The organism is Campylobacter concisus, assembly GCF_001298465.1.
GTDB lineage: Bacteria > Campylobacterota > Campylobacteria > Campylobacterales > Campylobacteraceae > Campylobacter_A > Campylobacter_A concisus.
The window spans coordinates 1611470-1840041 of sequence record NZ_CP012541.1; the positions used below are offsets into that span (position 1 = coordinate 1611470).

Genomic DNA, 228572 nt, shown 5'->3' on the forward strand with positions numbered 1-228572 from the left:
GAAAAACCGCACGAACACCATAATGCAGTCGGCGTTTTTTAAACTCGCAGACATCATCCCGTTTGCCGACGCGCAAAAATACATGAAAGAGTACGCGCACAAAGCCTATGCTAAAAAAGGCGAAGCGATCGTGGAGATGAACTATAAGGCCATCGATATGGGCGCGGACGGGCTAGTTAAGGTCGCGGTCGACCCTAGCTGGGCAAATTTGACGGATGACGCCGCAAATGAGGAAAAATACGTCGGCGACGAATTTATAGAAAAAATCGTCAAGCCTATCAATGCCGCTAGGGGTGACAGCCTGCCCGTCTCGGCGTTTGTTGGCTTTGAAGACGGACACTTTAAATCAGGCACCACGGCCTACGAAAAACGCGGTATCGGCGTGATGGTGCCTAAATGGATCGAGGAAAATTGTATCCAGTGTAATCAGTGCGCCTTCGTCTGCCCGCACGCGGTGATCAGGCCGTTTCTCATCGACGAAAACGAACTCGCCGCCGCTCCGCAAACCGTGCAAGATCACGTCCTAGACGCCAAAGGCAAAGAGGTAAAAGGGCTAAAATATAAAATCCAAGTAAGCCCTCTAGACTGCACGGGCTGCGAACTGTGCGCTCAAATTTGCCCGAGCAAGGAAAAATCGCTCGTCATGGTACCGCTAGCCGAGGAGATGGAGAAAAACGAGCAGGAAAACGCCGATTATTTATTTAAAAAAGTAACCTACAAAGACGATCTGATGAGCAAAGATAGCGTCAAGGGCGTGGGCTTTGCTCAGCCGCTGTTTGAGTTTCACGGTGCGTGCCCTGGATGCGGCGAGACGCCTTATATCGGGCTTGTTACGAGACTATTTGGCGACCGTATGATCGTAGCAAACGCCACCGGTTGTAGCTCGATCTACGGCGGCAGCGCGCCTTCGACGCCTTATACGACGAACAAAGAGGGCAAGGGCGTAGCGTGGGCGAATTCGCTGTTTGAGGATAATGCGGAGTTTGGTATGGGTATGAACGTCGCGGTAGAGACCCTGCGTCACCGTATCGAGGACGTGATGCTACGCACCAAAGACGCCGCGCCAAATGCCCTAGCCGCGCTATACTCCGACTGGATAACGCACAAAAACGACGGCGAGAAAACGATGCAAATCGCTAAAATTTTAACCCCTCTTTTAGAGCAAAATTTAAGCGTCCCGGGCGTAAAAGAAATTTTAGAGCTAAAAAGATACCTCGTCAAAAAATCCCAGTGGATCATCGGCGGCGACGGCTGGGCCTACGACATCGGCTTTGGCGGTCTTGATCACGTGCTAGCTAGCGGCGAGAACGTAAACGTGCTCGTGCTTGACACCGAGGTCTACTCAAACACCGGCGGCCAAAGCTCAAAATCAAGCCGTACTGGCTCGATAGCACAGTTTACCGCTAGCGGCAAGCCGATGCAGAAAAAAGATCTAGGCTACATCGCGATGACCTACGGAAACATCTTCGTCGCTCAAATCAACTCAAACGCGAGCCAGGCAAACACGATAAAAGCCATCGCCGCAGCCGAAGCCTACGACGGACCTAGCCTCGTGATCGCGTATTCGCCGTGTATCGCGCACGGTATAAAAGGCGGCATGGCCTACTCCGGAGGTCAAGGCGAACTAGCGACCAAGTGCGGCTACTGGCCGACCTACGTCTACGATCCGCGCCTAATCAAAGAGGGCAAAAATCCGCTAAAAATGACTTCAAAAGAGCCTGATTGGTCGCTTTACGAGGAGTTTTTGCTAAACGAGGTTCGCTACAACTCGCTTAAGAAAACCAACCCTGAGCACGCGGACGAGCTGCTGGCTAAAAACAAGGCCGACGCGCAAAGACGCTACCGCCAGCTAAAACGCCTAAGCCTAGCCGACTTTAGCGATGAGGTCGAGTCTGGCACGCCTGAGAGCGCCGAGGATGCCTCTGCCGGCACCGCAGCCGAGTAGGGCACAAATTTCCCTCGCCCAAATTTGACGGGCGAGGGAAAATATCTGTAAATTTAGCCGCTCGTTTGGGCGGTTAAATTTGCTTTCAAATTTGAAATTTTAAATTTAACGCGGCAAATTTAAAAGGCGCAAAATGGGCCAAACCCATCCTTTTCAACCGATTTTTGATAAAAACTCTAAAATTTTAATCCTCGGATCCTTTCCATCCGTCGTTTCTCGTAAATTTGGCTTTTACTACGCAAATCCGCAAAATCGCTTTTGGCGTGTGCTGGCGCAAATTTTAAATGTGCCGCCGCCTGCGAGTAAGGAGGAAAAGATAAAATTCCTACTCGCCCACGGCATCGCTATCTACGACGCTGCGATCTCGTGCGAGATAAAGGGCTCGAGCGACGCCAAAATGACCGCCGTGGTGCCTGCAAATTTAGAACCGATCTTTAAAACCGCAAATATCACGCAAGTCTACGCAAACGGCGGTAAGGCGCACGAAATCTGCGAAAAATACCTAAAAACTCAAATTTTAAACGCAACGGGTAAAGAACCCGTCAAGCTACCCTCGACTAGCTCGGCGAATGCAAATTTTAGCTTTGAAAGGCTAGTACAAGAGTGGACGGTCATCTCGGAGGCACTAAAAGACGGCTAAATTTGACGCAAGTCCTAAAATTTAACTCATCCGAAATAATCGCACCTTCACCTTAAATTTAGTTTCAAATTTTAAAATCACCAAAATCAAACAAAGCAGGAAAAACCGTGAAAATCCTAAAATTTCTATTTTTACTTCCGCTTCTAGCCATCGGTGCGCAGGCGCTGGAGCCAAAAATCGTAATGAAGCCCGAAGCAAGCCTAAAAAACGGGCTTTACTACGTAAAAGGCAAGCTCTACGACGGCACGTTAAAGATGCTTCGATACAGCGTCGAGGACCTATATGGCGTAAATGCGATGGGCATGGTCTATCCGAGGCTAAAACCCCTGCCACCAACGCTCATACGCGAGATCGACGTGCAGGGCGGCATGGCGGTGCGATACAGGGACTATTTTGACGGCAGAGACAAGCCCTCAAACGAATATCCCCTAAAAAACGGCGTCCGCGAGGGCACGGCGAAGCACTACCACGCAGATAGCGGCGCTCTGATGGGCGAGAGCGAATACAAAAATGACGTCCGCGACGGGCGTTATCGCCGCTACTATTTTGACGAGGGCGGCGCGTTAAAGCAGGAGGGCGTTTTCAAGGCGGACAAGCGAGAGGGCATTTTTACGGACTATTACATTAGCGGCGAGGTTAGCGCGCGCAGCCCGTACGCGGGCGGACTGCGAAACGGTGAGGACTTCGACTACTACAAAAGCGGCAAAATCCGCGGCAAGCGAACCTACAAAGAGGGTAAGCGAGAAGGCGCGGAGACATGGTACTACGAAAGCGGCGCCGTGGAGGAGACGGGCGAATACAAAAACGACCGCAAAAGCGGCGTTTGGAAGCGATTTTACGAAAACGGTAAAACACGCGTGGTAGAAAACTACAAAGACGGCGAGAAGGACGGCGTCGCGCGCGAATACTATCCAAGCGGCAAGCTACGAGGCGAATACGAGTACAAAGACGGCCGCCAAACGGGCGCGGGGCTGGACTACTACGAGAGCGGGGTGCCGGCGGCGAAAGTGATGTTTAAAAACGGGCGCTATCACGGACTGTACGAGGAGTATCACGAAAACGGCAAGCTAAAAGCCAGGGTGATGTTTGAGGACGGGCTGGAGGTCGGCGAGGCGCGCCACTACTACGCAAACGGCAAACTCGAAGCCGAGGGGGAGTTTGAGCGCGGCAGGCTCATCCACGCTAAAAAATACGATGAAAGCGGCAGGCTAATCAGCGACAAATCCGATAAAAACGGACTTCCGAGGGGGTAAATACTAAAATAAGTTGCTACTGGCATCATTTGAATTTTTACCAAACCAAACATTTACGTCCTTTTGTATTTTACATATTTTAATTGGCTTTAAATAACACCGCAATAGTCGTACTTAATATTAAAATTTTATATTTATCTTTTGCATCTTAGTCATAAAAGTAGCAATCTCATCTATAAAATCATCAAAAAAGCATTAAAACCACTGGGCGAAGATAGTTTTATAGAGCTTATGATAGACAAACACTGGATAGAAAGCGATGTGCGAGAAAATAAAGCTGGTGGAGCATTTTTTGTAAGTTTGCCAAAATTTAAGCAACCAAGAATTTTTACCACATACATGAATACCCTTTCGCACTTAATCCAGCAAGCTCATGAGCTTGGGCATGCTTGGCACTACTACTTGATGCGTGATCTTCCGGTTTTAAGCGCAAATTTTACTAAAAAACGTATTTTTTAATATCACGCAAACATCGTATAACACGTACCAGTCAGACGTATTGCAATGCTTTTAGCCACGTTGTTGTCGCGAAATTTTAACTCGCGGTCGCAAAAGACGAGGCTAAATTTGATATTCGCCTGGGCTTAGCTCTCCTCGTAAAAGCTTGCCAAAGCGCGCAGCTGCGGCATCTACGGCATCGTCGCCAAACTCGCCCGGCTCAAATCCGCTACTAATAAACGGCACGGCAAACTCCATCCCGCAGTAGTTTGCCGCGATCTTAAGCGGCGTTAAAATTTCATCCAAGCTAAAGCCGATCGCGCCCTGTTTAGAGTATTCGCTAAGCGGAGTACTGACGCTTAGCGCAAGCTGCAAGACCTTGCCTTTAAGCGCGCCGGAACCCACCAGCTCGTGCGAAAAGACGATGTCGATATAGGCTTTTAGCATAGGCGGCACGTTTAGCCAGTGCATCGGGTACAAAAATACGATGCGCTCGGCAGCCGCTAACGCGTCTTGCTCTGCGCGGGCGTCTATGCGCGCGATATCTAAGCCGTAAAGCCCCTCCAAATGCCGCACCTTAGCGTCCGCTGCGGCCTTTGCTACCTGAGATAAGGCTTTGTTTACGCGCGATGCGGCGAGATTTGGGTGCGATAAAATCACAAGAGTTTTCATGTTGTTTCCTTTGTTAAAATTTGCGGAATCATATCGCTAAAAAGCTAAAAGTAGATTAAAAATGCTTGCCAGAGCGAGACTTTTACAAGCAAGAAAGCAAAAAATTACATTTTTATAAAACAGATAATTATGTCTACAACTATCCTTATAGTGTCGGCTATCTACTATCACAATTTTTTCTAAGTGAGTTTAAAAAAGACGAAGTAAAATTTTGCAAAATTTATAAACAATTTTTAATAGAGTGTGGCACGAAAAGCGTAGAAGAGCTAGTGAAAAAACACTTTAAAAAAGATACGACAAAGTGCGAATTTTGGCTGATTGGCATAGATGAAGCGCTAAAAAATTTAGATGAGTTTAAAAAGGTAGTGGCTGTATAAATTCGCTAGTTATCTTAAACGTTTTATTTTTTTTCGAGAAATTTTATAAATTTTTGATGGAGCATCTTCGAAAAAATGATCATCTACTATTTCATCAGCCACGCTCATAGCCCAAGCTTCATTAAAATTTTGTCTATTTTTGTTCGCACTGCTTGAATAAAGCCAGTCAAATTTAGCTAAAAATTTTTCGTGCTCGCACTCTTTTACGACTCTAATAGCCTTTAAATTTGGATACAAAAATGTGGCTTTTCTTGAACGGCGTATAAAATTTTTATACTTTTTTGGCACTCTAACAAGCTCATTTAAAACGCTAAATTTCGCTGTCGTGATAAGGCAAGGTTTATTCTCATCACGCATTTTGGCTCTATTTATCTCTTTATAATCTTTACTCAAAAAGCCAGCTGTCGTATCGGTTTGTGCTAGAAATATCATAATTTTTCTCTTTTTGATAGTAAAAATATACAAGAGATTATTAGAACAAATCCTAAAAAATCCCAAAATACAAATTTTGTTCCAAGCCAAAAGTAGCCAAAAAATGCTGCACTTAGTGGCTCTATGCAGGCTAATAAACTAGCTTTTGCTGCGCCTATTAGCTTAACACCTATCATATAAAAGCTAAATGCAAAAATGGTGCCAAGCGTAATAACAGCAATAAATGCAAGCCATTGATTTATACCATTAAGCCCAGCAAAATCCCAAACTCTCATATAGCAAGCAAGCACTATTCCGCCCATAACCATGCCCCAGCCAAGCGTGAGAGTGACTGAATATTTAGCATTTAGCCTTGCTGGAGCAAGATTATAAACACAAACACAAACGGCACTCACCAAGCACCAAAATAGCGCTTTTGGCGAGATAACAAGAGATGAAATTTGAGCATGTGTGCTTAGGAAAAATACGCCAAGCATCGCGCAAAGCAGAGCTAAAATTTCAAGTGGTCTTGGTGCTCGCTTCTCTTTTAGGCAGATGACGGCTAGGATGAGAACTGGCGCAGTGTATTGAATAACAGTCGCAACTGCGGCATTTGAAAGCTCAATGGAGTAAAAATAAGCGTACTGCGTCATCATAAGCCCAAGCAGGGCATAGACTAAAAACTCGCCAAGGAGCTTTATATCTTTAATCGGAGCAAAAACGGTACTTGGTTCTTTAAAAGCATAAAAAATCACAATAACAATGCCAGCTAGCATCAGTCTATATGGCACCAAAAAATCAGAATTTATACCAAGTGAAAATAGATACTGCCCACAAACCCCACTAAATCCCCAAAGGATACCGCCAACTAAAGTAAGGAGTATCCCAAGACGATGAGTATTCATTAAATTTATCTATCTTTATGAAGCTGTGCATCTTTGCCATAATACGGCGAATATGGTCCATAAAGTATGCAGTTATGGCAATCTCTTGAAAATAAATAAGCATCTGCCATCGCTGCTAGATCGTATGATCTATCTGAGATGGTATTTGCCACCTGTGAGATGACGGCTGAGACTAACATGCCAAGTAGGCTACTTTGGCCACTACTGCTATCTTCTGCTGCCATAGCACTGCCTTGCCAAAGAGTAGCGCCGCTTTTTATATCAATAAGCTTTGCTTCAAGGACAACCTTTGTTGAGCTTGAGATGACCGCATAGCTCGTACCATAATCTTTTATATTGATGTAAAGCACACTATCAGCATGGAAAATTTTATCAAGCTTATTTAGTGGCACGGCTGCGATCTCGCTTGGCTCGGTTATGCCATTTAGCTTAAAGGTATCATTTACAAGAGCCACTGGAAATACATAGTATCCTGCCTCACTTAGTGGTGCGACTGCATTTGCCAAAACAGCAGCTGGACCTGAAATTTCTGTGCTATCGTTTGTTGGCATAAGCACTAAGATAGAGTGAGGTCTTTTTTGTAAAAATTCTGAGTAGTCGTATGGCTCAGGCTCTTTTATAGAGCAGCCCGTAAAAAATACTACCAAAAATATAGCGGCTATAAATTTCAGGCTATTTTTCATTATTTGCTCCCTCTTTTTGCTCTACTTTTTTTGGAGTCAAATTTTTAGAGCCTTTGATGAAATTTATATACTCCCTTGACTCTGGGAAATTCTCTACTTCTTTGTCAAAATTTGCATTTGCAGCGCCTAAATTTCCGTTATTTAAGTATAAAAGTCCAAGGTGTGCATATACGCCAGGAGCGATCTTATAGCCCTTTTGTATTGATATCTGCACCAAATTTTCTAAGCGTGAAATTTGCTCGTTTGTATCGCCCTCTTCATTTAGGTAGCTATATAGCGAGCTACTATATGATCCGTCCCAATAATAAAGCGACTTTGGAGCACTTGAGTGACCGCAACCCGCTAAAAATAGCACAAAAAGCGCAAGGCTGGCAAGCTTTATTTTACTTGCCATGCTCCACTTTCTATGCCATTTACTAGATTATTTACCGCTTCAATAATAGCTAGACTTAAAACCTTGCCATTTAGCGTAGAGTCGTATCCTGCTGTGCCGCCAAAGCCGATGATCTCTCTGTTTGAAAGGGTGTATTCGCCAGCACCGCTAACCGAATAGACAACCTCAGCTGTTTTGGTATCAACGATATTTAAATTTACCTTTGAATAGGCAGTTTGTTGCTTACCTTTGCCAAGTATGCCAAATAGCTGATGATCGCCCGTAGTTTTTCGCCCAAACTCGGTCACATCACCGGTTATCACGTATCTTGCACCTTTTAGATTTTGAGCGGTTTTACTTAGCTCGCTCTCTTGTTTGATCACTTTCATATTTGATCTATCAAGCACTAAAAACCTACCACTTTGCTGTAAATTTGTGATCAAAATGCTTTGAGCTTGGTTGCCAAGCCTATCCTCGCCATCAGCAAATACACCATTTTGGTAAGCTGATTGATTATTAAATCGGCCTATCGAAACTGAAATTTTTTGACCATTGTAAACTGTGCCGTAGCTTGCTACTTTTGGAGTCTCGACAACTCTTGAGCTCTCACTCGCACATCCAGCAAAAAGAGCTGCTGTAAGCAAAACTGTACCAAATTTAAATACATTTTTCATTTTTTATCCTTTGCGACAAAGTCGCTTGTATATTACTAAATTTCTTTTTAAATAGCTTTAAATTTCATCCATGTGCCTTTTAGGTATCTAATCGTAAAAAGCACTGCCTTTACGGCCCAGTCAGCAAACATTGCAAACCAAGTACCTATCATGCCAAGATCAAATGTGAGCGCAAAGACATAGGCCAAGATGACTCTACAAGCAAACATACAAACTAAATTTACAATCATCGGATATTTAGCGTCCCCTGCAGCACGAAAAATAGTCGGATACGTATAGGCAAGTGGCCAAATAAGACACATAGCGATACCGTGATACCAGACGATCTGCCTTGTTAAATTTATGGCTTCGCTTGAGAGATTATAAACAAGAAGCAATGGCTCAAGCAAAAGCAAAATTACTGCTGTGCTAAAAAGCTGCACGATGTAGATGCTTATCATTGATTTTCTTACGTAAAATTTAGCCTGATTAAAGTCGTTTGCGCCAACACACCTTGAGATAACCACACTAAGCCCTGTTCCTATCGCCATACCAGGAAGCACTTGAAACATCACGATCGTCCCGCCCACGGCATTTGCAGCGATACTTGCTGTGCCAAAGAGTGAAACAAGGCTCAAAACGATGATGCGACCCACATAAAACATCGAATTTTCAAAGCCATAAGGTACGCCGATATTTAAAATTTTCTTGATAATCTCGTAGTCAAATTTATAGATAAAGCTCTTTCTTATGTGAAGTTTTAGCCTTACATCAAGAAGCAAATAGACTATAACAAAGCAAGCGAGCATCTTGGCTATAAGCGTACTGATGGCGATGCCTAAAATGCCTGTATGAAACGTATAAATACTAATGGCAGTTAGAAGTACATTTAATAAATTTGCAGCCACCATAATATACATAGGAAGCTTTGCGTTTGACATTGTGCGAAAGATCGCCGCAGCTGCTGCATAGACAGCCAAAAATGGCGCGGAAATGGCCGAGAAAACAAGATAGTGGCTAGCATCATGCCTTACTTGCTCTCCAATATCGCCAAAGACATAATCTAGGATAATATCTTTTAAAACTATGATAACTGCGGCGATAAAAAGGGCAAAGATAAAACTAAACCAAACAAGCTGATTTGCTGTGATTTTGGCATTGCCACTTTGTTTATTACCAAGATACTGACTAGCAACCACTGAGCCGCCAGTAGCGATAGCAGTAAATATGCTAATAAATAGCGCCATGACAAACTCCACAAGACTAATCGCACTTACAGCGCTTTCACTAACACTTGCTGCCATTAGCGAGTTTGCAAGCCCTAGGCTATACTCTAAAAACTGCTCAACCGCAATAGGGAAAAAGAGCTTTGCAAGGTCGGCATTTGAGAAAAATTTTGTATTTTGATCTTTGATTTTGTTTACCATGCTTCCCCTAAGATAAACTTAAAAAATTTTAATTTTTAAGCCAAGATCTGCTTTTTGCAAATCCTGACTTAAAAATTTTAGTGTCTTGAAAGATAATTTGTATCGTAGTTATTGCTTAAAAAGTCTTTGTTTTCCATCATAGCGATGTGAAAATCTTTTGTTGTTTTTATGCCATTTATTATGAGCTGATCAAGAGCTACTTTCATCTTATGAATAGCTCTATTTCTATCAGTGTCCCAAACAACGAGCTTGCCGATCATACTGTCGTAATACGGCGGTATAGAGTAGTCTTGGTAGATGTGGCTATCCATTCTAACATTGCGGCCGCCTGGGCAGACATATTTTGTGATCTTGCCAGGGCACGGAGTGAAGGTGTTTGGATCCTCGGCTGTGATCCTGCACTCTATCGCATGACCTTTTAGCTCGATGCTCTCTTGTGATGGTAGTGCCTCGCCTTCAGCCACTTTTATCATAAGCTCGATGATATCAAGTCCGCTTACCATTTCGCTCACTGTGTGCTCAACTTGAAGTCTTGTATTCATCTCGATGAAGTAAAAGTCCAAATTTTTATCAACCAAAAACTCAAACGTACCAGCTCCCTCGTAACCAATCGCTTTTGCCGCTTTTATGGCTGTTTCGTGAAGTCTCTCTCTTGTCTTTTCATCAAGCAAAATAGCTGGGCTTTCTTCGATCAGCTTTTGGTGGCGACGCTGCATCGAGCAGTCACGCTCGCCGATGTGAAGTACATTGCCATGGCTATCGCCAATTACTTGAACTTCGATGTGGCGTGGGTTTAGGATATATTTTTCCATATACATTGTGCCATCGCCAAATGCACTCATCGCCTCGCTCTCAGCAGACCAAAATGCTTTTTCTAAATCCTCTTCACGTTCAACCACGCGCATACCACGTCCGCCACCACCTGCAGCAGCCTTTAAGATGACTGGATAGCCTATCTTTTTAGCTAGCTCTTTTGCTGCTTTTGTGTCAGCCACGGCGCCGTCTGAGCCAGGGATGACTGGTACGCCAGCTCTTTGCATGACTTGCTTTGCCTTACTTTTATCGCTCATCAAAGCCATCGCAGCAACACTTGGTCCTATAAATTTGATCTTGTGATGTGAGCAAATTTCAACAAAATTTTGATTTTCACTTAAAAAGCCATATCCAGGGAAAATAGCGTCTGCTTCGCTGATCTCAGCTGCACTTATGATAGCTGGGATATTTAGATAGCTATCGCTTGAGCGCTCTTTGCCGATGCAAATGGCTACGTCAGCATATTTTACGTAAAGTGCGTCTTTATCAGCGGTTGAATAGACTACAACGGCTTCTTTACCCATCTCCTTTATCGTTCGCAAAGCACGAAGGGCGATTTCGCCTCGGTTTGCGATTAAAATTCTTTTTAATTCCATTAATTTTTCTCCACGCCAAATAACGGCAATCCAAACTCAACTGGCTGTCCGTCAGAGACTAGCATCTCAGTGATCTGGCAGTCAAATTCAGCCTCGATCTCGTTCATGATCTTCATAGCTTCGATTATGCCCACTACATCGCCTTTTCTCACTCTTTGACCTACTTTTACAAATGGTGCAGCGCCTGGGCTTGGAGCAGCGTAGAAAGTACCTACCATAGGAGATTTTATGCTATCTTTTGGCGAATTTGCAGCTGGTTTTACCTCTGAGCTAACGACAACATTTACAGGTGTTGGCGCTGGAGCTGCTGCTTGTACCGCTGGCTTTGCAGGCGCGCAATAATCAGCAAATTTCTCTACCTCGACCTCAAAATCACCACTTTTTATCTTGATATGATTCATCTCCATATCATTAAAAAATTCGATAAGCTCTTTTATATCTTCTTTTTTCATAGAAAATTCTCCTAAATTTTTATATAAGCGTCTAATTGTAGCGAAAATTAGATAAAAAATTTTTTTATGAAGCAAAAACGAGAACTCAAAGTTACTCTTTTTTGCTAAGTTATTTTTCAGTAATAATTATCTTAATGTCTTTAGTATCAACTAAATTTTCATCGATGATGATCTCATCTATCTTTGCTGCCCTTATCACGCCACTTTTTGGATTTTTTATACTTTTTATCGCTCCGCTTGTGCTTACATCGACACTTGAATATTCAAACGCAAGACTCGTATCCATAAAAATGCAATCTTTTACGATCAAATTTTCCACGTAACAAAGTGCTTGCAAGCTCTTTATCGTGCAGTTTATAAGCGTCACATTTTTTGAGTTCCAAGCTAGATATTCGCCTGAGATTAGGCAATTTTGCGCGGTCACGTTTTCGCAGTTCCAAAAAGCATCTTTTGAAATGAGCTTTGAGTTTGTGATATGGACATTTTTACAACTATCAAAGCAGTAGTTTCCATCTAAATTTAGCCCATCGATCTCTAAATTTTCGCTATTTGCCCCAAAGTAATCCCCCTTTGCAAAAACATTTTTTATCCTAACGCCCGCGCATCCCCAAAGTGTTTCACTAGCATCTGAAAAATTTACATTTTCTAGTGAAATTTGCGAGCTTTTTCTAAAGCTTTTTGGAGCGTTGATGACCACGTCTTTGAAGCTTAAATTTGTACTGTACCACATGCCAGCTCTTGCTAGAGGCTCCAAGTATCCGCCATTTAATTTAATGTCGTTTGCGTACCAAAGTGGGTATTTGTAGGCAAAAACGCACTCATTTAGCTTTAAATTTAAGCTATGCTTTAGTGGTGACTCGCCATCTTCAAAGATACAGTTTGTAAAATTTACACTTTTTGCCCCAAACATCGCACGCTCGCCAGTAAAAATTTCTGCATTTTTCTCTTGCATTTTTGTCCTTTATTAATTTTTGCTGTTAAAATTATACTAATTTTCATCTAATTTATTCGCTTTATTAAATTTACTTTAAAGACGCAAAGCGTTATAATCGCCCCAAAAAAGGAGCAAAAATGGGTTTAAAATCAGACTCTTGGATAAGGAAAATGTCGGTTGAAAAGAAGATGATCGTGCCATTTGCTGAGGAGCAGGTAGGTCGCGGCGTCGTTAGCTACGGTGTTTCAAGCTATGGCTATGATATCCGCGTGGGCGATGAGTTTAAAATTTTCACCAACATCGGCGGAACCGTGGTCGATCCGAAAAATTTTGACGAGAAAAACGTAGTAGATTTTAAGGGCGATGTCTGCATCGTGCCGCCAAATTCATTCGCTCTAGCGCGCACGATCGAGTACTTTAACATGCCAGATAACGTGCTAGCCATCTGCCTAGGCAAAAGCACATATGCAAGGTGCGGTATCATCGTAAACGTCACGCCTTTTGAGCCCGGATTTAAGGGGCACATCACGATAGAAATTTCAAACACGACGCCACTTCCTGCAAAAATTTATGCGAACGAAGGCATCGCGCAGGTGCTATTTATCGAGGGTGATGAGCCTTGCGAGGTAACTTATGCTGATAAAAACGGCAAATACCAAGCTCAAGAAGGCATCACGCTACCAAGAATTTTGAAGTGATTTTATGCCTTTGCCAAGGTCAGATTTATTGTCCGCTTTTTACAAAACTATAAACATTAATGAAATTTTGACGAAATATAAGCTATAAAGAGCAAAGTTTCTGATGAATAAGTTACTAAAAATTTGGCATAGCTTTTGCTTTAAATTTGGCAATTTAATACAGTATACAAACACATTTTAAGGATATTTATGTCTGATAAAAAAAACAAACTAGAGACAAAAGAAAAAAAATTAAGCGGAATAACAAATCCTATTTTTGAAAAAAATCTTCAAGCACTATTTCAACAAGATGAGGTCTTGGCAGCTAGACTTTTTGGAATGAACCTACAAACTAAATACGAAGTCATTTTAGATAAAAGTGATCCAATATACATAAATATTATCAACAAAGAATCAAATAAAACAATATATAAAGATCCAGTTGAAGAAATTAGCAAGATGCTTATTGATATAGAAAAAAAATACAAAAGATATCCGGGACTTTTCTTCTATGGCTTAGGTAATGGCATACTTTATAAAGCTTTGGCAAAAAATGAAACTCATAAGAAAATTATCGTTGTAGAACCAGAGCTTGAAATTATACATCTTGTTTTAAATATAATTGATATATCAAATGAATTAAAAAATGAACAAATAATTCTTTTTTATTCTGAATTTGCTACATATGCACAGTTTTACTATCTTGTATCACATAGCGATTTAGATATATATGCTAAAACTTATAGCTTAATAATCCACTCTAACTATTATGATAATTTTGCAGATGACTATATCAAAATAAATAAAAATATAACAAGAGCCTTTTCACAAAATGTCGTCTCTCATGGAAATAGCATAGATGATCTTCTAATAGGTACAAAGCAGCATATCGAGAATTTACCTCATATGCTTACTAACTACTGCTACACAAATTTAGTTAAAAAAAGACACGGTCTTATGGATACAGCGATCATTGTCTCTACAGGGCCAAGCCTAGACAAACAACTAGAAACGCTTAAAAAATTTGCACCTTATGTAAGCATTATAAGCGTCGATGCATCCTATCCGATACTTGCAAGAAATGGTATAAAGCCAGATTATGTAACATCAATTGAACGAATGATACCTACTTCTACTTTTTTTGAAAAAAAACACCCTAGATTTGATGATGATATAAATTTTATTGTAGCTTCAGTGACACACAACCAAACTGTAAAAAATATACTACCTAGACGTTTAGTGCTTACGATGAGGCCTCAACAAGAAGAAAAAATGTTTAGACTCAACAAATATGGATATCTTGGTGTCGGACACAGTTGTGCAAATATGGCCTACCAGCTAGCGTATGTCTTAGGGCATAAAAATATTATATTTATAGGTCAAGACCTTGCTTTTGGTAAAGACGGTGCAAGTCATGCCAAAGGTCACACTATCGCTCAGCCGGACGAAAATTTATATACTATCGCCTATGGTGGCAAAGGAGAAGTAAGAACAACTTATGTATGGATGCTCTTTAAAAATCAATTTGAAAATGATATCGAGCAAGCTAAATTAGAAGATATAAAATCATATAACTGCACTGAAGGTGGAGCTAGAATAAATGGCGCCATAGAGAAACCTTTTTTAGAAGTTATAAATGAGCTTTGCAAAGGTAAAAAAGTTAAAAATTTACCAAATATCAAAAAAGATAGCGATAAAGTAGCTAACAAAAATTTGTCAAAAGCCTATGAAGTAATACGAAACAAAATAAGAGTTCAAACACAAGCTAAAGAAAAAATAGAAAAAGTATTTTTAGAACTAACGCCAAAAATTGATAATTTTATGATTTTAAGAGATAAGGGCGAAATAAACACAAAACATTTTAAAGAGCTTGTAGGAATATCAAATAAGATAGATAAGCTTAAAAACTGCATCTCTCATAAAAAATATATGAGATATATAGAAAACATCTTTGTTATCTCGACTTATCACCAAGAGTTAGAGCTTGCCAAAGTATCAGTAGCTCCAAGTGATACAGACGAAGAAAAAACTAATAAATTAGTTGAGTGGATAGAATTTCATAAATACTGGTTATTTTCAGCGGCTGGCGGTATAAATGCAGATATAGAAACAACAAAAGAAGCCTCAAAACCTCTTATAAAAGAGCTTAAAAAACGTGGCATCTTTCCAAAAAAAGACTAAAGCATGGATATATTAAGCTTAATAGGACGCACGAAAAATCTCTTTGAAGATGACATAAAGGTACTTAGTAAAAATTTAAAAGAGATAGTCTCAAGCTCAAGCTTTCTAGTTATTGGTGGTGCTGGTTCTATCGGCTCAGCCGTGACAAAAGAAATTTTTATAAGAGATCCAAAAAAACTATATGTCGTCGATATCTCTGAAAATAATCTTGTCGAGCTAGTGCGTGACATAAGAAGCGAGTTTGGATATATAAATGGCGACTTTAAAACTTTTGCCATAGATGTCGCAAGTGCCGAGTTTGATGCACTCTTGGCACAAAGTGGTGGATTTGACTACGTGTTAAATTTATCAGCACTAAAGCATGTTAGAAGCGAAAAAGATCCGTTTACGCTTATGAGGATGCTCGAAACAAATATCTTTAACACCGACAAAATGCTGTCCCAAGCTTTTGATATGAAGTCAAAAAAATATTTCTGTGTCAGCACCGACAAGGCCGCAAACCCTGTAAATTTAATGGGAGCTAGCAAGCGCATCATGGAGATGTTTGCGTTTAGGCACTCTTTAGAGATCGACATCTCGATGGCTAGATTTGCAAACGTGGCATTTAGTGACGGCTCGCTTCTTTTTGGTTTTCAAAAACGCGTAGAAAAGTCTCAGCCCATAGTCGCTCCAAACGACGTCAGGCGTTACTTTTTAACGCCAAAAGAAAGCGGCGAACTCTGCCTTTTGAGCACTATTTTTGGCGAAAATAGAGATATATTTTTCCCAAAATTAGATGAAAATTTAGATCTAATAACATTTAGTGAGATAGCCAAGCGATACTTGGCAAATTTAGGCTACGAACCATTTTTATGTGAAAATGAGGAGGAGGCCAGAAAGCTTGCGAAAGTGCTTCCAAAAGATGGCTTTTACCCTTGCCTTTTTGCGCCTAGCGACACGACTGGAGAGAAGGACTACGAGGAGTTTTTCGTTGACGGCGAGAGACTTGACATGCAAAGACTTCAAAATATCGGCATAGTCAAAAATGATGCAAATTTTGACAGCAAAAAGCTAGAAATTTTTAAAAACAATATTTTAAATTTAAAATCAAGCTTGGCATGGAGCAAAGAGGACATTTTACGCGAAGTTTTCGAGCTTATACCAAATTTTATGCATAAAGAAACAGGAAAGTATCTCGATGAAAAAATGTGATTTTGACGAGGTTTTGAAATTTATAAAAAGCACCTTTGGCAAAGACAAAGTCCCACTTCACGAGCCTAAATTTATAGGCAATGAGAAAAAGTATCTGCTTGAATGCATCGACTCTAGCTTTGTCTCAAGTGTTGGTAAATTTGTAGATGAGTTTGAGAGTAAGCTAGCTAAAATGGTCGGTGCTAAATTCGCAGTTGCTACGACAAATGGCACCTCAGCGCTTCATATCTGCTTAAAATTAGCTGGTGTAGAGCAAAATGACGAAGTGATTACGCAGCCAGTTACTTTTATAGCAACTTGCAATGCCATTAGCTACCTTTTTGCAAAGCCAGTTTTCGTGGACGTTGATCTTGATACACTTGGTATGTCGCCAGCATCGCTTAGTGCGTTTTTGGAGAAAAACTGCGAGCTAAAAGACGGTAAATGTGTAAATAAAACTAGCGGCAGGATAGTGCGTGCCTGCGTGCCTATGCACACTTTTGGACTGCCTTGCAAGATAGTTGAGATAGCTGAAATTTGTAAGCGTTGGAACATTGCTTTGGTAGAAGATAGTGCCGAGAGCCTTGGTAGCTACTATAAAGGCACTCATACGGGAAATTTTGGCAAGCTTGCAGCCATGAGCTTTAATGGTAATAAGATTGTCACAAGCGGAGGAGGCGGAGCTATCATCACAAACGATGAGGAGATAGCAAAACACGCTAAATTTATCACCACAACGGCTAAGGTGCCACATCCTTTTGAATACCGCCACAGCGAGATCGGCTACAACTACCGCCTACCAAATTTAAACGCGGCCCTGCTTGTGGCTCAGCTTGAAAATTTGGAGCTATTTTTAAAGAGCAAACGCGAGCTTGCGATGATCTATAAAGAGTATTTTTCTAAATTTGATGATGTGAAATTTATAGATGAGCCAGTGGATACTAGGTCAAATTTTTGGTTAAATGCGGTGCTCTTTGAAAGCCGTGAAAAACGAGATAAGTTTTTAAAATTTAGCAACGAAAATGGCGTTTTCACACGCCCTATCTGGCAGCTTATGAATGAGCTTGATATGTTTAAGGACTGCCAAAGAGATGAGCTAAAAAATGCTAAATTTTTAAGCGATAGGATAGTAAATATCCCAAGTAGCGCAAGGGTGTAGCTTATGTATATGCAAAATAATACAAGGAGAGTAGTATGAAACTAAAGATAGGTTATTTTGCAGATGGTATTTGGAGCCATAACGCATTTGATAAGCTTATTAAAGACAAAGATATAGAGATAAAATTTATCTGTGCTAGGTATGATTCAAATGATGAAAAACTTCTAAACTATGCAAACGAATTTAAAATTGACTATTTAAAGCATAAAGATATAAATTCTGATGAGTTTATTGACAAAATTAAACAATATGATTGCGATTTATTCGTGTCAATGTCTTTTAATCAAATTTTTAAATCCAAGATCATAAATTTGCCAAAATATAAAACTATCAATTGCCACGCAGGTAAATTACCGTTTTATCGAGGCAGAAACATTCTAAACTGGGCTTTGATAAATGACGAAAAAGAATTCGGAATAACTGTACATTATATGGATACTGGTATAGATACCGGTGACATAATCTTACAAAAATGTTTTAACATAACAGACAATGATGACTACAAAAGCATACTGACAAAGGCACACAGCGAGTGTGCAAATATACTATACGAAGCGATATGTTTATTTAAAAATGGTAAAGCAGAGTCCAAAAAACAAGAGGGTGTCGGGTTTTACTGCTCAAGGCGAATAGAGGGCGATGAAAATTTAAATTTTAATCAAACAAGCAGAGAGGTGTTTAATTTTGTACGTGCCATTTGTTATCCAGCCATAGTAGCAAGAGCATTTTTAAACGGCAAAGAGATGAAAATAAATAAAGTAGAGCTTGTAAAAGATGCACCACTATATAAATGTGTTACTGGTGCAATTTTGTGTAAAGACGGTAATACTTTTTTGGTAAAAACACAAGATAGTTTTGTAAAAGTTGTAGAATATGAATACGATGGAAAGATTAAGGTGGGAGATAGATTTGATGTCAAATAGGGTTTTTATCATAGCCGAGGCCGGGGTTAATCACAATGGCGATAGAAATTTAGCTAAAAAACTGATCGATGTAGCAGCTAGTGCTGGCGCTAATGCGGTGAAATTTCAGACCTTTAAAGCTCAAAATCTTGTTTCAAAAAACGCGCAAAAGGCTAGCTATCAAAAACAAACTACTGATAAAAACGAAAGCCAGTTTGAGATGATAAAAAAGCTTGAACTAGATGAGAATACGCATAAAGAGCTCATAGAATACTGCAAACAAAAAAATATCACATTTCTCTCAACTCCTTTTGATAGCGACAGCATAAAGCTTCTTGATGAGCTTGGGCTTAGTACATTTAAAATCCCAAGTGGCGAGATAACAAATTTACCATATCTTAGGCAGATAGGTGGGCTAAATAAAAAGATCATTCTCTCAACTGGCATGGCAAATTTAGGCGAGGTGGAATCTGCGATAGAAGTACTTATAAAAAGCGGCACGAAACGTGAAAACATAAGCCTTCTTCATGCAAATACGCAGTATCCAACGCCGATGGAGGATGTAAATTTAAAGGCGATGATAACTCTTAAAAATGCCTTCGGTCTTGAGGTCGGATATAGCGATCATACGCTTGGCATCGAGGTTGATATCGCAGCGGTTGCCATGGGTGCAAAGATCATAGAAAAGCACTTTACACTTGATAAGAGCATGCCTGGACCTGATCATAAGGCTAGTCTTGAGCCAGATGAGCTAGCGGACATGATTAGGGCTATTAGAAATATCGAACTAGCACTTGGTGATGGGTTAAAGCACTTTAGTAAAAGTGAAAGCGAAAATATCAAAATAGCTAGAAAGTCGATCGTGGCAAAGTGTGATATAAAAAAGGGTGAAATTTTTAGCGAGAAAAATATCTGCGTAAAACGCCCAGGAGATGGCATAAATCCTATGAGGTGGGATGAGGTGATCGGACAAATTTCACAAAAAGATTACAAGCAAGATGATCTGATATGAGAAAAATTTGCGTAGTAACTGGCACTAGAGCTGAATATGGCCTACTTTACTGGCTATTAAAAGAGATTGAGGCAGATAGCGAGCTTGAACTTCAAATAATTGCCACCGGCATGCACTTAAGTCCTGAGTTTGGACTAACATATAAAGAGATAGAAAAAGAATTTAAGATAGATAAAAAGATAGAAATTTTAAGTAGTTCTCATACAAGCCTTGATATTTGTTCGGAGATGGCAAGAGTTTATGAGAAATTTGCTCCGGCACTAGCTGAGCTTAAGCCTGATATATTGGTGCTTCTTGGTGATAGATATGAGATATTTGGTGTAGCAGGTGTCGCTAGTATCATGCAAATACCAATAGCACATATCCATGGCGGCGAGACCACGCAGGGAGCATTTGACGAAGCTTTTAGACACAGCATAACAAAGATGAGCCATATACATTTTGCAGCTACAAATGAGTACGCAAATCGCATAATTCAGCTTGGCGAAGAGCCTAGGATGGTTTTTAATGTTGGTGGCCCTGGCATAGAAAATATAAAAAAGTTAAATTTACTAAACAAAGATGAGTTTGAAAAGTCTATAAAATTTAAGCTTGCTAAAAAAAATATCCTCATCACTTTTCATCCGGTGACACTTGAAAATAGTAGTGCAAGAGAGCAGTTTGGTGAGCTTTTAAAAGCAATAGATGAGTTAGAGGATACAAATTTTATCTTTACAAAAGCAAATAGCGATACAGATGGCGATGTGATAAATAAAATGATAGATGAGTATGTGAGTAAAAATTCACAAAAAGCTGTGGCGTTTGCTTCACTTGGGCAGCTAAGATACTTAAGTGCGATAAAATTTGTTGATATTGTCCTAGGAAATAGCTCGAGTGGCTTAACGGAAGCACCAAGCTTTAAAAAGGCTACTATAAATATAGGCGACCGCCAAAAAGGACGCGCTAGAGCTAGCAGTGTGATAGACGTTAGGCCTGTTAAAGAAGAAATTTTAGCTGCTATAACAAAAGCATATTCGAAGGAATTTAAGCAAATTTTACAAGACACAATCAATCCATACGATAGTGGTAGCCCAAGTAAAAAAATACTAAAAATTTTAAAAGAGCTAGAGCTTGATGATATTTTGAAAAAGAAATTTTATGATATAGGTTTGAAATGAGAATAGTAAACGATATAAAGCTAAGCATAAATTCAACCATAAAAGACGCCTTGCAAACAATCAATAATGGCGGGCTCCAAATAGCTATTGTCGTGGATGAAAACGATAGCCTTGTAGGTACAATAACAGATGGGGATATCAGGCGCGGACTACTAAATGGTCTTGATCTAAATAGCAACATAAATCTTATAGTACACAAGAGTCCAAGTACTGCAAATGTTGGCGACACAAAAGAGTCTATACTAAAAATAGCCCTTGCTAAAAAACTTCATAAAATCCCACTAATAGATGAACTTGGAAAGCTAGTTGGCATAGAAGATATCGAAGATATTATAAAGCCAGCCAGTAAAACAAACAAAGTCATTTTAATGGTAGGAGGCCTTGGCACTAGGCTTAGACCACTTACGCAAGATACCCCAAAGCCAATGTTAAAGGTCGGAAACAAGCCGATACTTCAAACGATAGTTGAGAAATTTGCAGAGTATGGCTTTGTAAATATCACTATGTGTGTAAATTTTAATGCAGGCATCATCAAGGACTATTTTGGTGACGGTAAGGAATTTGGAGTAAACATTGACTACATTTTAGAGCAAAAAAGAATGGGTACAGCAGGTGCATTAAGCTTACTTAAAGAGCGACCAAACGAGCCATTTTTTGTAATGAATGGTGATCTTCTTACAAATGTAAATTTCGAGCATATTTTTAACTACCACATGCTAAATAAAGCTACAGCCACAATGTGTGTAAGAGAGTATGACTACGAAGTGCCTTATGGCGTTGTAAAAATGAATGACAACAAGATAGTAGAGATCTCAGAAAAACCGGTGCAGAAATTTTTCGTAAGTGCTGGGATATATATGCTCTCACCTGAAATTTTAGATTTGATCCCGAAAAATGAGTTTTACGATATGCCGACTCTTTTTGAAAAAGCCATAAGCCAAGGTAAAAACGTAATCTCATTTCCTATACACGAGTATTGGATTGACATAGGACGATTAGAAGAGTATCAAAAAGCAAATGAAGAATACGCAAAAATATTTTGATGAGGCATTTTAGATGAAAGCTCTTATCTTAGGCTATGGCTCGATTGGTAAAAGGCATTACGAAGTATTGGAAGCTTTACCGCAGATAGATGAGATCTGCCTCGTTACTAGCCAAGATGTAGCCAATAAAATTTGTTACAAAAGTTTAGAAGAAGTCTCAAATTTAGACAAGTTTGACTACTTTGTCATAGCAACTCCCACATTTTTACACCTGCAAAATTTAAAATTTTTAGACGAGAAAGTAAAAGATAAAATAATACTTTGCGAAAAGCCTTTGTTTGAGAAATTTTACGATTTTACACCAAAAAACAACAAAATTTTTGTAGGCTACGTACTTAGATTTCATCCTCTTTTACAAAAACTAAAAGAGCTTTTGAAGAGTGAAAAAATTTTATACATAAATGCTAGTTGTGGACAGTATCTACCAAGCTGGAGAAGCGGCGACTATACAAAATGTTATAGTGCTAGCAAAGAAAAAGGCGGTGGGGTTTTGCTAGATCTTAGTCATGAGTTAGACTATACCATGTGGCTGTGTGGCAAATTTAAGAGCATAAAAAGCTTTCAAGATAAAATCTCAAATTTGCAGATAACAAGTGATGATTTATGTTTAATCTTTGGCAAAACAGACAATAATGTAGTAGCCAATATAAGCATTGATTATTTAAGCCATATGACGCATAGAAACGTGCGAGTGGAGTGCGAAGGCTCCACTTATGAGCTTAATTTCATAAAAGGTACTCTCACAAAACAAGATATCAATAGGCAAATTTTTAACATGCCAAATTTGGAAAGAAATGAGATGTTTCTAGCTATGCATAAAGATGTCCTAGGTGAACAAAGATACGTTTGTGGCTTTAGCGAAGGACAAGATACTATGGGCACAATAGATCAAATTCAAAGGCAAAATAATGAGTAATGTGTTATGTACAATATGTGCAAGAGGCGGTAGTAAGGGTGTAAAAGGAAAAAATATACGTGAGCTTTGTGGAAAACCACTTATTGCTTACACCATAGAGCAAGCCAGAGAGTCAAATTTATTTGAACATATAGTAATCAGTACTGATAGCGATTTGATCGCAGAAACAGCAGTAAAATACGGTGCAGAAGTCTTTTTTAAAAGAGATGCTGCTATGGCCAGCGATACAGCCGGAAAGCTTGATGTAATAAAAGATGCTTTTTTAAAAAGCGAACAACATTATGCACAAAGATTTGATTATGAGATTGATCTTGATGCAACAGCTCCACTTCGTGATGTAAGCGATATCATAAACGCTTACAATCAGTTTCTACACGATAAAAATGACAACCTAATAACCGCGATGCCAAGCAGAAGAAGTCCATACTTTAACTTGGTTGAAATTTATCCTGATGGACATGTGGGGCTTGCAAAAACTTTAGCAAAAGCCATTGTAAGACGACAAGATGCACCAAAGACTTATGATATGAACGCTTCTATCTATATCTGGAAACGTGAAGCCTTGCTAAATAACGATACATTGTTTTTGCCAAAAACTGGGCTTTATGTGATGAGTGAAGACAGATCAATCGATATAGATTGTGAACTGGATTTTAGATTTGTAGAGTTTTTAATGAAGGAAAAAAATGCTAACAGATAAGGTCATAGTAGTAACGGGAGGGGCTGGTAGGATAGGAAGTGCTTTTATAAGAGCTATCGTTAATCAAAATGGCATTGGTGTGATAGCAGAGGTAGATACAAAAAGAGCAAATTTACTAAAAGACGAGGTATTGAGCTCAAATAAAGATGCAAGGATCGAAGTTCTACAAATTGATATCAGTGACGTAAATTCTGTTAATGAAGCCATAAATTTCTTACACTCAAAATATGGCCACGTAGATGCACTGGTAAATAACGCCTATCCAAAAAACAAAAATTACGGTAAGAAATTTTTTGAGATAGATATGAATGATTTCAATGCCTTTTTAAATTTACACCTTGGTGGATACTTTAATATCTCACAAAATTTTATAAAATTCTTTTTAGAGCAAGGTTACGGCGATATCATAAATATCTCATCTATACAAGGTATCGGAGCGCCTGCTTTTGAGACTTACGAGGGAACAAATATGCACTCTCCTGTCGAATATACAGTAGTAAAACATGGCCTTCTTGGCATGACAAAATACATGGCAAAGATGTTCAAAAAAGACAATATCCGAGTAAACGCTATAAGTCCTGGAGGAATTTTAGATGGGCAGCCTGAGCCATTTTTAAGCCAATATAAAAAAAGATGTGGCATGAAAGGAATGCTCAATGCAAATGATATTTGCGGTACTTTGATCTATTTATTAAGCGACGTATCAAAATATGTAAATGGACAAAATATCGTAGTTGATGATGGATTTAGTTTATAATTTAAAGCCTTAGTTTGCCACTAAGGCTTTAAGTAGCAAATTTAGAATGAGTATTTTAAAATCTTATATACAAAGCTTAAGATATTTTATTGATTGTAAAAGTATAAAACCCCAAAGCTAGGCTTTGGGGTGTGGGTTTGCGTATTGTAAAAGCATTAACACTCTTAAGGCTTTGTGCTACTACAAAGCCTCTACTTAAAACCTTAATTAACTACTGTAGTAGCTTCATTACGTTTTGTTGTACGCTGTTTGCTTGACTCATAGCATAAGCACCTGACTGAGCTAGGATGTTATGTTTTGAGAAGTTAGCAGACTCGCTAGCAAAATCAACATCTCTGATTTGAGATTCTGCTGATTTTACGTTAACTTGAGTTACAGTGATGTTATTAACTGTAGCTTGAAGTTGGTTTTGAACTGAACCAAGGTCTGAACGAACTTGATCTAGTGTTTTTTGAGCAGACTCAGCGATACTCATAACAGCCATCGCACCACGAAGTGTCATAACACCTGCTGATTGGTTTACTGTTAAAGCTGCACTCATTCTTTGAAAGCCCATAGCAGTTGCTAGGGTTTTATCTATTTGTCCTCTTATGTCTCTTAGAGATACTGATTGTTGAGCACCACCATCAGCAGAGAATGCTATTGACAATTTAGTAGCACCGCCACCTTCTAGTTTAATATCTCTACCATCAAGACGAACCAAATTTAGTCTTCCAACAAAGCCTTTTGTTAAATTGTTACCTTTTCCGCCAAGTCCTTTCTCAATGTCTGTACCAGTTGCAACAATAGCACGACCATCACGGCTTGTTAGTACCATTTTACCAGTTTCAGCGTCAACTGAAGCTTCAACACCAGTTTGATCTTTTACAGAGTTGATAGCATTTACAAGTGCACCGTTTGAGTCATTTGCTTTAACTTCTAAGTCGCCGATTTTAACGCCGTTGATTGTTAAAGATTTAATTAGACCACCAGCAATAGCAGCACTAGCCTTCCAAGTAACATCGGCTGTCGCTCTAACACCAGTTCTATCAGCAACTTTATTGATATTCTCGGCTAGAGCACCAAGTCCTTTACCAATGCCTGTTGAGATAACAGCAGATGTAACGCCAACATCATTTACACCATCAACGTTTAAGAATTTAAGCTTTACTTCACCCATAGCGGTAAGTAATTTTGAACTCTCAAAACGTGTAAGACCGATCTTGTCAGATGTGGTCGCACCAATACTTGCTTTAACAGTTTGGTTTGAATAAGCACCTATTTGGAACTCTTTATTAGAGAATGTTCCATTTAGTAGTTGCTGACCGTTAAATGAAGTAGTGTTACCGATATTGTCAAGCTCTTCCATTAGACGAACGATATCAGCTTGCAATGCTTGGCGTGATTGAGTTGTTTGGCCGTCTTGAGCTGATTGAGTAGCTTTTGTCTTGATAGTATCAAGAATTTTTAGCTGCTCGTCCATAGCTTTATCGGCAACTTGAATGATACCAATAGCATCATTACCGTTTGCAATAGCTTGACCTAAAGCTGAAGCTTGACTTCTTAAGCTATCTGCGATAGATAGACCTGAAGCATCGTCTGCAGCTGTTTGAATCCTAAGACCTGAGCTAAGTTTGTTAAGTGACTTAGATAGGTCAGTGTTGTTGCTAACTGCGTTAGCGTGTGTGTTAAGTGCGTTTACGTTTGTGTTAATACGAAAACTCATTGTAAATCCTTTTAATTTTTAGTTACGACTTCTTGTCGCACAAAAACTATATCGTGAAATTTTTTAAAAACTTTATAGGCATGAATGAAAAAATTTTTAAAATAATGAAGACGGATTTGATTTTTACACCTTGATACTTTAAAAATTATTTTTGCTACAATTACGCCAAAAAATTAAAGGCTATATATAATGAAAAGCTTAATCATCGTGGAATCTCCTGCAAAAGCAAAGACTATCAAAAATTTCTTAGATAAAAGCTACAACGTCATCGCCTCAAAAGGTCACATCAGAGACCTGCCAAAAACGAGCTTTGGCATCAAGATAGAGGATGATAAATTTACCCCAGAGTATCGCATCAGTAGCGATCACTCCGCCATCGTAAAAGAAATAAAAGAGCTTGCCAAGGATGCAGATGAAATTTACCTCGCGACCGATGAGGATAGAGAGGGTGAGGCGATCGCATTTCACATCGCAAATGCTATCGGCAAAGAGCCAACAAGCCTGCCTCGCATCGTCTTTCATGAGATCACCAAAAGTGCCATACAAAACGCTCTAAAAAGCCCAAGACACGTCGATATGAATAGTGTCAATGCCCAGCAAACAAGGCGTTTGCTCGACCGCATAGTTGGCTACAAGCTAAGTCCGCTTTTAAATTTAAAGATACAAAAAGGCTTAAGTGCTGGCAGGGTACAAAGTGCGGCACTAAAGATAATAGTTGACCGTGAGCGTGAAATTCAAGCATTTAAGCCGGTTGAGTACTACACTATCGACACCGTCTTTAAAAAAGATCTAGACGCCGAGCTAGTTAAATTTGAAAATCAAAAGATTGAAAAGCTCACTATCCAAAACCCAGACCGCGCAAAATACATCATCGAAAATTTACAAAATGAGAAATTTAGCGTCCGAGAGATCGAGAGCAAAGATAGAAAGATCCAGCCAAGCCCGCCATTTATGACCTCAACACTTCAGCAAAGTGCGAGCAACCGCCTTGGTTTTAGCCCTAAAAAGACGATGATGATCGCACAAAGCCTCTATGAAGGCGTACAAACAAACGAAGGCTTCATGGGTGCGATCACCTACATGAGAACGGATAGCTTAAATTTAGCCAAAGAGGCTGTCGCGGCCGCTAGGGAGCATATCCTCCAAAACTACGGCAAAGAGTATCTGCCGGCCAAAGCGATAAGCTACACGACAAGCTCAAAAGGCGCGCAAGAAGCCCACGAAGCGATCCGCCCTACAAATTTAAACTTCACGCCACAAATAGCGGCTAAATTTTTAGAAAAAGACGCGCTCAAACTCTACACGCTCATCTATAATAGATTTTTAGCCTGCCAAATGAGTGCATGCGTGAGCCAAACGCAAAATGTCTATGTCGTAAGCGAAAAAGGCGAATTTAAGATAAGCGGCAGAAAGGTAATATTTGACGGCTTTTACAAGGTTTATGGTGAGCTTGATAAGGATAAAATTTTGCCAAATTTAAAAAAGGGCGACGAGATGAGCTTGCAAAGCATAAAAAGCACGCAAAATTTCACCGAGCCGCCGTCTCGCTACTCTGAAGCCGGTCTTGTTAAAAAGCTAGAAAGCCTTGGCATCGGCCGCCCAAGCACCTACGCACCGACCATCTCTCTGCTAACATCAAGAGACTACGTAAGGATCGAGAAAAAGCAGCTCATACCAAACGAGATCGCATTTAGCATGATAGGCGTTTTAGAGGAGCACTTTAGCAACATCGTCGATAGCGATTTTACATCACATCTTGAAGAAAAGCTCGATGAAATCGCACTTGACAAGGCCGACTGGCAAAAGGTGTTAAGCGACTTTTACTATCCATTTATGGAAAAAATAAGCGCTGGCAAAACTAGCATAAAAAGCCTAAAAACAGCCACTCCGATCGGCGAGAAGTGCCCAGAGTGTGGAAGCGAGCTAGTGCTTAGAAAGGGCAGATACGGCGAATTTATCGCTTGCTCAAATTTCCCAAAATGCAAATACTCAAGAAATGTCGCAAAAGATAATGAAAAGAGCGCAGAAACTGGCACTACTGAGGTAGCTAAGCCAAAACGCGAGCTTAAAAAGCTTGACGTGCCATGTCCAAAATGTGGCGGCGAGATCGTCGAGAGATTTAGTAGGCGCGGTAAATTTTATGGATGTGCCAACTATCCAAAATGCGACTTCGTCTCAAACTACGAGCCAGTTGAGCAAAAATGCGACGAATGTGGCGGCGATATGATCAAAAAAGAGCTTAAAAAAGGCACATTTATAGAGTGTACAAAGTGCAAGAAAAAGACATTAGTCGCTGAAAATTAAAAATTTATAGTCGAATTTGAGCCATTTTGGTTTGGATTTGACTTTATTCGCAAAATACATTTTTACTTATTTGCTTATATGCTCAAAATTTAAACCTATCAAAGTTATAATACGCCAAAAAAGGATGAAATATGAAAACAATTATGCTCTGTGCGATATGTTCGGTGACTCAAGGAAATTGCGGTGAGGACTGCGCTTATTGCACGCAAAGTGCCAAAGCTGGCGCTAATATCACGAAATTTAAAGAAAAAAGCGTGCAGCAGGTGGTGGACGAGGCTAAAATGGCTTATAAAAACCACGCTCTTGGCTTTTGCTTAGTTACAAGCGGTGCTAGACTAAATGATAAAAAGACTGACTATATCGCATCTTTAGCAAGAGCTGTGAGCAAAGAAGTGCCAAATTTGATGCTTATCGCGTGCAACGGCATGGCGACTTATGAGCAACTTTGCGAGCTCAAAAAAGCTGGCGTTTTTAGCTACAACCACAACCTTGAAACAAGCCGAGAATTTTTTCCAAAAATTTGTAAAACACACACTTGGGACGAGAGATATCAGACAAATTTAGATGCAAAAAGAGCTAGGCTTATGCTTTGCACTGGTGGAATTTACGGCGTTGGCGAGAGTGAGGTCGATAGAGTAAGCTTTAGAGCTGGTCTAAAAGAGCTTGAGCCATTTTCATCGCCGATAAATTTTTTCATAAAAAATGAATCTCTAAGTCTTGATCTGCCCCCTCTTAGTGTGGATGAAGCCCTAAAGATCGTACGTGATACCAAAAGCGCTCTTCCAGAAACTAGAGTCATGATAGCTGGTGGCAGAGAGAAAATTTTAGGCGATAGACAATACGAGATCTTTGAAAATGGCGCAGATGCGATCGTCATTGGCGACTACCTCACCGCAAAAGGCGAGAAAGCTAGCAAGGATATTGAGGAGCTTACAAAGCGAGGTTTTAGCTTCGCAAGTATCTGTCACTAATGCTTGTAAATTTACTTTTCGCAGGGCTTGGAGGCTTTATCGGGGCTGGATGCAGGTTCTTAGCTGGCGAACTGCTAAAATTTAGCCACTTTCCGCTAGCTACGCTTGGCGTAAATGTGCTTGGTAGCTTTATTATCGGCGTTTTGTTTTGTCTAAATTTAAGCCAAAGCGTGAGAGTATTTTTGGTCATTGGCATACTTGGCGGATTTACAACATTTTCAAGCTTTAGCCTTGATAGTGTGAAATTTTTACTAGAAGGCGAGCTGGTAAAAGGCTTTTTAAATATCTTTTTAAACCTTATTCTTTGCTTACTTGCAAGCTATCTTGGAATTTTGCTTGGTAAAAATTTGTGAGGTTTTTAAGGTACGCAACAAAATAACTTTATCTATGCCATTTTTAAATTTTAAAGCTTCACTCACTCGCCACTAAATTTAGAGCCGTGATATGCTCGCTTTAATTTACTCAAATTTATCTGATAACAAATCGCATGCAGTGCGTTAGCACTGGAGCATGCCACCTCTAACGTTGTCGGGGTTAGGGGATCGTTAAGGGGGAAGGAAGCGACTTCGTAATTCAAGCCTCTTCCCCCTTAACAAAGAAACAAAACTTTAAATTTCTAAAAACCTTAATTTATAAATTTTAAAATTCCATTCACTCGCAAGAATTGACTACTGGTTTTGGGTCTTATGAAGCTTGCCACTAGAGCCGAAATTACTTGCTTATAAAATTTTAAAATTTGATAGAGTTTTACCCGCATGCAGTGCGCCAGCACTATTGCGTGCACTTTGAGCGTGTTAAGGGATTGGGGGATATAAAGGGGGATAAGGGGGCGACTTACGCAATTCAAGCCCCTTTGTCCCCCTTTAAGTAAATTTCATCAATCTATGTGCAAATTTTAAATTTCATTCACTCACAAGAATTGGCTAGTAAAATTTGATGAAATTTAACAAAACCGCATGCAGTGCAAAACACCACCACATCCACCTTTCTATCTAGCTTCTACCTTTGGCATCTGAAGCATAAAATTTCTAGCCTCACTTAAAAGTACAGGCTTAAGCCCATCTACCAGAGTTTTTGGATCATAAATTCTTTCATATGAAAGTATTAAGACTCCATCTTTTTTAAGTAAAAAGTGGATTATTTCTATATTTTTACTGCTAGTTTCATCTTTTATGAGAGCTAAAATTTGATCATTCTCTTCACTATAAAGCACCTCTTTAGCCTCTTTTATCTTTCTTTTTAGCTCAGCAAGCATACTTTCACTTTTTATATTTTTGTCAAATTTCACTCTAAATCCTACAAAATGCTCATCAAAATTTTCATTTTTTAAAAAGTAAAAACTCTCATCTTTGGCTGTATTTTTCTTATAAAAAACGCTTCCATCAAATTTAAAACTTTGAACCAAACTTAGCTCGTCTGCAAAGCCAAAAATTCCAAAAAACATCAAGACAAAAAATAGAAATTTACACATAAATTTGCACTCCAAATTTTTAAAAATTTGTCGCCATTTTGCCCAAAAATCGCTTAGCTTAATCAAAAAATAACAAAGCTTTTTATACAATCAAACATTTTTAATTTAAGGATCTTTTTGCAATTACATCAAGCGAGCGAGCTTAGTATTCTTGTCGTTTTGGCATTTATCGTCTTTGCTTCGCCTTATATTTCTAAAATTTTACGCATTCCTGTCGCTCCTGCTGAGATAATACTTGGGGCACTAGCTAGCTACATCGGACTTGTCGGCGAAAATGAGATGTTTAAGCTAATTAGCGAAGTTGGCTTTTTCTTTTTGATGTTTCTAGCTGGCATGGAGATTGATCTTAGAATGCTTATAAACATTGACCGCAAAATTTTACGTCTGGGGCTTATCTATCTTGCGCTCATTTACTCGCTAGCAACTGCACTTACGTTTAGTCTTGATCTTAGTTTGCTTTATATTATCATTATCCCGATAATGGCCGTTGGCATGATATTTACGCTATTTAAAGAGTATGGCAGAGATGTGAAATGGCTAAATTTAAGCATGCTTATTGCAACTATTGGCGAGCTTATAAGCATTACGCTTTTGACATTTATAGCAGCCTATTTGCAGTTTGGAGCTAGTATAAATTTATGGCTAACGATTGGCTATTTGATCTTATTTTTAGCTATCAGCGTACTTAGCTTTAAAATTTTAGATGTGCTTTTTTGGTGGTATCCGGGGCTTAAAGTGATCCTTATGCCACACTACGATAAGGATGAAAAAGATATTAGGCTAAGCATTGCGGTATTTTTTTCGATGATTGCACTTATGTTTTATTTGAATTTAGAAGTTGCCTTTGGCGCGTTTATCGCAGGTATGTTTATAGCTACGTTTTTTGATCATAAAAAAGACTTACCGCACAAGCTTTCAAGCTTTGGATTTGGATTTTTGGTACCGATATTTTTTATACACATAGGCTCAACTTTCAAGCTCTCAAGCCTAAGCTCAAATGAAGTGATAAAAGATGCTATTTTTATATTTTGTGCGATGCTTGCTACAAGGCTTTTTTCAAGTGTGTTATTTGTAGGAAAATTAGGGCTTAAGGGGATATTTTTGTTTTCTCTCTCACAATCCATGCCACTAACGCTTCTAGTAGCAGTTGCTACTATCGCACACAGATCAGGTGAGATAAGTGATTATTCTTACTCATCTTTTATCCTAGCAAGCCTAGCTCAAGCTATAATAGGGACAATAATTATAAAATTTCTAATGCAATCAAGAAGCAAGGAGTAAAAATGTCATCAAATACAGCTACGCTAACTGATAACAGAACTGGCAAGAGTTACGAGTTTCCTATACTAAAAGGCACTATGGGACCTGATGTGATAGACATCTCGACATTTTTTAGTGATACTGGAATGTTTACTTTTGACAGAGGTTATACTTCAACTGCGATGTGTCGCTCGGCGATAACTTACATAGACGGCTTAAAAGGCGAGCTAATGTATAGAGGTTATGATATCGCGTATTTGGCTGAAAATAAGACATTTTTAGACGTGGCATATTTACTCTTAAACAAAGAGCTTCCAACAAATGATCAGTATATAAATTTTAAAACCGAGCTTAAAAAAAGAAGCTTTATACATGAAGGCATGATGAAGCTATTTGATGCATTTCCAGACAAAGCTCACCCTATGGCGATCTTGCAAGCAGCGGTCTCAGCCCTAAGTGCCTTTTACTCAGATCACTTAAATATGGATAAACCTGAAGAGTATCACGAGATGGCTATGCGTATAATCGCTAAAATTCCAACGATCGCGGCCTTTAGCTACCGCTACTCACGCGGACTTCCTATCATCTATCCAAATTTAGATCGTGGCTTTACTGAAAATTTCCTCTACATGATGAGAGGCTATCCATATGAGCATGTCGATCTTAAGCCTATCGAGATAAAAGCACTTGATACGGTCTTTATGCTGCACGCAGATCACGAGCAAAACGCTTCAACGACGACTGTTAGAACCGTTGGCTCAACGCATGCTCACCCATACGCATGTATAAGTGCAGGTATCGGAGCACTTTGGGGCTGGGCTCATGGCGGCGCAAACGAGGGCGTTATCCGTCAGCTTGAAGAGATCGGCTCAGTCGCAAACGTCGATAGATACATCGCTAGAGCGAAGGATAAAAACGATCCATTTAGGCTAATGGGCTTTGGTCACAGAGTCTATAAAAACTTTGACCCTCGCGCAAAAGTGCTTAAGAAGATGAGAGATCAGCTTATGGATGAGATAGGCATTAACTCAGAGCTTATCAAGATCGCAAACCGCATTGAGGAGATCGCGCTAAATGATGACTATTTTGTGAGTAGAAATTTATATCCAAACGTTGATTTTCACTCAGGACTCATCCTAAAGGCGCTTGGCATACCAAATAATATGTTTGCCGTCATCTTTGTCATCGGCAGGACTCCAGGCTGGATCAGCCAGTGGATCGAGCTAAAAGAGCAAGATACAATAAAGATCGTCCGCCCAAGACAGCTTTATGTTGGAGAGGCAAACAGAACACCAAAATGAGCGAGCTTCTAAATTTAGCTAAAAAAGCAGCCGTTAATGCTGGAGCGCAAATAATGAAATTTTACTCTGCAGATAATACGGCTCTTAAAGTCTGCCTAAAAGATGACAGCTCACCACTAACTAGCGCTGATCTAGCCGCAAATGAAGTGATACTAAAAGAGCTAAGCAAAAGCGGGATAAAAATTTGCTCTGAAGAGAGTATCTTGCAAGAAAGCGATAAAGACGAGTTTTGGCTCGTAGATCCTCTTGATGGCACTAAAGAATTTCTAGCTAGAAACGGCGAATTTTGCGTTTGCATAGCGCTTATAAAAAAAGCTAGGCCGGTGCTTGGCGTGATATTTATCCCAGTTAGTAAAGAGCTTTTTTATGCTGATGAAAACGGCGCTTTTAAAGAAATTTTAGGTGACAATGATGAAATCATAAAGAGAGTTGATCTAAACAAAAAAGATAAAAATTTAGACAATCTAATCTTTTCAAGCAGAAGAGGCGACGCCAAAGAGATAGAATTTATAGGACAGAGCTTAAATTTTGAGCAAAGGTGCATCGGCTCAGCCATAAAATTTTGCCGTTTGGTTGAATTTGGCGGAGCTTATTTGAGATTTGCCCCAAGCTACCTTTGGGACAATGCAGCAGGAGAAGCGCTCGTAAATTTTTGTGGCGGAAAAGTATTTGACGCTAATAGTAGTAAAGAGATGAGCTACGAGCTTGCTGATTTAAAAAGTCCATTTTTTATAGCTCTCTCAAAAAACACACTAAATCTAAAAGATAAAATCACACAACTATATAAACAAAGTAAAACTTAAACCTTAAATTTCTTCTAGCAGATAAAGCATACTAGCTATTTTTGCTGTGCCTAGCACGTAACTCATTATATTTGCTGCGACCTTGTCTTTTTTAAGCACTTTGCCATTTATGTCAAATATATCTTCGTTGTTCTCTTTGATAAATTTTAAGGTTTTTGCTGCGACATCTTCTAAGCTATTTTTACCATCAAGTAACAAAAGTATGTAATAATCGATATTGTTAAGCTTTCTTGAGATACTAAATTTATTAGCAAAAACAACATCGGCATTATTTTTATGATTTAAAAAATATCTTACATAATTTATTAATTTTTGGCTAAGTCTTGAATGCCCAGGCCTATACTCGATATTTTTTTGCTCATCTTTTAAAATCATTGCATCAGACGAGTTTGTTAAAATTCTTACAAAAGCGCTATAAACAATGAGCTTATCTTCTGGCAAAATTTCTAAAATCTGAGAAAGGTTTATACTAGCTGGATACATCTTATAAAAGACCTCGCAAAGCCATGATATATCTTGTGGCATAGCGCCATAACTATCTTGCCACTGGTTATCTTTCTTTATAAAATCTGCCACAACGTGAATTTTATTAATATCGCTTGGACCTATTTGTTTATTTGCTATGCTCTCATAAGTTTTGCTATGGACTATTAGGCTTTGTCTAAAGACTTTGTTGCTAATCATATCCATGAATTGCTCTAGATCGATCCTGTCTTTAAACTTGTTATTTTTGTATTCATCTACTACGGCCGTGCCAACATCTGGGGTAAAAATATCATCAAGCGTATACTCACAAAGATAAGTAAGCTCATTTTTAGCAAGCATGGCATTAAAATCTTTAAAATAAAATGGATCATTTGTGTATTCTAAAAGCTCATGAGCTATGTAAAAGTCATCTTTTGAGAGCACATGTTCTGTTACAAAAAGAAGCATCTTAAGAGGTATTTTTCCCTCATAAATTTTTTCATCTCTTGTTAGCAAATATTCTTTATAGACTAAAAGTGCTTCTTTGGCTGCTTTTAACCTATCTTGCATGCTCTCTTTATCTTTTGCGGCAAGTAGCATTATATCTCTTACGATGTCTTTTACTTTCCAACCAGGATAAACATTATAGGAGATAAATGCTACGCCATTTGCACTTAAATTCTCTCTTACGACTTTTAATATAGCTTCTTTTACAAAGTCAGGTACCCAGCTAAAAACGCCATGAGCGATAATGTAGTCAAATTTCTCATCACTTTTAAATTCGCAAATATCGCCGTGTATAAGCTCTAAATTTGTAAGCCCCATCTCTTTAACAATTTCTTGCCCGCGCCTTATCTGCTCGCCGCTAAGATCTATGCCAACTACTTTTACATTTTTGTTATTTACTGCAAATGGGATCAAATTTCCGCCAAAGCTACATCCTATCTCTAAAACTCTTGCATTTTCGCATGGAGGTGGAGTTATGCCAAGAAGTGTAGCACAAGCTTCAAGCCTATATGGCGACGATTGGGCAAAAGCTATTGATTTATAAGTTAGCTCATCATAAGACTTTTCGATTTTGCTATTTTGGCTCATTTTAGCTCCTAGTAGTCTTTTTCTTTGATTTTTTCTAGCATATTTTTAGCATCATTTTCTGGATCATCCACTATATATGCGCGCCTTATCTTGCCATCTTTTATGATAAGTGTTTGTCTAAAATAAAATTTATGTCCATTTGACGCAGAAAAAACTGGAAGCTCAAGCGCCCTTTCAAGCATAAACTCACTATCGTTTAAAAACATAACACCAGTTGAAGTCTCTTCTTGAAATTTCTTTTGAGCTGCGATATCTTGTGAGCTAATGGCCACTACCATAAAACCAAGATCGTTAAAATCTTTTAAAAATTTCTTATAGTTTATCGCTTGTTTAGTGCAGCCCTTCATACCCGCAGTATTTTGCAGTTCCTCGCTTAAAAGCTCAAAGTCCTCGCCTATCTTTGGATAGATGAAAATAACGCAGTCGTGCGTTCTTGCAAAGGCAGAGAAATCAAATTCCTTACCGTCTAAGGTATTTAAATATATACTCGTAGGCACTTTTATCATACTTCATCCTTTAAAATTTTTACTATTATATCTTTATAAGCTTTGTCTTAAGCTTTTTTAGAATTTAAAAGATAAACTACGAAAAGGACAAAAAAGCTAATTATTAGCATCAAAAGTGCATAGATATGAGCCTTGGTGTAATCAAGCATTTCAACCGCTTCAAATATCGCAATGCTAGCGACCTTGCTCTCTCCAGCTACGCTACCGCCTATCATTAAAACAACGCCAAACTCGCCCATAGTGTGAGCAAAGCTAACGACAGTAGCTGTTAATAAATTTGATCTGATACTTGGCAAAATTACTCTAAAAATAGTCGTGAGCTTATTTTTGCCAAGACTATAACTTGCTTCAAAAAGGCTCTTTTTTAGGCTATTTAGCCCAGCATAAATCGGCCCAAACATAAATGGCAATGAATAGATGCAACTTGCCACAACAAGACCTGTGAAATTAAAAACTAACCTAACTCCAAAAATTTCTTCGATAAATTTACCAAAGGTGGAATAAGGTGAAAGAAAAATGAGCAGATAAAAGCCAAGGACGCTTGGCGGCAAAACTAAAGGCAGTGAGATTATCGACTCTAAAAATGATTTGCCGAAAAATTTTTTCTGCGACATAAAATAAGCAAGCGTAATGCAGGCAAAGAACAAGATAAAAGTAGTTATAAAAGATAGTTTTAACGAGAGCCAAAACGGCTCGTAATCGATACTTTTTAACTCGTCTATCATGCTTTTTCCAAATTTACACTAAATGCTTTTGTGCTAACTACCACCATATCGCCTGCTTTTAGATTCATTGCTTCGTTGCTGCTTAACACAACTTCACAAATTTGGCGGTTTATCAGTACATTTGCTACGAAGATTGCATCACATTTTTTTATCTCTAAAATTTTAGCATTGAAGGCGATTTTTTGAGATCCGGCAGTCTTTAAAAATATCTCACTAGCTGTGCCAGATCTTGAAATTTTGCCATTTTCAAGAACAAAGACTTTATTGCAAAGTTTATAAATTTCTGCGATATCATGACTTACTAAGACAATACTCATCTTAAATTCATCATGAAGCGCCAATAAATAGTTTTGCAATTTCTCACGCATAGCATTATCAAGTGCACTTAGTGGCTCATCAAGTAGTAAAATTTCAGGTCTTCTCATAACTGCACGAGCAAGTGCTATGCGTTGTTTTTGGCCACCAGAAAGAGTGCTGATCTTTGCATTTTTTAGGCTTGCTAGACCGCAGATATCAAGAAGTTTATTTGCTAGGCTTACGTCATCTTTTGCAAAGAGTAAATTTTTAAAGACATTCATATTTTCAAACAATGCATAATCTTGAAATAAAAAGCCGATATTTCGCTTTTGCGGAGCCAAATTTATCTTATCGTCAAAGAAAATTTTATCTCCAACTTTTATAAAACCACTTTGTGGTGTTTCAAAACCAGCAATCAATCTTAAAATAGTGGTCTTTCCGCCGCCACTTGCTCCATAAAGTGCGACAAAATCGCCATTTTCAAAGCTAAGGTCTGCCTCAAGCATAAATTTACCATCGCCGCCATTTAGCTCTTTTTTACAAGAAATTTCTATCATTTTTGAGTACTTATATGAATACTAGTAGATTTTATATAGGCAAAAACACTATCATTTTTACTCAAATTTAATGCTTTTAAAGCGTGGTTTGAAATGATGGCTTCGAAGCTAATTTGATCGCACTTTAGGCTAACAACGCTTAAAACTTCACCAAAATTTATAGCCTCTATCACGCATTTTAATTCATTTTCAAGCGAGCTAGTGTCAAGTCTATTCTTTGCCAAGACGACATCCGAGCTTTTAAAACCTAAACCGATCTCATCATTTAAGGCAAATTTGCTAGCCTCATTTAAGACTAGCATAAATAAATTTGCCTCTAAATTTAGACCCTTTAGCTCAAATAAGCTAACGTCATCTTTAGTTAAAATCCCAACGATCTTTGCTCTTATCATTTAGCTGGAACGTTGTAACCAAATTTCTTGAAAATTTCTCTTGATTTATCACCTAAGATAAACTCATAAAATGCTTTTGCATCATCATTTTTTTCAGCATGTTTTAGAAGAACTATGCCTTGATCGATCGGAGTGTATAGCTCTTGTGGAACAAAGATGTAATTAACGCCCTCTTTGTATTTTGACATTTTCTCATCAAAAAGTGCGCTAGCAGCGATAAAACCTACATCAGAAGCACTTAATGCTTGAGATAGAGTTTCAGAAATTTTTTGAGCATAGACGATATTTTTTTCTACTTCGTCATAAAGTTTTGCGTTTTTAAGAGCCTCTATACTAGCTTTGCCGTATGGTGCAGTTTGTGGATTTGCGATAGAGATCGCTTTTAGGCCACGAACAACCTCAATACCTTTTTTGAAATCAACATTTCTAATAGAAAAAATAGCAACAGCACCTTGTGCATAAACTTTTGGAGCAGCTACTGCAAATCCTGTGTCATAAGCTTTTTGAGCAAATCCCATATCAGCAGCCATAAAGATATCAGCTGGAGCTGAGTTTTGTATCTGTGTAACAAGGCCACCACTTGCGCCAAGAGTTAGGTTGATTTTAGCATCTGGATGAAGCTTATTAAACTCTTTTATAAGTTCTGGAAATGCGTATGTTGTGTTTGCTGCTGCATATACATTTACTTCAGCGCCAAATGCATTTATGGCAAGCAAAGCTGTCACACATAAAAATTTAAAAACTTTTCTCATTTAAACTCCTATAATGATTTGAGATGATTTTACTATTGCTAAAAGTGTATCGCCAACACCTATTTTCATCTGGATAGCACTATCTTTTGTGATGATGGCAGTTAAAGTCTGCTCATCGCTTAGTTTTAAAGTAATTTCAGCATTTACAGCACCTATCTTTGCTTCGATCACTTCGCCTTTTAATTGATTTTTTGTGCTTATTTTTATATCTAGATCCTTGGCTAAAATGACAGCTGGAGCTTTAAAAATATAAATAACTTTTTGTCCAACTTTTAGGCCTAAATTTTTCTCACTTTCAACCGTGATGTTTGACTCAAGCGTGCAGCCATTACTTAGTTTTGCAATTATTTGAGAATTTACCGCACCGCGGTTTATGCCAATAATCTCGCATGAGAGCTGATTTCTAGCACTTAAGTTCATATTCATTCTTTGAAGATTTACAATATCTACATCCTCAAAATCTACTTTTTGACAAATTTTTTGTAAAAAATCCTTTTGAGTCTCAAGAATGGCATCATAAATTTTTATCAGTTTATTGGCATACTCGCTTAGCTCAGAGCCACTATTTTTTTTATTTCCATCAGCTCTAATAATAAGCGGCTTACTACTTTTGTTATTTATCGTATCAAGGCAGTCCCAAGCATTTTTGTATGATATGCCAACCAATTCTGCCGCTTTTGTGATACTCTTTGTCTCTTTTATAGCCTTTAATAATGTAATATGTTTAGCTAAAACCTGTGTATCTTCGCCTAAAAATAGTTCTAAATTTATATCTGCTTTCAAAATTTTTACCTTTACTATATTAGAGAATAATTTGTGAAGTATATCTAATTATATTAATCCTTAAGCTTAAAGATTTAAGCCAATTTATAAATTTCTCTTAATTTCTTGTAAAGTTTTTAAAAGATAAAATCAAGCTACATTTTATAAATAAAAATAAGGCTTAGTATGAAATTTTTGCTTTCTATCTTTTTTAGTTTGCTTTTAGCCTGTGCTAATACTGACATAAATACGAATAGCGAAAGCGACGAATTTGATGTTGAATTTGAAGCAAGAAAAGATGTTTTTGACCCGCTTAGTGGTTACAATAGAATGATGACACACGCAAATGACTTTATCTATGTAAATATGCTAACTCCGGTGGCAAAAGGCTATGCCTACGTTGTGCCAAAAACAGCTAGAACAATGGTTTCAAATTTCTTTGACAACCTGCTTTTCCCAGTTCGCTTTGTAAATAACTTACTTCAGTTTAAATTTCAAAATGCTGGTGAAGAGACATTGAGATTTTTAGCAAATACGATAATAGGCTTTGGCGGACTAACAGACGGAGCAAAATACTACAACCTCAAAGCTCACGATGAAGATTTTGGACAAACGCTTGGATATTGGGGGCTTGGCAGCGGTTTTCATATCGTTTGGCCACTTATTGGACCATCAAATTTAAGAGATACTGGTGGCATGGTCGGAGATTATTTTACTGATCCTATTAGCTACGTTGATCCCATACTTTTATCAACTGGCATCAAGTCATATAGAGCGTTTAATAGCTTTTCACAAGATCCAACTGCTTATGAAAAACTAAGAAAAGATGCTATTGATCTTTATCCATTTTTACGCGATGCTTACGAGCAAAGACGTGACAAGCTTATCAAGGAGTAAATATGAAAATTTTAAAAATTCTAACTATGATTTTACTTTTTACAACTAGCCTTTTTGCTATTTCAAAAGAGCAGATCAAGCCTGAAGTAGAGATGAAAACAACAAAGGTTATTGAAATTTTAAAAGATACAAATTTAGACAATAACGCAAAGACAAAAGAAATTTTTGCTCTTCTTGATCCATTTTTTGACTATAAACAAATGGCAAAGATAAGCCTTGGCAAACGTTACAACAGTCTAAGTAGCGATGAACAGGCTAAATTTGACGCAGCATTTGAGCAAAAACTAAAAGGCTCATACATAGATAAACTTTTAGGATACAAAGATCAAGAGATACATATAACTGGCGAGAGCGAACCTCAAAAAAATAGATACTGGCTAACATCTGAGCTTATAAATGATGGCAAGAGCTACGAATTTGTCTATAAATTTTATGACGCTAAAGAGCGTGGTTGGCTCATTTACGATCTTGATATCGTTGGCGTAAGCATCATTCAAACATACAGAAGTCAGTTTGGTGATGTGCTAAATAACGCTGATTTCAATACTCTTTTACAAAAGCTAAACGAAGCTGTTTTGCCTGATCAAAATAAAACTAACCCTTAATGCGACAAATTTTTAAATTTATCATTGCTAAAAACAAGCTTATTATTGCTCTAATTTTAGCTTTAAGCGTAGTTTTTGGCTATCTTAGCACCAAGCTTAGCGTTGATGCGTCAGCTGAAACGCTACTGCTTGAGCATGATCCTGACTTAAAAGCTTATAGAGAGATAGCCAAACGCTACGACTCACCCGGATTTTTAGTGGTCGCCTTTACTCCAAAAGATGATCTTTTTTCATCTAAAAATTTAGAGCTTATTAAAAATTTAGGCGATGAACTAGCTAAAAACGATATGGTAAATAGCGTCATCTCTATAATAAATATTCCGCTTTTAAATAGTGTAAAAGGCGGGATTACGGGTATCTTAGATCATACTCCAACGCTGCAAGATAAAGATATAAATATTTCAAAAGCAAAGCTCGAGTTTGCCAAAAGTCCGATTTACAGCGGAAATTTGATAAGCAAAGATCTAAAAACCACAGCAATTGCTCTAAATTTAAAACAAGATGAGAAATTTAATGAACTTGTAAATGAGAGAAATTTACTTAGCCAAAAAGAGTCAAACGGCACTATCACACAAGCTGAGCGACTTAAGCTAGAGGCTCTTGCCTATGAGTTTAAAGCCTACCGAGATGAGCTTAGAAAAAGTGATCACGAAAACCTTGAGGCCATAAAAGCAACCATAGCTAAATTTAACGCAAATGACGAGCTGTTTTTAGGTGGTGCAAATATGATCGCTGATGATATGATAGGCTTTATAAAGAGCGATCTTTTAGTCTATGGCCTAAGCGTACTTGCTCTTCTTAGCTTTAGTTTATGGCTATTTTTCAGGCAGATTAGATGGATAGTTTTACCGATGTTTATATGTGCCATAAGTGCCATTTTTACGACCGGAATTTTTGGTATATTTGACTGGGAAGTGACGGTCATTAGCTCAAACTACATCGCACTTCAGCTCATCATTACTATTTCAACAGTCATCCATCTAGTCGTTAGCTATAGAGAATTTTTCGCAAAGCATCCAAAATATAGCCAAAATCAGCTAATTTATCTAACGCTTCGTGATAAATTCTCTCCATCTTTTTGGGCGATATTTACCACAGTTATTGGCTTTAGCTCGCTTATGAGTGCTGACATAAAGCCAGTTATCATGCTTGGCATTATGATGAGCACTGGCATTAGCGTTTCGCTTGTGCTTGCGTTTTTGCTATTTGGTGCGATAAATGTAAATTTAGAAAAATTAGCTCCCATTAGAACCTTTGAAAATAGCTTTAAATTTACAAAATACTGCGCGAATTTAGCTCTAAACTCAAGAAAGATTATCTACGTAGTTTGCGCTCTAGTTGTCTGCTTTGGTGTTTATGGTATCAGCAAGATAAAGGTTGAAAATAGCTTCATTGGCTACTTTAAAGAAAGCACAGAAATTCGCCAAGGAATGCAAGTTATTGATACCAAACTTGGTGGCACGATACCTGTTGATGTGATAGTAAAATTTAAAGAGCAAAAAGAAGATAAAAATGCCGAACAAGATGAGTTTGAAAACGAGTTTGAAAGAAATGCAAAGGATGCGAAATACTGGTTTAATAGCTACCATACAAGGGTTGCTGAGAAAATTCACGACTATTTAAAAGAGCAAAAATTTGTTGGACACGTAAGCTCGCTAGCAACTCTAATCAAAGCCATAAAAGAACTAAATAATGGCGTTAGTGATGACTTTTTACTTGCCGCTATGTACGAGAAACTTCCGCAAGAGTATAGAAATATCTTACTAAGCCCTTATGTGAGTGTCGAAAATAACGAGCTTAGATTTAGCCTAAGAGTCGTTGATAGTGACGAAAAACTTAGGAGAAATGAATTTTTAAAAGAGCTAATATCTGGACTTGATGAGCTGAGCAAAAATGATAACGTTAGTATTGAAGTGGCTGGTATGATGGTGCTTTATAATAATATGCTTCAAAATTTACTTAGCTCGCAAGTTGATACCTTTGGGCTAACTGTTGCTATACTTTTTGTCATATTTTGCTTTGTTTTTAGAAGTATCAAACTAGCAACCATTGCGATAGTTTCAAATTTAATCCCACTTTGCACGCTCTTTGGCGTGATGGGATTTTTTGGTATTCCGCTTGATGTGATGAGTATCACAATCGCGGCTATTAGTATTGGTATCGGCGTTGATGATATCATCCACTACATCCACCGTTTTAAAGAAGAGTTGCTTACAAAAAGTGTTTTTGAGAGCATTAAAGCTGCTCATGCTAGCATCGGATATGCGATGTATTACACTTCATTTACTATTTTTCTTGGCTTTAGTGTGATGATAACGAGCAATTTTATTCCAACTATTTATTTTGGTTTGCTAACTGATCTGGTTATGATTTTTATGTTGCTTGGTGCACTTATTATTCTGCCAAGCCTCATTGCAAGCTTTGTAAAAAAGAGTAAATAGAAATTTTATTTTATAACTTTCATAAATGAGTAGACATCGGCTACGCCATTAATATGCTTAGCATACCAAATGGCGTGCTTTTCTTGCTCTATACTATCGACCACGCCACTAAAAACAACATCGCAGCCAACGATACTAACACGCACATTTGTTCCTTCAACTATACTATCTTTGAAAAGGTTTTGTTTTAAATTTGCAAGAATTTTTAGACTATCGCATGGATATTCTGGCTTTTTTATGCGAAGATAGGTGTAAATTTCTCGTACACCATCTGTATTTTTGGCTAGTTCTACTAGCTTACCTTCAAGCTCTTTGCTATCAACCAGCCCTATAAGGTAGACATCGCCGTAAAAACACTCGATCTCAATATCTATATTGCTAAGACCTTTTGAAAATAATATTTTACTTTGTAATTTGCTTTGGATAAATTTGTCACGAGTGATAGAGTAAATACCCCTTTTATCACGTGAAATCGAGTACGCATCATAGACATTTAGTGGCGCGGTCGCTGGGGTTAGTACTGAAGAGCAAGCGCAAAAAAATAAAACCAAAAATGTGAAAATGCCTAATTTTAAAATCATAGATCCTTTTTGTAATTAAAAAAAAGTTTATAGAAAATGGGCTAAAATTTATATAAATCTGCTAGAATAACGCGCACGGAGGATAAAGTAATCTGGTGATGCTCACGGGCTTCAAACCCGATGACTGGGCGGTTGACCGTCTGGTGGGGAGTTCGATTCTCTCATCCTCTCGCCACTCACTTTAAATTTTACCTTTATCAAGCAAATTTATAATCCCAAACAAAATGAAACTTAACACAACCAAAACAAGGCTTAAAACCAGTGCTTCATCGCTTTTGCCATCGTATACGGCATTATAAATGGCAAGCGAGATAGTGTCAGTCTTTCCTATTATATTTCCGCCAAGTATAAGTGTTATGCCAACCTCGCCAAGCCCACGCGAGATCGCTAAGATAAAAGCTGCCGCTACGCTTTTTGCAATACATGGAAAGAGAACAAAAACAGCTGTTTGAAATCTATCTTTCCCAAGGCTGTATGCTGCTTCACTTAGGCTCTTTGAAAGTGAGCCAAGAGCAGAAGCGACAGGCTTTACAAATAGCGGCAGCGAAGCTATAAAAGCAGCTAACACAAGAGCCTTAAAACTAAAAATAATTTCTAAATTTAAAGCCTTGCCTACGATACCATTTTTGCCAAGCAGATAAAGCAGTAAAAATCCAGTCGCAATAGGCGGAAAGATGAGTGGGAAAGTGACGATCATCTCTAAAATGGCTCTAAATTTACCTTTATAAAAGGCCAAAAGATAGGCTAAAGCTAGCCCAAAAACGACGAGCAAAGCCCCTTGGCATAAAATGACCTTTATGCTTAAAACCAGAGGATCAAATAGCCATGTGAGCTCTTGCAAATTTAGCCTTATCTTATGCCAAATTTAGTGTAAATTTCTTTTGATCTCTCGCTTTTTAGCTCATCCAGAAATTTAACGCAATCAGTCTTTTTATCACATCCTTCAAGCTTTGCAGCTACGATATTTGCTGGTGCGTAAAGAGCCTTGTCTATCAAGATAAAGCTACCAAATTCGTCTTTGTGTGCATTTAGCTCAGTTTGGTTGATAAAGCCAGCATCAACTTCGCCGTTTAATATATAAGTAACTACTTGAGGAACGCCAGCAACTGCTAAAATTTTATCTTTTAGCTCGTCACTTATCTTTGCATTTTGCATAAATTCATTTGCTCTTTTGCCATAAACCGTCTTTGCTGCATCTGGCATAGCGATCTTAGAAAGCACTTTTAGTTCTTCAACTTTTTCAATTTTCACGCCTTTTTTGGTAGCCAGCACCAAGGCGCCTGAGCCCAAATTTACATACTCAGCGATCTTTAGATCAGACTTTTTCAAAAAGTCCTCATCGCCTACGATTATGTCAGTTTTGCCCTCTTTTGCCTGAGCCATGATAGCTGTGATGTTCGCAAAAGAAGTGTCGATATTTACGCCATCTTTTTTAAGATTTTGTGCGACTGCCTCAACTATCTTTTTATATCCGCCACCAGCACTTACTAGCAAATTTTCATTGCCAAATGCAAAAATTGCGGCCAGTAGAAGTAAAAATTTTTTCATATTTTTCCTTTAAAAGTAAAATTTCACGATTTTATAAAATATACTCTTATATATTCTTAAAATATATTTTTATAATTTTTACTTTTCTACCAAAATGCTATAATCACGATAAAAAAAAGGACAGACATGAACGAACTTGAGCTAAAGATGCAAGGCAAAATAAAAAGGCTAACAGATAAGACTTTTAGGCTAGATCCAAGGATCGGCGAGGGCTACTTTACTGCGAAATATTTTCTAAAAGTAAATGAGATAATTAAGCAAAACCTGCCTGATCAGCACGTGACAATGCAGTTCTTTCAAAGGCGCGATGATATCGTGCTTTGCGGTATCGACGAGGTTTTAGCTATCATCAATAAATTTGCCAAAAACCCAAGCGAGCTTGAAATTTACGCACTTGATGATGGCGATATCATAAATGCAAACGAGCCAGTTTTAAAGATAAGCGGCAAGTATGAAAATTTTGGCTTTTTAGAAAATGTGATCGACGCGACGCTTACTAGAAGAAGCTGTGTAGCGACAAACTCAAGAGATGTGATAAGAGCGGCAAATGGCAAGGACGTTTTCAGCATGGCAGACAGGCAAGATGACATCTGCACGCAACCAGGCGACGGCTATGCATCATTTATAGGCGGCATCAAAAAGGTCGCCACAGATGCTCAAGGCGAGCTTACTGGGCTAAAAGGTGGTGGCACCATGCCTCATGCGCTTATTCAAATGTGCGGTGGAGATATAGTAAAAGCCTCAGAAATTTATGCTAAAACCTTTGAAAATGAGAAGATCACGGCATTGGTTGATTATAATAACGACGTGATCACAGATGCATTAAAGGCTACAAACGCATTAAAAGAGAGGCTTGGCGCGGTTAGAGTGGATACTAGTAAAAATTTGATAGATAAATATTTTGATAATAAGGATACTAGCGGGTTTGACCCACACGGCGTTTGCAAGGAACTTATATTTGCTCTAAGAGAGGCGCTTGATAAAGCTGGCTTTAAATACGTTAAAATCGTCGTTAGTTCAGGCTTTAGCCCTAAAATTATAAAAGATTTTGAAGCTCATAACACGCCGGTTGATACTTATGGCGTGGGAAGTTATCTTGTTAAAAATGACATTTGTGGCTTTACAGGCGATCTAGTCGAGCTAAACGGCAAAGATGAGGCTAAATTTGGCAGGAAAAATTTCGCTTCAGATAGGCTAAAGAGAGTGAAATTTTAAGAGAAAAGATGAAATTTATAAAAATTTTAATATTTCTAGCGCTTTTACTGACCGCTTGCACTGCCGCAAACTACGCTAATGCCTTTGAAAAGATTGGCATCTTTGAAGACGGAGTTTACCGATTTAGTGAAAATGGACTCGAAGTGAACAAAGATCTGCTTGTAAAGGTGATCTCTGTGCAAAACGCGGACAGCACACGCAAAAAGATCATCTCCATGCTAAATATCCCTCAAAAGTCTAAAATAAATGACTTCAAAACAAGCGACGCAGGCGTTATAGTCTGGCCATTTTACGAGTTTGAGGGCAAATTTTTAACGACAATAATCGTTGAAAATATAAAAAAAGAAGATAGCGATCAAAAGCTACTTAAGATGTTAGAGCTTAAACATCCGTTTTACTCAACGCTCCAAGCTCGAAGAAAAGGGGCTAAAGACGCCATAGACGTGAAATACGTGCTAAATTTCAAAGAGGCAAAGCTGGTAAAATCGTTTCAAAACCGCCCTTAAAACTTTATTTTAAATAAATTTCATTAAAATGGCGTAATCAAAAAAAGGATCATCTTTGCATAATCTAAAAACTATAAACGTCGCTCACTCGCCGGATGCTGACGATATTTTCATGTATGCCGCGGTCAAATTTGGCTGGGTTAGCAGTAAAAATTTAGCCTTTACATCAAAGGCGCTTGATATAGAAACGCTAAACGAAGAGGCGCTAAAAGGCACTTATGAAGCCACAGCGATCAGCTTTGCACTCTATCCAAAAATTTGCGACGAGTATGCGCTTTTACGCTGTGCGGTGAGCTTTGGAAAAGGATATGGCCCAAAGCTTATCAAGCTAAAAGGCAAGCAGCTAAAGCGAAATTTTAAGGTCGCACTCTCTGGCAAAAACACGACAAATGCCCTACTCTTTCGCATAGCCTATCCAGAGGCAAGGATAGTTTATAAAAATTTTCTTGAGATCGAAAATGCTGTGCTTAGTGGCGAGGTCGATGCTGGCGTGCTAATACATGAAAGTATCTTAAATTTCTCAGACCAGCTCTGCGTAGAGCGTGAAATTTGGGATATCTGGAGCGAGCTAAACGGCGAAAATTTGCCGCTTCCACTTGGTGGCATGGCGCTTAGACGAAGCCTACCGATAACTGACGCGATCGAGTGCGAAAGAGTGCTTAGCGAAGCTGTCAGGATCGCCACTTCGCACAAGCCATTTTTATCTCACATGCTAATGGAGCGAAATCTCATCAGAGTTGGCAAAGACGAGCTAAAAACGTATCTAAATTTATACGCAAATGACGAGTCTATAAGCATGAACGAAACGCAGCTAAAAGCACTAAACAAGCTCTATCAAATAGGCTATGGCAAAGGCTTTTTCGAAAAGCCAATCGATGTAAACGACTATCTCATTCCAACTGAATACAACGAAGTAAGGTTTAGCTGATGCAAAGTACGCTTGTCTCGCTTGGAGTTGAAACCTTTAAAATCGCCCTTTATATTAGCCTTCCGATGCTGCTAAGCGGCCTAATCGCAGGTCTTATCATCTCCATTTTTCAAGCAACCACGCAAATAAATGAAACCACGCTAAGCTTTGTGCCAAAAATTTTGCTAGTCGTCGTTGTAATCATATTTTTAATGCCTTGGATGATCTCGATGATGGTTGAATTTACCACTCGAATGCTTGATTTTATACCGGAATTTATCCAGTGACGAGGCTCGTTGACTTTTCTAAATTTACCTCGGTTAGGATAGGCGGCGTGCATGAAATTTTTGAGGTAAATAGCCTTGAAGACCTAAACTCACCTCACTTTTTAGGTGCTGTGATGATAGGCGGAGGCAACAACCTTCTTATCTCGCCAAATCCCCCAAAAATGGCGATGCTTGGCAAGAGTTTTGACTATGTAAATTTAGAACGCTTAGGCGATAAAATTTACCTTGAGATAGGTGCTGCGACAAAATCTGCCAAAATTTATAACTTCTCAAAACAAAACAACATCGCTGACCTTGAGTTTTTAAAAAATATCCCAGGCACGTTTGGCGGACTTATCAAAATGAACGCTGGGTTGCTTAAATTTAGTATAAGTGACAACCTCACGCATGTGCGTCTGGCTCGTGGATGGGTGAGCAAAGATGAGATAAACTTTAGCTACCGCCACAGCGGCATAGATGAGGCCATTTTGGGAGCTAAATTTGAGCTTCACAGCGGTTTTGACGCAAGCATTTCTGATGCCATAAGCGCAAAAAGGGCAAATCAGCCAAAAGGAGCTAGCTTTGGTAGCTGCTTTGTAAATCCAGAGGGGTACTTTGCGGGGGCTTTGCTTGAGGCGGTCGGGCTAAAAGGATACGCTATTGGCGGAGCGAAATTTAGCGAAGAGCACGCAAATTTTTTGATAAATTTTAACCACGCAAGCTTTGAGGACGCTACTAGCCTTATAAATTTGGCAAAGGCTAGAGTTTTAGAGAAATTTGGCGTAGAGCTTAAGACTGAAGTTTGCATTTTATAAGGATGATGATGAGTGAGTTTTTGAGCGAAGTTTTTACCCTTTCATTTTTATTTATAGCTATCGGCTTTTACGCCATTTATAGGGCTAAAAAGGCGCAAAGCGAGCATGAGAAAAATGTGGCTGATTACGATAAAAATCTGCTAAATTTTGCCAAAATTTTAGGCGTTCAAAATCATATAGACCTAGTTAAATTTGATGAAATTTTGGCAGAGGCCTTAAAAGAAAAACTAATTTTTAAATTTAATAAATCTACCTCACAAGAGGAATTTATCTCTTTTATAAAAGATGAAAATTTCAAAAATAAGCCCCAAATTTCACAAAATAATATAGACGAAGCCTTTTTAAATCTTTGCGCAAGCTCGCTTGTAGAGCCACTAAATCTTGCAATACTAAAAAACGAAGATCAAATTTATGGATTTTTGTTTGAAAAAGAGCAGCTTTTTGCTCTTATTGATAGCGCTGCGCTGCTTGGCGAAAATATTATAATTTGCGAGTAAATCAAGTAAAATTCATCTCTTTTTAGATAAAATCAAGCCAAATTTCAACTATAAGGTAAAAAATGGCAAAAGAAAAAGATAGTGACAAAAAGATAGCTATCCCAGAGAGCGAAGCGGACAAGAAAAAGGCGCTCGAGCTTGCGCTAAAGCAGATCGATAAAGCTTTTGGCAAAGGCACGCTTTTAAGACTTGGCGACAAAGAGGTTGAGGCTATCGAGTCGATACCGACTGGCTCGCTAGGGCTTGATCTGGCTCTTGGCATAGGCGGCGTTCCAAAAGGCAGGATCATCGAGATCTACGGACCAGAGAGCTCTGGTAAGACCACGCTCACGCTTCACATCATCGCTGAAGCGCAAAAAGCTGGCGGAATTTGTGCATTTGTCGATGCAGAGCACGCACTAGACGTAAAATACGCTTCAAATTTAGGCGTAAATACCGACAACCTTTACGTCTCTCAGCCAGACTTTGGCGAGCAGGCACTTGAGATCGTTGAAACGCTTGCAAGAAGCGGTGCGGTCGATCTTATCGTAGTTGATAGCGTCGCTGCTCTTACTCCAAAGAGCGAGATAGACGGCGATATGGGCGATCAGCACGTTGGTCTGCAAGCAAGGCTTATGAGCCAGGCGCTTAGAAAGCTAACTGGAATTTTAAGCAAGATGAAGACAACTGTTATCTTCATCAACCAAATTCGTATGAAGATCGGTATGATGGGATATGGCACGCCAGAGACCACGACTGGCGGTAATGCGCTTAAATTTTACTCATCTGTAAGAATCGATGTTAGAAAAATAGCCACACTTAAACAAAATGACGAGCCTATCGGCAACCGCACAAAAGCAAAAGTGGTTAAAAACAAGGTCGCGCCTCCATTTAAAGTGGCTGAATTTGACATCATGTTTGGCGAGGGTGTGAGCAAAGAGGGCGAGATCATCGACTATGGCGTAAAGCTCGACATTATCGACAAATCAGGCGCGTGGTTTAGCTACAAGGCCGAAAAACTAGGTCAAGGTAGAGAAAACGCCAAAGCCTATCTAAAAGAGCACCCAGAAATTTCTGATGAGATAGTAGCGGCGATCAAAGGCTCAATGGGGATCGATCACCTAATAAGCAGCGGCGCAAAAGACGAAGACGACGACACAAACGAAGCAGGAGATGAATAATGGTATTTATTGAAGATGTAGAGGCTCACGAGGTTTTAGACAGTAGAGGCAACCCAACAGTTCGTGCGACAGTTAGACTAAGCGACGGAGCCGAGGCAAGCGCGATCGTGCCAAGTGGCGCAAGCACAGGCAAGCGTGAGGCGCTGGAGCTTCGTGACAAAGACGAAAGATACGCTGGTAAAGGCGTTTTAAAAGCTGTTTCAAACGTAAATGAAAAGATCGCAGAGGCAGTTATAGGCCTTGATGCTTACAACCAAAAGGCAGTCGATGCGGAGATGCTTGAGCTTGATGGCACGCACAACTACTCAAATTTAGGCGCAAACGCAGTCCTTGGCGTATCTATGGCAGTAGCTCGCGCAGCTGCAAAGAGCCTAAATATCCCGCTTTATCGCTACCTTGGCGGTGCAAACGCCAGCATCTTGCCAGTGCCGATGTTTAACATCATAAATGGCGGCGCGCACGCAAATAATAGCGTTGATTTTCAAGAATTTATGATTATGCCATTTGGCTTTAGCACATTTAGCGAGGCGCTAAGAGCCGCAACTGAAATTTATCACAAGCTAAAATCTATCCTAAACGCAGCTGGCCACAGTACGGCTGTCGGTGACGAGGGTGGTTTTGCTCCAAATTTAAAAGACAACGAAGAGCCACTAAAGCTTATCTCACAAGCTGTAAAAGAGGCTGGATATGAGCTAGGCAGCCAAATAAAGCTAGCCCTTGACGTTGCTTCAAGCGAGCTTTACAAAGACGGCAAATACGAGCTTGAGGGCAAGAAATTTAGCAGCGACGAGCTCATTAGCTACTACGAAAAACTTTGTGAAAAATACCCGATATTTTCTATCGAAGATGGCCTTAGCGAGGACGACTGGAGCGGCTGGGCTGAGCTTACAAAAAGGCTTGGCAGCAAAGTGCAGCTAGTTGGCGACGATCTTTTTGTCACAAATGAGAAAATTTTACGCGAAGGTATCGAGAAAAAGATCGCAAATGCAATCTTAATCAAGCCAAATCAAATAGGCTCAGTCACACAAACTATGCAAACTGTCCGCCTTGCTCAAAGAAACGGATATCGCTGCATAATGAGTCATAGAAGCGGCGAGAGCGAAGATGCATTCATCGCTGACTTTGCAGTCGCACTAAACACTGGCGAGATAAAGACAGGTGCTACTTCAAGAAGCGAGCGCAACGCAAAATACAACCGTTTGCTTGAGATCGAGCTTGAGGCTGGAGAGTTTTTGGGGGATAATATTTGAGCGAAATTTTAGACGAATATGGCAACACTGATGGCATATTTCATAAAATTTTAAAATACATTAGACCAACATTACGCTACGTCATAGCCACCATTTGTGTGGCTATGTTTGCCTTTTATGTAGGCAATATGATGTTTGGCAAACGCTCACTTGATGTTATGCTAAGTCTTCAGAGTAAAAAAGATAGACTTAGCGAGGACGTGGAGATTTTAAAAAAAATGAACGCGCGCCTACAAAAAGATTATTTTGAATTACAAGGCCTTGAGCCAGACTTTAATAAAAAGTAGGAATGATGAAAAAAATTTGGTTAGTTTTATCTATATTTGCAGCAAGCGTGTTTGCTAGAGAGAACCCATTTATGCCTATTAGCGAGCTAAATACAAGCGTTATGACAACAAATATCATAGAAAAATTTGATAGCTTTGATTCTCTTTCGTTTAAATTTCCAAGCGATGCAGCGCTTTTACTAGATGTCACCATAAGATATAGAGCAAATGACGGCACTATAAAGGAAAAAAGGTTAGCTGATATAAATAAAACTATCAATTACAGCGATGAATTTGCTTTAAATAAGGTAAAAAATCCAGAACCAGTCGTAGCAAAAAAGCTAGATGTTTCGGTCACAATGGCAAATATGCCTAGCCAAAAAGTAAGCACTCCTGTGATAATAGAAAAAAATGAAACTAAAATTTCAAATAAAGATAGAAATAAAACTTCAGATATGCCAACTCCAAATGTTGTAGTGATCGATCTTAGCACAGACAAAACAAAAGAAACTACCATAAAGCCTGAACAAAAGGTGGTCGAGATAAAGATCGAGCCTAGTGCAAAGCCAGTTGATAGTGTCAAAAATAAAAAGGATGTTAAATTTCTAGGTTTTATAAGCTTTCTAGCTAATAGCAAAGAGCTAAAAATCGCTACAAAAGCTAAAAATTTAAAGCATTTTGCTTATGAGAAAAATAAGATCGTTCTTGACTTTGCAAGGCCACCAAGAAGCTTTAAAACTAAGAGCTTAAAACTTGAAAATGAACATTTTAAAAATGTGATCATAGGCTGGCATGATAGATATTTCAGAGTGGTTTTAGAGCTTGATAAGATGCATAAATATAAGCTTGAAGCCACTGAAAATGGATATGCGCTTAAGCTTTTATAGTTGAATTTTAAAAAGAGTAGATTTTATAAAATTTCAAATATAATACTTTTCAAAATAAAAATTTAAGGCTATTGGTTTGAAATATCCACTTGATTGTAAAGATAATTTTGAAAACTCATTTATTTTTTGGCTTACTCGCTACGTCAAATTTAAACTTAGCTCACTTTCGAATAAAGAGCTTCGAGATCCAAAGGCACTTGCAAGTGTAAATTTCGCTCTAAGCCGCGAGATAAAAAACATTGATCAGCTTGATGGCTTGGTAAAAAGCGCGAGAAATGCAGGACTTACTGGCATAAATACCTACTTTAATCCACTTAAAAAAATATATGAAACGATGAAATTTTACGAGCTTAGTAGCCTAAAGCAGATCGATGAAGAACTGCTAAGCGAAATACTGGCTAGCACAACCGGCGGACTAAGCGACGCTAGTAAGAAAAATTACCGCATCTCAGTGATAAATTTCTTTGCGTTTTTAGACAAACAAAACGAAGAGGATGGCAAGGCCCATGTTTTTGATATAAATTTAAAAAACTGGGGCGGAGTTAGTGGCAACAAAGGGCAAAAGTTGCCTGAGTTTATGGGCGAAGATGAGGTCAAAAAATTTCTAGATGCGATCGAAGAAAGTGACTTTAAGCAAAACTCAAATCGCAATAAGCTCATAATAAAAACGATAATTTTTACTGGCATTCGTGTGAGCGAGGCTCTAAATTTAAAGCGAAAGGACATCACTGAAGATGGCGATCTTTTTATCATTAGGATCCGAGGCAAAGGTAACAAATACCGCATCGTTATGATAAAACGCCACCTAATAGAAGCTCATCTAAATGCGATTGCAATAAACTACATCAACAAAGAGGGCTATCTTTTCATAAATAAAAAAGGCACCAGACTGACGCAAGCCTATGTAAGTCGCATAGTGGAGCAGATCCTTTTTAAAGCTGGTATCAGAAAAGAGAAAAATGGTGCTCACATGCTGCGTCACACCTTTGCAACGATGCTTTACAAAAAGCAAAAAGACCTTGTTTTGGTGCAAGAAGCTCTAGGTCATGCAAGCTTAAATACCTCGCGAATTTACACACACTTTGATAGTGACAAGCTAAAACTCGCTGCAAAAGTAGCTGAGGATCTAGCAAACTAGAGCGCTTAAAGCCAAAGCAAACTAGCAATACTAAATTTAACTCATGCAAAATTTAAAATATTATTTAACTATGAAACCCTATAAATATATGAGGAAAATTTAGCTTGCAAGCAGCCTAAAAGCTTGCTCTGTATCTAAATTTACAATCCACCAGTCAAAAGCTCTTACAAAAAGTGAAATTTGGCAAGCAAATTTTACTCTACTCGCCAAATTTATATCAAACTAGCCGATCTTTCTTATCTTTGCAGGAAGTGCTTGTCTAGCGCAAGTGCCAACCAACCAGTCATTTAGGCTAAATTCGCCATTTCTTTTTGGATCAAGAAGTCCAAGCTTGTTGTGATTGACTCCTTTTTCTAAATTTGCGATCCCAAAAGCTGGCTTTCCATCGACAATGTGCGTTCTTATACCAAACTCATCATGTCCAAACCCATGCTCTATACTAATAACCCCGCTAGCAACGCCGTCAGTAACAAATGCCTCACCAACTTGCGCACCATAAGGCGTAGTCACCTTCACCTTATCACCTGAGCGTATGCCTTGCTCGCTAGCCACATCTGTCGATATCCTTATGAAATTCTTAGGATGAACAGATCTTAGCCTTGGGCTAACAAAGGTGTAGAAGTGTTGGATATTTGACTTTCTTGAGCTTACTGTGTATTTCCACTCAGAGCGTGGGAAAAATTTCTCAAGCGGCGTGCCGTCACTTGCAACTGGTAGCATCAGACTTGGCACTCCTGGCATAAATTCGCCTGTTATTGAGTGTCTATGCCCACCAAGTGGCTCATAGTAGATCGAAGCTGGCGTAGGCGCTGGCACTTTTACGGTTGCTTTATCGCCATTATATGCGCTCTCGTAGCTATCGTATCTGCCGCCTTTTGCTAGTATGTGCGCTACTTTTGGCTTCTCTTCGTCTTTTAGATAAGGATCGAGTTTTGTCATCACTCTTGATATCTTACTAAGCTTTTTGTCCTCGTCACTTATATCTTTCACACCCTCGCCGTCAAAGGCTAAATTTGCTAGTGCAGCCGCGTAATACTGCTCTTTTACGTCAAGGTCCATGAAATTTCCGTCTTTGTCTTTGAAGGCATTTTTGCCAAAGCCTTTTAGTCCAAGCCTCTTTGCCACGGCTATATAAAATGCCTCAACGTCGATCACGCCGCCGTTTTTATCCTTTGCCTGCTTTGAGCTAACGGCTGGATAGCGCACAACTGAAGTTTTAGCAATCGTTCCCCAAAGAGAGTTTGGAAGTGCCCAGTTTTCTAAATTTACCCCATCTGGTACGATGTAGTCAGCATAGGCGTTTGTCTCGTTCATAAAGGCGTCTATGCCCACAAAAAGTGGTAAATTTTTACTATCTTTTAGCACGTCTAAGACCGCTCTTTCAAGTCCTGCTTGGCCGTAAAGTACGTTTGTCATGTAGTTTATGAAAACTTTTACTTTGTATGGATAGCCAGCCTTGTGGCTCGTAAGCGTTTCGTTTACAAGTGGCATAGAGATAGGATACCATGGCTGAGTTGATGGATAGCCGCTACCGCCAGCTGCCACTTTGCGCTTAAACTCCGAGCTAGTTTCGTAGTATTTGCCAGATCTTGATAAATTTAGTCCATTTGGCTTATAAGCACCCTCAAAGCTCTCAAGGTTATATCTGCCCTTTAAAAACTCGTGTGTGCCAGCACTTGCATTGACGTTGCCACCTTTGTAGCCGTAAGTGCCCATTAGCGTATTTAGACAAAGGATCGCATAAGTAGTCATACCAGCTTGCGTGTGCATCATACCGCCATGCACGTTTGTACTCACTTGTCTGCCATTTTTGGTGAAATTTTCACAAAGCCACAAAATATCATCTACGCTTACGCCGCAAATTTTTGAGTACTCCTCTAGGCTATGCTTGTAGGCTGACTCTTTTAAAAGCTGCATTGAGCTTTTTACCTCAACTTTTTTGCCGTCTATTAAAATTTTACCTTTGTAGTAGAGCTTAGCTGGCTCATTTACCTTGTAGCTTTGTATCTTGCCATCTTGCGAGCAGACCTGCCACTCGTTATTTATAAGTGCAAATTTGCCGTAGTCTTTGTGACCTTTTTCGGTGATGACTAGGTGAGTGGCGTTACACCAATGTATCTCGCCTGCAAGTTTTGCTTGGTCTAAATTTGGCTGAATAAGGTAGTTTGTGGCATATTTTTCATTTTCTATGATCCAGCGTATCATCGCCATGGCTAGAGCTGAGTCGGTGCCAGGCTTTATCGCTATCCAGCGGCCTTTGTCTGATGATGCGTATTTTACTGTGTTTGTAACGCTTGGATCGACTACCGCGTAGCTAAAGTCATCTCTAGTGCCTCTTGTGTAAGAGAGCATTTTTGCTTGCTTTTGGAAAGGGTTACTGGCGTTTGATGGCGAAGTACCCCAGTAGATGATAAATTTAGAATTTTCATAGTCTGGCTTAGTGTGTGCAAAGCCCTTTGCGTTATGTGCGATCTTGCCACCGACCCTAAAGCCACCGCCGCAAATTCCGCCGTGTGAGTAGTGGTTTATAGTGCCAAATGACTTTTTGACAAAGCGATCAACGATGTCAGAGCGTCCGTCGTATAGGTAAAAGCTTAAAAATTGATTGCGTTTGGTGCCATATTCCGGGTTTTCGCTGTCGATTAGCTCGTCACTATATATCGCTCTAAGGCCATCAACATGCCCCTCACCAAAGAGATCTCCGCCCTCTACTACCTCTTCTACTAGTTGCTCAAAGCTTATGCTCTTCCACTTACCCTCGCCCCTTTTGCCAACTCTTTTTAGCGGCGTTAGTATCCTTGCTGGCGAGTCTATCATCTCAGGCAAGATCGCTCCTCTAGCACAAACTGTGGCTCGCTTTTCATCTTCACCACTTGCCGTTGTGGCAAGGAGTGCGTCGTTTATCGAGGTGTCAAAATTTGCCCAGTGCAAATTTGCAAGTGGGTGGTATGGGTTGCCGCTACATCTTACAACTTTGTCGTTTTTCTCATCTACGTGAAGCCTTATGCCGCACTTCGTCGTACAGCCATGGCACATTGAGAAGACAACGCTATGTCCCTTGTTGAGTGAAATTTTGCCGTCTTTTACGTTAAATTCTGGCTCGAGCGAGTTTGACTGTGGTTTATAGTCGTCCTTTTCGCCATCTGCTAGCACAGCGCTCGCAGTTACTGTTGAGAGCACGGCTGATCTTTTTAAAAATTCTCTTCTTTGCATTACTTATTTCCTTTTACTGCGCTATCTCCTCGCTCCAGCTGATAACCTTTTGGTATCCGTTTTCAAGCTCGAGTTTCTTATCATTTTTAGCCAAAATTTCGCTGACTCCATGGTAAAACACCTGTGGATTTGTATTTTTAGGACTATCGATGACCATAGTCTCATGTGTGGCTAGAAATTTTCTGATATTTGAGTTAGGATCGTTAAGATCGCCTATGATACGACTACCGCCCACGCAGCTTTCTACACACGCTGGCAAGAGTCCTGCTCTTAGTCTGTGGTCGCAAAATGTACATTTATCAGCTTTATAGGTATGCAGGCTAAGATACCTTGCGTGATATGGACAGGCCTCCACGCAAAGCGCACAGCCTATACACTCTTTTGTATCAATCTTTACTATGCCATTACTTCTTTGATGGCTAGCACCAGTTGGACAAACATCGATACAGGCTGGATTGTTGCAGTGGTTGCAAAGTCTTGGAAGTGAGGCTATGACTGCCATTTTGCCGCTTTTATCCTTTGCTTCATACTCGGAGACAATGGTTCTAAAAGCGCCTGGCTGAACGTCATTTTCCATCATACAGCTCATAGTACATGACTGACAGCCAACACATCTTGTTAGATCTATCGCCATGCCGTAGCGAACGCCACTACCACTAAAGTCCTTTGGTGCTGCCTTTAACGCGGTCGTAGCAAAGAGTAATCCTGCAGCTGCAATGAAGCTGCGACGAGAATTTAAGGTCTGTTGCATAAAAATTCTCCTTTCTTTTTAGAATTTTTTCTTATTTTAACATAGTAAATATTTTTTCTAAAGTTTATTTTATATTTTTGCAAAATGTATTAAATTTTGAGAATTTTTGTAGCACTTAAAAGATAGAATTTGGATAGTAAAATTTAGAAAGAAGTGGGAAAAAGATAGAAAATAAACTTCTATCTTCTTAAATTTATGCTTTGTAGTTTAGCATGTAAAGGCGAATGACTTGCTCTGCTGTCATCTTTAAATTTCTAATCGTGACATCTTTTCTCATCGCTTCTTCAAGACTCACTGGCTCATTTAATATACAAAAATAGGCATCGATTCCATTTTTGTGGCAATCTTTGGCACATTTTTGCACGCTTCCAGCAAATGCGATCACTGGCTTATGATACTTTTTTGCTAGTTTTGCAACCCCAGTTGGAGTCTTGCCCATTGAGCTTTGAAAGTCCATACGACCTTCACCAGTGATGACTAGATCAGCCTTTTTGATCTCATCCTCAAGCGCAATAGTCTGCGTGATGATCTCGATGCCTGGGCGAAGTTTTGCTCCTAAAAATGCCACGAATGCAAAGCCAAGCCCGCCAGCGGCACCAGCACCTTTTTGTGTGTGAAATTTGCTATTAGTCTTTTCTTTTACAAGAGTTGCAAAGTGTTTTAGCCCATCATCAAGCTCTTTTACCATACGGCCATTTGCACCCTTTTGAGGGGCATAAACGTGAGCTGCTCCATTCATGCCATAAAGAGGATTGTCTACATCGCAGGCTATTAAAAACTCGCAATCCTTTAGCTCTTTTAGCGCCTCTTCATCTGTAAACTCACAAATTTTGGCTAAATTCTCGCCTTTTCCTTCAAGTAAAGCACCATCTTTATCATAAAATTTAAAGCCAAGTGCACTAAGCATGCCTGTACCAGCGTCATTTGTCGCACTTCCGCCGATGCCAATGATAAATTTTCTGGCACCTTTAGCAATGGCATCTTTTATCATCTGACCAAAGCCAAATGTACTAGTTTTTAGTGGATTTCTCTCATCTGGATTTATGAGTGTAAGGCCAGAAGCACTTGACATTTCAAGTATAGCAAGGTCATCTTTTAATGCATATCTAGCTAAAATTTCAATTCCAAGTGGATTTTTTACTATCGTATCTATAAATTTCGCACCAAGTGCATCAGCCATCGCCTCTACACTACCCTCGCCACCATCTGCGATAGGCTTGACAACGACCTCGCAGCCAATCTCTTCTAGTCCTTCTTTTACAGCAAGGCCCGCTTCAAGAGAGCTAAGCGAGCCTTTTAATGAATCAATCGCAACCAAAATTCTCATAAAAGCACCAACGATAAGATGTAAACGCTAATCATACCAACGACACCCATTATAAATGTCATCGCTGTTTGTGTGCGATATCCTTGATCAGCAGTCATTTTGCTGAAATTTGTCACAACCCAGAAGTAGCTGTCGTTTGCGTGAGATACACACATCGCACCAGATGCTATCGCCATGACACAAAGAGCAGCTGAAATTTCACTCGTAAAGCCAAGTGTTTGCATAAGTGAGTTATCAGCACTAAATGCACCCATGATAGATGCTGTTGTGATGATAGCCACAGTTGAGCTTCCTTGAGCGGTTTTTAACACGGCTGAGATGATGAATGGGAAGAAAATTCCTATCGCTTTTATAGTAGAGGCATTTTCTTTTATGAAATTTACAAATCCAGCTTCAGTGATGACGTTGCCCAAAACACCACCAGCTGCGGTGATAAATAGGATAGGACCAGCGATCTTTAAAGATTCATTCGTGATATGGTCAAATTCTTTTATCTTTTTAGACTCGGCCAGCAAAAATACGCAAAAGATCACGCCAATAGCAAGAGCGATGATAGGGTTGCCTAAAAATAAAAGTACTTTTGGTAAAAAAGAAGCCTTATCAAGCATGCCCTGTTTTGCTAGTACATCAACGATCGAACCAATTGCCATAAAGATGATAGGCATAATGATAGGAGCAAGGCTCAAAAATCCGCTAGGTAGCGTGCCAAATTTCTTTAAAAGCTCCTCGTAGCTAGCTGTGATAGTAGCGTCAGCCTCTTTATCGCTGATAGTCACGCTTTTGCCAATACTCTTTGAAAAGAAATAGACAGCTAGTAAAACTGGGATAGAAACGACTGTTCCCATGATGATAACAAGGAGTAAATTTCCGCCAAGACCAAGTGTGCCAGCTGCTGCTATTGGGCCTGGTGTTGGCGGGATGAAGACGTGAGATGCGTATAGACCACCACTAAGTGCGACTGACATCGCGACTGGGCTTGCTGAAATTTTCTTATAAAGCGCCTCGCGAATAGAGTTTAAAACGACAAATCCACTATCGCAAAATACCGGAATGCCGACAACCCAGCCCATTATAAGCATGGCAAGCTCTGGACGCTTTTGTCCGACTAGCTTTACAACCATGTCAGCTAGCTTTAAAGCAGCTCCCGTTTTTTCAAGCACGGTGCCGATGATCGTCCCAAAGATAATAACGATACCGATGCTCTTAAATGTGCCACTAAAGCCGACACCTATCATCGCTGGGATCTTGGATAGATCGATACCTGCGACGATTGCTAGCATCAAAGATATGCTCATAAGTGCTAAAAATGGATGCATTTTTAGCTTAGAGATCATAACGATCATAAGTATGATGGCTACAATAAAACAGACAATTAGTGAGATTCCGCTCATAAAAACTCCTTTGTTCTGAGATTTTGCTTAAGATTTTAGCAAAATTTGCTTGTATTTTTTCTAATATTTTTAAGTTTTTTGATTAATTAAATTTTTTTGACATATTTGAGTAAATTTATGACTATTCGCCTAAATTTAGCCATTTTATAAGTTCAAAATTTTTAGCTTATTTTAAAATAACAAAACCAAGACCAAATTTATCAGTATGCCTATTATAATCAATCAAACTCTCGCCATATCCCGTAAAATACTGCAAATAGCCATAAACTCCGGTTGAGAAGATAGGAAACATATATGAAATTTCAGCAGCACCCTTATTTGTTTTATCAAAATGTAAGTTATTTCTTAGCATTAGGCTAAAAATGTGATCATTGAGGTTGTAGCTAAGCCTTACATCGCCATGCCCAATGTATTTTAATATATCTTTATTATCGCCCTTATTGCCTACTACCATCCAAGCTCTTGGCGAAATGCTAAGCTTGCCAAAAACAAAATCACTTTGCACATAAGCTCTATTCCAGCTTCTTGAATTGCTACCATCTCGTCCGTTTGACTCATGCAAAAGTCCAAATTTTAGGCTTTTTACACCTATTTGCTCCAAATATTTTGGCGAAGCAAAATTTAGAAAAATTTCTGGCTGATAGTTTGTCTCACGAAATGGCGCTGAAGTTCTTGTTATTTGCCACCAAGATGTCTGCGTGTAGGCTGCCACAAGGCTCTCTCTAAGCCCAAATAGATCATAAAATAACGGCTTTGCAAGGCTTATTTGAAACTTAGTTTCAACGCTTTTTCGCTCATCGTTTGGCACATTTTTAGCATAAGTTACTGGCAAAAGGTAGTTAAATTTATAAAGCTCGATACCAAGTGCATTTTGTAAATTTTTACCACTTTTATCTTCTCTTAAAAGATCAGCTTGCTTTAGCTTCGCCTCTCTTGGCGCTGGTTCGCTTGCTTGCACATTTTGCACCGCTTTTTGCTCGTTTAAAGAGCTTTTGGCTAGCTCTTTATAAATTTGCATCGCAGCCTTTATGTCGCCACTTTGCTCCAGCTCTTGTGCTCTTTTAAAATCATCTAGCCCACTTGCCATCAAAAAACTAAGGCCAAGGCTTAAAAACAATAAAATTTTACTCATCATCTATCTTCTTTTCTTGGATTTTCTTTGCCATTTCGTATTCGTCAGGGAAATTAACATTAAAAAACTGCTCACTATCTTTAAAATTTATGACTTTGCATTTACAGCTTTTTCTCAAAAGTCCGATTTTATGCTCATTTTTTAAATAAAACTCATGAGCCAAAGTGGCAAGCCTTGGGCTAAAAAAACCACAAAGCGAGTGAATGTGCTCATTATCACTAGCCACAACCATATCAAATTCATCTTTAAATCTAACAAGCTCCTCCAAACTTTTAAGATCAAAAAATGGCATATCAGCTGGTATCACAAAAATGCTATGATCAAAATTTTTAAGAATGGAGTAAAGTGCGAGCATTGGCGAATAGTTATTGCTATTTTCATCTTTTATAAGCTTTAGTGGCGGGCTAAATTTTTCAAATTTTGAGCTTACATAAACTTCGCCAAAAACTTTGCTAAATTTCGCAACCTCATAATGAGTAAGCGTCTTAAAACCACCAAATGGCAAAAGTGTCTTATCTTGCCCCATACGCGAGCTTTTGCCACCTGCTAAAATCACGCAAGTTTGCATCTTTTCCCTTAAGAAAGTTATGAGGCTAAATTTAGCTAAAAGCGGCTTTGATCTACCAAAAATATGTGATAAAAACTTATTTTTGTTTATGCTACTTGTAAAATTTTAAGCCTGCTTTACCCTTTTCATTGTTAAAAATTCCTCGTAGCGACGATCAATGATAGCTTTGATCAAGGCATAGTTTTCTTTTGAGTTTTCTATATAAAAATAGGCGTTATCAAAGTATTTTTCACCAAATTTTTTCGAAACAAAATCCGTATAATCCTGCAAATACCAACCATACATTTTGGCAAATTTTGTCCGATCAGTCGTATAGTAAGCTTTTGCAAAGGCTTTACCAACAGTATTTAGCTCCGCACTTCCAAGTACTCCGTCCATAGCGTCAAAAAGATACTGACGATAGTTAAAATTTTCGTCCATCTGTGCTATATCGTCCGCAAAATCTGCCGCAAATTCCTTTGAATAAAATTTGTGTTCCATGCACCAGCGAAAGAAAAATGAAATGTGTGTCGCACCGTTTTCATGCGGTATATCAGTCGGCGCATCTTTCGCACCCCAATGCCATTTTGCTTTGTCATATACTATATCTGGATCTGGCATTTTTATCCTTTTAAAATACTCAATTTTACTAAAACCATCTTAATCGCAGTAAAAATCATGGCTATTTTATCCATTTGCTTGCTATGATTAAAAAAGATATAATGGCGCTTTTATTTAAGGAGAAGCAATGAGCGAAAAAAAATCTACAAATTTTAGGCTGGATCGGCACATGCCTATCAGTTGTTATGTACTTTTCATACATCCCACAAATAATGGGCAACCTTGACGGCAACAAAACGCCTTTTATACAGCCACTAGCAGCCGCACTAAACTGCACAATCTGGACAAGCTACGGACTATTAAAAGCTAAAAAAGACTATCCACTTTCTGCTGCAAACTTCCCAGGCATAATCTTTGGTCTTTTGGCTACAATAACAGCGTTTTAATGCGCTGATTTAGTTGTTATGGCAAACACTGCAATAAAAAAGTTATTTGCGTCGCTACAACAAACTAATCTATTGTAGTGTTTGCGCTATTTTGGCTAACTTTTCTTTAATTATATTGCCTTTTGAACTTAGTGAAAAGATCATTTGTACTAGCTCCTCAGTTGTTGCCTCTATTCTTTTGTCACCACTATCTAAAGTTCTAAATTTGTTTAGGATAAGCGGATCGAATTCTTGATATGTAGACATAAAATCCTTATAGTCCTCTTCCAGTTCTGGTGCGTAAAAACTGATAAGCGAGTGTAATTTAACAATTTCAAATTTTGGATTTTCTATATTTAAATTTGGATTTATTAATAAAGCTACTTTGCAATGTATTCCCCCTAAAATATCCCCAACTATAATAAACGCTTCCTCTAGCTTTTGTCGCCTGAGTTTATTTTTCTCTTTTTTCGTGTTTAGATTAGCGTACACCCATTGCGCACACATTGTTAGGACTGCACCGAGTATAATTTTCAATAAGTCAGATATCAAACTATCCATATTATTTTTTATAAGTCCCTTGGGTCGGCGATTTTACCTGCTATGGCTGAGGCTGCTACAACTGCTGAGTTGGCTAGATAAATTTCACTCGTTCTATCGCCCATACGTCCTACGAAATTTCTATTCGTCGTCGAGATACAGCGCTCATTTGCACCTAAAATTCCCATATATCCGCCAAGACAAGCGCCACAAGTTGGATTGCTCACGACCGCTCCTGCTTCGATGAAAATGTCGATTAAGCCCTCTTTTTCGGCAGCTCTTGCGATCTTTTGCGTCGCTGGAGTGATGATGAGCCTTGTTTTACGGGCTACTTTTTTGCCTTTTAAAATTTGTGCTGCGATACGTAGGTCGCTTAGACGGCCATTCGTACATGAACCGATAAATGCTTGATCAATGGCTAAATCGTCATGAACCGCCTGTCTTACGCTCTTGCCGTTGCTTGGCAAAAATGGATATGCTATGACTGGATCAAGATTAGTCACATCGATCTCTAAAATTTTGTCATATTTTGCACCCTCGTCTGAGTAGAAAAATTTTGGTTTATCGCGTAAATTTTTATCTTTTAAAAACTCTTTTGTGATCTCATCAACCGCGATGATACCACTCTTTGCGCCAGCCTCGATCGCCATGTTGCACATTGAAAATCTATCATCCATACTAAGGCCCTCTATTACCTCGCCACTAAACTCAAGCGCCTTATAAAGTGCGCCATCAACGCCTATTTGACGGATGATCTCAAGGATAAGATCCTTGCCATAAACATGCTTATCAAGCTTACCTTTAAATATGACTTTAATGCTCTCAGGCACTTTAAACCAGTTTTTGCCAGTGATCATCGCATAAGCTAGGTCGGTGCTGCCCATGCCGGTGCTAAACGCTCCAAGAGCGCCGTGTGTACAGGTGTGACTATCTGCGCCGATGATGACATCACCTGGGATGACTAGGCCTTTTTCAGGTAAAAGCGCGTGCTCAATGCCCATATCTTTTTCATCAAAATAGTTTTTAAGGTCGTGTTTGTAGGCAAATTCGCGTGAAATTTTGGCTTGATTTGCACTTAGGATGTCCTTTGTCGGGATGTAGTGGTCCATCACGATGGCAAAGCCGTCTGGGTTAGCTAGCTTTTTAGCGCCACTTCGCTCGAACTGCTTGATCGAAATAGGTGTCGTGATGTCGTTGCCTATGATCATATCGATCTTACTTTCGATGATCTCTCCTGCGCCTACCTCTTTGCCAACGTGATCTGAAAATATTTTCTCGGTGATAGTTTGTTTCATAAATTTCCTTTAAATTTTGAGGCGATTTTAACGAAAATTGCTAAATTTAAAGAAAATTTACTAAGCCAAAAGGCCTAGTAAATTTAGAATTTAACGCTCGCAGTCAGCATAAACTGCCTCGCATACCCCGGCTGTATCGGTATGATATTAGCCTGCGTGCCGGTCGACGAGGATGTATAGTAGAGCTTATCGGTCAAGTTTTTGACGTTAAACGAGAAATTCGTCTCGTAGCCCGCGATCTTGGTATCGTAGCTGATAAATGCGTCGTAAACGATCGCGTCGTCCATCTTAAAGCCCGTTCCCGCAGGCACGGCCGGTAAATTCGTCCTCATGTAGTAGGTGTACCATGAGCCAAAGTACCTCGCTCCGCCGCCGATCCTTAGGCCTTTTGCGCCTAGGCGGCTAAAGTCGTAGTTGGCAAAGAGGCTCGCTTGGTGCTTAGGCGTGGCCTCTAGCGGTTTGCCCACTAGCACGGCAAACGCGCCGCTATCCTTGCGCACCTCGGTTTTAGTGTATGCGTAGCTAGCGCCTACGCTTAGCCCTTGCGTCACGCGGCCGTTAAAGTCAAACTCAAAGCCTCTAGAGCGCGCCTCGCCCACGGGCGTACTTACGCTATTTACGGTGCGCATAATGTTTTTCTTATCGATGTTAAAGACCGCCGCGCTAGCCGTTATGCTGTCATTTTGAAATTTAGTTCCAAGCTCTATGCTTTTGCCTTCTTCGGGCTTTATGTCGCCGATGTCGTCGCCGCTGATCGCCATTTGTGGGTTGAAACTTTGTGCGTAGTTGGTATAGACCGACCACTCGGGCGTTAGTAGATATAAAAGTCCAGTTTGCCACGTAAATTTATCATCTTGCTGATCTGTGCTATTTGGCCCACTAGTTGTGCCGCGAGCTACTTGGTCGTAGTATTCATACCTAGTTCCTAAAGAGTAGATCAAATTTTCAGTTAAATTTATGCTATCTTGTGCGTAAAATCCGATAGTTTTTAGCTTTTGGTACTGGATGCTTGACTCTCTGGCAGTTGGTAGTCCTACTATTCCATAGATAGGATTATATATGTTGATGTTTAAGTGATTACCTGTATCTTTTAGACCACCTGGCCTATAACGATAGTATTCCTTTGCATCAATGCCAAAGAGTAAATTATGCTCTATCTCACCGGTTTTAACGTAGCCGTTTAAATTTAGTGATCCAGCATGTGTGCGGTGGATAAATCCGTCGTAGTATTCGTTTCGTCTAGCTGCAACGCCCGTGTTTAAATTTACGTTCATTAGCCTGATGTGACCGTAGTCGTGCTTGGAGCGGGAAAACGCGTAAGCGCCGCGCAGTAGCCAGTCCTCGCCGATATTTTTTTCAAAATTTACGTCCACGGTGTCGAGTCTGGTTTTTAGTTTATTAAACGGCTCGTCAAGACGTCTTTTCTTATCTATCGGAAGTAGCTTGCCCGTGCTTGGCACCAGATACATACCGCGGTCGATCGGATCGGTCGAGCGCGTGTGCGTATAGGCTAAATTTATGCGGTAATCATCGCCTTTATACGAGAGCGAAGGCGCAAAGAGGACGTTTTTATATTCGCCAAACTCCCTCCAGTAGTCTTTTTGCATCATATCAAATATAAATCTATACGCAAAGCCGCTATCCGCGATCGGTCCCGTGGTGTCAAAGCCTGCGCTCCAGTAGTTGCGGTTGCCGATACCAGCCCAAATTTCGTTTGAGAAGTCGTATTTTGGCTTTTTAGTGACCATATTTATTATGCCGCCGGGCTCTTGCGCGCCGTAGAGCAAGCTAGCCGGGCCTTTTAGCACCTCGACGCTTTCTACGGTTTTGTTAAAGCTATGCATGACGCTAGCGGGCACGCCGTTACGCATGATCGAGCCGTCGCGTCCGCCGCCGAATCCTCTTTTTATGATCGAGTCAAAGATGCCGCCCGTGGTGTTTCCGTAGCTAACTCCGCTCACGTTTTGAAGGCTCTCGGCTAGAGTCTCCGGTTTTTTATCTTTTAGCTGTTGTTGCGTCACGACGTTTACCGTCTGCGGGATCTCTAAAATAGGCGTATTTGTTTTGCCTACTTCGCTCGTTGTGGCTCTATATCCATCGTCTGTGCTATCTTCAACGCTGATACCATCTAAGCTTACATCAGTAGCATTTAAAGCAGAAATAGCAAAACAAAGCACCGCACTAATGCGAAATTTATTCATCTATTATTCCTTAAAATTTTAATATTATAAAAATAGTTATCATTATATATAAACAAGATTTAAATTTTTATGAAAAAATTTACGAAAAATTTATATTTCAATAACATTACAAATGAAGCATTTTCAAAATTAAAAATAGAACCATAAAAAAACAGATCTTTACTACTCTGTCATAAAAAGCGATGAAACTTTTGTTAAAACATTTTTGCAACATTTCTGATATAATCTTTGGCATGAAGTACGCACATTTAGTTCAAATAGCAAGTTATTTATCAAATTTTACAAAGATAAACCAAGCAAAACGCATCAATGATATGGCTATTTTAATCGAATTTAATGGCGAGAAGATCATCTTTGATCTAAATAAATCAAACTCTGCGATTTATAAAGATGATGAGCAAAAAGAAGCAAAAATTTATCAAGCGCCTTTTGATAATGTTCTAAAAAAGCGCTTTAACGCCTCGCATATAAAAAGCGTTGAGTGCTTAAAAGATAATAGAATTTTAAAATTTATCTGCACGCAAAGCGGCTCATACAAAAGTGAAAATTTTGTCCTTTATCTTGAATTTACGGGTCGCTTTACAAATGCTGTGATAACTGACGAAAATAACGTGATAATCGAGGCACTAAGACACATCGATAATAGCTACCGAAAAATAGAAACTGGCGAAATTTTAAAAGAACTGCCAGCTATCGAGATAAAAGAAAAGCCGTGCGAGCCTATAACGGACTTTGATCACTTTTTTAAAGCTGAAGCGGCTAGAGTAAATGAGTCCAGGATAGCTAGCTTAAAAGAGGCTAAGCTTGCAAGCGTGCAAAAAAAGATAGATAGCATGAGTGAAATTTTAAACTCACTTGAAGACAAAGATGAGCTAATGAAAAAAAGCGAGGAGGCTTCGAATTTAGGATCGCTTTTGCTTGCAAATTTGGGAAATTTCAAGGGCTATGAGAGAGAAATTTGCCTAAAAGATTTTGATGGCAATGAGATAAAACTAACTCTTAGCGATACTCCAAAAAATAGTGCAAATGAGTTTTACACAAGATCAAAAAAATTTCGTGCAAAAGCCCTTGGTGTGGAGATAGAAAAGAGAAATTTAAAAGAAAAAATCGAGTTTTTTGAAGGCTTAAAGTCGCTTTTAAAAGAAGCGAGCAGCCTCTATGAGCTTGAAATTTTAAGCCCAAAAAACAAGGCAAAACAAAGAGAACGTCATATAAAAGATGTGAGCGAAAATGCTGAAATTTTTTACGTTAGAGAATTTAAAATACTAGTTGGTAGAAACGAAAAAGGCAATATAAATTTGCTTGACCTTGCTAAAAAAGACGATATATGGTTACATCTAAAGGATAGCCCAAGCGCCCATGTCATCATCAAGACAAACAAGAGTAGGGTGCCTGAAGATGTGCTAGAAATGGCAGCTAAATTCTGCGTGGAATTTAGTGTAAAGGGAGCTGGCAGGTACGAGGTAGACTATACCAAGCGTGAAAATTTAAAGCGTGAAAACGGCGCAAATGTCACTTATACGAACTATAAAACTATCATCATAAATAAAGGCTAAAAAATGGCTGTAACACCTTTAGGAAATAGTAACTTTATAAACCAAAATGCCCCAGTGGTATCTCAAGTGCATGCAAATCAACAAGCCAGATTTGATATGCAGTCTTTGATGGCAGCTGAGCTTGCCTCGCAACAAAGTGAAGAGATCAAAGAGGTTCGTCCGATGGAAGAGTCTTATAAAATAGACCCTGAAAAGGAGCATGAGCGCCAAAAAAATGAAGAAGAGGCAAGTGAGTTTGAGAGCGAAAAACAAAATTCAAGAGATGGTGATGAGGAAAATTTGGACAATACAGCAGATAATGAGGAAATAGTGCCTAGCGAACATCACATGCTTGACATAACTATTTGATGCTTAAACACCCCAGCCCCACAAACACTACATCTCAAGCCAGCAATACTCCCCCAACACCTAACCCTCCTTCAAATTTTTAACGCAGTAAATGATAAAGAAAAACTTTTTAAGATCCACTCTGACTCACCTAAAGCCTGCCCACTTGGTAGCAAGATCGAGGGACTTTTAACTGGTCACTTCCTAAAAGCACAAGAAGCTTTAGAGGATAGTTTAAGAAGCATTACTTTACAAGATCTATTAGATGAGCTTATTGATTTATAAAATTTAAAAAGTAGGCAAACCAAGTTATAGAATTTAAAAAGTAGGCAGATATATAAAAAAACCAATCTATTTTATTTATTAGGAACGCTATGCGCTCCTAACTATTTTTATATATATTTTATGTAAGAATTTTTATAAATTCCTAGATTTTATTACTCTTTGCTTTTCTCTTTTTTAGCTTTGCTCTTTTTCTCTGCTTTATCTTTTGGGCTTTCTTTCTTATCTTTGACTTCTTTTACGCTATCTTTAGCACCATCTTTTTTCTCTTTTACTTCATCACTCTTTTTACTTACTTTTTGTTTTGTGTCATCTTTTTTAGATTTTGTTTTAGCTTTTGTTTCGTCTATCTTTGTAGTGCCTGATACTGATATATCTGATTTTAAATTTTCAAATGTCTTATCACCTATACCATTTACATTTTTTATATCTTCTATTGAGTTAAATTTATTTGCTTTTCTATACTCTATTATTGCATCTGCCTTTGAAGATCCTATGCCATCTAAACTCATTAACTCTTCTTTTGTGGCAGTGTTTAAATTTATGGCTGCTAGTAATGTAGAAGCTGCTACTAATAGTGAGAATATAATCTTTTTCATTTTTGTCCTTTTTGGGTAAATTTGGGTTTGGAGTCTATCATATTTGGTGTTTTTAGTCAACACTCGCATAAAAACATAAGCTAAAAGATATTTATAAATGTAAAGATAAAAAGTCTAATTATTTAAAAATATAAATAAATTTTAGATTTGATATTTTGTTATAAATTAAGAAATAATATTAAAAGATGATTGTTTAGATAAAGAATATTAAAAATCAACAAAGCCCGCAACGACCTACTTTTCCAACATCCCAGTAAGGGAGAGTATCATCAGCCAGGACGAGCTTAGCTTCTTGGTTCGAGATGGAGCAAGGCGTTTCCTCGTCTGTATAGTCACGGGCAGTGTTAAATAAAAGATATATCAGATAAATCTCTTATTTAACACTACTTGATAAAGTTAAAAGTCATAAACAAAGTTTTATAAAAACATATCTTATTAAGTTTTTATCCTTAACAAGGAAGTGATGCTTATTAAAAGATAAGCAGACGAGCTATTAGTACTGGTCAGCTAAAGGACTTTCATCCATTACACACCCAGCCTATCAAACACATAGTCTATATGAGCTCTTAAAAGAAGATTCATCTTGGAGTTGGCTTCCTGCTTAGATGCTTTCAGCAGTTATCACATCCCAACATAGCTACCGAGCGGTGCTCTTGGCAGAACAACTCGTACACCAGTGGTTGGTTCGACCCGGTCCTCTCGTACTAGGGTCAACTCTCCTCAATCTTCTTACGCCCACGGCAGATAGGGACCGAACTGTCTCACGACGTTCTGAACCCAGCTCGCGTACCGCTTTAAATGGCGAACAGCCATACCCTTGGGACCTGCTCCAGCCCCAGGATGCGATGAGCCGACATCGAGGTGCCAAACCTCCCCGTCGATGTGAGCTCTTGGGGGAGATCAGCCTGTTATCCCCGGGGTACCTTTTATCCTTTGAGCGATGGCCCTTCCACACAGAACCACCGGATCACTAAGACCGACTTTCGTCCCTGCTTGACGTGTATGTCTCGCAGTTAAGCTGGCTTTTGCCTTTATACTCTGCGAACGATTTCCAACCGTTCTGAGCCAACCTTTGTAAGCCTCCGTTACATTTTGGGAGGCGACCGCCCCAGTCAAACTACCCACCAGACATTGTCCTACTTGAGGATAACTCAAGCTAGTTAGCTATCAGAATAAAAAAGAGTGGTATCTCAACAACGGCTCACCATAAACTGGCGTCTATAGATCAAAGCCTCCCACCTATCCTGCACATTTTTATCCCAATAGCAGTGTCAAGCTGTAGTAAAGGTCCACGGGGTCTTTCCGTCTTGCCGCGGGTAGGAGGAATTTTCACCTCCACTACAATTTCACTGGATCCCTCTTCGAGACAGCTCCCATCTCGTTACGCCATTCATGCAGGTCGATATTTAATCGACAAGGAATTTCGCTACCTTAGGACCGTTATAGTTACGGCCGCCGTTTACTCGGGCTTCGATCAAACGCTTCGCAGAGCTAACGTCATCAATTAACCTTCGAGCACCGGGCAGGCGTCACACCCTATACATCCTCTTACGAGTTAGCAGAGTGCTGTGTTTTTGGTAAACAGTCGGGAGGGACTCTTTGTTGTAACCTTCAATGCTTACGGAGTAAATCCTTCACAAAGTTAGGCACACCTTATACCGAAGATACGGTGCTATTTTGCAGAGTTCCTTGAAGAGAGTTCTTCCACGCGCCTTAGAATACTCATCCCACCCACCTGTGTCGGTTTACGGTACGGGCAACTATAACTAAACTTAGAAACTTTTCTTGGCTCGACAGTATCGGCAATTCGCTATCCATTCCGAAGAACTTCAAACGCCTGTGGGGTCTCGGCTTAAAAAGATCCGGATTTGCCTGGATCTTAACCTACACCTTTCGACTAGCACTACCATCCGCTAGCTTGCTTAACTCTAAGCGTCCTTCCATCGCACATTATAGTTGGCATTGGAATATTAACCAATTTTCCATCGCATACCCCTTTCGGACTTTGCTTAGGACCCGGCTAACCCTACGATGACGAGCATCGCGTAGGAAACCTTGGGTTTACGGCGTTGGGGATTCTCACCCCAATTATCGCTACTCATGCCTGCATGCTCACTTGTATTCGCTCCAGCACTCCTTACCGGTATACCTTCAACGCAAATACAACGCTCTCCTACCACTTAGTAAAACTAAGTCTAAAGCTTCGGTACTCATTTTAGCCCCGTTATATTTTCCGCGCAGAATCACTAGACCAGTGAGCTATTACGCTTTCTTTAAAGGATGGCTGCTTCTAAGCCAACCTCCTGGTTGTTTAAGTAACTCCACATCGTTTTCCACTTAAATGAGATTTAGGGACCTTAGCTGTTAGTCTGGGTTGTTCCCCTCTCGACGACGGATTTTATCACTCGCCGCCTGACTGCCATGATTACACACTAGGTATTCGGAGTTTGATAGGGTTTGGTACATTGGTGTATGCCCTAGCCCATTCAGTGCTCTACCCCCCAGTGTTACTACATGACGCTATACCTAAATATATTTCGGAGAGAACCAGCTATCACGATGTTTGATTGGCCTTTCACCCCTATCCACAAGTCATCCCATAGCTTTTCAACGCTAGCGGGTTCGGTCCTCCACCGGCTCTTACACCGGTTTCAACCTGCTCATGGATAGATCACATCGTTTCGGGTCTGCAACGTCTGACTAAACGCCCTATTAAGACTCGCTTTCGCTACGGCTCCGGGTTTCCTTAACCTTGCCAGACATCACAACTCGCAGGCTCATTATGCAAAAGGCAGTCCATCACCCTGATAAATCATAGGGCTCTGAATGATTGTAAGCAAATGGTTTCAGGTTCTATTTCACTCTGATCACCTCAGTTCTTTTCACCTTTCCCTCACGGTACTTGTGCACTATCGGTCTAGTAGTAGTATTTAGGGTTGGATAGTGGTCTACCCAGCTTCAGACAGAATATCACGTGTTCCGCCCTACTCAGGATACTGCTAAGTAAAACAAAGCTTTCATATACGGGAGTATCACCCTCTATGCTTAATCTTTCCAAATTATTCTATTAGCTAAGTTTAGTCTATATTGCAGTCCTACAACCCCGTTAGTAAACTAACGGTTTGCCCTCTTACGCGTTCGCTCGCCGCTACTAGCGTAATCTCTTTTGATTTCTTTTCCTGAGGGTACTAAGATGTTTCAATTCCCCTCGTTCGCTCCATATTAGGTAGTTAAGCTCGCGCTTAACTGGGTTGCCCCATTCAGAAATTCCCGGATCAAAGCCCCTTGACGGCTCCCCGAGACTTATCGCAGCCTGGCACGTCTTTCATCGCCTCTACTAGCCAAGGCATCCACCACTTGCTCTTTGTAGCTTACCTTTTCTATATTAGATTATTCTAATTCGCATCACTTCCTTGTTAAAGATAACTTTATGTTACTATATTTAAATTCTAGCTCTCAAGACGGAAAGCATTGACTACTATTTAGATAAGTTTTAAATCCTAAATAGATTGTGATGTCAAACTTTTGCATTAAATGCAAAGAGAATAGAAATTTAAATCTTTAACAAGTCCTGTAAAATTGTTTTTAAAACTTGCTTGTGACTATTAACAATATTAATTAAAAGAACATTTAGACAAAAGTCTAATTAGAAAGTTTAAAAATTTAAGCTCTCTAATTAGACTTAATACGGTTAAACTATTTTATGGTGGAGAATAGCGGGATCGAACCGCTGACCTCCTGCGTGCAAAGCAGGCGCTCTCCCAGCTGAGCTAATTCCCCAATTAAATTCTCTGGTGGGCCTAACAAGACTTGAACTTGTGACCTCACCCTTATCAGGGGTGCACTCTAACCAGCTGAGCTATAGGCCCCTATAGGTCTATCAATCTTTCAAAACTAAACAAGGATGATTGAGAATATCTTTCTTATAGATATCTTGTGAGAGAATATCTATATGTACTCTAGAAAGGAGGTGATCCAACCGCAGGTTCTCCTACGGTTACCTTGTTACGACTTCACCCCAGTCGCTGATTCCACTGTGGACGGTAACTAATTTAGTATTCCGGCTTCGAGTGAAATCAACTCCCATGGTGTGACGGGCGGTGAGTACAAGACCCGGGAACGTATTCACCGTAGCATGGCTGATCTACGATTACTAGCGATTCCGGCTTCATGGAGTCGAGTTGCAGACTCCAATCCGAACTGGGACATATTTTATAGATTTGCTCCATCTCGCGATATTGCTTCTCATTGTATATGCCATTGTAGCACGTGTGTCGCCCCGGACATAAGGGCCATGATGACTTGACGTCGTCCACACCTTCCTCCTCCTTACGAAGGCAGTCTCATTAGAGTGCTCAGCCGAACTGTTAGCAACTAATGACGTGGGTTGCGCTCGTTGCGGGACTTAACCCAACATCTCACGACACGAGCTGACGACAGCCGTGCAGCACCTGTCTTAACATTTCTGCAAGCAGACACTCTTCTATCTCTAGATGATTTGTTAGATATCAAGTCCGGGTAAGGTTCTTCGCGTATCTTCGAATTAAACCACATGCTCCACCGCTTGTGCGGGTCCCCGTCTATTCCTTTGAGTTTTAATCTTGCGACCGTACTCCCCAGGCGGTATACTTAATCCGTTAGGTGCATTACTGCCAAGACTAGCTTAGCAACAACTAGTATACATCGTTTAGGGCGTGGACTACCAGGGTATCTAATCCTGTTTGCTCCCCACGCTTTCACGCATTAGCGTCAGTTGAGTTCCAGCAGATCGCCTTCGCAATGGGTATTCCTGGTGATCTCTACGGATTTTACCCCTACACCACCAATTCCATCTGCCTCTCCCTCACTCTAGATTACCAGTTTCCCAAGCAGTTCTATGGTTAAGCCATAGGATTTCACAAGAGACTTGATAATCCGCCTACGCGTCCTTTACGCCCAGTGATTCCGAGTAACGCTTGCACCCTCCGTATTACCGCGGCTGCTGGCACGGAGTTAGCCGGTGCTTATTCGTTAGGTACCGTCATTATTCTTCCCTAACAAAAGGAGTTTACGCTCCGAAAAGTGTCATCCTCCACGCGGCGTTGCTGCTTCAGGGTTTCCCCCATTGAGCAATATTCCCTACTGCTGCCTCCCGTAGGAGTCTGGACCGTGTCTCAGTTCCAGTGTGACTGATCATCCTCTCAGACCAGTTATGCGTCATAGCCTTGGTGAGCCATTACCTCACCAACTAGCTGATACAATATAGCCTCATCCTACACCGATAAAACTTTCCCTATCTAACTTATGTAAGACAGGAGTATAGAGTATTAGCAGCCGTTTCCAACTGTTGTCCTCTAGTGTAGGGCAGATTAGCTATACATTACTCACCCGTGCGCCACTAACTCATAAGAGCAAGCTCTTACTTGTCCGTTCGACTTGCATGTATTAGGCACGCCGCCAGCGTTCACTCTGAGCCAGGATCAAACTCTCCATATTAATTACCTATCTAATAGACAGGATTTTTATTATGAAGTTTTTAATCAAAAAAACTTTTAGTTTTTATATTAGTTTGTCTAATCTATTATTTAATCATAATAGACTGGCTCAATCGATCACTTGTTTAGATTTCAAAGATTGACTAATAGTTTAACAATTGTAAGTTAAAAGAACAACGATAAAAAGAAAAGGCTTTATTAACCAATGAAGTTAAAGGTGGTTTCTTGTTTCGTGAGCTGGAATTATATACGAGCAATACTTAAAGATAGTTGAAATATTTAGGGAATTTTAGAAAAAATTGTTAGGCGCTTAAAAATTTTAAAGTATGTATTTTTATTATAGGTTTAAGGGTTTAGTTTTTGAAGTATAAATTTGGAGAGTTTTTGCTCTCCATTATAATTAAGCATTAAATTATGTGAACTTTTACACAATATCTATTAATAAGCCGCGATAAGCTCTATTTCTACAAGTGCGTCTTTTGGCAAGGTCTTAACGGCTACTGTACTTCTAGCAGGATAAGGCTCTTTAAAAAAATTAGCATACACAGTATTTACTTTAGCAAAATCTCCCATATCTGCTAGAAATATTGTAGTCTTTATGACATTATCAAAATTAAGCCCTGCCTCAGCCAAGATATTTTTTAAATTTTCAAGCGATTGCTCAGCTTGGGCCTCTACGCTACTACCTGCAAACTCACCCGCTGGTGTGACACCAAGCTGACCTGAGATAAATAAAAATCCATTTGCGCTAATAGCTTGAGAATATGGCCCAATCGCTTGTGGAGCTTTTTTTGTTGAGATTTGTTTTTTCATATTTTCTCCTTTTGAAATTTTTTAAAATCCTACTATAAATTTTCTAAATTTTTAGTCTCCAAAGGCTATAATGGGCAAAATTTCAAAAGGATGAAGATGCAAAATATACTCGCACCAAATGAGTTTTTAGATGATTATGTACTCAGTGCTGAGTTGGCTAAAAATGCTGGCATCTCATCAAATGCTTATCTTTTTTGGAAAAACGTCATAAGTGCTAAATTTGAAAACTCAAGAATAGTTTTTCTTAGAAAAAATAGCATTCCAGTCAAATTTCAAAACATTATAAAAACTTGCACGCCTTTAAATGGCCTTATTCCAACAGGCGTATTTTGCTCTTTTACCTCGCTTGCTCCTTCTCATCTTGTAGCAAAAAATGGCTCTAAGATCTACGAGCTCTTTAAATTTTATGAGATTTGCGGCATCAAATTTATAGACTTGAAGAAATTTTATGATGATTTTAATCTTAGCTATTCTTATAGAATTTACATTGAAAAGTGTAAATTTTTCTCACCTGCTCCATTTGAAAAACGCATAAAATTAACTGAAACGATGTGTCTTGGATATTACTAAAGTCCGCTAGCTAGCTTGCTAGCGGGATAAATTTATATCTTTTTGTAAGGTGCTTGACCGACTTCATAAAAGTTATTACCTTCGCAGTCAATGGCAACTATTGCTGGGAAATCCTCAACTGTAAGCCTAGCAACTGCCTCTGGTCCTAGTTCTGGATAAGCCAGCACTTCATATTTTTTGATACTTTGGCTAATGAGCGCTCCGATGCCGCCGATAGCAACCATATAAACACAGCATGATTTTTTCATAGCCTCGACTACTGCGTCACTCCTGTAGCCTTTACCGATCATACCATTTATACCAACTTCATTTATCATAGTTGGGGTGTATTTATCCATTCTGCCGCTTGTTGTTGGGCCTGCTGCACCGATAGCTTGATTTGGCTTGGCTGGAGTTGGTCCAACATAGTAGATAGTCTCACCCTTTAGTTCAACTGGTAGTTTTTCGCCACGTGCCAATGTTTCAGTAAGTGCCTTATGTGCAGCGTCACGAGCTGCTATGATAGTGCCTGATATTAGGACATTGTCGCCTGCTTTTAGGCTCTTTACCACCTCTTTATTAAATGGTGCTGTTATTCTTTTTACTTCTGACATTTTTTCTCCTTAAAGCTCAGCGTCTGCGTGGCGTGCAGCGTGGCAGTTGATGTTTATAGCAACAGGAAGACCTGCTATGTGGGTTGGATACCACTCGACATTTACTTTAACAGCAGTGGTGTCACCACCAAGTCCTTGAGGACCAACACCAGTTTTGCAAGCAAGCTCTAGTAGCTCGTCTTCTAATTTGGCATATCTTGGATCAGAATTTTTACTATCGACTGAACGAACTGCTGCTTCTTTTGCCAAAAGTGCTGCCTTATCCATCGTACCACCTATGCCAACACCTATTGTTAGTGGAGGACAGGCGTTTGGTCCAGCGTATTTTACAGCCTCTAAAAAGACTTTTTTTACACCCTCTATACCATCAGCTGGTACAAGCATTTTTAAAACCGATTTATTCTCACTACCAAAACCTTTTGGAGCTACTTTTATCTTTAGCTTATCTCCTGGTACGATCCTAGTGTGAATGACGGCTGGAGTGTTGTTTGTGGTATTTTTTCTCTCAAAAAGTGGCTCAGCAACGACTGACTTTCTTAGGTAGCCCCCAATGTAGCCTTCCGCAATGCCCTCATTTATCGCATCTTCAATATATCCACCCTCAATATGCACATCTTGGCCGATCTGCACAAAAACAACCGTCATGCCTGTATCTTGGCATATAGGCGCAACGCCCTCTTCTGCTAGCTTAGCATTTTGTAAAATTTTGCCCAAAATGTCTTTGCCTAGTGACGAGCTTTCGCTACTTTGAGCCTTTGTAAAAGCAGCCTTTAAATCTGGCGTCACAACATAACAGGCCTGTTTGCAAAGCTTGGCAACGACTTCTCTTATATCTTTTACATTTATTATTCTCATCTTTACTCCTCGTAAAAAACAATTTTTAATTATATTAACTATATTTAAAATTTAAGATTAAATTTTACTGCTAGATATCTACTCGAAAAATTTATATGAGTTTATTTTGCTTGACTACAACTAGAAGACTTGCCTAAAACAAATTTAATAAAATAAGCGATAGCGAAAATTGAGTCTAGAACATCACAATATTGATAGAAATTTACATAACATGGCTTATTTAAGCCATAAATATATAAATTTAAGACTGAATGCTCTCCTCTTCATTTTTTATCTTTTTTCTAACTTTGACTCGTGATATGCTAGCTCCATCCATCTTTCTTACTTCGTAGTAGCAGTTTTCATCCTCGATCTTATCACCTACAACTGGTAAACGACCGATTAGGTTGAAGACATATCCACCGATCGTTACTTGATCCGTCTCTTCATCAAAGCTTATACCAAGAACCTCTTCAACACTCTCTAGATCGTATCTGCCTTGAAATTCATAAATATTGTCATTTATCTTTTTATAGTGCTGATCGACCTCGTCGTGCTCGTCGTTAAAGTCACCAAGCACCTCCTCCATGATGTCCTCCATCGTAAGAAGACCAGCCGTGCCACCATACTCATCAACGACAAGTGCAGCTGAAATTTGCTCTTTATTCATCATTACAAGCACTTTTGAGATAGAGAGGCTCTCAGGCACGATGACAAATTTACGCACAATCGCGTCAAAACTCTTCTCTTTGTCTTTACTAAAGTGAAGCTGTAAAATATCTCTAATGTGTATCATGCCCAAAATAATATCTTTTGAGCCGTCTATATAAGGAAAGCGAGTGTATTTTGACTCAAATACGACTTGTAAATTCTCTTCAAAGCTCTTTTGTTTATTTATGCAGATCATATCGCGCCTCGGCGTCATGATCTCTTTTGCGACTGTGTCACTAAAATCAACTGCATTTTTAATAATCTCAGTCTCAAAACTATCAAGCACACCGCCCTTTAAGCTCTCGCCAACGATGATTTTTATCTCTTCTTCAGAGTGGGCTAGTTCATTTTCTTTGGCTGGCTGGATGCCTAAAATTTTAAGTCCAATGGTTGCTAAAATATCAAAAAGCTTAATTACAGGCGAAAATAGCACCCAGAAAAAGTGAAGTGGACGAGCAATTTTTAGTACTGAAGTCTCGGCCTTTGCTATAGCAACTGACTTTGGTACAAGCTCACCCATTACAACGTGAAGTAGCGTAATAAGCGTAAATGCGATCGCAAAACCAACTGTATGAACTAAGATATCACTAAAGTTGAATAAATTTTTAAGTGGGGCTTCTATAAGTCTTGCAACTGCTGGCTCACCGATCCAACCAAGAGCAAGTGAGCTTAGTGTGATGCCAAGCTGAGTGGCACTAAGATAGGTATCAAGCTTGTTTGACATCTCAAAAGCAAGCTGAGCATTTGGCTTTTTCTCTTTGATAAGCTCTTCAAGCCTAGACTTACGAACTTTAACAAGAGAAAATTCTGATAAAACAAAAAATGCGTTTAGCAAAATGAATATAATGGCAAGTATTACCATTAAAAGCGAATTATCGCTACTGGGGTTCAATTATGATCCTTAAGAGTTAAAAATTTTTGCCTGATTATAGCGAATTTATATTTAGCGGTCAAATTATCCACGCCCAAAAGTAACAACATTTCTTAAATTTAAAATTTATAAAAACTTCTTAAATCATATTTTGATAACATTATTTTCATCACTAAATTTATGGATTTTACAATGAGCAAAAAGAATTTTTCATCGCGTTGGGCATTTATATTGGCCTGTGTTGGATCAGCAGTTGGCATGGCAAATGTCTGGGGCTTTCCTTACAAACTTGGCACAAATGGCGGTGCGGCGTTTTTACTCATCTATGTTTTTTTCATAGCTCTTTTTTCATATGTTGGTCTAAGTGCGGAGTATGCGATTGGCAGACGTGCAAAAACTGGTACGCTTGGATCATATAAATATGCTTGGCAAAGTAGAAATTTAGGCGTATTTGGCAATATTATTGGCTGGCTTCCACTTGCTGGCTCACTTTGCATAGCAATTGGTTACGCAGTCATCATCGCCTACGTACTAAAAGCCCTTACTCAGGCACTCACTGGCTCATTTATGAGCGTTGATACGAACGTTTGGTTTAACTCATTTGCACTTCAAGATTACTCAGTCTTGCCTTATCATTTTATCATCGTTGTTGGCACGCTTCTTACACTATTTTTTGGAGCAAAAAGTATCGAAAAAACAAATCAAATAATGATGCCACTGTTTTTTGTATTATTTAGCATTTTGGCTATAAATGTCGCGATGCTACCAAATGCGTTTGATGGGTATAAATTCCTTTTTATCCCTGACTTTAGTAAGCTTGCAGACCCGATGGTATGGGTTTCTGCGATGGGTCAAGCCTTTTTCTCGCTCTCTATCACAGGATCTGGCATGATAGTTTATGGAGCTTACCTTTCAAAAGATGAAGATATCGTTGAGAGTGCTAAAACTACGGCTTTTTTTGATACTATCGCAGCTCTTGTGGCCGCTCTTGTTATGATCCCAGCAGTCTTTGCCTATGCTATGGATCCAGCCGAAGGTCCAAAGCTACTTTTTGTAACGCTTCCAAAAATTTTACAAAATATGATCGGCGGTCAAATTTTTGCGATCATACTATTTACAGCAGTCATCTTTGGCGGTATCACCTCACTTCAAAATATGTTTGAGGTCGTGGCTGAGTCGCTTATGCATAAATTTCCGTTTCTTAATAGATTTTGGACGCTCACGCTACTTTGTGCAGTTTGCTTTGGCATAGGAGCATTTATGGAGCCTATTAGCAGTTGGGGGCCTTGGATGGACTTTGTGTCGATCTATATCATTCCAATCGGTGCGGTAATCGGTGCTATTTCTTGGTTCTGGATTATTAAAAAAGATGAAATTTTAGACGAGATAAATTCTGGAGCAAATAGATCTTATGGTAATTTCTGGTATTTTGTAGGCAAATTTATCTACGTTCCGCTAACATTTTTACTTTGTATCATAGCTGTAAGTAAGGGAATTTCTTTTTAAATTTAGCTCACCAAAAAATAAGCTAAATTTAAAAATTTTTGAAGTTATCTTAGTTTTTTTGTGCCAATATAAGTGGCAAAAATTTCTTGTGAGCCATCTTTTTTAAATAAAATAACATCGTATTGCTCGGCTTTACTGCCTTGTTCCATGCCTTGACTCTCCATCGGCATGCCAGGTACTGCGATACCAACTACATCTTTTGGCTTAAGCTCTAGTAGGCGCTTTACCTCATCGGCTGGAACATGACCTTCTATGATATATCCATCGATGATTGCTGTATGGCAGCTTGAAAGCTCTAGCGGCACGTTAAATTCTTTCTTAACTTTAGCTATATCATCTACTTTTATGACCTCTTCGCTAAATCCAGCCTTCTGCATCGCCTCACCCCAGCTAGTACAACATCCACAAGTTGGGCTTTTATAGACCTTCATATCAGCCGCGAACGCAAGTGTTGCAAAAAAGCCAAGGGCCAAAAATGCTAATTTTTTCATCATTTTCCTTTACGTAAAATTTGCAAAATAATATAGCTCACATTTAAATTTTATATAAATGCTTAATATTGCTTGCTATAATTCGCCAAAATTTACAAAAGGCACTTTATGTTTTCATCATTTTTTAAAGATAAAAAATGGGCACTCTGGGCTTATGGCGGAGCGATATTTATCATCTTACTTCTTGTCTATCAAACACACCTAAATGTCCGTATAAACGAGTGGTATAAAAATTTCTACGACATCGTGCAAAACTCAAAAGATCATGATGTAAGTGAGTTTTGGCGAGAAATTTTTAACTTTATAAAAATCGCTATGCCTTACGTCGTGACTTACACTGTGATCTCGTTTTTTGCTAGCCACTGGGTCTTTCGCTGGAGAGAGGCGATGACATTTAGATATCTAAAATTTTGGCAAAACTGCAAAAGTGACATCGAAGGTAGTTCGCAGCGTATCCAAGAAGACGTCTACCGCTTTGCCAAAATAATGGAAAGCCTTGGCGTGCAAGTTTTAAGGGCGATCATGACGCTAATTGCCTTTATACCAGTGCTTTGGGAGCTAAGCAAGAGCGTAAGTTTGCCTTACATCAAAGATATCGAGGGCTCGCTTGTTTATATCGCTTTAATAATTAGCATCGGTGGCTTAATTATTTCGTGGTTTGTGGGCATTAAACTCCCGCATATCGAGTATAACAACCAAAAAGCAGAAGCTGCATTTAGAAAAGAGCTGGTTTACGGTGAGGATGATAAGTCTAAATTTTGCCAGCCAAACGTCATGCTAGAGCTTTTTACGGGCGTAAAGTTAAATTATTACAAACTATTTTTGCACTATGGCTACTTTAACCTTTGGCTCATCTCTTTTTCACAAATTCTTGTCATCGTGCCTTATATCATTATGGGAAATGGCCTGTTTAGCGGTGTTATCACACTTGGTGTGCTTATACAAGCCAGCAACGCTTTTTCTCAAGTTAGAGAGAGTTTTAGCGTCTTTATCGACAACTGGACGACAATAACGGAGCTAAGATCTGTAAATAAGCGTTTGAGAGAATTTGAGAGAAATATAAACTATAAGGCGTAGGGGTTAAATTTAGAATATAGCGTCTAAATTTTGAATTCATGCGATGCAAATTCGGGCAAATTTTAAAATTTCATGAACGAGTAATTTCGGCTCTAAAATTTGAGCTAAGCTATAAGCGAAGCCAAATTTTAGTAGTCAATTCTTGCGAGTGAATGAGATTTTAAAATTTGCAAAAAAGCAAATTACTATTTTTGATATCACAAAAATTAATTTTCTCCCCTCGTTTAACAATACATATCCAACTCAGGCTATAATACGCAAAATTTTAGTCCAAAAAGGATAAAAATGAAAAAATTTCTACTTACATTGTTAGCGACTAGTTTGCTCTTCACTGGCTGCTCAAGCGTTACAAAAGCAGGCGTTGTTGGTGCTGATCGTAAGCAATTTATGCTAGTCTCATCAGAAGCTATGGAGCAAAGCTCAGCCCAAGCCTACGTCAAGACGCTAACAGCTGCTAGAAGTAAAGGCGAGCTAAATGTTGATCCGATCCTTACAAAAAGAGTTCAAGATATCGCTAAAAGGCTTATCGCTCAAACTGGTATTTTTAGGGATGATGCTCTAAAATGGAAGTGGCAAGTAAATGTTATTAACGAAGATACGCTAAATGCTTGGTGTATGCCAGGGGGAAGGATAGTCGTTTATAGTGGCATTATAAAAAGGCTAAATTTAACAGATGCACAGCTAGCTGCGGTCATGGGACACGAAATCGCACACGCTCTTAGAGAGCACAGCAGAGAGCAAGCAAGTGCTGATCAGATGAAAAGTATCGGCATCTTTGCAATAGCCACAGCTACTGGCCTTGGCGATCTTGGAGCTAATGCTCTAAATTTGGCTAGCGAATACACCATATCTCTGCCGTTTTCTCGCTCACATGAGACCGAGGCTGATCACATCGGTACTGAGCTAATGGCAAGAGCCGGATACGATCCAAAAGAAGCGGTCGAAGTTTGGGTCAAGATGAGCAAGATGAGTGGCGGAAAGGTGCCTGAAATTTTAAGCACTCACCCATCAAATGAGAGCAGGATCAAGGACTTAAAAGAGATCGCAGCAAAGCTTGAATCAGTCTATCAAGCTGCCAAAAGAAGCTAGGCTTGATCGAGCGAGCAAATTTAAGCGACCTTGAAGCAATCACGCAAATTTACAATGACTACATTTTAGATAGAAGTGCGACTGCTGATATGTAGCCAGTTAGCACAAAGGAGCGAGAGCCTTGGTTTAACGCCCACGGCAGCTCGCGCCCTATCTTTATCTACAAAGAAAATGATAAAATTTTAGGCTACTGCTCACTGAGTGACTTTAATCCAAAAGTCGCTTACGATATAAGCGTAGGGATAAGCATCTATGTCGCTAAAAAGGCTCTTAGTATGGGCATTGACAAGCAACTTTTATCCCACAGCCTAAATAAAGCTAGAGAGCTAAATCTAAAAAATATTATCGCTTTAATATTTAGTGAAAATAAAGCAACTCTTAGGCTATTTTTAAAATTTGGCTTTGAAAAATGGAGTGAACTGCCTGGCATTTTCCTAATGGATAATGAGTACAAAAATGTCATTATCTTGGGGCTAAACTTTAAAAGCCAAGCATTAAGTAAATAAAGATATAATTCCACTTCTTCATGGGTAGATGTCCGAGCGGTTTAAGGAGCACGCCTGGAACGCGTGTGTGGGGCAACTCACCGAGAGTTCGAATCTCTCTCTGCCCGCCAGAAATTTGACAAAATTTACTCTATTGCCACAATACAAAAAGAAATTTAAAGGATCAAAATGATCGAACATTTGCTGCTATTTTTTGCACTACTAGCCATCATCATCGCTTTGGTGATGGTATCAAACCGCCTAAAGGTCGCCTATCCGGTGCTATTAGTCCTTGGCGGGCTTGCCATTAGTTTTGTGCCAAATTTACCAAGCATCAAGATCGATCCTGAGCTTATTTTCATCATATTTTTACCGCCACTTCTTTACGAGGCTGCGTGGGCAAACTCGCTAAAAGAGCTCTTTAAATGGCGCCGAATGATTGGCAGTTTCGCCTTTATCGTGGTTTTCATAAGCGCAGCAGCAGTTGCAGTGATAGCAAATTTAGTGATCCCTGGCTTTTCTCTCGCCCTTGGTTTCATGCTAGGAGCCATCGTCTCGCCACCAGACGCGGTGAGCACGGCAGCTATCCTTAAATTTGTCAAAGCCCCACGCAGGATCAGCGCTATTTTAGAGGGCGAGAGCCTTTTAAATGACGCCTCCTCGCTCATCATCTTTCGCTTCTCCGCAGTTGCAGTGACGACTGGGCAGTTTATCTGGTATGAGGCGGCTGCTAGCTTTGTTTGGATGGTGGTTGGTGGCGTTTTAGCGGGTCTTGCGGTGGCGCTTGCGGCATATTTTTTACATAAAATTTTACCGACTGATGAAAACAGCGAAACGATAATGACGATCACGACGCCTTATATCATGTATATCTTGGCTGAGGAGCTTGGCGCTAGCGGCGTTTTAGCAGTGGTTTGTGGCGGACTTTATCTCTCGACTAAAAGAAATGAAATTTTCACCGCTTCAGCAAGGATCCACGCGATGCCAGTTTGGAACAACTTTATTTTCTTACTAAACGGCCTTGCATTTACCATGATCGGCCTTGACCTGCCTGAAATTTTAGCAGGGCTAAAGCGTAGCGGCGTCTCACTCTTTGAGACGGTCTCTTACGGCGTTTTGGTCACTGCCGTGCTCATCGTTATCCGCCTCATGGCATCTTATGGAGCCGTTTATATCACGATGTTTATGAAGCGTTATATCAGCGTGGCGGACGATCGCAACCCTGGCAAAGCCACACCATTTATCGTCGGCTGGGCTGGCATGAGGGGCGTAGTCTCGCTGGCTGCAGCACTTTCTATCCCCGCTATGGCTGGTAGCGAGCCATTTCCGCATAGAGATCTCATCTTATTTATCACCTTTGTCGTGATCTTGCTAACGCTCGTAGTTCAGGGCTTAAGCTTGCCACTGCTCATCAAAAGTGTGAAATTTCCAGACTTTAACGACCATATGCCAAATGAGCTTGCAAGGATCAAGATCATAAAGGCGCTTGCCGAGGCTTCGCTTAAATTTAAAAAAGAGAAATTTGTGGGCGATGAGAATTTTTTATTTCAAAAGTTTGAAGAGTTTTGGAATTTCGAGCTTGAGAGTAAAAAATTTGAGATCAGCGACGAGGCAAGACAAAGGTATTTTAAAATTTTAGAGGAGCAAAGAAAGGCGCTTTGTGAGCTAAACAAAGACCCAAAGATCGACGAAGAGGTCATTAGGACGTTTTTATATCACATCGACCTTGAAGAGCAGAGATGGCGGCCGAATAGCGAGCACTAAAATTTTCTTCCGACATTGCAACTTACCGCACCGCAAAATCTCTTGCCAAATTTGGCCTCGACGATGAGCACGAGCACGAAAAATATCTTCTCATCGTTCATGCGTGCGATCTGACGCAAAGTCTGGCTGGGACTATTAAATTTAATATCATTTTCGCGCAAGCTCTTGCAAAACTCAGCTTCATCAAAGCCAAGCATGCGTGAAATTTCACTGATAGTGTAAGGCTCAAGCGAGGCGATGATGCGGTCCATGTTGCAGATCGTTGGATTTTTGCGGTGCGTGGTGACATCGATCATCTCATTTATGAGCTTTACTAGCTTTCTTCTGCGGTTAAAGACGTGTAAGATCGCTGCGCAAAATATCAAAATCCCTGCAAATTTGTGCGCGCTCATCATCCACTCATTATACTCGTCCATGGCGAAATTTAGCCCAGTAAATGCAAGCAGGCATATCCCACAAGCAAGAGCGCAAACAAGGCAAAATTTATATATCACTTCTACCTTAAGCAATGCAAATTCCTTAGTTTTTTGAAATTATACACCCATGAGCAAAAAATGAAGGGCGCCAACTAGAAATTTAGCTGGCGCATTAGAGTAAATTTAGCTAAAACTTATAGTGAAAACTGAGATTAAAGGTGCGTGGGTCACCATAAACCATCTTGTTTGCACCAATGCCCTCATAGTATTTTTTGTTAAAAAGATTATCGATATTTAGCTGCACATCAAAGTTTTTAGCAAATTTATACCCAAACATCAAATTTGCTAAAGTATAGCCCTTTTGCGTGATCTCGCTTGCGCCTTTGCCAGTGTAAATTTTACTCTTATACATAGCCCCAGCTCCTACTCTAAAGTCCCTAAATTCATACTTTGCAAATAAATTTGCCGTGCTTCTTGATGAGTCGGTGGCATACTTCTCACCTTTGGCATCTTTTGCGTTAAAGTGCGTTGCACCAAAGCTTAGGCTTAAGTTTTTAGTGATCTCGCCGTTTAGATCTAGCTCGACACCCTTACTTGTCACGCCCTTGCCAGCTTCATATATGTCGGCATTTGTCGCTGGATTTTTCTTGCCAGTCTTTACGCCAAGCTTGTCTTGCACGATCTTAAAGACGCCAAGACTTGCTTGAAGCGCCCCGTCAAGATACTCTCCTTTGATGCCCACTTCATAGTCTTTGCCTTGGATAGGATCTAGATATTTGTCATTTGCATCTTTTACGGTTTGAGGTTTAAATATGCTCGTGTAACTAGCATATAGAGTGTGGTTTGCTCCGATGTCGTAAGTGACGCCAAGATATGGCGTGATCTCATTTGTGAAATTTCTATTGTCTTTACCACCCTCGATCTCGTATTTGTAGTAGCTCACCCTAGCACCTAGCAAAAATTTAAGCTCATCGGTGATTGATAGTTTATTTGCTGCGTATAATGCCTTTTGTATCGTTTTGTCTTTATTATTTTGATCTTCGTAAGGGAATTTTGGATCATCAAGGTGTAAATTTTTAAAATCAATCCTGCTTCTAGCTGTGTAAGCAATCCCAGCTGGTGTGGTCTTTTGTAGCCAGTAGCTACTTACCTTATCGCTACTTTTTTTATAGTTGTTATACATAGCGCCAAAGACAAACTCATGAGATAAATTTGCTATCTCGTAAGGGATATTTGCGTAGGCGTCAACGTTGTGGATGTTCTCCTCTCTTTTGTTTGCATAGACGCTAAGACCACTCATATTGCCAGTACCGTCTAAATTTACCGCTCCGCCGTAGTAGAGTAGATTTGAGTCAGTGTTTGCCCGTCTAAATGAGTAGCTTAAATTTAAGCTCGCTTCATTTTCAAAGTAGTGCTTAAAATCAGCGTAAAAATCAAGCGTCTTTATGTCCCACCTAGTCCAAGGCTGAGAGAAAATTTCATTTTTACTAAAATTTGTCCTAGAGCCATCTGCGTAAAAAGCTGGCATGCCGCCCCATCTAATGCCGTGGCGTTTTAGCTCTTGATAAAACGCACCAAGACTAAGCCATGAGTTATCGCCTATGTCACTATCGACTACGCCGTAAATCGCACTATTTTTTCGGTTGTAATAATCCATATAAGAGTGCGACTTCTCATGCATAAATGAAAGCCTGGCCCTAACGCTTCCGCTCTCATTTACAGGCGTTTGCACATCGCCATTTACGCCGTATCTATCGTATGAGCCAGCGCTTATGCCAAAATTTCCTTTAAGTTCCTTTGCATCTGCTCTTTTTCTTATGAAATTTAAGCTTGCAGCTGGGTTGCCAGCGCCTGCAAGTAGGCCATTTGCCCCTTTTACCACCTCAACTCTTTCATAAGGTAGCAAACTCATATCATATGCGTCAAGGCTAAAGCCGCTAAAGCTAGGCATCGAATCAAGCAAATAATAATCTATCAAAAATCCACGAGCCGTCGGACGTATGCGTTCATCCCATTTATTTAGCGTGACGCCTGGGATATTTCTAAGAAGCACTTGATAGTCCTTGATGCCTTGATCTTTTAGCCTTGCTTCTGTTAGCACAGTTAGCGACTGGGGCGTTTGACGAGAGGTTAAATTTAGCCTAGTGTGCTCTTTACAAGCTCTTTTGCAAAGTAGTTTGCATTGTCTCTTCGCTCGCTTTCTACGACATCAATTGCTTCTAAAATTTTATCGCTTTGGCTAGCAAAAATTTGAGGTTGCATCAAATTTTTGCTAGCCAAACTAATTAAAAATTTTTTCATTTTTTCTCCTTTTAAAATTTCTTTTAATCCACAAATAAAGCCCTGAGATACTTAAAATAAGCGGTGAAATGCCAACCAAAAACCAGATAAATTTTGTGAATTGGTTGTAGTTGCCAAAGTGTGATTTTCTAAATGCTGAGAGAATTTCTTCGCTTAGATTTGCATTTTTTATGTCCAAAATACTTACTAATTCGCCGTTATTTTTATCGTAAGTTAATATGCTTGAATATTCGTTATGTAAGAAATTTTGATCTTTTACATAGCCAAAAAGGCGTATGTTTGCTCCTTGCATAAAAGGCAGTGAGATGAAGTGTGGCTCAAAGCCAGCAAGATCATTTTTTGAGCGGGCCACCAGCTCGTCAAGAGATAGGGTTTTATTATAAATTTTTGCATCTATAACGAAGTCATTTTTAAACTCTGGCATGCGTACCATCTGAAATTCCCACCAAGCGCCACTTATGCAAATGAGCAGTAAAATAGGTGTAGAAAAAATTCCTATCATTTTATGAATGTCGCTCATAAAAACATTTAGCCTATTTACACGAAGCCTAAGTAGTGTTAGCCAAAATTTTCTATAAATCACGAAACCGCTTATGCAGATAAAAACGTGAAAATAGCGGTTAAAGTAAGGATAATATGACCAATTTTCCCAAGAAATAGCGACTCATGAAGCTTTGTTAAAACTCCAAAAAATCCCTCATCATGTGCGAGTGGTTCGCTCTTTATCTTACCGCTAAAAGCGTCAAAATAGATAAATTTCCACTCTTTTTGACTATCATTGTGCTCGATTAACCAAATTTTGTCGCATTTTTTAGGGTCGGCATCAATATTTATGCCGACCATTTCATAATTATTTAGCTCTTTGGCAACGATCTCTTTTATCTTTTCAAGGCTTATTCTTTGGGTTTTTAGATTAGCATTTACAAGCTCTGGAATAAAAATATTATTTATCTCATTTTTATAAACCAAAAAATAGCACCGCTAAAACAAACTACTGCAAGTGTAATGAAAAATAAAAGAGATAGATAAGTGTGCAATTTATAAAAAAAATTTTGATTTAGAAATTTCACTTTGTTTTAAAGCCTTTTAATGATAGGTTTTGATAATGGCTCGCAATCTTATACAAAATTTACTTTGATAATATTTAAAACTATTATCAATTATGATTTCAAAAAAGAAAAATTTTTATAGAATGTAAATTGAAAAAAAATAAATAGATTTGATTTTCAAAAGAATAAACAACTCCTCTTTGTGTATACGAAAAGCCAGAAAAGGGGGAAGCAAAGACTTATCAGTTACAAAAAGGAGGGTCCATTTAAGACGATGAAATAGTATTATTTAAGCATAAATTTTAATAAAATTTTTAGTTAATAAAAAAGAAATCCCAAGTAATACTAAAGTAAATTTAACTTTAAAAAAGCTACATTTAAGAAATTTCTTTTAATTAGTGGAAGTACAAAATTAAAATAGCTAATTTTTAGGAACAAGCTCTAATACATTGCAAGCCCGCTTGCTGCCCATCTTGCAAGCTTTATCAAGAGCGTTTGCAGAAAGATCAAAGCTTTGCTCAGTGCCATTTCCTTGAAGATACTTTGTCGCTAGCTCATAGCAAGCTTCACTACTACCATCGTCACAGAGCGATTTAAATATCTCAAAAGATTTTTGCGTATCTTTTTCTGCGCCAAGGCCGCGTCCTAGCATATCTGCATAGATAAAGCAAGAAATTTTATCTTTATTCTCACACTCACTTGAAAGCTTTTTTTGTAAAACTCTCGCAAGCTTTAGTGTTACTTTTATTAATGCACTCTTGCATATTTATATCCCAGTTTGCATTCAAAGATAAAAGAGCAAATGCTAAAAATAAAATGGATTTTTTCATAAATTTCCTTGGAAGAAGTTAGCTCCCTTTGGGGGAAAGGGAGCTATTACAAAAAGGAGGTTTCTTGTTGGACAAGTGAAATAATACAAGTTTCGTCTAAATTTAAAACCAACTTTTCTTTAACAAAAAACAATCTCAAACTAAATCTTTTTTACTAAAGGCAAAATAGCCACAAACTAGCAAAATAATGCCTAGTAAGAGCGGATAAATAATCGCATAAGCTACAAATGTTGCCTTTGGAAAGGTGCTTAAAATAAAATAAGATGCAGTACCGATAACTGCTAAATTTGGATCAAAAAGACTAAGTGCTGCTATCCTGAAAAGCTCTATCGGATTTAGTATAGCAATAGCGTAAATGACATACTCATCAACCGAGCTTCGCATAAGAAGTCCAATTAATGCTAGATCAATGAAGGCAAGCATTATAAGCCAAAGTAAAAACGCCACGCCTTGGCCTGTCTCTTGATTTTTAATCACGCTTGAGATAAAAAATCCAAGCGATAAAAAAATGATGCTTAAGCTAAAAAGTAGCCCAAAATAAAGTATTAATACACCCCAGGGTATCGCAACACCTTTTATAAAACCAACAACAACACAAAGCAAAAGAGCAAACAAAAGTGGTACAAAAACAACAAATGTACGGCCCAGTGCCTTGCCAAAGTAATACTCTCTAAGGCTTAGTGGGAAGCTAAGGATATATTCAAGCAAATTTGTATCTCTATCTTGATTTATGCTTCTTACGGTTGAGATGAGAATAAAAATAGGCACAATGATGACGCAAATTTGTATAAACAAAAGCAGTGCTCTAGTAAGCCCAGAAAAGCCAAGCACACGTGAGTCAGTTACACCACTAAATAAAAATCCTATCATCAAAGCAGAAAAAAGCGCAGCATATATCACAAACCATCTTGAGCGAAAAGACTCTTTTACATCAAGCTTTGCTATTAAAAAAAGATTATTCACTCTTGCTCCTTAAATTTTCTTCTTTGATGATCTTGCCAAGATCCATATAGACGCATCTATCTAATAAATTTGCTATCTCATCGATACGGTGTGAAATAAAAACAAGTGTTTTGTTTTGCGTGAAGTTATCAAGTAAATTTTTAAAAGAAAGCCTTGCTTTTACATCAAGATTTGCCGTTGGCTCATCAAACATCAAAATTTCACTATCCTTAGCAAATGCGATTGCTATTAGCATCTTTTGTTTCATGCCACCAGAGAGCTTATAAAATGGTTTATTTAAATTTGCATGCAGATCAAGCTCTAAAAGCTTGCTAAATTTCTCAATCTCTTCAAATTTTACATTTGAGCTTTTGCAAACAAACTCACAAAGCTCGCGTAGATTAAATTTAAGCGGTGGTGGTGTTTGTGGCACAAATGAGATAAATTTCAAAGCCCCTTTTCTATCTTTTAGAGTATTTACGCCATTTATCGCGATGCTTCCGCTATTTGGGATAAATTCTCCTAAAATGATACGCATGAGCGAGCTTTTGCCAGCTCCATTTTGTCCAAGTATTGCTATTTTTTCGCCAGATTTTACATTTAGGCTAACATTGTCAAGTATCCTTTGTGAGCCAAAAATTTTCGTTACTTCTTTTATATCTATCAAAAATTTTCCTTATATTAGTTTTTTAAAGCCGTTGTCAAATTTCAGTGCATCTTGATGACACACATCAATACACCTACCACAAAGCGTGCAATCAGCACCAGCTATCCTAAAGATATTTTTGCTCTCGTCAAGCTTTGCCCCCTTTTTTGTCATAAAAAGTACGTGAGGCACTAGACAAACATCGGTGCAAACTAAGCAGTGATCGCATTTTTCTTTATCCCAGCTAACTTTTATGGCATTTGGTTTAGCTAGCACCGAGTAAGTAGCTCCAATAGGACAGACATATCTGCACCAAGCTCTACGTGAGAAGAAAATTTCAACCATAAGCATAGCCACAACGAACCAAATAGCATGAAAATAGCCATAGATAATAAATCTTGAAAAAATCCCAACAACATTAAAAATTTCAAATGTAAGGCTTGCACTAGCAAAGCTAAGGGTTAAAAATAAAATGGTAAAAACATATCGCCACTTTGTGTCAAAAACTCGTGGTTTTACTATCCTTTTGGCGCGTAAATTTTCATGGATCTTCTCAGCTATTTCGCTTATTAATGAATAAGGACAGATCCAAGAGCAAAAGCCTCTACCGCCAAAAATGATATAAAAGGCCAAGATACTAAGTGAGCCAATTATTAAATTTACATGGATTTCATGCGTCGCCAGAAATACTTGCAGGCTCATAAAAGCATCTGCCAAGTGAAAACCAAATATCCTTGAGGCACTGATGTCGCCTTCTAAAATTTGTATATCAACTCTATATGAAAGCACAAATAAAAGATGAACTAGAATAATGCTAAATATGCGCCAAAATCGTATACTAGGACGCTTTTTGCCATCTTTTGTAGTTGTGATTAACGTGCTTAGAAAGCTTACATTTCTAATCGTCGCACGAGTGTTATATTTGTCCATTTTTACTTTTTAAATTTAGAAATTTCATCTGCAAGGCTTTCAAGCTCGCTATCACTAACATTTGTAAGTAGCCCCTTCATAAGTGAGTTTTGTACCTTACCAGCTTTATAATCAGCTAGTTTTTTAAGTAATTCATCCTTACTTAGGTGTGTTATATCAGGAGCTACGACGCCTTTTGCATTTGCACCATGACACGGGGCACAAGTTGTTAGATACTGCTTACTAACGCCTTCATTGTGCACTTTAGCCACACTTAGACTTAGCTCTTTTACCTTTTTTAGCTCATCTTCGCTGGCAAATTCTTCGCTAGACTTTAGCTGCTCTTTTGTAAAATTTTGCTCTACTTTTGGCTGAGCATTAGTTGTTACCTTTTCCTTTTTAGGCGGAGTCTGGCTTAACATAAACACCATGATACCGCAAATTGCTACTGCTAAAATAATGGTTATAATCTTTCCTACTTTCATTATTTGCTCCTAAATTGTGTATTAAAATCACTGATTTCTTTAGCTAAATTTCTGATTTCACTATCATCCATTTTTTTAACAAGATCTCGCATCAAGACATTGACTTTTTCTTTATTTTTATAAGCATTTATCATTGTATAAATTTCATTTTCGCTTTTTGTTAAAAGTGATGGCCCGATGATGCCATTTGCATAATCATCATGACAAGCTGAGCACTTTGTGATGAAATTTTTGCTAAGTCTACCCTTTATAAGTCTTAAATTTATAGTTTGAAGAGGGGTTCTTACCATTGCTAAAGCCCCGATTTGACGGCTTACGTTATTATCTTCAAGTCCAAATTTTACGCTCTTTTCGCCGTGCATATCGTATTTTATGAAGTCATTTTGTTTATTTGTGCTTTGGTTATTTTCTTTTTTTTCAACCTTTATGCTAGCACTCGTGGCCACATTTATTGGTTGCTCGCTGGCTGCTTTTTGCGCTTTGTCATCACTCTTTTCACAGCCGACAAATAGCAAAGCAACAGCCACTAAAGACATTATTAATCTCATTCTTTCTCCTTATAAATTTCATCATAACTCATTTTTGGGGCAATATTTATAATTTTTACAGGGCAAACCTCAGCACACACCCCACACCCAACGCAGCCATGCTTTATGAGTGGTAAATTTGCTTCACTCATTACTATTGCACTATCGCCAACTGGGCAAATGCTGACACAAAGGTCACAAATTTGACCGATTTTGCCTTTTATCTTATCTTTTTCTGCCTCTTCCCTATCGTTATAAACTTTGCGAACAAGCAAATCTTCAACGCTATCTTTGCTTAGCTTTTCTCTTTTTAGGCACATACAGGCATTTGCATTACTTAAGACAGCAACACCCATTTTCACATCATCAACAACTTTTGTAGCATGATCTAACGCACCACTTGGACAGGCGAGCACACATGGGAAAAGATCACATAAATAGCAACCTCTCTTTTTAGGATCGATGTATGCTGTACCATTTGAATATCCATCTTTTATATCAAGCAAGCTTATACTGTGATAAGGGCATACCTGCACACACTGACCACATTTGACACAAAGATCATCGAAGTCATCAACCGCGCCTGGTGGTCTAAGATAGAGTTTATCGCCGCTACTTTTTGGCAAAATTTTACCTATGCCATATCCTGTGGCAGCTGCGACTGAGCCTAAGATTATAAATTTTCTTCTATCCACGTTTTGCCTTTAACGCGTTAAAATTTGAAGCATCAAGTGGTTTTATCCTTGGCGTGCTATCTTCAAGTAGCTTTACTGGCTCAGAAAATGGCGCGAGTTTGGCTAAAAAATTTAAGATACTAAAGACACTTGAGCCATAGAAAAACTGCAAATTCGGATAATACTGCCAAAGCTGATCGGCATACGATAGATGCATAAAAGGCGTATCGCCATAGCCATCTTTATCTCTATCAAAGCTCTCATACTCATCATAATAATTTTTACTCCACCGATTTAATGCCATTTTATCGCCTGGAGTGTCGTTCGCAACGATATCCATATTGCCTATAAAATCATTATTTTCAAATATGCTTGTCCCCTGAGTAGCGTGAAAATATACGCCAACTACGTTGTGTAAAATTTTATTGCCTAAGAAATTTATCGTTGAGCCTGGCTGAAACGGCGAGTTATCAAGCAAAATTCCTCTCGCATTATAGATAAGCGTATTGTTTTCGATAGTAAAATTTGAAACATCTTTTAGACCGATACCGATACCAAAAGCGCCGTCACTATCCATAACAAGATTATTTTTTATATTTGAGCCAGCTGAATACATAAAAAACATACCGACTGCATTGCCGATAAAATCATTGTTTTCGACTAAATTTTGATTCGCATACATAAAGTGAAGCGAGTATCTACCGCGGATCGCTTTATTTTTTAAAAATTTATTGTGACTCGCATACCATGCAACCATATCGCGGCTATCATAAATATAATTACCCTCGATTAAATTTTCATGGCTATACCAAAGTCTAACCGCATCACCTCTAAAGCCAAGACTGGCCCCTTTTTTAGAAGTGATGTTATTTTCAGTGATCTTTGAGCTGCTGCACTCTTTAAAATCAACACCAAAAAGTACATCACTCAAGTCATTTTGCGTAACCAAGACATTATTTGCTTTATCACAGCCAATGCCAGCATCTAGCTCACCAAGGTCATTTCCGCTACCACTTATCTTTAAATTTCTAAGCGTAACATTTGAGGCAATAATCTTTACAACTGTGCCTTTACCATTTCCTTTTATGTGAGCGTTTTTGCCCTCACCAACTATACTAAGCGGCTTATTTATAGTTATGCTTCCTTCATAGATGCCATCTCCTAGCTTTATAACATCGCCAGGGCTAGCGTTATTTATTGCATCTTGAAGGATATTTGCAGAGCTAAAAATAGGCAAGAAAGCAAGGGCAAATTTAAAAAATTTACGCATTTAGCTCTTTTTTCTTTGAAAAGACTGCAAGTATGCAAAGCACGCTCATCACCATCATCACCCAAAAGCCGATGGTCGGATAAGAGTGAGTTGTAAAGTGCGCCACGCTACCATCGCCTAAAACGGTTGGCATAAATGGCTTGATCTTAAAGGCGCCCCACTCTTGCATATTGTGTCCATACCAATATAGCCAGCCCACAAATGCACTCATAAATAGCACAGGTGCGATGATGGTTGGCACCATGAGAAGCGAGTTAAATTTACCGTCATAGTATAAAAATGCAAGCATGCAAAGTGTGGCTATAAGTAGATAATAAGGCGCAATCGCTCGCTCGACATTGCCGCCATGCTCCATAGGATACATGCCGATGTAGTGGTTTATCGTGTTCATCTCGTGCACGTCGCCACTATATCCATCTACGTGAAAATATACTGGGATGCCATCTGGAAAGGCTGCCTTTGGATAGTTTGGCGCTTCAAGAGATACATACCAGATAGGAAGAGATGGCGTGCCGATCTCTGCTTTTTGCTCGATCATCTTATGAAGATCGCTTGCTACCTCTTTTGGCAAAAGGTGGTTTTTATACTGAAATGAACTATAAAGATCGTAGATAGTGTAGCTATAAGATGGTAGCTCGTCGCCGTTAGCTATACGCTCTTTAGCTCCATGCCAGCCAAGAACTGGTAGAGTAAAACAAACGCTCATGATGATAAGTGCAACAATGGTATAAATTTTATATTTACTCATAATCTCTCCTTTAAATTTTAAAATTTAGCCTAGCAAAAGTTAAATTTTAAAATTTAAAAGGGGCAAAAATGCCCCTTAAAACTACATACCTGCGTTTTCGTCTATCCATTTTAGATACTCGATGATATTTTTGATCTCTTCGTCATTCATATGCTGATTTGGCATTCTAAGTTTAAAGAAGTCAATCATCGCTTTAACGTAGTCATCGTTATAGAATTTAGCAGGATCTTTTATGAAGTCTGCTACCCATTTTTCGCCGTTTTCATGTCTTAGTAAGACGCCAGTTAGGTCTGGACCTGAGCTTACTTGACCGATGACGTGGCAACCATTACATCCGCCTTTTAGATAAGCCTCTTCGCCTTTTGCAGCAGCTGGGCTCATCGGAGTTGCGATCTCTTTAGCTAGGTTGTTTTTAGCTCTTAGACCAACGTCGGCAGTTTTTACCATGTATTGCCATACTTGGTACTCCCAAAGGATAGCGCCATTTACGTCGCCTTTTTTGTAAGCTTCGTCAGCTTTAGCTTTTACCTCTTTGATGTGGCCGTATTGATCAAGTGCGTCATCAACCAAAGCTTTTACTTTTGGATATTTCTCATAATGCTTCTCTTTTAGGTATTTAACAACCTCTTGGATAACATCATCAGTAGCTTTGTTAGTTGCGATTACTTTGTCGTACTCAGCTTTTAGAGCTTCTGGACTTAGAGTTTTTAGCTTGCTATTTTTTGCAGATTCATATTTTTTATTTGGATCTTTAACAAGCAAATAACCCATCATCTCAAGGTGAAGTGCTGAACAAAACTCGGTGCAGTAGTATGGGAAGACACCTTCCATATCAGCTACGAAATTTACTGAAGCAGTTTTACCAGGCTCTAGTGAAGCGTGGATGTTGTAAAGGTCGATGCCAAAGCCGTGAGTCTCATCTTGTGCGCGCTCTAGGTTTGTTAGGTGAATTGTTACATTATCGCCTTTATTTACCTCGATGTGCTCTGGGTTGATGTGACTTCTGATCATTGTTGCATAGACAGTTACGTTTTTGCCGTTTCTCTCAACTCTTTCTTGACCAGCTAGTGTTGCGTATGGGCTAGCCTCGCCTGTTCTTGAGTTTGTACCCATGTTGTAAGTAAGCGCTGGAGTTAGCTTGCTAGCAGCTATTGAAACAACGTCGTGTGGCTCACCAAGTGGGATAGGCATATCGTAGATTAGCTCCATTTTTGGGCCATTGATGTCGATTAGCTGGTGGTTTTGTGGATGGAGTGGGCCAACTGGGTTGAAGCGATCGATTGAAAGTTTATCAAGTGCGATTGCATATTTGCCAACTGGTTTTGCTGATTTGCCCTCCATTGTATCAAGGTGACCGATGTTGTAATGAACATTTATCTTGTCAAGCACTTTTAAATTTTTATAGTCCCATTTTACGATTTGACTATCAACGTAAAGTGAAGTATAAAGTACGCCATCTTGTGAGTCAAATGATGTGTGCAGTGGTCCAAGGCCAAGTTCGACTTGTCCGTGCATTGACTTTTCTCTATCTAAGATAGGTATGCCGTATGGGTCAGTGCCAGCATACTCTTTTTTATCGATTAGCTCTTTAATCTTTCTAAAGTCATAAACTGATGCGTGAGTATCAAGCTTACCGCCAATAATGATATATCTACCATCTGGGCTTACGTCACAACCATGTGGGCTCTTTGACTCTGGGATCAAAAATAGCGCACCTGCTTTTACAGCAGCGTCTATTGTAACTACCTTGTGTCCATTTATAACTTTGTAGTTTTTCTTGTCTTGAACAAGTTTTTCTAAAATTTTCCAGTTATAAACGTGTAAGAAGTCAGTGTCATTTCTACTTGCACCTGCTTCAAATGGAGGGAGACCTTTTTCGATACCGCCAGTATACATCTCAGTATTTATTGAGTTTGTAAAGCCCCAGCCGTAGCTCTCGCCTTTACCGGCATCACTTAGATCTTGCCAGTATGGTGGAAGCTCAAGAGAAAATGACTCTTTCTCATCGATCTTGCCTTTTGGATAGTCAAATTTCCAAAATGTTACAGCACCTCTATAGACTGCTTCATAGTCGTCTATTGAGTGGTAGTTGTTATCAAGTGGAGCTGCATATTGGCTAGCTTCGATAACGTACTCGCTATTTGGAGTAATGAAGCTACCGCCGTGCTCACTCTTCATGATAGGGTTTACAACGATTTGAGTTGTCTCAAAGTCATGCAAATTTATAACTGCGATTCTTGGGTTAGCTTTATCGTTGATAAATAGATAATCACCAACATACTCACCATTTTTCTCAGTGAAATTTGGGTGGTGTGTATCGCCCCATGTTATCTCTTTGCCCCTGATGTTGCCTTGTTTTAAAACAGCTTTTGACTCATTGTCATAGCCATATCCTTGCCAAGGCTCTGGTGTGAAAACGCCGATGTATTTATAAATTCTCATCGACGGAACGCCATAAACTAGCACTTGACCGCTTTGCCCGCCAGATGAAAAGACGATGAAATCATCTTTTTTACCGCTAGGCTGATAAGTTTTAGCAGCCGCAAGGACATCTTTTTCGCTTAGCCCACGCTCTTTCATGACTTTTTCAAGGTCACTACTAGCAGCACAAGCAGTCGTTAAAGATAGCCCAAGCAACGCAGCACTTGCGACACAAAATAACTTTTGCATTTACTCTCCTTTTTAAAATGAATTTATCTCTAAACTCTTTATCTCATTGTCTAAATTTACGCCATTTAAGACGCCTTTATCTATAAAAATTCTTTTTATCTCATTGCTAAAAAGAACCTTTTGTCCTTTTAGTTTAAGATCTTTGTCAAATTTATAAACTACTCCATCCCCATCGCCTATAAAAATTTCATCCTCCATACACGCAAGAGCTGAAATTTTAGATTTTAAAACTTGCTTTTTAATTCCACTTTTAAAATCTAAAATTTCTCCATCTCTAAAGCCAAGCAAAATATCATTCCCCTTAAATTTACAGGCACTCAGTGGAGCAAAGCCGACACGCTTTTTCTCTTTTAAATTAAGCTCTTTATCAAGCAAAAATGCTTTGCCGTTAAAGCTCGTGAAAAATAGCTCGTCATCAATTGGCAAAAGGCTCGAAATTTTATAAACATCTTTATAATTTTTAGTTAAAAGTTTATTTAGATTTTTATCAAAAACGCCTATGCTGACTTCATTAGCCATATCGCAAGCTACGTAAATTTTATTTTTAATTGCCACAATTTGTGAAATTTTACAGCCAACATTTGGCATAGCAAATAAGAAATTTTTCTCATTTGTTACCTCAATAATCTCATTGTTTAAATTTGCGATATAAAAGGATTCTCCATCATTTCCGCACTCTTGATTTTTATAAATCGTATCTTTTAGATCCAAATTTTTAATTTGTCCATCTTTTATAAAGACGATGCTTTGGTTGCTTTCATTAATAAAGCAGCCTAATTGCTGGGCAAAAGCTGTTATTAAAAACAAACTTATACAAAGCAGAAATCTCATAATCCAAGGTACTTTCATCATAAATTTAATAAGCAAGAAAACTATACATACTTAACTCTTAAAAGCAAATTAGCGATTAATTTATTTTTTTAAGCTTTTAAAGAAAAATATCAATAAATTTTTTTAAATTTCATTATTTACATTATATAGACATTATGATTTAATCAATACTAATATAGTTTTAATAAAATTTATTATTTATTGAATCGCTTATTTTTAGTACTAATTTGCATAAAAATTTAAATTTGAATTATTTCTTAAGAAAATTATTTAAATTAGATAATTATATTAAGTAATGAGAAATCTTTAGCATTTAAGTAAAAAGCTAAATTTTATGTGTTTGATATATTTTTAGCTTAAAGCCATTGGTAATTTAAATTTGTTTAAATAGGCTATAATCCACCAAAAAAGGAGAGATAATGCTAACGCATTTAGATGAGAAAGATCGTCCAAAAATGGTCGATGTGAGCCCAAAAGATCCAACAAAAAGAGTAGCAACTGCTAGTGGGATCATCAAGATGAGCAAAGAGGCCTTTAGAGCGATCAAAGAAAATACTGGTAAAAAAGGTCCGGTCATCCAAACAGCTGTCGTTGCTGCGATAATGGGTGCAAAAAAGACAAGTGAACTAATCCCGATGTGCCATCCACTAGCTATTTTAGGTGTGGATTGTGATATCGAGGAGCTACCTGAAATTTGCGCTTTTAAGCTTTATGTGAGCGTAAAAATAGAGGGTAAAACAGGCGTTGAGATGGAGGCATTAACTGGCGTTAGCGTGGGGCTTTTGACCATTTATGATATGGTAAAAGCTATAGATAAAAGCATGGAAATAAGTAATATCGTATTAGAGAGTAAAACAGGAGGAAAAAGTGGCGAGTATATGCGATCTAAATAACAAAAAAGCAAAAATTGATTACCCAACGCATTGGGAATACAAAATAATATTTGATGCAGATGTCAATGTAGAAGAAAAGGTAAAAGAGATAGTAAAAGATAGAGAATTTAAGCTAGTTTTTTCAAAATTTAGCAAAGATAAAAAGTACGCTAGCTATGACTTAGCCGTACTAGTTTTGAGCGAAGAAGAGAGGCTAGAGATATTTTCAGCACTAAAACACGAAGCAAAATACGTTTTATAAGGCAAAAGATATGAACAGTTTAGAACAAAATTTACATGATTATAAAAGCAGCGATGGCTTATTAATAAGCATAAAAGCTCTTTGCAATAACTTCTTTCAAGATGCTGCAAACAAAGATATAAATGCTTTACCAGAAATTTTAAAGGCTAAAATGAACGAGCTTTATGACAAGATGAACAAAGAAGATCTCATAAACGCAAAAAATCTAAAAAGTGCCATGGAGGGAATAAATCAAGCCATTGTCGGTACTGAGGAAAAGGCACTTTACGAGCTGCTTGATAAAAAAGATGAGCTAAATCGTGCAATAGAAGCAAAACGAGAAGAGATAAAAAATAGGCTCAAAATTTCATTTGAAGCAGCTGAAGAAGTCATAAAAGATAGAAATTTTAGTGAAAAAGAGGAAATTTTAGAGCTTTTAAATAATGCGATCATTAGAGAAACAAGGCTTCTTGGTATCTTAAAAGAGAGCGCTCAAATCGCATTTTTGACAACTCTTGAAGGCGCAAAAGATGTCGAGGAAACAGCTGGTGCGATAGCTAAAAATATGACTTATGTTGCGATAATTGGAGGAGAGTTTAGCAAAGAGCGGATACTTGAAATTTCAAAAAACATCATCATAGCAGCGGCAAATTTAGCAGACGAGGGTCATATTTTTGCAAAAGAGTTGATAAGTGGAGCAATAAGTGGCACAAGAGATGGCATTTTAAGAGCCATAGAAAAGCTTAAAGATGAGGCGAAATTTGCTCCAGATGAGCTTAGGCTAAACTCGCAGCTACTAAATTTAAAAAATATTGATGAAGAATTTATAGCCTTGCTTAGAGAACTTGAAAAGGAATTTGAAGGTGTAGCAAGAAACGAGATCGAAAACGTTATAAATAGCGAGCTAGATACAAACCTAGCAAAATTTAAACGTATTAGCGATCAAGCAAGAGAGCAGATTATTTCAAGGATAGAAGAATTAAAGTCAAACGGCATGGCAAAGCTTATGAGTGAGGCAAATAATAAATTTGAAGCCCTAAAGCAAGAGCTAAACGACAAGAGTAAAAAGCTAAAACTAAATTTTGATACAAACGATAAAATTGAAGAGATCAAACAAGAGATCGCTAATCTTGAGAAAAAAGCCAATGAAAAATTTGAAGACATCAAACAAATTGACATCAAATCAGAAGCCAAGAAATTTGGAGATAGGGCTTACCAAGCTGCAAAAGATCTGTTAAATGTTATTAAAAAAGATAAAAAAGAGGATTAAATTATCAAGCTTATCTTGAAATTTTTCTTGAAAGATACTCACGCTAAATATTCTTGCCAAGTGTGAAAAATTTCTCCACACTTGGATTTTACTTTTTAAAGCTTTAAATCATAAAAATAGATAAAGTAAAAATGCTCCTAAAATCAAGCGGTAGATGACAAAGGGCAGCATCCTGATTCTTGAGATGATCCCCATAAATAGCTTAACGCAGAGATAAGCACTAACTGCACTTATGATGACTCCAAGGGCGATATCGCTCCAAGGAAGCGCATTTGGATCTTTTATAAGTTTGATACTCTCGAGTCCGCCAGCTAGGATGATGACTGGGATCGACATCAAAAATGAGAAATTTGCACTACCCTTGTGGCTAAATCCTAAAAAAAGTGCTGCTGTCATCGTTATGCCTGATCTTGAGACGCCAGGGATGAGCGCCACAGCTTGAGCAAGGCCGATAATAAGTGCAAATTTTATGGTCATTTCATATTCGCTTTTATTTGTTGAGCGTAGATCCGCAAAGTAAAGTGCTATACCAAAGACGATCGTAGTAATAGCAATCACAACGCCGCTTCTTGCGTATTCTTCGATAATGTTGTTAAACAAAAGTCCAAAGATCCCAACTGGAATGGTAGCAAAGCCGACACACCAAACAAGCAAGCTATCGCCTACCATCTTTCTTTGTGCGATCGAGACAAAAAAGTCACGAAGTAGCTTAAAAATCGTATCTTTAAAATAAAAAAGTATCGCACTTAACGTACCAACGTGCACTGCCACGTCAAAGGCAAGCCCCTGATCTGGCCAGCCAAGTAGCTTTGGCACCAAGATAAGATGAGCCGAGCTAGATATCGGCAAAAATTCGCTTATGCCTTGCACCAAAGCCAAAACGATAACGTGAGAAATTTCCATAAAATGCCTTTTTTGATTTTAGATTGCAGTTGGGGATTTTACTCCCCAAGATTAAATTTATATAAGTTCGCTAGCAAAATTTGCAAGTTTTTGCGGAGTAAATCCAAAGTGATCAAATAGCTCGTTCGCCTTGCCGCTGGCGCCAAAGCCGCTCATGCCATAAACTGCGTCGGCAAATTTATACCACTCAAGGCCAGTTGCAGCCTCAACTGCGATGATCGTCGTATTTTTATCTAAAATTCTAGCCACATACTCATCTGGTTGCTCGCAAAGTAGGTCAAAACAAGGAGCCGACACGACGTTTGCTCCGATACCTTGCTCAGCTAGAAGTGTGACTGCTTTTACGCAGAGCGAAACCTCGCTACCGCTTGCTATAAATGTTATCTTCGCATCTTTTGCCGAGCTTAGCAGATATGCACCGTTGCTAACCTCGCCAAATTCGCCTTTAGCGAGCGGATCAAGCCCTTGACGGCTAAGCACAAAGGCACTTGGAGCGTTTAAATTTAGAGCCACTTGCCAGCTAGCTGCGTTTTCGTTGCCATCAGCTGGGCGGAATGTGTAGAAATTTGGCATCGCTCTAAATGTGCTAAGCTGTTCTATTGGCTGGTGTGTCGGACCATCTTCGCCAACGCCGATGCTATCGTGCGTGAAGACAAAAAAGTGCTTGATGCCCATGAGCGCTGCTATCCTTGCACTTGGCTTTAAATAGTCGCTGAAAATAAAAAATGTTGCTGAAAATGGCAAGAAAAGGCCGTATCTTGAGATGCCATTGTTGATAGCTGCCATGGCATGCTCTCTGATGCCGTAGTGGATATTTTTACCATTTGGGAAGTCGCCCATGCTCTTTAGCTCGGTCTTATTTGACGGAGCAAGGTCAGCACTACCACCGATAAAGCCAGGGAGTTTTTTAGCTATCTCATTTAAAATGACGTGGTTTGTATCTCTTGTAGCTAGTTTTTTGTCGCTAAAGTCAGGGAATTCGATCTTGCTAAACTCTGGATTAAGAAGTGAGTTTAATAAATTTTTGCCTTCAATGCTTAGTGCCTCAACCTTTTTGTTCCACATCGCTTCTTCAAGATCGCCCTTTTCAACTGCGCCTCTAAACCTTAAAAGCACGTCCTCGTCAATGGCAAATTTCTTCTCAGGATCAAAACCAGCTGCAGCCTTTGCCTTTTTGATAATCTCTTCGCCAAGTGGGGCGCCGTGGCTGTGTTGTGAGCCCTCAAGCTCCATTGCACCACGTGCTATACGTGTGTTTGCGATGATGAGATATGGCGACTCTTTCTCATTTGCTTGCTCTAGTGCAAATTCGATCTGATCGTAGTCGTGTCCATCGATGCGTGCGACCTCCCAGCCCTGCGCCTCAAATCTCGCTTTTACATCCTCGCTAAATGCGATCGCTGTATCGCCCTCGATCGTGATGTTGTTTGAGTCGTAGATGAGCACAAGGTTGTCTAGTCTTAAATTTCCTGCGATTGAACATGCCTCGTAGCTTATGCCCTCTTCTAGGTCGCCATCGCCGCAAAGGCAGTAAATTTTATGATCGATTATTTTATTATCTGGCTCGTTTAGCACGTTTGCAGCGTATTTTTCTGCCATGGCTAGGCCAACTGCGTTTGCCACGCCCTGACCAAGTGGGCCAGTAGCAACCTCAACGCCTGGAGTGTGAATCTCTGGGTGTCCTGGTGTGTTTGAGCCAAGTTGGCGGAAATTTTTAAGCTCATCTAGGCTTAGATTGTAGCCACTTAGGTGCAAAAAGCTATAGACCAAGCTTGATGCGTGACCGCCGCTAAAAACTAGCCTATCTCTGTTTAGCCATTTTGGATTTTTTGGATTGTGTTTTAAAAAGTTGCTCAAAACCACCATGATATCAGCTAGGCCCATAGGAGCACCTGGGTGTCCGCTGTTAGCGTTTTGCACCATATCAGCGCACAAAAATCTTATAGTATCGGCTTGTTTTTTTAGCATATCATCTCCTTTTATTGCGTCAGATTATACAAAAAAGTGATTAAAACTTGCCTTGCGTTTTGGTTTAAAATGTCTAAAAAGTGATATAAATTTTCTAATTTTTTATTAGCAAAAAGCTAGAAATTTCTAGCTTTTATCTTAGTTGTTTATCTGTAAGCTCCAAGATCATCTTTGCTATGCTTACGTCTATCTGTTTTAGCGCCTCTTCTATCTCGCAAATAAGCTCATCTTTTTTCTTTTTTGCACCAGACAAACCTAGTAAATTTGTAAATGAGTTTTTAGCTAGATCGTTATGTACGGGCTTTCCAGCAGCTGCTTCATCACTTGTAAGATCGATGATGTCATCTTGTATCTGAAAAGCAAGGCCAAGCTTTAGTCCGATATCATAAATTTTCTCGCACTCTCTTTCACTTAAATTTACTATCACAGCACCCATTTTTAGGCTTGCAGCGATGAGCTTTGCGGTCTTGTGGATGTGTAAAAAGACTAGTTCGTCAAGGCTTAGCATCTTGCCAGAGAGGCCAAATTTAGCCTTTGCTCTTTTGGTATCCTCTTTGTTCGTATTTTCAAAAAAACAATCCAATGCTTGACCTAGCACCATACCACTAACGCCAGCATTTTGGCTTAAAATTTCCACGCATTTTATACGCGTATCAGCTGGTAAATCGGCACGTGAAATTTCATAAAAAGCATGCGTATTTAGCGCGTCTCCTGCGAGTATCGCAGTAGTCTCGTCGTATGTTACGTGAAGCGTTGGCGTGCCGCGCCTTAGGCTTGCGTTATCCATTGAAGGCAGGTCGTCGTGGATGAGTGAGTAGGTGTGCATCATCTCAAGCCCCAAAGCCACTCTCATAGCCTTTTGCGTGAGGCTTTTGTCCACGCTATATACCACGCCAAGAAGCAATAGTGCTCTAAAGTGCTTGCCTCCAGCCTTTAGCATAACGCCAAGCGCCTCCTCGTAGTAAGGGTGAAAGCTAGGCACCTTTGGCAAATTTGCGTTTAGAAATTTTACAAAGTCCTCAAGTAGGCTCATTTTGGTACTCTTGCAAAAAACTGAAAGTCATTTCTAGTAAATAGAAGCGTAAAATTTTTTAATTCGCCAAGCTTCTCTAAAAGCTCTTCACGACTACTCACGCTTTGTTTATCAAAACCCAAAATTTTATCGCCGGTCTTGATGCCAAAAATTTCTGCATTTGACTTTGGCTCGACCTTTGTAACGACTAAATTTTTATCCACCGTGATACCATAATCCACCAAAATCTTATCATCAAGCATTGTTTGTGGCTCTTTTGGCATGATGTTGAAATTTGGTATATCAAGACTTGAAGGGGCATCTACATCAAGACTTTGGTTAAATTTTACCTCCCCGCTTACTGGCACTTGAAAGAGCATTTCTTGCTTATCGCGCTTCACAATGATGTCAAGCTTTGCGCCCTTTGGAGCAAAAAGCACCATCTCATTTAGCTCTCTTAGGCTCTTTGGCTTGATACCATTTACACTCACTAGCTCGTCATCAACCATCATCATCTTGCCACGGCCCAAAGGGTCAACAAGACCCACAAAAAATTTATCCTCTTTTTGTAAAAATTTCACGCCGATATCACCGTAATAGACGTCATCATAAGATACAAAGTGCTTTAGATAGCGATTTGGTATAAATTTATCAGCTCCAACAGCTATGCCTATCATCTTACAACAAGGCGTGTTTATCTCGCCAGTCGCGTTATACTCGAAGCTTAGCGTGTCAAAGTCGCCTAAATTTTGCCCCAAAGACTTGATGTGACCCATGACGGTGTTGTTAGAGTCGTTTAAGATGCCAACCCAAGTGCTCTTTTTGATGCGCTCCTCGTTGGTCTCATCAGCCATCACAACAGGGCTTAACTCCTTGCTAGAGCGCACTAAGAAAAGCTGCAAATACGGGTCAAATTTGACATATTCTCCAAGCGGGGCTCCGTCACTTTTTGGCACTGCGATCAAATTTTTAGTGATAGCCACGCCAAAGTGTTTATTTACTGAGACGATTGAGTTTTTGTTCTTTTCAAAGCAGGCGTTAAAGTCCTCTTGCGTAGGCCTAGGATCGGCGTTTAGGCAAAGTGCTGTTAGCAAAAATGCAAGGGCAAATTTATATTTTAGTCTCATTTTATCCCCATCGAAGCAAGGCCGCCAAGCATCCTTGAAGCAGTGTTTTTCTTATCAGCCTCAACTGACTTTAGCACGTCATTTACGGCGCTTATTAGTAAAATTTGCATACTCTCTTTATCTTCAAGCAAGCTATCATCTATGCTGATATCAAGTATCTCGCCGCTTCCGTTTGCTCTCACGCTTACAAGTCCGCCACCACTTTTTGCTCCAAATTCTTTATTTTTGCTCTCTTCTTCTATCTGCTTGGCCTGTCTTTGCACATCCTCAAGCATCTGCCCCATCTTTGAAAAGTCAAATCCCTCAAACATCGCCTACTCCTTTATGATCTCGTTTTTGTTATTTACATGTACGATGGTTGGTTTAAATTTCTTAGCCTTCTTAAATTTCATACTAGCGTATGCCACGATGATGACCACGTCTCCCACGCAAACCTTTCTAGCAGCTGCGCCGTTTAGGCAAATTTCGCCTTTTTTGCCTTTTATCACGTAGGTGGCAAATCTCTCGCCGTTGTTTACGTCTAAAATTTCTACCTTTTGATTTTCTATCAAATTTGCGGCCTTTATAAGCTCCTCGCCGATGCTGATCGAGCCAACGTAGTTTAAATTTGCGTCTGTTACGACAGCTCTGTGGATCTTGCTAGCTAAAATTTCTATATTCATTTTTACCTCTTTAAAAGCTCTTTTACTACTTCTTTGTCGCTAAATGGGTGCTTGACGCCTTTTATCTCCTGATATGGCTCGTCGCCTTTGCCAAGTATGACAAGCGCCCAGCCGGGTTCTAGCTTGCTGATAGCCAGTGCGATCGCCTCTTTGCGGTTGGCGTTTCGTATCAAATTTTCATTTTGGCTCATGCCAGCGCAAATTTCATCTATTATGCTCTCTGACTCTTCGCTTCTTGGATTGTCACTTGTAACGATGCAAATTCTTGCGTATTTTTGGGCGATCGCTCCCATTTTTGGGCGCTTTGTCCTATCCCTGTCACCGCCTGCGCCAAAGACCGCGATCAAATTTAGATGCCTAAGTGAGTTTAGTACCTTTTCGATGCCATCAGGCGTATGAGCAAAATCCACAATGACTAGCGGATCAGCGCTAACGACCTCCATCCTGCCGCTAACCCCTTTAAATTTACTTATCGCCTTTGAAAGTGCGACTGTATCTGGTCGCTCTAGCAAGCAAACGGCGCCAAGAGCGGCGATTAGGTTATAAAGATTAAACTCGCCTTGAAGGCTTGAGTCTATCTCCACATCGCCATTTGGCGTCTTGATAACCGCGTCTATGCCGTCCTTTAGTCCATAAACTATCGGTGCAAAGCTAGCTGGCTTTTTGAGCGAATACGTATAAGCGTTTTTTGGGTTAAATTTAATGCCATTATCATCAGCATTTATAAGCTTCATACAATCATCATCAAAAAAGCTCGACTTTACCCTAGCGTACTCCTCCATGCTCTTGTGGTAGTCGAGGTGGTCTTGAGTCAAATTTGTAAAAATTTTTAGAGTAAATTTCAAGCTCTCTATACGTTTTTGAGCGATCGCATGCGAGCTAACCTCCATCACGAAGTACTCGCAGCCTTGCTCACTAGCTGCTTTTAGGTATGAGAGTGTCTTTAAAATGGCACTCGTCGTAAGCGCCTTGTCATCTATCTGCTTGCCCTCTATAAATGCCCCTCTAGTGCCACTTAGGCCACATTTTTTGCCTAAATTTCGCAAAATTTCATAAATAGCAGCAGCCGTTGTGGTCTTGCCATTTGTACCTGTGATGCCAACTATCTTTAAGTTTTCGTCTATTTTTAAAAGCTTCTTGCACTCTTCAAGGCTGATTATCTTTGCGCCATTTTTTACCGCAGCCTCTGCAAATTTTGCGTTTGCAGTAGTTTGCACAAAGTACGCCCCCTGCTCGCACTCGTTTGAGTCATCTGTTATGAAGCTATTTTCTACTGATATTTTCATCGTTTTGTCTTTTTTGTATCTCTTTAAAAAGCTGATCTATGCGCTCATCGCCACCAAACATCACCGCCGCACTCTCAAGATAGTTTATACTTATTTCGATGAAGTCATTTTTTATCAAATTTCCCAAAAATTCTAAAAAATCATCTTTGTTTGAGATCATTACCTTGGTTGAGAACATGATGTTTTCAAAGACCTTTTTGAAGCTCCCGTCCTTATAAACAGCCTTTTTAAAGTCCTCGTAGCTGATCGCGTCTTGCTCTTCAAAATACTCATCGCTAGCCAATCTTGATTCTAAAATTTTTAAAATTTCATCCATTCCTTCATCATCTTCGCCAGCTCTTAGTTTATCCATAAAATAGTCAAATAAAAGCTTTGCTTCCTCTGCATTTTTCTCGCCAAGGGAGCAAATTTGTATCAAAAATAGTAAATTTTTATCCTGTGTCTTTTCGTAAGCTAGAGAGAAGTAAAAGATCGCTTCTTTAAATTTTGAGCATTTGAAGTGTTTAATGCCTATTTTTTTATAATCTATCAATGTCAAATTCCTCGCCAATCGGGATATTTACGACCTCAAGCTCTGGGTGAATATCCATACGAAGTTGTCTTTCGAGCCCATATTTTAGTGTAGTTGTGCTAGCTGCACATCCATGACAATGCCCTGTAAGTCTTACATAAATTTTGCCGTTTTTTATGCCAAGTAGCTCCATGCCACCGCCATCATTTTCAAGCATTGGTAATACCTTTTGCAAACTCGCACTGACTGGTTTTAAAAGTTCTTCATCACTAAATGGGATCATATCTTTTTCCTATTAAATTTTTGGGCTATTATAGCAAAATAAAAATGCAAAAAATAATGGCTATATTTTTGCTTAGCGCTAATTTTGCTTTATAATTTAAACCTTTTTGACACACCTAGTCAGTTTTGATTATTAAATGCGTGAGCTAAAATTTAGTAAATTTTTGATTATTAGTTTTAGGATAAAAGGGCAAATTTTGCCCTTTTTGTTTAATCTATTAGAAGCGATTTTATATCTACTTTTTGTTCAATCATCTTGCTCTCAAGCATAAATTCTTGCGTAGCTTCAAGTGCTTTTATATCTTCAGCCGTAATCTTTGGACTAAAGTCATACTGCGGATACATGCTCTTTACCGCCTCTATGCTAAGCCCGGTCTCTTCAGCCGTAAATTTTAATGCCTCTTCCTCATTTGCTTTCATAAAAGCCAAAATTTCATCTTGGGCTTTTTTAAATTTTTCAACTAGATCTTTATGCTTTTTGTAAAATTCTCCACTTGTGGCAGTAACGATGACTGGAGTGATGACGCCCTTGCCTGTTGTTACGACACTAAGTCCTGATTTTTTAGCATTATAAGCAGTTGGTCCAGCAAGAAGTGCTGCATCGACACTACCATTTTCAAGTGCAGCTTGTGCAGCTGGGATGCCCATAGAAACGAACTCTACGTCATTTATGCCAAGTCCACCAAGAGCAAGATACCTAACCAAAAGCTCATTTAATATCGTACCTTTTGGCCCTACTATTTTTTTACCTTTTAAGTCTTTAGCGGTTTTTATGCCTTTATCTTTAGCAAATATCGCAAAAGCTTCAGGTGCTCTTGAATAGGCACTTATGATCTTTATGTCAGCTTTATTTGCCGCGGCAAGTATGACTGAAGTTCCGCCAACACAATTTAAAAACTGAAGTGAGTTTGAAGCGAGCGCTTGCGTTTGTTTCGCACCTGAGGTGATCTCGGAGTACTCGACTGGCATGCCAAAAGATTTAGCATAAAAACCTTTAAATTTATCGACGATCGATGGGACGTTTAGCGGCGATTTGACGTAGGTCATACCGATCTTATCTAGCTCACTTGCGTTTGCGACTAGACAAAATAAAGAGGCTGCACACAAAATCTTAAAAAACTTTCTCATATTTGCTCCTTTAAAAATTTTTCAAATTATATAACTTTTTGCTTCATTTTGGTTTTAATTATCATTTTATAAAACGCTAAATTTCACTCAAAATTTTACGCTTTAAATTTATTAGTTCATCGCAAAGCAAATCTCTTAGCTTAGCTAGATTTGATAGATCATAGCTTGATTTCATCCCACCTTTTTCAAGCAAAATGATCTCATCTGCTAAATATAGGGCCTCATCGACATTATGAGTGACAAAAATGATGGTTTTGCCGGCTTGGAGCTTTAAAATTTCAGCCTGCATGCTGGCCCTCGTAAAAGCATCAAGCGCTGCAAATGGCTCATCCATAAGGATCAAATTTGCTTCGTATGCAAGCACTCTTGCAAGAGAAACGCGCGAGCTCATGCCACCAGATAGCTGCGAAACAGCGGCAAATTTAAACTCACTAAGCCCTATCATTGATATGAGCCTATCTATCTTTGCCTCGTCTATCTCGCACTTTTTAAGTGGAAAGACTATATTTTCATAGACATTTAAAAAAGGCATAAGCCTAGGCTCTTGAAATACAAAACCGATCTTTGCTTGCTCTTTAAATTTTATCTCGCCTAGACTTACGCCCTCAAGTCCTGCAATAAGCCTTAAAAGCGTAGTTTTACCGCATCCACTTCTGCCAAGTATAACAGTGATCTTATCTTTTTTTATACTTAAATTTAGCTCTTTTAAAACATCGATGCGCTTGTCATTAATAAAAAAATGCTTGGATAAATTTAAAATTTCTATCATTTTTCACTTCGCAAAAGGCTAAATTTAGATATCAAAAATAAAAATATCCTATCTATGAGTACGCCGCAAATTCCTATCGTAAAAATGCCAACAAATATCCTATCTGCACGCGAAAGCTCCTCCGCATCTAGTATGAGATAGCCTAGCCCGCTAGAAGCTGCGATCATCTCCGCTCCCACAATCGCTCGCATAGCGTAGCCAAAACCTATGCGCATACCTACAAAGATATCCTTTATGGCATTTTTTAGGATGATTTTGTAAAAAATTTCAAATTTACTAAAACAAAAAATTTTACCAACTTCAATAAGCTTCACATCGCAGCTAGTTAGCCCTTTTTGGATACTTAAAAACATTGGAAAAAATGATGCTAGGATGATAATAATAATTTTTGGTGTTTCGTTTATACCAAACCAAAGTACTAAAATAGCAATAAGGCTAAGTGGCGGAACATTTCTAAAAAACTCTAGTATCCACTCATAATAAATACTAGCTTTTGGAAATAGCGCCGCCACTCCGCCAAAAGCAAATGCCAAAACAAAAGCCAAAATATAGCCAACAAATATACGCTTAAAACTAACCATCACATGCGTTATTAGCTCACCGCTTAAGCTCATATCAAGCATCGTTTTAAGTGTCGTAATAGGACTTGGCAAGATATAAGGTGTGAAAATTTCTAGCTCGCAAACGACCTGCCAGAGGGCAAAGATCGCTAGGATCAAAACGCTCTTTTTAAAAATTTCTATCACAGCCCATCTCCATTGTGACAGCCATTTTCACAGTATAAAAGCTCGATGATCTGATAGTTTTTAAGTTCACTAAATTTATAGGAAAATGCGTTTTGTATCTTTTCTTTGCTACATAAGCTTAGTGTTTTTATGCCTAAATTTTCAAAAAATCCAGGTGGGATCGGACTTGATTCTATTTTGTTTATTTGTAAATTTATATCGTTTAGCTCTTTAAAATTTTTCCATGTTAAAAATGTAGTTCGCTCTAGCTTTAAAGAATTTCCAAGCTCAGCCAAGTCCTCACAAGGCGTTGTTATATAAAGCCACTCATCTTCTTTTAGCTTTGAGCTAAGCTCAATGGCACTTTCTATTAAAATGGGATTTAAGCTTGAAATATTGTTTGAAAAATCTTTGAAATTTGATCTTATAAAATTTACAGCTCTTGGACAGCGACTATCTAAGACCATGCCTTTAGAGCATAAATTTTTATATGAATTTTTGACATCACAAACATGATCTTTTTCGCACTCCACTATGTTAAAGCCCTTGTTTTGCAAGAGCTCTTTTAACGCAGAGAAGTCATACATATTTTTTACAACGGGATTTAGCCAAAGTAGCTTTCTCACGAGTTCTCCGTAATTTTAATAATAGAAATCAAGATTCTATCATTTAAAAATTTAAACCAAGTAAAAAGAGCCGCTTATGACTAAAATCATAAAGATAAGCAGTGCAAAAAACTAAATTTAGCCTACACTTTTATGTCTAATTTCTGTTTTTGCTCCACTTTTTCCATTAGCTTTAGTATATCAACTCCGTTTTTCTCAAGCTGCATTAGCTCCTTAAGATAGGCAAATTTCTCATCTTTGTTGATGTCGTAAGTAGCCAGTTTCTCGCTTCGTCCGATCACTGAAGCATAGACTTTGTTGCCATCAAGTTTGTCTGTATTTTGCACATTATAAAGCGAGAGCACGCCCTCTACCACCTCTTTAAAATCCACCCCACTCTTCATGCCAGCTTTCATGAGCGTAAGAAATCTCTGTCTACTCTCTTCGTCAGTGAAATTTATATTTTGTAGCGTCTGGTACTCGATTGGTGGCTTATTAGTGCTTGTTAGCATTGAGATAGCCTTTTTGCCTATCGTAATGCTCTCCACGCCGACTCTTTCGCCAAGATACTGCCTAAGCGCATAATCAATCCACTTATCTTTAAACTCGTCTATGTTTAGGTCCTTATCAAGTATCTCAAACCCCTCCACGTGGCTCTTGTGACCAAGTCCAAGAAGTGTGTTATCAAGTTTTGATGTATACTCTTTTGCAAAGAGATCGACATCTGTTGGATAATATCCTATGATCTCTTCGTGAGCTCTGCCAAAGCCAAGTGCTTTGGTCTGGTTGATAAAATTTTTGAGATCATTTATCTCATCTTTGCTGATTTGTTTGTCATATCCCATGAGCTTGCCCCAGATGCTTATCTTGCCATTAGCAGCTATGCCTGATAGCGAGAAATTGCTAGCAAATGTTAGATTCTCGCTATTTTTTTGAAATTTTATCGTATTTGTTTCATTTAATTTTATTAAGTCAGCTCTAGTATCAGTATGACTTTTTCGTTCATCAACCAAACTACTAGATAAATCATTTAAAGAATTTTTGTCTATATTGGGTTTAGAGTTATTGGTATCAAGCCCTTGTGCTCTACTACTTTGTGAGCCAACATAAAAATTTGTGCCAACTCCATTTACACTACCTATCATCTCAAATCCTTTGAAATTTATTAGATATTTGAAACGAATATCGTCTTTATAAAATAAAATTTTAGCATAGGGTTCAAAGGTAAAAATTTAAAATGTATAATTTTAGATTAGAAAATTTACAATTTTTAACTATGAAATTTTATGGTTTTTGGTTAATAATTTTGGTAGATAATTAAAGAAATTTATAGTTTGAGAAAGCTTTTGAAAAGAAGGATTTTATTTTAAAAGTGGTGGAATTTTATATTCAATAAATTAAAAAAAGAGAGCCGAAGCTCTCTAATAATTATTCAGCTACTAGCTCTATATAAGCCATCTCTGCTGCGTCGCCTCTGCGAACACGAGTCTTGATGATTCTTGTATAGCCACCATTGCGCTCTTTAAATTTTGGAGCTACTTCAGTAACTAATTTATTTGTTGTTTCTTTATCTTGTAAAGAAGCAAATACTGCTCTGTGAGCGTTGGAGTCACCTTTTCTAGCTCTTGTGATTAGCTTTTCAACATAGCTTCTAAGCTCTTTTGCTTTTGGTAAAGTCGTCTCTATCTTTTCGCTTTTGATGATAGCTATCGCCAAATTTTTAAGCAATGCAGATCTATGAGATGACGTTCTACCAAGTTTGCGATATCCGTGTTTATGTCTCATCTATTGTCCTTTTATTCTTTTACACTCATTTGTGCTTTAAGCTCGGTTATTTTCTTTCTTAGTTGCTCTTTGCCATCTTTTAACACATCGGCACCAACTGGATAGCCTATCTCTTCCATAACCGCTTTAATCTCTTCAAGAGATTTTTTACCTAAATTTTTAAGCTCTTTAAGCTCATTTTCGTCCATTAATGCAAGCTCGCCGATAAATCTAATATCAGCTTTGTCAAGGCAGTTGAAACTTCTAGCGCTTAAATTTAGATCTTCTACGCTAGAAAGTAACTTTGAAAACTCACCACCTGTACTTGAGCTAGCAACTGGAGTACTAACATCAATATCCAAAATTCCTTTAAATACTGACATTTGTTGATACATAGCTTCTAAACAATTTTTAAAAGCCTCTATCGGACTAACTTGACCATCAGTTGTTATAGTAAATACGATCTTTTCATAGTCTGGATCATCCTCAACCAAGACATTTTGTATATCGTAAACTGCTTTTTTAACAGGTGTAAAAAAAGCATCAAGTGCGATATAGTCGTCTTCGATCTCTTCTCTGATCTCTTCACTAGGAACATATCCGATACCTTTTTGAATGATAACTGAAAAATTTAACTCAGCATCTTCATTTATTGTAGCAAGGTATGCATCTGGGTTAACGATCTCAACTAGATCATTATTTAAATCAGCACCGGTTATCTCTTTTGGTCCTTTAAAGCTATACTCTATAACTTCGCGCTCACTGGTGCTTTTTAATTTAAATCTGATCTTTTTCAAATTTATAATAAAAAAAGCTACGTCTTCTAGCATACCACGCATACTGTCAAATTCGTGGCTAACGCCTTTTATCTTTACACCAATAGGAGCAAAACCTACCGTACTTGTGTAAAGAAGACGACGCAATGGGTGAGCCAAAGTAACAGCATAACCCGCCTCAAAAGGATACGCTGTAATGTTAGCAACATTTTCACTAACACTTTTAACTTCAATTTCAGTTGGCATATAAGCTGATGTAGTAATCTTTCTCATCTTTATACCCTCTATTATTTTGAATAAAGCTCTACTATAAATCTTTCCTCAACAGGAATGATAACCTCTTCTCTTTCTGGATTTCTAGTGAAAATTCCAAATTTTTTCTCTTTTTCAACATCTACCCAAGCAACAATACCGGTTTGTGCTGTAAGATCTATTGCACGAACAATTTGTGGATTGTTCTTAGATTTTTCAACAATCTCTACTTTTGCACCTGGCTCAACTCTGTAAGATGGTATATCTACTCTTTTGCCATTTACTAAAATATGTCCATGGGTTACTAGCTGACGAGCAAAACGACGAGTTGTTGCAAAGCCCATTCTATAAACAACATTATCTAATCTTTGCTCTAGTAGTTGAACCAAAAGGGCACCAGTATTACCTTCGCGGCGTGCTGCTTCTTGAAATAATCTTCTAAATTGTTTCTCAGAAACACCATACATAAATTTAGCTTTTTGCTTCTCGCGAAGTTGTAAGCCATATTCACTTATTTTTGCTCTTCTTTGTCCATGTTGTCCTGGCGCATAAGGTCTTTTTTCAAAAGCACTTTTACCAGCAAGTCTTCTTTCGCCTTTTAACGCAAGAGACACACCAAGACGTCTTTCTAATTTTTCAACAGGTCCTGTATATCTAGCCATAATAATTTCTCCTATTTTTCTCTAATTATACGCGGCGGCGTTTTGGCGGTCTACAACCATTGTGTGGTAAAGGTGTAATGTCTTTAAAGAAAGATACTTTAATTCCTTCAACAGTTCCTACACTTTTAACAGCCGTTTCACGTCCGCTACCTGGACCTTGAACCTTAATACCAACTTCTTTTATGCCATGCTCTTTTGCTTTATTTAGAGCATCTTCAACTGCCTGTTGGGCTGCATAAGGAGTTGATTTTTTACTACCTTTAAAGCCTAAGCCACCTGCACTACTCCATGCAATAGCATTTCCCATTTCATCAGTTACAGTTACCATAGTGTTGTTAAATGTTGCACTAATATAAACGATACCTTTGGCTATGCTTTTTCTAACTACTTTTTTCTTAACAATTTTTCTTTTCGCCATTTATTATCCTTTAACCCTTGCCTTACTTAGTAGCCGCACCGACAGTTTTACGTCTGCCTTTTCTGGTTCTAGCATTAGTTTTAGTCTTTTGGCCACGAACAGGAAGACCTTTTCTGTGGCGAAGACCTCTATAACTTCCAAGATCCATAAGAGCTTTGATATCCATAGCAACTTGTTTTCTCAAATCACCCTCAACGACGTGGTGCTCTTGAATTTCTTTACGGATAGCTGCTGCTTCGTCTTCGCTAAGCTCATAAACTCTCTTGTCGTAAGAAATTCCAGCTGCGTCAAGAATTTGACGAGATTTATAAAGACCTATACCATAAATATAAGTCAAACCATACTCGATTCTCTTTTTGTTTGGTAAATCTACACCTGCAATACGTGCCATGCCTTATCCTTGTCTTTGTTTATGTTTTGGATTTTCGCAGATAACACGAATTATGCCACTACGTTTGACAATTTTACATTTGTCACACATCTTCTTTACAGAAGGACGAACTTTCATTTTAGTCTCCTAAAAATTTATTCCACTTTTTTAGGGGCTGCATCAGGTCTAAAGAAAAATTTTAAACCAACTATTTTCAAAATAAGTGGGGAACTTTGAAAATAATTCTTCATACAGCTTTTCGCAAAGCTTGGATTTTACCCAAAACCAGCTTTAAATTTACTTAGCATATTTGCCAAGGGGGTAAATTTACTTATATCTATAAGTGATCCTGCCCTTGTCTAGGCTATATGGCGTAAGTTCTACTTTTACGCGGTCGCCAGGCATTATCTTTATATAATGCATTCTCATTTTTCCGGCGATATGACATAAAATTATATGTTTGTTGTCAAGCTCAACTTTAAAAGTTGCATTTGGCAGTGCTTCAACAACGTTTCCATCAATCTCAATGACATCGTCTTTTGCCACAAATTCTCCTTTCTCTAAATTTTTACTCTATTTTATACTTGGCTTAAAATTTCGGCTTTGCCATTAACTATCGCCATGCAATGCTCATAATGGCTAGTTCTCAAACCATCTTTTGAGGTTACTTTCCAGTTATCGCTTCCCAAAACTGGCGTGCCGTCTTTTTGGCAGATCATTGGCTCTATACAAAAAACCATTCCCTCTTTTATCTTTGGTCCGGCTTTTGGGTTGTGTCCCTCAAGGTAGTTTGGAATTTCTGGCTCTTCATGTGGCCTTTTTCCTATACCATGACCACAATACCCACGCAAAGGCACATAGCCTCTACCTAGTATAAATTTCTCAAGCTCGTAGCAAATTTCTTTAAAATGCATACCAGCTCTTATAAAATCTATCGCAAAATATAGTGCATCTTTTGAGCAAGCTATCAAAGCTTCATCTTCTTTTGAAATTTTACCAACCCCAAAAGTCCTAGCCGAATCGCCAAAATAACCATCTAAATTTGAGCCAATATCAACACTAACGATATCGCCCTCTTTTAGTTTATATTCATTCGGGATTCCATGGATCACCACTTCATTGACACTTATGCAAGCTGCATTTGGGAAGCCGTAAAGCCCCTTAAAGGCTGGTTTTGCTCCAGCAGCTCTTATCATATCTTCGCAAATTTTATCTATCTCAAGAAGTGAAATTCCAGGTTTTATGATCGTGGAAATATGATCAAGAGTTTGAGCGACGATCTTATTCGCCGCTCTCATTTTCTCTATCTCAGCTGGTCTTTTTAGCGTGATAGCCATTTTATAGACCTACTGCACTTAGAGTTTGGTATTTGTTTGTATAAGACTGAGCTTCTATACGTCTCATAGTATCAAGAGCGACAGAAACCACGATCAGCACCGACGTTCCCCCAAAATAGAATGGTACACCCATGGTTTTTACAAGTACCCACGGTAAAGTTGATATAATACCAAGGTATAAAGCACCGCCCAAAGTTAGCCTACCAGCTACTTCATTTAGATAGCTAGCCGTACTCTCGCCTGGTCTAACACCTGGAATAAATCCGCCTTGTTTCTTTAAATTTTCACTTATATCTTTTGTGTTAAATACGATCGATGCGTAGAAAAACGCAAAGAAGATGATAAATAAAAACGTTAAAAAGTTAAACATATAGCCATTTGGACTTAAAAAGTCGTTGATAGCTTGGATGATCGGATTTGTACTAGCTTGTAAAATAGTACTAGGAAACATCAAAATCGCACTAGCAAATATCGGCGGGATAACGCCGCTTAAATTTACTTTGATCGGTATATAGTTCATTATACGTTTGTTTTGATTTTCCATTATCACTTTTCTTGAGTAAGAAATAGGGATACGCCTTTCGCCCATCTCGACAAATATAATAGCACCAATAGTAGCTAAGATAATCACCAAAATAGCGATAACTGTTAGGAAATTCATCTCGGAAGTATTTACTAAATTTACAGTTCCGCCGATCGCACTAGGTATGCCAGAGACGATACCAGCAAAGATGATAAGACTTATACCGTTGCCTATACCACGTTGCGTTATTTGCTCACCTATCCACATAAGCAGCATAGTTCCAGTTAGCATAGATACAGCAGATATCGCGATAAATAAATTTATATCTATCATGATAGCTTGTTCGCCACCGCGTCCACTTAAGCTTTGAAGTCCGATAGAAACACCGATTGATTGCACAAGAGTGATGACAATGGTTGCATAGCGTATAATTTGCATATATTTTTGCATACCGTCACGCTCTTTTTTCATCTGACCTAATTTCGGAAATGTTGCTGCTAAAAGCTCCATAATGATCGAAGCTGTAATGTAAGGCATAATACCTAGAGAGATTATACTTAAACGCTCAGCAGCTTTACCGCTAAACATATTAAATAGACCCAAGGCATTGCTATTGTTTGAATTAAAAAATTCTTTAATTACGTCGACATTAACACCAGGAACTGGCACATAAGCCAGTATCCTGTATGCGAACAAAAATGCCAACGTGATTAAAATCTTGTTGGTCAGTGTTTTATCCATTATTTTGTTCCGCTAACGCTAACGTTCTCGTCTTTAATCTTAGAAGCAAGAGCTTTTGCGCTTGTACCGATTAGTTTTATCTTAGTAACGCTCTTTGAAATTTTATGAACGCTAGCTATTGTTGCTATTGAAATTTCAGCAAGCTCTTTTATAGCTGCAATTTTCTCGACATTAATAACATAAGGTTTTTCAAATTTAGAAGTAAAACCTACTTTTGGAAGACGCCTTTGAAGTGGTTGCTGTCCGCCCTCAAAACCTCTTTTCTCATTGTAGCCTTTTCTTGCTCTTTGACCTTTATTACCTTTGCCAGCAGTTTTGCCATTGCCACTACCTTGACCACGACCTATTCTTTTAGTTGCATGAGTTGAACCCGCAGCAGGTGTTAATTTTTCTAATGCCATCTTAACTCCTTTCTCTTAGCTTTTTAGCAAACTAAGTGCTTTTATAGTAGCACGAACGACGTTTGCTGAGTTGTTTGAACCAAGTGATTTAGTAAGGATATCCTTAATACCTGCAAGCTCGATAATAGGACGTGCACTACCACCAGCGATAACACCAGTACCCTCGCTAGCTGGGCGAAGCAGCATTCTACTTGCGTTATATTTTACCTCTACGTCATGAGGAATAGTTGTGCCTTTGATCTTAACGTGGATAATATTTTTAAATGCGTCGTCAATCGCTTTTCTCATCGCATCTGGTACCTCTTTAGCTTTACCATAACCAAAGCCAACTAGACCATTTCTATTACCAACAACAACTAAAGCTGTAAATCTAAATCTACGACCACCTTTAACAACCTTTGTAACCCGACCGATATCGACGATTACTTCTTCAAATTCTTCTCTATTATATTTTTCCATCGATTTTCCTTTGGGTTATAGCTTGATGCCATTTTCTCTTAAAGCTTCAGCAAATGCTGCGATAACGCCATGGTACAAATAACCATTTCTATCAAAAACTGCAACATCTATCTTCTTAGCTTTTAAAGCCTTAGCAAATTCTTTAGCTAAAGTGACCGCACCTTCTTTATTTGCTTTTATGCCTATTTTTCTACCATCAACTGCAGCTAGTGTAGTAGCTGTAACGTCGTCAATCGCTTGAACATAAAGAGTTCTGTTTGACTTGAAAATAGAAACTCTTGGGCAAGTTGCAACACCAGAAATTTTACCTCTGATTCTTCTTTTTCTCTTAATTCTAAGAGCGATTTTTCTTTTTAGTACTTTTGCTGTCATTTACCGCTCCTTACTTCTTAGATGTCTTGCCCGCTTTGCGGATGATGCGTTCTTCTAGATATTTAACGCCTTTGCCTTTATATGGCTCAGGTGGTCTAAATCCTCTAACTTGAGCAGCCACTTGACCTACTACTTGTTTGTCATCGCCTTTGATAGTAATAACGTTTTTCTCAACACTAGCTTCAACGCCTGCTGGTAGCTCATAGTTGATAAGGTGTGAAAAACCAAGAGAAAGCTCTAAAATTTTACCTTTTGCAGCTGCTTTATAACCAACGCCGTTGATCTCAAGCTGGCGAGTAAATCCCGCAGTGATACCAGTTACGATGTTATTAGCAAGTGCTCTATATGTTCCCCAGTAAGCTCTACTTTGGCGATCTTCGCCTTTTGGAGCAAAAACTATATGACCATTTTCTACCTTGACATCAACATGACCTTTTGTGTCAAGTTCTTTTATATGATTGCCCTTTTTAAATTTTAGGACATTATTTTCAACGCTAACGTCTACACCACTTGGGATAGCGATAGGCTGTTTTCCAATACGTGACATTTTTTTCCTTTACTTGTCTAGGGTGTTCCTACATTTACGAATAAACACCACAATGCCGTAAATTTTATCGTCAAATTTGACGAAACCTTCATTTGAATTTCTAAATTTAGCTTTGGCAAAATCTAAAATTTTACCAAGCTAAAAATTTAACCTTACCTTCATAAGGTTAAAATAGCGTATTTAATGCAGTTTATTACCAAACCGTGCAAAGAACCTCGCCACCAACGCCAGCTTTACTTGCCTCAATACCGCTCATAACGCCTTTGCTTGTGCTAACGATAACTGTTCCGTAACCATTTTTAAAACGCTTAATGTCGTCTTTGCCTTGATAAACACGGCGACCAGGTTTTGAAACCCTTTTAAGCTCGTTTATAACACTTCTGCCGTACTCATCATACTTTAAAACTACATTTATAAATTTCTTGTTACCTTCTTCGATAACGTTGTAGCTCTCTACATAGCCTTTTACTGCAAGGATAGAAAGAGTAGCCTCAACAACCTTAGAATGAAGCAATTTCGCAGTTTCAAGCTTTCTCATACTTGCATTTCTAATGCGTGTTAATCCATCTGATATTAAATCGTTTAACATTTCTCTTCCTTACCAACTTGCTTTTTTAAGACCAGGTATTAGGCCTTCGTTAGCCATTTTTCTTAGGCAAACACGGCAAATTCCAAAATCTTTATAAACAGAGTGCGGACGACCGCAAATTTGGCATCTAGTGTAGCCGCGAACCGCAAATTTTGGCTTGCGTGCAGCTTTTGCTATCATTGATTTCTTTGCCATTTTACTTTCCTTTTGCAAACGGCACGCCAAATAGCTCTAGCAATTTGAATGCCTCTTTATCATTTTTAGCCGTAGTAGCAATCGTAATATTCATACCATGAGTTCGTAAAATTTTATCATACTCAACCTCTGGAAACATTAGCTGCTCGCTAAGACCAAAGTTATAGTTTCCACGTCCATCAAAGCCATTTTTTGGAAGACCACGGAAGTCTTTAACCCTTGGAAGAGCAACGCTAATTAGCTTATCTAAGAAAGCATACATTTGCTCTTTTCTCAAAGTTACTTTGATACCAACAGGAAAGCCCTCGCGAACTTTAAAGCCAGCAACTGATTTTTTAGCATCAGTGATAACTGCTTTTTGTCCGGCGATAAGTGAAATGGTATCAGCCATATTTTGAAGCACTTTCTGATCTTTCGCAGAGTCTCCAGCACCTACACTGATCACGATCTTCTCAAGCGCAGGGATAAGCATTGGATTTTTGATGTCAAATTCTTTTACGAGAGCTGGCTTGATAGTTTCGTTAAATTTATCTTTTAATCTACTCATATCTCTTATCCTTCAACTTTCGCGACGTTTGATATGTCAATTGGCATCTCTTTATTTACGTGACCACCATTTGGAGTTTTTTCGCTTGGTTTGATAGCTTTTTTAGCTACTTTGCATCCCTCAACTATAACCTGACCTTTTTTTGCAAGAACTGCTAAAATTTTACCAGTTTTGCCTTTATCGTCACCAGCGATGATCTTTACAGTATCGCCTTTTTTGACTTTAAATTTTACATTAGCCATTATAAAACCTCCGGAGCTAGCGAAACAATCTTCATAAAGTTAGCATATCTAACTTCACGTCCAACTGGTCCAAAAATACGAGTGCCGACTGGCTCTTTTTTGCTATCAAGTATAACAGCTGCGTTCTCGTCAAAGCGGATTAGCGAACCATTATCTCTTTGAACCTCTTTTTTAGTTCTTACAACAACAGCTTTTACAACCTGTCCTTTTTTGATCTTACCATTTGGAAGAGCTTTTTTAACAGAGCAAACTATGATATCGCCAAGTGTAGCGTATCTTCTTTTGCTGCCGCCAAGAACTTTTATACACATTAACTCTTTTGCACCACTATTATCAGCAACTGCAAGTCTTGTAAAACTTTGAATCATTACTCAACTCCCTTTGCCAATACAGCTTTTAAGCGAAAATTCTTGCGAGCTGAAAGTGGTCTGCACTCGATCGCAACAACTGTATCGCCTGCTCTTGTCTCATTTTTCTCATCGTGAACTAAATATTTTTTAAAGCGTTTTACAAATTTATGGTATCTTGGGTGCATAACGCGTCTTTCTACCAAAATAGTAGCTGTTTTATCTCCAGCTTTTTGTAAAACAACACCTTGAATTTCTCTTTTTAATGCCATTTTACGCCCCTTGTCTTGTTGCACTAATTGCAGTGTTGATCTGAGCTATCTCTTTGCGAACAGCACTAATCTCATTAGGGTTGCTTAACTGCATAGTTTTTAGCTTTTGTCTTAAAGTAAATAAAAGCACCTTTTTCTCTTTTAGCAACGCGTTTAATTCTGCAACGCTCTTATCTTTTAACTCAGTATATTTCATTTTCACTCTCTCGCGTTACAAATTTTGATTTGAAAGGAAGTTTGTGTAAAGCCAAAGTTAGAGCTTCACGAGCTAGCTCTTCGCTAACACCAGCCATTTCAAATATTATACGACCAGGTTTGATATTCATAACCCACTCTTCAACTCCAGCCTTACCTTTACCCATACGAGTTTGTAGAGGTTTTTTAGTAAGTGGCTTATCAGGGAAAACCCTAATCCAAATTTTAGCCTGTCTTTTTACATGACGAGTTAGAGCTTGACGAGCAGCTTCTATTTGACGAGAATTTATTCTACCAGCTTCAACAGCCTTAAGTGCAAATTCGCCAGTTGCTAAAGATGCTCCACGAGTCGCATAACCACGGTTGCGACCTTTCATTTGCTTACGAAATTTCGTTCTTTTAGGCATCAACATAATTATTTACCTCTTCTTGCTCTACGTGTTTTCTTAGGTGCTTCTTCTTCAGTTTTCTCAGGTTGAACACCTTTTTGAAGAACCTCACCTTTAAAAATCCATACTTTAATACCTATGTTTCCATAAGTCGTATGAGCCTCAGCTACACCATAATCTATCTTTGCTCTAAGAGTATGAAGCGGAACGCGACCTTCTAGATACCACTCGGTTCTTGCCATCTCAGCACCACCTAAACGACCAGCAACTGAAATTTTGATACCTTTAGCGCCTGATTTTTGAGCACCTTGGATAACTTTTTTCATAGCACGTCTAAATGCGACACGCTTTTCAAGTTGCATAGCTACGTTTTCAGCAGCAAGTTGAGCTGAAGCTTGAGCTTTTCTTTCTTCTTTGATATTTACATTTACTTCTTTACCGATAAGTTTGCTAACTTCGTTCTTTAGATTTTCAACATCTTGACCTTTTTTGCCGATGATGATACCAGGACGAGCTGCAACTACGGTTACACGAAGTTTTTTAGCCGTTCTTTCGATTAGAATTTGGCTAATTCCTGCATAGTAAAGCTTTTTCTTTAAAAATGCACGAATTTTGTAATCTTCACCGATATTTTCAGGAAGACTTTGTTTGGTTGGAAACCATCTAGATTCCCAGTTGCGGTTAATTCCTAGTCTAAGACCTATTGGATTTACTTTTTGTCCCATATTATGCTTCCTTCTTTTCAGGTTTAGATACTTCTACCATTACATGAGAAGTAGGTTTGCGAATTTTGCTCGCTGTTCCTCTTGCTCTTGGTCTAAATCTCTTTAATACAGGACCAGCGTCAACGCGGCAACTAGTTACTACAACTTCTTCTGGCTCAAATCCGCCATTTGCTACTGCTGAGCTAATAGCGTTTGCTATAAATTTAGCACCACGATTTGGCATAAATTGCAAGCTTGCAAGCGCTAGCTCGGCATTCATGCCTTGAACTTCTCTTGCTATAAGTCTTGCTTTTGTAGGAGAAAGTCTTACGAATTTTATAATTGCTCTACTCATATCATTTCCCCTTACTTGCCGATTTTCTTTTGCACTGAGCCTTTATGACCCTTAAATGTGCGTGTTGGAGCAAATTCGCCAAGTTTATAGCCTATATGATTTTCTGTAACATATACAGGAATAAAGCTCTTGCCATTATGAACGTTAAATGTTAGTCCAATCATTTCAGGTACAATCGTGCTACGTCTTGACCAAGTCTTGATTGGTTTGTTATCGTTTGCATTTTTTGCGGCAATAACTTTTTTCATTACATGATCATCTACGAAAGGACCTTTTTTGAGTGATCTTGCCATCTCTATTTTCCTTTCCTTCTTGAAATTATAAGCTTATCGCTAGCTTTTTTACGGCGAGTCTTAGCACCTTTAGTTGGTTTACCCCATGGAGTAACTGGGTGACGGCCTGAATTTTTCTTACCTTCACCACCGCCGTGTGGGTGATCAACTGGGTTCATAGCAGAACCACGTGTTTGTGGGCGGATACCGCGGTAGCGATTACGTCCAGCTTTACCGATAGTGATGTTAGCCCAGTCTTCGTTACCAACTACACCGATACTTGCCATACACTCGGCCAGTACTTGTCTCATCTCGCCACTTGGCATTCTTAAGATAACGTACTTCTCTTCTTTACCCATTAGCTGAGCGTAACCACCAGCTGAACGAGCTATCTGAGCGCCTTTTCCAGGTTTTAGCTCAACGTTATGAACGATAGTACCAACTGGGATAAATCTTAATTTCATAGCGTTGCCTGGTTTAATATCTAGTGAGCCCTCATCGATAGATGCGATAACGTCGCCAACATTTAGGCCATTTGGTCTAATGATATAGCGTTTTTCACCATCTTTGTAAGCTATAAGAGCGATACGGCAGTTTCTGTTTGGATCGTACTCGATCGCTTCAACTTTACCTTCTATACCAAATTTGCGACGTTTGAAGTCGATGATACGATAAAGTTTTTTTGCACCTGCTTCTTTATGTCTTGAAGTTATACGACCATTGTTGTTTCTACCGCCAGTTGCAGGTAGTTTAACAAGCAAGCTTCTAACGCTTGGTTTAGCTGTTATATCTTCAGAGCTTAGTCCAGTCATATATCTACGACTAGGTGTATATGGTTTATATGATTTTATAGCCATCTTACGCCTCCGTATTTTCTAGGCTTACGCCTTCAGGTAACTTAACGTAGAATTTCTTTATCTCGTCACGTTGGCCTGCTCTTCCTCTAAAACGCTTAACCTTGCCGCTAATTCTAAGTGAATTTACGCGAACAGGCGTTACTCCAAAATACTCTTGTAAAACTGCTTTTAAGCTGTTTTTTGTAACTCTTGGTGAAGTTTGGATAACAACAACGCCTTGTTCTTGAAGGCCTAGAGTTTTTTCTGTATAAATAATTGTTTTGATATCAGTTATATCCGCCATTTTAGCCCTCTTTTGTTATAGTTTTTAGTGCAGCTTTTTCAATGATAACCGAACTAAATGTAGAGACAAGATAAGCATTTACCTCATTTGCATCTACTACATAGCAGTTTGCTAAATTTCTAAAAGCAAGTAGTGTTTTATCGTCTAGTAAATCTTTAACGATAAGCGCATCTTTTACTTTTAAATTTTTGATGATATTAGCTGCATCTTTTGTCTTTCCAGACTCGATTGAGATGCTATCTACTGCGAAAATTTTACCATCTTGTGCTTTTACTGCCAAAGCGTACTCAAGAGCTAGTCTTTTTTGTTTTTTATTGACTTTTTGAAAATAGTTTTTCTCGTTTGTTGGACCAAATGCAACTGCACCGCCTACCCAAACGTTAGTTCTAGTTGAACCTGCTCTTGCACCACCACGTCCTTTTTGTCTCCATGGTTTTTTACCACCACCGCTTACAAAAGCACGGCTTTTAGTATGAGCCGAATTTGCTCTTATACCAGCAAGGTAAGATTTTACATAAAGATATAGGTTGTGCGGATTTACTTCAGCGTAGCTTGCAGGAAGCTCTAACTCGCCTGAATTTTCAAATTTATCGTTTAATACGTGAATTTTACTCATTTTACAATCCTTATTTTACCCATTGCACCATTGTGACCAGGAACGCAACCTTTTACAACTACGATGCCATTTTGAGCGTCAAAACTTATTAGCTCGTTTTTAACAGTAACTTTCTCATTGCCCATGTGTCCTGCCATTTTCATACCTGGTTGAACACGACCTGGCCATTCGCAGTTACCGATTGAACCGTGGCGTCTGTGGAAACGTGAGCCGTGGCTTTTTGGACCACCACCGAAACCATGTCTTTTTACCACACCTTGGTAGCCTCTACCTTTTGAGTTAAAGCTAACTTTTAAAATTTTAGCCTCATTTAATGGTGTAAAGTCTAGGTTTCCAACTTCGCTATTAGCTACTTCAAGCGTAGCAAATTTGTTAAATTCTGCAGTCAGATTGTATTTCTTTTGCTGACCAGCGATAGCTTTGTTGTTTGCTTTAGTGTGGGCATACGCTACGATAGCACGTTTATTTTCGTCGATCTCACATACTTTAGCCTCAACTAGCTTAAGTAGTGTAACTGGCGTACTCTTCGTGGCAATCGTTCTACTCATACCTATTTTTTCTACAATATATTCCATACTCTTATCCTTTTGTCCGCTTACTTCATCGCACGAACTTCGACATTAACTTCTGGAGCTAGGTCGAGTTTTGTTAGGCTATCTACAGTTTCTGGAGTAGCAGCTACGATGTCAAGCATACGAGCGTGTATTCTCATCTCAAACTGCTCACGTGAGTCTTTGTTGATGTGTGGAGATTTTAAGACTGTATAGCGTTTGATCTTTGTAGGCATTGGTACCGGGCCACGAACGTCGGCACCTGTTCGTTTGACAGCTTCTACGATTGCTGCAACAGTGCGGTCTAGAACTCTATGGTCGTAAGCTTTTAGCTTTAACCTGATTCTTTCCATGTGTTTTCCTTTAAAAAGAACTTGTCGCAAACTCGCGACCTCTTTACATCAAAATAACCCGCATAGGATCAAGCGATCGTACGAGCAAGACATAGGTCTTTCGTAAAGAGACTGCGATTTTACAAAAAAGCTATTATAGTTGTCAAGAAAAACGCTATTTTTTGATGAATTTTGATTAATTATTTCCTTTTAATAAGGAAGATATAAAATTTAAAAAGATAAGATTCCAAGAAATTAAAATTTTAAAGAGAAAAGATGCCGATCTTTAATACAAAATTCTTATTAACTCAAGACCAAGACGAGGAGAAGCTTAAAAAGCGTTATGCAAATTTGCAAATGTATCAGTCAAAAGCTAGCGAGATTAAGTGCTTCAAAGAAGAGAAATTTCAAACGCAGTTTCTAAAAGATATCTTTGAAAACTGCCTTGGCTACACTTTGGATACTACTAATCCTACAAATTTCAATCTTGAACGTGAGAAAAAGAACGAAACTGACGGCAAAAAAGCAGACGGGGCGATACTGATAAATGGCGAAGTTAGATGCGTGATCGAGCTAAAAGATCAGACCACACAGCATCTTGATAAAACTCCGTCCAACCGCGAGCTTAGCCCGGTAGATCAAGCCTTTCGCTATTTTATCTCGCATGAAAATGCCAAATATGTCGTTGTTTCAAATTTTAATGAACTGCGTTTTTACATCGGCAATAAAACAACATTTGAAAAATTTGACCTTTTTACAGCAAGCTTTGACGAGTTTAAAAGACTTCATTTGCTGCTTAGCTTTGAGAGCATTAGCACGGATCTGCCGCTAAAGCTAAAAGAGAAATTTGCCACTCACGAGCGCGAAATTTCAAATAAATTTTATAAAGACTTTAGCGCATTTAGACTTACTCTTTTTAAAAATATTTGCAAAAACAATACTAGCGTTGATAAAAATAGGCTTTTAAGCCTAACTCAAAAACTATGTGATAGGTTTGTCTTTATACTATTTGCCGAAGACCGCGGACTACTAAGACTTCGCACGATAGCCGAGATAAAAGATAAATTTCAAAACCAAGTTACTGAGCTTAGTTTTTATGACTTTTACAAAATTTACTTTAAAGCCATCGATGAAGGCAGTGAACGTCTTGATATCAAACGCTATAATGGCGGACTTTTTGCCACAGATACTGAGCTTGATGCACTAAAGATAGACGATAGCGTGCTTGAAGCGCAGTTTTTAAGCGACTATGACTTTTTAAGCGACATCGGTGTAAATATCCTAGGACATATCTTTGAAAGCTCACTAAACGACCTTGAAGAGCTAAATGCGCAAATAAATGGTAATGAATTTGATGCCAAACAGAGCAAACGCAAAAAAGATGGCATATTTTATACACCAGAGTTTATAACAGAATTTATAGTTGAAAATTCGCTTGGTACGCTTTGTAAAGCCAAAAAAGATGAGCTAGGGCTTGATCTAAATGAGCTACTAGCACCAAAAAATCCAAAAAAATTAACCAAAGCAGAAAGTGAGATCAAAGGCAAAATTTATGCTTACCGCGAATGGCTCTTATCTCTTAAGATACTTGATCCAGCTTGTGGCTCTGGTGCGTTTTTAAACCAAGCCTTAGAATTTCTTATTAGTGAGCATGGCGCATTAGACACTTACCGCAAAGTATATGAGGGCGAGGGATTGGGACTTTACGATATAGAAAGCACCATTTTAGAAAACAACCTTTACGGCGTAGACATAAATGCCGATGCAGTCGAGATCGCCAGGCTATCTCTTTGGCTCCGCACAGCTGCAAAAGGACGAGTTTTGACAGATCTTAGTAAAAATTTAGTAGCAGCAAACTCGCTTTTAGAATTTCCTTTCGACTTTAAATTTGATGTCGTTATCGGCAATCCTCCCTATGTCAGACAAGAGGCGATAAAAGAGCAAAAGCCAGCCCTACAAAAATATAAAGTTTATAGCGGCACGGCTGATTTGTTTGTCTATTTTTATGAGCTTGGCATTACACATCTAAAAGAAAATGGGCTTTTAGGCTTTATATGTTCAAACAAATTTTTCCGTGCCAGCTATGGTGAAAATTTACGTAAATTTATACTAGAAAATACGCAAATAACACATATTATCGATTTTGCTGGGGTTAAAGTTTTTGAAGATGCGAGCGTAGATAGTGCGGTTACTATTTTTAGAAAAATAAGAGCCGGTGAAAATTCAAAATTTAATTTCCTAGCTTCAAGCACCATAAATTTAAAAACGCAAAAATTTATCCAAATACCACAATCCACGCTAAACGAAACAAATTTCACCTTTTTAGATAAAAGCAAATTTGAGCTAAAAAGCAAGATCGAAAAAGTCGCAAAGCCATTAAAAGATTGGGGTGTGAATATCAACTATGGTGTCAAAACTGGACTAAACGAAGCATTTATCATCGACGATAGCACTCGTGATAAAATTTTAAATAACTGCTTTGGAGAAGAAAGAGAACAGACACAAAAGCTCATAAGACCGATCTTAAGGGGTCGAGATATAAAGCGTTATGACTATGAGTGGGCTGGGCTATGGCTCATAAATATCCATAATGGATATGGCACCGAGCCTCGCATCAATATAGATAATTTTCCTAAGCTAAAACTATATCTTGAGAAATTTGAGCCAAAACTTTCCAATCGTTCTGATAAAGGAGCCACTCCTTATAACCTACGAAACTGCGTATATTTAGATGAATTTGAAAAAGAGAAAATTTTATGTGCCAGAATGGTGCAAAGCCCAAAATTTGCTTACGATATAAATAATAATATTCCAGACAATACTGCATATTGCATAACTGGCGAAAATTTAAAATTTTTATTAGCCTTTTTAAATTCAACAGCTGTTTATAAAATTTTCAACTTTTTCTATGCTGGAGGCGGACTTGAAGGCGAAATAAAAATAAACCGCTTAGAAATTTTGCCTATCCCACAAATCACGCCACAAAATGAAAATTTAGCAAACGAGATAATAAATTTGGTCGATGAAATTTTAAAAGCCAATGAAAAAATTAAGCTTTACGAGAAGCACATGCCTACTTTAACTCTTTATGAAAAGCTAGAAGCTAAAGAAAATATCGACGCGCTAAATAACAAAATCAAGGCAAGTAACGAAAAAATAGACGAACTTGTTTTTGAGCTTTATGAGCTAACGAGCGATGAGAGCGCGCTTATAACAGGGGGGGGGAATTGACGGTATAGTAAAAATTTACATATGCATCTTACAAAGGGGAGAAAATGAACCAATTAGAGCTTTATTACAATCAGCCGCTTAAATCAAGTAAATTTATCCCCAGAAAATACGAAATCATCTCGCCAAAGACGCTTATAATAGGCGCCATTTCAAGTGGCAAAACAGCCCTTGTTTATGAGTTCTTGAGCCATTATAAAAGCGAGGAGAGGCTTTATGTAAATTTAGACGATCTAAGGATAGACAGAGCCTTACTTTTAGCAAATTTAAAAGAATTTTTAGAAAAAAATACCCAGATAAAGGTTCTTGCAGTTGAAAATTTACAAGCTGCTGACCTTGCAAATTTAGGCTTTTTAAAGGGCGCAACACTTGAAAATATCATCCTTACAAGCAAGGAATTTTCACTCACGATTGACGGCTTTGCTCGCATAAATTTAAACTACCTTGACTACGAGGAATTTATACTATTTTTTAAGAAAAATTTGGACCAAGACCTACTTTTTAGCTACTTTTTGGCTCACGGCAACGAGATAGCAAGTGCTTTTTTGGACTCTAGCGAGGTCACAGCGCACTTGCAACAACTCTTAAGAGCAAATTTAAGCGAGCAAAGCATTGCGATTTTAAAAGAATGTGCTCCAAAATGCCACGATGTGCTTAGTACTTTTGGTATCTACAAAAACCTAAAAGAGCAGATGAAAATTTCAAAAGATAGTGTCTATAACGCGGTAGCCAGCCTTAATGAAAATGGTTTTATAGAATTAGTACCAAATTTAGATGAGAGCAGCACGAGCAAAAAGCTCTACTTTACAAATTTTGCACTTCGCAACGCTTTATACCTAAAAAAGGACTTTTTGGCTGTCTTTGCAAATGTCGTTTTTTGCGAATTGCTTAAATTTAAAGATGAAATTTACTACACAAAAGAGATTGATTTCTTCCTTAATAAAAGGAAGATCGCGATCATCTGTGTGCCGTTTTCTGCACCAGAGATCATCTTTTTGAAATTTAAAAAACTCCACGCAAGCTTAAAAGAGCTGGGTGTAAGCAAGCTTCAGATAATCAGCGTCGCAAACCAAGCTGAGCTTAGCTTTGAGGGCATAAAATGCGAAATTTTGCCCTTTTCTAGGTGGAGTCTAGGTTTATAAATTTAAACCTTTATTTGATTATTGTTTTAAAAGCTTAAAGTAAAGAAGCTATAATCAACAAAACTATGAAGGACGGACATGAGAGCATTTATTGGGATTTTTATACTTATAGGAAGCCTATTTGGCTATGAGATAAATCACGAAAACTGGGCAAAATTTTATAAATTTATTGGTGAGGCAAATGGTATAAAATTTGAAGTTTATATGAACTATTTTAAAGATGAATTTGAAAATTTTAAGCAAAGTAAGAGCTTTAAAGTGCCGGCCAGGATAAGCGGACATATCTTTTTTGATGGTACAAAATACGACTACGAAAAAGGTAATCTTGAGCAAAATAGCAGTGAAATTTCATCGCTAAATGCTGTATCTGATAAGATAAATTTAGACGTTAAAAATGAAAATGGCGAGCTAAAGGGCAAAATAATCGTTAAAAACAAAGCCTATAATGCGACTATCAAAAAAGAAAAAGAGTATGAAATGCTAAATATTGGCATCCAAATGACCGAAGCAAATGGCACGAGATACGAAGCTATAATTAACGACATATTTGCTAAAGAATCGGCTAAAAAAAATAAAAATAAATTACTCTCGACACTTTATGACCTAAAAAGTGAGCGTAAAAAATGGCCAAATAACCAATTTGAGAGCCTAGATAACATCTACTATATAAATGACAAAATAAAAAGCATCTGCACCTATAAAAATAATAAAACTAGTTGCGATGTCGTCTTACTTAAAACCAACAAAAAGCTAAAGTTAAAGCAGATTTTTAAAGATATAAACGACCCTCATCTAAAAGCAATCCTCGCAACAGCAGGCGTTAGTGAAAATTTTGTACTTTCGCCACTTGGGCTTACCTTTTTAAACGAGGAGCAAATTAGCGTGCCACTTGATGAGCTAAGACCTTACTTTAGCGATGAAATCGGGCTTTAATGGCAAAAATTTGTGGCATAGATGAGGCTGGACGTGGGGCTTTAGCTGGGCCTTTAAGCGTAGCGGCCTGCGTGCTTAATAAAGAAATTTCAGGTCTAAACGACTCCAAAAAACTAACTGCAAAAAAGCGTGAGGAGCTTTTTAAAGAGATTATAAAAAGCTCAAATTTTCTCATCATCTACTTCTCAAATGCACAAATAGACGAACTTGGGCTAAGCGAGTGCTTAAGACGAGCGCTCAAAATTTTTAAGGCGCACTTTGAGGGTTTTGAGATTATTTATGATGGAAATTTAGACTATGGCGTAGGTATCACAACGATGATAAAGGCTGATAGCAAAGTCGCTGAGGTAAGTGCTGCTAGCATATTAGCAAAGGTTAGCCGTGATAGTTTAATGAAAGGCTGGGATAAAATTTACTCAAAGTACGGCTTTGCTGGGCACAAAGGATACGGTACAAAGGCTCACCTAGATGCCATTGCCAAGTTTGGCTATTTAAGCCTTCATAGAAAAAGCTTTGTAGTAAAGTCTTTTGAAAAATCTCTATTTGACTAAGATTAATTATCTAAGCATCAAATAGATGTTTAGATAACGCCTTTTTTTAATGGCAGCCACAACCACAACTACCACTACTTTTAATAGCATCAAATACTGCATCGTAGTTTGGCTCTTCTGTCACTTCAGGGACGATTTGTTTGTGAATTATTACGCCATCATTGATGACAAATACCGCTCTTGCAAGTAGTCCTTTTAGTGGGCCATCGCTCATTAAAACGCCATAGTTTTTAGCAAATTCTCCGTATCTAAAGTCGCTTCCGACATGTAAATTTGCTATGCCTTCAGTCGTACAAAATCTCCCCATCGCAAATGGCAAATCATTTGAGATGATGCTTAGTTTTACGCCATGTTTGCCAGCTACTTTTTCGTTAAATTTACGAGCCTCTGCTGCGCAAACGCCAGTATCAAGTGATGGCAAGCAAACAAGGACTTCTACGCCATTATTTCCGCCTACACTAAATTCGCTAAGATCTTGCGATACGACTTTTACTTCAGGCGCATAAGAGCCTACAAAGACCTCATTTCCACTTAAATTTACCTCACTACCTTTAAATTTTGTAGTTGCCATATCTGTCTCCTTTATTATTTTTTTGCTTTTTTAAATGCTTGATCAAGATCCGCTATTAGATCATCAGCGTTTTCGATACCAATTGCCAAACGAAGCAAGTTTTGCTTTATACCGATCTTATCTAGTACCTCTTTTGGATATGCCTCATGTGTCATCGTCGCAGGCCTGCAAATGAGGCTTTCTACGCCGCCAAGGCTCACTGCTAGATCAAAAATTTCTAGCGATTTTACAAATTTATTTACATCATATTTTTCATCAAGCTCAAATGAGATGAGAGCACCGATGTCGCTTGCTTGAGCCGCTTGCATCTTTGCCTCTTGCTCGCTATATGAGCCGGCAAAATGCACTACGCTAACTGCGTCATTATTCTGCAAAAATTTGATGATTTTATGTGTATTTTGTGTTTGTCTATCAAACCTAACGCTAAGCGTTTTAAGCCCACGTATTAGGTAGTAGGCATCCATCGGGCTGATGATGCCACCAAGTGTGTTTTTAGCAAATTTTATCTTTTCGGCCAAAGCATCGTCATTTAGCGTGACGATACCAGCGATCACATCAGCGTGTCCGCCGATATACTTTGTAGCACTATAGACCACGATATCAGCTCCATAATCAAGTACTCTTTGATAATAAGGCGTTAAAAATGTGTTATCCACGATGACTAGAGCGCCTTTTTTGTGAGCGATCTTTGAAATTCTAGCGATATCTGTCACTCTTAAGAGGGGATTTGACGGAGTTTCGATAAATATCGCCGCCACGTCGTCACTTATGTCATCTTCGCTTAAAAAATTTAGATCATCTATAAATTCGCTCTTTATGCCGTGGCTTTCAAAAACAGTCGTGACATATCTATAAGTGCCACCATAGACGTTGCTATTTAGCAGGACCTTTTGCCCAGTTTTTATAAGGCTAAGTGCGGCTGCTGTTGCTGCCATGCCTGAACCAAAGCTAAATGCGTATTTGCTGCCTTCAACCTTTGCAAAAATTTCATCAAATGCTTTTTTGGTTGGGTTGCTACCACGAGAATATGCAAATTCTTGAAAATTTTCAAGATCATCTTGCACAAACGTACTTGCTAAAAAAACAGGCGGAATGACAGCTTTATTTGGATTATTTTTAGCTTCAATGCCTTTTACGATCAAGGTGTCAAGTTTCATAAATTTCCTTTTAAAAATTTGTGAAATCTTACATAATAAAGATTAATCTTCCCCAAACCCACCCAAAACGTAGCTAAATCAGTAAGTGGTAGTAACATTTATTTTTAAGAATACATTTTTTAAATTGCTGGGATAAATTTAAACTTTTGCTCTATCCCCGCAAGCCTAATAAATTTTTCTTTTTACTCGCCTTTAACTACATTTTCACCATAAATTTTACTCTACAAGATCAACTTGCCAGTTTGCCTCTTGTAGCTTCATATCTAGCTCTCTGATCTCTTTGGATAACTCGTCTATTTGCTTTTGAAGCATGGCTACATCAACACTACTTAAAATTTTTATCTCGCTATTTGAGTAAAGATCGACCTTTTGGCTTGCGCTTTTGGCAAAATCCCTAAGCACGCTTGCTTTTTGGCTTAGCGTATCTTTTTTAGCGATCATTTCAGTTAGACTCACACCTTCAAATTTTGCACTTGAGTTTGTTAAATTTATAGCCAAGATCAGTCTAAATAGCTCATCGCTTAGCCTATCAAGCTCTTTTAAAAGAAGCTTTGGATCTTCGCTAGGTCTTTCATTTTCTTGCATTTTTGCATTATCGAGTAACCTACCTTTTAGCTGCTCTAAACGTTTTTGTGTATCGGCTCTTAAAATGAGAGCCTGAGCTAATTTCATCATTTTTCCTTTTGAAATATTAAATTGAGAGAAAATTTCAAATTATATTAGTATCTTTTGGGTTATAATTGATTTAAAATTTTATTTTAAGGAAAAGCTATGAAGTACGATTTTGATACGCTTATTAGTAGAGATGGCACTAACTCATCAAAATGGCGAATGAAAAACGATGTTTTGCCAATGTGGGTTGCTGATATGGATTTTAAGGCTGCACCTGAAATTTTAAATGCCCTACAAAAGCGTCTTGATAATGGTGTCTTTGGCTACTCATTTATCCCAAAAGAGTGGAACGAAGCGATTAAAGGCTGGTGGAAGAGGCGTCATGATGTTAGCTTTGAAAACGATTGGATGTGCTTTTGTACTGGCGTTATACCAGCGATTTCTACTGCGATTAGAAGATTTAGTAATCCAGGAGATCAAATTTTAGTTCAAGCTCCCGTCTATCACGTCTTTTTTAACTGCATCAAAAACAATGGACGTGAAATTTTATCAAACGACCTTGTTTATAAAAATGGCTCTTACGAGATCGACTTTGAAGACCTCGAAGCAAAGCTAGCGCAGCCGCTAACAACTATGATGCTTCTTTGTAATCCTCACAACCCAATAGGCAAAATTTGGGACAAAGAAACGCTTAAAAAGATAGGCGAGCTTTGCTATAAGCACGATGTTTTGGTTATCAGCGATGAGATCCACTGCGACATAACTGATCCTGGTCTAAGCTATGTTCCATTTATTAGTGTTAGCGAAGAGTGTAAAAATAACTCAATCACATGCATCTCACCTACAAAAGCTTTTAATATCGCAGGACTTCAAAGCTCAGCCATCGTCACACCAAATGAGCAGATACGTGCAAGAATAAATGCGGCTGTAAATTATGATGAGATAGGTGAAGCAAACGCATTTGCAATAACTGCGACAATAGCGGCATTTAACGATAGCCAAACATGGCTTGATGAGCTTAGGGAGTATCTTTTTGAAAACAAAAAAATCGTTATAAATTTCATAAAAGAGCAAAATTTGCCAGTAAAGCTTCTGCCTTCAAATGCAACTTATCTTTTATGGCTTGATTGTAGCGCGTTTTGCGAGGATTCAAGCGACTTTATGAATTTCTTGCGTGATAAAGCTGGACTTTGGCTAAATGACGGCAATGCTTACAGGGGAGATAGATTTTTTCTCCGTATGAATATCGCAACCCAAAGAGCCAGAGTGCTTGAGGGGCTAAAACGCTTACAAAATGGTATAAATTTATACACTTCAAAAAGATAAATTGAGTAAATTTGGCTGGGTAGCTTTGAAATTTAAGCTACCCATGCCTAGTTAATACAGCTCGGGGCATTTTTGAAGCAGTAAATATTGCCCCAATATTTTTAAATATCAAATCAAATTGTACTGATAATTTTAAAGGCAAGATGACCTACACTAGTTTTTATTTGGTTGCTTTAAATTTAAGTACAAAAACCGCACAACCACAATGTAGCAGACCAATAAAAGCGAGCGTTTTATGCCTTTTTAAAGTGGTAAAGATCGTGTCCGTAGCTTATAAATTTAGCAGTGTGTTTAAAATCAAAATTTAAAGATGAGCTATCTCGTATTGTTTTTAAATTCAAGAGAACTTGTTTGCTAAAACAAAATTTTGAGCCATTTTTGAAGTTACACTTTCTTTTAAAACAAGATAGTTTTTGCTGATAAATTTGATAACTTTATAAATTTAGATAAAAGTAGAAATTTAAAGGCGGGAAAGCCCCGCCAGATATTATTTATGAAGCTCTTTTGTGTAAAACTCAACTGAGCCAAGACCCTCTTTTAGCGCCCACTCGTAAGCTTGGCTTACAAATTCCCAGTTTATATTCTCATAAAATGTCTCTAGGTATTTTGGGCGAGCGTTGAAGTTGTCGATGTAGTAAGCATGCTCCCAAACGTCAACAACTAGAAGCGGCACTTTACCGTCACTCACTGGAGTTTTTGCATTGCTAGTTTGTACGATCTCTAGCTTTTTGTTGCTTAGATCAAATACAAGCCACGTCCAGCCTGAGCCAAAAAGTGTTGTAGCTGCTTTTAAAAATTCCTCTTTGAAATTTGCAAAATTTGCTTCGATCGCAGCTTTTAACTCGCTTGACATCTCGCTTTTTTTAGCGATGCAGTCCCAGTAAAAGTCGTGGTTGTAAACTTGAGCAACATTGTTATAAAGCCCACCTTCGCTATTTGTTAGAATTTCATAAAAAGATGCGTTGGCAAATTTTGTATCTTTTATAAGATTGTTTAAATTTGCTACGTAAGTTGCATGATGCTTGCCATAGTGGTATTCACAGGTTTTTGCGCTAACTACTGCATTGCTATTTGCATCAAATGGAAGTTTTCTAAGTTCAAACATAATAATTCCTTAATAATAAAATTTGTTGTTTTGTATTATAGCCATAAAAAATTAATAAATAAAAATCTTTTAAATTTAGCCGCAAAATATAGGCTAAATTTAAGCAAGACTAAACTTACATTTTTTGGCGGGCTTTTAAACTTATAGAAAAAAATTTAGAGCAAAATATCCCATGCATTTGTTTAAATGGATTCAAAAATTTATTAAAAGTAAAAATAAAATAAATTTTATGTGTAAAAAAGTAACAAATATACTTTAAAAGTTTAGTTATTAAAAAACTATAAAAATTTTTTAAAAATATAAATTGGCTTTTAAAAGCACATTTGTTACTAAAATACACATATAAAAATAAATAGCTGTGAATTTACGAAACAAAATTTCTAAAATTTTATTTTTGAAATTTATAATGCGTTTAACAAAACCATTACAAAGGATAAAAGATGAAATTCTTACAAGCTTTACTTTTCACTTGTGCCATCAGTGGCTTAGCATTTGGTGCAGACAAGGTCTATACGATCAAATTTGCTCACGTTGTTGCAGCTTCTACGCCAAAGGGCAAGGCGGCTGACTTTTTTGCTAAACGTGCCGAGGAGCTAAGTGGCGGTAAACTAAAAGTTCAAGTCTTCCCATCAGCTCAGCTACTTGATGATGATAGAGTTTTTGGTGCGCTAAAGCTTGGCAACGTCCAAATGGCAGCTCCTAGTTTTTCTAAATTTACACCTATCGTGCCGCAGTTTCAGCTATTTGACCTGCCTTTCATCTTTAAAGATGCAGAGCACCTTCATAAGGTCCAAGATGGAGAGGTCGGCGAGGAGCTAAAAGGCCTTGTGACTAAGAAGGGCTTTGTGGCGCTTGATTACTGGGATGCTGGATTTAAGCATTTTAGCTCAAGCAAAAAACCAGTTCTTGTGCCAGAAGATGCAAAAGGACAAAAATTTAGAATCCAAAGCTCAAAGGTACTTGAAGAACAGATCAAAGTAGTTGGTGGCAACCCACAAGTTCTGCCATTTTCAGAGGTTTACTCTGCACTTCAACAAGGCGTAGTTGATGCGACAGAAAACCCACTTTCAAATTTCTATAACTCAAAATTTCACGAAGTTCAAAGCTCGCTTACACTTTCAAGTCATGGATATTTGGGCTATTTAGTCGTTATGAGTGATAAATTTTGGAGCAAGCTACCAGATGATCTAAAAGCAAATGTAAAACAAGCTCTAAGCGAAGCAACAGCTTTCGAGAGAGAAGAGACAGCAAAAGAGGACGCTCACGTCATAGCTGAGCTTGAAAAATACATCGCTGCTAGTAAAAAACTAGAAATTTATAAGATAGATGATACACAAAAGGCTGAGTGGCAGAAGGTTATGCAATCAATCTATCCTAAATTTTATGATGTTATCGGTAAAGACCTCATAGAAAAGACTCTTGGGACAAAATAATGAAGAGTTTTTTTAATGTCCTTGATATAGCGATAGCCTCACTAAATAAAACTATCGCAGTAGTTGGGCTCGCAAGTGGAACATTGCTAGCCTTTGCAAATGTTATGGCTAGATATTTTTTCGATAAAAGCTGGTCTTGGGCAAGCGAGCTATCAAACTATCTTTTTATCTGGTCGGCGTTTTTTGCCGCGGCATACGGCTTTAATAAGGGCATTCACGTCAGTGTAACTATTTTGGTGGAAAAATTTCCACCAGCGCTCGCGAAAGCATGCCTGCTCTTTTCACACATCTTAACAACTGTCTTTTTGATATTTATCGCAGTTTATTCGATTGATTATCTCAAAATTTTGCACGAGATCGAGCAGATGATAATAGACCTTGGCATACCTCAATGGGTCCCTATGCTAGTGCTTCCAATAGCCTTCGTCACAGCTAGCTACCGCTCTGCTGAAAAAGCTATCAAAGTAGCTCTAACTCCAGCAGCAAAGGTCGTAAGCAACGAAGCGCACGAGCTAGCTCATGGTAGCGTAGTCAAAGACTAAGGAGAAAAAGATGACAATAGCATTTTTATTTATCCTGCTTTTTGCACTGATGCTAATAGGCGTGCCAGTCGCGGTTTCGCTAGGCACAAGCACCGTTTTGACGATGATATTTTTTACAGACATAGACATCGCTACGATCCCGCAGCTCATATTTGATGGTATCAATAAATTTTCGCTAATGGCGATACCGATGTTTATCTTGGCTGGAAATTTACTAAGTAAAGGCGGCTCAGCAAGGCGTATCATCGACTTTGCAAAGTCTATGGTCGGACACTTGCCAGGTGGCTTGCCTATGAGTGCGATATTTGCCTGCATCATCTTTGCAGCGGTCTCTGGAAGCTCGCCTGCGACGGTTGTAGCCATTGGCTCAATTATGTTTGCAGCTATAAAAGAGGCCGGCTATCCAAAAGAGTACGCAGTGGGCGGCATAACTACGGCTGGCTCGCTTGGAATTTTGATCCCGCCTTCAGTTGTTATGATAGTTTATGGCGTAACTGCTGAGGTTAGTATCGGCAAGCTCTTTATGGCGGGCGTCGTGCCTGGTCTTATGCTTGGTGCTTTTATGTTAGTTCAAACTTATGTAGGCGCAAAAAAGCTTGGATTTAAAGCGACTAAGGCTGAGCCATTTAAAGCAAGAGTGCAAAAATTTGCAAAAGCATTTTGGGCTCTTTTGATAGTCGTTGTGGTTATTGGCGGAATTTATGGAGGCATATTCACTCCGACTGAAGCAGCTGCGGCAAGTGCGGTCTATGCGCTATTTATCTCACTTTTTATCTATAGAGATATAAAGATAAAAGATCTTTGGGATATCTGCCTAGACTCAGCCCTTACAACAGCTATGATATTTTTCATCATCGCAAACGCCGTTGTTTTTGCATATTTGCTAACTAGCGAGCAGATCCCACAAGCGATCGCTTCGATGATACTTGACGCAAATATCGGCATGATAGGATTTTTGATATTTGTAAATATCTTGCTCTTTATCATGGGTCAGTTTATGGAGCCTTCAAGCGTTATTATGATCATGGTGCCGCTCTTGCTTCCGATAGCTACGCAGCTTGGTGTTGATCCTATTCACTTTGGTATCATCTTGGTTGTAAATATGGAGATAGGTATGGTGACCCCGCCTGTTGGACTAAATTTATTTGTCGCAAGCGGTCTTACAAATATGAACTTAAAAGAGGTCATCGTGGCGTGCTTGCCATGGACGCTAACCTTGTTCTTTGGCCTTATCTTGGTTACTTATATACCGCAAATTTCACTTTGGCTACCAAACATAATGTATGGACATTAAAATTTAGAGGCTTAGGCCTCTAAATTTATCCTTTTGGATCGTAATCCGCACTCATAACGATATTTTTACCATTTCGCTTACCGACATAAAGTAACTCGTCAGCTTGCTTGATCATCTTTTCTAAGCTAAATTCTCCCGTGCCATCATGAGCAACTACTCCAAAAGTCATAGTTGCGTTGATCTTTATGTTTTCAAACTCAACTATATTTTTACTCAAAGTCTCTCTCACACGCTCTACGATACTTACAGCTGCATCTTTTTTTACGCCCAAGACGACTGCTAAAAATTCTTCTCCGCCAAATCTAGCTACTCTATCTTTATCTCTAAATGTATTTTTAAATATGCCTGATAAGCTTTTTAAAACAGCATCTCCTGCACCGTGTCCATAAGTATCATTTATCTTTTTAAAGTTATCAATATCGCACATAACGATAGCAAAGTCCCTATTTTTATATAGATCCTTTTGACTTAAAATTTTCTGCATCGAAGTACGATTTAAAAGTCCTGTTAATGGATCGTGATTTAAGATATTTTCAGCCATCTCTTTTTCCTCTAAGATGCTTAAAAATATAAATAAATTTGAGCTCTCCAAAAGATACGAAACAACAACCGAAAATACGCAAACCATACTTAAGTTAAAAACAAAAAGTAGATCTTTAAAGCCGTCAAAATCTTTTACAGGCTGGCCATCTAAATATACATAGCAGGCTATGGATAAAATTATTTGCACTGCAACTATTATGTAGTTAAAAAATTTATAGGTAAATGAAGTAAAAAACAGTATTAATGACGATGCTAAAAACAATAACCCAAATCCATATCCCCATCCAAGTGTCAGCATACAAACCAATGCATGAAATAAAATTTCAAGCTGGACTATCAGCATTGTTATCTTGTTATTTTCAGGACTATCGTAAATAAGCCTTAAAAGAAAAAGATAGGTTGCTACTGAAAATATATTCGTAACTGCTAGAATTTCTTCTTTCATAAATAAAAAAATAAAAAAATAACAGACGTGAGTTAATAATATTGAAAATATGATAAGTTTTTGGGTCGTATAGAGTGAAATTCTACACATCCGAGCCCTTTTTTAAAATTTCTAATTCGATACGGTCTTTGCCATTTTGCTTGCCTTCGTAAAGCAGCTTATCTACTAAAGTTATGGCTTGCTCAAAATCCACCTCAGTACCATTTGCACATATTAGCATGCCAAAGGTCATAGTAACTGGAGTTTTATCTGGAAGTTTTGCATTATTTATCTGTTTTTTAAGCCTTTTGCTCACTTCGTGGATAAATTCTATCTTTGTATCGGGCAAGATTATCAAAAATTCTTCTCCGCCCCAGCGGCAAACATAGTCTTTACCTCTAAATGATTTCTTTAAAGCGCTGGCTACATCTTTTAAGACCTCATCACCGCAGTCATGGCCGTATGTATCGTTTATTTTTTTAAAATTATCAATATCACCTAGCATTATGACTAAATTTGTATTACCACTTCTTTCCTTGTTGGCAATTAGTTCAAATCTTAAAGTTTTTTCTATTGTTCTTCTATTTAAAAGACCAGTTAAAAAATCATGCTTTGAGTCCTTTTCAAGCTCTTCCGTCTCTTTTCTTATTTGCTGATATCCGCTAGAAGTGATGACATCTGCAAACATTGAAAGTCTTAAAACAATAAAAAAAGCAAAAACAATACTGCACACGACTATCGCCCCTCGTATAGCTGATGGGATCAGCGGCGCCTCATCTTTATGAATAAAATAAAGAAGTATAAGCAAGATTAATTCTAAAAATGCCATTATATAAGTAAGACTCTTTGAATCAAACGCTAGGAAGTAGTTTATAAAAATTACACCAACAAGTATTATCCAAATTCCAGTATTCCAACCCATAGTAGTAACAATAATAGTAACAAGCAATATGATATTTAGGTGAAATGCTAGGGATATTAATACTCTATATTTTATGTCAAATTTTATTCTAAGCAATATTCCAGCTGCTATAAAAAATAAGCACATAAAAAGTAGTGGTGTAGCTATGATAATAAAAAGCAACAAAGATAGTGCATTTGCAGCTATCATAACGTCTAATATCGTTTTATAGATATCATCGATCGCTTTATAACTACTTTGATCTACAAAATCGTGTGTCAAACAAAACTCCCTGTAAATTTATTCCATTAAATTTCATTAAGTCATTCTAATAAGAGTCGTAACTATCCTCATCCTCGTCACTATCTTCGTAGTTGTAGTCATTTTCATCGTAATTATAGTCATAACTATCACTACTATCGTCATCATCGTCATTAAATTCAGAGTAGTCTTCTTCTACCTCTTCATAGTCAAAATCATCACTCATTGTTTTCTCCTTAAATTTTATCTTTGACACTTTCGATATACAAGCTTTGGCTTGGGAATGCGAAATTTAGACCATTTTGCTTTAAAATATCCATAATCTTTAGCATTACATCTTGCTTGACATCTAAAAACTCTCCCCAAACGATAGTCTTTGCAAAACAATAAACTAAGATATTTATTGAGCTATCTGCAAAATCATCAACCACGACAAATAAATTTGATTTATATCCAGCATAATCATCAACCGAAACTATACTTTGTCTATATTTTAGCCCTTTTTTCTTGGCTGTTATATCCTCGCTTTTAGCAATATCTGGATGATTTATCAACATAGTTTTTATGTCATCTACACATTTTTTGATCTCTTCTGTAGTTGGTCCATACTCGATGCCGATAACCATTCTTATGCGTCTACCGACTTTTCTTCTGCTCCAGTTTCTAACAGGATCACTTGCTAGTTTTGAGTTTGGCACAAAGATTAAAGCATTATCAAAACTTCTGATAGTCGTCTTTCTAAAGCCAACCTCAACGACAGTGCCCTCTATATCACCACAAACTATCCAATCTCCTTGCGAAAATGAGTTATCAAAGAGCATCATAACAGAAGCAAAGAAGTTTGCAATGATATCTTTTGCAGCAAATGCAACAGCAAGACCACCGATACCAAGTGAAGCTATGAGCGCCGATATATCAAAGCCAAGCTTTTGAAGAATTAGTAAAAGTGCGATTATTAATACAATTACATAGACTACTTTTAAAACTAAATTTACGACCTCTTTTCGTCTGCTTTTTTGAGCAATTTTATCGATTATTACTATGCCATAACCATTTAGGATGGTTAAAACAAGCCACGAAAATGCGATTATATAGACGATCGAGAATATATTTGCTAGAGTTAGTGGGACTGGTACTGGATAAAAGCCGACACCTATACAAATATTTAGCGCATAAATGATAAGAAGTGCAGAGATAGGCTTTTTAACGATATCTACTATCTGATCCTTTGCCTCCTTTACGCCTTCGCCTGATGCAATAAGTGACATAAGCCAATACGTGAGTTTGGCGAGAATTCTTGTAAGTGAGACAAAAAATAAAAATACTGCAATTATAACTACGATCTTGCCAACGTTAAATTTTGCCGAATTTATAGAAGTTAGCTTATTTATATATTCGACCGTATCGACTAAATTTAGCTCTGATAAGATCATGCTTGAACTTAGAAGATCGGCATTATTTTTAAGATAGATTAAAATTTCCTCATCAGTCTCTTTTTTTAAATCAAGCTCGGCAAATGCGTTATCGTAAGAGTTTGAAGTCTCATTTAGTGAATCTTTTAGCTCTTTTATGCTGACGTAAGAATTTGTTTGTAAATTTAAAAGTCCGTTATCTATCACCTCTTTTATAGAGTTTGCTTTAGCGCCTTTTTTAAATATCTCTTCAAGATTAATTAAAGCTGAGAAATATGCATAATCTATCTTCATTTTCTCAAGCTCAATAGCACTTTGAACGTAAGCATCTTTGTTTAATTGCTTCTCTAATCTAGCTACTTTTTTTTCTAAATTATTTTTTTGCAAAATAAATTTATCAATATCATTTTGAGTTACTTCAATTTGCATAACATATAGTGGAATTTTTTCCAAAAGGTCATTTTTTTTCTTTTGAAGTCCAGCTAAATTTGAATTATCAGCTTTTGTTGAGTTTGTATCTTTTTGCTGTGCTTTTATGATTTGGATTTGATTATTTAAAGTTAAAATTTGATTTGTTAGGCTTAGTATATTTTCTTCTTGAGTTTTATTATTTTCAGCACCAAAAAGCATTATAAATGAGAGCAAAATGATAGTTAAAATTTTACGCATTTTCACTCCTTTTATCTGCTAAAAGTTTAAACGTGCCCTCTTTTAAATCGTAGCTAAAAATTTCACCGGTTTCTATAATGTAGTGCCAGCCATAAATTTGAAGGTTTCCTCTTTCATACTCCTCTTTTACATTTGGATAGGTCATTATATTTTCGATCGAATTTATCACATTTAGTCTCTCAGTTAGCCACGCCATCTTTGCTGGATCGTCGCTTGTAAATTTAAGTACTTCTCTCTTAATTGGTTCTATTAGCTTTATCCAATTTCTAACATTTGGCGTAGTTTTGAGCTTTTTTTCATCCATATAAAGTGCTGCGCATCCACCGCAGTCAGAGTGTCCGCAAATAATGATATTTTTGATATTTAAAAGCTCTAATGCATATTCGATAGCAGAAGTCGTTGCCAAAAATTCCTCGCTCACTCTATAAGGTGGCACGATGTTTGCGATATTTCGTACCATAAAAAGCTCTCCCGGAAGGCAGTTTGTTATCAAATTTGGTACTACTCTTGAATCAACACAGGATATAAAAAGGGTATGTGGGTCTTGTCTATTTTGTAGACTTTTAAAGAGCTCTTCATGCTCTAAAAAGCCATCTTCCATAAATTTTACCGCACCTTCAAGTAGCGAATCATCCATAGAAATTTATCTCCATTTTTTATATTTTTACGCGATTATAGCAACTTTTATTTAATCTAAAAAATACTTTAATATATAAATTTTTAACTAATACAATTTATTAAAATTCTTTTTATTCATTGTTTAATTATTTTAGGCTAAACTCATTCAAAAATTCATAAGGAGATAAAATGAGTCTGTATGATAGGAACTACGCAAAACAAAATCAAGAAGAACTTGCGTATTCTCAAAGCTCACTAAGCACTTTTATAAAACAAACTTATCAACTTTTTGCAGCATCACTACTTTCAGCAACAGCTGGCGCCTATGTAGGTATTAGCATTGCTGGCGTTTTTGCGGCAAATAGATTTTTGTTTTGGGGACTTGTTATAGTCGAGTTTGCACTACTTTTTGGCTTAATGGCAGCTAAACGCAAAGAGGGATTAAATTTAATACTTCTATTTGCGTTTACTTTTATAAGTGGTCTTACGCTAACTCCGCTACTTTCAGCGATCTTGGCTATGCCAAGCGGAGCTGGTATCGTAGCTCAAGCATTTGGACTAACAACAGTTGCTTTTGGTGCGTTAAGCGTCTTTGCGATGAATACAAAACGTGACTTTACAACAATGGGTAAAATGTTATTCATAACCTTAATTGTTATCATTGCAGCAGCTATTATCAATATCTTTGTTAAAAGTACAATGTTTCAACTTGTAATCGCAAGTATTTCATCGATCTTATTTAGCGCATATATACTTTTTGATACGCAAAATATTATCCGTGGAAACTATGAAACACCAGTTGAAGGCGCAGTTGCTTTGTATCTTGATTTTGTAAATCTATTTACATCATTACTACAAATTTTAGGAATTTTTAATAGAAACGACTAAAGATGAGCGCATCTACCGAGTAATAGATGCGAATCTAAATAGGCTAAAAGAAGGGCTTCGCGTTGTTGAAGATATAAAAAGATATGTCTTTGATGACGCTAAGCTCGCCTACAAAATAAAATCCCTCCGCCACAAGGCAAAGATCCCGCAAAAAGATTTTTTAAAATTTAGAAATTCTCAAAACGACGTTTTAAAAACTAGCACAAAAAGCGAGCAAGAAAGATCAAATTTAGACGAGATAATCACTGCAAATTTCAAGCGCGCCCAGGAAAGCGCTCGCGTGCTTGAAGAGTGCTTTAAGCTCATAAATTTAGAACAAGCCGAGCTTTTTAAAGGCATAAGATACGAGCTTTATGAGATTGAAAAAGAACTTTAACTAAAAATTTAAATCTTTTCTTGTATAATCGCAATCAATTATTTTTAAAAATTTAAAGGAAATTTCGTGAGTTTAATATTTTTGATCTTACAGTTTGCTCTAGCTGTCATCATAACTATCGCTGTTTTACTTCAAAAAAGCTCATCTATCGGGCTTGGAGCGTATAGCGGAAGCAACGAGAGTCTTTTTGGAGCGAAAGGACCAGCTGGATTTTTAGCTAAATTTACTTTTATCGTAGGTATTTTATTTATCTTAAATACACTTGCACTTGGATACTTCTACAATAAAGATCTAAAACGCTCTATCATTGATAGCGTCGATAGTAAATCTCTAGTCATACCAAAGTCAAACGACGTACCATCAGCTCCTAGTGCACCACAAACTCCAACAAAATAACAATGATAAAAACACTTTTAGCGTCATTCTTGACGCTAACATTTGCTTTAGCAGACGCTCATATTTTAGTCTATCATCGCTTTGACGACCCAAGACACACAAGCACTGATATTTCTATTAAAAATTTAAGAGAGCAGTTTGAATATTTCAAAAATAATGGCTATGAAGTCATTAAACTCTCAAAGCTAGTCGATGCTGTAAATGCTGGCGAAAAAATACCTGATAACTGGATCGTAATCACTGTAGATGATGGTTATAAAAGTTTCTATGACAGGGCCCTTAGTGTATTTAAAGAGTATAACTATCCATTTGCGCTAATGCTTTATGTGGAAGCCAGTGCAAATAAATATGGCGATTATCTGGATTTTGATCAGATTAAAGAACTTGAGGCTTATGGCGAGATTGGGTACCACTCGTACGCTCATCCAAGGATGACAAAACTTAGCGATGAGGCATTAAGAGAGGATTTTCAAAAGGGCGTTGAAACCTTTGAAAAACACATGGGCTATAAGCCAAAATACTTCGCAGTGCCATACGGTGAGATCGATAACAGAGTTGTCTCTTTGGCAAAAGAATTTGGCTTTTTAGCCATTTTAAATCAAAACTCAGGTGCTGTTTCAGACAAAAGTGATGTTTACGATCTTTATAGAACGCCCGTAATGAACGGTACAAAAATAGCACTAACTTTTAATAGTAAATTCCTAAATGCCCAGTGGATATTTCCAGATAGCTATCCACAAAATAATGCGATCGATAAGCTAATTATCAAAACCGATACAAATGCTAGCGAAGGTAATTTTTTCATGACTGGCTTTAATGGCTTTAAAAAGGTACCTATGACAAATGGTGTTTTTGAGTGTAAATTTAACCCACCTCTCGATAAAAGCAAAGTTTTAATATCACTAAAAGTAGATCATCAACGAAGTACAAAACTTCTAATAAAGGACATCAATGCTAAATAAAATTTACGAAACACAAAAAGAAGGCTGCGAAAAAGCAATAGCTTCATTAAAACGTGACTTTACAACGCTTAGAACGGGCAAGGTAAACATTAATATTGTAGATCATGTAATGGTTGATTATTACGGCTCACCAACTCCGCTCAACCAAGTAGCCACTGTGCTTACAAGCGACGCTTCAACTATCGCTATCACACCTTGGGAAAAGAGCATGATAAAAGCGATCTCTTCAGCTATCCAAGCAGCAAATATCGGCGTCAATCCAAATAGTGATGGTGAGAGTGTCAAGCTATTTTTTCCACCTATGACCGTCGAGCAACGCCAAGAAAATGCAAAACATGCAAAATCAATGGGAGAAAAAGCCAAAGTTAGTATAAGAAACGTAAGAAAAGATGCAAATGATGAAGTAAAAAAACTTGAAAAAGAAAAAGCTATAACTGAGGACGAGAGTAAAAAGGGGCAAGATGAGGTTCAAAAGATAACTGACGCCTACACTGCAAAAATTGATACTCTTGTAAAAGAGAAAGAGGCTGAGCTTTTAAAAATATAAAATTTTTAGAAATTTTTCCTTATCTAGCTACTTTTATGTAGCTAGATATTCTCTCAAAATAATATTTCAAAAAAATATTTATCAGCAAGTAGTTTAATTTTTTGTCTGTTGTACTTTTATCTATTAAATATAAATAGAACCTAGACTACATAAAACATAGCCACTACTTTGTCTTTAAACTATTTTCATGGATTGCTTTAATTTAATTTTTGTTTTGGATTCGTCTTAAATTCTTTATTCAATATTATTAATTTTATTTATATTTATACATAGGGGGTATGACCTATTATATATTTTGGATGTGCTACTACAAATATTATTTTTAGAATTTAAGATAGCCAAAAATAAAATATAAAAACTCTTAAACTTTCCCTTATCTTACAGTATCTTACTTTAAATAAGAAATTTACTGATATTTTTAGTTTTAGTAAATTTTGGACTGAATATTTATAGAAATTTTCTTATAGGCATTATGAATAATGAATTAGACGGATGGCCGGGAGATAGGGATTCGAACCCCAGGAGGCTTTCACACCTCAACGGTTTTCAAGACCGCCGCTTTCGACCGCTCAGCCATCTCCCGAATTAAAAGATTTGTGATTATAACCAACTTTGCTTAAAATTTACTATAATCTCTAAAATTTACTCTGTTTTTTTTTTAATATATGTAGCTCCATCATTTATCTTTTCTTTAGTCCATTCTTTAGCATTATGAGTATCTTCTTTTACACCATGCCAAGTATTTGAACAACCAGCTACAAAAAATGCTATACAAGCTGCTAAAAGTAAATTTCTCACTTTTTATTCCTTAGAGTAGTTATTTTTGAAGTTTGGAGGCGACACCCGGATTCGAACCGGGGATCAAAGCTTTGCAGGCTCATGCCTTACCACTTGGCCATGTCGCCATATCGTGGTGCCCGAGACCGGACTTGAACCGGTACGGTAAAAACTACCGAGGGATTTTAAGTCCCTTGCGTCTACCATTCCGCCACTCGGGCTAAGTTACTGGAGCGGGAAACGAGATTCGAACTCGCGACCCCAACCTTGGCAAGGTTGTGCTCTACCCCTGAGCTATTCCCGCGTTAAAGTTTGCAATATTATCCAAAAGTTGCTTAAAATTTTATTTTACTAAAACGAATTTCAAAATATTGTAAGCCATAAAAAGATAAAATGTCAAAATCCACTTTGGGGTTATAGCTCAGCTGGGAGAGCGCTTGAATGGCATTCAAGAGGTCGGCGGTTCGATCCCGCTTAACTCCACCATAAATCTAAATACATCTATCATTATTTATACCTTGCTGCAAAAATAGCTTTTTACTAAAAAATAAGACGCCAATATGTAAAAATTTAATAAATAATTGATATTAAGACCCTTATCAACATTAGTAAAAGTTAATAACTAAAAAATAATTTTATAAATTTTTATCTTGCTTTAACAAAAAATAAAATAATATTCGCTATTAAAATTCAAAGGAAAAAAATGTTTTTAAAACGAGGGAAAATCATTTTCAACATACACCTAGTAATTGGGCTAATTGCGGCTATTCCGCTAATATTTATGACTCTTTCAGCCCCATTTGCGTCTTATAGAGAAGAGATCAAAAGTGCGATAAATAAAAATTTTATAAACTTAGTTCCTAGCGAAAAAGCAAATTTAAGCTTAAATGAACTCCTAGCTAAAGCAAAAAGTGAGATTCAATTTGATACGCTTGAAAGTTTACAAATAGGTGGAGCAAATGAAGCTTATCGTATAAGCATTACAAAGAATAAAAAGCAATTAAATTTCTTTATAGACCCAAGAAGTGGCGAGGTGATCAGTGAGGATTGGGGTGAGAAATTTCGCGTGATCACACTTAGCCTGCATAGAAATTTAGGCCTTGCTCTGCTTGATAGCAAAGTCCCAGCCAACATCGGCAAGCAAATAGTCGCGATTAGCTCCATAATCATGGCTCTGCTTGCCATCAGTGGCCTCATCCTCTATGCCCCAGCGATCAAGCGAAATTTCCTAAATTCGCTAAAAATCAAGCCAAACGCAAAGGGCTACGCCTGCTTTTACAACCTCCACACGAGCCTTGGCACCTACGTGGCGATCTTGCTTGTAGTGATGTCGCTAACTGGACTTTACTGGTCTTATGACTGGGTCAGAAGCAGTGTAAATAGCATATTTTTTGACCTAAAGCCAAGCGAGATGAAAAAATCAGCTCCGAAGCAAAATTTAATCCCAATAAGCGACGAGAAATTTAAAGAGATAGAGACTGCGGAGCAAATTTTTAAAGAAAATGTCACACTAGATCTAAAATCACTCACGATAAACGTTCCTGAAAATAACCAAAGCACCTACACTATAAACTACGAAACTAGCGAGAGCCAAGTGGGTAAACTAAAGCTTGACGCTAGCGCTGGAAAGATCAAAGAGAATAAGCTTGTTAGCAAGAGTGATAGTATCCCAGAGGCCAAAAAGGCTGGGCGAAAAGTGCTTAGTCTGCACACTGGAGAGATGTTTGGAGAGATTGGTCAGGTCGTCTTTGCCATCTCTTGCGTGATCGCAGTTTTACTAATAATAACTGGCTTTTTGATGACCATAAAAAGGACTAAGGCGCTCTAAATAAAAGTAAATTTTTACCTTGCTTTGGGTAATATTTTAAGAAATTTTTACCACAAACAAGAGAGAAATTTATGAACAGAAAACGCATCTACAACCCGAGTTCAAATGAAAATTTGACCGACAGAAGAGTCTTTAACGGCAACCCACACGGCATTTTAAATTTCACCAAGGCAAAATACGAGTGGGCGTTAAAGCTTTGGGACCTCATGGAGGCAAACACCTGGTTTCCAAAAGAGGTCGACACCACAGACGACGTGCGAGACTACGCCTACAACCTCACAGAGGCTGAAAAGCGCATGTACGACCTAGTCTGGAGCCAGCTCATCTCGATGGATAGCTTTCAGACGAACAACCTAGCCGACAACATAAACCCTTACATCACCGCGCCAGAGATTAACGCCGTACTAAGCCGCCAAGCCTACGAAGAGGCCAACCACAGCAAGTCTTACGCTGTCATGGTTGAGGCGATCTGCGACAACACCGACCTTATCTATGAGATGGAGAAGCACGACGATGTATTGCGCGAGAAAAACGACTACATCTCAAGCGTTTATGAGGAGCTTGCAGGCGAAGTGACTGACGAGAAGCTACTTCTTGCGATGGTGGCAAACCAAATTTTAGAGGGTATCTACTTTTACAGCGGCTTTACAGCGATCTACGCTCTAGCTCGCGCTGGTAAGATGCTAGGCTCAGCTCAAATGATCCGCTTCATACAACGCGACGAGATCACACACCTGCTTTTGTTTCAAAACATGATAAATTCAGTCCGCAAGGAAAGACCTGACCTTTTCACACCTGAGACTGAGGCGAAAATTTATGATATGTTTGAAAAAGCTGGGAATTTAGAGATCAAATGGGGCAAATACATCACCCAAAACCAAATAATGGGCTTTACAGACGACATCATCGAGCAGTACATCCACTATCTCATCGACCAACGCCTAGTTGCTATCGGTCTAAAACGCAAATACAACGTCACTCACCCGATCAAATGGGTCGATGACTTTGCGAAATTTAACGACCAAAAGTCAAATTTCTTTGAAGCAAAAGTGACAAACTACAGCAAGGGGAGCATCAGCTTTGATGACTTTTAAAAATAGCATCTTGGCCCTTGCCTGCGTGCTTTTTGTAGGCTGCGCGAGTAGTAGCAGCCAGAGGGCGATTGACATAACAAATAAGGATCTATTAAATAGTTTTAACCCTTACATACTTGTCAAAACAGACGAAACCAAATATGTTATCATCTACCAAAGCATGCCAGCTGGCGATGTCCGGCCAAGTATGGCACCTATCGGGTCGGCTCTTTTTGTCGATGTTTTAAAGCAGATAAATAGGGTATGTAGCTTTAAATCCACCGACCTAAAAGAGACTAGAGTGGTATATTTTAACGATAAAACCTCGTTTTCATATGAAGTCTGGGTCTTTAATGATCCGCTTTCACAGCGTGATAACAAGACTACGGCCATAACAGTTTTGCTAAAGCCAACGCCTGAAATTGGCGGGACGGATATGGATTTTAGAATTCCAGAAAATTGCCATGCGCCAAAGCAAACTATATTTGTATTTGGAAAATAAATGAGCGAAAATTTAAACCTAATAAGCCTAACTTTAAAGGCAAAAAGTGCTAGCGAGCGCCTAGAAGAGCTTGCAAATTTAGTTGAGGCTGCACCCAAAAACTCTCTCATGCTTGCAAGCGAGCTTTGCATCAGCGGCTACGACTTTGACGGCTTTTATGCTGGGGCGAACAAAGCGATGCTTGGTGGCATGATAGGTAGTTTTGATGCGATGATGCTTGAGCGCTTGCAAGAGGCGCTTAGCCCAGATAAATTTCTAGGTTTTACGCACCTTAGTAGTCTAAACAAAAGCGCAGGGCTCGCTCAAATTTCAAATTTAGCCGCTCATGAGCCAAAAATTTACAACGAATTTTTACTTCTTAACTCAAACAACGTCTTTCATTCGCAGTTTAAGGCCGAGCTTTTTAGGCCAAATTTAGAGCACGAGATCTTTGCCGCTGGCGAGGTGAGCGATATAAATGCCTTTACATTTAAAGGGCTAAAGCTTGGCGTGCTGATATGCTTTGAGCTGCGTGATAGCAGGCTTTGGGCAAAACTAAGAGGGTGCGACATCATCATGGTGCCAGCCATGTGGGGCAAGGCTAGAGAAGAAGCCTACCTTAGCCTTTGCAAGGCACTAGCCATCGCAAATAACTGCTACGTCATGATATCAAGCTCGCTAGATCTTGAGACCGCTGGGGTCTTTTTGCCAGATGGCACACTGGTACAAAATGCAATTTTTGACGCAAATTTGATAGCACAGATAAAGAAAAATTTAGGGCTTTTATAAATTTTAAGATAAGCTTTAAATCGTATAATAGCGATTTAAAATTTGTTTAGGATAGAAATTTTGACCCAATTAGAAGCGATAAAATGCCAAAATTTAGCTAGCGACATAGCCGACGAGATCACGCTAAGCCCACTTTTGTTCGATGCGATAGCTACCACTGAGCGCGAAATTTTTGTACCAATCACTGCACATGCTTATAAACTTGACGCTCAGCCCATACTGGGCAATCAGTGGATCAGCTCACCGCTAACTGTGGCAAAGATGACAATGGCACTAGAGTGCGAAAATATGGACAATATCCTAGAGATAGGCTGTGGAAGTGGCTATCAAGCAGCTATTTTAAGCAAACTTGCACATAGAATTTTTAGTGTCGAGCGAATAGAAAAGCTGGCTATGGAGGCAAAAAAACGCTTCGAGGCACTAAAAATTAGAAACGTACATGTAAGATATGATGACGGCAACAACGGCTGGCGAAGCTACGCACCATTTGATCGTATCCTGCTCTCGGCAGCTGCTGATGAGATATCGCCAAATTTATTTAAGCAGCTTAAAAATGGTGGAATTTTAGTAGCTCCAATGAAGAAAGATGGCAAGCAATTTATCGCTAAATTTAAAAAAGATAAAGATGGAAATTTAGAAAAAGAGTACTTAGATGAGTGCCTTTTTGTACCACTTCTTGAAGGTAGAGAGTAACCTAAAATAAGGCAAAGCCTAAGCCTTGCCTAAAGGTTAGAATTTATAAGTATAGCCTGTATAAATTCCTATAGTTGTATCTCTTAGCTGAGCTCCGCTATTTTTCTTATAAAAAGTCTTATCAGCTTTTAAGCCAAACTCGATCGCGTTATGTTCATCAAATGAGTAGATACCGCCCGCTTTTGCACCAACTAGTAAGCCTTTGAAATTTTTCTTGCTCGTTTCATTTTCAAATCTCTCTCTAACACTTAAATAGCCAAGACCTGTGTATCCGCCAAGAACGGCTTTAAAATTTTCAGTGATATTTGGCGTATAATCAACGCCGCCTAAAAATTTATGCTTACTCCATTTTGCATCTGATTCACCAGCATTTTTTCTAGCTTTAAAGTCATAATAATAACTGCCATAAGCTCTATAGCTGTCAAAATCATAACCGCCATAAAAGCCAAGACCATAGTGACCTTTTTTGAAGTTATTTTTCTCACTACTTGCTATGTTTTTTGTTTTGATTTTTGAGTTAAACGAATAATCACCTTCACCACCAACAAATGCACCTTGAGCTAGTGCCACTGAGCTTACCAAAGCTAGAGCCAAGCTTGATTTTACAAGTAAATTTTTCATACCTCTCCTTTAAAAAATTTCTGAGATTTTACATCTAAGCTTTTAATCTATATAAAATTTAAATTTAATAAAGCCCTATTTTTATCATCCTTTGGCTTTAAAATTTAATAAGAAATTTTATACCAAGTGCCGTGCAGGCCTTTAATTTAGCTCAAATTTATTCGCAATAGTAAATGTAGTAAATGCGGGTATTATTAAGAAGATAAGAGCAAAAATACTTAAATTTAGCACAGCTTTAGGACAAATCCTAAGCCCATAGCCATGCCAAATTTATTAAGTTAAGCCCTAAAAATGCACCTTAAATTTCGCCCAAAAGCTTCTGCCCGGCTCATAAAGCCTCGTGCCGTTCGGGATAGTCTCGTAGCCTGCGATACCGCCGCCGTAGCCGCCTTTTGAGTTATGATAGGCATATTTGGCGTCATTTAGATTCTCCGCCACTAGCAAAAATTGATAATTTTTGTATTTATAGCCCGCGCTTAGCCCCAGCGTCCAAAAGCTATCGCTCTTGCCCAGGTCCATGCCGCCCACGTCGCCGTAGCCCTTTTGCGCGCGGTTTTGCGATGCGTTAGCGTAGAAGTCGGCTTTGACGAACCAGTCGGGCTTTTCTAAGCCGGCGCTTAGTTTAAACGCTAGAGGCGAAACCTTAGGCAGCGCGTCGCCGTCTTTTAGGCCGCCCGCGTTTTTAGTCACCTTGCCGTAGACGTAGGATACGCCGGCACCCAGTCTAAATATATCGGCCAGTAGCGTATCGCCCTCGATCTCGCCGCCGTATAGTAAGGCATCGGTATTAAATACGTTTGATGACATGCCCATAGGACTATATTTTATCATTATGTAATCATCCATCTTAGAGACAAAGAAATTTGCGTTTAGTTCGTAGTTTTTATCTTTTAGCACGGCGCCAAAGTCTAGTTGCGTGTTTCTTTCTTTATTTAGCTTAAGATTATCGTCTTTACTCGTTTCCCAGTGATCTGGCAACCTTTGTGCGTAGCCTAGTCCTGCGTAGAGCGTTAAATTTTGCAGATATTTTTCGTATCTAAAAAAGCCTGAGAATAAATTTTCTTTTCTGCTCTTATGCGTTTTTAACAGTTTTCTCTCGCCCGCGTCCAGCCTAAGTCCGCCAAAAAGCCCGTAGTCGTTTTCAAGAACGTATTCGTTTTGAGTGTATATAGTTTTATACGTTACCTTGCGCTCTTTTACGTGGGGCTTTGATAGGGCGGCGTCATTTGGGCTTTAGATACGCCGGCTCCGCCCGTTCCGGCGCCTCTCCACTTAAATACATCCTCAGAGTACCCAGCGCCAAGATAGCTTGTTAGATTGTCGAAATTTAGCTCGCCTTCTAGCTTAAAGCCGTACATATCGCGTATCGGGTGACTGATGCTATATCCCTTGCCGCGCCCCGTGCCAGGCACCACCGGACGCATGGTGAAGTTGTCCATTATGTGATCGATTTGATGATAGTACGAGCTTAGCCTGATCTTGTGCTCGCCAACGTCTTGTTCAAATTTTAGTCCGAAAGACTTGCGGTCAAACTGCACGCCGTCTCTCATCCTATCGGCATAAGCCGCTTCTCCATTACCCATATCCGCGCTTAGCTGCAAGGCGGTAGTATCCGTGGGCGTTAGCGTGCCTACGAGCGAAACGCTGTTGCGTTTATAGTGCGTATGCATTTTCTGTCCGTCGCCACTTTTATAATCGCCGCTCTGGTAGTGTCCGCCGGAAATTTCTAAGCTGCCAAGCTCGTTACCCGCCGCTACGTCTGCAGCAGTTTCAAATCTTCTAAAACTACCGCCAAGCACGCTTACGTTTCCTCCGAAGCTCGGTTTTGATAGCCTTGCTATCTCTCTATCGAAAAATATACCGCCACTAATGAGCGCGCCGTATCTAACGTCTTGCGGGCCTTTTACGATGCGAACCGAGCTATAATTTTGCGCCGAGAGATGTAAGTGATGGGCGTATTCATGCGCATGCCGCAACCGCCATTTAGCGTGCTACCGTCGATTAGCACCGGCAGCCTAGCCGCCGTCTGCGAGCGGTAATAAACTTCGCTGCCACCTCCGCCCTTGCGCTCCATCGTAAAGCCGCTCAAATTTAAAAGTGATTTAGCGATGTCGCCATTTTCTAGTATCGCGCCTTTGCCCACTATTTGAGCCTTTGTCGGTTCGTCAAGAACGGACTTTTGTATCTTTGCGGAAACGGTAACCGGAGCCAGGTCTATCGTTTCTTCAGCACCAAGCATTAAATTTGGTACTAAAGCAAATGCTAAAACGTAAGAAATTTTCATGTTTAGTCCTATGAAATTAATATTTAAAATTAAAATTAAAGCAAAAATGAACTTAAATAAAGTATAAATATTTATATAACATTAATTTTACAATACAGAAATTTGACTCAAATAGTATTATTTTAGTTGGACTGCATTAAATATATAAAGAAGCGATTTTGGTGAATTAAACCGAAGCAATCTCGGTTTTATTAAAATTTTAGCATTATAAAACCGAGATAAAATTTATAAAATCTCTTTTATGAGTAGCTGTGGGGTAACAAGTCCGCGGAATGAATTTTTTGATATACAAAAGATAATATCTATCATCTCGCCCACTCTAGCGTGTTTCGTAAAGTTAAAAAATAGAGCCTCAAGTGTTTTATTATCCTTTTGCAAGATGAGCTTTAGGTGATTTTGATCCCTGCCTATAAGTCTTTCGTTTTTAACAAGAGCATTTTTTATCTTAAAGACTGGACGTGGATTTTTCTGTCCGTATGGCTCATAAAATTCTAAAATTTCAAGCAGCTCAAAGTCTATCTCACTTGGCATTATGTCACCAAGTAGCTCGTCCGAGCTTTTGCAATCTTGCATATTTAGGCATGAGCAGCTTTTATTTATCGCTTCTTTAAATTTCACCAAATTTTCAGGCGTAAGCGTAAGTCCAGCCGCTCCTTTGTGACCACCGTAGCTTGTTAGCAGATCTTCGTGGCTTGCAATGAGTGATAAGATATCAAGCTTGCCAACGCTTCTAGCACTGCCTTTTGCACGGCCCTTATCTATGCTAAAGACAATAGCTGGCTTTGCAAAGTGCTTTGCCAGGCGGCTGGCCACGATGCCTATTACGCCCTCATGCCACTGCTCGCCCCAGGTGATGATGACCTTATCGTCCTCTTTTACGTCCTTTAGTGAGCACTCAAAGAGTTGGCGCTCCTCCTCTTTTCTGGAGTTGTTAAATTCAATGATCGTATCAAGGTAGTTGTAAGCTTCTTCGATACTTTTAGCACGTAAAAAGTCAAATGAATTCATTGCATCGTCCATGCGTCCAGCTGAATTTATAAGCGGAGCTATAAGAAAGCTAATATCATCACACTCAAATTTTTCCTTACCATAAAACTCTTTTATAGCGTGAAATGCAGAACGCTTAGACGCATTTAGCTTACAAATGCCAAGACGAACAAGCATTCTATTCATATCTCTTAGCTCCATCATATCAGCGATTATCGCGATAGCTAAAAGCTCTAGAAATTTGCTCATATCGTAATTTAGTCCAAAAACATCCTTTAACGCTCCAACCAAATACCAAGCGACCTCAGCGCCACAAATTTCGATATTTGGGAAGTTGCAGTCTTCTTGTTTTGGATTAATGATCGCATAAGCTTCTGGGAGAACAGCTGGAGGCATGTGATGATCAGTGATAATAAGATCGATGCCTTTTTCTTTACAGATAATGGCCGCATCGTTTGCAGAGATACCGTTATCAACGGTGATAATCAAGCTTACATCAGCTGAGAGTTCGTCTATTATCTCAGGATTTAGCCCATATCCGTCTTTAAATCTATTTGGAATTTTTACTAGGTAGTCTTTCACGCCAAGATCATCAAAAAACTCAGCTAAAATCACGCTTGAAACAACACCATCAACATCATAATCGCCCACAATGGCTATGCGCTCGTTTTTTTCGATCGCTTCTTTTATGCGATTAGCACCCTTGTAAATATCTTTTAAGGCACTTGGTGTCGGAATTTCACTAATTTTTTTATGTATGTCGTTACAAAATCTATGCGCTAGTAAATTCCTTATGTCCTCTTTATTTAGCATGGTTTTGGCAAGAATTTTTGAATAACTTGCCAACTTTATCTAATGCCACTTGTTCACTTAAATTTACACCCATATTGCCAAAAATTTGGCTATAAAAATACTTCTTTTTCATCGCAATCTTTCGTCTTTATTTTGAATGCTTGGATTATATCTTTTTGAAATTTAATTTCTTATAATTTTAAATGAAAGTAGGATTTTAGGGCTAATAGCAAGCTTAAAAGCTTTGCTAAATTGATAGTCTTTACAAATTTAACCCGCTAAAAATAGTAAGCATTAGCAAAAATTTATACAATTAAATTTATAAATTTTAAATGGTTTATGCCATAAAGCTTAAACCATTTTTATAAAAATTTATTCCAAATTTCGCAAAAACTCCGCATATTCTCTAGCGCCGCGCTCTAAATCGTCCTGGCTTGATACGTAGTCCATGCCCGGAGCCTCCTCGGCGCCGTAAAATGCGAAAAAATCGCGGTAATCGGCGTGAAAATAGTATTTAAACGCAAGCTCAAACGGCGTAAGAACCTCGCGCAAGCTAAAATGATAGCGTCCTTGCGGGCGGTAGTCGCTCTTTTTGATGCCTGCGGTCACGGCTAGCGCAACCTTGCGGCCCGCTATGCCGTCCGAGCCGCGTCCATAGGCAAAGCCGTGCGTCATCACCGCGTCGATCCATGATTTTAAAATCGGAGGGCAGGAGAAGTTGTGAAGCGGAAACTGTAAAACGAGGGCGTCGTGGGCTCTGATGAGCTCTTGCTCGCGCGCGGCGTCGATGTTGCCGCCTGCGTAAACTTGCGTCAAATCATGAACGCTAAAGCGCTGCGGCTCTTTGAGGGCCTCTTGTAGCAGGCGTTTGTTTATGACCGAGTTTTGAATGTCAGGATGGCCTAAGATGATTAGAGTTTTCATTTTTCTCATTAAAAAATTTAGCAAGAAGTGGGATTTATTTGATAAATAATTTAATAAAAACAGCAAAAAATTTAAAAGAATTTTTAGAGCCAGATGGCTCTAAATCTAAGATTTGACGTTTTCTAAACTTGCCTTTATAAAGCCTAATATCACAGGATTTGGCTTAGTTAGACGGCTAGTAAATTCAGGATGACACTGCACGCCCACAAACCATGGATGGCCTTTTAGCTCGATAGCCTCTATCAGTCCGTCGCTTTCGCCACTTACCAAAAGACCAGCTCTTTCGAAAGTCTCTTTGTATTTTGGATTTGCCTCATAGCGGTGGCGGTGACGCTCTTTTACACTCTTTGCATTGCCATAAATTTCAGCTAGAAGTGTCTTTGGTTTTATCTCACAGTTATATGCTCCAAGCCTCATCGTGCCGCCAAGTGGGCTTGTGTGCGTTCTTATCTGTTTTTTGCCGTGAGCGTCGATAAAGCTATCGATTAGATAGATGATAGGATTTTTACACTCTTTGTCAAATTCCATAGAATTTGCGTCTTCTAAGCCCAAAACATCCCTTGCAAACTCAATGAGTGCTAGCTGCATACCAAGGCAAATTCCAAGATATGGGATCTTATTTTCACGAGCAAATTTTATAGCTTGCATCTTGCCTAAAACACCCCTTTCGCCAAAGCCGCCAGCGACCAAGATGCCATCCACGTCTTTTAAAAGCTCATTTACATTGTTCTCTTCTATCTTTTCGCTATCTATCCAGCGTAAATTTACCCTAGCATCCAAATTTGCTCCAGCATGGATGATGCCCTCAGTTAGGCTCTTGTAGCTCTCTTTTAGATCGATATATTTACCCACAAATGCTATTGTAGTTTCATTTGTTGGAGCTATGATTCTTTTTACTAGGCTATCCCACTTTGCCATGTCTGGTTTTAGCTCACTAAAGCCTAAATTTTCAGCGATTGGAGTTAGTATGTCTTGCTTTAAAAATGAAAGTGGAATTTGATAGATGCTTGCGCTGTCTAAGCTCTCTATGACACAATTTTTCTCTACTCCACAGCTTGCTGCTATCTTATCTTTTAGCTCGCGGTTTAGTGGCATTTCAGATCTGCAGATGATGATATCTGGTGTTATGCCAATGCGTCTTAGCTCGCCTACGCTGTGCTGGGTTGGCTTTGTTTTTAGCTCGCCAGCTACTTTGATAAATGGCACGAGCGTTAGGTGGATATTTAGCGCTCTTTTTTTGCCAACTTCTACTCTTAGCGCTCTTATCGCCTCTAAAAATGGCAAGCCCTCGATGTCGCCAACAGTTCCGCCGATCTCAACAATGAGTACATCTTTGCCCTCGCCTGCTTTTTTTATGCGGTCAACTATCTCGCCAACGATGTGAGGGATCACTTGTATAGTCTTTCCAAGGTAGTCGCCACGGCGCTCTTTTTCTATAACCGAGCTATAAACTCTGCCTGTTGTGAAGTTATTATCCTGACTTAGGCTCTCATCTAAAAATCTCTCGTAGTGACCAAGGTCAAGATCAGTCTCAGCGCCATCATCTGTGACAAAGACTTCGCCGTGTTCTAACGGGCTCATCGTGCCAGGATCTACGTTGATATATGGATCAGCTTTTAAAACACTTACTTTTAGTCCGGAATTTTTTAAAAGAGTCGCTATAGACGCAGCTGCGATGCCTTTTCCAAGTGAGCTTAAAACACCACCTGTGATAAAAATATACTTCGTCTCTTTTGCCATTAAATTTCCTTAAATTTATTTATTTTTTAATTGCGGATTATACCCCTTAAATATTTAGTAAGGCATTAATCGTATAAATTTTAAAAATTATTCTTTAAGTCTTTTTGTTATAGACTTCACAAACTATGATAAAAAACTACCTAAACATCATTGCCTCTTTATATATAGAGGGCTTTAAAAACATGAAAATAGGCAAGAAATTATGGCTTCTCATAATAATAAAGCTTATCATCATGTTTGGAATTTTAAAAGCCTTTATCTTTAACGAGACTCTTAATACCAAATTTCAAACCGACGAAGAAAAAAGCGAATTTGTAATTCGTAATTTAATAAAGGAATAAAATGTCTGAGATGGATTTTGTTGACTGGTCTAGGGCTCAGTTTGCGCTGACTGCCATTTACCACTTTTTGTTTGTCCCACTTACTTTGGGGCTAAGTTTTATCATCGCCATTATGGAGACGATATATGTTAAAACCGGCGATAAAGTCTGGCTTGAGATAACGAAATTTTGGCTAAAGCTCTTTGGTATAAATTTCGCTATCGGTGTGGCTACTGGCATCATTATGGAGTTTGAATTTGGTACAAACTGGGCGAATTACAGCTGGTTTGTAGGCGATATATTTGGCGCTCCACTTGCGATTGAGGGCTTGCTCGCATTTTTTATGGAGAGTACATTTTTTGCCATTATGTTTTTTGGCTGGGATAAAGTCAGCAAGAAATTTCACCTGCTTTCAACTTGGCTTGTCGCGATTGGTTCAAATTTAAGCGCACTTTGGATCTTAATCGCAAATGGCTGGATGCAGTACCCAATAGGCATGAAATTTAACCCAGATACGGCTAGAATGGAGATGGAGAATTTCTTTGAAGTTGCGCTAAATCCTCTTGGCATTAGCAAATTTTTACACACAGTAACTAGCGGCTACACCATCTCAGCTATCTTTGTGATAGGAATTTCTGCTTGGTTTTTGATAAAAAAACGCCACATCTTGCTAGCTAAAAAAAGTATCGTGGTTGCTAGCGCATTTGGCCTTATCACTTCGGCATTTTTACTACTTAGCGGCGATGAGAGCGCATATTTTGTAGCTCAAAAGCAGCCTATGAAGCTTGCTGCGATGGAGGGACTTTATAATGGCGAGAAAAACGCTGGTCTAGTTGCCGCTGGTATTTTAAACCTAGCTAAAAAGCTTGGCGACGAGAGCGAGCCATTTTTGCTTGAGATAAAGGTACCATACGCACTTGGCATCATGGCAAACAGAGAGCTTGACTCATTTACGCCAGGTATAAATGACCTACTTTATGGCAATAGCGAGCACAATCTAATAAGTGTTGAAGAGAAGATGGCAAAGGGCAAAGTAGCTATTGAAGCTCTTAAAAACTACAAAGAAGCCAAAAAAGCAAATGACGAGAGCTTGATGAAAAGCTCGCTTTCAAATTTAGAGAGCAACCTAAATTTCTTAGGATATGGCTATCTTAAGGACGCAAAAGACGCTGTGCCGCCAGTTGCACTTACATTTTATAGCTTTCACATCATGGTCGCTCTTGGCACTTACTTCATAGCTCTTTTTGCTATCACTCTTTATCTAAATCTCTCAAGAAAATATAAATTTGAAAACATAAGAGCATTTTTATGGATCTGCCTCTTTACTATACCGCTTGGCTACATCGCAGCTGAAGCTGGCTGGATAGTAGCAGAGGTCGGCCGTCAGCCATGGGTGATACAAGATCTCATGACCGTTGGCGTTGGTGCTACGAATTTAGCAGACTCAAATATCAAAATTTCATTTATATTATTTGCTGTTTTATTTACGGTCTTGCTGATTGCCGAGATCAAAATCATGCTTAAGCAAATAAAGATAGGATTTAATGACCATGCATAGTTTAGGTTTAGAAAATTTACAAATTTATTGGTGGTTTATAGTTAGCCTTCTTGGCGGACTTTTGGTATTTATGATGTTTGTTCAAGGCGGTCAGTCGCTCATTTTTAGCCTTGGCAAGGACGAGCTTAAAAAAGATATGCTCATAAATTCTATCGGTAGAAAATGGGAGCTTACATTTACGACGCTTGTTATGTTTGGTGGCGCATGCTTTGCGGCATTTCCACTATTTTACGCTACTAGCTTTGGTGGCGCTTACTGGGTTTGGCTGGCTATTTTATTTTGCTTTATCGTCCAGGCTGTAAGCTACGAGTACCGCAAAAAGCCTGATAACTTCTTGGGCGCTAGAACTTATGAAATTTTCCTTTTCATAAATGGCTCACTTGGTGTTATTCTTATCGGCATGGCCGTTAGTACATTTTTTAGCGGAAGTGACTTTGTGCTAAATGAGCACAACTTTGTCGAGTGGAAGACTCCATTTCGCGGTCTTGAAGCTTTGGCAAATCCTTACTTGTATTTACTTGGCATAGCAATGTTTTTCCTATCTCGCGTAGGTGGCTGCTTATATCTTATGAACAACATCGCTGATGGCGAATTTATACAAAACGCTAGAAAACAGCTACTTATTAACACCGTGCTATTCTTGCCATTTTTCCTAGGATTTCTTGCTTGGGTGCTTACAAAAGATGGCTTTGCATACGACGCAAACGGTGTGGTTAGCCTTATGCCTTACAAATACGCTATAAATTTGATCGAAATGCCTATCGTTGGCATATTGCTTCTTGTTGGCGTTGTTTTGGTACTTGTTGGAATTTTCCAAGGGGCATTTACAAAAAGCATTCGTGGAATTTTTGCTTACGGCGTTGGCGTTACACTTGCTGTGACTGCACTATTTTTGATAACAGGACTAAATGGCACTGCATTTTATCCGTCATTTAGCGACCTTTCTAGCTCGCTAACTATCAAAAATGCAAGCTCAAGCCACTACACACTTGGCGTTATGGCATATGTTAGCTTGCTAGTACCAGTAGTGCTTGCTTATATCATCGTTGTTTGGCGAGCGATAGATAGCAAGAAGATCACACAAGATGAGATCAAAAACGATCATCACGCATACTAAGGATAAAAGATGTTAGAAGCAGGAATTTTTTTGATACTTTGGCCAGTGACACTATTTGCTAGCTATAAATTTGTTCTTTTTTCTCTTAAGAAATTTGACGCAAATAACTAAAATTTAGGGGCATTTGCTCCTAAATTCTTCTTTTTATTTTCACCCTTTAAAACAACTCTTTTATAAATTTATTTAAGCCACTTTTCATATAAGCGTTAGTTTTGTGTGAAATTTGGGTAGTAAGATATCATTAAATTTTATTAAAGGAGCGAAAATGAGCAAGAATTTCTTAGGTTCTGTTGCCCTTGCGGCTGTTTTGGTTAGTGGTCTTAGTATAGGCATCACGCCACTAGAGGCTGGAGTCCTGGCTCATCACGTAAAGGTTCAAGGCGAGCTTGGCTCAGTCTTTATAAACCCTTACGACGTATCGCCGCTAACTGCTATCATCGATAGAGCTGGCAAGGATATCAAAGATATCCACGTCAAAGTAAAAGGTAAGCCAGATGGCGGTATCGACATCGATTATAACGTCTCAGAGCATGCTTTGCTTACGCATGATGGTGTGCCTATTTGGGGGCTTTACTCTGACTATCTAAATGAAGTAGTTGTAAGCTACACATTTAACGGAGCTAAAAAGGTAGAAACATATAAAATTTACGCCCAGCCTATCGTCACATATAGCCGTGATTTTAGATTTTCTCACATGCAAAAGACTCGCGTCAAAAAGGTCGATCCTGCCTTTAAAAACAGGCTCTATCTCATAAATAACACGATCACAAGCGTCTATAAACCACTTGATTGGAAAAATGGTGGAGCTGCTAGCTGGAACGACTTTACAGAAAACTACATCGTAGATACCAAGGGTGAGGTTAGATGGTATCTTGACTATCAAAAATTTTACGACCGCAGCGAGCGCAGAGTGATGGATGGAGGCATGATGATGGGCTTTCATCAGCTAAAAAATGGCGATATCAGCTTTGGCATGGCTCAAAGATATCTAAGATATGACCTTATGGGAAAAGAAATTTATAATCGCCCGCTTCCAAGAGGCTACATCGATCTAAGCCATGAAGTTATGCCATTAAAGAACGATCACGCACTTCTTAGAGTTGGCAAATACAACTACCACCACAAAGATGGCAAAATTTCTCACACCATAAGAGATCACATCATCGAGGTCGATAACACTGGTAAAGTGGTCGAAGAGTGGGATCTAAATGAAATTTTTGGCAACAACGTCTACCGCAGCAACCTCATAAAAGCGCTTGACGCAAGAGCTGTTTGCCTAAATATCGATATGGACGCAAAAGAGATAAAGATAAGCGACGATCAGCCATTTGGCGACATCACCTCTACTGGCACAGGCAGAAACTGGGCTCACGTAAATTCTATCTCGTATGATGAGAGTGACGATAGCATTATCCTCTCACTTCGTCACCAAGGCATCGTTAAAATCGGACGCGATAAAAAATTAAAATGGATACTAGCTTCGCCTGAGGGCTGGAGTGAAGAATTTAAAGCTAAAGTGCTAACTCCAGTTGACAGCAAAGGCAATAAAATAAAATGCGAAAACTCAAAATGCGAGGGCGAATTTGACTGGTCATGGACTCAGCACACCGCATGGCTAACGCCAAGATACGACAACAAAGGTAGCATAAAACACCTAAGTGTCTTTGACAATGGCGATGCAAGGGGCATGGAGCAGCCGGCATTTAAAGAGGATAAATACTCACGTGCGGTTGAGTACAAGATAGATGAGAAAAAGGGCACGGTTGAGCAGACTTGGCAGTTTGGCAAAGAGCGTGGCTTTGACTTTTATAGCGCAGTTACTAGCAACGTCGAGTGGCAAAAAGATAAAAATACCTACTTCATCTCAAGCTCAAACGTAAATTTGCTCCGTCCTGACAAGACTATCAAAATGGTCTTAGTTGAGATCGATCCAAAGACAAATGAGATCAAATTTGAGATGGATGTGGACTCTGCTTCAAGAGATGATGTCGCTTATAGGGCGATGGTTATTGATCCGGAGGTATTTAGTTATTAGCAGTATCTGGTGTGAGATTTTTCTCGCACCAGCTTTTAGTTGTTGTTTTGAAATTTGTAGATTGCTTCTTTGATTCTAGTAAGGTTAAAATTTATCGCTCGCTCTAGTTCTGGAAAGTCTATATCTTTATCCGCTTCAAATGCTTTTACCATTTCGCTTAGCTCTTTTGTCTCATCACTTGCAAGAACTGTGCTTTTAAAATTATCATCACCTATCTGGTCAAATTTTAAAAAGATCGATGCAAATTTATCTTTTAAAATTTCTTTATTTAGCTTTCTATTTTCCAAAGCCTTCTTTGTTCCGCCATTTTTATTACAGGTTCTAAATATCGAATCTATTGTTTCATTCACTTCATCAAGTAAAATTTCTATTTTTTCACTTTGCATATAAAACTCTCTTAACTATAAATTAAATTTAAAATAAAAGCTAAATCGCTCTTGTTTTGGAGATTAGAAGTTGTTTTACTTCTTCGCGTAAAAAGGAAAAATTAAAGTTGTATTTGTGAAGTTATTTTCATAAAAGTTTGCGCCAGAATTTAAAATTTTAGTTTGCATTGGCATCACTTTTATGCCCTCTGTTTTTGCGATCATTTTCTCATCCTTGTTAAAAAATTTTATCGCATTGTATAAATTTTCATAAGTCTTGTAAATTGTACCAGGGTACAATAAAGCCCTATAAATCAATATTTATAACACATTGATAATATTTTTACGTTATTATTTTGCATACTGCTTTGATTAAAATTACCGAAATTTCGTAGCTATTTAGCTCATCCTTTTTGGATAAATTTTACAAATTTAATGTGTTATTTATGTAATAAAAAAATTTTTAAATTCGCAAAATTTTTTTAAAATCTTTGATACTTTATATGTGATAAAATCCTCTCAAATTTTAAAAAAGGATCAAATTTGAGAAGCGATATAATCAAAAAAGGCTACACAAGAGCCCCACACCGCTCACTTTTGCGTGCTACTGGACTAAAGGACGAGGACTTTGATAAGCCCTTTATCGGCGTTGCAAACAGCTTTATAGAGATCATTCCAGGGCACTTTTTCTTAAACAAATACGCACAAATTTTAAAAGATGAAATTCGCAAAAATGGCTGTATTCCATTTGAGTTTAACTGCATCGGCGTGGATGATGGCATCGCGATGGGGCATGGTGGCATGCTATATAGCTTGCCTAGCCGCGAGATCATCGCAAACTCGATAGAAACTGTGATGAACGCTCACGCGCTTGACGCACTTGTTTGTATGCCAAACTGCGACAAGATCGTCCCTGGCATGGTTATGGGTGCTTTAAGGGTCAATGTTCCAACCGTGTTTGTAAGCGGTGGCCCAATGAAAAAGGGCTACACAAAAGATGGCAAGCCAATTGATCTTGCGACTGCGTTTGAGGCGGTTGGTAAATTTGAGACCAAAGAGATAGATGAGGCCGAGCTAAAAGATATCGAGTGCAACGCATGTCCAAGTGGTGGTAGCTGTAGTGGTATGTTTACAGCAAATTCTATGAACACGCTTTGTGAAGCGATGGGCATAGCCCTCCCTGGTAACGGCACTATCCTAGCGCTAACGCCAGAGCGTGAAGAGCTCATCAGGCAGGCTGCTCGCAGAATTTGTCAGATCGCCCTTGATGAGAAATTTAAGATAAGAAACATACTAAACGAAAAGGCGATCCGCAACGCGCTTGTCGTTGATATGGCGATGGGTGGCAGCAGCAACACCGTCCTTCACATGCTAGCCATATCAAGAGAGGCTGGCGTAAATTTAGATATCAAAGAGCTAAATAAGATCAGCCAAAACATCGCTCACATCGCTAAAATCAGCCCAAGTTTGCCAAACGTGCATATGGAGGACGTCGGTAGAGCCGGCGGTATGAATGCGGTGATAAAAGAAATTTCACGCAGAGATAACGGCATGCTAAACCTAGACAACCTAACAGTTAGCGGCGAAACTCTTGGCGAACGCGTAAAAGCAAGTGACATCAAAGATGAAAGCGTAATACATAAGGTAGAAAATGCCTACTCGCAGGTCGGCGGACTTGCCATTTTATTTGGAAATTTAGCCGAGCAAGGCTGTGTCATCAAGACGGCCGGTATCGTTGGCGAGCGTAAATTTAGCGGCAAAGCAGTCTGCTTTAACTCGCAAGATGAAGCCATAGCTGGCATCTCAAGCGGTAAAGTCGATAAAGGCGACGTCGTCGTCATCCGCTACGAAGGTCCGCGCGGAGGCCCTGGCATGCAAGAGATGCTAAGCCCTACTTCGCTCATCATGGGGCGAGGACTTGGCGCGGACGTGGCGCTCATCACAGATGGTCGCTTTAGCGGGGCGACAAGAGGTCTAAGTATCGGCCACGTAAGCCCAGAAGCGGCTGAGGGCGGCATGATAGGCTTGCTAAAAGATGGCGATATCATCGATATAGACGTCGATAAATACGAGATAAACGTTCGCCTAAGCGAGGCTGAGATCGCAAAGAGAAGAGCGGAATTTAAGCCAGTTGATAAAGCGCTAACCTCTCGCTGGCTAAGGCAATACCGCAAACTAGTCACAAACGCAAGCAACGGAGCAGTGCTAGAAGCATAAAAATTTACTATAAAAGCAAAGAGGCTACTCCTTGCTTTTGTAAAAAATATTAAAATTTCTTCATTTTTTAAGGATACTAAATGCAACAAGATTTCTATTTTTATGCTGCCATATTTTTAGGAGTACTATTTTTGATTGCGATATTTGTCATCTATTCATTTAATAGAGACAAATTCGAGCTAAAAAGAAATTTGACACAAAAAGAGCAAGAAAATTTTGAAATTTCATCAAATCTAATAAATTTAGTATCTAAAAATAGTGAAAATCTGCAACTAATTAGCGAGCAAAAAGCAAGGCTTATGTCAAATCATGAACGTATCGACGAGCTTATCAGTGAGATAGATACGCTAAAAGCCAAAATAGCACAAAAAGACGAAGCTGAAGATGCAATGGAGCGCGTGATAAATGAGCTTAAAGAGAGTATCGGAACGGCAAATGAACGAGCTAAGAATAACGAGGCAAATTTCACTGCAACTCTAGCCGAGCTAAATCAAAATAAAAATGCTTTAGTTGAAGCAAGCGAGAGAGAAAATAGATTAAAACGTGATATGGCTGTGCTTAGAAATGAAATAGAAGCAAAAGAAAATAGCCTAAAAGAGCAAGAGGCAAATTTATTAAAAGTAAAAAATGAGTTAAATTTGGAATTTTCTAATCTTGCAAATAAAATTTTTGAAGAAAAAAGTGCAAATTTCACACAAAATAGCCAAAATTCTTTAGATCTTTTACTAAAGCCGCTAAAGGAGCAAATTTCAACCTTTCAAGAGCGCGTAAATGCAGTCCACGACGAATCAGTTAAAGGCATGAGCGCGCTAGGAACGCAGATTAAGCACATAAGTGAGATTGGTATCTCAATGTCAAAAGAGGCAAACTCACTAGCCACTGCACTAAAAGGTAGCAATAAAACACTTGGAAACTGGGGTGAAATACAGCTTGAACGCACATTTGAGGCTTCTGGACTTGTAAAAGATGAGCATTACTTGACGCAACAAAATTTCAAGAACGAAGAAGGCAAACGTCTTATTCCTGATTTTATAGTAAAGATACCAGATGGTAAGCATTTAATAGTTGATTCTAAAGTCTCACTTATAGCTTACGAAAAGGCTATCACAGCCAGCAATGAGGAGGAGCTAAATTTAGCATTAAAAGAGCATATTGCTTCTATGAAAAATCACATAGATGGCTTAAATAGTAAAAATTACGGTGAGATCGTACCTGATAGTCCTGATTTTGTATTGATGTTTATACCAATTGAGCCAGCATATATCGAGGCTATGAAATTTGATAGTTCTCTTTTTGACTATGCATTTCAAAAGCGCGTAATACTAGTTTCTCACGCTACGCTTATGCCTATTCTTCGCACAGTGGCAAATTTATGGCGCATAGAGCGTGGCAATGAAGAGGCTAAAAATATCGTAAAGAGTGCGATTAAAATTTATGATAAAGTCCGCAATGTGACCGAGCATATGAATAGACTTAGCAATACACTAAATACTGCAAATAAACATTTTAACGCCCTTGCATCAAGTTTTAGTGGTAGAGATGGCCTTGTTAGTAGACTTGAAAATTTTAAACGCTTGTCCCCAGATGAGCAAAAAGATATAGAAGTAAAAGAGATCGGCGTAAATAACGAATTAGAAAAAGAGGATTAGGATATGGCTAGAAAAACTAGCCATAAAATTTATTTTAAAAGACCTTGTTTTTTCATTTGTTCCATTACTTGAGCAAACATCTCTTTAGCTTGTTTGCAAGTAGTGTCTTGTTGCTCTTTTGGAAGTGCAGCAAGTTGGTCCATTGATTGTTTCTTTTGATCTTCATAAATTTTTACTTGTTGCTCTTGACCAGCTTTTTTGTAAGCTTCGACCATTTTGTCGATGTCTGAGAAGTATGATTTGCAAGTATCTGTAAGATCTGCAGCGTTTAGGCTTAGTGCAAAGCCAAGAGTAGTTAAAACTAAAAGTGATTTTTTCATCTCTTTCTCCTTGTGAAAATTTGAAAGAATTGTATCATTTTTATAATATTTTATGACTTAAATTAATAGCCAAGACAAGCGTCTTGGCTATTTTTGGCTTTTTAGCCTAGAAATTCGCGTTTAAAATACTCTTTTGGAGCTTTGCAAAGTGGGCAAGCGCCTGGAGCTTTTTTGCCTCTATGAACGTGTCCACATACCTCACAAACCCAGATATCTTCCTCATCGCTCTCAAAAAAGCCCTCTTCATCAAGCATCTTTTTAAGCTCTAAATACTCTCTTTCATGCTCAACCTCGACCTTGCCGATCGCGTTAAATAGCCTCTCAACATCTCTTAGCTCTTCTTCTTTTGCGATCTTTGCAAAGTCTGGATACATCGTCGTATGCTCGTAGTTTTCGCCAGCTGCAGCGTCAAGTAAATTTTTATCCATCTTATCGATCGGATCGTTCATCATCTCGTGATATTTCTTAAACTCAGCCCTTGCGTGCCATTTCTCGTTTTCAGCTGCTTCGTAAAAGTGTCTGGCTATTGCGTGATAGCCTGCTTCTTTGGCTAGGTCGCCGTAAAGCTCGTACTTGCTTCTAGCTTGTGACTCGCCAGCAAATGCCTTCATTAAATTTACTGCTGTTAAATTTTCAGTCACACATTTCATCTCTTCGCCGCAACAGGTTAGTGTGCCGCCACCAACTTTTTGTACCTCGATCTCGTTGCCGCATTTTTCGCATTTGTATGTTTCATACTGTCTCATTTTGACTCCTATTTTGATAAATTTTGATTGGATTATAACCAAATAATTAAAATAAGTAAATAATAATTTTTATTGATAACGTATATTATTATTTTATTTTTTACACAAAATTTGCGTGAGTTTTGTTACAAATGGAGAGACTAGCAAAAGCACAGGATATGCTACCACAAAAGCTTTCATGTAAGCTATAAGCCAAATTTTAACAAAGCCATCAACAAAACCAAGGTTTAGATATGTCAGCACAAATGACATGAAAAAAGCCATAAATGCTGACATTATAAACGCAAAAACATATTTATAAAATTTTACTGGTATCATGAAATTTTGCCTATCAGCTCCCCTAGTCTCTTTGCATGATCAAGCGCCTTTTGCCTCATCAAAGCAAGCTTTGCCTCATCGTGTCTGCTTTGATATGATAGCCCTCCGCTATAAATATATCCTGCAAACTCCATGCCACAAGTATTTGCTAACGCCTTAAGCGGCGGTAAAAACTCCTCTATCTCATAGCGCTGAAGTGCTTCTTTTTTATAAAGCTCCTCAGGCGCACCAGAAGTAAATGAAAGCACTAGCTTCTTGCCACGTAGCTTATCTCCGCTGCTACCATGAGAGAAGCCATGAACTAGCACGTCTTCAAACCACTTTTGTAAAAGTGATGGCACACCGTACCAGAAAAATGGATAAACAAGCACGATCACATCAGCCTTTACTAGCTTTTCTTGCTCGGCTTTTACGTCTATCACGTAGTTTTTATAAAGCTCGCTTAGTATGTCAAATTTAGCCTCTGGCAAGTGCTTTTTTAGCTCGCCCAAGATTATCTTATTTGCAAAGGAATTTTCAAGGTCAGTGTGACCTGATACAACTAAAATTTCACTCATTTTTGCCCCTTAAATTTACTTGCAAACAAAGCTACTTGCCTTGCTCGCATCTGCGCCCACGTATGTGGCCACCTTTGGATAGGCACACACTAGAAATTCCTTGCCAGCGTAGGTCTTGCTTTTTGCTAGCATGCTCTTTGGCGCTTCGCCCTTTTCGTGCCACGCCTCAAGCGCACCTAAAGGATCCACGTCATCTATGCCGTTGCCGCCACCGCAGTGATTTAGCCCTGGCAGTGCAAAAAATGCCACGAAATTTTGGCTATTTTCATTATCAGCTTCTAGCTTTTTAAACCAGTCCCTTTGATCTTTTGCTGAGAAAACTGGGTCTGAGACGCCAGTTACTATGATGAGCTTGCCGCCATTTGCGCTAAATGTGCTAAGGCTTGTTGAGATGGCGTCATTTACCGCCGCAGTCTCGAAAGTCTTTGGCGTGTCTTTGTCAAAGTCGAAATTTATCGTGTCAAAATTTGGCTGCGCTGGTGTCAAAAAGTAGTAATTCACCGAGCCGCTAGAAAGCGTGATATTTCTAGCGTTTGGCTTGGCACTTTGCGAGTCACCTAGTTTCCATTGCCTCCAGCCCTCAGCGCTCACGCCTGAGTCGTAAAACCAGCCACTATAAATTTGCTCGCCCTTGCTGTTTTTAGCTCCGTTAAAGATTTTTTCGATTGCCTCTATCTTTTGCTTTGCTAATTTTAGACTTTTTGGATCAAATTTGCACGTTTCCCAAGCATTTATGATCCCATCTTTTAGTCCGTCCAAGTAGTCTAGCCTTGCTTGCTGATCTAGCCCAAACTCAGTCGTTGGCTCTGGGTGTCCTGAGTTTGTTGTAACGACCGCGTAGCCTCTAAGAAGCGCTGGCGTGGCTGTGCTTGTTCGTATCGGCACTGCACCAAGAGCAGGCACTAAAAAGCCGTCCATACCGCCCCCGCCTTGAAATAAAAATTTCTCATTCCACTGCTATGGCAGCCTTAGCTCGTAGTCGATGTCATACTCTTTGCCGTCCGAGCCTACGCGTCTATATAGCTTGCCATGCACCACGCAGTGAGGCTTTGCTTTGATATTATTTTTACTACCACCAGTTAGCGTGGACATCTTATCGGCTGATACTTCGCTACTCTCATTCCACACCGTATCTATCATCTCGTTGTTTAAAATTTTCACATCTTTTAAGCTCTCGCATCCTGTCTTATCAATGATAAAAGCCGTGCTGCACAAGTGCTAGTGCGTAAAAAGTGAAATTTTATTCATAATATCCCCTAAAATTTTACCTTACTAAACGAGATCTCATTTTTTAGACCAAAGCCGTCAATTTCGTCTATAAGCCCTGCCCGCTCTTTGGCGTAAACTTTGTAGTTTTCGCTGTGGCGGTAGCTCTCAAAGCTAGCCTCATCTTTGTAAATTTCAACCAGCACCCACTTGTTAGGCGCGTATTTTTGACTAAAGGCAAACTGCGCGTAAGCTCCCTCATCTACGCTTTTTTGCATATATTTTTTGATAATCTTTTCAAATTTCGCATCACTATTTGCCAAAAGGCTTAAATTTGTGATGTGAAAGTAGCTATCTTTTAGGCGCTCTGGGGTTAAATTTTTAGAAAAAGTAGCCCGTTTTTTCAAGCTTATAGCCTTTTTGCTAGCCAAAATTTCAGCGCTCGCACTTGCAAATTTCTTATAGTGCGCTGAAGCTACATGCTTTTTATAAGCTGTCTCGTCCTTGTAAAACTCAAGCACGTAAAATAACTCCGGCTTACTCTTTGCGCTCATGAAAAATATCGCCTGCGTTCCTGGTTCGCTCTTTGAGCTAAGAATATTTTCCCTGCCAAGCTCTTTTAGCAAAGTCTTGTTATTTGGCGTCGCAAGTAGCTCATGTAAGCTCACTTTTACCTCTACGCCAAAGGCAAAAGCCGCCAAAAATACTAATAAAAATAGCTTTTTAAACATAAAAATTCCTATAAATTTATCTTTCTATTACTCTTTTAATCCAAGCAAAAAGCTCATCAAGGTCGTAGTCGCCGCCATGTACTTGTCCCCATACCGCTTCGAAATCAACCTCTTTGCCAGCATTTTTAAGCGAGAGTGCGAGCATAGCAGGCACGGCAAGAGCTAGATCGGTGTCGTTTGTGCCCTGCCTTATGCGGTAAAATTTCGCCGCCTCTTTGTTTGTGGCGTAGCTCATCGCATTCATCATCTTTATGACGCCAGCATCCGCCATCTCGCCGCCACTTCGCTCTTTTGCAAATTTAGTAAAGTGCTTTGCAGGCGTTTTGCTGTCACCAAAGAGATCGTTTTCAGGGTTTTCTAGCCCAAATCCGTCAAAGGCAACCACCGCTTTGGTGCGTTTTAGCGAGGCGATGAAGTCTTCAAGCTTAAATGTATATCCAAGCGAGCAACCCTGCGTATCAAGAGTTATAAATTTAGGTATGAGCGTATTTTTGTCGCTGCTTTTTGTAGCGGTAAATGCCTTTGAGATGAGAGCGTTTATATACTCTTTGAAGCTACCCTCGCCATTTTCATCAAGGCTTAGTGCGTGGCCTTTGGCGTCTTTTAAATTTAGCGAGTTTAGATAGGCTGGGAATTTACTCTTTAGCTCGCGCGAGAGCTCTTTTTGCGTGGCGTTTAGCTCGCCTTTGATCATCTTTGGCTTTTTGCCTCTGTCGTTAAAAGTGCTCGCATCAAAGCTTGAAAAATCAATACTTTCAAATTTATCCAAATCCCCAAACATCCACTCATACGCCTCGTCTTCATGCTCCAAATTTGTAACAGGGCAGTAAGCTGAAGCGGCATAAATTTGATCGTCCGCCTTTGCAGCGCCTAGCTCTTTAAGATATGGCTCATACTCTTTTGCGCAAGCGCTCGTGCCTAGAAGTGCCGACATCGCGCCACCTGTGCTCGTACCATTTGAGATGATTTTATTTGCGTCGCCTGGCATAATTTTGTCGTTAAATTTAAGATATCTAACAGCCGCTTTTAGATCGATTATCGTAGCTGGGGCTTTGCCGATGAAGCGCTCGCCCTCTTTTAGCGTCCTGCCTCTAGCGCCAACGCTCGCCACGACATAGCCTCTAAGAAGCGCTTCGAGGGTGGCATTTGGTTTTTCGTTTTGGATTTCTGGCTTTAAAGGCATTGCTGGCATGTAGCCACCTATCGCATTTGGCATAAAAATAGTTGCCTTTTGGTCGCTAAATTTACCCTCTGGCACATAAAAATTTAGCACCTCATAGTCGCTAGCTGGCTTTGCCACATAGACTATGCCCTCATAAGCTCTAAATTTAAGCGTCCTCTCGCCAACTTGCACGCTTTTTAGCTCAAATTTCTTTTCATCAAATTTAAGCTCGCCGCCAAAGCAAGCGCCTACCAAACAAACCCCTAAAATAGCAACTCTAACGCATTTCATGATCTGCCTTTTTATTTTGTCCTACTTTTTGTTTCGCTAGCCTTGGCGTAGGCTACCAAGGCTTTAAGGCCTAGTTATCTTTTGGCTTATACTTGATCGCATAGTCAAATTTAGGCTGGTGCAGTGAAAACTCAAAGCTATCTCTATCGACCGAGCCAACGCAGTAGTGGCTATCATAAAGGCGTAGCAAAAACTCCGCCATCTGTTCGCTCGTGTGGTACTTTTTAAACGCTTTGTCGTAGTCGTAGCTCTCTTTACTGGTTGCCACCATGCCAAATTCTGTTTTTGTGGCAGCTGGAGCTAGCACTTTTGCTTGCATCTTTGCCTGCTTGTCCTGTGCTAGCTCGTGGTAAAGCCCCTCACTAAAGGCACTTACGAAAAATTTACTAGCGCAGTACGTGACCGCGTTTGGCACGATCTTGTAGCCACCTATTGAAGAGATATTTATAAGCTGCGTATCTTTGTCTTTGTATTTTTTAGTAAAGAGCGTTGAGAGCGTGACAAGGGAGATGATGTTTAAATTTATCATCTGTGTGATTTTTTCTAAATTTTGCTCGCCGACCTTGTTATAGTCGCCAAAGCCAGCGTTATTTATAAGTGCTTTTAGTTCAAATTTTTCTAATTTTTGCCAAAGAGAAAGAGCATTTTCTTGTTTTGAAAGGTCGCAAAGCTCTATCACCACATCGACATTTGCAAATTTAGCTATCTCGCTTTTTAGCTCCTTTAAAAGCTCGCCACGCCTTGCAATAAGGATCAAATTTTCCCCACGCCTCGCAAATGCCTTTGCCACGGCCGCTCCTATGCCTGAGCTTGCTCCAGTGATGGCGATATATCTTTTCACTTTGCATACTCCATCGGACTATAAATTTTGACACCCTCGCTGTGGTCATCTTGCGCTACTTGCACGATCACTTTAGCGATATCAGCCGCCTTCATCGGTCTATACTCGTCAAAAAAGCCTTTTGGGATAAATTTAAACGCCTTTATCGCCAGATACTCACCAAGCCTAAAGTCCTTTCTCTCAGCCTCGATAAGTGGCAGTCTGGCGATATGAAATGAGCTATATCCAAGCTCTTTTATCTTTGCTTCTGCTTGACCTTTTGCCTTTAGGTAAAACGAGCCTGACTTTCTACTAGCACCTGCAGCCGAGAGCAAGACAAAACGTTTTGCACCGCACTCCAAGCCAAATTTCGCAAAATTTATCGGATAGGTCACATCGACTTTATAAAACTGCTCTTTGTGCTTTGCTGCTTTCATCGTCGTGCCAAGCGCACAAAATACGTCATCAGCGATAAATGGCACCTCATCTTTTAGCTCATCAAAATTTATTACTTTTACTTCAAGCTTTTCATGAGTAAATTTTAGCTCGTGCCTAGCAAGGGCGATAACCTTGTTGTAATGCTCGCTCACGCATAAATTTTTTAAAATCTCACTTCCCAAAGCACCGCTAGCTCCAGCTATAAGGGCGATCTTTTTCATATCTTTCCTTTGTAAAATTTAGATAAATTCTATCTCGCTAAGGCAAAAATTTCACTTATTGCCTCTTTTGTATAAATTTGCTCTAGCCTCCTACCTTTCGCATAGTCATAAACTAGAGCCATGATCTCGTCTAAATTTGTATCATCAACTCCGATTTCTATAAGGCTTGTAGGTGTGCCAATCTTGCTAAACCACTCTTTTAGCTTCTCTATGCCTGCATCTGCGTCATCCACGCCAAAAATTTCTTTGCCAAAGCGCTTAAATGCCTCTAAATTTCTACTCTTATACCACTTCATCCAAGCTGGCATCACGACACTTAGCCCAGCTCCATGCGCACAATCAACCACTGCACCTATGGCGTGCTCGATCATGTGATTTGGATAAGAGTAGCCAGCTGTGCCAACGTAAGTTAAGCCATTTAGTGCCATCGTAGCAGCCCAAGCAAACTCGCCTCTAGCATCGTAATTTTCTGGCTCTTTTAGTAAAATTTCAGTCGTTTTCATAACGGTTTTTATGTTTGCTTCGATGTATAAATTTATGATCTCAGGCTGAATGCTAGCCGTAAAGTATCCCTCAATACTGTGAGCGATGATGTCAGAAGCTGAATAGACCAAATACTCCTTGCTCACGCTTGCTTGAAGTAGTGGATTTATCACTGAAACTTTTGGGTAAAGACAAGCGCCGTGCATGGCAAATTTCTGTTTCGTGGCTTCGTTTGTGACGACCGAGCCGCCGTTCATCTCTGAGCCAGTTGCAGCTAGAGTTATGATGTCAAATATCATAAGCGCATCACTTGGATCCTTGCCGGTAAAAAAGTCCCAAACGTCGCCGTTATATTTAACTCCAGCAGCCACGGCCTTGGCCGTGTCAAGTACCGAGCCACCACCTATGGCCAGCACGCTATCGACACCTTGCTTTTTAGCTAAATTTATAGCCTCATTTACCTTGCTTAGCACTGGATTTGACTTCACGCCACCTATCTTGCAAAACTCGATGCCATTTGCACTTAGGCTCTTTGCTGCGACATCAAAAAGGCCATTTTTTATGATCCTATCGCTACCATAGATGATAAGCGTCTTTTTAACGCCAAATTCTTTCATATATTTGCCGATATTTTGCTCTTTGTCTTTGCCAAATTCTATTTTTGTAGGGTTTAAAAAGCTAAAATTTTGCATAGTTTCTCCTTATTAGTTTTAATGATTATAGTTTTGCAAAGCAAAAATTTTTGTTAAAAATAATGAGTAGAAATTTAAAAGTTTCTTAGTTTGATAGGAAGTTTTGAGATGATTTTTTTATGATCAAAGCTACTTTTAGCATCAACTAAATTTCCAAAATTTTCACCTGTGCTAAGGAATTTTTGTAAATAATAATTTCCTCTATATCCAAGGTTATAAAGAATTTCAGACATCAAAGAAATATCTGCTTCATCTAAAAAATCTGCATGCACGGTTGTTCTTACTTCAAAATCGAAATTTATCTCAAGCAGATATTTTAGCGTGCTAATAAATTTTTCATATAAATTTGAGCCAGTTACGCCCGTAAATTTCTCTTTTGGCGCTTTAAAATCAAGTGCGATATAGTCAATCAGCGCTTCACCTATCGCCTCTTTTAAAATCTCAATATGAGAGCCATTTGTATCGACCTTTAGGCAAAAATTTCTTGACTTAACCTCTCTTGCAAGTTTTAAAAACAAAGGATTTGCCGTGCATTCGCCACCGCTAAAGACGATGCCATTTAGCTTACCTATGCGGCGGTCTAAAAAGCTACAAACCTCATTCATTTCTATATTGCCATTTGAATTTACAACTTCTATATTGTAGCAGTACACGCATCGCATATTACAGCCTGCAAACCAAACTACCGCAGCCACTTTGTCTGGATAATCAAGCGTAGTAAATGGCGTTATACTAAAGACTTTATGCAAATTTATGGACCTTTTGAGATTTAAAAGGCACAGAAGATTGTGCCTTTTTTATTTGAGTTTTTTTATATTTTTATTGGCTGCGGTGATTATCTTTTGCAGCAACTTGCGTATTCATCAAATTTAATACGCTCTTTATGCTCGCCTTTTTTACCAAGGTTAAAGCTCTCAACTGGGCGGTGATAACCCATAACACGAGTATAGACTACGCATTTTGTGCGTTTGTCTTGTACTTTTTCCAAAATTTCTTTTTCTGTCATTTCCTCTCCTTATTTGGAATTGTTCTTCTCTTTTTCTATTAATTCTGCATCACAAAGTGGACAAAATTCATGCTCTCCAGCAATGTATCCATGCTTTGAACAAACGCTAAATACAGGCGTTATCGTGATATATGGAAGCTTATAATTTGAGATTATGCTCTTTACAAGCTCCTTGCAAGCTTTAGGTGAGCTGATCCTTTCTTTCATATAAAGGTGAAATACTGTGCCACCAGTGTATGAAGTCTGAAGATCATCTTGCAAATCAAGTGCCTCGTAAGCATCATCTGTAAAATTTGCTGGAAGCTGGGTTGAGTTTGTGTAGTAAATATTCTCCCCGCCACCTGCTTGGATGATGTCTGGATAGCGCTTTTTATCCTCTTTGGCAAAGCGGTACGTTGTGCCTTCAGCTGGAGTCGCCTCAAGGTTGTATAAATTTCCAGTCTCTTCTTGAAATGTCCTTATCTTGTCGCGCAAAAACTCGACCATCTCAATAGCAAAATCACGTCCAAATTTTGTTGAGATATTCTCCTTATCATTTGTGAAATTTCTAAGAAGCTCGTTCATGCCATTTATACCGATCGTGCTAAAGTGGTTGTTAAAGTGCTTTAGATATCTAGCCGTATAAGGATAAAGCCCTCTGTCATACATCTCTTGTATAAATTTACGCTTCTTCTCTAGGGTTGATTTGGCTAGTTCTAAAAGATAGCTTAGTCTATTATAAAGTGCGACCTTATCGCCTTTGAAGTTGTAGCCTAGGCGGGCTAAATTTATAGTGACGACGCCTATCGAGCCAGTCATCTCAGCACTTCCAAAAAGACCGCCACCGCGCTTTAAAAGCTCTCTTAGATCAAGCTGCAAGCGGCAGCACATAGAGCGCACATGACCTGGCTTGTAGGCGTTTTCGTTTTCTATCTTGTTGCCATTTTCGTCGTAAGTGTATTGCGAGCCGATGAAATTTTGAAAGTAGCTTGAGCCCATTTTGGCGGTATTTTCAAAGAGCACATCCGCTACTTCGCTATCCCAGTCAAAATCCTCTGTAATATTTACCGTTGGTATCGGAAATGTAAAAGGCTGTGAGCACTTATCGCCAGCTGTTAAAACCTCGTAAAATGCCTTATCTATGCGTGCCATTTCAGGCTCGAAGTCCTTGTAGGTCATATCGATCAAATTTTTCCTGCCACGCTCGTTTGCTTTTTTCAAAATTTTCTCATCTTTTACATTCGTAAAGAGGTGTATATCATCGCTCGTTGGGATCTGATCTCTTAGGTCGCTTGGGCATGTGATATCTATGGTTACGTTTGTAAATGGGCTTTGTCCCCAGCGTGCAGGTACATTTAAGTTAAAAATAAAGCTAGTTATCGCCTTTTTGATCTCAGCATCACTTAGATCGTCTTTGAAAACATAAGGCGCAAGGTAGGTGTCAAAGCTAGAAAACGCCTGAGCGCCAGCCCACTCGCTTTGCAAAATTCCTAAGAAATTTGCCATTTGATAAAGCGCTTCTCTAAAGTGCTTTGGTGCTTTACTCTCAACTCTGCCACGAACGCCGTTAAAGCCCTCGTTTAACAAAGCGCGCAAGCTCCAGCCAGCACAATATCCTGTAAGGCAGTCAAGGTCGTGGATGTGGTAGTCACCATTTCTGTGAGCAAGACCTTCTTCTTTGCTATAAACAGCGTCTAGCCAGTAGTTTGCTATGACTTTACCAGCGGTGTTGTTGATGAGTCCTGCGTTTGAGTAGCTTGTATTTGAGTTTGCAGAAATTCTCCAGTCGGTGCCGTTTATATACTCATTTATCGTTTGGGTTGAGTTTATGTAGGTCGTATCTTCGTTTAGCCCTAAAATTTGCTCACGTTGAAGCTTATGCGTGTGGCGGTAGAGCATAAAGCTCTTTAAAACGTCGAAATATCCACTATTAAATAGCTCTTTTTCGATCGCATCTTGGATGTCTTCGACTGTTATCGCGCTTGACTTTTGAAAGATATCTTGGACAACATTTGTAAAAACTTTCTCATCATAAGCTAAATTTTCGCTAGCAAATGCTTTTTTTATCGCATCTACTATCTTATATGCCACAAATTCTTGTCTTGTGCCATCTCTCTTCAAAATCTCAGGCATTACTCGCTCTTTCTTCTAAATTTTTCAATATAAAGTTTAAAAGTATAGGACAAGAAAGCTTAAACAATAGATAACTATTTTATTTTGTTTAATAATATTTATCAAAAAATATAAAATTTTGGAAAGTTCTCTTAAATATATTTTCATGTATTATAAGTATTTTAAACTAAAATTTGATTATTTTACTTAAATAATTTTTTTAGTTTTAGTTTTTAAAGTATTATATTTAAAAATTTTACAAATCAATCAAGCTTATTTGAGTATCATTTCAGAAATTTAAAAAGATAAAAATGACTTAGATGAATATACAAATAGCAAATATCTACTAGTCTTAAAGTGGATCGCTATCAAGAAAAACTATATAATACGATATTTTTAAGCGATAAAATAAAGCATGGATTATGATTGCATGCAAGCTATAAAAAAACGGCACTATAAATCTATTACATTAATTTTCTAACTACCTAATTTATCTTTGATCTTTTGAATAAAGTCAAAATATTCTTTTTTTATATTTTCTTTTTTAGCATTAATTGCTAGTGCATTTTTTATCTCTTGCCTTTTTTCTTTATCTTGACTTACGGCTTTATCTATATTGTCAATACTAGATTTCTTTTTATCGTATTCATAGTTTTCATTGTACTGTTTGATTTTAGCTGACAAATAATCTGCTTCATAAAAATCTTCAAGTGTTTTTATTTTATTGGATTTATCGCAAACTTCATCATACTCAAGCCAATTTTCTTTTAAATCAGGAAAATCTTTTTCAAAATCTTTTCTTTTGTTCTTTGAAGTTTCATCACTGTCGGATACTATAAGGAATTTTTTGCCAGTTAGCATTATCATTGTAGTTAATGTATTAACTTCTTTTATACCTCCCATATAAACTAGACCACAATCTTTAAAATCCTTATCTTTATAAGTGTTTTTAAACACTTTATAATCCGTATATCCTTCAAAAATAATATTTTTTGACTGTATACTTTCAAGTATATGACTTCCAATTGCTCTTTTTAAAAGTTCGTCTTCTTGAAACGGCGACTTGTCTTGCGTGACTGTTTCTGAAATATCGTCCTTTCTTTCTATAACTAGATGTCTCTCTATACACTCGTTATCTATCATAAAAGGAGAATGTGTAGAATAAATTACAATATCTTTTTCTGAAATTTTTAATAATTCTTCTTTTAAAAATTTTGCACTAGTTGGATATAAAAAAGCATCTGGTTCATCAAATAAGATTAATCTATTATATTTTCGTGTTCTAGATTCGATCGACAACATAAGTAATATTGCTATAAATCTTTTAAAGCCATCACTTCTATCTTCATTAGAATAAAACTCTTTTTCTTGTATTCGTATATCAAACTCTTCACCATCTTTTCTTATAACAAACTTTATATTTTTTAAGTCGGGCCATATTTCTCTAAATTCTTTTGTTGCTTTATTAGATATATTGTCTAAAAAGCTATGTAGTCCTTTATCTTTTTTGGCTGCATTTTCAATATCTTGTTGAATATCTTTTATATTGCTTAAATAAAAAATATTTTTTAAAGGCATACATATGTCTGGGTTATTTTTAAAGTTTTCTATATTTACGTTAGGTGGTAATAAATGACTATCGCTATACTCCCAAAATATAGCTCGCCTATAAATATTTTCCATGGGCTTTATATTTTTTATTATTTCAAACACAATTCTCTCTATGTAATCATATGTCAAAGGCTCAAGCAAAGGACTATTACTTTCACCTTCTAATTTTGTAATTTGTCGATTATCTGTACTATAGTAGAATAAGTTAGATACTTTATATTTATCATTTAATTCTTCATATTTCCAGTAGGTTAAGCTCGGTGTATCATTATCTTTTATACTCAATGTTAATATCATTTCACCAAAAGCTTCTTGAATAAAGCTTTCAATACTTAAATTATTTTCAAAAATATCTAGACTTTCTATATGATATTCTTCGATTAATTTTTCTTTAATATCACTAATGTCTTTTTGTGTAAGCTTAAAGATAGCATCAATACAATATTCATCATTATCCGAAGCTGTTTTTCTTTGATCTTTTATGCTAACCTTATATCCATTAAATACTGCAGATATGGCTTTTAATATATTACTTTTCCCTGCTTCATTTTTTCCTACTAAGATTAGACATTTTTTCCCATTTTTTTCTTCGATACTTATCTTTATATCTTCTATAGAACGAAAATTTTTTATTTCAAATCTATCTAGTTTCATATATTAATCCTTTTGTTCTCTACTGACATCCCTCACATTCGATCGAGCGGTCAGCTACGTCGTTTAGTTTTTCACTGTCTGGTGACTCTGAGCGTAGATAGTAGGTTGATTTTAGCCCCAGCTCCCACGCGAGAGTGTAAATTTCGCTCAGATATCCGCCGCTTGCTTTGTCTAAGCTCATAAATATATTTAGGCTTTGGCCTTGATCAATCCACTTTTGGCGAATCGCGCCTGCTTTTATCAAAATTCTCTGATCAAGCTCATATGCTGGCGTGTAAAACTGCCAAGTATCAGGGCTTAAATTTGGCACGACATTTGGGATCATGCCGCTTAGATTGTGCTCAAACCACTTACGCTTATAGACTGGCTCGATAGTTTGGGTAGTGCCAACAAGGATCGAGATCGAGCTAGTTGGAGCGATCGCCATTAGGTAGCCGTTTCTCATGCCATCGCGCTTGACTTTTTCTCTTAGCTTGTCCCAGTCGCAGACATTTTCGTCAAATAGCCCGCCTTTGTCGTTTAAAAGAGCCTTTGCGTTTTCGTTTGCAGTATCTATCGGCATGATGCCTTTGCTCCATTTTGAGCCTTCAAATTTTGGATAGACGCCCTTTTCTACGGCTAAATTTGAGCTAGCATAGATGGCGTTATAGCTTATGTTTTCCATTATGCTATCAATGAGCGCCAAATGCTCATAGCTGCCCCATTTTACGTTTTTCTCAGCTAGCATTTGCGCCTCGCCCATGACGCCAAGGCCGATCGAGCGAGATGATAGGTTTGTGTGTTTTACCTTTTTGTGTGGGTAGAAATTTAGGTCTATAACGTTATCAAGCATCCTAATAGCTATCGGCACGACACGCTCGATGTCCTCTTTGCTATTTATCTTGCTTAAATTTATACTTGCAAGGTTGCAAACTGCCGTTTTGCCCTCGATGCTCTCTTTTTCTACGATGAAAATTTGCTTGCCTTTTAGGCTATCAAGTGCGCTAAGCTTTTTGGCTTTTTTAGTTATGCCGCTATCGACCGTGACGTCTTCTTCTTCGTCAAATAGCTCTTCGCCGCCATCTTCATAAGTGATCTTGATCTTATAGTAATTTGGCGCTGTGTTTTGGAAAATTTCGGTGCATAAATTTGAGCTTCTGATGATGCCTTCGTGGTCGTTTGGATTTGCTTTGTTGGCATTGTCTTTAAAGCACAAAAATGGCATGCCCGTTTCAAAATAGCTAGTTAAAATTTTCTTCCAAAGCTCTTTTGCAAGGATGGTGTTTTTCTGGATATTTTCATCGTTTTCATACTCTAAATATCTCTTCTCAAACTCCTCGCCGTAAAGGTCGCAAAGGTCGCTTACTTGAGCTGGGTCAAAGAGGCTCCAGCGGCCATTTTCTTTTACACGCTTCATAAATAGGTCGTTTATCCAAAGCGCAGGGAAAAGCTCGTGTGCACGGCGTCTCTCTTCGCCTGAGTTTTTACGAAGATCGAGGAAATCGCTCACGTCCATGTGCCAAGGCTCGATATAAACAGCGATCGCGCCTTTTCTAGTGCCTAGCTGATCGACCGCTACTGCGATGTCGTTTGTTACTTTTAAAAATGGAATAATACCGCCGGCTGCGTTTTTGTGTCCGTCGATGCTGCCACCCATCGCACGCACCTTGCTCCAGTCCCAGCCAATGCCGCCACCAAATTTTGAAAGCAGTGCCATCTCTTTGTAGCTATCAAAAATGCCCTCGATATTATCAGGCGTGCTGCCTACGTAGCAGCTGCTTAGCTGGTGGCGCGTAGTCCTTGCGTTTGAGAGCGTTGGCGTAGCTAACATCACTTCAAATTTAGAGATAAGGTCGTAAAATTTCTTAGCCCAACCTTGGCTGTCTAGCTCGTTTTGCGCAAGAAACATCGCGATCGCCATAAACATATGCTGTGGCAGCTCGATCGGCATGCCGCTCTTATCTTTGATGAGGTAGCGGTCATAAAGCGTCTTGATACCAAGGTATGCAAACTGCAAGTCACGCTCGGGCTTGATGTAAGCGTTTAGATCCTCAAGGTCGTACTTCTCTTTTAGCCCAGGGATGATGCGGCCTACCTTTTCGCCCTTTGCGAGGTAGTCTTTTAGGTGGTTGTAGCCGTTAAAGCCAGTCACTTTGTGATAAAGGTCGAACAAAAATAGTCTCGCAGCGACAAATGTCCAGTTTGGGCGGTCGATGTCGATCTTATCAACTGCTGTTTTTATAAGAGTCTGCTGAATTTCCTCAGTTGTGATCATATCTCTAAACTGGATTTTCGCATCTACTTCAAGCTCACTAAGGCTTACGTTGCTTAGTCCAAGAACTGCTTCATTTGTATATTTTTTGATCTTACTTATATCAAGCTCTTCGGTTCTACCATTACGTTTTATAACTTTCAAAAATGTCTCTCCGTGTTAAATTTTAATTTGAGATTTTATCTAAAAAGATATAAAAACTCTCTTTGCTAAAAACTACCTATTAAATATAAAATTTACCACTAAAATGAGAAAGATAAAGGCTATCAAAAGTCTTTTACAAGCAGCAAAAAATGCTAAACGTGATAAGCTTTTGAGTTAGCTTTAACGACTAAAAGTTTAATGTGCCAACATTGCCGATAAATTTTGCTGACACTTGTAAAAGCTACTTGAAAATGCCGCCACCAGCTGATAAATTTTGCGAGCTAAATTTAAGGTGGATTTTGTGCTAGGGTAGTTGCAAGAGGCTAAATTTACCCCTTGCATTTAAATTTATTTTCCAAAAACTCTGGCGAAAATTCTATCTACATTTTTGGTGTAGTAGTTGTAGTCAAAGCACTCTTTGATCTCATCTTTGCTAAGGCTCTTAGTTAGGTCCTCGTCGGCTAGTAAATTTTGTAAAAATAGGCTGTGACCTTGATCGTCTATCGCTTTTTTACCCTCTTGCAAGTCCGCCCAGACCTTCATGGCATTGCGCTGAACGATCTTGTAGGCGTCCTCTCTAGATATTCCACGTTGCGGCAATTGCAAAAGCACACGTTGCGAAAATACCAAACCGCCTGTTAAATTTAAATTTTTCATCATATTTTCTGGATATACGACTAAATTTGCTATCAAATTTTTGATGCGAACCAACATAAAATCAGCCGTGATAAACATATCTGGCAGGATAAATCTCTCAACCGAGCTGTGGCTGATGTCGCGCTCGTGCCAAAGGGCGACGTTTTCAAGAGAAGGCGTGACGTATGAGCGTAGCACCCTGCAAAGACCGGTGATGTTTTCGCTAAGGACTGGATTGCGCTTGTGCGGCATGGCACTTGAGCCCTTTTGTCCTGGACTAAAGTACTCCTCCGCCTCATAAACCTCAGTCCTTTGGTAGTGTCTAACGGCAACTGCGATCTTCTCGCACGTAGAGGCTAGAACTGCGATAGCGCTTACCACATGGGCGTAGCGATCGCGCTGGATCACTTGGTTTGACGCTGGGGCTGCTTTTAGGCCTAGCTCCTCGCATGTTAGCTCTTCAAATTCCATCGGAGCGTGGGCTAAATTTCCCATAGCGCCTGAAAGCTTGCCGTAGCTGATCGTATCTTTTGCGTCTTTGATGAGCTTTAGTGCTCTTGCGATCTCGTCGTACCAGATGGCAAGCACTAGACCAAAAGTTATCGGCTCGCCGTGGATGCCGTGGCTTCTGCCGACCATGAGCGTGTGCTTGTGCTCGTTTGCTCTGTTTTTGACCGCCTGCATAAACTCCTCTACGTCGCTGATAATGAGCTCTAGGCTCTCTTTCATCTGAAGCGCGACGGCTGTGTCGATACAGTCGCTTGAGGTCATGCCGTAGTGCACGAACCTGCTCTCCTCGCCAAGACTCTCGCTGACGCTTGTTAAAAATGCGATGACGTCGTGCTTTGTCGTCTTTTCTATCTCGTCAATGCGAGCTACTTCAAATTTAGCGTTTTTGCAAATTTTCTCGCAGTCACTGTCGCTTATAAAACCAAGCTTATTCCAAGCTTTAATGGCAGCTTTTTCTACCTTGAGCCAAGCGTCGTATTTTGCTTGTATGCTCCACTTTTCAGCCATCTCTTTGCGTGAGTATCTTTCGACCATTGTTGAACCTTTTGTATTAGTTTGCTTTTGTCCTGAAAGTATAAATTTGGCTTTTTGGGCCTGAAATCACGTCGTGCAATTTCTCTAAATTTAAGTTTTGATTATATAAAATCCGGGCTGAAATGTCGGTTATACGCTTATAAATTTGGGCTTAAGATAGCTCGCTCATTTTTCAAAAGGATCATTTTTGCCATATGTAAATAAATTTATCGCCACTGCAGATCATCAAAAAGCTTATGAAATTTTACTGCAAAACGGCTTTAATATGAGCCAAACCCAGCGCTTCATCGATAAAGGCAGGCTAATCTGTGGCGGTAGTGTCGTGAGCGAGAAAAATGCCATTTTGTCTGGTGATGTCTTTTTGATAGACTATGAGGCGGCGCCAAAGGGGCTAAAGCCGATCTTTGAGTGCGAGAGCTTTGCGGTATTTGACAAGCCAAGTGGGGTGCTGAGCCACCCAAACGGCAGACACTGCGACTACTCACTAAATGATGAAATTTACACACTTTTTGGACGAGATGCGAGCGTGGCGCATAGGCTGGACTTTGAAACAAGCGGCGTGATAGTTGTAGGAAAAGATAGAAATTTCACGATAAAACTAAAGAAAATTTTTGAAAATAGAGAGGTTTCTAAAAGCTACGTCGCGATGGTGCAGGGTAAGATCGAGCGAGAATTTACGATCGACGTCAAAATGGATCTAGCGAACAACTACAATGATGTGAAAATGCGAATGCAAATTTGTGAAAATGGCAAGAGTGCTGTGACTAAAATTTTGCCGATCAGATATTTTGAAGATATCGATACGACTTTGGTTCGGGCTATCCCACTCACTGGCAGGCAGCATCAAATTCGGTTACATTTGTTTCATGTGAAACACAAGATCCTTGGCGAACCACTTTATGGTTTGTCACGTCCGCAGATCGAGAAAATTTTAGATAAAGAGATGAGCGAGCGTGAGCGGATAAATTTAACTGGAGCAAAAAGGCTCTTACTTCACTCGGACGAAATTTCATTTAAATTTGATGAAATTTTTTACAAGATAAAAAGCAAATTTGATGCCGAAAGTGAGTTTTATAAATTTGCAAAAGAAGCAAATAATTAAAATATTTAAATTTTAAAAAGTCTTTCTAGTAAAAATAATCTATAAAAATTTTTCATAATTTTGCTTTTAATTTTGAAACAGAATTTTTATTAAAAAATAGAATTAGATTTTTAGTGTCGCCACATTGTGATTTAAATTTTGGCAATCAACTTTGTGTTTTTATTTTTCACACAAAATTTCATGCCAAATTTTTTAGATTTTATTTTGAAGTTTTATTTTCATCTTTTAAAACTTTAATGATAAGTCCAAGTCCAACGCCAGCAACCAGCACTATAAAGATTATCTCGGCGATATCAAGAGCTGTCATTTTTTACTCACGTTAGTTTTATCGTTAGTTGGTTTTTCTTCTGCTTTAGCTGTACTCTTATCGCTAACGTTAGTTTTAAATTTTTGATTTTCATTGCGCTGTTTTAGCTGTCCGCAAGCCGCACTTATATCAAGTCCTTTACTCTGTCTGATCATGCAAGTGACACCATGATCTCTTAGGTATTCTTGAAATTTTAGCATGCTAGAAAGCTCAGGTCGTCCAAATTCACTACCTTCATGCGGGTTAAAATAGATCAAATTTACCTTTGCCTTGATACCGTGCAGTAGTTTTACCAGCTTTTTTGCATCACTAACGCTGTCGTTTAGGTCTTTGATAACAAGGTATTCAAACATCACACGCTTTCGCATATCAATAGGAAATCCCCTAACAGCGTCCATAACAGCCTCGATATTATAGGCCTTATTTATCGGCATCAGGCGACTTCTAAGCTCATTAGTAACAGCATGTAGCGATATAGCCAGCAAGACACCAAGGTCCATCTCACCAAGCTTTTTTATCTGACTACCAAGGCCGCTAGTTGAAACGGTTTGACGGCGTGGCGATATGGCTAGACCCTCATTAAGTGCTAAAATTTTGATCGCTTTACTAACGTTAGCAAGGTTATCGAGTGGTTCACCCATACCCATATAAACGACATTTATGCGCCTTTCGTATGGTATGTTATTTTCCCTTTTTATCCACAAAATTTGCCCTACGATCTCGCCAGCAGTCAAATTTCTAACAAGTCCGCCCTTTGCTGTTAGGCAAAAAGCACAGCCCATTTTACAGCCGACTTGCGAACTAACACAAACAGTGTAACGAGCATGGCGACTAACCTTACCATCCTCGTCGCTGATCTCCTCTTTCATTGGCAGCAAAACGCTCTCTATCTTTAGCCCATCTTTTAACTCGAAAAGATACTTGATCGAGCCGTCGCTACTTTGCTCAAATTTTACGCATTTTAGTGGATCAAGATAAAATTTCTCGGCTAGATCCTGGCGCATATCTTTTGGCAAATTTAGCATTTGGCTAAATTCCGTAGCATTTTTTTTATACACCCACTCATAAATTTGCGTCGCTCTAAAAGAGGGAGAGACCAGCTCTTTTAACTCTTCGATGCTAAGATCAAGCAAATTTTTCACATATTTTCCTTTACATATTTTGTTAGTAGTTCTTTGGCTGCAGAGTGATTTTTTATAAAATCAGCATGCGCATTTTCATCGCAAAAATTTGTCGCTACGAAAATTCCATAAGCTGGAATTTTAAAAATTTGAGCCACTTTTAGAACAGAAAAAAACTCCATATTTTCTAAAAAATATCCTTTTTCAAACATTTTATGGGCCAAATTTTTATCTGTCGTTATAAAATTTGATGAATTTGTTTTGATAGTTCCACGTGAAACGATAGAAGAAATTTCACACTCGATAGGCGAATAAGATCTATTTTCTATGCTAGAAATTTCAACATTTGCCCCAACCGAGCTTTCATAAATTTGCAAAATTTCACCATCTTTATATAGACCTGCCGAGCCAACAAAAACTATCTTTTCTGGCATTTGATATAAATTTCGCTCTGGGTTTTTTGACAAATTTTGGCTTAAATTTTGCACCTCTGGGTTTGATGAGTTTGCAAATTTAGCCTCGATCTTTGCAAGATAGTGCGGGTCAATATTCTTTAAATTTACGCCCTTTTCATCCGCCCCAACACATGATCTTTTTTGCAAAAACTTTGTCAAATTTATCGCCATATCGACTAGTCCCACCCCCATCGGCAAGGCAAAGTCAAAAATTTCATTTTTTCCAGCTGAGATAACTAACATCAAAGTCTAACCTCAACGCCGTTTGCTTTAAGATACTCTTTTAGCTTTTTTATCTCGATCTCGCCAAAGTGAAATATCGAAGCCGCCAAACACGCATCAGCCCCGGCCTCAAAAGCATCTTTAAAATGCTCCATTTTCCCTGCACCTCCGCTTGCGATAGTCGGTATAGAAAGCGCGCTAAAGATCCTTGTTAGCTCCAGACTAAAGCCCTGTTTGACGCCGTCATTATCCATAGACGTTAGCAAAATTTCCCCTGCTCCACGCGACTCGACCTCTTTTGCCCAAGCAAAGGCATCTTTTTTGGTATCGATCCTGCCGCCATTTATAAAAACGCTATAACCATTTTCGATCTTTTTAGCGTCGATCGCTACGACGACACATTGCGAGCCAAATTTCTTAGCCGCTTCGTCTATCAAATTTGGATCTTTTATCGCCGATGAGTTTAGACTCACCTTGTCACAGCCTGCATTTAAAAGGCGAGAGATGTCGTCGATCGTGCGTATGCCACCGCCAACGGTTAGCGGTATAAAAAGCTTGCTTGCGACCTTTTTTACGACATCGACTATCGTATCACGGCCAAGGTGAGAGGCTGTGATATCCAAAAAACAAAGCTCGTCAGCGCCCTCGTCGTTGTATCTTTTAGCTATCTCGACTGGGTCTCCAGCATCGACAAGTCCTACGAAATTTACACCTTTTACGACCCTGCCGTCTTTTACGTCGAGGCATGGGATTATGCGTTTTGCAAAATGATTCAAATTTATCCTTTGTCTATCTTCCTAGCTGCCACCTCAAAATATGGCAAGCTCGCCCAATTTTCTCGGTTTCCAACTATATAAATAACCTCTTTTGCCCTTGTTAGCGCCACGTTTAGCAGGTTTGGCTTGCTAGCAGCCCACGCTCTAGCGCCCTTTGTCGCACCGCCTAACACAAAGACAATAACATCAGCCTCTTTGCCCTGCATAGTGTGGATAGTGCCAGCACCTTTTAAATTTCTACAAACATCTTTAAATGGCGTTATTATCCTGATGTTATAATTCTGACTAGCTAGCTCACCTGCCAAGAGCTCTTTAACCACCTCACCCTCGGCTTTGTTGTAATTGCCTATCCACTCCCCAGAGCTAACGTTTATCCATTTTGTTTGCACGTTAGTGTTTGCAAATTTACTAGCCCCATCTCGCCCAAGTATCATCATATTGTCATATGTTGTCTCGTTTGAGATCTCAAACATAGGGTTAGCGCACCTTCTATGCACAATGAGTGGCGAGCCGACCCAGATGCTCTCGCCGCTACCTTTTATATATGTGCCGATCTTTTGCGCTTTGTCAGCCCTAAGCTGTACTGATGACTTTAGCAGGTTAAACTCATCTTTTGCCTCGCAGTAGCTAAGGATCGCGTTATTTAAACTAACTGGCAGCGTTACGACAGGCTCAAGCTGAAGCGGATCGCCGACCACGACAGCCATCTTTGAGCGAAGTAGTGCGCCTAACGCGTTAGTTAAATTTGCCTGCCCTGCTTCATCTATCAAAAGCATGCCTATATCGCCATTTAAAAGGTCTTTAAAGGTGTTATTAAACGAGGCAAAAGTCGAGCTAATAACTGGCGTTAGCAAAAATAAACCCTTGATGATCTCACGTCTATGTTTTGCATCAAGGCCATTTTTCTCTGCCATCTTCTCATCGTTAAAGATAACACTAAGGGCACGCAAATTTGTCCTGACAGCCTCCTTGCAGGCAAATATCGCTGCCTTGTGCAAATTTAATGCCTCTTTAAAAAGCTCTATCCTAGCCTTAAAAAGCTTTGTCTTGTGAAATTTCTCATCTATGCCAAACTCCATCATAAATGGCATACTCTTTTGCATTTCCTCATTACTCTCGCTAAAGCTGCCGTTTAGAAAGATATCTAGCTCCTCGCTCCTGCCAAGTATCTTTTGGCGTCTAGCAAAGTCGCTTTGCAGCCTTTTGTAAAGATTTATCTTAGTGCCAAGCTCTGCAGCCCTGCTCTCAAGCCCTGCTATCTCGCTATTTAGCTCATTTAGCCTTGCTTCATTTTTCTCTTTACTCTCGCCATTTTGCTTGCTAGCTTTTAAATTTTGCTCAGCTATCTGGCGGTTTATCTCGCCAACCTTTAGCGCTTCGTCGTTATACTTTTCAAAGGCCTCTGTCTTAAAAATCTGCTGAAAGATAAAAAATGGCGGCTTTTCTGGTGTACTTAGATACTCCTGCAAAGCTTCATTTTGACTAACAACTCTTGTTAGCTTACTAAATTCAGCCTTTTTATCGTCAAGCTCGTCACTAAGGCTAGCAAATTCGCTCTCAAGCGGAGATAAAAGCTCCTCTATCTGCTTGGCTGAGTTATAACTCTCAAGCCTTCTATCAACATCAGCTAGCTCTGTTTTAAGACTCTTTAACTCCTCTTCTTTGATCCTGATCTCACTAAAAAGTAAATTTACCTCGTGAAGTGCAAGGTTAAATTTCTCCTTCGCCTCATCAAAGTCATCTATCCCCTCGCCCACTGCAAGGTACTTGCCAAGCCCCATCAAAAAGCCATCTTGTTCCAAAAACTCGCCATATTCGCCTGCGATCTTGTCAAACTGGCTGTGAGTCGGCTCGATCTTTACGCCATTAATTGCATTAAAAATAAAATTTGACTTGTTTTGCTTTGATCCAAGCGCCACGCAAAATAGCCCCCAAGCTGGCTTTGAAATAAAGGACTTCTCGCCAAATTTACTCTTTTCATCAGCCGAGAGCAGCCTTGTGGCTATAAATTTAAAATAATCAATCTCGCCCGCATAATCCCCTATGCTCTTTAGCTGACTTAGCTCCTTGCTCAAAATCTCAACCGCGCCGTTATTACAAGAGCTAACGACCATCTCGTAGCCTTGTAGCTCGTCATTTAGCCTAAAATAAAGCGCCTTTTCATCGCTGTCATAAACTGGCTCAAAGATATCATGCCTGCTCATTTGCGCGAGCTTCATCGCCCTAAGCGTCACCACTTCAGCCATCACATCCTTTAAAAGCGTCGTTTTTCCAGTGCCTGGAGCGCCATTTACGCTGTAAATTCCACCATTTCCATCTTTAAATTTCTCTATTATATTGTTTAGCGCCATTTGCTGTGAGAAATTTAAGGCAAAGTCACTTGCAAAGGCCGATCTTGGATAGCGATCAGCCTTAAAAAAGTCCCTAACTGCCCTTTTATTTAGCTCATCTCTAACGTCAAGCCGCTCAAATTTATTCTCACCGCTCTCGTCTAAAAACTGATCCGTTAGCTCATGCGTCCTGCCTGACTCATAAAATTTGACAAGTAAATTTATATCATCTATAAAAAAGCTATTTAAAAGGCCGTCGTTCTCTTTAAAATTTGGATCAGCGATCCTTACTTCAAGCCTGATCACATCTTTACAAAACGGTGTCTTTAGCGAGCTTTTTAGTTCCTCATGGACTGCTTTTACATAGTCACTTAGACGCATTTTCTCTTTGTGGATAGAAATGTTATCCTTGATATGCTCGCACTCTTTGTTAAAGTCGCTTTGGCTGATCTCTTTTAGGTGGTTTAGACGCACCATCGCCCAAGGAGCCGTTGGGATAAAGAGCTCATTTGATGAGTTTGGCGTGAAAAATGGGCTTAGCTCATCATCTAAATTTGCATCTTTTAAAGCAAAACTTTGCTCATTTTTGCAAAATACTAGATCGCCATAGAGCTTAAGCTTATAACAAAATGCCTTTTCAAAGCTAGTTTGCTCAGAGCGTAGCTCCTCTAAAATTTGCTCTTTTTCAAATTTCACCTTTGCTAGCTTTGATATCGCAAGGGCGAGCAAGTCAGTCTCAAAAATGCCGCCATAAATCGAAATTTCTACACCATTTTTTAAAAGTGACCTGTCAAATGCTCTTAAAATTTGCATAAATTTCTCATCAAAATTTGCGATCTCAAGGTCCATTGATTTTTTAAATTTGCTATTTGTCTTTTTTGGCTCGTCTAAGGTTTTTGGCTCTAAATATTGTGATAATAAAAAGTATTTTAAGGTATTTGCCCTACTCAAATTTGCGCCTTATTTTGTTGTTATTTAGTGATTATAGTCCATTTTATATATGATTAAACTAAACTTGTAATCATTGTATAAGTAATTTTTGGCTAATATCGCGGCTATGATAAAGGCAAAAAAGCACTTTGGACAGAATTTTTTACAAGACAAAGCGACACTAGATAAGATCATCCAAGCGATACCCAAGGACGTAGAAAACGTCGTTGAGATTGGGCCTGGCTTAGGTGATTTGACATTTAGACTTTTGCAAATTTATAAGACGACCTCTTTTGAGATAGATTGTGAGCTGTTTCAAATTTTAAAGGTCAAATTTGTAAATGAGATCCAAAATGGACAATTAAAACTTTTTTGTAAAGATGCTTTAGAGCAGTGGCAGCAAGAGGGCGGACTAAGTAGCGAGAACTACTTTTTGGTCGCAAATTTACCCTATTACGTTGCTACAAAGATGATACTAAATGCGGTAGATGACGAAAAATGCCTTGGGCTTATTGTGATGATACAAAAAGAGGTTGCTCTTAAATTTAGTGCAAAGAGCAAGGATAAAGAATTTAGCGCTTTATCGATCCTCGCTTCACTGCAAGGCAGGTGTGAGCTTTTGTTTGACGTGGATGCAAAGCTTTTTAATCCACCTCCAAAGGTCACATCCTCAGTCATCAAACTACAAAAAACAAAAAAGATTTTTGGCAAAGACGGGATATTCAAAGATGCAAAACAATACGAGGCTTTTAAAGCATTTTTAAGAGCTGCGTTTGCTTCGCCAAGAAAGACGCTTTTGAAAAATTTATCCACAAATTTTGACAAAAAGGCGTTAGAAGAAACTTTTGAAGGCCTAGGCTTAGCTCAAAATTTACGTCCACATGAGCTAGATGTCGATTCTTATCTAAAAGTATTTGAAAGATTAAAGGAAGATAATGAACGACAAAAACGAAGAGAAAGTTGTAACTAACCAAAGTAAAAACAACAAAAGACGAAGATTTAGACCAAAAAATAAGCCAAAACAAGAGGGTGAAACTACCGAGCAAACCTCACTAGCAAGCAAAAGCGTGATAGATAACTTCTTTGCAGCAGAGCAAGCTGAAAATGAAGCGCATGGCGAGCCAAAAAGTCAAAATCCTCGCCCAAAAAAGCCAAGAAACAATAAAAATCAAAACAAAAATGGCGAAAACAATAAGCCAAAAGAGCAAAAACAGCAAAAAGAAAAGCCAAAGCAAGAGCCAAAAGCTGAAGTTAAAAACGAGACAAAAGAGCAAAAAGAAAAACCTAAAAAGGCTAAAAAACCAAAGAAAAATTTACCTGCAAAGCTAAATGGCAACGAGCAGTGGCAACAAGACATCGCAAGCGCGATGGAGGCAAACAAAGCCACTCACGAGCTAAGACTTGAGCCACTAAAATATCTAAATTCAAGCGAGCATAAAATTCGCATAACACCACTTGGCGGTCTTGGCGAGATCGGCGGCAATATGACGATATTTGAGACTGAAACAAGTGCGATCATCGTCGATATCGGCATGAGCTTTCCAAGCGAGAGCATGCACGGCGTGGATATCCTCATCCCAGACTTTGACTACGTTCGCAAGATAAAAGATAAGATAAAAGGCGTCATCATCACTCACGCACACGAGGATCACATCGGCGCGGTGCCTTATTTTTACAAAGAGTTTAAATTTCCTATCTACGCCACACCGCTTCCACTTGGCATGATAAATAATAAATTTGAAGAGCACGGATTAAAACAAGAGCGCTCGCTCTTTCGATCAGTTGAAAAGAGAAAACCATATCTTATAGGCGACTTTGAAGTCGAATGGATACATATAACGCACTCTATCATCGATGCTTCTGCACTTGCTATCACGACAAAGGCAGGCACTATCATCCACACAGGCGACTTTAAAATCGACCACACGCCGATAGACGGCTACCCAACAGACCTTGGCAGACTAGCGTATTATGGCGAGCGTGGCGTGCTCTGTCTATTAAGCGATAGCACAAACAGCTATAAAGAGGGCTTTACAAAGAGTGAAAGCAGCGTTGGCAAGACCTTTGACGCGATATTTTCAAAAGCAAAAGGGCGCGTCATAATGAGCACATTTAGCTCAAATATCCACCGCGTCTATCAAGCGATCGAGTGGGGCTTAAAATACAACCGCAAAGTCTGTGTCATCGGCAGATCAATGGAGCGAAATTTATACACTGCGATGGAGCTTGGCTACATCAAGCTTGATAAGAAAATTTTTATCGACGCAAACGAGGTTGGTAAATTTAAAGATGATGAGGTACTTATCGTCACTACTGGCAGCCAGGGCGAGACCATGAGCGCGCTTTACCGCATGGCTACAGATGAGCACAAATATATAAAGATAAAGCCAAGCGATCAGATAATCATCAGCTCAAAAGCTATCCCAGGCAACGAAAACAGCGTCTCAACGGTGCTAAATTTCTTACTAAAATCAGGTGCGAGCGTCGCTTACCAAGACTTTAGCGAGATCCACGTCAGCGGCCACGCAGCACAAGAAGAGCAAAAGCTGATGCTTCGCCTCATAAAGCCAAAATTTTTCTTGCCGGTGCATGGCGAGTACAACCACATCGCAAAGCACAAAGAGACAGCTATAAGCTGCGGCGTAGACGAGAGAAATATCTATCTAATGAGTGACGGCGATCAGATGGAGGTTTGTCAAAAGTACCTAAAACGTGTAAAAACGGTAAAAACTGGCAAAGTCTTCATAGATAATCAAATAAATAAACAAATCGCAGACGACGTCGTGATCGACAGACAAAACCTCGCTGAAGCAGGTGTCGTCATGATAATCGCTCAAATTTCACGTCACGGCGCAAAACTCATCAACAAGCCTCGTGTCATCAGCTACGGCCTTGTGGGCGACAAGCAAGACGCTGAGTTTAGAAAAGAGATGGAGGGCGTGCTAGAACAATACCTAAGCAACGTCAAAGAAGAGCTTTTAAAAGATGGCAGACTGCTCGAGTCACAGGTGCGCCAAGTGATCAGAAAGCACATATTTAGAAAGGTCAAAAAGTCCCCAACTATCGTGCCGATCATCTATCTAATGTAGGGGAAATTTATGCAGACAATAAACCAAATCGCAGCTGAAGTCTTAGATGTAGAAGCAAACGAGCTTTTAAGACACGCTAAAAGCGTAGAGATAGAAGATGCTGTAAATTTAATATATAACGCAAAAGGCAAGGTCATAGTAACAGGCGTAGGCAAGAGCGGTCACGTGGGAGCAAAGATCGCTGCCACGCTTGCAAGCACTGGCACGCCAAGCTTTTTCTTACACCCAACAGAGGCTATGCATGGAGATCTAGGCATGATAGAAAAGGACGATGTTTTGTTAGCCATTAGCTTTAGTGGCGAGAGCGATGAGCTTGTCAAAATTTTGCCTCATGTAAAGCGCTTTGGTGTGAAAATCGTCGCCATGGCAAGAAGCATATCAAGCTCACTTGGTAAATTTAGCGATGCTTTTATAGATATAAATGTAGAAAAAGAGGCGTGCCCGCTAAATGCTGCTCCAACGGCATCAACCACGCTAACGTTAGCTCTTGGCGATGCGTTAGCTGTTTGTTTGATGCAAAAGCGCGGCTTTAAAAAAGAGGACTTTGCAAATTTTCATCCAGGTGGCAGCCTTGGCAAGAGGCTATTTTTGAAGGTCAAAGACGTGATGAGAAGCGAAAATTTACCGATAGTTCGCTGGAATGCAACCCTAAAAAGCGCGATCGATACGATGACGCATGGCAAGCTTGGCACAGTTTTAATAGTCGGTGAAGATGGTGTGCTAGACGCCCTTTTAAGTGACGGCGATCTTAGGCGCGCACTTATGAGAGAGGACTTTGATCTAGAAGAGCCAGCGATGAAATTTGCAACACTGCATCCAAAAGAGATAGATAACAAAGAGATGTTAGCAGTAGATGCGTTAGCCCTCATAGAAAAGTATAAAATTCAGCTTCTAGCCGTCGTAGAAAATGGCGTTCCCGTAGGCGTTTTACACATCCACGACCTTGCAAATTTAGGACTATAAAATGGAAAAAACAAGACTAAATAAATTTATCTCACATAACACAAGCTACTCACGCCGTGAGGCAGATGAGCTGATAAAAGCTGGCAAGGTTAGCATAGCAGGACGTGTGGTTAGCGACCTTGCCACAAGCGTGGATGAAGATGACAAAGTGCGTATAAATGGCCGTTTGATAAAGCTAAAAAAAGAATTTACCGTTATCGTTTATCACAAACAAAAGGGTGAGCTAGTTAGCAAGAAAGATGACCGCGGACGAAAGACGATATATGACACGTTAGATAAGAAATTTGCCAAATTTGTTAGCGTAGGGCGCTTAGACTATGCAAGTGAGGGGCTACTTTTACTAACTGACGCCCCAGCAATCGCCACAGCGCTAATGAATAGCGACTTAGAGCGCGAATACTACCTAAAGGTAAAAGGCGAGGTGACAAAAGAGGTGATAGAAGCTATGACAAATGGCTTTTTCGCCAAGGACGCCACCAAAGGCGCTCACGCAAAAACCACTATAAAATCAATGGAATTTAAGCCATTTCTAGCCTACAAAGTCTTTGGCTCAAGCGGTGGTTATACAAAACTAAAGGTCATCATCAATGAGGGTCAAAATAGGGAGCTTCGTCGCTTCTTTGGCTACTTTGATCTTGAAGTGATGGATCTAAAACGTGTTAGTTTTGGGCGTGTTAGCCTTGATATGCTAAAGCCTGGCAAATGGCGCTACTTCGAAAATAGCGAATACGAAGACTTAAGAGACTTTTTAAAAGTTAATAACGTTAGATACTAACTTAGGCTTGTTTCTCTAACAAAGAGGCAAGCCAAACCACAATAACTACAAATTTACAAAAATGGAGAAAAAATGAAAAAGGCTGTTCTTTTATACACAATCTTACTAACTATTGGATTCTCCAAGGATCTAGTAGAACTTGGACTTGAGGCTTACAGCAAAGGTGACTACAACAAAGCAGTCGAGATATTTACTAAAACTTGTAATGATGGAAATAATGGCAATTGCTATAATTTAGGACTTTTGTATATAAATGGCCAGGGTGTAAAACAAGACTACAATAAAGCAGCTAAGTTATACGAAAAGGCTTGTAATGGTGAAATTATTCAAGCTTGTTATAACTTAGGATTTTTATACTATAACGGTCAAGGCACTACACAAGACTACTATAAAACTGCTCAATTGTGGCAAAAAGTTTGTGATGCCAAATATAGTATTGGTTGTTATAATTTAGGGCTTTTATATGAGGATGGTCAAGGTGTAGAGCAAGACCACAATAAGGCGGCTAGATTATACGAAGAAGCTTGCAATAATGGACATGCACTAAGCTGTTCTAATCTAGGTGTTTTATATATAAAAAACCAAGGTGTAGAACAAAACTATAACAAAGCCATAGAGCTATACAATAAATCTTGTGACGGTAAAAATGCTATAGGTTGTTTTAATTTAGGAAATTTATACGAAGAAGGCAAATATCTAAAGCAGGACTACTATAAAGCGGCCAATCTATATAAACAAGCTTGTGATGGCGGATATGCTAATGGCTGCTATAATCTAGGTAATTTTTATGAAAGAGGACAAGGGGTAGAGCAGGACTATACCAAAGCTATCAAACTATACGAAAAAGCTTGCGATGGCAATATCGCCCAAGCCTACCACAATTTGGGAGTTTTATATGTAAATGGTCTGGGTGTAGAGCAAGACTATTATAAGGCAGCTCAATTATGGCAAAAAGCTTGCAATGACAGATACAGTATGAGTTGTTACAACTTAGGAATTTCATACAATAATGGCCAAGGTGTGAAACAAGACTATTATAGAGCGGCTTATCTATACAAACAAGCTTGTGACGATGGAGTTAATGATAGTTGCTCTAATTTAGGAATTTTATATGAAAACGGTCAAGGTGTAGAGCAAGACTACAGTAAATCCCTAGAATTATATGAAAAAGCTTGCGATAATGGATACAATCGCGGTTGTTTTAATTTAGGAGCTTTTTATCTAAAAGGCAAAGGCGCAAAACAAGACTACCACATAGCAAAAGAATATTTTTATAAAGCTTGCGAATTAGGGCTTCAACCAGGGTGTGACGTTTATAAAAAGTTAAACGAAAAAGGCCTTTAATACTAAAAATAATCCAACAGGGTTCTAGCAAATTTAGAGCTACATAAATTTATATCTTATTTTCTGAAAGCAAGATGTTTATATATGGATTTAGTAGCGTTTCGCCACGTGCTGCGTATAGTAAGACCTCTTTAAAATAGTTGTCATTTATGCCGTAGGTGTGAAACTCGTACGCCCCTATGCCGTATCCCATCGGCGTTATATCAACCCTTGAATACCAAGCATCTTGCGCTAGAATATAGCGGTTTGTATCCTTTGAGTAGACATATAGTTTGATCTTATCTTTATCTTTTTCAGCCATATACCAGATGAAAGAATTTGTAATGTCGTTAAAGAAGTAGATATCACCATTTGGCATGATGGCTTGAGCTGTATCATTATTATCCGCGATGAGTGTCCTGCTCTCATAACATATATATTTATTTGGTGTAAGCTCCTCGATCGGCTCTGATTTGCCATTATTTAAAACCAAAATTTTATCATCGCTTATATCGGCATTATAGGCAAGTACGGCTAAGACTAGAGCTAACAAACACAAAGAAAAAATTTGTTTTATCAAAATAAAAATCCTCTTAACAAATAATATTTTAGAACGTAAAGTGCACAGATCAGCACGCAAACACTTAGCCAGATAGATGAAAATTTAAGCTTGTGCGAGTAGTTAGTCTTTGTGATAATCTCAACAAGATATGGCATAAGGCCGTAAAATACACCGAGAAACAAACTACCCCAGATGAGGTAGCCAACATAAAAATAGTCACCTTTTAGCATGCAGTATGGGCATTTATGGTTTGGCTGCTCGTAAACATAAAGGCCAAAAAAGTAGGTAATGGCGTAGTAACTAAGCACCAAAAACAACAAATTTGCCACAAAGCTCGCCATACTTTGCTTTAAAAAATTTAGTACCAAAATGACAAAAAAGAGCACATAAAATGCACTCACTAAGCCAAAATTTGTATAGCCAAATGGTAGCTTTGGAGCTTGAAAAGTAACAGAACAGCAAAAGACCGGCACTTTTAGTGGGATATTGTAAAAAAACGAAATTTCTACACCAAGTTCGACTAATATCATGACAAAAAGGCAGATAAAAATGGCGTATTTTTTCTTTAGATAAGGGAAATTTAGAGCCTGCAAGTCAAGCTTATTTATAACCAGCCAAATGCCAAGCCCAAAGATCAGCAAAATTTTAGTGAGCATCAATATACCACCAAATTTATTTGAGCCGATCACGCCAGCTGAACACATAGCGCCAGGCACAATATCAGAGAGTTCATTTAGGCAAAGCGCAAAAAATATAAACAATATGATCTTGATACAGACACAAAAAAGCAAGATAGTATTTACAAGATAGTTTTGTTTTTCAAGCGAGTATTGAAGCGATGTTAGTGCGTTGTAGTCCCACGATCTCACGATCCTAATGACGTAAAAGAGCGAAATACTCATCAAAACTAACAGTACAAACTCCGCTAACAAAAAGGCAATAACGGCGTTTGATAAAAAGACACTCATACTATCTCTCCGTTTTGCAAGCTAACAACCCTATCTGTTGCACTTAGCTCATCAAAAATGCTATCGTGAGTAGCGACAATAACACTCTTTTTTAGAGCTTTAAAAGACTCTAGCAAGCCTAAAAATGCACGTGCATTATCTCTATCTAAATTTGCCGTTGGCTCATCAGCCAAGATGATGTTAGCATCCATAGATAAAGCCCTAGCTACCGCACATCTTTGACGCTCGCCACCACTTAAATTTGATACGTTCTCATCTTTTTTATGAGCGATATTTGCGAGGCTTAGAGCCTTTTTTATCATCTCATCTCGCACACTTGCCTTAAAATTTGTTAGAGCAAATGGAGCTAGTAAATTTTCATATACACTCAAGCCATCAATAAGGTTAAAATTTTGAAAAACCAATCCAAGTCTTTTGTGTCTAAGCTCAGAGCAAAAGGCGTCAGGCAACTTTGCGATGTTAGTACCATCTATCAAAATTTCTCCACTAGTTGGCTTTTGAAGCAGGGCGATAAGAGAAAGTAGGGTGCTTTTACCGCTTCCACTAATGCCTTTTAGTATTACTAGCTCGCCGTCATTAATATCTAAATTTATATTTTTTAAAGCACAAAACTCATTTTGTTTGTTTTGGTTATAAACTAGGCTAACACCTCTTATATTTATCATTTTAGCCCCTCATTTATGTCACTACTTGCTACTCTCCACGAAGGTATAAGTACAAACGCCAAAAATGGTATCACACCAAAAACAAAGATCAAAAAGAGCTTGTCAAACTCTAAAATAGGCGTGAAATTTGTAAAATTTAAAAGCTCATCACCTAAAAATATCCCTTTTAAAAGCGGAGCATTTAATACAAAAACAAAGAGATAAGCCAGCATAACACCGAGTAAAAAAGCACTAACACTAACGATGAAATTTTGTATAAATTTTAAAAATATAATGTCTTTTATACAAAAACCAATGCTTCTTAAAATAGCTATTTCACGCTTTTTACTACCATAGGCGAGTGAAATTTGGTTTTTAAGCAAGACAAAGAATATAAGCATAACACTAACGTAAATGCTCATAAAAATTCCACCCTTATAATAGTAAAGGTGCCTAACCTTAGCCACCTCATCTTCTATACTAAGAGCAAATGAATTTGGGTATAAATTCTCTATCTTTAAAGCTACTTCACTGATCTCATCGGTATTTGGCACCTCAACGTAGAGCTTTGTATACTCTTCATCTTTTAAATTTAAGATAGCCCTTAGCGTATTTGGATGCAAAAATATAGCGTTATTTGAGATTAAGCCACTTTGTGCTGGCATAGTCTTTAATATCTTTACCGGTATCATGCGCTCTTCAGTTAGAAAATTAAAGCTCTCGTCGTAGTAAAGCTCATTCATCGCTACCTTTACACCTTCTCCGACGATCATCTCATCCTCTTTTAAGCTATCATCTTCATATAGATGAAACCAAACGCGCTTTTGAACGAAGTAGTACTCTCCATCAACTACGCCCTTTACATCACTTACGCCATCAATCTTTGAGATGTCATAGATATAGCCAGGGTGCATTAGATCGCCTTTGCCAGCACGAAATGCGCTCACTACGATACTTGATCTATCTTTTACTAAATTTATAAGATCATGTTGGATCGATCCAGAGATAAAAAGTACCGAGCTTAACACAAAAATAATGAGTGCAAAGAGGCAAAAGCTAAAAAGGTGATCCTTTCTATCTTTAAAAAGCAGAACCACAGCATAGTTTATAAAATTTTTACCTATCATAGACAAAGCCTTTTTGCCCCTTTTGGTTAAAACTAAAAGCAGCATTTGCTCTTGTTATCTTAGAAATTTCTCTTAGCTCATCTTGCTTTGCTTTATGATCAAAGCTAAGGTAGTGTGCTGCTAAAAGCGTATAAGAAAGTCCAAAAAATAACGCCAAAAAAACTAGAAATTTCACACTATTTACCAATAAAATTCTTTATCTCGTCAAATCTTATGACACCTTTGCCAGCATGATCTTTTAAAAAGCTCTCTGCCTTTGCTTCGTCTTTAAATGGAATAAACTCATCACCCATTGGTCCATAAACGTTTGAGCCATGAACATAAAACGCATCTTTTGCATCAAGCTTTTCTAGCGTGTAATAATCGCTCACATAAGCATCTTTCATTTTGCCATCCGCAAAGTAAAATTGCGCCATGTCTTTTACACCATCGAAATAATAATCCTTGCCATCTGCTTTGATGAGTGTCGCCCATGGAGAATTTTTGACGAGCATGCCACATACCGCACATCTTGCACCTTTTGGTACGACTATTCTCTCAGGTTTTTTTATTTCTTGTTTAGCTTTTGAAGATTGATTGCTAGTACCTAAATTTGCTGGAGCGTCCCATAGATACAAAGCGGCAGCTTGTAGGTGTTTATCATACTCTGGGGCTTTGCTAGCCTCTTTTGAGTCACATACTTGTTTAAGATGAGCTTTTAGCTCAGAGATAGCTTTAAAGCCTTTTGGATCTGTTTTTTCGCAGTTTGCTTCATAAAATTCTTTACCATGCGCATAAACGCCGTCCTCACGTTTAGCTTTTATCATTTTATTATCACCCTCGAAATCCTGTCCAGCTATCTCGTAAGCTTTAGCAAAATTCATTATCTCGCCGCCATTTTCTGCTTGAAATTCTTTTGCGTCAGCCTCGGTTGAGAAGGCATATTTGCTATTTCTAGTCATTGTGCCCTTGACACTACTACCAACGACATAAAAGGCTTTATTTACATCGATCAAATTTAGATTTTTAGTATCAACAACTTGTGCGTCGCTTGGGATCTTGCCTTTTGTTAGCTCGTATAAGCAGTGAAGTGATGCTACTTGCTTACCGTTATATACATGATTAGTCTTATAAAATTTAACCAAATTCATTCCACAAACAGCACAATACTCCTTGCCCTCGCCGCTTCCTACTAGTGTAGCCTTGCTAGGATCCACGCTTTGAAACATCGGTTTCATTTTGACAGTTTGCTCATTTGCCGAAGCACCAAAAATCAAGGTCGCCAGTAGTGCTGAACCCAAGATAGAACGTAAAATCATATTATCTCCTTTAGTATTTTGTCTCATTTTTATATTACATAAGCTTTAAATGCCACTGGACTGGCTCTATCAAAGCATCAATGCTTTCCTAAAATTTCTAAATTCTCACACGCTTCTTTTAAGCCATTTTTGCAGCTTCTAGTAAAAATTTCACGTGCTTTTTCTAAATCTTCTTTCACACCTTTGCCCTCAGCTAGCATGATAGCGTAGTTGTTGCAGCCCTTTTCATATCCATATATACACGCTTGCTCATAAAGTTTTGTGGCTTTTGTAAGGTTTTGATCAACGCCTTGTGCATAAACATATAAAAAGCCAAGATTATCACACCCTATGCCAGCTTCGTTTGCGCAAGCCATTTCGTAAAGCTCTTTTGCTTTTTTAAGATCCTTTGTCACGCCGGTACCATTTGCATAAAGCAAGCCAAGCTCCGTGCAACCCTCGTTATCCTTACAAGCCTTTTCATAAAATTTAACTGCTTTTTCTAGGTCTTTTTCTACGCCTTTGCCCTTTTCATAGACGTAGCCAAGGTTGCTGCAAGCCATAGAGAAATTTTGATCACAAGCTTTTTCATAAAGCATTGCTGCCTTTGCTTCGTCCTTTTTGACGTTGCCATCACCTCTGCTGTAAAGCACAGCTAGATTATAGCAGCCTGATGCCTTTTTCTCTTTGTCGCAAGCATCTTCATAAATTTGTGCTAGCTTGTTGTGATCGTCTTTTGCGCTTAAAGCCTCTTTGATATAGCCAGCATTTAATAGTCCCAAACAAGCAAACAATAAAACTAAACTCTTTTTCATCATATCTCCTAAATCTCTTTTATATCCTTACCTCTATAAGCAAAGGCGATTAGCAAAGCCAAGAGCATTAAAAGCAAATAAAGCAAATTTGAAACGCTAAATCCATCGCCATTTGCGTATGAGTGAAGTCCGCTTAGATAGAAATTTACACCAAAATAGGTAAAAATAACTGAACCAAAAGAGAGCACGCTAGCTACTAAAAAGGCAAAAATATTTTTTAATCTTGGGATAAATCTTAAATGAAGCGCAATGGCATAAATAATTATCGTAATGTACGACCAGCTCTCTTTGCTGTCCCAGCCCCAGTATCTACCCCAGCTCTCATTCGCCCAGACGCCGCCAAGAAAATTTCCAATAGTTAGCAAGCTAAGTCCTATGATGAGGCTTAGCTCATTAGTTGCGGCGAGGTATCTTATCTGCTCACTAAGCTTTTGCTCATTTTTTTTATTTTTTATAGCCATTAAAAGAAGCCCAAGAAGTCCAAGTACAAAGCTAAAGCCTAAAAAGCCATAGCTTGCCGTAATGACACTTACATGCACACTAAGCCAAAATGACTTTAAAACTGGGACTAGATTTGTTATTTGTGGATTTATAAAATTTAGATGAGCGACCAGCAAGCTCACACTTGCAAAAAGTGAAGCAGCTCCAAGAGCAAAGCTTTGATGTTTAAAAAATAAAACTCCAGCTAATACGCTTGCGAGCGAGATATATACTAAGCTCTCATAAGCATCACTCCAAGGTACATGCCCTGAGATATAAGCACGAAGAGCTAAATTTAACAAATGCACCACAAAGCCAAAATAAAACGCAAGGCTAAGTGCTTTTTCAAATCTAAATTTCTTTCCAGAAAATAGCCTATAAAAGCCAAGAGCGAGCGAAACTAGCCCAAGGATCATGTAAAAATATATAAGAAATTTAAAAATTTCCATTTGGTTATAAAGCACCTCAAGCTCCACCTTTGCCTCGCTTGGCGCAAGGGAGCCTAGAGTGCTTCTTTGATAGCTTGAAATTTTCTCCAAACTCCTATCAGCCTCTTTGCACTCGCCACTTTTTACACAAAGGCTTAAATTTTCTATATAAGTGCCTAAAACGCTTTTAAACTCGCTTGAAATTTCGCTTGAGCCAAAGGCTTCATTTACGCCTAGCCACGTGAGCTTATCACCACTTTTAGCTGGGATAAATTTTAAAATTTCTCCCTTTAGTGCAAGGTATAAGACATTTAATCTCTCGTCAAATTTTATCACGTCGTTGTCAAATTTATCTCTTTTTGAGGCGGGTTTTTCATTTGCAGCTTCTACAAATTTAGCCAGCTTATACTCGCCATTTTCGTTAAAGACATCGTTAAAACTAGCAAATTTCTCATTAACTCCCAAAAGCTCGCCCACACGCTCGCTTGTGATCTTTACTATCCTTTTATCCATCCACTCTTTTGGCGAGATGGCAAAAGATAGCATTAACTCCTCGCTACTAAGCCCAAATAGCGTAGTTTTGGTTGAAATTTTACTTATCACAGCTCTTGAGTAAGAGCCAGCTGGAGCGATTCTACTATCAGCTTGAGTCAAAATTTTAGCAAATTTGCTTGCATGAGCGTCTAAATTTTTATTATTTTCATTAGCAAAATTTGGAGTAGCATTTAAAAGCAAGATAGCCAAAAATGCGATTTGCGAACCTTTTATAAAATTTAGTAGCCTAAAAAATCGGCTCTTTTTACTAAATAAATTTGCCACAAAGCCAAGGCAAAGCAAAAAATATCCTATGTAAGTTGGGATTTTGCCAGGATCACGGCTGATCTCAAAAGCACTTCCAAGCTCGTCAGGATCGTATGAAGACTGAAAAATTTTATAGCCATCAATTGTCAGTGGATTATTTAGCGAGATGTCGTACTTGCTGCCAGCGATACTTACTTTACTTGTATAGGACGATGGACTATTTAGCCCTGCATATCGCTCTAAAATAAACTCGTCAAGCTTTAATGAAAATGGTAAATTTAAAGCCTTTGAGCTAAAGTAAAATTTTACCTCTTGTCCACCAAAACTTAGCACACTAGGCTCCAGCTCATATCCAGCTCCGCCTTTTAGTTTAATACTCTTTTTTTCGCCGTTAAAGCTTATTTCTAAAATAAGCGTAGCTGGAGCATTTTTTTCATCTTTTTTATATCCAAGCAAGTTAATTATAAATTCTTTGCCATCTATAAAATTTTTAAACTCAAAGTCGTTTTTACCAAATAAGCTTAATTTTAATGGATAACTAAAATTTTCTCCAAGCATTTCGACTCTAAGGTAAGGCTTAACGCTTTGCATTACATTTGAGCTTTGCAAGGTTCTAAGATGCATAACGCCCTCTTCGCCAAAATACCTTGTAAGCGCAGCCCCGATGAAGATAACAATAAAAGCAAGATGTATCAAAAATGCGCCAAATTTTTTATACATCTTGGTTTTTACGATGCTAATAGCTAAGCAAATAGCACAAGCAGCCATGACGCACTCGTACCAGAGTGCTTCATAAACCAGCACTCTAGCCGTTTGTGTGTCATAAAAATTTTCTAAAAAAGTCGCAAGCCCTGCACCAAAAGCAAGAATAAATAATAATATCAAAGACAAGCGGTAGATATTTAAAATTCTCATCGCTCGCCTCTGCTTTAAATGCTATAAGTTTGTCCCGCATAAAGTATAAACACCCTAAGCAGTAAAACACCGATAACAGCCGCTAATGAACTGATATAAAAGCTAAATTTTAGGCTAGCTACTTTTTTGCCAAATGCGAAATTTAAAACAAAAGGCACAATAAAGCCAACTAGTACAACACCAAGCCAAAAGAAATTTGCCCAAACGCCACTATAAAAGGCAACAGCTGCATTTTGCTGATAACTTGAACCAAGTAAAAGCGATACAAAAAGCATTAAAATGAGTAAAATTTCAGCTCCCAAAACGCTAAATTCTACGCTATGAAGCGAATGAAGGTCGCTTGAATGTGGATCTTCTTTAAATAAAGCTGCTGCGACCAAGCTACTGCCACTTATACCAGCACTTAGTCCTGAAGCTATAAATAAAGCTGGAAGCACAGCTGTGTTTAAGAGCGGAAATCTAATCAAAACTGAGATCAAAAATCCAGTATAAGCACAAATTATTACAGCAAAAATAAGACAAATACGACTTAAAAATGGATAAAGCGGTATTAAAATTTTCATTATTAGTGCAAAAAGAGTGCTAAAGGATTTTAAACTTTTAGCTAAGAAATTTGAAATCTCATCATTAAATGCATAAAGGCACATCAAAAAGCTAAGTGGTATAAAGACACAAAGTCCAGCAACACCGATAGACATAACTGATGTGAAGTTGTAATTAATCAAAATTTTCCAAAATAAAAGCGGCTTTTCAAGATCAGCTATCAAGCAAACCATACCAAGCATGATGCTAACAAATGCTAAAAGCGAAGCAGCCTTGAAAAATGAGCTAAAGCTCTCTTGCTTTTTATAGTGTTTTAAAAGTATGGCAGCGATTAGCGCTCCACCACTCATACCAGCTAGCAAAAGATAAACAGCGATCGGCCAGCCCCACTCTACTCCATGCGAAAATGTTGCAGTAAAATTTAATGCACCATCCATCTTACACCCCCATTTTTACTTTAGGAATATATCTAAGGCTTGGTTTTGTGCCAAGCTCTGCTCTTAGCCTTATGCTGTCTTTTACGGCTAGTAGCTTGCTGATGTGCGAATCTTCATCGTTAAGATCACCAAAGACGATCGCCTCATATCTACAAGCTTCTACGCAAGCTGGCTCCTTTTCGTCCTTTAAATTTGTATCTACACAAAAGTTACAGCTTTGAGCTGAGTGCGTAACCTTATCGATATATCTCACATCATATGGACAGGCTACGATGCAGTATTTACAGGCGATGCAGTCATCTATGTTTGTAGTTTGGATGCCAGTTTTTATGTCCTTGTGACAGGCTTTTGTTGGGCAAACAGCCACACAAGGTGCATCCTCACACTGCTGACAAGATACTCTTACATATCTTTTATCGAGCAAATTCTTTGGATCAGTCTTATCCTCTACGAAAAGTCTCATCTGTCCTTTTGGGACTAAATTTACTTTTCTACATGCCACTTCACAGTCCGTGCAGCCAACGCATTTGTTTTGGTCAAATATCATGCCAAAATGTGGTTTTTTCGCACTCTCTTCACTCTTAAAAGCAAAACCACTACTTGCCACGCTAGCACCAGCAGCCACAACTGCCATGCGTTTAAAGAAGGCTCTTCTGCTATTTTGATTTTGCATTTTTAACTCCATTTATGCCTTAATGAGGCTTTTTAACGCCCTCATTTTGCTCTTTTTCATGAATTTTTCTTGCCGCCTCAGCTAGTTCGCCAGGCTTTAAGACCTTAATAAGCTCTATCTCAAAAACGATAGTCTCGCCTCCAGGTATCCCCTCCATGCCGCTATCGCCGTATGCAAGCTCAGGCGGGATGACAAATTTAAACTTCTCGCCCTCTTTCATAAGCATGAGACCCTCTTCAAGTCCAGGGATCAAATTTAGCATCGAAAGATGAGCTGGAGCCTCTTTTGTCTCGTCAAAGACCTTGCCATCGACAAAGCTTGCTTTATAATTTACTATGATGATGCTCTCAGGCTTTGGTGTAGCCCCTTTTGAGCCACCCTTTATGATCTCATATTGTAAATTTGATTTTGTTGTTTTTACATTTTTGTTTTTTGCATTTTTTTCCATATAGGCTTTGCCTTGGGCTAAATTTTCTTTTAGCTTGGCTGCCTCTTTTTCTTTTACTATCTTCTCTAAGCTTTCAGCTCTTTTGTTTAGTAGCTTTGCTATCTCATCATCACTTAGTTTTAGCTCGCTCTTTAGTGCATCGCTAAAGCCTTTTATCACTGCATCAGCGTCATAGCCAACACCTAGTTGTTTTTGATCTAGCAGTCCTTTTAAAACATATCCGCCGCTTGTTGCGCCTATGGCATAAGAGTCGTTTGTATCGACATTTGCTAAGAGGCTAGCCACGCTTAGGCTAAGAAGTAGCGAACATTTTAAAAACCCATTTTTCATTTCAAACCCTTAAGATTAAAGGGGCTAAAACTAGCCCCTAAATGCTATAAATTTTTGTTTAGAATTCTCTGAGCTTCTTTTATATACTCTTTAGATGCATCTAGTCTTTGTTTAGTAAATTTAAATCCGTGCATACCCCACGAACCATCTTTTTCAACCATATCGATGATCTCTTGAGCATTTTGAATTAGCTCGTAAACTCTTACTTTATCACTTGCGTCAAGTTTTTTAGTCTCAAGTAGTGAGTAAAGTCCTTCAATACCAATCTTAACTTCAGAGAATTCATTCTTAACTGGAGTTTGCCATCCCATAACTTCATCATAAACTTGTTTTTGGTTTTTGAAGTGAAGTGTTGGTTTTAGCTCAGATAATACCGGGCTGTGGCAGCCTTTGGTATCTTTCATATCTTTATCAGCCCAAGATGTTCTAGCGCACGCCCACATCAAGTCAACGTAGTTATGGCCATTTTTATCTCTCTCAAAGTGCCAATCTTTAGCATCTCTTGGACCTTTAGCAGCATCGCCTGGTACTAGAGATTTCTCTTTTGGATCAACCATGATCTTCCAGATGTGAGATCTTCTTTGAGTATCAAAGCCAGCGTTGTCTTGGAACTGAACAGCGTAGAAATTCTCACAACTCATCATAAATGGCATGTGGCAAGATGCACAAGTGTTATCTTTGTGAGTATCTGCTTTAGATGCGATATATGCTTGAGTTTCGTGGCAATCTTTACACTCTTTTCTAATCTTTGGTTTAGTATAGAATGAGCTTAGATAGCCTTGCTCTGAGTTATAGTTCATACCAGTTACGCTCTTATCGCCTACAACTGGACCTGTGTTATCATGTGGATCGTGGCAAGTAACACATCTCATACCTTTGTCATAGTGAGCTGTAAAGTATGATTGAGAACCTTCAGAACCACATCCTGGTCCCATTGATTTAAATTTAGAGCTAAGTGATAGATCAAGCTTGCCGTTATTAAGCGGATTAGCACGAGCTAGATCTGGGCTAAAGTTAAATCTTTGGTGGCAGCGTTCGCAGTTTGATGTTCTAAAATTTGTAGCCCCATCAAGGTGACCGCCAGCTCCGTGACACTCCTCACAGCTTACGCCTTTTGAGATAGTGTGTTTTTGAAGCTCTTTAGCATTACCAAGTGCTGCGTAAAATTCTGCTTTTGATTTAAAGTCGAATTTAACTGGGTGACAAACTTCACAATATGATGAGTTTGCTTGGAAGAACATTGATTTTTTATGTTTTGCGGCGTATGAAGCAAGACCTCTAACATATCCGCCATTATCGCCGTACTCTTCAAGAGTGCCAGGAAATTCTGGGACAAGCTCTTTTATCTTTTTAACAGTAGCGTCGTCTAAATTTAACGCCCATGTTCTTTGCCATTGGTTACCACCAGCTACGATCTGACCTGTACCATCTCTTAGCAAACCGCCCTCAACGTAGTAAGTACCACGAAGTAGCCACGCATCAACGTAGCCCATTTTTGTTCTTAAGTGACCAACGGTTGCGTAGATAACATCTGGAGTGATACCTTTTGGAAGGATAGAAGCTGTATCTTTGTCAAATACTGGCTCAGTTAGGTTGTTATTAACCTCTGGGTGCTCGCCAGGGAAACGCATAGTAGTTGCGTGGCGAGATCTGCTCCACACTTCATACTGAGCTGGGTGACACTCACCGCACTTTTCTGGTCCTACAAATTTGTTAGGAAACTGAAGTGATGAAGTGGCTGGAATTCTATACATCATAGAGCTATAGCCCTTACCGCCATCTCTTTTACTAAGCTTTGACATATCAAAGCCATGTCCCTCGGCAAGCCACTCTAAGCCACGGTCGTGAACGACCATTTTACCGACGGTTTTACCACCATATTTTGTAAAAATAGGGTGGTTTTTAAATAACCAGTTATACATCTCTTGCTCTTCTACAACGTAGTCTTGCAAGGAGATAACACCTCTACTTTGCAGTGTGCCTTTAGGATTTGCGATAACATCACGTGCTTTATCGGACATCTGCATATTATGCTCTTCGCAACAGGCTTGTGAAGCGAAGATGCTAACACCCATGAGCAAACCAGCTAAGGCTTTTTGTAGATTTCTCATGTGCCCTCCTTTAAATTTTTATCCTAAAATCAAAATGATTTCATACTGATAATACTAACACCAAAAAAGGGTAGAAAAGGGGGAATTTTAATAAATTATAAATTTTCGAAACTAATTGTAAATGTAATACTATTTTCATCTACATTTCTAGCAAAGATTAGCGCGTTATTTTTGTTAGCGATTAGCCGGCTCATATATAGGCCAAGCCCACTGCCAGACTCTTTTGTGCTAAAGTGTGGCTCAAAGATAACTTTTAAAAACGAAGTCTTTATCGCTCCTGCATTATTTTGAACGCATAAATTTTTACGATTATCTTTTATAAAAGTATAAATTTTTATTACTCTTGGCTTTACATAGCTTTGTTTAAATGCATCTTTTGCGTTATTTATAATATTTATTAAAATTTGGATTATTTCATTAAAATTTGCAAAAATCGTAAAATTTTCTCTTATATCGATCTCTATTTCGATTTGATATTTCTTAAGTGAGGCGTTTAGAATTTTTATAGTCTGATTTATCACTTCCTCTACGCTAAACTCTCTTTTTAAAGTATTTGGTTTAAAAAAGTTTTTAAAATCATCAACCGTTTCAGACATAAAATTTATCTGTTTGCTAGTCTCTTCTATAAACTCATAAATTTTTGCTTCATCAAGCTTTTTTCGTTCCTGATAGAGCTCTAAATTTATTAAAGCTGAGCTGATTTGAGCTAAAGGCTGCTTCCACTGATGTGAGATATTGCCTATCATCTCGCCCATTGAGGCTAGGCGGCTTTGATGTATCATTAGCTGTTCAGTCTGTCTTTTACTCTCTTCTCCGCGCCTATGCATCTTATAAACAAGTAGCAAAAATATCCCAAATACAAAGGCTATCGCGCTCATTATGATGACAACCTCCTTTAAATGGTAAGAAAAAATGGCACGTAGTGGGATTTTAAAAGATAGCATTGCCATCATCTCACTTGCTTCAGAAATTTTTCCATTTGAAATTTCATAACGATCCAACATCTGTTTTGGAGCACTTTCGCTATTGTGACAGGCTAAGCAAGATGTATTTTGACTTTTTATAGGAAGTCCTACAAAAAATTGTGAGCCGTTTTCATCTTTTATAATCTTTGAAAACTCACTAAATTTATTCTCTTTAAAGCCTCTTAACACCTGCGCTTCAAATTCATTTGGCTCATGAGCTTTATTTAAAGGTGCCATGGCAACTAGTTTGTAGTCAAAGTCAAGATTGTATTTTTTCTTTTGGATATTATAAATTTCACGGCTTATATATGAAGATGAGAGTAATCTCTCGTCAAAAAAATACTCTTTTATAATACCATCATGCTTTAGCTGCTCTATTAGCGGACGCTGAACGCCTGCGATGTACTCTCTTACAGAATTTATACTCTCAAGCACATAATACGCCTCTTTTTTGGCATCTTTCATTGCAAGATTATTATAAAAATTTAAAACAAGTGCGGATATTAAGAGATAAACAAAGATAAAAACACTAACGATTAGCTGAAATTTATATTTCACAAAGATAACCTACACCGTATAAATTTTTAATCACATCTTTGCCAAGCTTCCTTCTAAGCTCTTTTACGATCGTCTTTATCGCCTCTTTGCTTGGCTGCTCATACTCCCAAATATAATCAAAAATTTGTTCATAAGTTATAGTTTGATTTTTGTTGTTTAAAAAATACTCCAAAAGCCTGCTTTCGCTCTTACTTAGATGAGAAATTTCACCATTTATATAAAGTACTTTTTTACCAAAATCGTATTCTAATTCATCATTTAGCCTAAGAGTCGGCTTACGTCCAACAAGCTCTAAAGCAACGTCTTCTAGGGCTTTTATAAATGACTTTTTATCATATGGCTTTGCAAGATATCTTGTGATCTTTAGCTCAACCGCTCTCCACAAATACTCTTGCTCGATGTGGCTTGATAAGATCACGATAGGAATTTTTTGATTTATAGTTCTTACTTTTTTAGCGATCTCTAGACCATCGATATTTGGCACGCTTATATCAAGTACCAAAACATCATAAGCATCGCTCATCGCTAGCTCAAGTGCATCATAGCCATCTGTTACGCCATTTACCTCGGCAAAAAATAGTTCCAAAGAAGCACAAATATTTTTTAAAATCGCCTCTTCATCTTCAAGGCAAAGGACCTTTTTGTTTGATAAAACGTCTAAAATATCATATTCTTGCATAGCTTCATCTCGCTTTTTGAGCAGATATTATCACTTGGTAGCTTAAAAAATAAGATTATCTAAAAAATAATTCATACCAATATAAAAGACAGATTACTTTTAAAAATTAAACTATAAATTTTTGTTGAAGTGATTTGAAGTCTTGATTAAAATTTTCTATGAGTACTATTTTTGGATTTTTCTAAAATTTTAGCTATCGATCAATTTAAAAAAGAAAGATAGCTATATTTATAGTATTAAATTTTAATTGCCTCTACTTCCAGGTTTGATCGCTTTGCTTCCATTTTTGCAAAGCGGGCAATTCTCAGGCTCATAAATTTCAAACTCAAAATTTCCCAAAGCAAAAAATGGCTTATCACTTGGTAGTTTTGCATTTGGTTTTGAGTCATTGCCTAAATTTGCGACCTTACAAAAGCCACGATTCGCAAGCGCTGCAAAGCCAACTACCTCGCCGCCAAGGCTCTCTATTACGTGTGCTGCTTCAAGTGCTGATCCGCCAGTCGTGATGATGTCTTCACAAACGATAAATTTCTCGCCTTTTTTTACCTCAAATCCGCGTCTTAAGCTCATCACCCTATCAACTCGCTCTGTAAAGATAAATCGCTTCTTTGCTGCACGAGCTAGCTCATAGCCAGCTAAAATTCCTCCAAGTGCAGGAGAACAAACGCTATCAAATTTAATGTTAAATTTCTCTATCACACGAGCAAGCTCATCAGCTAGCTTTCCAGCCAAAGCTGGGTCTTCAAGCACCTTTGCACTTTGCAGATAAAACTGCGAGTGGTTACCGCTACTTAAGAGAAAATGCCCCTCTAAATACGCTCCGGCCCCTTTATAAATTTTCTCTAAATCCATCGTTTTTTCCTTTTAAAATTTACTCAAAATTTTAACACAAGCCCACTTAAGCCACTCTTTTTAAAATTTAATAAGCCACACATTTGTATAATCTTCACACTCTTACAAAAAGGACGCTCATGCTTATTTTTAACCCTGTTGTTTTTAGCATTTTAGTGATGACAATACTTTGTCTATTGCGCTTTAACATCTTGCTTTCTATCCTTATCTCTGCTCTTGTTGCGGGAGTAATGTATAAGCATGGATTTAGCGGATTTGAAAGTGGTATTATAAATGGGATCGATAGCCTCTTTACAGCCCTAAAAGAGACTACACAAAGCCTCATAAGCGGCATGCAAGGCAATCTTGAGACGTCACTTAGTTATATTTTACTTGGCGCTCTAGCAGCTGCTATCGCAAATACAAATTTAACTGCTATCTTGATAAATGCTTTGAGTAAATTCCTTAGCTCAAATAAAGTGATTTTTATACTAACTATTGCATTTATAGCGTGCTTATCTCAAAATTTAATCCCAGTTCACATAGCTTTTATACCTATTTTGATCCCACCACTTCTTGCTATTATGAACAAAATGGGAATAGATAGACGCGCAGTGGCTTGTGCTTTGACGTTTGGTCTTCAAGCACCTTATGTAAGCCTTAGCGTTGGCTTTGGTCTGCTTTTTCACAATATCTTAAAAAAAGAGCTAGCAAATAACGGCATAACCACATCTATTTCTGATATCTCTTCTGTTATGTGGATAGGTGGCGCTTCGATGCTTATTGGACTTATCCTTGCCATACTTTTTTACGGCAAAAAAAGAGTTTATAAAACTTCAAAATTTGAAAAAGAAGAGCTTGATGAGATCGAGCGTGCAAAAAGCCTTGAGATGACTAAAAAGGAGTGGGCGGTCTTAGCTGGTGCGGTAGTGGCTTTTGTCGTACAAATTTATACATCGCTCTTACCGCTTGGCGCACTACTTGGACTTTTAGTCATGGTTGTTTTTGGTGGTATCGAATATAAAAAAGTAGATAAGATCATGGATAACGGCCTTGCTATGATGGGATTTATCGCATTTATCATGCTAGTTGCTGCAGGTTATGGCACTATCTTAAGAGAGAGTGGCGGCATAGATGAGCTTGTAAAATACGCTAGCTTGGTATCTGGCGGCAAGATAGGTGGGGCATTTTTGATGCTTCTTATCGGACTTCTCGTTACGATGGGCATAGGCACTAGCTTTGGTACGATCCCTATCTTAGCTTCTATCTATGTGCCACTATGCATTAGTCTTGGTTTTGGCGTACCAGCCATTATCTTGCTAGTTGGCATAGCTGCAGCTCTAGGAGATGCTGGAAGCCCAGCAAGCGATAGCACACTTGGGCCGACAAGCGGTCTAAATGCTGATAATGAGCACAACCACATATATGATACTTGTGTGCCTACATTTGTATTTTTCAATATCCCACTTATCATCGGTGGCATCGTTGGAGCTATGATACTTGGATAAAATTTGGCGTTAATTACGCCAAATTTCTTTTTATTTCTTCTACTTTTTATCAATATAAATTTTTGGAACATCTTTTGCTTTTGAAAAATATAAAAATTTAAAATGCAAAAAGGATAAGTCAATGATGAGATCACTTTGGTCTGGTGTTTCAGGCCTGCAAGCCCACCAGATAGCCATGGACGTAGAAGGCAATAATATCGCAAACGTCAATACTTATGGTTATAAATATAACCGTGCAAATTTTGCTGATATACTAAGCCAAACTCCAAGAGTCGCTACTGCTCCACAAGGTCAGCTAGGCGGTCAAAATGCTATGCAAATAGGTCTAGGAACGACTATAAACTCAACTACGAGAATTTTCTCACAAGGCACACTAACATCTACTGATAAGCAAACAGACCTTGCACTTCAAGGAAATGGTTTCTTCGTCGTATCTCCAGATGGTGGAACTACAAGATACTATACAAGAAATGGTGACTTTGTCCGTGATAAAGCGGGAAATTTTGTAAACAATAGTGGATATATAGTTCAAGGCTGGACGAGAGATGAAGAGACTGGCACCATCGACTCAACAGGTCCGATAAAAAATATTGTGATCAAAGAGGGTCTTACAACTCCGGCAAGAGCTACAACAGAAGTAAAGATAAAAGGCAACCTTGACTCAGGCAACACCATCGACCAAAGAAGCACTCCTATTTATTCACTAGATTCGCTTGCTGGTGGACGTGACTATAACAATGACGGAATTTTAGATCCAAACGAAGTCCATAACGAAAATGATGTAAATAACGATCAGTTTTATACAAACTCAAGAAAAGAGCAAAGCTTAACAGAGCGTGGTGTAGATCTTGGTGTTACATTTGATGAGCTTGGAAATGGCCTTGCTTTAAGAGATGGACAAGGCATCTGGGTAAGCTACGCAAATGCTAAAACTGAAAAATTTACTATAGGTAGTAAATCACCAAATAATGTTGGTTCACTTACTAATAATGGGACTGCAAAAAAATTAAATATAACATTAAATGATGTAAATATAACTGGAGATGTAACAAATATAAGCGATGTTGCAGCTGCTATCAACGCTCAGTATAATAAAACTGGCGTTAGAGCTGAAATTTCAGAAGGTAATAAACTAACACTTATAAATAGAAATAACTCAGGTACTACAAAAGAGACAAAAAATATTCACTTAACTGTCAATACTGGTGATGAATTAGTAGCAGCAACGATAGCAATGGGAGTACCTCTAGCAGAAGGTCCCGGTTTAAAAAATCGAGATATTATCACAGCTTATCAATATGTCTATACGAGCTCACAAACAACAGCAGTTCACGAATATAATGATGCGAAAGAAAGGCAAATAACTACAACAGAAGATCTTCGTGCTGCTATGCAAAAAGATGCAAGGAGTTACGTTGACTACAATGGAGACGGTCAAATAAGAGTAAACTCAGCTGTACCTAATGCTATAAAAAAAGCAACAGAAGCTCATAATACAACTCCGGGTACTGGTGGAGCAGCTATAGCTGATACAACATGCCAAACAGCTTATAACACTGCTTATAACGCTGCAGCTGGCACACTGGATCAAAAACACGCAGCTGGTATCGCAGCACTTAAAAAACTTGCTGATGATTTAAATGATGGCACAAAGATCACTGTAAATAAACTAGGTCAATTTCAACTAGAAAACCCATCAAATGAAATAGCGGATCATGCACTTTATATGACTACGACCGGACTTACAAAGCCAGCTCAAGGTACAAATAATTCAGCTGTAAATGAAAATGTTAGACTTACAACTATTATGAAAGCACTTGATGGTGCGTTAAGCCCTGGTCAAGCACTAAGAGCAAGTGGAAAGATGATGATGTCAAGCCACGGCTCAACGGCGGAAATTTTTGACTCACTTGGCTCAAAACACACAGTTAGTATAAAATGGGCAAAAACGGGTACTACAACAGATGGTGGTACAGAGTGGAGCATGATCATCCAAGTACCAGAGCCAGCTAAGATAAACTATTCAGGTCAGGGTCCAGATAACGTTATAACTGGCTCAGCTAGATTTAATGCAAATGGCTCACTTGCGAGTTTTCACCCAGCAACGATAACATTTTCAGCTAACAACGGCTCACAAAGTGGTCAAAACATTAGCTTAAATTTTGGTCTTGGAACTGATTTTAATGGCTTAACAAGCTTTGATAAAGACTCATCAACTGAGTCAATCTCACAAGATGGCTACACAGGTGGCACTCTAAATGGCATAAAAATAGATGAGACTGGAACGATAATAGGCTCATTTTCAAATGGCCAAAGCTTTGGCTTAGCTAAAGTAGCACTTGCTACCTTTACAAACAACGAAGGTCTTCAAAGCGAGGGCGGAAATGTCTTTTCACAAACCGCAAACTCAGGCGAAGCAGTTATCGGTGCAGCTGGCACAGGCGATAAGGGAACGATCGCAGCTTCAAAACTTGAAGCTAGTAACGTCGATCTAAGCCGTGCGCTAACAGATCTTATCGTCATCCAAAGAGGTTTCCAAGCAAACTCAAAAACGATCACAACAAGCGATGAGATGCTAAATACACTTCTTCAATTAAAACAATAATAACTAAGACTTTTACAAAAGGGAGCATTTGCCTCCCTTTGAAATTTATGCTTTAAATTTACAAATAAAATCAGCCTTCTTTTTGTAAAATGTTAAAAAATTTTACAAAAGAGAAAAAATGCAAGCAACACTACTAAATCACACTCCACTAAATATTTGCTCTCACGCTATCCGCACATGCTGGCAAAGCTTTGATAAAAGCGACAACGGTGGCGAAAAAGATGTTGAGCTAATAGATAGAGTAGGCAATAAATTTAAACACGCCTCTACCTTAGAGCACCTATACTACAACTTCTACATCCAAGGTATCTCTCGTGCGCTGCTTCAAGAGCTAGCTCGTCACCGCTTGGCAAGTCTAAGCGTCAAATCAACTCGTTACACACTAAAAGAGCTAAAAAAAGAGGAAAAATTTGAAGTAGGGCAGTTTGAGCGTGCGGCTAAATTTATCGTACTAACAAATGATGAACTAGTCGATAACGCAAGCATAAAAGCGCTTGAAAATTTACGTGAAATTTTAGCCTCAACTACAAAAAGCCTTGATATAGTTAAATACTGCTTGCCAGAGTGCTACAAAACAGAGCTTACATGGAGTATAAACGCTAGAAGCTTGCAAAATTTTATCTCACTTCGTAGCTCAAAATCAGCCCTTTGGGAGATCAGAAATTTAGCAAATGCTATTTTTGCTGCCTTGCCTGATGAGCATAAATTTATATTTGAGAAGTGTTTGCCAGATGATGAGTCAAACTAACATTTACGTTAGTGTAGTTTGTGATTTAGAAGTGATGAAACGAGCGCTAAATTTACTTTTGTAAAACGTAAAGAAGCTCGTCTACGTGGATGTTTCTAGCTTTTAAATTTCTACTGCCGCGGTAGGCGTTATACTTTTGGCGCATTAGTTGAACTTTGCCTATTTTGTTTAAATTTTTATCAAATTCATCTTGATTGATAAAGCCCTCTGAGTTAAACGAGATCAGCACAAATTTCGACTTTAAATTTGCTATCAGCTCGAAAAATGCCTCGCTTGCTGATGATTTTTTATTAAAAACAGATCTGTTCCAGTCTTTTGCAATGCCTGAAATTTTTGAAATTTTACTTGGCTCAGTGTTGCTTGCGATGAGATTTAGCATGAAGTAGTTTGAACCGTATGGGTGTTGGTTATATGGCGGATCAAGATAGACTAGATCAAGGCCGTCAAGCTCTTTTGCGAGCAAATTTGCGTCCTTTTGATAGACCTCAAATGGCACACTAAAATTTGAAAAGATGGGCCTAGTCAAATTTATATCAGAAGTGATCCTTGAGATAGCATTTTGTCCTCGTCCACCAAACTGACCAATGCCCTCTTTATTTTTATGAAAACCTTTAAAAATTCCACTTGTATTTGCATGCACGCTTGCATTATAAAGAAGTGGAGCTATGAAGAAATTTTTCATTTCAGCTGGCACTAACTCATCTATGAGCCTTCTTGCTGTATCAATAAAAATGGCATTTTTTCTAGTATAAAAAACCCTCTCACCCTCGGTAATATTTTTATCATCTTGTGGGGCGTAAAGCCTTGTTATAAAGCCTTCAGAAAGATTATCTTCTATCTCTTTTTCAAGCTTTTTTTTCCAGAAATTTATCTCATTTTTTAGCTCGTTTGTGGCGTTTTGCAGGTAGCATGAGTTTGTGATGAAGCTATAAAGCTCCAAGTCGTTTGCAACTAGAAATTCGCTATTTTGCTTTAAAAACCTAGCCACTACGCCACTTCCACTAAAGAGGTCGCAGCAGCTAAGCTTCTCTTTTTTAAGCTCGTCTTTTGCGTATTTTACGCCTCGCTCGATAAAGCCTAAAAGCGAGCGTTTGTTGCCAAGATAGGTTAAAATTTGCTCTTTTAAATAGGCTTGATTTTCTTGTTTTGCTGGCTTCAAATCAGTGCTTTTTTAGTCCCATAGCATCAAGATCAAGCTTGATCTCTTCATTATTTATGATGACTAGACCTTGGGATAGAATTTTATTTGCTATGGCGTGTGCCTCATCAAGAGAGTGCATCTTGTAAGTGCCGCATTGAAATTTATTTAGCTCTGGAATTTGATCTTGAGTTTTTACCTCTAATATATCTTTCATCGAAGCTAACCAAGCGTTTTTAACGGCTTCTTCGCTAGGTGTGCCGATCACACTCATATAAAAGCCGGTCCTACAGCCCATCGGAGAGATATCTATAATCTCAACGCCATTGCCATTTAGGTGGTTTCTCATAAAACCAGCAAAAAGGTGCTCTAAAGTGTGGATGCCTTTTTCTGGCAAAATTTCCTCATTTGGCTTGCAAAATCTCAAGTCAAAAACGCTGATATCATCGCCCTTTGGCGTTTTCATACTTTTTGCTAGTCTTACTCCTGGGGCTTGCATTTTTACATGATCTACACAAAAACTATCAAGTAGTGGCATATCTTCTCCTTTAAATTTTTGGTAATTTTAGCGAAAAAAATGTTTAAAATTTTAAAGGCTCGTGTAAAATTTCACATAAGCCTTATAATATTTGAATGTTTGTAGGTATTAAAATAATAAAAATTTTACTTACTATTATAAATTTCTCATATATTCCGTACTATAAATACCTTGAATACGTCTTTCCATGTCACTATACCAACTTTTTGGAAGAGTGGTGAGAGAGTTAAATTTCTCTAGTAAATTTAAATTTTTATTTGGAGCGCAAAAAAGTCTATTTACTTCTAAAATGCTCATATGAACTGGATCTTTTTCTATAACTTCTATCACGTCGCCCACTTTGCACGATCCTGGTGTTATGACGCGGTAGTACCAGCCAGTTAAGCCAGTTTCAAAGATGTGAGTAGCCATATTTTCATTGCCCCATCTTTTTGAGAGCTTAAAGCAAGGCTTTCTTGGCTGCGATACTTGAAGGACTAGTGAGCCGATTTTATGGATATCGCCTACACAGACACTACTCTCATCAAGACCGTCAATGCATAAATTCTCACCCATCGCACCATAAGCCATGTTTTTTAATCCTAAAAAACTTTCCCAATCAGCATAGTTTGAAAACGAATTTGCAAATATAGCTTTTTCAGGGCCTCCATGGTGCTTTGTATCAGCGACACTATCGCCCTCAAAGCCAAGCTCATTTGCAAAAATTTCGCCATTTTGAGCTATTTTAAATATAGCTGAACTCCATGGTGTATTTAGCTTATCAGTCGCACTTTGCGAACCATAGTTTTTCACCTCGCCAATTAATAATGCTTTTACTATTGCCATTTTTTTCCTATCAAAATTTAGCTTATTCTTAAATTATTTGCGTGAGTTAGCGCGATCGCGATTGCATCGGTGATATCAAGCGGTTTTATCTCTTTGTTTATACCTAAAATTTTCTTCACCATAAATGCCACTTGCTCTTTGTCAGCTTTAGCCTTACCAGTGACAGTTTTTTTCACCTGAAGCGGCGTATACTCGGCAAAATCACCATGAAGCTGTAAAATTTTAAGGCTAAGTGCACCACGAAACTGAGCAAGCTTTAAAACAGTTTTTGGGTTGTAAGCAAAAAATATATCTTCAATCGCGACCTCATCAAATTTATGATTTTTAAAGATGAGATCAAGCCCCTCGCAAAGCTCGGTAATCTGATACTGAAGTGTATTTGGTTTTATTTTTATGAGTCCTGCTTCAAGAAGTGTAGTTTTAAATTTATTTTTTTCAAGTATCGCATAACCGCAATTCTTCGTTCCTGGATCGATTCCTAAAATTTTCATCACTATCTTTTCAATACTTTTTCACGACTTTTTCACGATGTGAAAAAGTTTGTCAGAGTTTAACAAAGGTTTTATTAAATTTAAGATAGTATCACTATAAAAATTCTCGAAATTTAAGGCATAAAAAT

At 38.7% G+C, this 228572-nt stretch carries 232 protein-coding genes, 9 tRNA genes, 3 rRNA genes and 5 pseudogenes (1 of these 249 cut by a window edge); 85 read left to right on the top strand and 164 right to left on the bottom strand.

The features are described from left to right. The 4 genes from nifJ to CCON33237_RS08155 all read left to right on the top strand — a co-directional run. Positions 1–1945: the 3' portion of a pyruvate:ferredoxin (flavodoxin) oxidoreductase gene (gene nifJ, locus CCON33237_RS08140; protein WP_054197175.1), read on the top strand. The gene continues 1658 nt to the left of window position 1, outside the view; only the last 1945 of its 3603 coding nucleotides appear in the window; its start codon lies off the left edge, out of view; its stop codon occupies positions 1943–1945. Positions 1946–2078: 133 nt separating this feature from the next. Continuing rightward, complete coding sequence (locus CCON33237_RS08145; protein WP_054197176.1) at positions 2079–2585, top strand: DNA-deoxyinosine glycosylase; 507 nt, start codon at positions 2079–2081, stop codon at positions 2583–2585. Positions 2586–2692: 107 nt separating this feature from the next. Further along, positions 2693–3838, top strand: coding sequence for a toxin-antitoxin system YwqK family antitoxin (locus tag CCON33237_RS08150; RefSeq protein WP_054197177.1), 1146 nt, complete (start codon positions 2693–2695; stop codon positions 3836–3838). Between the two features lie 141 nt (positions 3839–3979). Next, complete coding sequence (locus tag CCON33237_RS08155; RefSeq protein ID WP_054197178.1) at positions 3980–4297, top strand: hypothetical protein; 318 nt, start codon at positions 3980–3982, stop codon at positions 4295–4297. A 102-nt stretch (positions 4298–4399) separates the two neighbouring features. Here CCON33237_RS08155 and CCON33237_RS08160 read toward each other — a convergent pair whose 3' ends face one another. Further along, positions 4400–4948: an NAD(P)H-dependent oxidoreductase gene (locus tag CCON33237_RS08160; RefSeq protein ID WP_054197179.1), complete on the bottom strand. Its 549-nt coding sequence runs from the start codon at positions 4946–4948 to the stop codon at positions 4400–4402. Between the two features lie 65 nt (positions 4949–5013). On the opposite strand from CCON33237_RS08160, the gene CCON33237_RS08165 reads away from it, so the two are divergent. Then, positions 5014–5325 carry a hypothetical protein gene (locus tag CCON33237_RS08165; protein ID WP_054197180.1) on the top strand — a complete coding sequence of 104 codons (312 nt, stop codon included), beginning with the start codon at positions 5014–5016 and terminating at the stop codon, positions 5323–5325. Positions 5326–5334: 9 nt separating this feature from the next. Here CCON33237_RS08165 and CCON33237_RS08170 read toward each other — a convergent pair whose 3' ends face one another. From CCON33237_RS08170 to CCON33237_RS08210, 9 genes are all read right to left on the bottom strand, one after another. Further along, complete coding sequence (locus CCON33237_RS08170; protein ID WP_054197181.1) at positions 5335–5757, bottom strand: hypothetical protein; 423 nt, start codon at positions 5755–5757, stop codon at positions 5335–5337. Beyond that, positions 5754–6641 (bottom strand): DMT family transporter, encoded by an 888-nt coding sequence (locus CCON33237_RS08175; protein ID WP_054197182.1) that lies wholly within the window; start codon positions 6639–6641, stop codon positions 5754–5756. The genes CCON33237_RS08170 and CCON33237_RS08175 overlap by 4 nt, the downstream gene beginning before the upstream one ends. 5 nt (positions 6642–6646) lie before the next feature. Beyond that, positions 6647–7324, bottom strand: a complete 678-nt coding sequence (locus tag CCON33237_RS08180) for a DUF799 domain-containing protein (RefSeq protein ID WP_054197183.1) — start codon at positions 7322–7324, stop codon at positions 6647–6649. Then, a complete protein-coding gene (locus CCON33237_RS08185; RefSeq protein ID WP_054197184.1) occupies positions 7314–7718 on the bottom strand; it encodes a DUF4810 domain-containing protein in 405 nt (134 codons plus the stop codon). The genes CCON33237_RS08180 and CCON33237_RS08185 overlap by 11 nt, the downstream gene beginning before the upstream one ends. Next, on the bottom strand, positions 7703–8371 hold the full coding sequence (locus tag CCON33237_RS08190; RefSeq protein WP_054197185.1) for a CsgG/HfaB family protein: 669 nt from the start codon (positions 8369–8371) through the stop codon (positions 7703–7705). Before CCON33237_RS08190 ends, CCON33237_RS08185 begins: the two co-directional genes overlap by 16 nt. 47 nt (positions 8372–8418) lie before the next feature. Further along, positions 8419–9777, bottom strand: a complete 1359-nt coding sequence (locus CCON33237_RS08195) for an MATE family efflux transporter (protein WP_054197186.1) — start codon at positions 9775–9777, stop codon at positions 8419–8421. Positions 9778–9854: 77 nt separating this feature from the next. After that, positions 9855–11186, bottom strand: coding sequence for an acetyl-CoA carboxylase biotin carboxylase subunit (locus tag CCON33237_RS08200; protein WP_054197187.1), 1332 nt, complete (start codon positions 11184–11186; stop codon positions 9855–9857). Further along, positions 11186–11638: an acetyl-CoA carboxylase biotin carboxyl carrier protein gene (gene accB / locus CCON33237_RS08205; RefSeq protein ID WP_054197188.1), complete on the bottom strand. Its 453-nt coding sequence runs from the start codon at positions 11636–11638 to the stop codon at positions 11186–11188. The genes CCON33237_RS08200 and accB overlap by 1 nt, the downstream gene beginning before the upstream one ends. A gap of 109 nt (positions 11639–11747) precedes the next feature. After that, positions 11748–12590: a DUF3737 family protein gene (locus CCON33237_RS08210; protein ID WP_054197189.1), complete on the bottom strand. Its 843-nt coding sequence runs from the start codon at positions 12588–12590 to the stop codon at positions 11748–11750. Positions 12591–12709: 119 nt separating this feature from the next. On the opposite strand from CCON33237_RS08210, the gene dcd reads away from it, so the two are divergent. From dcd to CCON33237_RS08265, 11 genes are all read left to right on the top strand, one after another. Continuing rightward, entirely contained in the window at positions 12710–13270 is a 561-nt protein-coding gene (dcd, locus tag CCON33237_RS08215; RefSeq protein ID WP_002939953.1) for a dCTP deaminase, read from the top strand. A gap of 189 nt (positions 13271–13459) precedes the next feature. Continuing rightward, the gene (locus CCON33237_RS08220) at positions 13460–15430 is read left to right on the top strand and encodes a motility associated factor glycosyltransferase family protein (protein WP_054197190.1); all 1971 of its coding nucleotides are present in this window, start codon (positions 13460–13462) and stop codon (positions 15428–15430) included. Positions 15431–15433: 3 nt separating this feature from the next. Continuing rightward, positions 15434–16621 carry a UDP-N-acetylglucosamine 4,6-dehydratase gene (locus tag CCON33237_RS08225; RefSeq protein ID WP_054197191.1) on the top strand — a complete coding sequence of 396 codons (1188 nt, stop codon included), beginning with the start codon at positions 15434–15436 and terminating at the stop codon, positions 16619–16621. Then, a complete protein-coding gene (locus CCON33237_RS08230; RefSeq protein ID WP_054197192.1) occupies positions 16608–17759 on the top strand; it encodes a LegC family aminotransferase in 1152 nt (383 codons plus the stop codon). Before CCON33237_RS08225 ends, CCON33237_RS08230 begins: the two co-directional genes overlap by 14 nt. Positions 17760–17794: 35 nt before the next feature. After that, the gene (locus tag CCON33237_RS08235; protein WP_054197193.1) at positions 17795–18682 is read left to right on the top strand and encodes a methionyl-tRNA formyltransferase; all 888 of its coding nucleotides are present in this window, start codon (positions 17795–17797) and stop codon (positions 18680–18682) included. After that, positions 18672–19673 carry an N-acetylneuraminate synthase gene (gene neuB / locus CCON33237_RS08240; protein WP_054197194.1) on the top strand — a complete coding sequence of 334 codons (1002 nt, stop codon included), beginning with the start codon at positions 18672–18674 and terminating at the stop codon, positions 19671–19673. Before CCON33237_RS08235 ends, neuB begins: the two co-directional genes overlap by 11 nt. Then, entirely contained in the window at positions 19670–20830 is a 1161-nt protein-coding gene (gene neuC, locus CCON33237_RS08245) for a UDP-N-acetylglucosamine 2-epimerase (RefSeq protein WP_054197195.1), read from the top strand. The genes neuB and neuC overlap by 4 nt, the downstream gene beginning before the upstream one ends. Beyond that, the gene (locus CCON33237_RS08250; RefSeq protein ID WP_054197196.1) at positions 20827–21873 is read left to right on the top strand and encodes a nucleotidyltransferase family protein; all 1047 of its coding nucleotides are present in this window, start codon (positions 20827–20829) and stop codon (positions 21871–21873) included. The genes neuC and CCON33237_RS08250 overlap by 4 nt, the downstream gene beginning before the upstream one ends. Positions 21874–21886: 13 nt before the next feature. Next, the gene (locus tag CCON33237_RS08255; RefSeq protein WP_054197197.1) at positions 21887–22789 is read left to right on the top strand and encodes a Gfo/Idh/MocA family protein; all 903 of its coding nucleotides are present in this window, start codon (positions 21887–21889) and stop codon (positions 22787–22789) included. Then, complete coding sequence (locus CCON33237_RS08260) at positions 22782–23489, top strand: acylneuraminate cytidylyltransferase family protein (RefSeq protein WP_054197198.1); 708 nt, start codon at positions 22782–22784, stop codon at positions 23487–23489. The genes CCON33237_RS08255 and CCON33237_RS08260 overlap by 8 nt, the downstream gene beginning before the upstream one ends. Continuing rightward, positions 23476–24246, top strand: a complete 771-nt coding sequence (locus CCON33237_RS08265) for an oxidoreductase (protein ID WP_054197199.1) — start codon at positions 23476–23478, stop codon at positions 24244–24246. Before CCON33237_RS08260 ends, CCON33237_RS08265 begins: the two co-directional genes overlap by 14 nt. 211 nt (positions 24247–24457) lie before the next feature. Here CCON33237_RS08265 and CCON33237_RS08270 read toward each other — a convergent pair whose 3' ends face one another. Continuing rightward, entirely contained in the window at positions 24458–25951 is a 1494-nt protein-coding gene (locus CCON33237_RS08270; RefSeq protein WP_054197200.1) for a flagellin B, read from the bottom strand. A gap of 186 nt (positions 25952–26137) precedes the next feature. Here CCON33237_RS08270 and topA point away from each other — a divergent pair, with 186 nt between their 5' ends. From topA to crcB, 3 genes are all read left to right on the top strand, one after another. After that, entirely contained in the window at positions 26138–28255 is a 2118-nt protein-coding gene (topA, locus tag CCON33237_RS08275; RefSeq protein ID WP_180997784.1) for a type I DNA topoisomerase, read from the top strand. Positions 28256–28386: 131 nt separating this feature from the next. Next, the gene (locus tag CCON33237_RS08280) at positions 28387–29226 is read left to right on the top strand and encodes a biotin synthase (protein WP_054197202.1); all 840 of its coding nucleotides are present in this window, start codon (positions 28387–28389) and stop codon (positions 29224–29226) included. Continuing rightward, complete coding sequence (gene crcB / locus CCON33237_RS08285) at positions 29226–29579, top strand: fluoride efflux transporter CrcB (protein WP_054197203.1); 354 nt, start codon at positions 29226–29228, stop codon at positions 29577–29579. Before CCON33237_RS08280 ends, crcB begins: the two co-directional genes overlap by 1 nt. Before the next feature lie 635 nt (positions 29580–30214). Here crcB and CCON33237_RS08290 read toward each other — a convergent pair. After that, positions 30215–30697 (bottom strand): hypothetical protein, encoded by a 483-nt coding sequence (locus CCON33237_RS08290; RefSeq protein WP_054197430.1) that lies wholly within the window; start codon positions 30695–30697, stop codon positions 30215–30217. 117 nt (positions 30698–30814) lie between these two features. Between CCON33237_RS08290 and CCON33237_RS08295 the strand changes: the two genes are divergently transcribed. Genes CCON33237_RS08295 through CCON33237_RS08305 form a run of 3 tightly spaced genes read left to right on the top strand, consistent with a single transcriptional unit; the run spans position 30815 to position 34061 of the window. Then, on the top strand, positions 30815–31978 hold the full coding sequence (locus CCON33237_RS08295; RefSeq protein WP_054197204.1) for a cation:proton antiporter: 1164 nt from the start codon (positions 30815–30817) through the stop codon (positions 31976–31978). Between the two features lie 2 nt (positions 31979–31980). After that, positions 31981–33258: a citrate synthase gene (locus CCON33237_RS08300; protein ID WP_054197205.1), complete on the top strand. Its 1278-nt coding sequence runs from the start codon at positions 31981–31983 to the stop codon at positions 33256–33258. Then, a complete protein-coding gene (locus tag CCON33237_RS08305) occupies positions 33255–34061 on the top strand; it encodes a 3'(2'),5'-bisphosphate nucleotidase CysQ family protein (protein WP_054197206.1) in 807 nt (268 codons plus the stop codon). Before CCON33237_RS08300 ends, CCON33237_RS08305 begins: the two co-directional genes overlap by 4 nt. A gap of 3 nt (positions 34062–34064) precedes the next feature. Here the strand turns inward: CCON33237_RS08305 and CCON33237_RS08310 are convergent, their stop codons facing one another. From CCON33237_RS08310 to CCON33237_RS08340, 7 genes are read right to left on the bottom strand one after another with little or no spacing between them, the layout of a single operon-like run. Next, positions 34065–35621, bottom strand: a complete 1557-nt coding sequence (locus CCON33237_RS08310) for a class I SAM-dependent methyltransferase (RefSeq protein WP_054197207.1) — start codon at positions 35619–35621, stop codon at positions 34065–34067. An 8-nt stretch (positions 35622–35629) separates the two neighbouring features. Continuing rightward, complete coding sequence (locus CCON33237_RS08315) at positions 35630–36127, bottom strand: redoxin family protein (RefSeq protein WP_054197208.1); 498 nt, start codon at positions 36125–36127, stop codon at positions 35630–35632. Positions 36128–36174: 47 nt separating this feature from the next. Further along, positions 36175–36852, bottom strand: coding sequence for a molybdate ABC transporter permease subunit (modB, locus tag CCON33237_RS08320; RefSeq protein WP_054197209.1), 678 nt, complete (start codon positions 36850–36852; stop codon positions 36175–36177). Then, positions 36849–37706 (bottom strand): sulfate/molybdate ABC transporter ATP-binding protein, encoded by an 858-nt coding sequence (locus CCON33237_RS08325; RefSeq protein WP_054197210.1) that lies wholly within the window; start codon positions 37704–37706, stop codon positions 36849–36851. The genes modB and CCON33237_RS08325 overlap by 4 nt, the downstream gene beginning before the upstream one ends. Continuing rightward, positions 37703–38098 carry a TOBE domain-containing protein gene (locus tag CCON33237_RS08330; RefSeq protein WP_054197211.1) on the bottom strand — a complete coding sequence of 132 codons (396 nt, stop codon included), beginning with the start codon at positions 38096–38098 and terminating at the stop codon, positions 37703–37705. The genes CCON33237_RS08325 and CCON33237_RS08330 overlap by 4 nt, the downstream gene beginning before the upstream one ends. After that, positions 38095–38850 carry a molybdate ABC transporter substrate-binding protein gene (gene modA / locus CCON33237_RS08335; protein WP_054197212.1) on the bottom strand — a complete coding sequence of 252 codons (756 nt, stop codon included), beginning with the start codon at positions 38848–38850 and terminating at the stop codon, positions 38095–38097. Before modA (CCON33237_RS08335) ends, CCON33237_RS08330 begins: the two co-directional genes overlap by 4 nt. After that, on the bottom strand, positions 38851–39633 hold the full coding sequence (locus CCON33237_RS08340; RefSeq protein WP_054197213.1) for a TOBE domain-containing protein: 783 nt from the start codon (positions 39631–39633) through the stop codon (positions 38851–38853). Between the two features lie 165 nt (positions 39634–39798). Here CCON33237_RS08340 and CCON33237_RS08345 point away from each other — a divergent pair, with 165 nt between their 5' ends. The 3 genes from CCON33237_RS08345 to CCON33237_RS08355 are packed head-to-tail and all read left to right on the top strand — an operon-like array spanning position 39799 to position 43555. Continuing rightward, positions 39799–40509: an MlaA family lipoprotein gene (locus CCON33237_RS08345; protein WP_054197214.1), complete on the top strand. Its 711-nt coding sequence runs from the start codon at positions 39799–39801 to the stop codon at positions 40507–40509. Positions 40510–40511: 2 nt separating this feature from the next. Continuing rightward, positions 40512–41114 carry a Tgt2/MlaC family protein gene (locus CCON33237_RS08350; RefSeq protein ID WP_054197215.1) on the top strand — a complete coding sequence of 201 codons (603 nt, stop codon included), beginning with the start codon at positions 40512–40514 and terminating at the stop codon, positions 41112–41114. Next, complete coding sequence (locus CCON33237_RS08355) at positions 41114–43555, top strand: efflux RND transporter permease subunit (protein ID WP_054197216.1); 2442 nt, start codon at positions 41114–41116, stop codon at positions 43553–43555. Before CCON33237_RS08350 ends, CCON33237_RS08355 begins: the two co-directional genes overlap by 1 nt. A gap of 5 nt (positions 43556–43560) precedes the next feature. Here CCON33237_RS08355 and CCON33237_RS08360 read toward each other — a convergent pair whose 3' ends face one another. After that, a complete protein-coding gene (locus tag CCON33237_RS08360) occupies positions 43561–44136 on the bottom strand; it encodes a BON domain-containing protein (protein ID WP_054197217.1) in 576 nt (191 codons plus the stop codon). A 77-nt stretch (positions 44137–44213) separates the two neighbouring features. On the opposite strand from CCON33237_RS08360, the gene CCON33237_RS09570 reads away from it, so the two are divergent. Beyond that, a tRNA-Sec gene (locus CCON33237_RS09570) sits at positions 44214–44311 on the top strand. A 6-nt stretch (positions 44312–44317) separates the two neighbouring features. Here CCON33237_RS09570 and CCON33237_RS08365 read toward each other — a convergent pair. Together CCON33237_RS08365 and modA (CCON33237_RS08370) are read right to left on the bottom strand one after the other, a co-directional pair. Further along, the gene (locus tag CCON33237_RS08365; protein ID WP_054197218.1) at positions 44318–44977 is read right to left on the bottom strand and encodes a molybdate ABC transporter permease subunit; all 660 of its coding nucleotides are present in this window, start codon (positions 44975–44977) and stop codon (positions 44318–44320) included. Between the two features lie 8 nt (positions 44978–44985). Further along, on the bottom strand, positions 44986–45684 hold the full coding sequence (modA, locus tag CCON33237_RS08370; protein WP_054197219.1) for a molybdate ABC transporter substrate-binding protein: 699 nt from the start codon (positions 45682–45684) through the stop codon (positions 44986–44988). 126 nt (positions 45685–45810) lie between these two features. Between modA (CCON33237_RS08370) and CCON33237_RS08375 the strand changes: the two genes are divergently transcribed. The 11 genes from CCON33237_RS08375 to CCON33237_RS08425 all read left to right on the top strand — a co-directional run bounded on the left by CCON33237_RS08375 (position 45811) and on the right by CCON33237_RS08425 (position 54591). Beyond that, positions 45811–46899: a nicotinate phosphoribosyltransferase gene (locus CCON33237_RS08375; protein WP_054197220.1), complete on the top strand. Its 1089-nt coding sequence runs from the start codon at positions 45811–45813 to the stop codon at positions 46897–46899. Between the two features lie 8 nt (positions 46900–46907). After that, positions 46908–47405, top strand: coding sequence for a hypothetical protein (locus CCON33237_RS08380; RefSeq protein WP_054197221.1), 498 nt, complete (start codon positions 46908–46910; stop codon positions 47403–47405). A 112-nt stretch (positions 47406–47517) separates the two neighbouring features. Then, positions 47518–48333: a menaquinone biosynthesis family protein gene (locus CCON33237_RS08385; protein ID WP_054197431.1), complete on the top strand. Its 816-nt coding sequence runs from the start codon at positions 47518–47520 to the stop codon at positions 48331–48333. Beyond that, positions 48330–48599, top strand: a complete 270-nt coding sequence (fliQ, locus tag CCON33237_RS08390; RefSeq protein WP_223154231.1) for a flagellar biosynthesis protein FliQ — start codon at positions 48330–48332, stop codon at positions 48597–48599. Before CCON33237_RS08385 ends, fliQ begins: the two co-directional genes overlap by 4 nt. After that, positions 48596–49393, top strand: coding sequence for a UDP-N-acetylmuramate dehydrogenase (locus CCON33237_RS08395; RefSeq protein WP_054197222.1), 798 nt, complete (start codon positions 48596–48598; stop codon positions 49391–49393). The genes fliQ and CCON33237_RS08395 overlap by 4 nt, the downstream gene beginning before the upstream one ends. Positions 49394–49401: 8 nt before the next feature. Next, complete coding sequence (locus tag CCON33237_RS08400) at positions 49402–49890, top strand: hypothetical protein (RefSeq protein WP_054197223.1); 489 nt, start codon at positions 49402–49404, stop codon at positions 49888–49890. 62 nt (positions 49891–49952) lie between these two features. Then, on the top strand, positions 49953–51050 hold the full coding sequence (gene recA, locus CCON33237_RS08405; RefSeq protein ID WP_021085361.1) for a recombinase RecA: 1098 nt from the start codon (positions 49953–49955) through the stop codon (positions 51048–51050). After that, positions 51050–52300 (top strand): phosphopyruvate hydratase, encoded by a 1251-nt coding sequence (eno, locus tag CCON33237_RS08410; RefSeq protein ID WP_054197224.1) that lies wholly within the window; start codon positions 51050–51052, stop codon positions 52298–52300. The genes recA and eno overlap by 1 nt, the downstream gene beginning before the upstream one ends. Continuing rightward, positions 52297–52587: a hypothetical protein gene (locus CCON33237_RS08415; RefSeq protein WP_054197225.1), complete on the top strand. Its 291-nt coding sequence runs from the start codon at positions 52297–52299 to the stop codon at positions 52585–52587. The genes eno and CCON33237_RS08415 overlap by 4 nt, the downstream gene beginning before the upstream one ends. 5 nt (positions 52588–52592) lie before the next feature. Then, entirely contained in the window at positions 52593–53453 is an 861-nt protein-coding gene (locus tag CCON33237_RS08420; protein WP_054197226.1) for an AMIN domain-containing protein, read from the top strand. 76 nt (positions 53454–53529) lie between these two features. Continuing rightward, complete coding sequence (locus CCON33237_RS08425) at positions 53530–54591, top strand: tyrosine-type recombinase/integrase (protein WP_054197227.1); 1062 nt, start codon at positions 53530–53532, stop codon at positions 54589–54591. A 222-nt stretch (positions 54592–54813) separates the two neighbouring features. On the opposite strand, the gene CCON33237_RS08430 is transcribed toward CCON33237_RS08425, so the two are convergent. From CCON33237_RS08430 to CCON33237_RS08460, 7 genes are all read right to left on the bottom strand, one after another. After that, the gene (locus CCON33237_RS08430) at positions 54814–57804 is read right to left on the bottom strand and encodes a molybdopterin-dependent oxidoreductase (protein ID WP_054197228.1); all 2991 of its coding nucleotides are present in this window, start codon (positions 57802–57804) and stop codon (positions 54814–54816) included. Positions 57805–57817: 13 nt separating this feature from the next. Next, positions 57818–58555 carry a 4Fe-4S dicluster domain-containing protein gene (locus tag CCON33237_RS08435; RefSeq protein ID WP_054197229.1) on the bottom strand — a complete coding sequence of 246 codons (738 nt, stop codon included), beginning with the start codon at positions 58553–58555 and terminating at the stop codon, positions 57818–57820. A 193-nt stretch (positions 58556–58748) separates the two neighbouring features. Next, entirely contained in the window at positions 58749–59882 is a 1134-nt protein-coding gene (locus CCON33237_RS08440) for a glycerate kinase family protein (protein WP_054197230.1), read from the bottom strand. Continuing rightward, positions 59879–61273, bottom strand: coding sequence for a GntP family permease (locus CCON33237_RS08445; RefSeq protein ID WP_054197231.1), 1395 nt, complete (start codon positions 61271–61273; stop codon positions 59879–59881). The genes CCON33237_RS08440 and CCON33237_RS08445 overlap by 4 nt, the downstream gene beginning before the upstream one ends. 166 nt (positions 61274–61439) lie before the next feature. Then, positions 61440–62408, bottom strand: coding sequence for a phospholipase A (locus tag CCON33237_RS08450; RefSeq protein WP_234402277.1), 969 nt, complete (start codon positions 62406–62408; stop codon positions 61440–61442). Next, positions 62398–62973, bottom strand: a complete 576-nt coding sequence (locus CCON33237_RS08455) for a molybdenum cofactor guanylyltransferase (RefSeq protein ID WP_054197232.1) — start codon at positions 62971–62973, stop codon at positions 62398–62400. Before CCON33237_RS08455 ends, CCON33237_RS08450 begins: the two co-directional genes overlap by 11 nt. 105 nt (positions 62974–63078) lie before the next feature. Next, entirely contained in the window at positions 63079–63573 is a 495-nt protein-coding gene (locus CCON33237_RS08460) for a DUF7832 domain-containing protein (RefSeq protein WP_054197233.1), read from the bottom strand. A 149-nt stretch (positions 63574–63722) separates the two neighbouring features. Here CCON33237_RS08460 and CCON33237_RS08465 point away from each other — a divergent pair, with 149 nt between their 5' ends. Beyond that, positions 63723–63959, top strand: coding sequence for a SemiSWEET family transporter (locus CCON33237_RS08465; RefSeq protein ID WP_149719581.1), 237 nt, complete (start codon positions 63723–63725; stop codon positions 63957–63959). A gap of 69 nt (positions 63960–64028) precedes the next feature. Here the strand turns inward: CCON33237_RS08465 and CCON33237_RS08470 are convergent, their stop codons facing one another. The 3 genes from CCON33237_RS08470 to CCON33237_RS08480 form a co-directional block, all read right to left on the bottom strand. Then, positions 64029–64499 carry a hypothetical protein gene (locus CCON33237_RS08470; RefSeq protein WP_054197235.1) on the bottom strand — a complete coding sequence of 157 codons (471 nt, stop codon included), beginning with the start codon at positions 64497–64499 and terminating at the stop codon, positions 64029–64031. 8 nt (positions 64500–64507) lie between these two features. After that, positions 64508–65773, bottom strand: a complete 1266-nt coding sequence (gene leuC / locus CCON33237_RS08475; RefSeq protein ID WP_054197236.1) for a 3-isopropylmalate dehydratase large subunit — start codon at positions 65771–65773, stop codon at positions 64508–64510. A gap of 83 nt (positions 65774–65856) precedes the next feature. After that, a complete protein-coding gene (locus CCON33237_RS08480) occupies positions 65857–67974 on the bottom strand; it encodes a TonB-dependent siderophore receptor (RefSeq protein WP_054197237.1) in 2118 nt (705 codons plus the stop codon). Between the two features lie 233 nt (positions 67975–68207). Here CCON33237_RS08480 and CCON33237_RS08485 point away from each other — a divergent pair, with 233 nt between their 5' ends. Genes CCON33237_RS08485 through CCON33237_RS09950 form a run of 3 tightly spaced genes read left to right on the top strand, consistent with a single transcriptional unit; the run spans position 68208 to position 70142 of the window. Further along, positions 68208–69530 carry an NFACT RNA binding domain-containing protein gene (locus CCON33237_RS08485; protein ID WP_054197433.1) on the top strand — a complete coding sequence of 441 codons (1323 nt, stop codon included), beginning with the start codon at positions 68208–68210 and terminating at the stop codon, positions 69528–69530. Between the two features lie 3 nt (positions 69531–69533). Then, complete coding sequence (locus CCON33237_RS08490; protein ID WP_054197238.1) at positions 69534–69878, top strand: hypothetical protein; 345 nt, start codon at positions 69534–69536, stop codon at positions 69876–69878. A gap of 45 nt (positions 69879–69923) precedes the next feature. Beyond that, on the top strand, positions 69924–70142 hold the full coding sequence (locus tag CCON33237_RS09950) for an Rrf2 family transcriptional regulator (protein ID WP_222862628.1): 219 nt from the start codon (positions 69924–69926) through the stop codon (positions 70140–70142). Between the two features lie 152 nt (positions 70143–70294). Here the strand turns inward: CCON33237_RS09950 and CCON33237_RS10155 are convergent, their stop codons facing one another. From CCON33237_RS10155 to CCON33237_RS08525, 7 genes are all read right to left on the bottom strand, one after another. Then, a complete protein-coding gene (locus CCON33237_RS10155; RefSeq protein WP_054196774.1) occupies positions 70295–70738 on the bottom strand; it encodes a ComEA family DNA-binding protein in 444 nt (147 codons plus the stop codon). Between the two features lie 221 nt (positions 70739–70959). After that, a 5S ribosomal RNA gene (gene rrf, locus CCON33237_RS08500) occupies positions 70960–71078 on the bottom strand. 133 nt (positions 71079–71211) lie between these two features. Continuing rightward, a 23S ribosomal RNA gene (locus tag CCON33237_RS08505) occupies positions 71212–74115 on the bottom strand. A 327-nt stretch (positions 74116–74442) separates the two neighbouring features. After that, positions 74443–74518: transfer RNA gene (locus CCON33237_RS08510), tRNA-Ala, on the bottom strand. 12 nt (positions 74519–74530) lie between these two features. Continuing rightward, positions 74531–74607, bottom strand: a tRNA-Ile gene (locus CCON33237_RS08515). A gap of 94 nt (positions 74608–74701) precedes the next feature. After that, positions 74702–76213, bottom strand: a 16S ribosomal RNA gene (locus tag CCON33237_RS08520). Together the 16S, 23S and 5S rRNA genes with 2 tRNA genes alongside form the textbook arrangement of a ribosomal RNA operon. Positions 76214–76650: 437 nt before the next feature. Further along, positions 76651–77025, bottom strand: coding sequence for a RidA family protein (locus CCON33237_RS08525; protein ID WP_054197239.1), 375 nt, complete (start codon positions 77023–77025; stop codon positions 76651–76653). A gap of 96 nt (positions 77026–77121) precedes the next feature. On the opposite strand from CCON33237_RS08525, the gene cheQ reads away from it, so the two are divergent. Then, a complete protein-coding gene (gene cheQ / locus CCON33237_RS08530) occupies positions 77122–77595 on the top strand; it encodes a cheVAW transcriptional regulator CheQ (protein WP_081004454.1) in 474 nt (157 codons plus the stop codon). 32 nt (positions 77596–77627) lie between these two features. Here cheQ and CCON33237_RS08535 read toward each other — a convergent pair whose 3' ends face one another. From CCON33237_RS08535 to CCON33237_RS08545, 3 genes are all read right to left on the bottom strand, one after another. Beyond that, a complete protein-coding gene (locus tag CCON33237_RS08535; protein ID WP_054197241.1) occupies positions 77628–78188 on the bottom strand; it encodes a Fe-S-containing hydro-lyase in 561 nt (186 codons plus the stop codon). A 9-nt stretch (positions 78189–78197) separates the two neighbouring features. Further along, positions 78198–79043, bottom strand: a complete 846-nt coding sequence (locus CCON33237_RS08540) for a fumarate hydratase (RefSeq protein ID WP_054197242.1) — start codon at positions 79041–79043, stop codon at positions 78198–78200. A gap of 241 nt (positions 79044–79284) precedes the next feature. Beyond that, positions 79285–80595 (bottom strand): hemolysin family protein, encoded by a 1311-nt coding sequence (locus CCON33237_RS08545; protein WP_454040649.1) that lies wholly within the window; start codon positions 80593–80595, stop codon positions 79285–79287. A 201-nt stretch (positions 80596–80796) separates the two neighbouring features. Between CCON33237_RS08545 and CCON33237_RS08550 the strand changes: the two genes are divergently transcribed. Beyond that, complete coding sequence (locus tag CCON33237_RS08550) at positions 80797–82110, top strand: sodium-dependent transporter (protein ID WP_054197244.1); 1314 nt, start codon at positions 80797–80799, stop codon at positions 82108–82110. 44 nt (positions 82111–82154) lie between these two features. Here the strand turns inward: CCON33237_RS08550 and CCON33237_RS08555 are convergent, their stop codons facing one another. Beyond that, positions 82155–82601, bottom strand: coding sequence for a DUF411 domain-containing protein (locus CCON33237_RS08555; protein ID WP_054197245.1), 447 nt, complete (start codon positions 82599–82601; stop codon positions 82155–82157). 108 nt (positions 82602–82709) lie between these two features. On the opposite strand from CCON33237_RS08555, the gene CCON33237_RS08560 reads away from it, so the two are divergent. The 5 genes and pseudogenes from CCON33237_RS08560 (at position 82710) to CCON33237_RS08580 (ending at position 87016) form a co-directional block, all read left to right on the top strand. After that, on the top strand, positions 82710–83678 hold the full coding sequence (locus CCON33237_RS08560; RefSeq protein WP_054197246.1) for a putative transporter: 969 nt from the start codon (positions 82710–82712) through the stop codon (positions 83676–83678). A 285-nt stretch (positions 83679–83963) separates the two neighbouring features. Continuing rightward, the gene (locus CCON33237_RS08565) at positions 83964–84767 is read left to right on the top strand and encodes a M48 family metallopeptidase (protein WP_054197247.1); all 804 of its coding nucleotides are present in this window, start codon (positions 83964–83966) and stop codon (positions 84765–84767) included. Positions 84768–84898: 131 nt separating this feature from the next. Further along, positions 84899–85273: pseudogene (locus tag CCON33237_RS08570) on the top strand (GNAT family N-acetyltransferase); the annotation flags it as partial. Positions 85274–85295: 22 nt separating this feature from the next. Further along, positions 85296–85383: transfer RNA gene (locus CCON33237_RS08575), tRNA-Ser, on the top strand. Positions 85384–85441: 58 nt separating this feature from the next. Beyond that, a complete protein-coding gene (locus CCON33237_RS08580) occupies positions 85442–87016 on the top strand; it encodes a Na+/H+ antiporter (protein WP_054197248.1) in 1575 nt (524 codons plus the stop codon). Here CCON33237_RS08580 and CCON33237_RS08585 read toward each other — a convergent pair. The 15 genes and pseudogenes from CCON33237_RS08585 to CCON33237_RS08650 form a co-directional block, all read right to left on the bottom strand. Continuing rightward, complete coding sequence (locus CCON33237_RS08585) at positions 87013–87525, bottom strand: hypothetical protein (RefSeq protein WP_054197249.1); 513 nt, start codon at positions 87523–87525, stop codon at positions 87013–87015. The two genes, CCON33237_RS08580 and CCON33237_RS08585, sit on opposite strands and share 4 nt — an antisense overlap. Positions 87526–87619: 94 nt before the next feature. Then, positions 87620–89733 (bottom strand): annotated as a pseudogene (locus tag CCON33237_RS08590) (TonB-dependent siderophore receptor). Beyond that, positions 89714–90702 (bottom strand): annotated as a pseudogene (locus CCON33237_RS10160) (PepSY-associated TM helix domain-containing protein). The pseudogenes CCON33237_RS08590 and CCON33237_RS10160 overlap by 20 nt, the downstream one beginning before the upstream one ends. Positions 90703–91203: 501 nt before the next feature. Then, the gene (locus CCON33237_RS09970) at positions 91204–91434 is read right to left on the bottom strand and encodes a tetratricopeptide repeat protein (RefSeq protein WP_234402291.1); all 231 of its coding nucleotides are present in this window, start codon (positions 91432–91434) and stop codon (positions 91204–91206) included. 43 nt (positions 91435–91477) lie between these two features. Then, complete coding sequence (locus tag CCON33237_RS10015; protein ID WP_257719887.1) at positions 91478–91612, bottom strand: hypothetical protein; 135 nt, start codon at positions 91610–91612, stop codon at positions 91478–91480. Positions 91613–91747: 135 nt separating this feature from the next. Further along, complete coding sequence (locus CCON33237_RS08605; protein ID WP_054197250.1) at positions 91748–92575, bottom strand: ABC transporter permease; 828 nt, start codon at positions 92573–92575, stop codon at positions 91748–91750. Then, entirely contained in the window at positions 92568–93221 is a 654-nt protein-coding gene (locus CCON33237_RS08610) for an ABC transporter ATP-binding protein (protein WP_054197251.1), read from the bottom strand. The genes CCON33237_RS08605 and CCON33237_RS08610 overlap by 8 nt, the downstream gene beginning before the upstream one ends. Positions 93222–93230: 9 nt before the next feature. Beyond that, positions 93231–94130 (bottom strand): NapH/MauN family ferredoxin-type protein, encoded by a 900-nt coding sequence (locus CCON33237_RS08615; protein WP_054197252.1) that lies wholly within the window; start codon positions 94128–94130, stop codon positions 93231–93233. Positions 94131–94132: 2 nt separating this feature from the next. Continuing rightward, positions 94133–94594, bottom strand: a complete 462-nt coding sequence (locus tag CCON33237_RS08620) for a c-type cytochrome (RefSeq protein ID WP_054197253.1) — start codon at positions 94592–94594, stop codon at positions 94133–94135. Next, entirely contained in the window at positions 94594–95142 is a 549-nt protein-coding gene (locus tag CCON33237_RS08625; protein ID WP_054197254.1) for a c-type cytochrome, read from the bottom strand. The genes CCON33237_RS08620 and CCON33237_RS08625 overlap by 1 nt, the downstream gene beginning before the upstream one ends. After that, positions 95139–95816: a 4Fe-4S dicluster domain-containing protein gene (locus tag CCON33237_RS08630; protein ID WP_054197255.1), complete on the bottom strand. Its 678-nt coding sequence runs from the start codon at positions 95814–95816 to the stop codon at positions 95139–95141. The genes CCON33237_RS08625 and CCON33237_RS08630 overlap by 4 nt, the downstream gene beginning before the upstream one ends. Next, positions 95809–97065, bottom strand: coding sequence for a nitrous oxide reductase family maturation protein NosD (locus tag CCON33237_RS08635; protein WP_054197256.1), 1257 nt, complete (start codon positions 97063–97065; stop codon positions 95809–95811). Before CCON33237_RS08635 ends, CCON33237_RS08630 begins: the two co-directional genes overlap by 8 nt. Continuing rightward, positions 97058–97813 (bottom strand): hypothetical protein, encoded by a 756-nt coding sequence (locus CCON33237_RS08640; protein WP_054197257.1) that lies wholly within the window; start codon positions 97811–97813, stop codon positions 97058–97060. Before CCON33237_RS08640 ends, CCON33237_RS08635 begins: the two co-directional genes overlap by 8 nt. An 81-nt stretch (positions 97814–97894) precedes the next feature. Beyond that, positions 97895–100483, bottom strand: a complete 2589-nt coding sequence (gene nosZ, locus CCON33237_RS08645; protein ID WP_054197258.1) for a Sec-dependent nitrous-oxide reductase — start codon at positions 100481–100483, stop codon at positions 97895–97897. A gap of 12 nt (positions 100484–100495) precedes the next feature. Further along, positions 100496–101314: a hypothetical protein gene (locus tag CCON33237_RS08650; protein ID WP_054197259.1), complete on the bottom strand. Its 819-nt coding sequence runs from the start codon at positions 101312–101314 to the stop codon at positions 100496–100498. Between the two features lie 416 nt (positions 101315–101730). Between CCON33237_RS08650 and moaC the strand changes: the two genes are divergently transcribed. From moaC to CCON33237_RS08665, 3 genes are read left to right on the top strand one after another with little or no spacing between them, the layout of a single operon-like run. After that, on the top strand, positions 101731–102207 hold the full coding sequence (moaC, locus tag CCON33237_RS08655; RefSeq protein WP_180382178.1) for a cyclic pyranopterin monophosphate synthase MoaC: 477 nt from the start codon (positions 101731–101733) through the stop codon (positions 102205–102207). Continuing rightward, positions 102182–102448, top strand: coding sequence for an HP0495 family protein (locus CCON33237_RS08660; protein WP_021091143.1), 267 nt, complete (start codon positions 102182–102184; stop codon positions 102446–102448). Before moaC ends, CCON33237_RS08660 begins: the two co-directional genes overlap by 26 nt. 10 nt (positions 102449–102458) lie before the next feature. After that, the gene (locus tag CCON33237_RS08665; protein WP_054197261.1) at positions 102459–103697 is read left to right on the top strand and encodes a hypothetical protein; all 1239 of its coding nucleotides are present in this window, start codon (positions 102459–102461) and stop codon (positions 103695–103697) included. Between the two features lie 108 nt (positions 103698–103805). Here CCON33237_RS08665 and CCON33237_RS08670 read toward each other — a convergent pair whose 3' ends face one another. From CCON33237_RS08670 to rpsJ, 43 genes are all read right to left on the bottom strand, one after another. After that, positions 103806–104600 (bottom strand): undecaprenyl-diphosphate phosphatase, encoded by a 795-nt coding sequence (locus tag CCON33237_RS08670; protein WP_054197262.1) that lies wholly within the window; start codon positions 104598–104600, stop codon positions 103806–103808. Positions 104601–104657: 57 nt separating this feature from the next. Next, positions 104658–106568, bottom strand: a complete 1911-nt coding sequence (gene tkt / locus CCON33237_RS08675) for a transketolase (protein WP_054197263.1) — start codon at positions 106566–106568, stop codon at positions 104658–104660. A gap of 133 nt (positions 106569–106701) precedes the next feature. Then, the gene (locus CCON33237_RS08680) at positions 106702–107601 is read right to left on the bottom strand and encodes a polyprenyl synthetase family protein (protein WP_054197264.1); all 900 of its coding nucleotides are present in this window, start codon (positions 107599–107601) and stop codon (positions 106702–106704) included. Next, complete coding sequence (locus CCON33237_RS08685) at positions 107598–108707, bottom strand: DUF7488 domain-containing protein (RefSeq protein ID WP_054197265.1); 1110 nt, start codon at positions 108705–108707, stop codon at positions 107598–107600. The genes CCON33237_RS08680 and CCON33237_RS08685 overlap by 4 nt, the downstream gene beginning before the upstream one ends. Continuing rightward, complete coding sequence (locus tag CCON33237_RS08690) at positions 108704–109018, bottom strand: YbaB/EbfC family nucleoid-associated protein (protein WP_054197266.1); 315 nt, start codon at positions 109016–109018, stop codon at positions 108704–108706. Before CCON33237_RS08690 ends, CCON33237_RS08685 begins: the two co-directional genes overlap by 4 nt. Before the next feature lie 3 nt (positions 109019–109021). Then, positions 109022–109369 carry an aspartate 1-decarboxylase gene (gene panD, locus CCON33237_RS08695; protein WP_002941539.1) on the bottom strand — a complete coding sequence of 116 codons (348 nt, stop codon included), beginning with the start codon at positions 109367–109369 and terminating at the stop codon, positions 109022–109024. A gap of 2 nt (positions 109370–109371) precedes the next feature. After that, the gene (locus CCON33237_RS08700) at positions 109372–110655 is read right to left on the bottom strand and encodes a UDP-N-acetylmuramoyl-L-alanyl-D-glutamate--2,6-diaminopimelate ligase (protein ID WP_054197267.1); all 1284 of its coding nucleotides are present in this window, start codon (positions 110653–110655) and stop codon (positions 109372–109374) included. Further along, on the bottom strand, positions 110633–111187 hold the full coding sequence (locus CCON33237_RS08705; RefSeq protein ID WP_054197268.1) for a hypothetical protein: 555 nt from the start codon (positions 111185–111187) through the stop codon (positions 110633–110635). Before CCON33237_RS08705 ends, CCON33237_RS08700 begins: the two co-directional genes overlap by 23 nt. Then, positions 111174–111449 carry a NifU family protein gene (locus CCON33237_RS08710; RefSeq protein WP_021091089.1) on the bottom strand — a complete coding sequence of 92 codons (276 nt, stop codon included), beginning with the start codon at positions 111447–111449 and terminating at the stop codon, positions 111174–111176. The genes CCON33237_RS08705 and CCON33237_RS08710 overlap by 14 nt, the downstream gene beginning before the upstream one ends. Before the next feature lie 209 nt (positions 111450–111658). Beyond that, positions 111659–112576 (bottom strand): NrtA/SsuA/CpmA family ABC transporter substrate-binding protein, encoded by a 918-nt coding sequence (locus CCON33237_RS08715; RefSeq protein WP_054197269.1) that lies wholly within the window; start codon positions 112574–112576, stop codon positions 111659–111661. Positions 112577–112652: 76 nt separating this feature from the next. Beyond that, on the bottom strand, positions 112653–113345 hold the full coding sequence (locus CCON33237_RS08720; protein WP_054197270.1) for an ABC transporter ATP-binding protein: 693 nt from the start codon (positions 113343–113345) through the stop codon (positions 112653–112655). Continuing rightward, entirely contained in the window at positions 113342–114091 is a 750-nt protein-coding gene (locus CCON33237_RS08725) for an ABC transporter permease (protein WP_054197271.1), read from the bottom strand. The genes CCON33237_RS08720 and CCON33237_RS08725 overlap by 4 nt, the downstream gene beginning before the upstream one ends. Then, positions 114088–114696 (bottom strand): hypothetical protein, encoded by a 609-nt coding sequence (locus tag CCON33237_RS08730; protein WP_054197272.1) that lies wholly within the window; start codon positions 114694–114696, stop codon positions 114088–114090. Before CCON33237_RS08730 ends, CCON33237_RS08725 begins: the two co-directional genes overlap by 4 nt. A gap of 122 nt (positions 114697–114818) precedes the next feature. After that, on the bottom strand, positions 114819–115820 hold the full coding sequence (locus tag CCON33237_RS08735; RefSeq protein WP_054197273.1) for a hypothetical protein: 1002 nt from the start codon (positions 115818–115820) through the stop codon (positions 114819–114821). Positions 115821–116103: 283 nt separating this feature from the next. Further along, positions 116104–116460, bottom strand: a complete 357-nt coding sequence (rplQ, locus tag CCON33237_RS08740) for a 50S ribosomal protein L17 (protein WP_002941584.1) — start codon at positions 116458–116460, stop codon at positions 116104–116106. Positions 116461–116471: 11 nt separating this feature from the next. After that, positions 116472–117488: a DNA-directed RNA polymerase subunit alpha gene (locus tag CCON33237_RS08745; protein ID WP_054197274.1), complete on the bottom strand. Its 1017-nt coding sequence runs from the start codon at positions 117486–117488 to the stop codon at positions 116472–116474. 14 nt (positions 117489–117502) lie between these two features. Further along, entirely contained in the window at positions 117503–118129 is a 627-nt protein-coding gene (gene rpsD / locus CCON33237_RS08750) for a 30S ribosomal protein S4 (protein WP_054197275.1), read from the bottom strand. A 25-nt stretch (positions 118130–118154) separates the two neighbouring features. Then, positions 118155–118547 (bottom strand): 30S ribosomal protein S11, encoded by a 393-nt coding sequence (gene rpsK / locus CCON33237_RS08755; RefSeq protein ID WP_021091081.1) that lies wholly within the window; start codon positions 118545–118547, stop codon positions 118155–118157. 22 nt (positions 118548–118569) lie between these two features. After that, positions 118570–118938 (bottom strand): 30S ribosomal protein S13, encoded by a 369-nt coding sequence (gene rpsM, locus CCON33237_RS08760; RefSeq protein WP_012140556.1) that lies wholly within the window; start codon positions 118936–118938, stop codon positions 118570–118572. A 3-nt stretch (positions 118939–118941) separates the two neighbouring features. Beyond that, positions 118942–119055, bottom strand: a complete 114-nt coding sequence (gene rpmJ / locus CCON33237_RS09500) for a 50S ribosomal protein L36 (protein ID WP_002941545.1) — start codon at positions 119053–119055, stop codon at positions 118942–118944. A gap of 189 nt (positions 119056–119244) precedes the next feature. Continuing rightward, positions 119245–119463, bottom strand: coding sequence for a translation initiation factor IF-1 (gene infA / locus CCON33237_RS08765; RefSeq protein ID WP_002848031.1), 219 nt, complete (start codon positions 119461–119463; stop codon positions 119245–119247). A gap of 32 nt (positions 119464–119495) precedes the next feature. After that, entirely contained in the window at positions 119496–120254 is a 759-nt protein-coding gene (gene map, locus CCON33237_RS08770; protein WP_054197276.1) for a type I methionyl aminopeptidase, read from the bottom strand. Position 120255: 1 nt separating this feature from the next. Then, complete coding sequence (gene secY / locus CCON33237_RS08775) at positions 120256–121518, bottom strand: preprotein translocase subunit SecY (protein ID WP_054197277.1); 1263 nt, start codon at positions 121516–121518, stop codon at positions 120256–120258. Beyond that, on the bottom strand, positions 121518–121919 hold the full coding sequence (gene rplO, locus CCON33237_RS08780; protein ID WP_054197278.1) for a 50S ribosomal protein L15: 402 nt from the start codon (positions 121917–121919) through the stop codon (positions 121518–121520). The genes secY and rplO overlap by 1 nt, the downstream gene beginning before the upstream one ends. A gap of 15 nt (positions 121920–121934) precedes the next feature. Then, entirely contained in the window at positions 121935–122378 is a 444-nt protein-coding gene (rpsE, locus tag CCON33237_RS08785) for a 30S ribosomal protein S5 (protein WP_002941646.1), read from the bottom strand. A 15-nt stretch (positions 122379–122393) separates the two neighbouring features. Then, a complete protein-coding gene (gene rplR / locus CCON33237_RS08790) occupies positions 122394–122750 on the bottom strand; it encodes a 50S ribosomal protein L18 (RefSeq protein ID WP_021091120.1) in 357 nt (118 codons plus the stop codon). Positions 122751–122760: 10 nt separating this feature from the next. Further along, the gene (gene rplF / locus CCON33237_RS08795) at positions 122761–123297 is read right to left on the bottom strand and encodes a 50S ribosomal protein L6 (protein WP_054197279.1); all 537 of its coding nucleotides are present in this window, start codon (positions 123295–123297) and stop codon (positions 122761–122763) included. A 193-nt stretch (positions 123298–123490) separates the two neighbouring features. Further along, a complete protein-coding gene (rpsH, locus tag CCON33237_RS08800; protein WP_054197280.1) occupies positions 123491–123886 on the bottom strand; it encodes a 30S ribosomal protein S8 in 396 nt (131 codons plus the stop codon). Positions 123887–123895: 9 nt separating this feature from the next. Beyond that, positions 123896–124081: a type Z 30S ribosomal protein S14 gene (locus tag CCON33237_RS08805; RefSeq protein WP_002941532.1), complete on the bottom strand. Its 186-nt coding sequence runs from the start codon at positions 124079–124081 to the stop codon at positions 123896–123898. A gap of 1 nt (position 124082) precedes the next feature. Further along, entirely contained in the window at positions 124083–124628 is a 546-nt protein-coding gene (gene rplE / locus CCON33237_RS08810; protein ID WP_002941643.1) for a 50S ribosomal protein L5, read from the bottom strand. 5 nt (positions 124629–124633) lie between these two features. Next, positions 124634–124870: a 50S ribosomal protein L24 gene (gene rplX, locus CCON33237_RS08815; protein ID WP_009295260.1), complete on the bottom strand. Its 237-nt coding sequence runs from the start codon at positions 124868–124870 to the stop codon at positions 124634–124636. Then, positions 124870–125238: a 50S ribosomal protein L14 gene (rplN, locus tag CCON33237_RS08820; protein WP_021091075.1), complete on the bottom strand. Its 369-nt coding sequence runs from the start codon at positions 125236–125238 to the stop codon at positions 124870–124872. The genes rplX and rplN overlap by 1 nt, the downstream gene beginning before the upstream one ends. Then, on the bottom strand, positions 125238–125489 hold the full coding sequence (rpsQ, locus tag CCON33237_RS08825) for a 30S ribosomal protein S17 (protein WP_021091107.1): 252 nt from the start codon (positions 125487–125489) through the stop codon (positions 125238–125240). The genes rplN and rpsQ overlap by 1 nt, the downstream gene beginning before the upstream one ends. A gap of 1 nt (position 125490) precedes the next feature. Next, entirely contained in the window at positions 125491–125685 is a 195-nt protein-coding gene (gene rpmC, locus CCON33237_RS08830) for a 50S ribosomal protein L29 (protein WP_002941625.1), read from the bottom strand. Continuing rightward, on the bottom strand, positions 125672–126097 hold the full coding sequence (gene rplP, locus CCON33237_RS08835) for a 50S ribosomal protein L16 (protein WP_021091116.1): 426 nt from the start codon (positions 126095–126097) through the stop codon (positions 125672–125674). The genes rpmC and rplP overlap by 14 nt, the downstream gene beginning before the upstream one ends. Positions 126098–126099: 2 nt before the next feature. Beyond that, a complete protein-coding gene (rpsC, locus tag CCON33237_RS08840) occupies positions 126100–126798 on the bottom strand; it encodes a 30S ribosomal protein S3 (protein WP_002941650.1) in 699 nt (232 codons plus the stop codon). A gap of 1 nt (position 126799) precedes the next feature. Continuing rightward, positions 126800–127132, bottom strand: coding sequence for a 50S ribosomal protein L22 (gene rplV, locus CCON33237_RS08845; protein ID WP_002941544.1), 333 nt, complete (start codon positions 127130–127132; stop codon positions 126800–126802). Positions 127133–127143: 11 nt separating this feature from the next. Continuing rightward, positions 127144–127425, bottom strand: a complete 282-nt coding sequence (gene rpsS / locus CCON33237_RS08850; RefSeq protein ID WP_002941639.1) for a 30S ribosomal protein S19 — start codon at positions 127423–127425, stop codon at positions 127144–127146. Positions 127426–127427: 2 nt separating this feature from the next. After that, entirely contained in the window at positions 127428–128261 is an 834-nt protein-coding gene (gene rplB, locus CCON33237_RS08855) for a 50S ribosomal protein L2 (protein WP_002941522.1), read from the bottom strand. 1 nt (position 128262) lies between these two features. Further along, complete coding sequence (locus CCON33237_RS08860) at positions 128263–128544, bottom strand: 50S ribosomal protein L23 (RefSeq protein WP_002941535.1); 282 nt, start codon at positions 128542–128544, stop codon at positions 128263–128265. Position 128545: 1 nt separating this feature from the next. Then, positions 128546–129160: a 50S ribosomal protein L4 gene (gene rplD, locus CCON33237_RS08865; RefSeq protein WP_012140561.1), complete on the bottom strand. Its 615-nt coding sequence runs from the start codon at positions 129158–129160 to the stop codon at positions 128546–128548. Next, positions 129157–129735 carry a 50S ribosomal protein L3 gene (gene rplC / locus CCON33237_RS08870; protein ID WP_002941563.1) on the bottom strand — a complete coding sequence of 193 codons (579 nt, stop codon included), beginning with the start codon at positions 129733–129735 and terminating at the stop codon, positions 129157–129159. The genes rplD and rplC overlap by 4 nt, the downstream gene beginning before the upstream one ends. A 20-nt stretch (positions 129736–129755) precedes the next feature. Beyond that, positions 129756–130064: a 30S ribosomal protein S10 gene (gene rpsJ / locus CCON33237_RS08875; protein ID WP_009295257.1), complete on the bottom strand. Its 309-nt coding sequence runs from the start codon at positions 130062–130064 to the stop codon at positions 129756–129758. Between the two features lie 255 nt (positions 130065–130319). Here rpsJ and CCON33237_RS08880 point away from each other — a divergent pair, with 255 nt between their 5' ends. The 4 genes from CCON33237_RS08880 to CCON33237_RS08895 all read left to right on the top strand — a co-directional run bounded on the left by CCON33237_RS08880 (position 130320) and on the right by CCON33237_RS08895 (position 135897). Beyond that, positions 130320–133274 carry an Eco57I restriction-modification methylase domain-containing protein gene (locus tag CCON33237_RS08880; protein WP_054197281.1) on the top strand — a complete coding sequence of 985 codons (2955 nt, stop codon included), beginning with the start codon at positions 130320–130322 and terminating at the stop codon, positions 133272–133274. Between the two features lie 44 nt (positions 133275–133318). Beyond that, entirely contained in the window at positions 133319–134413 is a 1095-nt protein-coding gene (locus CCON33237_RS08885) for an ATP-binding protein (RefSeq protein ID WP_054197282.1), read from the top strand. Between the two features lie 78 nt (positions 134414–134491). Next, positions 134492–135346 carry a hypothetical protein gene (locus tag CCON33237_RS08890; protein WP_054197283.1) on the top strand — a complete coding sequence of 285 codons (855 nt, stop codon included), beginning with the start codon at positions 134492–134494 and terminating at the stop codon, positions 135344–135346. Continuing rightward, complete coding sequence (locus CCON33237_RS08895; RefSeq protein ID WP_054197284.1) at positions 135346–135897, top strand: ribonuclease HII; 552 nt, start codon at positions 135346–135348, stop codon at positions 135895–135897. Before CCON33237_RS08890 ends, CCON33237_RS08895 begins: the two co-directional genes overlap by 1 nt. A gap of 46 nt (positions 135898–135943) precedes the next feature. Here CCON33237_RS08895 and tpx read toward each other — a convergent pair whose 3' ends face one another. From tpx to CCON33237_RS08910, 3 genes are all read right to left on the bottom strand, one after another. Further along, entirely contained in the window at positions 135944–136468 is a 525-nt protein-coding gene (gene tpx, locus CCON33237_RS08900; protein WP_054197285.1) for a thiol peroxidase, read from the bottom strand. A 14-nt stretch (positions 136469–136482) separates the two neighbouring features. After that, positions 136483–137625, bottom strand: coding sequence for a trans-sulfuration enzyme family protein (locus CCON33237_RS08905; RefSeq protein WP_054197286.1), 1143 nt, complete (start codon positions 137623–137625; stop codon positions 136483–136485). Between the two features lie 216 nt (positions 137626–137841). Continuing rightward, positions 137842–138297 (bottom strand): DIP1984 family protein, encoded by a 456-nt coding sequence (locus CCON33237_RS08910; RefSeq protein WP_021091135.1) that lies wholly within the window; start codon positions 138295–138297, stop codon positions 137842–137844. 99 nt (positions 138298–138396) lie between these two features. On the opposite strand from CCON33237_RS08910, the gene CCON33237_RS08915 reads away from it, so the two are divergent. Beyond that, the gene (locus CCON33237_RS08915; RefSeq protein WP_054197287.1) at positions 138397–139563 is read left to right on the top strand and encodes a MalY/PatB family protein; all 1167 of its coding nucleotides are present in this window, start codon (positions 138397–138399) and stop codon (positions 139561–139563) included. 487 nt (positions 139564–140050) lie between these two features. On the opposite strand, the gene sodB is transcribed toward CCON33237_RS08915, so the two are convergent. Continuing rightward, positions 140051–140668, bottom strand: coding sequence for a superoxide dismutase [Fe] (gene sodB, locus CCON33237_RS08920; RefSeq protein WP_054197288.1), 618 nt, complete (start codon positions 140666–140668; stop codon positions 140051–140053). Between the two features lie 440 nt (positions 140669–141108). Between sodB and CCON33237_RS08925 the strand changes: the two genes are divergently transcribed. From CCON33237_RS08925 to CCON33237_RS08935, 3 genes are read left to right on the top strand one after another with little or no spacing between them, the layout of a single operon-like run. Next, the gene (locus CCON33237_RS08925; RefSeq protein WP_054197289.1) at positions 141109–142101 is read left to right on the top strand and encodes a DctP family TRAP transporter solute-binding subunit; all 993 of its coding nucleotides are present in this window, start codon (positions 141109–141111) and stop codon (positions 142099–142101) included. Then, a complete protein-coding gene (locus CCON33237_RS08930) occupies positions 142101–142643 on the top strand; it encodes a TRAP transporter small permease (protein WP_054197290.1) in 543 nt (180 codons plus the stop codon). Before CCON33237_RS08925 ends, CCON33237_RS08930 begins: the two co-directional genes overlap by 1 nt. 10 nt (positions 142644–142653) lie before the next feature. Further along, positions 142654–143937 carry a TRAP transporter large permease gene (locus CCON33237_RS08935; RefSeq protein ID WP_021083916.1) on the top strand — a complete coding sequence of 428 codons (1284 nt, stop codon included), beginning with the start codon at positions 142654–142656 and terminating at the stop codon, positions 143935–143937. Between the two features lie 25 nt (positions 143938–143962). On the opposite strand, the gene CCON33237_RS08940 is transcribed toward CCON33237_RS08935, so the two are convergent. Genes CCON33237_RS08940 through CCON33237_RS08960 form a run of 5 tightly spaced genes read right to left on the bottom strand, consistent with a single transcriptional unit; the run spans position 143963 to position 148784 of the window. Beyond that, on the bottom strand, positions 143963–145015 hold the full coding sequence (locus CCON33237_RS08940) for a GGDEF domain-containing protein (RefSeq protein ID WP_054197291.1): 1053 nt from the start codon (positions 145013–145015) through the stop codon (positions 143963–143965). After that, positions 145008–146087, bottom strand: a complete 1080-nt coding sequence (locus tag CCON33237_RS08945; protein WP_234402290.1) for a GGDEF domain-containing protein — start codon at positions 146085–146087, stop codon at positions 145008–145010. The genes CCON33237_RS08940 and CCON33237_RS08945 overlap by 8 nt, the downstream gene beginning before the upstream one ends. Before the next feature lie 46 nt (positions 146088–146133). Then, positions 146134–146292: a hypothetical protein gene (locus CCON33237_RS09675; RefSeq protein WP_054197293.1), complete on the bottom strand. Its 159-nt coding sequence runs from the start codon at positions 146290–146292 to the stop codon at positions 146134–146136. Between the two features lie 10 nt (positions 146293–146302). Next, positions 146303–148147, bottom strand: a complete 1845-nt coding sequence (locus tag CCON33237_RS08955; RefSeq protein ID WP_054197294.1) for a mechanosensitive ion channel domain-containing protein — start codon at positions 148145–148147, stop codon at positions 146303–146305. After that, positions 148140–148784 (bottom strand): carbonic anhydrase, encoded by a 645-nt coding sequence (locus CCON33237_RS08960; RefSeq protein WP_054197295.1) that lies wholly within the window; start codon positions 148782–148784, stop codon positions 148140–148142. The genes CCON33237_RS08955 and CCON33237_RS08960 overlap by 8 nt, the downstream gene beginning before the upstream one ends. Before the next feature lie 170 nt (positions 148785–148954). On the opposite strand from CCON33237_RS08960, the gene CCON33237_RS08965 reads away from it, so the two are divergent. From CCON33237_RS08965 to frr, 5 genes are all read left to right on the top strand, one after another. Further along, on the top strand, positions 148955–149653 hold the full coding sequence (locus CCON33237_RS08965; RefSeq protein ID WP_021091071.1) for a Bax inhibitor-1/YccA family protein: 699 nt from the start codon (positions 148955–148957) through the stop codon (positions 149651–149653). Further along, positions 149640–150029: a hypothetical protein gene (locus CCON33237_RS08970; protein ID WP_054197296.1), complete on the top strand. Its 390-nt coding sequence runs from the start codon at positions 149640–149642 to the stop codon at positions 150027–150029. Before CCON33237_RS08965 ends, CCON33237_RS08970 begins: the two co-directional genes overlap by 14 nt. A 66-nt stretch (positions 150030–150095) precedes the next feature. Next, complete coding sequence (secG, locus tag CCON33237_RS08975) at positions 150096–150425, top strand: preprotein translocase subunit SecG (RefSeq protein WP_054197297.1); 330 nt, start codon at positions 150096–150098, stop codon at positions 150423–150425. 2 nt (positions 150426–150427) lie between these two features. Further along, a complete protein-coding gene (locus CCON33237_RS08980; protein ID WP_054197298.1) occupies positions 150428–151387 on the top strand; it encodes a polysaccharide deacetylase family protein in 960 nt (319 codons plus the stop codon). Continuing rightward, on the top strand, positions 151377–151934 hold the full coding sequence (gene frr / locus CCON33237_RS08985; protein ID WP_054197299.1) for a ribosome recycling factor: 558 nt from the start codon (positions 151377–151379) through the stop codon (positions 151932–151934). The genes CCON33237_RS08980 and frr overlap by 11 nt, the downstream gene beginning before the upstream one ends. Positions 151935–152427: 493 nt before the next feature. On the opposite strand, the gene CCON33237_RS08990 is transcribed toward frr, so the two are convergent. The 5 genes from CCON33237_RS08990 to CCON33237_RS09005 form a co-directional block, all read right to left on the bottom strand. After that, positions 152428–152517 (bottom strand) — tRNA-Ser (locus CCON33237_RS08990). A gap of 59 nt (positions 152518–152576) precedes the next feature. After that, the gene (locus CCON33237_RS09680) at positions 152577–152732 is read right to left on the bottom strand and encodes a hypothetical protein (RefSeq protein WP_169748884.1); all 156 of its coding nucleotides are present in this window, start codon (positions 152730–152732) and stop codon (positions 152577–152579) included. Between the two features lie 33 nt (positions 152733–152765). Continuing rightward, positions 152766–152839 (bottom strand) — tRNA-Cys (locus tag CCON33237_RS08995). A 6-nt stretch (positions 152840–152845) separates the two neighbouring features. After that, positions 152846–152932 (bottom strand) — tRNA-Leu (locus tag CCON33237_RS09000). An 8-nt stretch (positions 152933–152940) separates the two neighbouring features. After that, positions 152941–153015 (bottom strand) — tRNA-Gly (locus CCON33237_RS09005). Positions 153016–153121: 106 nt separating this feature from the next. Between CCON33237_RS09005 and CCON33237_RS09010 the strand changes: the two genes are divergently transcribed. The 6 genes from CCON33237_RS09010 (at position 153122) to CCON33237_RS09035 (ending at position 157575) form a co-directional block, all read left to right on the top strand. Continuing rightward, positions 153122–153197: transfer RNA gene (locus CCON33237_RS09010), tRNA-Ala, on the top strand. A 217-nt stretch (positions 153198–153414) separates the two neighbouring features. Next, complete coding sequence (locus tag CCON33237_RS09015; protein WP_054197300.1) at positions 153415–154539, top strand: PepSY-associated TM helix domain-containing protein; 1125 nt, start codon at positions 153415–153417, stop codon at positions 154537–154539. Between the two features lie 71 nt (positions 154540–154610). Continuing rightward, a complete protein-coding gene (locus CCON33237_RS09020) occupies positions 154611–155633 on the top strand; it encodes a ribonucleotide-diphosphate reductase subunit beta (protein ID WP_021092521.1) in 1023 nt (340 codons plus the stop codon). Then, on the top strand, positions 155620–156114 hold the full coding sequence (locus tag CCON33237_RS09025; RefSeq protein WP_169748885.1) for a hypothetical protein: 495 nt from the start codon (positions 155620–155622) through the stop codon (positions 156112–156114). The genes CCON33237_RS09020 and CCON33237_RS09025 overlap by 14 nt, the downstream gene beginning before the upstream one ends. Continuing rightward, entirely contained in the window at positions 156115–156882 is a 768-nt protein-coding gene (locus tag CCON33237_RS09030) for a carbon-nitrogen hydrolase family protein (RefSeq protein WP_054197302.1), read from the top strand. It abuts the gene before it with no gap. 60 nt (positions 156883–156942) lie between these two features. After that, on the top strand, positions 156943–157575 hold the full coding sequence (locus CCON33237_RS09035) for a protein-L-isoaspartate(D-aspartate) O-methyltransferase (protein WP_054197303.1): 633 nt from the start codon (positions 156943–156945) through the stop codon (positions 157573–157575). 36 nt (positions 157576–157611) lie between these two features. On the opposite strand, the gene CCON33237_RS09040 is transcribed toward CCON33237_RS09035, so the two are convergent. The 8 genes and pseudogenes from CCON33237_RS09040 to CCON33237_RS09060 all read right to left on the bottom strand — a co-directional run bounded on the left by CCON33237_RS09040 (position 157612) and on the right by CCON33237_RS09060 (position 164923). Next, positions 157612–158196, bottom strand: coding sequence for a hypothetical protein (locus CCON33237_RS09040; protein WP_054197304.1), 585 nt, complete (start codon positions 158194–158196; stop codon positions 157612–157614). A gap of 285 nt (positions 158197–158481) precedes the next feature. Next, a pseudogene (locus tag CCON33237_RS09685) lies at positions 158482–159369 on the bottom strand (TonB-dependent receptor domain-containing protein); the annotation flags it as partial. Positions 159370–159392: 23 nt separating this feature from the next. Further along, positions 159393–160172, bottom strand: coding sequence for a TonB-copper family protein (locus tag CCON33237_RS09690; RefSeq protein ID WP_169748886.1), 780 nt, complete (start codon positions 160170–160172; stop codon positions 159393–159395). After that, positions 160100–160480 carry a hypothetical protein gene (locus tag CCON33237_RS09695; protein ID WP_169748887.1) on the bottom strand — a complete coding sequence of 127 codons (381 nt, stop codon included), beginning with the start codon at positions 160478–160480 and terminating at the stop codon, positions 160100–160102. Before CCON33237_RS09695 ends, CCON33237_RS09690 begins: the two co-directional genes overlap by 73 nt. A 225-nt stretch (positions 160481–160705) precedes the next feature. Further along, a complete protein-coding gene (gene recJ / locus CCON33237_RS09050) occupies positions 160706–162280 on the bottom strand; it encodes a single-stranded-DNA-specific exonuclease RecJ (RefSeq protein WP_054197305.1) in 1575 nt (524 codons plus the stop codon). Continuing rightward, the gene (locus CCON33237_RS10020) at positions 162270–162392 is read right to left on the bottom strand and encodes a hypothetical protein (protein ID WP_257719888.1); all 123 of its coding nucleotides are present in this window, start codon (positions 162390–162392) and stop codon (positions 162270–162272) included. Before CCON33237_RS10020 ends, recJ begins: the two co-directional genes overlap by 11 nt. Before the next feature lie 239 nt (positions 162393–162631). Then, positions 162632–163249 (bottom strand): NAD(P)H-dependent oxidoreductase, encoded by a 618-nt coding sequence (locus CCON33237_RS09055; RefSeq protein ID WP_234402289.1) that lies wholly within the window; start codon positions 163247–163249, stop codon positions 162632–162634. Positions 163250–163288: 39 nt separating this feature from the next. After that, complete coding sequence (locus CCON33237_RS09060; protein WP_054197307.1) at positions 163289–164923, bottom strand: CTP synthase; 1635 nt, start codon at positions 164921–164923, stop codon at positions 163289–163291. A 125-nt stretch (positions 164924–165048) separates the two neighbouring features. Between CCON33237_RS09060 and CCON33237_RS09065 the strand changes: the two genes are divergently transcribed. The 4 genes from CCON33237_RS09065 (at position 165049) to CCON33237_RS09080 (ending at position 169953) form a co-directional block, all read left to right on the top strand. Next, complete coding sequence (locus CCON33237_RS09065) at positions 165049–165264, top strand: DUF4492 domain-containing protein (RefSeq protein ID WP_021091886.1); 216 nt, start codon at positions 165049–165051, stop codon at positions 165262–165264. A gap of 1 nt (position 165265) precedes the next feature. Continuing rightward, positions 165266–166801, top strand: a complete 1536-nt coding sequence (locus CCON33237_RS09070; RefSeq protein ID WP_054197308.1) for a cytochrome ubiquinol oxidase subunit I — start codon at positions 165266–165268, stop codon at positions 166799–166801. Next, positions 166794–167918, top strand: a complete 1125-nt coding sequence (locus tag CCON33237_RS09075) for a cytochrome d ubiquinol oxidase subunit II (RefSeq protein WP_054197434.1) — start codon at positions 166794–166796, stop codon at positions 167916–167918. The genes CCON33237_RS09070 and CCON33237_RS09075 overlap by 8 nt, the downstream gene beginning before the upstream one ends. 265 nt (positions 167919–168183) lie before the next feature. Continuing rightward, positions 168184–169953 carry an aryl-sulfate sulfotransferase gene (locus CCON33237_RS09080; protein ID WP_054197309.1) on the top strand — a complete coding sequence of 590 codons (1770 nt, stop codon included), beginning with the start codon at positions 168184–168186 and terminating at the stop codon, positions 169951–169953. 35 nt (positions 169954–169988) lie between these two features. On the opposite strand, the gene CCON33237_RS09085 is transcribed toward CCON33237_RS09080, so the two are convergent. Beyond that, positions 169989–170339 (bottom strand): hypothetical protein, encoded by a 351-nt coding sequence (locus CCON33237_RS09085; protein WP_054197310.1) that lies wholly within the window; start codon positions 170337–170339, stop codon positions 169989–169991. 75 nt (positions 170340–170414) lie between these two features. Next, positions 170415–170618: a hypothetical protein gene (locus tag CCON33237_RS09575; protein ID WP_141089922.1), complete on the bottom strand. Its 204-nt coding sequence runs from the start codon at positions 170616–170618 to the stop codon at positions 170415–170417. Between the two features lie 243 nt (positions 170619–170861). On the opposite strand from CCON33237_RS09575, the gene ilvD reads away from it, so the two are divergent. Next, entirely contained in the window at positions 170862–172535 is a 1674-nt protein-coding gene (gene ilvD / locus CCON33237_RS09090) for a dihydroxy-acid dehydratase (protein ID WP_054197311.1), read from the top strand. Between the two features lie 80 nt (positions 172536–172615). Further along, complete coding sequence (locus tag CCON33237_RS09095; RefSeq protein WP_054197312.1) at positions 172616–174184, top strand: DNA recombination protein RmuC; 1569 nt, start codon at positions 172616–172618, stop codon at positions 174182–174184. Between the two features lie 29 nt (positions 174185–174213). Here CCON33237_RS09095 and CCON33237_RS09100 read toward each other — a convergent pair whose 3' ends face one another. The 16 genes and pseudogenes from CCON33237_RS09100 to purB all read right to left on the bottom strand — a co-directional run bounded on the left by CCON33237_RS09100 (position 174214) and on the right by purB (position 191606). Next, complete coding sequence (locus tag CCON33237_RS09100) at positions 174214–174504, bottom strand: DUF5339 domain-containing protein (protein ID WP_054197313.1); 291 nt, start codon at positions 174502–174504, stop codon at positions 174214–174216. A 101-nt stretch (positions 174505–174605) separates the two neighbouring features. Then, positions 174606–175250, bottom strand: coding sequence for a ferritin family protein (locus CCON33237_RS09105; RefSeq protein ID WP_054197314.1), 645 nt, complete (start codon positions 175248–175250; stop codon positions 174606–174608). Between the two features lie 93 nt (positions 175251–175343). Continuing rightward, positions 175344–175568: a DUF2798 domain-containing protein gene (locus CCON33237_RS09110; RefSeq protein ID WP_054197315.1), complete on the bottom strand. Its 225-nt coding sequence runs from the start codon at positions 175566–175568 to the stop codon at positions 175344–175346. Further along, on the bottom strand, positions 175565–176125 hold the full coding sequence (locus CCON33237_RS09115; protein WP_054197316.1) for an NAD(P)H-dependent oxidoreductase: 561 nt from the start codon (positions 176123–176125) through the stop codon (positions 175565–175567). Before CCON33237_RS09115 ends, CCON33237_RS09110 begins: the two co-directional genes overlap by 4 nt. A gap of 15 nt (positions 176126–176140) precedes the next feature. Next, the gene (locus tag CCON33237_RS09120) at positions 176141–177043 is read right to left on the bottom strand and encodes a tannase/feruloyl esterase family alpha/beta hydrolase (protein WP_234402288.1); all 903 of its coding nucleotides are present in this window, start codon (positions 177041–177043) and stop codon (positions 176141–176143) included. 39 nt (positions 177044–177082) lie between these two features. Further along, positions 177083–177340, bottom strand: a complete 258-nt coding sequence (locus CCON33237_RS09975; RefSeq protein ID WP_223155507.1) for a hypothetical protein — start codon at positions 177338–177340, stop codon at positions 177083–177085. A 41-nt stretch (positions 177341–177381) separates the two neighbouring features. Beyond that, positions 177382–178062 carry a putative quinol monooxygenase gene (locus tag CCON33237_RS09125; RefSeq protein ID WP_054197317.1) on the bottom strand — a complete coding sequence of 227 codons (681 nt, stop codon included), beginning with the start codon at positions 178060–178062 and terminating at the stop codon, positions 177382–177384. A 16-nt stretch (positions 178063–178078) separates the two neighbouring features. Next, positions 178079–179515 carry a subtype B tannase gene (locus CCON33237_RS09130; RefSeq protein ID WP_054197318.1) on the bottom strand — a complete coding sequence of 479 codons (1437 nt, stop codon included), beginning with the start codon at positions 179513–179515 and terminating at the stop codon, positions 178079–178081. 70 nt (positions 179516–179585) lie between these two features. Continuing rightward, positions 179586–180356 (bottom strand): SDR family NAD(P)-dependent oxidoreductase, encoded by a 771-nt coding sequence (locus tag CCON33237_RS09135; protein WP_054197319.1) that lies wholly within the window; start codon positions 180354–180356, stop codon positions 179586–179588. Further along, the gene (locus CCON33237_RS09140; RefSeq protein WP_054197320.1) at positions 180353–180994 is read right to left on the bottom strand and encodes an NAD(P)H-binding protein; all 642 of its coding nucleotides are present in this window, start codon (positions 180992–180994) and stop codon (positions 180353–180355) included. Before CCON33237_RS09140 ends, CCON33237_RS09135 begins: the two co-directional genes overlap by 4 nt. Positions 180995–181023: 29 nt before the next feature. Then, entirely contained in the window at positions 181024–182169 is a 1146-nt protein-coding gene (locus CCON33237_RS09145; protein WP_054197321.1) for an iron-containing alcohol dehydrogenase, read from the bottom strand. Between the two features lie 74 nt (positions 182170–182243). Next, positions 182244–182918 carry an anaerobic ribonucleoside-triphosphate reductase activating protein gene (locus CCON33237_RS09150; RefSeq protein WP_054197322.1) on the bottom strand — a complete coding sequence of 225 codons (675 nt, stop codon included), beginning with the start codon at positions 182916–182918 and terminating at the stop codon, positions 182244–182246. Positions 182919–183004: 86 nt separating this feature from the next. After that, positions 183005–185287, bottom strand: a pseudogene (locus CCON33237_RS09155) (ribonucleoside triphosphate reductase). 456 nt (positions 185288–185743) lie between these two features. Beyond that, positions 185744–187531 (bottom strand): ATP-dependent nuclease, encoded by a 1788-nt coding sequence (locus CCON33237_RS09160; protein ID WP_054197324.1) that lies wholly within the window; start codon positions 187529–187531, stop codon positions 185744–185746. Between the two features lie 19 nt (positions 187532–187550). Next, positions 187551–189926 carry a ribonucleoside-diphosphate reductase subunit alpha gene (locus CCON33237_RS09165; RefSeq protein WP_054197325.1) on the bottom strand — a complete coding sequence of 792 codons (2376 nt, stop codon included), beginning with the start codon at positions 189924–189926 and terminating at the stop codon, positions 187551–187553. 348 nt (positions 189927–190274) lie between these two features. Further along, positions 190275–191606: an adenylosuccinate lyase gene (purB, locus tag CCON33237_RS09170; RefSeq protein ID WP_054197326.1), complete on the bottom strand. Its 1332-nt coding sequence runs from the start codon at positions 191604–191606 to the stop codon at positions 190275–190277. Positions 191607–191793: 187 nt separating this feature from the next. Between purB and CCON33237_RS09175 the strand changes: the two genes are divergently transcribed. After that, entirely contained in the window at positions 191794–192708 is a 915-nt protein-coding gene (locus CCON33237_RS09175) for a pseudouridine synthase family protein (RefSeq protein WP_054197327.1), read from the top strand. 303 nt (positions 192709–193011) lie between these two features. On the opposite strand, the gene rlmN is transcribed toward CCON33237_RS09175, so the two are convergent. The 4 genes from rlmN to CCON33237_RS09195 are packed head-to-tail and all read right to left on the bottom strand — an operon-like array spanning position 193012 to position 198870. Then, positions 193012–194157 (bottom strand): dual-specificity RNA methyltransferase RlmN, encoded by a 1146-nt coding sequence (gene rlmN / locus CCON33237_RS09180; RefSeq protein WP_054197328.1) that lies wholly within the window; start codon positions 194155–194157, stop codon positions 193012–193014. Beyond that, a complete protein-coding gene (locus CCON33237_RS09185; RefSeq protein WP_054197329.1) occupies positions 194154–194834 on the bottom strand; it encodes a purine-nucleoside phosphorylase in 681 nt (226 codons plus the stop codon). Before CCON33237_RS09185 ends, rlmN begins: the two co-directional genes overlap by 4 nt. Continuing rightward, a complete protein-coding gene (gene hisF / locus CCON33237_RS09190) occupies positions 194834–195589 on the bottom strand; it encodes an imidazole glycerol phosphate synthase subunit HisF (RefSeq protein ID WP_054197330.1) in 756 nt (251 codons plus the stop codon). Before hisF ends, CCON33237_RS09185 begins: the two co-directional genes overlap by 1 nt. 2 nt (positions 195590–195591) lie before the next feature. After that, on the bottom strand, positions 195592–198870 hold the full coding sequence (locus CCON33237_RS09195; RefSeq protein ID WP_054197331.1) for a DEAD/DEAH box helicase: 3279 nt from the start codon (positions 198868–198870) through the stop codon (positions 195592–195594). Positions 198871–198976: 106 nt separating this feature from the next. Here CCON33237_RS09195 and rsmA point away from each other — a divergent pair, with 106 nt between their 5' ends. From rsmA to CCON33237_RS09700, 5 genes are all read left to right on the top strand, one after another. Next, on the top strand, positions 198977–199819 hold the full coding sequence (gene rsmA / locus CCON33237_RS09200; protein ID WP_054197435.1) for a 16S rRNA (adenine(1518)-N(6)/adenine(1519)-N(6))-dimethyltransferase RsmA: 843 nt from the start codon (positions 198977–198979) through the stop codon (positions 199817–199819). Beyond that, the gene (locus CCON33237_RS09205) at positions 199785–201938 is read left to right on the top strand and encodes a ribonuclease J (RefSeq protein ID WP_180997792.1); all 2154 of its coding nucleotides are present in this window, start codon (positions 199785–199787) and stop codon (positions 201936–201938) included. Before rsmA ends, CCON33237_RS09205 begins: the two co-directional genes overlap by 35 nt. Before the next feature lie 9 nt (positions 201939–201947). Further along, complete coding sequence (locus CCON33237_RS09210; protein ID WP_054197332.1) at positions 201948–202901, top strand: KpsF/GutQ family sugar-phosphate isomerase; 954 nt, start codon at positions 201948–201950, stop codon at positions 202899–202901. A 1-nt stretch (position 202902) separates the two neighbouring features. Beyond that, positions 202903–203676: a pseudouridine synthase gene (locus CCON33237_RS09215; RefSeq protein ID WP_054197333.1), complete on the top strand. Its 774-nt coding sequence runs from the start codon at positions 202903–202905 to the stop codon at positions 203674–203676. Positions 203677–203748: 72 nt separating this feature from the next. Next, positions 203749–205020: a tetratricopeptide repeat protein gene (locus tag CCON33237_RS09700; RefSeq protein WP_069174583.1), complete on the top strand. Its 1272-nt coding sequence runs from the start codon at positions 203749–203751 to the stop codon at positions 205018–205020. Between the two features lie 49 nt (positions 205021–205069). Here the strand turns inward: CCON33237_RS09700 and CCON33237_RS09225 are convergent, their stop codons facing one another. From CCON33237_RS09225 to pyrE, 15 genes are all read right to left on the bottom strand, one after another. Then, complete coding sequence (locus CCON33237_RS09225) at positions 205070–205579, bottom strand: hypothetical protein (RefSeq protein ID WP_054197334.1); 510 nt, start codon at positions 205577–205579, stop codon at positions 205070–205072. Then, positions 205576–206529, bottom strand: coding sequence for a hypothetical protein (locus CCON33237_RS09230; RefSeq protein ID WP_054197335.1), 954 nt, complete (start codon positions 206527–206529; stop codon positions 205576–205578). The genes CCON33237_RS09225 and CCON33237_RS09230 overlap by 4 nt, the downstream gene beginning before the upstream one ends. Continuing rightward, positions 206526–207194, bottom strand: coding sequence for an ABC transporter ATP-binding protein (locus CCON33237_RS09235; protein WP_054197336.1), 669 nt, complete (start codon positions 207192–207194; stop codon positions 206526–206528). Before CCON33237_RS09235 ends, CCON33237_RS09230 begins: the two co-directional genes overlap by 4 nt. After that, positions 207191–208300: an ABC transporter permease gene (locus CCON33237_RS09240; protein WP_054197337.1), complete on the bottom strand. Its 1110-nt coding sequence runs from the start codon at positions 208298–208300 to the stop codon at positions 207191–207193. The genes CCON33237_RS09235 and CCON33237_RS09240 overlap by 4 nt, the downstream gene beginning before the upstream one ends. Continuing rightward, on the bottom strand, positions 208290–208487 hold the full coding sequence (locus CCON33237_RS09245) for a hypothetical protein (protein ID WP_169748888.1): 198 nt from the start codon (positions 208485–208487) through the stop codon (positions 208290–208292). Before CCON33237_RS09245 ends, CCON33237_RS09240 begins: the two co-directional genes overlap by 11 nt. After that, entirely contained in the window at positions 208477–209598 is a 1122-nt protein-coding gene (locus CCON33237_RS09250) for a nitrous oxide reductase accessory protein NosL (RefSeq protein WP_054197338.1), read from the bottom strand. Before CCON33237_RS09250 ends, CCON33237_RS09245 begins: the two co-directional genes overlap by 11 nt. Positions 209599–209675: 77 nt before the next feature. Next, the gene (locus CCON33237_RS09255; protein WP_054197339.1) at positions 209676–210392 is read right to left on the bottom strand and encodes a tetratricopeptide repeat protein; all 717 of its coding nucleotides are present in this window, start codon (positions 210390–210392) and stop codon (positions 209676–209678) included. Between the two features lie 8 nt (positions 210393–210400). Continuing rightward, positions 210401–213016: a cytochrome c biogenesis protein gene (locus CCON33237_RS09260; RefSeq protein ID WP_054197340.1), complete on the bottom strand. Its 2616-nt coding sequence runs from the start codon at positions 213014–213016 to the stop codon at positions 210401–210403. Between the two features lie 14 nt (positions 213017–213030). Then, positions 213031–213996 carry an NrfD/PsrC family molybdoenzyme membrane anchor subunit gene (nrfD, locus tag CCON33237_RS09265; protein ID WP_054197341.1) on the bottom strand — a complete coding sequence of 322 codons (966 nt, stop codon included), beginning with the start codon at positions 213994–213996 and terminating at the stop codon, positions 213031–213033. Between the two features lies 1 nt (position 213997). Beyond that, on the bottom strand, positions 213998–214669 hold the full coding sequence (locus tag CCON33237_RS09270; protein ID WP_054197438.1) for a 4Fe-4S dicluster domain-containing protein: 672 nt from the start codon (positions 214667–214669) through the stop codon (positions 213998–214000). A gap of 19 nt (positions 214670–214688) precedes the next feature. Then, a complete protein-coding gene (locus CCON33237_RS09275) occupies positions 214689–215447 on the bottom strand; it encodes an FKBP-type peptidyl-prolyl cis-trans isomerase (protein ID WP_054197342.1) in 759 nt (252 codons plus the stop codon). A gap of 44 nt (positions 215448–215491) precedes the next feature. Then, positions 215492–217558, bottom strand: coding sequence for a multiheme c-type cytochrome (locus CCON33237_RS09280; RefSeq protein ID WP_054197343.1), 2067 nt, complete (start codon positions 217556–217558; stop codon positions 215492–215494). 95 nt (positions 217559–217653) lie between these two features. Beyond that, the gene (locus tag CCON33237_RS09285; protein WP_054197344.1) at positions 217654–219081 is read right to left on the bottom strand and encodes an ATP-binding protein; all 1428 of its coding nucleotides are present in this window, start codon (positions 219079–219081) and stop codon (positions 217654–217656) included. Beyond that, the gene (locus CCON33237_RS09290) at positions 219071–219760 is read right to left on the bottom strand and encodes a response regulator transcription factor (RefSeq protein ID WP_054197345.1); all 690 of its coding nucleotides are present in this window, start codon (positions 219758–219760) and stop codon (positions 219071–219073) included. Before CCON33237_RS09290 ends, CCON33237_RS09285 begins: the two co-directional genes overlap by 11 nt. 243 nt (positions 219761–220003) lie before the next feature. Continuing rightward, entirely contained in the window at positions 220004–220612 is a 609-nt protein-coding gene (pyrE, locus tag CCON33237_RS09295) for an orotate phosphoribosyltransferase (RefSeq protein ID WP_054197346.1), read from the bottom strand. A 119-nt stretch (positions 220613–220731) separates the two neighbouring features. On the opposite strand from pyrE, the gene CCON33237_RS09300 reads away from it, so the two are divergent. From CCON33237_RS09300 to thyX, 3 genes are all read left to right on the top strand, one after another. Then, complete coding sequence (locus tag CCON33237_RS09300) at positions 220732–222099, top strand: Na+/H+ antiporter NhaC family protein (protein ID WP_054197347.1); 1368 nt, start codon at positions 220732–220734, stop codon at positions 222097–222099. Positions 222100–222220: 121 nt separating this feature from the next. Next, a complete protein-coding gene (gene flgE / locus CCON33237_RS09305) occupies positions 222221–224704 on the top strand; it encodes a flagellar hook protein FlgE (protein ID WP_054197348.1) in 2484 nt (827 codons plus the stop codon). A 118-nt stretch (positions 224705–224822) separates the two neighbouring features. Next, positions 224823–225452, top strand: a complete 630-nt coding sequence (gene thyX / locus CCON33237_RS09310; protein WP_054197349.1) for an FAD-dependent thymidylate synthase — start codon at positions 224823–224825, stop codon at positions 225450–225452. A 52-nt stretch (positions 225453–225504) separates the two neighbouring features. Here the strand turns inward: thyX and CCON33237_RS09315 are convergent, their stop codons facing one another. The 4 genes from CCON33237_RS09315 to ruvC form a co-directional block, all read right to left on the bottom strand. Further along, positions 225505–226611 (bottom strand): DNA adenine methylase, encoded by a 1107-nt coding sequence (locus CCON33237_RS09315; protein ID WP_054197350.1) that lies wholly within the window; start codon positions 226609–226611, stop codon positions 225505–225507. Between the two features lies 1 nt (position 226612). Continuing rightward, entirely contained in the window at positions 226613–227128 is a 516-nt protein-coding gene (gene luxS, locus CCON33237_RS09320; protein ID WP_054197351.1) for an S-ribosylhomocysteine lyase, read from the bottom strand. Between the two features lie 135 nt (positions 227129–227263). Continuing rightward, entirely contained in the window at positions 227264–227953 is a 690-nt protein-coding gene (locus CCON33237_RS09325) for an MOSC domain-containing protein (protein WP_054197352.1), read from the bottom strand. A gap of 17 nt (positions 227954–227970) precedes the next feature. Further along, the gene (gene ruvC / locus CCON33237_RS09330) at positions 227971–228450 is read right to left on the bottom strand and encodes a crossover junction endodeoxyribonuclease RuvC (protein WP_178140253.1); all 480 of its coding nucleotides are present in this window, start codon (positions 228448–228450) and stop codon (positions 227971–227973) included. Positions 228451–228572: the final 122 nt, after the last annotated feature.

What these genes read in the sequence shown, in the direction of transcription:
- CCON33237_RS08145 (WP_054197176.1), top strand. Translation starts at nt 2,079, where the DNA reads ATGGGCCAAACCCATCCTTTTCAACCGATTTTTGATAAAAACTCTAAA.
- CCON33237_RS08160 (WP_054197179.1), bottom strand. Translation starts at nt 4,948, where the DNA reads ATGAAAACTCTTGTGATTTTATCGCACCCAAATCTCGCCGCATCGCGC.
- CCON33237_RS08170 (WP_054197181.1), bottom strand. Translation starts at nt 5,757, where the DNA reads ATGATATTTCTAGCACAAACCGATACGACAGCTGGCTTTTTGAGTAAA.
- CCON33237_RS08175 (WP_054197182.1), bottom strand. Translation starts at nt 6,641, where the DNA reads ATGAATACTCATCGTCTTGGGATACTCCTTACTTTAGTTGGCGGTATC.
- CCON33237_RS08180 (WP_054197183.1), bottom strand. Translation starts at nt 7,324, where the DNA reads ATGAAAAATAGCCTGAAATTTATAGCCGCTATATTTTTGGTAGTATTT.
- CCON33237_RS08185 (WP_054197184.1), bottom strand. Translation starts at nt 7,718, where the DNA reads ATGGCAAGTAAAATAAAGCTTGCCAGCCTTGCGCTTTTTGTGCTATTT.
- CCON33237_RS08190 (WP_054197185.1), bottom strand. Translation starts at nt 8,371, where the DNA reads ATGAAAAATGTATTTAAATTTGGTACAGTTTTGCTTACAGCAGCTCTT.
- CCON33237_RS08195 (WP_054197186.1), bottom strand. Translation starts at nt 9,777, where the DNA reads ATGGTAAACAAAATCAAAGATCAAAATACAAAATTTTTCTCAAATGCC.
- CCON33237_RS08200 (WP_054197187.1), bottom strand. Translation starts at nt 11,186, where the DNA reads ATGGAATTAAAAAGAATTTTAATCGCAAACCGAGGCGAAATCGCCCTT.
- accB (WP_054197188.1), bottom strand. Translation starts at nt 11,638, where the DNA reads ATGAAAAAAGAAGATATAAAAGAGCTTATCGAATTTTTTAATGATATG.
- CCON33237_RS08210 (WP_054197189.1), bottom strand. Translation starts at nt 12,590, where the DNA reads ATGCAAGAGAAAAATGCAGAAATTTTTACTGGCGAGCGTGCGATGTTT.
- dcd (WP_002939953.1), top strand. Translation starts at nt 12,710, where the DNA reads ATGGGTTTAAAATCAGACTCTTGGATAAGGAAAATGTCGGTTGAAAAG.
- CCON33237_RS08220 (WP_054197190.1), top strand. Translation starts at nt 13,460, where the DNA reads ATGTCTGATAAAAAAAACAAACTAGAGACAAAAGAAAAAAAATTAAGC.
- CCON33237_RS08225 (WP_054197191.1), top strand. Translation starts at nt 15,434, where the DNA reads ATGGATATATTAAGCTTAATAGGACGCACGAAAAATCTCTTTGAAGAT.
- CCON33237_RS08230 (WP_054197192.1), top strand. Translation starts at nt 16,608, where the DNA reads ATGAAAAAATGTGATTTTGACGAGGTTTTGAAATTTATAAAAAGCACC.
- CCON33237_RS08235 (WP_054197193.1), top strand. Translation starts at nt 17,795, where the DNA reads ATGAAACTAAAGATAGGTTATTTTGCAGATGGTATTTGGAGCCATAAC.
- neuB (WP_054197194.1), top strand. Translation starts at nt 18,672, where the DNA reads ATGTCAAATAGGGTTTTTATCATAGCCGAGGCCGGGGTTAATCACAAT.
- neuC (WP_054197195.1), top strand. Translation starts at nt 19,670, where the DNA reads ATGAGAAAAATTTGCGTAGTAACTGGCACTAGAGCTGAATATGGCCTA.
- CCON33237_RS08250 (WP_054197196.1), top strand. Translation starts at nt 20,827, where the DNA reads ATGAGAATAGTAAACGATATAAAGCTAAGCATAAATTCAACCATAAAA.
- CCON33237_RS08255 (WP_054197197.1), top strand. Translation starts at nt 21,887, where the DNA reads ATGAAAGCTCTTATCTTAGGCTATGGCTCGATTGGTAAAAGGCATTAC.
- CCON33237_RS08260 (WP_054197198.1), top strand. Translation starts at nt 22,782, where the DNA reads ATGAGTAATGTGTTATGTACAATATGTGCAAGAGGCGGTAGTAAGGGT.
- CCON33237_RS08265 (WP_054197199.1), top strand. Translation starts at nt 23,476, where the DNA reads ATGCTAACAGATAAGGTCATAGTAGTAACGGGAGGGGCTGGTAGGATA.
- CCON33237_RS08270 (WP_054197200.1), bottom strand. Translation starts at nt 25,951, where the DNA reads ATGAGTTTTCGTATTAACACAAACGTAAACGCACTTAACACACACGCT.
- CCON33237_RS08280 (WP_054197202.1), top strand. Translation starts at nt 28,387, where the DNA reads ATGAAAACAATTATGCTCTGTGCGATATGTTCGGTGACTCAAGGAAAT.
- crcB (WP_054197203.1), top strand. Translation starts at nt 29,226, where the DNA reads ATGCTTGTAAATTTACTTTTCGCAGGGCTTGGAGGCTTTATCGGGGCT.
- CCON33237_RS08290 (WP_054197430.1), bottom strand. Translation starts at nt 30,697, where the DNA reads ATGTGTAAATTTCTATTTTTTGTCTTGATGTTTTTTGGAATTTTTGGC.
- CCON33237_RS08300 (WP_054197205.1), top strand. Translation starts at nt 31,981, where the DNA reads ATGTCATCAAATACAGCTACGCTAACTGATAACAGAACTGGCAAGAGT.
- CCON33237_RS08305 (WP_054197206.1), top strand. Translation starts at nt 33,255, where the DNA reads ATGAGCGAGCTTCTAAATTTAGCTAAAAAAGCAGCCGTTAATGCTGGA.
- CCON33237_RS08310 (WP_054197207.1), bottom strand. Translation starts at nt 35,621, where the DNA reads ATGAGCCAAAATAGCAAAATCGAAAAGTCTTATGATGAGCTAACTTAT.
- CCON33237_RS08315 (WP_054197208.1), bottom strand. Translation starts at nt 36,127, where the DNA reads ATGATAAAAGTGCCTACGAGTATATATTTAAATACCTTAGACGGTAAG.
- modB (WP_054197209.1), bottom strand. Translation starts at nt 36,852, where the DNA reads ATGATAGACGAGTTAAAAAGTATCGATTACGAGCCGTTTTGGCTCTCG.
- CCON33237_RS08325 (WP_054197210.1), bottom strand. Translation starts at nt 37,706, where the DNA reads ATGATAGAAATTTCTTGTAAAAAAGAGCTAAATGGCGGCGATGGTAAA.
- CCON33237_RS08330 (WP_054197211.1), bottom strand. Translation starts at nt 38,098, where the DNA reads ATGATAAGAGCAAAGATCGTTGGGATTTTAACTAAAGATGACGTTAGC.
- modA (WP_054197212.1), bottom strand. Translation starts at nt 38,850, where the DNA reads ATGAGAAAAGTTTTTAAATTTTTATGTGTGACAGCTTTGCTTGCCATA.
- CCON33237_RS08345 (WP_054197214.1), top strand. Translation starts at nt 39,799, where the DNA reads ATGAAATTTTTGCTTTCTATCTTTTTTAGTTTGCTTTTAGCCTGTGCT.
- CCON33237_RS08350 (WP_054197215.1), top strand. Translation starts at nt 40,512, where the DNA reads ATGAAAATTTTAAAAATTCTAACTATGATTTTACTTTTTACAACTAGC.
- CCON33237_RS08355 (WP_054197216.1), top strand. Translation starts at nt 41,114, where the DNA reads ATGCGACAAATTTTTAAATTTATCATTGCTAAAAACAAGCTTATTATT.
- CCON33237_RS08360 (WP_054197217.1), bottom strand. Translation starts at nt 44,136, where the DNA reads ATGATTTTAAAATTAGGCATTTTCACATTTTTGGTTTTATTTTTTTGC.
- modA (WP_054197219.1), bottom strand. Translation starts at nt 45,684, where the DNA reads ATGAAAAAATTTTTACTTCTACTGGCCGCAATTTTTGCATTTGGCAAT.
- CCON33237_RS08375 (WP_054197220.1), top strand. Translation starts at nt 45,811, where the DNA reads ATGAACGAACTTGAGCTAAAGATGCAAGGCAAAATAAAAAGGCTAACA.
- CCON33237_RS08380 (WP_054197221.1), top strand. Translation starts at nt 46,908, where the DNA reads ATGAAATTTATAAAAATTTTAATATTTCTAGCGCTTTTACTGACCGCT.
- CCON33237_RS08385 (WP_054197431.1), top strand. Translation starts at nt 47,518, where the DNA reads ATGTATGCCGCGGTCAAATTTGGCTGGGTTAGCAGTAAAAATTTAGCC.
- CCON33237_RS08400 (WP_054197223.1), top strand. Translation starts at nt 49,402, where the DNA reads ATGAGTGAGTTTTTGAGCGAAGTTTTTACCCTTTCATTTTTATTTATA.
- recA (WP_021085361.1), top strand. Translation starts at nt 49,953, where the DNA reads ATGGCAAAAGAAAAAGATAGTGACAAAAAGATAGCTATCCCAGAGAGC.
- eno (WP_054197224.1), top strand. Translation starts at nt 51,050, where the DNA reads ATGGTATTTATTGAAGATGTAGAGGCTCACGAGGTTTTAGACAGTAGA.
- CCON33237_RS08420 (WP_054197226.1), top strand. Translation starts at nt 52,593, where the DNA reads ATGAAAAAAATTTGGTTAGTTTTATCTATATTTGCAGCAAGCGTGTTT.
- CCON33237_RS08430 (WP_054197228.1), bottom strand. Translation starts at nt 57,804, where the DNA reads ATGCAAAGAAGAGAATTTTTAAAAAGATCAGCCGTGCTCTCAACAGTA.
- CCON33237_RS08435 (WP_054197229.1), bottom strand. Translation starts at nt 58,555, where the DNA reads ATGCAACAGACCTTAAATTCTCGTCGCAGCTTCATTGCAGCTGCAGGA.
- CCON33237_RS08440 (WP_054197230.1), bottom strand. Translation starts at nt 59,882, where the DNA reads ATGAGAATTTTGGTTGCGATTGATTCATTAAAAGGCTCGCTTAGCTCT.
- CCON33237_RS08445 (WP_054197231.1), bottom strand. Translation starts at nt 61,273, where the DNA reads ATGAGCGGAATCTCACTAATTGTCTGTTTTATTGTAGCCATCATACTT.
- CCON33237_RS08450 (WP_234402277.1), bottom strand. Translation starts at nt 62,408, where the DNA reads ATGATGAGTAAAATTTTATTGTTTTTAAGCCTTGGCCTTAGTTTTTTG.
- CCON33237_RS08455 (WP_054197232.1), bottom strand. Translation starts at nt 62,973, where the DNA reads ATGCAAACTTGCGTGATTTTAGCAGGTGGCAAAAGCTCGCGTATGGGG.
- CCON33237_RS08460 (WP_054197233.1), bottom strand. Translation starts at nt 63,573, where the DNA reads ATGCCAGATCCAGATATAGTATATGACAAAGCAAAATGGCATTGGGGT.
- CCON33237_RS08470 (WP_054197235.1), bottom strand. Translation starts at nt 64,499, where the DNA reads ATGGATAGTTTGATATCTGACTTATTGAAAATTATACTCGGTGCAGTC.
- leuC (WP_054197236.1), bottom strand. Translation starts at nt 65,773, where the DNA reads ATGAAACAAACTATCACCGAGAAAATATTTTCAGATCACGTTGGCAAA.
- CCON33237_RS08480 (WP_054197237.1), bottom strand. Translation starts at nt 67,974, where the DNA reads ATGAATAAATTTCGCATTAGTGCGGTGCTTTGTTTTGCTATTTCTGCT.
- CCON33237_RS08485 (WP_054197433.1), top strand. Translation starts at nt 68,208, where the DNA reads ATGAAGTACGCACATTTAGTTCAAATAGCAAGTTATTTATCAAATTTT.
- CCON33237_RS08490 (WP_054197238.1), top strand. Translation starts at nt 69,534, where the DNA reads ATGGCTGTAACACCTTTAGGAAATAGTAACTTTATAAACCAAAATGCC.
- CCON33237_RS10155 (WP_054196774.1), bottom strand. Translation starts at nt 70,738, where the DNA reads ATGAAAAAGATTATATTCTCACTATTAGTAGCAGCTTCTACATTACTA.
- CCON33237_RS08525 (WP_054197239.1), bottom strand. Translation starts at nt 77,025, where the DNA reads ATGAAAAAACAAATCTCAACAAAAAAAGCTCCACAAGCGATTGGGCCA.
- cheQ (WP_081004454.1), top strand. Translation starts at nt 77,122, where the DNA reads ATGCAAAATATACTCGCACCAAATGAGTTTTTAGATGATTATGTACTC.
- CCON33237_RS08535 (WP_054197241.1), bottom strand. Translation starts at nt 78,188, where the DNA reads ATGTCAGAAGTAAAAAGAATAACAGCACCATTTAATAAAGAGGTGGTA.
- CCON33237_RS08540 (WP_054197242.1), bottom strand. Translation starts at nt 79,043, where the DNA reads ATGAGAATAATAAATGTAAAAGATATAAGAGAAGTCGTTGCCAAGCTT.
- CCON33237_RS08545 (WP_454040649.1), bottom strand. Translation starts at nt 80,595, where the DNA reads ATGGTAATACTTGCCATTATATTCATTTTGCTAAACGCATTTTTTGTT.
- CCON33237_RS08550 (WP_054197244.1), top strand. Translation starts at nt 80,797, where the DNA reads ATGAGCAAAAAGAATTTTTCATCGCGTTGGGCATTTATATTGGCCTGT.
- CCON33237_RS08555 (WP_054197245.1), bottom strand. Translation starts at nt 82,601, where the DNA reads ATGAAAAAATTAGCATTTTTGGCCCTTGGCTTTTTTGCAACACTTGCG.
- CCON33237_RS08560 (WP_054197246.1), top strand. Translation starts at nt 82,710, where the DNA reads ATGTTTTCATCATTTTTTAAAGATAAAAAATGGGCACTCTGGGCTTAT.
- CCON33237_RS08565 (WP_054197247.1), top strand. Translation starts at nt 83,964, where the DNA reads ATGAAAAAATTTCTACTTACATTGTTAGCGACTAGTTTGCTCTTCACT.
- CCON33237_RS08580 (WP_054197248.1), top strand. Translation starts at nt 85,442, where the DNA reads ATGATCGAACATTTGCTGCTATTTTTTGCACTACTAGCCATCATCATC.
- CCON33237_RS09970 (WP_234402291.1), bottom strand. Translation starts at nt 91,434, where the DNA reads ATGCTAGGACGCGGCCTTGGCGCAGAAAAAGATACGCAAAAATCTTTT.
- CCON33237_RS10015 (WP_257719887.1), bottom strand. Translation starts at nt 91,612, where the DNA reads ATGAAAAAATCCATTTTATTTTTAGCATTTGCTCTTTTATCTTTGAAT.
- CCON33237_RS08615 (WP_054197252.1), bottom strand. Translation starts at nt 94,130, where the DNA reads ATGGACAAATATAACACTCGTGCGACGATTAGAAATGTAAGCTTTCTA.
- CCON33237_RS08620 (WP_054197253.1), bottom strand. Translation starts at nt 94,594, where the DNA reads ATGAAAGTAGGAAAGATTATAACCATTATTTTAGCAGTAGCAATTTGC.
- CCON33237_RS08625 (WP_054197254.1), bottom strand. Translation starts at nt 95,142, where the DNA reads ATGAGATTAATAATGTCTTTAGTGGCTGTTGCTTTGCTATTTGTCGGC.
- CCON33237_RS08635 (WP_054197256.1), bottom strand. Translation starts at nt 97,065, where the DNA reads ATGCGTAAATTTTTTAAATTTGCCCTTGCTTTCTTGCCTATTTTTAGC.
- CCON33237_RS08640 (WP_054197257.1), bottom strand. Translation starts at nt 97,813, where the DNA reads ATGAGTAAATATAAAATTTATACCATTGTTGCACTTATCATCATGAGC.
- nosZ (WP_054197258.1), bottom strand. Translation starts at nt 100,483, where the DNA reads ATGCAAAAGTTATTTTGTGTCGCAAGTGCTGCGTTGCTTGGGCTATCT.
- CCON33237_RS08650 (WP_054197259.1), bottom strand. Translation starts at nt 101,314, where the DNA reads ATGAGATTTCTGCTTTGTATAAGTTTGTTTTTAATAACAGCTTTTGCC.
- CCON33237_RS08665 (WP_054197261.1), top strand. Translation starts at nt 102,459, where the DNA reads ATGAACAGTTTAGAACAAAATTTACATGATTATAAAAGCAGCGATGGC.
- CCON33237_RS08670 (WP_054197262.1), bottom strand. Translation starts at nt 104,600, where the DNA reads ATGGAAATTTCTCACGTTATCGTTTTGGCTTTGGTGCAAGGCATAAGC.
- tkt (WP_054197263.1), bottom strand. Translation starts at nt 106,568, where the DNA reads ATGCTAAAAAAACAAGCCGATACTATAAGATTTTTGTGCGCTGATATG.
- CCON33237_RS08680 (WP_054197264.1), bottom strand. Translation starts at nt 107,601, where the DNA reads ATGAGCCTACTTGAGGACTTTGTAAAATTTCTAAACGCAAATTTGCCA.
- CCON33237_RS08685 (WP_054197265.1), bottom strand. Translation starts at nt 108,707, where the DNA reads ATGAGACTAAAATATAAATTTGCCCTTGCATTTTTGCTAACAGCACTT.
- CCON33237_RS08690 (WP_054197266.1), bottom strand. Translation starts at nt 109,018, where the DNA reads ATGTTTGAGGGATTTGACTTTTCAAAGATGGGGCAGATGCTTGAGGAT.
- panD (WP_002941539.1), bottom strand. Translation starts at nt 109,369, where the DNA reads ATGAATATAGAAATTTTAGCTAGCAAGATCCACAGAGCTGTCGTAACA.
- CCON33237_RS08700 (WP_054197267.1), bottom strand. Translation starts at nt 110,655, where the DNA reads ATGAAAATATCAGTAGAAAATAGCTTCATAACAGATGACTCAAACGAG.
- CCON33237_RS08710 (WP_021091089.1), bottom strand. Translation starts at nt 111,449, where the DNA reads ATGATCCCATTTAGTGATGAAGAACTTTTAAAACCAGTCAGTGCGAGT.
- CCON33237_RS08715 (WP_054197269.1), bottom strand. Translation starts at nt 112,576, where the DNA reads ATGAGAAAGTTTTTTAAGATTTTGTGTGCAGCCTCTTTATTTTGTCTA.
- CCON33237_RS08720 (WP_054197270.1), bottom strand. Translation starts at nt 113,345, where the DNA reads ATGATAGAAATTTTAAATTTATCCAAGCATTTTTTTATTAATGACAAG.
- CCON33237_RS08735 (WP_054197273.1), bottom strand. Translation starts at nt 115,820, where the DNA reads ATGATAGGTAGTGTAAATGGAGTTGGCACAAATTTTTATGTTGGCTCA.
- rplQ (WP_002941584.1), bottom strand. Translation starts at nt 116,460, where the DNA reads ATGAGACATAAACACGGATATCGCAAACTTGGTAGAACGTCATCTCAT.
- CCON33237_RS08745 (WP_054197274.1), bottom strand. Translation starts at nt 117,488, where the DNA reads ATGAGAAAGATTACTACATCAGCTTATATGCCAACTGAAATTGAAGTT.
- rpsD (WP_054197275.1), bottom strand. Translation starts at nt 118,129, where the DNA reads ATGGCTAGATATACAGGACCTGTTGAAAAATTAGAAAGACGTCTTGGT.
- rpsK (WP_021091081.1), bottom strand. Translation starts at nt 118,547, where the DNA reads ATGGCGAAAAGAAAAATTGTTAAGAAAAAAGTAGTTAGAAAAAGCATA.
- rpsM (WP_012140556.1), bottom strand. Translation starts at nt 118,938, where the DNA reads ATGGCACGTATTGCAGGTGTAGATTTACCAAACAAAAAGAGAATCGAG.
- rpmJ (WP_002941545.1), bottom strand. Translation starts at nt 119,055, where the DNA reads ATGAAAGTTCGTCCTTCTGTAAAGAAGATGTGTGACAAATGTAAAATT.
- map (WP_054197276.1), bottom strand. Translation starts at nt 120,254, where the DNA reads ATGGCTATCACGCTAAAAAGACCAGCTGAGATAGAGAAAATGAGAGCG.
- secY (WP_054197277.1), bottom strand. Translation starts at nt 121,518, where the DNA reads ATGGATAAAACACTGACCAACAAGATTTTAATCACGTTGGCATTTTTG.
- rplO (WP_054197278.1), bottom strand. Translation starts at nt 121,919, where the DNA reads ATGGCATTAGAAAAATTAACACCTGCTGCGGGTTCAACTCATGCAACT.
- rpsE (WP_002941646.1), bottom strand. Translation starts at nt 122,378, where the DNA reads ATGGAAAAATATAATAGAGAAGAATTTGAAGAAGTAATCGTCGATATC.
- rplR (WP_021091120.1), bottom strand. Translation starts at nt 122,750, where the DNA reads ATGACAGCAAAAGTACTAAAAAGAAAAATCGCTCTTAGAATTAAGAGA.
- rplF (WP_054197279.1), bottom strand. Translation starts at nt 123,297, where the DNA reads ATGTCACGTATTGGAAAACAGCCTATCGCTATCCCAAGTGGTGTAGAC.
- rpsH (WP_054197280.1), bottom strand. Translation starts at nt 123,886, where the DNA reads ATGTTAAACGATTTAATATCAGATGGATTAACACGCATTAGAAATGCA.
- CCON33237_RS08805 (WP_002941532.1), bottom strand. Translation starts at nt 124,081, where the DNA reads ATGGCAAAGAAATCAATGATAGCAAAAGCTGCACGCAAGCCAAAATTT.
- rplE (WP_002941643.1), bottom strand. Translation starts at nt 124,628, where the DNA reads ATGAGTAGATTAAAAGATAAATTTAACGAAACTATCAAGCCAGCTCTC.
- rplX (WP_009295260.1), bottom strand. Translation starts at nt 124,870, where the DNA reads ATGGCTAATGTAAAATTTAAAGTCAAAAAAGGCGATACTGTAAAGATC.
- rplN (WP_021091075.1), bottom strand. Translation starts at nt 125,238, where the DNA reads ATGATTCAAAGTTTTACAAGACTTGCAGTTGCTGATAATAGTGGTGCA.
- rpsQ (WP_021091107.1), bottom strand. Translation starts at nt 125,489, where the DNA reads ATGGCATTAAAAAGAGAAATTCAAGGTGTTGTTTTACAAAAAGCTGGA.
- rpmC (WP_002941625.1), bottom strand. Translation starts at nt 125,685, where the DNA reads ATGAAATATACTGAGTTAAAAGATAAGAGCGTTGCAGAATTAAACGCG.
- rplP (WP_021091116.1), bottom strand. Translation starts at nt 126,097, where the DNA reads ATGTTGATGCCTAAAAGAACGAAATTTCGTAAGCAAATGAAAGGTCGC.
- rpsC (WP_002941650.1), bottom strand. Translation starts at nt 126,798, where the DNA reads ATGGGACAAAAAGTAAATCCAATAGGTCTTAGACTAGGAATTAACCGC.
- rplV (WP_002941544.1), bottom strand. Translation starts at nt 127,132, where the DNA reads ATGAGTAGAGCAATTATAAAATTCGTAAGACTTTCTCCTACAAAAGCA.
- rpsS (WP_002941639.1), bottom strand. Translation starts at nt 127,425, where the DNA reads ATGGCAAGATCACTCAAAAAAGGTCCTTTCGTAGATGATCATGTAATG.
- rplB (WP_002941522.1), bottom strand. Translation starts at nt 128,261, where the DNA reads ATGGCTATAAAATCATATAAACCATATACACCTAGTCGTAGATATATG.
- CCON33237_RS08860 (WP_002941535.1), bottom strand. Translation starts at nt 128,544, where the DNA reads ATGGCGGATATAACTGATATCAAAACAATTATTTATACAGAAAAAACT.
- rplD (WP_012140561.1), bottom strand. Translation starts at nt 129,160, where the DNA reads ATGAGTAAAATTCACGTATTAAACGATAAATTTGAAAATTCAGGCGAG.
- rplC (WP_002941563.1), bottom strand. Translation starts at nt 129,735, where the DNA reads ATGGAATATATTGTAGAAAAAATAGGTATGAGTAGAACGATTGCCACG.
- rpsJ (WP_009295257.1), bottom strand. Translation starts at nt 130,064, where the DNA reads ATGGAAAGAATCAGGTTAAAGCTAAAAGCTTACGACCATAGAGTTCTA.
- CCON33237_RS08880 (WP_054197281.1), top strand. Translation starts at nt 130,320, where the DNA reads ATGCCGATCTTTAATACAAAATTCTTATTAACTCAAGACCAAGACGAG.
- CCON33237_RS08885 (WP_054197282.1), top strand. Translation starts at nt 133,319, where the DNA reads ATGAACCAATTAGAGCTTTATTACAATCAGCCGCTTAAATCAAGTAAA.
- CCON33237_RS08890 (WP_054197283.1), top strand. Translation starts at nt 134,492, where the DNA reads ATGAGAGCATTTATTGGGATTTTTATACTTATAGGAAGCCTATTTGGC.
- CCON33237_RS08895 (WP_054197284.1), top strand. Translation starts at nt 135,346, where the DNA reads ATGGCAAAAATTTGTGGCATAGATGAGGCTGGACGTGGGGCTTTAGCT.
- tpx (WP_054197285.1), bottom strand. Translation starts at nt 136,468, where the DNA reads ATGGCAACTACAAAATTTAAAGGTAGTGAGGTAAATTTAAGTGGAAAT.
- CCON33237_RS08905 (WP_054197286.1), bottom strand. Translation starts at nt 137,625, where the DNA reads ATGAAACTTGACACCTTGATCGTAAAAGGCATTGAAGCTAAAAATAAT.
- CCON33237_RS08910 (WP_021091135.1), bottom strand. Translation starts at nt 138,297, where the DNA reads ATGAAATTAGCTCAGGCTCTCATTTTAAGAGCCGATACACAAAAACGT.
- CCON33237_RS08915 (WP_054197287.1), top strand. Translation starts at nt 138,397, where the DNA reads ATGAAGTACGATTTTGATACGCTTATTAGTAGAGATGGCACTAACTCA.
- sodB (WP_054197288.1), bottom strand. Translation starts at nt 140,668, where the DNA reads ATGTTTGAACTTAGAAAACTTCCATTTGATGCAAATAGCAATGCAGTA.
- CCON33237_RS08925 (WP_054197289.1), top strand. Translation starts at nt 141,109, where the DNA reads ATGAAATTCTTACAAGCTTTACTTTTCACTTGTGCCATCAGTGGCTTA.
- CCON33237_RS08930 (WP_054197290.1), top strand. Translation starts at nt 142,101, where the DNA reads ATGAAGAGTTTTTTTAATGTCCTTGATATAGCGATAGCCTCACTAAAT.
- CCON33237_RS08935 (WP_021083916.1), top strand. Translation starts at nt 142,654, where the DNA reads ATGACAATAGCATTTTTATTTATCCTGCTTTTTGCACTGATGCTAATA.
- CCON33237_RS08940 (WP_054197291.1), bottom strand. Translation starts at nt 145,015, where the DNA reads ATGTGTAGAATTTCACTCTATACGACCCAAAAACTTATCATATTTTCA.
- CCON33237_RS09675 (WP_054197293.1), bottom strand. Translation starts at nt 146,292, where the DNA reads ATGAGTGATGATTTTGACTATGAAGAGGTAGAAGAAGACTACTCTGAA.
- CCON33237_RS08955 (WP_054197294.1), bottom strand. Translation starts at nt 148,147, where the DNA reads ATGCGTAAAATTTTAACTATCATTTTGCTCTCATTTATAATGCTTTTT.
- CCON33237_RS08960 (WP_054197295.1), bottom strand. Translation starts at nt 148,784, where the DNA reads ATGGATGATTCGCTACTTGAAGGTGCGGTAAAATTTATGGAAGATGGC.
- CCON33237_RS08965 (WP_021091071.1), top strand. Translation starts at nt 148,955, where the DNA reads ATGAGTCTGTATGATAGGAACTACGCAAAACAAAATCAAGAAGAACTT.
- CCON33237_RS08980 (WP_054197298.1), top strand. Translation starts at nt 150,428, where the DNA reads ATGATAAAAACACTTTTAGCGTCATTCTTGACGCTAACATTTGCTTTA.
- frr (WP_054197299.1), top strand. Translation starts at nt 151,377, where the DNA reads ATGCTAAATAAAATTTACGAAACACAAAAAGAAGGCTGCGAAAAAGCA.
- CCON33237_RS09015 (WP_054197300.1), top strand. Translation starts at nt 153,415, where the DNA reads ATGTTTTTAAAACGAGGGAAAATCATTTTCAACATACACCTAGTAATT.
- CCON33237_RS09020 (WP_021092521.1), top strand. Translation starts at nt 154,611, where the DNA reads ATGAACAGAAAACGCATCTACAACCCGAGTTCAAATGAAAATTTGACC.
- CCON33237_RS09030 (WP_054197302.1), top strand. Translation starts at nt 156,115, where the DNA reads ATGAGCGAAAATTTAAACCTAATAAGCCTAACTTTAAAGGCAAAAAGT.
- CCON33237_RS09040 (WP_054197304.1), bottom strand. Translation starts at nt 158,196, where the DNA reads ATGAAAAATTTACTTGTAAAATCAAGCTTGGCTCTAGCTTTGGTAAGC.
- CCON33237_RS09695 (WP_169748887.1), bottom strand. Translation starts at nt 160,480, where the DNA reads ATGAAAATTTCTTACGTTTTAGCATTTGCTTTAGTACCAAATTTAATG.
- recJ (WP_054197305.1), bottom strand. Translation starts at nt 162,280, where the DNA reads ATGCTAAATAAAGAGGACATAAGGAATTTACTAGCGCATAGATTTTGT.
- CCON33237_RS10020 (WP_257719888.1), bottom strand. Translation starts at nt 162,392, where the DNA reads ATGAAAAAGAAGTATTTTTATAGCCAAATTTTTGGCAATATGGGTGTA.
- CCON33237_RS09060 (WP_054197307.1), bottom strand. Translation starts at nt 164,923, where the DNA reads ATGGCAAAAGAGACGAAGTATATTTTTATCACAGGTGGTGTTTTAAGC.
- CCON33237_RS09065 (WP_021091886.1), top strand. Translation starts at nt 165,049, where the DNA reads ATGATAAAAAACTACCTAAACATCATTGCCTCTTTATATATAGAGGGC.
- CCON33237_RS09070 (WP_054197308.1), top strand. Translation starts at nt 165,266, where the DNA reads ATGTCTGAGATGGATTTTGTTGACTGGTCTAGGGCTCAGTTTGCGCTG.
- CCON33237_RS09075 (WP_054197434.1), top strand. Translation starts at nt 166,794, where the DNA reads ATGCATAGTTTAGGTTTAGAAAATTTACAAATTTATTGGTGGTTTATA.
- CCON33237_RS09080 (WP_054197309.1), top strand. Translation starts at nt 168,184, where the DNA reads ATGAGCAAGAATTTCTTAGGTTCTGTTGCCCTTGCGGCTGTTTTGGTT.
- CCON33237_RS09085 (WP_054197310.1), bottom strand. Translation starts at nt 170,339, where the DNA reads ATGCAAAGTGAAAAAATAGAAATTTTACTTGATGAAGTGAATGAAACA.
- CCON33237_RS09095 (WP_054197312.1), top strand. Translation starts at nt 172,616, where the DNA reads ATGCAACAAGATTTCTATTTTTATGCTGCCATATTTTTAGGAGTACTA.
- CCON33237_RS09100 (WP_054197313.1), bottom strand. Translation starts at nt 174,504, where the DNA reads ATGAAAAAATCACTTTTAGTTTTAACTACTCTTGGCTTTGCACTAAGC.
- CCON33237_RS09105 (WP_054197314.1), bottom strand. Translation starts at nt 175,250, where the DNA reads ATGAGACAGTATGAAACATACAAATGCGAAAAATGCGGCAACGAGATC.
- CCON33237_RS09110 (WP_054197315.1), bottom strand. Translation starts at nt 175,568, where the DNA reads ATGATACCAGTAAAATTTTATAAATATGTTTTTGCGTTTATAATGTCA.
- CCON33237_RS09115 (WP_054197316.1), bottom strand. Translation starts at nt 176,125, where the DNA reads ATGAGTGAAATTTTAGTTGTATCAGGTCACACTGACCTTGAAAATTCC.
- CCON33237_RS09120 (WP_234402288.1), bottom strand. Translation starts at nt 177,043, where the DNA reads ATGGACGGCTTTTTAGTGCCTGCTCTTGGTGCAGTGCCGATACGAACA.
- CCON33237_RS09125 (WP_054197317.1), bottom strand. Translation starts at nt 178,062, where the DNA reads ATGTTTAAAAAGCTATTTTTATTAGTATTTTTGGCGGCTTTTGCCTTT.
- CCON33237_RS09130 (WP_054197318.1), bottom strand. Translation starts at nt 179,515, where the DNA reads ATGAAATGCGTTAGAGTTGCTATTTTAGGGGTTTGTTTGGTAGGCGCT.
- CCON33237_RS09140 (WP_054197320.1), bottom strand. Translation starts at nt 180,994, where the DNA reads ATGAAAAAGATCGCCCTTATAGCTGGAGCTAGCGGTGCTTTGGGAAGT.
- CCON33237_RS09145 (WP_054197321.1), bottom strand. Translation starts at nt 182,169, where the DNA reads ATGCAAAATTTTAGCTTTTTAAACCCTACAAAAATAGAATTTGGCAAA.
- CCON33237_RS09160 (WP_054197324.1), bottom strand. Translation starts at nt 187,531, where the DNA reads ATGAAACTAGATAGATTTGAAATAAAAAATTTTCGTTCTATAGAAGAT.
- purB (WP_054197326.1), bottom strand. Translation starts at nt 191,606, where the DNA reads ATGGTCGAAAGATACTCACGCAAAGAGATGGCTGAAAAGTGGAGCATA.
- CCON33237_RS09185 (WP_054197329.1), bottom strand. Translation starts at nt 194,834, where the DNA reads ATGTTAGTTATCTCAGCTGGAAAAAATGAAATTTTTGACTTTGCCTTG.
- rsmA (WP_054197435.1), top strand. Translation starts at nt 198,977, where the DNA reads ATGATAAAGGCAAAAAAGCACTTTGGACAGAATTTTTTACAAGACAAA.
- CCON33237_RS09205 (WP_180997792.1), top strand. Translation starts at nt 199,785, where the DNA reads ATGAACGACAAAAACGAAGAGAAAGTTGTAACTAACCAAAGTAAAAAC.
- CCON33237_RS09210 (WP_054197332.1), top strand. Translation starts at nt 201,948, where the DNA reads ATGCAGACAATAAACCAAATCGCAGCTGAAGTCTTAGATGTAGAAGCA.
- CCON33237_RS09215 (WP_054197333.1), top strand. Translation starts at nt 202,903, where the DNA reads ATGGAAAAAACAAGACTAAATAAATTTATCTCACATAACACAAGCTAC.
- CCON33237_RS09700 (WP_069174583.1), top strand. Translation starts at nt 203,749, where the DNA reads ATGAAAAAGGCTGTTCTTTTATACACAATCTTACTAACTATTGGATTC.
- CCON33237_RS09230 (WP_054197335.1), bottom strand. Translation starts at nt 206,529, where the DNA reads ATGAGTGTCTTTTTATCAAACGCCGTTATTGCCTTTTTGTTAGCGGAG.
- CCON33237_RS09235 (WP_054197336.1), bottom strand. Translation starts at nt 207,194, where the DNA reads ATGATAAATATAAGAGGTGTTAGCCTAGTTTATAACCAAAACAAACAA.
- CCON33237_RS09240 (WP_054197337.1), bottom strand. Translation starts at nt 208,300, where the DNA reads ATGATAGGTAAAAATTTTATAAACTATGCTGTGGTTCTGCTTTTTAAA.
- CCON33237_RS09250 (WP_054197338.1), bottom strand. Translation starts at nt 209,598, where the DNA reads ATGATTTTACGTTCTATCTTGGGTTCAGCACTACTGGCGACCTTGATT.
- CCON33237_RS09255 (WP_054197339.1), bottom strand. Translation starts at nt 210,392, where the DNA reads ATGAAAAAGAGTTTAGTTTTATTGTTTGCTTGTTTGGGACTATTAAAT.
- CCON33237_RS09260 (WP_054197340.1), bottom strand. Translation starts at nt 213,016, where the DNA reads ATGAGAATTTTAAATATCTACCGCTTGTCTTTGATATTATTATTTATT.
- nrfD (WP_054197341.1), bottom strand. Translation starts at nt 213,996, where the DNA reads ATGGATGGTGCATTAAATTTTACTGCAACATTTTCGCATGGAGTAGAG.
- CCON33237_RS09270 (WP_054197438.1), bottom strand. Translation starts at nt 214,669, where the DNA reads ATGCAAAATCAAAATAGCAGAAGAGCCTTCTTTAAACGCATGGCAGTT.
- CCON33237_RS09275 (WP_054197342.1), bottom strand. Translation starts at nt 215,447, where the DNA reads ATGAAAAATGGGTTTTTAAAATGTTCGCTACTTCTTAGCCTAAGCGTG.
- CCON33237_RS09280 (WP_054197343.1), bottom strand. Translation starts at nt 217,558, where the DNA reads ATGAGAAATCTACAAAAAGCCTTAGCTGGTTTGCTCATGGGTGTTAGC.
- CCON33237_RS09290 (WP_054197345.1), bottom strand. Translation starts at nt 219,760, where the DNA reads ATGCAAGAATATGATATTTTAGACGTTTTATCAAACAAAAAGGTCCTT.
- pyrE (WP_054197346.1), bottom strand. Translation starts at nt 220,612, where the DNA reads ATGGATTTAGAGAAAATTTATAAAGGGGCCGGAGCGTATTTAGAGGGG.
- CCON33237_RS09300 (WP_054197347.1), top strand. Translation starts at nt 220,732, where the DNA reads ATGCTTATTTTTAACCCTGTTGTTTTTAGCATTTTAGTGATGACAATA.
- flgE (WP_054197348.1), top strand. Translation starts at nt 222,221, where the DNA reads ATGATGAGATCACTTTGGTCTGGTGTTTCAGGCCTGCAAGCCCACCAG.
- thyX (WP_054197349.1), top strand. Translation starts at nt 224,823, where the DNA reads ATGCAAGCAACACTACTAAATCACACTCCACTAAATATTTGCTCTCAC.
- luxS (WP_054197351.1), bottom strand. Translation starts at nt 227,128, where the DNA reads ATGCCACTACTTGATAGTTTTTGTGTAGATCATGTAAAAATGCAAGCC.
- CCON33237_RS09325 (WP_054197352.1), bottom strand. Translation starts at nt 227,953, where the DNA reads ATGGCAATAGTAAAAGCATTATTAATTGGCGAGGTGAAAAACTATGGT.